Source organism: Mycobacterium sp. NGS61 (assembly GCF_059812325.1).
In genome coordinates, this window is sequence record NZ_JCALCL010000011.1 from 1 (window position 1) to 194,368 (window position 194,368).

Genomic DNA, 194,368 nt, shown 5'->3' on the forward strand with positions numbered 1-194,368 from the left:
CCGCTCCGACCTCGACCACACCATCCCCTGGTCCCAAGGCGGACCCACCCACGCCGCCAACATCAAATGCCTATGCCGCACCCACCACCTGGTCAAAACATTCTGGGGCTGGACCGAAAAACAACTCCCCGACGGCACCCTGATCCTGACCTCCCCCAGCGGCGACACCCACATCACCACCCCCGGCAGCGCCCTGCTATTCCCCACCCTGTGCACCACCGTCGGCGGCATGCCCACCCCCGAAACCGACACCAGCACCGACTACTGCAGCGAACGAACCGCGATGATGCCCACCCGCCGCCGCACCCGCACCCAAAACCGCGCCCACCGCATCGCCACCGAACGACGCGCCAACCACAACGCCCGCACCACCACCCACACCACCAACTGGACCGACTGGACCCACTGGGCCGACAACCACCCACCACCCCACCCCGACGACGACCCCCCGCCCTTCTAGGGGCGCGGGTCAGTCGCTAGGCCAGGTCCAGCCACTGATCTGCGGGTCGTCCTCGCCGTGTTCACGGGTATACATGCGGGCCGACAGTCGCGCGTCGACCATCCGCTGGCGTAGTTCAGCCGCGCGGATCGCCAATCCGTCCACCCGGTCGATCACGTCGAGTACCAGGTGGAAACGATCCAGGTCGTTCAGCATCACCATGTCGAACGGGGTGGTGGTGGTGCCGCGCTCCTTGAATCCGCGCACGTGCAACCCGGCGTGGTTGGTGCGCCGATATGTCAGCCGGTGGATCAGCCACGGATATCCGTGATAGGCGAAGATGACCGGCTTGTCCGTCGTGAACAATGCGTCGAACTCCTTGTCCGACATGCCATGTGGGTGCTCAGAGGCCGGCTGTAGCCGCATCAGATCCACCACGTTCACCACTCGCACCGCCAACTCGGGCAACTCGCGGCGCAGGATGTCGGCGGCGGCCAACGTCTCCAGCGTCGGGATGTCCCCGGCACACGCCAGCACCACGTCGGGTTCACCGGTCGTGCTGCTGGCCCACTGCCAGATCCCCACGCCGCGGGTGCAGTGCAGGATCGCCTCCTCCATCGACAGATAGGACAAGGCGGGCTGCTTCCCGGCGACGATGACGTTGATGTAGTCACGACTGCGCAGGCAGTGATCGGCCACCGACAACAACGTGTTGCCGTCCGGCGGCAGGTAGACCCGCACCACCTCGGCGCGTTTGTTGGCGACCAGGTCGATGAAACCCGGATCCTGGTGGGAGGCGCCGTTGTGATCCTGGCGCCACACGTGCGAACTCAGCAGGTAGTTCAGCGAGGCGATCGGCCGCCGCCAGGGCAGTTCACGGCTGGTGGACAACCATTTCGCGTGCTGGTTGAACATCGAGTCGACGATGTGCACAAACGCTTCGTAGCAGTTGAACAGCCCGTGCCGACCGGTCAGCAGGTAGCCCTCCAGCCACCCCTGGCACAGGTGCTCGGAAAGCACTTCCATGACGCGGCCGTCGGGAGCCAGATGATCGGCTGGACCGTCGTAGGGACCGGTCGCCGAGAGCCACACCTTGTCGGTCGCCTCGAACACCGGACTCAGCCGGTTGGACGCGGTCTCGTCGGGACCCATCATCCGAAAGCGGTCGAGGTTACGGGTGATCACGTCACGCAGGAAGTTGCCGAGCACTCGGGTTGCCTCGTGGGTCTCGGTGGCCGGACGCTCGACGTCCACCGCGTAGTCCCGGAAGTCGGGCAGGTCCAGATCGTGCAGCAGCAGCCCGCCGTTGGCGTGCGGATTCGCACTCATCCGTCGATCGCCTTGTGGTGCAATCGCTTTGAGATCAGCCCGTAGCGCACCGTCGGTGTCGAACAGTTCGTCGGGCCGGTAACTGCGCAGCCACTGCTCGAGCTGTTTGCGGTGCTCGGGGTTGTCGCGCGTGCCGGACAGCGGGACCTGATGGGACCGCCAGGTGCCCTCCACGTGCTGCCCGTCGACCTCTTTGGGGCCGGTCCAACCTTTGGGGGTGCGCAGAACGATCATCGGCCACACCGGACGGTCGGTCTGCTCACCGTTGCGGGCGGCGGTCTGGATCGCGCGAATCGAGTCGAAGGCATCGTCCAACGCGGCGGCCAGTTGCTGATGCACGTCGGCCGGATCGTCACCCGCGACGGTGATCGGCCGGTACCCGTAGCCGCGCATCAGCGCCTCGAGCTCGGATTCCGGGATGCGCGCCAGCACCGTCGGGTTGGCGATCTTGTAGCCGTTGAGGTGCAGGATCGGCAACACCGCACCGTCGACGACGGGGTTGAGGAACTTGTTGGAGTGCCAACCGGCGGCCAATGGACCGGTCTCGGCCTCGCCGTCGCCGATCACGCAGGCCACCACCAGGTCGGGGTTGTCGAACGCCGCCCCGAAGGCGTGCACCAGCGCGTAGCCGAGTTCGCCACCTTCGTGGATCGACCCCGGCGTCTGTGCCGCGACGTGGCTGGGAATGCCGCCGGGAAAAGAGAACTGCCGGAACAGTTTGCGCAGACCTTCGGTGTCCTCCTCAATCCCGGTGTACACCTCGCTGTAGGTGCCTTCGAGATAGGTGTTGGCGACCAACCCGGGACCGCCGTGGCCCGGGCCGGTGATGTAGATGACGTTGGCGTCGCGGTCCCGGATGATGCGGTTGAGGTGGACGTAGAGCAGGTTGAGCCCCGGTGTGGTGCCCCAGTGGCCGAGCAGTCGTGGTTTGACGTGTTCCGCGGACAGCGGTTCGGCCAGCAGGGGGTTGTCCAGCAGATAGATCTGGCCGACGGACAGATAATTGGCGGCTCGCCAGTACGCGTCGATGAGGGCCAGGTCGTCGTCGGTCAGGGGCGCGGGCTCGGTCTTCGTTGCGGTTTCTGGACTCATCCGGCCGATTCTTCCCGGCGCGGATGAACGGCGTCTAAGGGCGTCTCAGTCTTCGCCGCGCGCGCGGGCCTCGTACGCCTTGCGCTTTCCACGTCCACGTCGTCGGTGAAGACGTGATCACCGCCGATCAGGCGGTTAAGGCCCTCGGCCACGCGGCGTGGCCAGAACTTCTGCGACACCACCATCGCGCCGGCCATTTTGGTGATCCGCACCCGCGGTCTGGGCTTGGCCACCAACGCCACCACCGCGTCGGCGATCTCGGCCGGTTCGGCGTTGCGGAAGCCCTTGGCGCCGGAAGTGCCGGCGGTGAGTTCGGTGTTGACGAATGTCGGCAGCACTGCGGAGAAGTGCACCCCGGCGGCGCGGTACTCGAGCCGCGCCGAGTCGGTGAACGCCAGCACCGCGTGCTTGCTGGCGACGTAGGTGGCCAGCCCGACGATGTGCATCTCACCGGCCAGCGAAGCGATGTTGATGACGTGGCCGTGCCCACGCGGCACCATCCGCTGAGCGGCCAGCTTGCTGCCGAGTATCACCCCGTAGACGTTGATGTCGAGGATGCGACGGGTGACGGCGTCGGGCTCGTCGATGATCCGGCCCACCGGCATGATGCCTGCGTTGTTGATCAGCACGTCGATCGGCCCGAGTTGGCGCTCGACCTGGTCGAGGAAATCCGAGAACGAGTTCTGGTCGGTGACGTCGAGCTTGCCGTACACCTCCAGACCAAGGTCGGCCCCGGACTCCTTGACCGTGGTCTCATCGATGTCGCCGATGGCGACCTTGGCGCCCAGCTTGTGCAGCGCGGTGGCGGTGGCCAAGCCGATTCCCCGAGCACCGCCGGTGATAACTATGACTTTGCCCTGTACCTTCACACCGATCGATGCCGTGTCTGCCATGCGTACACGGTAAACCGCTGGATAATGGCACCGATGACGGAGGTACGCACCGCCGTTGCAGCGGACGCCGAGGCCGTGGCACGGGTGCACGTGCGGGCCTGGCAATCCGCTTACCGGGGTCTGATTGCGCAGGACTATCTCGACAGCCTCACACCGGAGGCACGGGCCCGCCGATACGACTTCGGCCGACCCGGAATCGGCGTGCCGGTCACGTTGGTCGCCGTGCAGCACGACGCCATCTGCGGTCTGGTCACCATCGGCCTGTGCCGGGAGGAGGACCTGCCGAACTTCGGTGAGCTGATGGCGATCTACGTCGACCCGGACTGCTTCGGCACCGGTATCGGCCGGTTGCTGATCGGCGCGGGGCGAGACCGGCTGCGGGGGCTGGGAGTCGAGGGCGCGGCGCTGTGGGTCCTGCGGGACAACGTCCGCGCGCGCCGCTTCTATGCGCGCGACGGCTGGCAGCCGGACGGGGCATCTCGCACCGAGAGTTACGGGGACCGGCCGGTGGCCGAAGTGCGGTACCGTCGCGTCCCCGTGTAGCGATCGCTCGGCTGCCTGCCCGACATCGGAAGCGGCGGGCGCAGGCCTCACGATAGGTTCGATTCATGCCCGTGGATCCCAGGACACCGGTGCTGATCGGCTACGGCCAGGTCAACCACCGCGACGACGTCGACCCCGACAAGCCGTCCATCGAGCCGCTGGACCTGATGGTCAAGGCGGTCCACAACGCCGCTGACCAGCACGTCATCGACGCTGTCGACGCCATTCGGGTAGTGCACATGTTGTCGGCGCACTACCGCAACCCGGGCCGGCTGCTCGGCGAGCGGCTCGGCCTGGCCGACTTCGCGGCCGGTTACAGCAGCGTCGGCGGCAACACCCCGCAGTCGCTGGTCAACCGGGCGTGCCTGGACATTCAGCAGGGCCGGGCCGGGGTGGTGCTGATCTCCGCGGCGGAGACCTGGCGCACCCGCAACGCGCTGAAGAAGCAGGGCCGCCGGCTGGTGTGGACCGAGCAGGACAACTCCGTGCCGATGCCCGAGATCGCCGGCGACGACGTCCCGATGGCCGGCGACGCCGAAATCCGGATCAAGCTGGACCGGCCCGCCTACGTGTATCCACTGTTCGAGCAGTCGCTGCGCATCGCCAACGGCGAATCGGTCGAGGAGCACAGCAGACGGGTCAGTGAACTGTGGGCGCGCTTCAATGCAGTCGCGGTCGACAATCCCCACGCCTGGATCCGGCGGGCGGTGACCGCTGAGGAAATCCGCGAACCCAGCCCCGCGAACCGGATGATCAGCTGGCCGTACACCAAGTTGATGAACTCCAACAACATGGTCGACCAGGGCGCCGCGCTGATCCTGACCTCCGTCGAACAGGCGCAACGCCTACGGGTCCCGCCCGAGCGGTGGGTGTACCCGCAGTCCGGTACCGACGCGCACGACACATCGGCCATCGCTGAGCGCGGTGAACTGCACCGTTCGCCGGCGATCCGGATCGGCGGTGCCAGCGCGCTGGAGCTGGCCGGGCTGGGCATCGACGACCTCGATTACGTCGATCTGTACTCGTGCTTCCCGTCCGCGGTACAGGTCGCGGCGAACGAGTTGGGGCTGGCCACCGACGATCCCGCCCGGCCGCTCACGGTCACCGGCGGTCTGACGTTCGCCGGCGGACCATGGAGCAATTACGTCACTCATTCGATTGCGACCATGGCCGAGCTGCTGACAGCGAACCCCGGTCGACGCGGACTGATCACCGCCAACGGCGGCTACCTGACCAAGCACAGCTTCGGCGTCTACGGCACCGAACCACCGACGGAGTTTCGCTACGAGGACGTGCAACCGGCGGTGGACCGGGAGCCCACCACGGTGGGGCCGGTCGAATGGGAGGGTGTCGGCACCCTGGAAGCGTGGACCACGCCGTTCGATCGGGACGGACGACCCGAGCGGGCCTTTCTGGCGGTACGCACGCCCGACCAGGCGCGGGTGCTGGCGGTCATCACCGATCCGGACACCGCCGCGGCGACCGTGCGCGACGACATTGCGGGAGCCAAGGTCATCGTCGCTGCCGACGGCACGGCGACGCTGCGTTGACCCACCGCGGTCACGTTAGTGACTCAATTCTGCGCAACCATGGTTGACGTGCTTATTGTCGTTAGATACACGCTGGGGGAGGTGACGCCACGTGCACGTACTGCTTACCGACGCAGTCGGCACAGTAGGGCGGTTGGTCGCACGCCAGCTCCTGGCCGCCGGACATACCGTCAGCGGCATCGCCACCCGCGCACACCCCGCCCTGGAGCCTGACGTCGAATTCGTTCGCGCGCCGCTGCGTCACCCGGTGCTGGCGGAGTTGGCAGCTGAAGCCGACGTCGTGATCCATCTCGCCCCGGTCGACCCCAGCGCGCCGGGCGCCGCCGGCCTCACCGGCGTCGCACATGTGGCGCATGCCGCGGCCCAGGCGGGGGCGCGATTGCTGTTGGTGTCACAGGCCGCCGGGCGGTCTGAGCTGTACCGCCCGGCTGAGCAGCTGGTATCCACCGGCTGGGCACCGAGCCTCGTCGTCCGCATCGCCCCACCGGTTGGCCGCCAATTGGACTGGATGGTGTGCCGGACAGTGGCCACCCTGATGCGCAGCAAGGTTTCGGCCCGTCCGATGCGGGTGCTGCACCTCGACGACCTGGTCCGATTCCTGGTGCTGGCGGTCGGCACCGACCGCACCGGGGTGGTCGATCTGGCCACTCCGGACACCACCAACGTGATCACCGCGTGGCGGGCGATCAGATCCGTCAACCCGCGGCTGCGGCTGCACGGGGTGCCGGGTTGGGACGACCTGCTTCCCGAGCTGAATATCGCCACGGTGCAGGAGGATTGGGATTTCGAATACGGCTGGCGGGCTAACGACGCGGTGCTGGACACCGGCCGGGGCCTGACCGGTCGCAGACTCGACCCCGACGGCGCCGTGTGCGCCTCGCCCTCACTGGCGCTGCCGGTCGAGACGCCGCCGCGGCCGCGTCCGGCCCAGGACAGCCGCGCGGTAATGCCCGACGGGCTGGAAGGGGAGTTCGACGACCGCATCGATCCTCGGTTTCCGATCTTCAGCGCGACCGACCTGGCCGAGGCACTTCCCGGACCGCTCACCCCGCTCACGCTGGACGTGCAGCTAGCCGGCCTACGCGGCGCCGCGCAGGCCATGGGCCGGGCGCTGGCACTGGGCGAGGAGTTCGCCGAGGAGTGGTCCAACCGGGCGATAGCGGTGTTCGGCCACCGCCCCTACATCGGGGTATCGGCCAACATCGTCGCCGCCACTCAGCTGCCCGGCTGGGACGAGCGCGCCATCGCCCAGCGTGCCCTCGGTGACCGGGCCGCCGATCTGCTGCCGGGCGCAGACCCGCCCTCAGCCGGGCCCGTCGGCAAGGCGGTGGCGACCGCGCGCTCGGTCGCCCTGCTGCGCCACCTGCGGGCCGACACCCAGGCCTACGTCGCCGCCGCAGCGACCGAGCACGCCGGACCGGCGGAACTGGCTGCGCTGAGTGACGCCGCCCTGGAAGTCCGGTTGCGGCTGCTGCGCGACCGCATTCACCAGGGCTGGATCCTGACCGGACTGTGGGTCATCGACTCCGGCGTCACCGCGGCCACGCTCGAGCACACCCGGGCAGCTTCGCGCGTGTCCGGCATCGGGATGATCGTCGAGAGTGGCCGCGTGGCGGCCGAGACCGCCGCACTGGCGGCGCTGTTGCGGGCCGACCCGCCGTTGTGCGCGCTGGCCCGTCAGGGCAACGTCGGCAGCATCCGGGCGTTGTCGCCGACAGCGGCCGCCGCCCTCGATAGCCTGGTCGCCCACCTGGAGCACCGGGGCCCCGGCGAAGCCGAACTGGCCTGCCCGACGTTCGGCGACGACCCGGGACTGTTGCTGACTGCGGCGGCTGCGGCCGCCGACGCCACCGCTGCGGCCGTCGACCCGCCCGCATCGGTGTCCCAGCGGGTGGCCGACAGCGCCCGCACTTCGCGGGAACTTGCCCACGACACCACCATGCGGTTCACCCATGAGTTCCGCATGGCCGTGCACGAGTTGGCATCTCGGCGAGTGGCGGCAGATGTGATCGACACCGTCGACGACGCGCACTACTTGCTCTGCGACGAACTGGTCACGCTGCCCGCCGACGCGCGACTGCGGGTCAAGCGCCGCCGCGCCGAGCGTGAACGTCTGCAGTCGCAACACCCGCCCGATGTCATCGACGGATCAGCTCAGTAACTCGCGCAAGGACAACGCGTTTCGGACGGCGTGACCACCGAGGTCGTTGTTGAAATACACCCACACATCGCGGCCTTCGCCGTCCCAGGCGCGAATGCGGCCGGCCCAGTCGCGCAGATCGGCCGCGGTGTAGGAACCGGTGTACATCGAGGCCGGTTCGGGCCCGTGCAAGCGGATATAGACGAAGTCGGTGGTGGCGCGCCGGACACTTGCCAGCCCGGCGCCGCTCATGACCACGTAGGCGGCGTGGTGCCGTTCCAGCAGCGCATACACCTCGGGGGCGGCCCAGGAGGGGTGACGCAATTCGACGGCCACCCGAACCGGTGTGGGCACCAGGCGCAGGAATGAGTCCAGTCGAGCATCGTCACGCTGCTGCTCGGGATGGAGTTGGACCAGCAGCACCCCACGCCGATCACCCAGTAGCTGCCAGCAGCGTTCGAAGCGTTCGATCCACGGTTCCGGCGAGGCGAGCCGCCGGTAGTGGGTCAGTCCACGATGGGCTTTGACCGTCATGGTGAAGCCGTCGGGCAACCTCTCACGCCACCCGGCGAACGTCGAATCCTTGGGCCAGCGGTAGAAACTGGCGTTCAACTCGACGGTGTCGAAGACCTCGGTATACCGAGCCAATCGACGCGCGGCCGGTAACCGGGATGGGTAGAGCACGTCGGTCCAGTGGTCATAGGACCACCCGGAGGTGCCGATCCGTACCGTCAACCGGCCGCCTGGTGGCGCACGTCGTCGTCCAGCGACACCCGCACCAGCGCCGCCGCCAGTTTGGCGTTGCTGCGCGGCGCCAGCGCGGAAAGTTTCACCGGATCGGTGGGCAGGTTCAACGCCTCTGCCGCAGCCAGGGCCCGGGCATCGAAATGCGGTCGCACCCAGGTCCACACGTCCTGCACCTCGCGCAAGAAGATGTCGGCACCGGTGTCGCCGATTCCTTTGAACTGCTTCAGCATTCGTGCAGCTTCGACCGGGTTCTCGGCGCTGCGGACAGCCAGGTCACGCAGATCGCCGCCGAATTCGTCGCGCACCCGCTCGGCGATGACGGTGAGCCTGGTGGCCGAACTCTCGTCATACCGGACGTAGCGGGCGCGACCGAAGGCCCTGATCATCGTCCTGCGGTCGGCTGCCAGCACGGCCTTCGGGGTGCGCAAACCGGCGTCGAACAATTCGCGACCGGCCCGCATCGCGATCGCGGCGTCGATGGGTTTGCTGGCCAGCATGCACAGCACCAGCAGCTGGAACAACGGCATGGGCTGGTCCCGGAGCCGGACGCCCGCCTCCGCCGCAAAGGTGATCCCGGCGACCCTGAGCAGCCGTCGTACCTGTGGCGCGGGGTCGTCCATGGGCGGGGCGTACCCGCACCGACACCGGGCAAACCGACCCGGTTACCTGCGCGGCAGGCTGCGAGCGTATTTCACCCCGCGGACAACCCAATTCTGTAGTTGGCGTTTGGTTTTCACGCCATCGGGTGACACCAGCACCCAACCGCGCGTTTCCCGGCCCGCCATCACCATCGGGCTGACGTGGTCTCGCGCCAGCAACGTGTCGGTGTCCTCCCGAGGCACCCGCACCATCAGACCACCCTGCCCGCTGACGCAGACGGACATGTTCCCGCCGACCAGGAACGCCAGTCCGCCGAACATCTGTTTTTCGTCGACTGCGGGCTCGGTGGCCACCAGTTCGCGGACCCGGTCCGCGAGGTGCGTGTCGTAGGCCACGGGGTCACACCGGTCGCGGAGCGGGGACGCCGATCACCCGCAACACCCATTCCCGGGGGACGCTGAACGACAGCGACCGGCGCGGAATGGTGGTCAGCACCGCTTCGGGAATCGCGGTCTTGTAGTTGAGCGACAACCTGCCGGAGAACGCGGGATCGACCTGGCTGACGTCGACGTCGAGCAGCAGTCCGGCTGCGCAGATCTCGGCCTGCACCGGACCTTCGGTGGGGGCGTCCCAGCGGAGGTCGATGGCGCGCCCTGCCAGCTTTGGCACCGTGGACAGCGTGCCCAGCACCCGCTGGGAAGTGATCGCCACCGCACCGGCGTAGCTACGGACGTTGCCCTTGGACACCTTGCCGGGCACCGATCCGGTGAACCGCAGGGTGACCGGGACGAACTCGGCCAGGTGGATGATGTTCTCGGTTTCGACCTCTGCCCGCAGGTCAGCGGGCAGTTTGCCGATCCTGAACATCTTGCGAAGCAACGCAGCCATCCGTGCACACTAGCGGCACTAGGCCGCTGCCGCCTCCGTCCGCGCCGGTTCCAGCGCCGCGGCGACGATGTCGGCCACGTCGGTCATCGGCAGCACAGTCAGCGTCTCGAGCACTTCGGCCGGCACGTCATCCAGGTCCGGCTCGTTGCGCACCGGGATGAAAACGGTTGACAAACCGGCACGTTGGGCGGCCAGCAGCTTCTGCTTGACACCGCCGATGGGCAACACCCGGCCGTTCAGCGTGACCTCGCCGGTCATGCCGACGTCGGAGCGGACCTGCCGCCCGGTGGCCATCGACACCAGCGCCGTCACCATGGTGACCCCGGCGGACGGGCCGTCCTTGGGCACCGCACCGGCCGGCACGTGTACGTGGATGCGGCCGTCGAGCACCGCGGGGTCGACACCGAGTTCTGCTGCGTGCGAACGCACGTAGGACAACGCGATCTGCGCCGATTCCTTCATCACTTCACCCAGCTGACCCGTCAACTGCAATCCGGGTTCACCGTCGGTGGCCCCGGCTTCGATGTAGAGCACATCGCCGCCCAGCCCGGTGACCGCCAGGCCGGTCGCCACGCCGGGCACCGCGGTGCGTTCGGCCGACTCCGGCGTGAACCGCGGACGGCCCAGGTAGCCAACCAGATCGGGCTCGTCGACGGTGATCGCCGACGAATCCTCGGCCAGCTTGGTGGTGACCTTGCGCAGCGCCTTGGCCAGCAGCCGTTCGAACTGCCGCACGCCCGGTTCGCGGGTGTAGTCGGCGGCGATCTTGCGCAGTGCGGCGTCGGTGACCACGACCTCGTCCTCGGTCAGCGCCGCCCGGTCCCGCTGCCGGGGCAGCAGGTAGTCGCGGGCGATCGCGACCTTGTCGTCCTCGGTGTAGCCGTCGATCTGCACCAGCTCCATCCGGTCCAGCAGCGCCGACGGGATGTTCTCGATCACGTTGGCGGTCGCCAGGAAGACCACGTCGGACAGGTCCAGATCCAAATCCAGGTAGTGGTCGCGGAAGGTGTGGTTCTGCGCGGGGTCCAGCACCTCCAGCAGCGCCGCACTCGGGTCGCCGCGGTAGTCGGAGCCCACCTTGTCGATTTCGTCAAGCAGCACAACGGGATTCATCGATCCCGCCTCACCGATGGCCCGCACGATGCGGCCCGGCAGCGCACCCACATAGGTGCGCCGGTGCCCGCGGATCTCGGCCTCGTCGCGCACTCCGCCCAGGGCGACGCGCACGAACCTGCGGCCCAGCGCCCGCGCGACGCTCTCGCCCAGCGACGTCTTGCCGACCCCGGGGGGACCGGCCAGCACCATCACCGCACCGGAGCCGCGGCCGCCCACTACCTGCAGTCCGCGCTGGGCACGGCGGGTGCGCACCGCCAGATATTCGACGATGCGGTCCTTGACGTCGTCCAGCCCGTGGTGGTCGGCATCCAGGATCTCCCGGGCAGCCGCCAGGTCGGTGCAGTCCTCGGTGCGCTCGTTCCACGGCAGCTCCAGCACGGTGTCCAGCCAGGTGCGGATCCAGCCGCTTTCCGGGCTCTGGTCGCTGGACCGCTCCAGCTTGCCGACCTCGCGCAGAGCGGCTTCCCGCACCTTCTCGGGCAGGTCGGCGGCCTCGACGCGGGCCCGGTAGTCCTCTGATCCGTCCGGTTCACCCTCGCCCAGTTCCTTGCGGATGGCGGCCAGTTGCTGACGCAGCAGGAACTCCTTCTGCGTCTTCTCCATGCCGTCGCGCACGTCCTCGGCGATCTTGTCGTTGACCTCGACTTCGGCCAGGTGTTCGCTGGTCCAGTCGATCAGCACGCGCAGTCGTTCGGCCACGTCCACGGTTTCCAGCAACTGGCGTTTCTGCACGTCGGACAGGTAGGACGCGTAGCCGGAAGTGTCGGCCAGCGCCGACGGGTCGGTCAGGCTGTTCACGTAGTCGACGATCTGCCAGGCGTCGCGTCGCTGCAGCATGGCCAGCAGCAGCTTCTTGTATTCCGCGGCCAGTTCCCTGACCTCGTCGGTCACCTCCGCATCGGGCACCTCGCTCACCTCGACCCACAGCGCGGCACCCGAACCGGTGGTCCCGGCGCCGATGTGCGCGCGGCGTTCACCGCGCACCACGGCCGCAGTGCCGCCCCCGGGAACGCGGCCGACCTGCAGGATCTTCGCGACCACGCCGTGGGACGGGTAGCGGTCGGCCAGCCGCGGCGCGATCAGCAGCTCACGCGCGTCGCCGGCCTGGGCGGCGTCGACAGCGGTGCGTGCGGCGTCGTCCAACGCAATCGGCACCACCATCCCGGGCAGCACGATCGTGTCGGTCACGAACAGCACCGGGATTGACTTGGATTCAGACATCCATTCCTCCAAAGGTTAAGTCTGTTCGGCTCAACCTTGACCGGCCGGTGTTTGTTCCCCCGGCCGCGCGCGCTAGCGGTAGAGCTGCGTCACATGCGTGGGGGAAAGCTCCTCGAGGCAGGTGACGCCCAGCAGCGCCATGGTCCGCAGCACACCGCTTTCCAGGATCTCGATGGCGCGCCGCACACCGGCCTCACCGCCGGCCATCAACCCGTACAGGTACGCCCGACCGATCAGGGTGCAGCGCGCCCCGAGTGCGACCGCGGCGACGATGTCGGCGCCGGACATGATCCCGGTGTCCAGCAGGATCTCGGTGTCCCGGCCCAACTCGCGCGCCACCGTCGGCAACAGCTGGAACGGCACCGGGGCCCGATCGAGTTGGCGGCCACCATGATTGGACAACACGATGCCGTCCACCCCGCGGTCGACCACCGCGCGCGCGTCTTCGAGGGTCTGGATCCCCTTGACGACGAGTTTTCCCGGCCAGGTCGACGTGATCCAGTCCAGATCGTCGAACGTCACGCTGGGATCGAACATGGAGTTCAGATAGTCGCCCACGGTGCCCGGCCAACGATCCAGGGAGGCGAATGACAACGGCTCGGTGGTGAGCAGGTCGAACCACCAATGCGGATGCGGCACCGCGTCGAGCACGGTGCGCAACGTCAGCGCGGGCGGGATCGACATGCCGTTGCGGACATCGCGCAGCCGCGCCCCGGCGACCGGAACGTCCACGGTGACCAGCATGGTGTCGAAACCCGCGTCGGCGGCCCGCCGGACCAGGGCAACCGAACGTTCCCGGTCCTTCCACATGTACAGCTGAAACCATCTGCGGCCCTGTGGAACAGCGGCAACGACGTCTTCGATCGAACAGGTGGCCAGGGTCGACATGGCGAACGGGATGCCGGCCGCGGCCGCCGCGCGCGCTCCGGCGACTTCCCCCTCGGTGTGCATCAGCCGGGTGAATCCGGTCGGCGCGATCCCGAACGGGAGTGCCGTGGGTCCGCCCAGCACGTTCCAGCCGGCGGTCACGTTGCTGACGTCGCGCAGGATCGTGGGGTGAAACTCGATGTCGCGGAACGCCTGCCGAGCCCGGCGCAGCGACACTTCCTCCTCGGCCGCACCGTCGGTGTAGTCGAACGCCGCCTTCGGGGTTCGTCGTTGGGCGATGCGCCGCAGATCCTCGATGGTCAGGGCGGCGTCCAGACGCCGCTTGGTGCGGTCGAACTGGGGCCGCTTGAATTGCACCAGGGGCGCCAGGTCGCGGATCTTGGGGACTTGCCGCTTGACCGCCATCAGGTCATTCAATCAGGGTGAAGTCATGGCGTTCGATCTACAGCGGTTCGTGGACGCGCAGGCCGGCGTGTACGACAAGGTCGTCGACGAGTTGCGTGCGGGTCGCAAACGCAGTCACTGGATGTGGTTCGTGTTCCCGCAGTTGCGCGGGCTGGGCAGCAGTCCGATGGCCCAGCACTACGGCATCGTCTCGCTGGCAGAGGCCCGCGCCTATCTGGCACACGAATTGCTGGGTCCCCGGCTGCGCGAATGTGTGCGACTGGTCAACCAGGTGCCGGACCGGTCGGCCGTGCAGATCTTCGGCCGGCCCGACGATCTCAAGCTCAAATCGTCGATGACGTTGTTCGCCCGTGCCACTGACGACAACGAAGACTTCCGCTCGCTGCTCGAGAAGTATTACGGCGGCGACGAGGACGAGCAGACGGTGGTCCGGCTGGGTTAGAACGGCCGCAGGATCCGCCAGCCGTGGGCCTCGACCACCAACTGCTGGGTGACGTGGTCCTCGGGTGCCGTGGAGCCCGCGATCACCTGCGCCTGTGCGGCACCCAGGTCCGGCAGCGCGAGCTCGAGTGGTTCGTCGTCGATGTTGAGTGCGACCAGCAGGGCGTCATCGCCGCGGCGGGTCTGGAACACGTAATGCCGGTTGGCCAGCTGCACCGCGGTGGTCGTCGCGGAATGCAGCCAAGGGTGGCGCCTGCGCAGCCCGATCAGATATCGGTGCAACTCCCAGATCTGAACGTCCGGTTCAGCCAATGTCATTGGGGGAGCGGGGAATTCTGGGCGCACGGCGTCATCGCCGCCACGGCGCTCCTCTTTGACGCCGCGCAAGCCCAACTCGTCGCCGGCGTAGATGCTGGGCACCCCGCCGATCATCAACAGGATCGCCAGCGCCTGCGCCAGGTGTTCGGGACGCTCGAGCCGGCTGGCTATCCGGGTCACGTCGTGGTTGCCGACGAACGTCAACGGCGCGAAAGTCTCTTGAAACACGTTGTGCCGCTGCAGCGCATGGTCCAGTTCGAAGAAGTTACCGTCGTTGAGGCTGCTCCAGATCGCTTTCCACAGCTCGTACTGGGTGGCCGAATCGAACCGGGCCGCCTCGACCACCGCCGCATAGTCACCGTGAATGAGCTCGCCGACGAACCACGCGTCCGGGTGGCGGTCCCGCACCCTGGGCAACACACGTGCCCAGAAGTCTTGCGGTACGGCGTAAGCCGCGTCCAACCGCCAGCCGTCGGCACCGCGTTGCAGCCAGTGCGCCAGCACCTTGACCACGTAGTCGGCAACCTCGGGATTGCTGTGGTCGAACGCGACGAGCTCGGAGTGGCCTTCGAACGTGCCGCCGCTCAACCAGCCGGCGGGGCCGACGAAGTCGGCGCCGACGTGGTTGAACACGCCGTCGAGCAGCACCCGCAGACCGCGGCGGTGAGCCTCTGCGACGAGGTGGTCGAAGTCGGCGTCGTCACCGAGCCGGGGGTCGATGCGGTAATGGTCGGTGGTGTCGTAACCGTGTGTGCGCGAAGCGAATACCGGACCCAGCGCGACCCCGGAGGCGCCGAGTTCAATGGCGTGATCGAACCAGTCGACCAGCCGCCGCAGCCGGTGCTCGGCCGGGTCCGGCGGCTGGTCAGCGGGAAACGCTCCGACGAAGCCCAGCGGGTAGACCTGCCACCAGATCACGTGCTCGGTCCAGGAGGGCATGCCTACGACACTACGGTCACCCGACGGCGGCCAGGGTGGCTGCCGTGTCGAGTGCCTGCGCCACGCCGGCCACGATCGCGGCCACCTTCAACGCCTCCAGGATTTCCTCGCGGCCCACCCCGGTCTCGCGCAAGGTGTGCTCATGAGCGACCACGCAGTGCGGACACCCGTTGATCGAGGACACCGCGAACGACCACAGTTCGAAGTTCGCCTTGGCCACCCCGGGATTGCCGATGATGTTCATCCGCAGGCCGGGCCGCAGGTCGTCGTACTGGCCGTCGAGGAATCCGCGCCCCCGGTAGAACACATTGTTCATGCCCATGATCGACGCGGCGCCCAGCGCGGCCTGGTAGGCCTCGGCGGAGAGCTGTTCGCGCGCTTCGGCGCCGATCTCGGCCAGCACCTGGGCGTTTCGCGTTGCCGCCGCGCTGGCCAGCAAAGTACCCCACAGTCGCTCGCCGTCCAGGACGGTGCTGCGCGCGATGGAGCCCAGGTTGAGCTTGAGATCCTTCGCGTACTCCGGCAGGGCGGTTTTGAGGTTTTCGATGCTCATGCCGAGGCCTTGAGCAGTTCGCCGGCGTCCAGCGTCGGGTCGCCCTTGCGCCAGTTGCAGGCACACAGTTCGTCGGACTGCAGCGCGTCAAGCACCCGCAGCACCTCGTCGACGTTGCGGCCGACCGATCCGGCGGTGACCGAAACGAATTGGATCTCGTTGTTGGGGTCCACGATGAACGTCACCCGGTCCGCGACGCCGTCGGCATTGAGCGCGCCGGTGGCTTCGACGAGCTCGCGCTTGATGTCCGAGAGCATCGGGAACGGCAGTTTCTTCAGGTCCTCGTGCTGAGCTCGCCACTGGAAGTGCACGAACTCGCTGTCCACCGAGACGCCGAGTACCTGCGTGTCGCGGTCGGCGAACTCGTCGTTCAACTTGCCGAATGCCGCGATCTCCGTCGGGCACACGAAGGTGAAGTCCTTGGGCCAGAAGAAGACGACCCGCCACTTGCCCGGGTAGTCGTCGCTGGACACGGTGGTGAAGTAGTCGCCGGGCTGCTTGGCGTCGACCTCGGACAGATCGCCGCCGACCAACGCGGTCAGCTGGTAGCTGGGGAATTGGTCGCCGATGGTCAACAGGGACATGCGTGCACTCCTTTTTGGACTCAATCAAGATTATCCGTCTCCCTCATGGTGCCTGGAGTTCTGTGTGAAGTAAAGGTGATATGTCGCACTACATTGATAGGCATGACCGATAAGAGTTTCCAGCCCACCCTGGCCGGGTTACGGGCCTTCACCGCGGTGGCCGGAAAGCAGCATTTCAGCAGTGCGGCAACGCTTCTCGGGGTGAGCCAGTCCACCTTGTCGCAGGCCTTGGCGGCGCTGGAGGCCGGGTTGAACGTCCGCCTGGTGGAGCGTTCCACCCGACGCGTTTTCCTGACCGCAGAGGGCACCACACTGTTGCCGTACGCGCAGGCCGTGGTCGATGCGGCAGACGCGTTCGGCAATGCAGCCGCAGGCGCGTCGGATCTGCTGCGGGGCCGCCTGCGCCTGGGCCTGATCCCCACCGTCGCGCCCTACGTGCTGCCGACCATCTTCGCGGGCCTGCCCCGCGAACTGCCGGACTTGACCCTGCAGGTGGTTGAGGACCAGACCGACCGGTTGCTGACGTTGCTCCGCGATGCCACGCTGGACGCCGCGCTGATCGCACTGCCCGCCGAAGCCGCCGGCCTCATCGAGATCCCGATCTACGACGAGGATTTCGTCCTGGCGCTGCCGCCCGGGCACCGCCTGGCCGGTAAGCGGCGGGTGCCCGCGGCCACCCTCGCCGAGCTGCCGCTGCTGCTGCTGGACGAGGGCCACTGCCTGCGGGACCAGACCCTCGAGGCCTGCCGGCAGGCGGGAGCACAGACCGAGCTCGCCGACACCCGTGCGGCGTCGCTGGCGACGGCGGTGCAGTGTGTGACCGGGGGACTGGGGGTGACGCTGATCCCGCAGACCGCCGCACCGGTCGAAGCCGCCCGCAACCGGCTCGGCCTGGCCTACTTCGCGCCGCCGCGCCCTGGTCGGCGCATCGGCCTGGTGTTTCGTGCCGCCCGCGGCGGCGAACAGTCCTACCGGCGGCTGGCCGCAGTCATCGGCGCATTGGTCGACAGCGAACACCAGGTACGGCTGGTGGACCCGCGCTTGTAGGTTCGTCCGTTATGGAGAAGGTCATCGTTGTCCTGATGCGCGCCGAAGCCGACGACCAGTGGTGCGCGCGGCAGCGCGGGCCGGTCGCCGACCAACTGTTGCGGCTCGGTGTGCCGGGGTTGTCGATCAATGTGCGCGACAGCGCAGTGCGCGACTCGCTGATGACGCTCACCACGCTGGATCCGCCGGTCGCCGTGGTGGTGAGCCTCTGGACCCAGCAGTGCTACGGCGAGCAGGTGACCGCGGCCCTGCGGGTGCTGGGCGGCGAATGCGACCGGCTGGCGGCCTACCTGGTCACCGAGTCGGTTCCGCTGCCCGGCCCCGTTCACCAACCCGGCGCTCGGACAACAGGTTTGGCCAACATCGCACTGCTGCGCCGGCCCGCCGAACTGGAGGTGGCCACGTGGCTGGACCGCTGGCAACTCGACCACACCCCGGTCGCCATCGAGACCCAGTCGACCTTCGGCTACACCCAGAACTGGGTGGTGCGCGCAATCACCCCGGACGCGCCGGACATCGCCGCCATCGTCGAGGAGTTGTTCCCGGCCGAGGCCGTCTCCGACCTCAAGGCGTTCTTCGGTGCTGCCGACGACGCGGATCTGCAGCATCGGTTAGGCCGAATGGTCGCCAGCACAGCCGCATTCGGCGCCAACCAGAACATCGACACCGTGCCCACCAGCCGCTACGTGATGAAGTCGCCATTCCGGAAGGACGAGCACGCATGACGACACTCGAGGAGGCGGTGGCGCTGGCCACGGTCGAACGCGGGCTGGCAGTGATCTCAACCGGCCGCGCCGACGGCACCGTGCAGGCCTCGCTGGTCAACGTGGGCCTGTTGCCACATCCCACCGGCGGCGAGCCGGTGCTGGGCTTCACCACCTACGGCAAGGTCAAACTGGCCAACCTGCGGGTCCGTCCGCAGCTGGCCGTCACCTTCCGCGACGGCTGGCGGTGGGCCACGGTCGAAGGCCGCGCTGAACTGGCCGGCCCCGACGACCCGCAGCCGTGGCTGACCGAGCAGCTGCTGGCGTCGTTGTTGCGCGACGTGTTCGCCGCGGCGGGCGGTACCCACGACAACTGGGCAGAATACGACGCGACCATGGCACGGGAGCGGCGCGCGGTGGTGCTGATCGGACCGACCCGCGTCTACGGCAACGGTTAGGGTGGCGCCGTGCTGCTCATCGATGATCAGAACCGCGTCCGCACTCTCACGCTGAACCGGCCCGAAGCACTCAACGCGTTCAACGAAGCGCTTTACGACGCCACCGCCCAGGCGCTGATCGACGCCGCCGAGGATCCCGAGGTGGCAGTGGTCCTGCTGACCGGCGCGGGTCGCGGCTTCAGCGCCGGCACCGACCTGGCCGAGATGCAGGCGCGCATCACCGATCCGGAGTTCCAGGAGGGCACCTACGGTTTCCGCGGCCTGATCGAGGCGCTCACCGCGTTTCCCAAACCGCTGATCTGCGCGGTGAACGGCGTCGGGTTGGGCATCGGCACCACCATCCTGGGCTATGCCGACCTGGCCTTCATGGCGTCCACAGCCCGGCTCAAGTGCCCGTTCACCAGCCTGGGCGTGGCGCCCGAGGCGGCCTCGTCCTACCTGCTGCCGCAACTCGTCGGCCGGCAGAACGCGGCCTGGTTGTTGATGTCGTCGGAGTGGGTCGATGCCGCGGAGGCGTTGCGGATGGGGCTGGTCTGGCGGGTCTGCGCGCCCGACGACCTGCTGGCCGAGGCCCGGCGGCACGCTGAGGTGCTTGCCGCCCGGCCGATCTCCAGCCTGATGGCGGTCAAGCACACCATGGTCGAACCGCTACGCGCCGAGATCGCTGCGGCGACGGCGCGGGAGAACGCGCATTTCGCGGAGTTGATGGGGCAGCAGGCGAACGCCGCGGCGCTGGCCGATTTCAGCGACCGGAAGCGGAGCTAACCGACGGCCGCGGCCGGATCGAGCGTGGTGGCCGCGGCCAGGATCGCCCGGAGGGTCCGCCGGCAGCGGCCACAATCCCCGCCCGCCCCACATGCTGCGGCGATTTCCTTCGACGTCGACGCACCCCGCGCGACGACGTCACAAATGGTCTGATTGGTGGCTCCGACGCACAGGCAGACGTACATCAGCAAACCCGCAAGGTTGCCGCAGACAGCGCCGGAGAATTGAGCCGCATAATTAGCACAGTCTAACCTAAGGTGGTTAGTGAAGTCTAACCTAACTTAGGTTAAGCTCGCCGATTTTCGGCTTGGCCGCCACGCCGCGGGAGCGACGAAGGGTGTCCTGACTTGCGGATATTGCACTAGATTCGAGGTCGGCACGCAAAGCTGCTGCTGACCCCGTATGGCGCGCTCCAGCCCAGCCGCCTGCGGCCGACATGACCGACTTCACCCCTGAGGAGTGAGCATGCAAGGCGATCCCGACGTTCTGCGGCTGCTCAACGAACAGTTGACCAGCGAACTCACCGCCATCAACCAGTACTTCCTGCATTCCAAGATGCAGGACAACTGGGGCTTCACCGAGCTGGCTAAGCACACCCGCGCGGAATCGTTCGACGAAATGCGGCACGCCGAGGCGATCACCGACCGCATTCTGCTGCTGGACGGCCTGCCGAACTATCAGCGCATTTTCTCGTTGCGGATCGGCCAGACGCTGCGCGAGCAGTTCGAAGCCGACCTCGCCATCGAGTACGAGGTGTTGAACCGGCTCAAACCGGGCATCATCATGTGCCGCGAGAAGCAGGACAGCACCAGTGCGGCCCTGCTGGAAGGAATCGTGGCTGACGAGGAATCGCACGTCGATTACCTGGAGACTCAGCTGGAGCTGATGGACAAGCTCGGCGAGGAGCTGTACTCCGCCCAGTGCGTCTCCCGTCCGCCCAGCTGACGCCGGCTCGACACGCCGCGGGGTGATCGGCGGTCACAGACCGGGACCGGAAGGTGGTCATGACAACCCCGCGCGCAGCGGTCACGGACCCGTCGACCGATTTCGCCCCCAGCGGCCCGCTGCTCACCGCGCGGCGGCGCAACTTCATCTTCCTGGCGGTTCTGCTCGGCATGCTGCTTGCCGCCCTGGATCAGACCATCGTCGCGACGGCGCTGCCGACCATCGTCGCCGACCTCGGGGACGCCGGCCGGCAGTCGTGGGTGGTCACCAGTTACCTGCTCGCCTCGACCATCGTCACCGCGCTGGTCGGCAAGCTCGGTGACCTGTTCGGCCGCAAGCGGGTCTTCGTCGTCGCGGTGCTGTTCTTCGTGGCCGGGTCGGTGCTGTGCGGACTGGCGCACTCGATGACCATGCTGGTCGGCGCACGGGCGCTGCAGGGCATCGGGGGCGGCGCTATCACCGTCACCGCCAGCGCCCTGATCGGGGAAGTGGTCCCACTGCGCGACCGGGGCCGGTACCAGGGCATCCTGGGGGCCGTTTTCGGGGTGACCACAGTCGTCGGCCCGCTGCTGGGCGGCTACTTCACCGACTATCTGAGCTGGCGCTGGGCGTTCTGGATCAACCTGCCGGTGTCGGTGGTGGTGATCTGCGTGGCGGCTGCGGCCATCCCGGCGCTGGCCGCCGCGACGCGGCCCGTCGTCGACTACGCCGGGATCGTGTTCATCGGTGTGGGCGCGGCCGCGCTGACCCTGGCCACCAGCTGGGGCGGCACCGTCTACCCGTGGAGATCGGCGCCGGTGATCGGGCTGTTCGTCGGCGCGGTGCTGGCTCTGGGTGTTTTCGCGTGGGTGGAAAGCCGCGCACCCCAACCGATTCTGCCGTTGCGGCTGTTCGCCAGCCCCGTCTTCAGCGTCTGCTGCGCGCTGTCCTTCGTCGTCGGGTTCGCGATGCTGGGTGCGATGACGTTCCTGCCGACGTTCATGCAGTACGTCAACGGCGTCTCGGCGACCACGTCGGGGCTGCGCACCCTGCCGATGGTGGTCGGCATGCTGATCACCTCCACCGGCAGCGGAACGCTGGTGGGCCGCACCGGTCGGTACAAGATCTTCCCGGTCGTCGGCACCGCGCTGATGACGATCGCGTTCCTGCTGATGTCGACGATGGACGGTGCCACCCCGGCGGTGCTGCAGTCGGTGTACCTGCTGATCCTGGGCGCCGGCATCGGCCTGTCCATGCAGGTGCTGGTGCTGGTGGTGCAGAACACCTCGAACTTCGAGGACCTCGGCGTGGCCACCTCGGGGGTGAGCTTCTTCCGCACCATCGGAAGCTCGTTCGGGGCAGCCATCTTCGGCTCGCTGTTCGTCAACTTCCTCAACGCCCGACTGGGGCCGGCCACCGCGGCCGGCGGGATCTCGCCGGACGAGGTCAGTTCACCGGCGGCCCTGCATCGCCAGTCTGCTGCGGTGATGGCGCCGATCGTGCATGCCTACGCGGAGTCGCTGTCTCAGGTGTTCCTCTGCGCGGCGCCGGTGGCCGCGGCGGGTTTCGTGCTGGCGCTGTTCCTGCGCGAAGTCCCGTTGCGTGACATCCACACCAGCGCGGCCGATCTCGGCGACGGCTTCGCCATGCCCACCTCCGAGACACCCGAACAGCTGTTGGAGAACGCAGTGGCCCGCGTGCTGCGCGGCGAATCGGGCATGCGGCTGCGCAGTATCGCGATGCGGCCCGACTGCCGCCTCGACGTCGCCGGGTTGTGGGCGGTGTTGCGCATCAACCGTTATCAACAGTTCTTCGGCGCGGCCCGGCTCACCGACATGGGCGAGACGCTGAACATTCCGTTCGAAGTCCTCGAACCCACCTTCGCGCGGCTGGCCGCCGGCGGTTACGTGGTGCGCGACGGCGACCGGCTCAGCCTGACTCCGGCCGGCGTACAGCAGGTCGATTACGTCTACTCACTGCTGCTGGCCTGGATCGTCGACAAACTGTCCCGATCGGCCGGATTCGCCGGCCGCCCCGACCGCCGCGAGGTGGAAGCCGCGTTGAGTCGCATCGCCTATCGCGTTATCGCACAGCGTGATTGGCATGCCGACGCACCCACGGTGGCGATGCCGCGGGCCGCAACGTGAGCAGCCGGTCCGCCCGGCGTACCATCTCGCCATGAGCCGAATCGGAACTTTCGCTGACGACGACGTGGCCGGCTGGATTCAGAAATCCCCGGAACTCGGCGGCGCAATGGCCAACTTCAGCCACGCGGTCTACACCGCCAACAGGCTGCCGCTGCGCACCCGCGAAATCGCGCGCGCGGTGATCGCCGCCAACAACGAGTGCACGGTGTGCGCCAACACCCGCGACGCCGACGGCCCCGCAGCGGGTGTGGACGAAGCGCTCTACGACCATGCCGCCGAGTGGCGCACCTGGCCCGGCTACAGCGCGCAGGAGCGGTTGGCGGCCGAGTTCGCGCACCGCTTCTCCACCGATCACACCGCGCTGCGCGACGACGAAGATTTCTGGAACCGGGCCGAGGACCACTTCAGTGCGGAGTTGCTGGCCGATCTGGCCATCTCGTGCGCGCTGTGGGTAGGCATGGGACGGGTGCTGCGGACCCTGGACATCGGTCAGGCGTGCCGGCTGACCCTGCCCAGCAGGGCCTGATCACGTCTCCGCCACCTTCCGAGGCCACCCCGCTGGCCGCCGCGGCGATCGCCCAACTCGAGGCAGAGGGCGTGGACACGGTCATCGGCACGGTGGTCAACCCCGCCGGGCTCACCCATGCCAAGACCGTTCCGATCAGGCGTACCAACACATTCGCCGATCCGGGCCTGGGCGCCGGGCCGTCCTGGCACGCCTTCGCCATCGACCAGACCGGCATTGCGTTCACCGACGCCGTCGGCGTGGTCGGGGACCAGCGACTGCGCATCGACCTGTCCGCTCTGCGCATCCTCGGCGACGGTTTGGCGTGGGCCCCGGCCGGCTTCTTCGAACAGGACGGCACCCCCGTAGCGCAGTGCGCGCGCGGCACGCTGCAACGCATCGAGGCCGCACTCAGCGCAGCCGGCGTCGAGGCGACGGTGGGTCATGAACTCGAGTTCCTGCTGGTCGACAGCGACGGCGGTCGGCTGCCGGCCACGCTGTGGGCCCAGTACGGCCTGGCCGGGGTCCTCGAGCACGAGGCTTTCGTGCGCGACGTCACCGCTGCGGCCAACCTGGCCGGCGTCGTCATCGAGCAATTCCACCCGGAATACGGCGCCAACCAGTTCGAGATCTCATTGGCGCCGCAGTCGCCGGTGACCGCCGCCGACCAACTGGTGTTGTTGCGCATCGTCGTCAGCCGTGCCGCGCGCCGGCACGGGCTGCGGGTCAGCCTTTCGCCGGTACCGTTCGCGGGCAGTGTGGGATCGGGCGCCCACCAACACTTCTCGTTGCGCACCTCGGAAGGTCCGCTGTTCTCCGACGGCACCGGCGGCATGACGGCGCCCGGGCAGGCCGCGGTGGCCGGGGTGTTGCGTGGGCTGCCGCAGGCGCAGGGCATTCTGTGCGGATCGATCGTGTCCGGGCAGCGCCTGCGCCCCGGCAACTGGGCCGGTGCCTATGTCTGTTGGGGCATCGAGAACCGGGAAGCTGCAGTGCGATTCATCCAATCCAGCCCCGCCGACCCCGATGGCGGCAACGTGGAAGTGAAGATCGTCGACCCGTCGGCCAACCCGTATCTGGCCTGCGCCGCGATCCTCGGGCTCGCGCTCGACGGCCTGGACACCGGTGCGCCGTTGTCGCCGGAAACCACGGTGGACCCGGCGGCGTTGTCCGAAGCCGACCGGACGGCGGCCGGCATCCTGCTGCTGCCGGACACGCAGCCCGAAGCGATTACCGCCCTTAATGATTCGGCCCTGCTGCGGCGAATTCTGGGCGATCCGGTGATCGATGCGGTGGTCGCGGTCCGCCGAATGGAGCACCACCGATACGGCGGCCTGGACCCGGCGACGCTGGCCGACAGGTTCCGGATGGCGTGGAGCCTGTGACCACACCGTCGGATTCCGCACTGGCGCACCACATCAGCGAGGTCGCACTGATCGATCAGCATGTGCACGGCTGCTGGCTGACCACCGGGGACCGGCGGCGGTTCGAGAACGCCCTCAACGAAGCCAACACCGAACCGTTGGCCGACTTCGACTCCGGCTTCGACACCCAGCTGGGCTTCGCCGTGCGTAACCATTGCGCCCCCATCCTCGGCCTGCCCAGACACGTTGACGCCGAGCAATACTGGCGCAGCCGCAGCCAACTCCGCGAAGACGAACTGGCCCGGCTGTTCCTGCCCGCGGCGGGCGTGCGCAGCTGGCTGGTGGACACCGGTTTCGGCGGCAGCGACGTGACGGACGTCTCCCAACTGAGCCAATGGTCGGGGCGGCGCGCCTACGAGGTGGTGCGCCTGGAGCAGGTCGCCGAACAGGCAGCGCAGGCCGCCGGCGACTATGCGGCGGCGTTCGAGGAGATCCTGCACCAGCGTGTTGCCGGCGCGGTGGGCACCAAGTCCATCCTGGCCTACCGGGGCGGATTCGACCGCGACCTGAGCGATCCACCGGCCGCGCTGGTAGCCGAGGCGGCTCGGCGCTGGCGCGACGTCGGCGGCACCCGGGTGAGCGATCCGGTGCTGCTGCGTTTCGGCCTGCACCAGGCGCTGCGGCTGGGCAAGCCGCTGCAGTTGCACGTCGGGCTCGGTGACCGAGACTGCGACCTGCACAAGTCCAATCCGCTGTACCTGTTGGACTTCCTGCGGGATTCGGGGACGACGACGCCGATCGTGTTGCTGCACTGCTATCCCTACGAACGCGAAGCCGGCTACCTGGCCCAGGCGTTCAACAACGTCTACGTCGACGGCGGCTTGAGCATCAACCAGCTGGGCGCCCGGGCGCCCGCGTTCATCGCCCGACTGCTGGAGCTGGCGCCGTTCCGCAAGATCCTGTACTCATCGGACGGGTTCGGTCCCGCCGAACTGCATTTCCTCGGTGCTGCGTTGTGGCGCAACGGCATTCACCGAGTGCTGGATGAATTCGTGCAGGCCGGGGACTGGGGCGAGGCGGAGGCCATCCGGGTGGTCGACCTGATCAGTCACCTCAACGCCGCGCGCATCTACCGGCTCGCCAGCGGCTTTTCGGCGGGCTAGACCAGGGCGCTGGCGTCGAAAATCCAGGATGTGTCGCCACCGGCGAGCTTCTCGAAGTGATTGGGCGGCGCGAACGCGACCAGACTGTTCATGTCCCAATAGTCTTTCCACACAGTGATTTTGCCGTCCTGCACCTTGTGCACGGTGGCGAATCTCAGGGTGCCCTGCTCACCGCTCTGGAACGTCCAGGTCTCGGAGTGCTCGTAGATCACATCGGAACCGTTGGACACCAGCACGCCGTCGTGGTTCTCGTACGCCGCCAGGTCCGCCAGCCCGATCTTGAGCCGAGTCACGATGTCGGCCGGACCGCGGGCCGACACCGCGGGTACCGGCATGTCGACATAGAGACAGTCCTCGGCCAGGAAGGTCTTGACCGCATCCCAGTCCCGCCGCGAAAGCGCCTGCCACATCCCGGTCACGACATCGGCCGGGGAGTTCGGTGCAACATCTGTCATGCAGGTCAATTAACTCGGGCTGCCGCGGAGTGTCAACCTCGCTGCACGGCCCGCGCCGTAGGATCGATCCGCCGCATCGCTACCACCCACCCCGGGGGCCCATCTGCCGTGCAGACCGAATCCGTATCCCAGGCACCTACCCACGGCGCCCGCCTACGCCCAGCCGCCGTCGTCGGCGCGCTCGGTGTGGTTTTCGGTGACATCGGCACCAGCCCGATCTACACCATTCAAACCGTCTTCAACCCCGGCGATCCGCACCCGGTGCCGATCAGCACCGACAATGTGTACGGCGTGGTCTCGCTGATCTTCTGGTCGGTGATGACCGTCGTGACGTTCACCTACGTCAGCCTGGTGATGCGGGCCGACAACCACGGCGAGGGCGGCATCATGGCGCTCATCACCCTGGTCGGGAAGCGGCACCAGGGCAGCAGCGGGGCGAGAAGGCGCACGGTCGTCGCGCTGGGCGCGCTGGGGATCTTCGGGGCCGCGTTGTTCTTCGGCGACAGCATGATCACCCCGGCGATCTCGGTGCTGTCGGCCGTCGAGGGTGTCAAGGTGATCCAGCCGCACTTCGGCACCTGGGTCGTGCCGATCACCGCGGTGATCATCGTGGTGCTGTTCGCGGTGCAACGGCACGGCACGGCAGCCGTCGGGCGGCTGTTCGGTCCGGTGATGATCGCGTGGTTCACCACGATCGGCGGCTTCGGCGTGGTCGCCATCGCCGATCACCCGGAGATCCTCAAGGCGCTCTCGCCGTTCTACGCAGCGAAGTTCATGGTCGGGCACTTCCACTTCGCGTTCTTTTCGCTCGCCGCAGTGGTGCTGTCCATCACCGGCGCGGAGGCGCTGTACGCCGACATGGGTCACTTCGGACGGCGGGCGATCGCCTCGGGGTGGCTGCTGCTGGTGCTGCCCGGCTGCGTGCTCAGCTATTTCGGTCAGGGGGCGCTGATCCTGGCGGACACCGGTGCCGTCAGTGCGCCGTTCTTCCTGCTCACCCCCGGCTGGGCGCGGCTGCCGCTGGTGCTGCTGGCCACCGCCGCGACGGTGATCGCGTCGCAGGCCGTGATCACGGGCGCGTTCTCGGTAGCGTCCCAGGCCGCGCAGCTCGGCTATTTGCCGCGACTGCGGATCGCGCACACCTCGGAGTCGACCATCGGTCAGATCTACGTGCCGTGGATCAACGGTCTGTTGCTGGTATCGGTGCTCACCCTGGTGTTCGCTTTCCGCAGTTCGGCGGCGCTCGCGTTCGCCTTCGGCATGGCCGTCACCGGCACGATCACCATCACCACCACCCTGTTCCTCTATTACGCGCGCACCACGTGGCGCACCCCGCTGTGGCTGGTGCTGACCGGCGGCGGCGTGCTGCTCCTGGTCGACCTGATGTTCCTGGCGGCCAACCTGACCAAACTGGTGCACGGCGCCTGGCTGCCGCTGCTGATCGCGCTGGTCGCCTTCACGGTGATGACCACCTGGCAGCGCGGACGCGACATCGTCACGCGCGCAAGGCAGGAAGCGGAGGGACCGCTGCAGGAATTCATCGATGAGCTGGCCGAGCGCCAACCGCCGTGCGCGCGCGTTCCCGGCACGGCCATCTTCCTCGATCGCGGCAAAGAGACCGCGCCGCTGGCGATGCGGGCCAATGTCGAACACAACCGGGTGCTGCACGAGCACGTGGTGATCATGGCGATTCAGACGCTGCCGGTACCGCGGATTCCCGACGCCGAGCGGACCGAAGTCGACCACCTGGTGCATACCGGTGACGGCATCGTCCACCTGACCGCCAACTTCGGCTACATGGAGACGCCGAATGTCCCTGCCGTGCTGCGTCTGCTGGACCCCGAGCAGACCGAGGGTGCGATCGACATCGAGGCCGCCTCGTACTTCTTGTCCAAACTCGAACTGGTCAAAGGTTCGGCACCGACGATGGCGTCGTGGCGCAAACGACTGTTCATCGCGACCTCCTACACCACCGCCGATGCCGCGCAATACTTCGGTCTGCCCCTGAACCGCACCGTGGTCATGGGTGCGCGCATCGAGGTCTGACCGGCAGCGTCGACCAGCCGTGCAGCACCCGGGTATCACGCCGGACCCCCGCGCCCGCGGCCGTCGCATCGGGGAAGCGTTCGAAGAATGTGCGCAACCCGACCTCGCCTTCGGCCCGTGCCAGCGCGGCGCCCAGACAGAAGTGCCGTCCGGTGGAAAACGCGAGATGCTTTCCCGCATTGGGGCGTTGGACGTCGAAGGCGTGCGGATCGGCGAACACTGACGGGTCGCGGTTTGCGGCGGCGAGGTAGACCACCACCACCTCGCCCCGCTCGATGCGCCGGCCGGCCAGTTCGACGTCGGTGCGGGCCACTCGCGCGGTGAGCTGCACCGGAGAGTCCAGCCGCAAAATCTCCTCGACGGCGTTCGGCCACAACTGGGGCTGCTGCTGCAGCGTGCGCAATTGGTCCGGATGGTCCAGCAGCAAGCGGATCCCGTTGCCCAGCAGGTTCACCGTGGTCTCGAAACCGGCGACCAGGACCAGTCCGGCGACCGCCTGCAGTTCGGTCTCGTCAAGGTGGCGCTCGGCGTCGCCACTTTCGGTGATGCGGATCAGTTGGCTCATCAGGTCGTCGCCCGGGGCACTGCGCAGCTGCCGTAGATGCTGGACCAGCCACGCTTGGAATCCGGCCAACCCTCGCTGAATCCGCCGGTACTGCTGCCAGGTCACGCCGACATCCAGACTGGGGGCGACCAACTCGCCGAATTCGAGGATCCGGCGCCGGTCGTACTCCGGCACCCCCAGGATGTCGCTGATCACGGTGATCGGAAGCTGCGAGCAATACCGTGCGACGACGTCGACCTCGGGCTGGTCGCCGAGCTGGTCCAGCAGGCTCGTCGCAGCCTGCTCGACCCGGTCCAGCAGACCGGTAACGGCGCGCGCGGTGAACACCGCCGAGACGGTCTTGCGGTACCGGGTGTGATCCGGCGGCTCGACGGCCAGCAGCGACGGGGGACGGATCGGGTGCAGCAGATTGTCGCGGGTTCGCCGTTCCAGCCGACCCAACGGCCCCGGCAGGCTGTCCCCGAAGGAGACGACGTGGAAGTCGTCCGACCGCAGAATGTCGTGCGCCAGCCGGTGGTCCACGGTCAGGTGGTTCGCGCGGTTGCGCACCAGTGGGCCGTGTTGGCGGATCTCGTCGTAGTAGGGCACCGGGTCGGCGGCCACCGCTGGGTCGGCGATCAATCGCGCTCCGAGATCACCCCGCCGGACGGCGAAGCTCGCGAGTCCGCGGACGACGCCGTGCATGGCCAACCAGTGCAGTCTGTCTTTCACCATCGCCCGCGAGCGTAGGCGCCGGTCAGCATTCAGCGGTCAGCTTGAAATCGGTGGTCACGACTTTGTTGGGGTTGGTGGTGTTGATGCCGGAGGCACTGCCGGTGATCGTGTAGGTGTTCTTGGCCAGGTCGACGTGGGCGTCGCCGACGCCCCCTTCGTAATAGCTGCCGGTGAAGCCGCCGATGTCGCGGATCTTGACGAACTGCGGCAACACCCGATCCCCGCTCATCAACACCACCGCCTGCACCGATCCGTCGTGTTCGCGGATGTCGATGGTGCGGTAGCCCTCGATCTGGCTGCAGGACGGCGGCCGGGTGGTGATCGAGTGGCCGTCGAGCGTCAGGTGCGCGGCTTTGCGGGGCACGGTCATGGCCTCACCGCAGCCGGCGACGGCGCCGGCGACGGCCACTGCGATTCCGGCAACCGCAACCATCCGGTTCTGCACCAGCCACCTCCGTATCAGACCTGCGCGTTGCGCCGGAGTCATTATTGCCGTTTCAGGTCCAGCCGGGGCAGTGCTTTTCTGACCAGAGTTCGGACCAGCTCGGGACTGACCCCCTTGAGCCGGTCGATCCAGCCGATGCTGGCCGGCACATACCAGTGCAGCCGCCTGGGGTTGTGGTAGGCCTGCCACGCCGCCTCGGCCACGCTGGCGGCGGGCATCAGCCGGAACATGCCCCGCTTCGGCGCGGCCGCGCGCAACTCCTCCTGCGTCACCCTGGCCGGGGCGTCGCCGGAGCCTTCGTCGGCGCCGGCGTGCTGCGGTGTCGTGGTAAGGATCGCGGTGTCGATCAGCCCCGGCAGCACGTCGGCCACCCGCACCCCGTGGCGGTGCCACTCCACGCTCAGCGCCTCGGTGAGCCCCTTGACCGCGTGCTTGGTCGCCGAGTACACGGCGATGCGCGGCATGCCGTAGGTGCCCGACGACGACGAGGTGGAGAACATCAAGCTGTTCGGCGCCTTCTTCAGGTAGGGCAGCGATCCGTACGCGCCGGTCAGCACCGCTTTGAAATTCACGTCGACGACGCGCATGGCGGCTTCGTAGGGCACGTCTTCGAACCAACCGCCCTCGCCGATGCCGGCGTTGTTCCACATCATGTCGAGACCGCCGCCGGGGTTTCCGGCGCAGAAGTCGGCCAGTGCCGCATCCAGTGCCGCCTTGTCCGTCACGTCGACGGTCCGGGTCCACAGCCGCGAACCCAACTCCAGGTTCAGCGCGGCCAGTCCGTCGTCGTTGCGGTCCACCGCACCTACGCGCCAACCTTTGCCATGGAAGAGTCGTACGCCTTCGCGGCCCATGCCGCTGCCTGCACCGGTGATGAAAATGGTCTTCATGCCGCCTCGGCCACCTCTTTGATCCGGTGCAGCGTCTTCGTCATGTCCCGGATGTTGCGACGTCTGCGCAGAAACCCGCCGAACACCAGGTAGAGCTTCGTCAACGGCGACTGCGCCATCCGGAACGACTCAGTCACGTCGGTGCCGTCCCCGGCCGGCTCCAACCGGTAGTGCCAGTTGTTGATCGCCCGGTCACCGGCCAGCACAGCAAACCCGAACTCACGGCCGGGCCGGCACGCCGTCACCTGGCACGTGGTCCAGTAGACCGGCCCGATCTCGTTGCGGCGCACGTGGCCGCGAAACCGCGCACCAAGCTCGGGACCGGTCGCATCGCCGAGCCATTCCGCTTCAAAAGTCTCCGGAGAGAACCGCCCGGTATTGCGAATATCGGCGATTAATTCCCAAATTTTATCCGCCGGGGCGGCCATATGAACCGTTGCTGAACCCTCCATAACATGATCCAAGCACGTCCCGTGTAACGAAACGAGATGAACCGCCGATAATCATTGTTTGGGGGTGAACATCCCGATGATCGCGCTGATGGTCTGCTGCCACTGTGGGCCCGGTTGAGTCGCACCGCCAGACGTCGGCGTCAGCCCCCCGGCACGGGAGCACTTTGGCCACGCACCTGGCCCCTGACCGGCCAGAACCTTGTTCGCAACGGCGATTTGTTGCTGTTTGGAGGCCTTTGCCGGGTTCCCGACACCGCCGTACTCCTCCCAAGTGGCTTGCTTGAACTGCAAGCCGCCGTAGGCGCCGTTGCCGGTGTTGGCGGCCCAGTTGCCGCCGGATTCGCATTCTGCGACGGCTTCCCAGTTCATGGTCTCGGCGTTGGCGACACCGGAGGAGAGCGACATCGAAGCTGCCAGGAAACCGCCGGCCACGGCCGACTTGATGAGGGGCTTTGTGATGGTCGTCATGTGCGGGATTTCGCGGACCGTAGCCGTAGCGTTACCCACTAGAGAAAATTATGAGACCGTTTATCCATCCCTTCGAGATTGGCGCAAACGGCGATTCTGCGGATGCTTCAAGCCCCGCGGGAAGCCGGACAGTACGACCTGGTTGCGGTCGTAAGCGCACGTTGGTACAGGTCGTCGAAACTTCGTCGGCGGCTCGTCTCGGCCCGCGCACGCTGCACCAGGCGCCCGCAATCCGCAGTGTTCAGCAAACTCCAGTTAAGCGATATGTGAGACAAAATCTTAGTGTTCAGCGCGTCGATCGCGGCCCTGGACGCCGCCAGGTCCGGCGGGGCCGGCGGCACACCGGTGGGGTCGAGTTTCCATTCGGCGAACCGGGTGTACTCGACGGCCTCGGTGGCGCTGATCTGGTCGCCGAAGACGCGCGCGACAAAATCGGGGTCGACGTCCTGTGCGGCGGCTTCCTCGCGCAGCGTGGCGATTTCGCGCTCGACCCGGTCGGGATCCTCGATTGCGCCGTGCGTGGCCCACTTGTAGGCAGCCACCGGATCGGCAACCTGCAGCCGTTCGGCGGCGGCGTCCAGCAGCGCGCCCAGCGAGTCGGCGTGATCGGCCTGCGCCGGCGGCGCGGCCAGCACCGCGATCAAAGCCAGGACTGCCGGGCCGCACCTACCGCGCATGCCATCCAGCCAAACACGAGCGACCCGGCGTCGTCGACAATGGCGAGATGAGTGACAACTGGTTGCGCACGCGACTGGCCAGGCTCGTGCTCGCCGCGACGCTGTCCGCCTCGCTGGTGCTGGGCGGCGCCTTCGTGGCGCTGGACCAACTGCACTCCGTACCCGCCGACGCCTTGCACCACCCCGGACCTGCGGCTACCGACCAGCAGAGCCGGGCTCAGGCCGTCCGGGCCGCGCAGAACGTGGTCACGGTCGCCGGTCTGCGCACGACGACGGCCGGCTACCTGTTGATGTCCTGCAAGGACCGCGAGAACCCGCCCTATCGGGGAGCGGTGTACCTGACCTTCGCGATCCCGGCTGACGCCGCCGCCGACACCTACCTGCCGGAAGTCGTGGCCAAACTGCTGGCCGGCGGCTGGTCCCCGGGGCTACCGCCCGGCAACCACGCGCTGGCCAGCACGCTCACCAAGGACGAGCTCACCGCGAGCATCTACCGCCATGACGACAATCCGGATCTGGGCATCCTGCGCGTGTACGGCGAATGCCGCAACGTGACCGATCATCATGCCGATCCCACCGGCTGGGTCGACGTCACCGGCGAGTTCGGCCCGGCCGGTTGAAAGACCCACAACGCACTACTGCGCTCGACGACCGGGGCCGTCAAGCGCAGTAGCGGTAGTGCGGTGGGTCTAGCCTTGCCGAGCGCCGAGCGCGCCCTGCAGGTCACCCTTCATTGCGTTCAGTTGGGCGCCCCAGTACTCCCAGCTGTGTGTGCCGTCAGCCTGGAAGTTGAACACCGCGTTGTGCCCGCCGGCGGCGGTGTAGGCGTCCTGGAACTTGAGGTTGCTGCTGCGGACGAAGTTCTCCAGGAACTCGGCCGGCATGTTGGCACCACCCAGTTCCGACGGCTTGCCGTTACCGCAGTACACCCACAGCCGGGTGTTGTTGGCGACCAGCTCCGGGATGTGCAACGACGGGTCGTTGCGCGCCCACGCGGGGTCACTGGACGGGCCCCACATGTCCGAAGCCTTGTAACCGCCGGCGTCACCCATGGCCAGTCCGATCAGCGAGGGGCCCATGCCCTGGGACGGGTCCAACAGGGCCGACAGCGAACCGGCATAGATGAACTGCCCGGGGTGGTTGACCGCGAGAATCATCGCCGAGGAGCCGGCCATCGAGATACCGACGGCGGCACTGCCGGTCGGCTTGACCGACTTGGTGCTCGCCAGGTACGCGGGCAGTTCGCTGGTGAGGAAGGTTTCCCACTTGTAGGTGCTGCAACCGGCCTTGCCACACGCGGGGTTGTACCAGTCGCTGTAGAAGCTCGACTGGCCGCCGACCGGCATGACCACCGACAGGCCCGACTGGTAGTACCACTCGAACGCCGGGGTGTTGATGTCCCAGCCGTTGTAGTCGTCCTGGGCGCGCAGGCCGTCGAGCAGGTACACCGCAGGCGAGTTGTCGCCCCCGCTCTGGAACTGCACCTTGATGTTGCGACCCATCGCCGCCGACGGCACCTGTAGGTACTCGACGGGCAGTCCGGGCCGGGAGAACGCTCCCGCGCTCGGCGCGCCACCGGCGAGTCCGATCAGGCCCGGCAGGGTCGCGGCCGCAGCCGCACCGACCAAGAGTCGACGACCCCAGGCCCGTATCTTCCCGGTCACGTCTGTCATACCTGTGCCCCTTTTTGTCCTTATATCTCTTGCTCCCGGCAGAACTTACCGCGTGAATAGGCCGAATGTCGATTCGGACGCAAACACATTTCAGTTCCATATCGGTTACCGGCGCGGGTTACAGCAACTGTGTTTACAGTGCACCGCGCCGATCGACCGCATTCGTTATAGCCCGCGCCCGACACGCGCGACGCTGACCCACGCCGCGCCGTTACGCAGGCGTTATGCACTTGGAATAGGGCTGAGTCGGGCAGGGACGGACGCCATGCCCAGCGCCACACCGACCCAAATGGCCGGAGCCAGAACGCGGATTTCTCTATCGGGGAGCAACGTTTTATCTATTTACTGCACCGTCAGTCGCCGGATTTGCCGAGCTAGCCGGGTCTTTCACCGGCCGGCGGGCGGTTTCCATACCGGGTCAGCCGGCACACCGCAGACCGCGTAGGCTCGCTCGGAGCAAGCCGACTTACGACGCTATTCCGGGCGTTGACGGCATTCACGCGCCACGCACCTGCCCCTGAAGCGGGTGGCCACTGCTGAGGTGCGACGAGCCCGGACACGATTGAGGTGCGAAAACTTGGATACGGTACTTGGGCTGTCAGTTACACCGACCACCGTCGGGTGGGTGCTGGCCGAAGGGCACGGCGCCGACGGCGCAATCTTGGGTCACCACGAGTTGCGTTTGCAGGACAGCGTTCAGGACGGCCGCACGGTGCGTGCGGTGAACACCGCCGAACAAGTGGCCGACGAGGTCATGCGGGCGCGCGACACGGCCACCGCCGGCGATCACCGACTGCGGGTGGTCGGCGTGACGTGGAGCGACGACGCCGCAGCGCAGGCCGCGCTGCTGCAGGAGGCGCTCGCCGACGCCGGCTTCGACAACGTGGTGCCGGTCCGGCTGCTCGATGCCGTCGAGACCCTGGCGCAGGCCATCGCGCCCGTCATCGGATACGAGAAGACCGCGGTGTGCCTCCTCGAGCGGGAATGGGCGACCGTGGTCATGGTCGACACGCACGACGGCCAGACCCAGACAGCCGTCAAGCACGTCCGCGGCGGCTTCGACGGCTTGACGTCCTGGCTGACCGGGATGTTCGATCGCAGCACGTGGCGGCCGGCGGGAGTGGTGGTCGTCGGCTCCGAGGGCGACGTGAGCGATTTCTCCTGGCAGTTGGAGCAGGTCCTGCCGGTGCCGGTGTTCGCGCAGACTATGGCCCAGGTGACGGTCGCGCGCGGCGCAGCGCTGGCGGCGGCTCAGAGCACCGAGTTCACCGACGCGGAGTTGGTCGCCCTGGTGGATGACGCCGTCGAACCGGACAGGGTCGCTGCCGGACAGTCACGGCGATATGCCGGGGCGGCCGGCGCGTTGGCCGCGGCCGCCGTCACGTTCGTCGCGTCGGCGTCCTTGGCTATCGGTCTGCAGCTGGCGCCCGGCAAGGACGCCGGACAGCACGTCGTGACCAAACCCCCTGTCGCCGAAGCCGTGGCGCCGCCGTCCCCGCCCGCGGTGCAGCCTCCGCCGCCGCAGCAGGAGCCGGTGCGTCTCGCGGCCGACGAGCAGCCCGACGAATCCGCGCCAGGCGCCCCGCCGAGCGCCGCCCCGGCGGCACCGGGCCCCGACGGCGGGCCATTCCGGTTGAGCAGGGCCATCGAGAGCCTTCCCGGCACGTTCGCCGAGCCCGGAAGCCCGCCGGAGTAAATCACTCGGGTTTTTGCCGAACCGCATGGAATGAGACCGTCACCTCGTCGGCGACCTGCAGCGACCCCAGGAACATCGCGTAGGGCTTGATGCCGTAGTCGGTCTGACGCACCCTGGATTCGGCACCGAGTCGGTACGTATCGCCGAGATCTTCCACGCGTAGCTCGACCACGTGCTCGCGGGACTTGCCGCGGACGAACAGTGTTCCGGCGAGACGGTACCCACCGTCGGTCTGCTCGATCGTGTCGGCGGCGAAGCGTATTTCTGGAAACCGGTTGGCGGACAACGATTTCAGCGCATTGGTGCGCGCTATGACCTGCTCCGGCCCGGACAGGCCCTTGAGACCCCCGACGCCCCCGGTCACCTCGAGTGAATCCACCTCGACCACCAGTTCAGCGGTATCCGGTTGGCCACCAACCCAATTCACCCCAGCCCGCCACCGGGTGACCGCGATGGTGAGCCGATGGCCCATCCGCGCCGCGCGCCCGGCCACCCCGGTGTGCACGGTCAGTTCGCCGTTGTCCGGACCCAGCGTCCACGCCGTATGTTCCTGCGAAGCCACGGCCGAACTCTACTTGGACTCACACGGTCAACACGGTGCGATAGTGCGCCCGGCCTTCCTCCAATGCCGCGTAGCCGTCGGCCGCCTGCGCCAGCGGCAGCTGCTCAATCCACGCCCGCACACCGGACACCACCGCGAAATGCATGGTTTCCTCGACATCTTTCGCGGTTCCGGCCGGATGGCCGATCACGCTCAGACCGGGAATGATCAACTGCACCGGGCTGATCGGCAGTGGTTCGGGGGTCACCCCGATGGTGACCAGTTCGCCCCGGGGGAGCAGCCCGCCGACGGTGTCGGCCATGGCCTGCGAATTGCCCGCTGTGGCAAGGACAACCGCGGCACCACCCAGGGCCCGCAGCGCTTCGGAGACGTTGCTGCTGGTGGAGTCGATGTAGTGGTGGGCGCCCAGACTCCGGGCGTCCTCTTTCTTCGCAGTACCCCGGGCAATGGCGATGGTCTCGAAACCCATTGCCCGCGCCCACTGCACTCCGAGATGACCGAGTCCGCCGACACCGAGAATCGCCACCCGGTCACCGGGCATGGCCTTGGTGTGACGCAGGGCGTTGTAGGTGGTGACGCCCGCGCACCCCATCGGTGCGGCTTCCACGTCGGTGAGCCCGTCCGGGATCCGGGCCAACGCGGTGGCGGGTACGGTCACGGATTCGGCGTAGCCACCGGGGTACTGCCAGCTGGGCACCTTCGCGTTCGCGCAGTGCATCAGAGCGCCTTTGCGGCACTGATCGCAGTGGTTGCAGTTGCCGCCGAACCAGCCCACCGCGACGCGGTCCCCGGCCGCGAATCCTTCGACACCCGCGCCGAGTTCGGCGATGGTGCCGGCTATCTCGTGTCCGGGGGTGAACGGCCAGGACATGTCGGGGAATTGGCCGTTGACGAAGTGGGCGTCGGTGCCGCAGATGCCGCATGCAGTCACGGCGATCCGCACCTCGCCGCGCTCGGGTGCGACGGTTTCGACGTCGGCGAACTCCAACGGCGCGCCCTCGGACCGTACCTGGACCGCTCTGTGTGTCGCCACCCGCTCAGCTACCGGATCTCAGTGCGAGACTGGGCATTTGGCGGCCGCCTCACCGTGATAGTTCACTTGCCAGTGTTTGATGCCGTTGAGCCAGCCTGAACGGAGCCGCTCCGGGGCGCCGATCGGCTCCAGGTCGGGCATCGCGTCGGCGATCGCGTTGAACATCAGGTCGATGGTCATCCGCGCCAGATTCGCCCCGATGCAGTAATGCGCACCGGTGCCGCCGAATCCGACGTGCGGGTTGGGATCGCGCAGGATGTTGAAGGTGAACGGATCGTCGAACACGTCTTCGTCGAAGTTGGCGGACCGGTAGACCATCACCACCCGCTGTCCCTGTTTGATCTGCACGCCGGACAATTCGTAATCCTGGAGCGCTGTCCGCTGGAACGAGGTGACCGGTGTGGCCCACCGGACGATCTCGTCGGCCGTGGTGGCCGGGCGGTCCCGCTTGTAGAGCTCCCACTGATCCGGGAAGTCGGTGAAGGCCATCATGCCCTGCGTGATCGAGTTGCGGGTGGTCTCGTTGCCGGCGACCGCGAGCAGGATGACGAAGAAACCGAATTCGTCGTCGGAGAGCTTGTGGCCGTCGACGTCGGCTTCGATCAGTTTGGTGACGATGTCTTCACCGGGGTTCTCGGCCCGGTCCGCCGCCATCTGCATGGCGTACATGATCAGTTCCACCGACGCCGAGAGGGCGTCGTTGCTCTCGAATTCGGGATCCTGGTCTCCGACCATCTGGTTGGACCAGTGGAACAGTTTCATCCGGTCTTCCTGGGGCACGCCGAGCAGGCCGGCGATCGCCTGCAGCGGCAGCTCGCAGGACACCTGCTCGACGAAGTCGCCGGAGCCCTCGGCAGCGGCGACCTCGACGATCCGGCGGGCGCGCTGGTTGAGATCGTCGCGCAACCGCTCGACGGCCCGGGGGGTGAACCCGCGGGAGATGATCTTGCGTAGCCGGGTGTGGTGCGGGGCGTCCTGATTGAGCAGGACGAACTTGCCGCGCTCGATCTGCTCGCCGACGGTGCCGTCCTTGTAACGCGGCAGGGCGGTCTTGGCGAGGCTGGAGAAGATATCGCTGCGTCGCGAAATCTCCTTGACGTCTTTGTGTTTGGTGACCACCCAGAAGCCGCCGTCATCGAATCCGCCCGCCCCGTAAGGCTGCTCGTTCCACCAGATCGGCGCGGTTCGACGCAGCTCAGCCAGCTCCGCGACGGGCAGCCGCTCGGCGTGGATGTCGGGGTCGGTGAAATCGAATCCCGGCGGCAGGTTCGGCTGGGCCTGCGGTTCGGCGGCTGGGTGCGTAGTTGACAAGGCCCACTCCTTGAGAGTCCTGGTGGTCGTCTCGTGCCAATACTTCATTGCTACACCCCCATTGGGAAGCATCGGCGGAAACCGAAAAGAAAATGCCGGCGCCGCCGTGGCGCGGCGGTGGGAAATCCGCTGGTCATGCACACGCACACCGGTATCGGATTCGGCCTTGTGGCTGCTGTGGCAATCGTTATGCTCTTGATGAATGCCGCTGCAGCGCCGCGCCGGCGCCAAGAAGGGAACACCATGATTCGCGAAATGCTCACCGCCACTGCGGTCACGGGTGCGGCGATAGCGCTGGCCCCGGTCGCCGGTGCCGACAACGGCCGCTGGGAGGGCGACGTCCCGGGGATGAACTACGACGCCTCGCTGGGCGCCCCGTGCGACAACTACGAGCGCTTCATCTTCGGACGTGGCCCCAGCGGCCAGGCCGAGGCGTGCCACTTCCCGCCGCCCAACCAATTCCCCGCCGCCACTACCGGGTACTGGGTCATCTCCTACCCGTTGCGCGGCGTCCAGCAGATCGGTTCCCCGTGCCCGAACCCCAAGGTCGCGGCGCAATCGCCGGCCGGTCTGCCGATGTTGTGTCTGGGCGCCCAGGGCTGGCAAGAGGGGTGGTTCACCGGAGCGGGCTTCTTCCCGCCGGACCTCAGCGAGTGAGGCACGTCCATGCCGGGCAGCACCGCCCTCGAGTCCCCGATCCCACGGTGGCTGCGGTTCGTCCTGGCCTCTGACCGCGCCGGTTCGGCGTGGTACATCGGGGCCGGGTTCTTCTTCGCACCGGCACTCGCCGTATTGTCGCCGTGGCCGTTGCTGACCACGGTGCTGTGGTGGCTGATCGGGCTGGCCGGCTTATGGCTCGGTCTGCTCGGCATCGCGATGGCCGCCGGGCTCGCGCGAGTGTTGCGGTCCGGCAGGGAAATACCGGAAGAATACTGGCGCACCCTCGTCGACTACTGAACTTTCCTCGGTCGTCGGCCGCCTGCGCCAGGCTCTACAGTCAGATAACGCCGCCAACGAACAGGAGACGCACATGGCCTTCGATCCCAGAGACGCCGTCGACGCAGTCAGGGACATCGCGATCAATGCCGTCGAGAAGTCTTCGGACATCGTCGAGAACGTCACTGCCATCATCCGCGGCGACATCGCCGGCGGCGCCAGCGGCATCGTTCAGAGCAGCGTCGACATCGCCACCGACGCCGTTGACCGGGTCAAAGAGGTCTTCACCGGCAAGGACGACGAAATCCTCGACTAGCGGCGATCAGACCGCGGCGGCCTCGTTGAGCTCGTCGAGCCGCGAGGTCGCCTCGAGGTACTCCTGCACCCAGCGCTCGATCACCGTCGAGGTCTTCTCCACCTTCTGGAACTGCCCGACGACCTGCCCGACCGGGTTGAACGCCACGTCGACGGACTCGTTCGGGTAGCGATTGGTGGCCCTTACCGCCATGCCGGACACCATGTACTGCAGCGGCATGCCCAGCGGCTTCGGGTTGTCCGGCTGTTCCCAGGCCTCAGTCCAGTCGTTGCGCAGCATCCGGGCCGGCTTGCCGGTGAAGGACCGGCTGCGGACGGTGTCCCGGCTGCCCGCCTTGATGTATGCGGCCTGCTGCACCGGGGTGTTGGACGACTCCTCGACCATCAGCCACTGCGATCCGGTCCACGCGCCCTGGCAGCCCAACGCCAGCGCGGCGGCGATCTGCTGGCCGCTGCCGATGCCGCCGGCACCGAGCACGGGCACCGGAGCCACTTCTTTGACGACCTGCGGCCACAACACAATTGAGCCGACTTCGCCGCAGTGACCGCCGGCCTCACCGCCCTGGGCGATGATGATGTCGACGCCGGCGTCGGCGTGCTTGCGGGCCTGCGACGGCGAGCCGCAGAGCGCGGCCACCTGGCGACCCGCGTCGTGGATGTGCTTGATCATGTCGGCGGGGGGGGTGCCCAGCGCATTGGCGATCATCGTCACCTTGGGGTGCTTGAGCGCCACCTCTACCTGCGGGGTGGCGGTCGCCTCGGTCCAGCCCAGCAGCTGCAGGCTGTCACCGTCGCTGTCCTCGACCGGGACTCCATGGTCGGCCAGGATCTTCTTGCCGAAGTCCAGGTGCTCCTGCGGCACCATCGACCGCAGCGAGTTGGTGAGTTCCTCGGCCGACAGGTGCGAGTCCATGCCCTCGTACTTGTTGGGGATGACGATGTCGACGCCGTAGGGATGGTCGCCGATGTTCTCGTCGATCCAGTTCAGCTCGATCTCCAGCTGCTCGGGGGTGAAGCCGACGGCACCCAGCACACCAAAACCGCCGGCTTTGCTGACGGCGACGACGACATCGCGGCAGTGGGTGAAAGCGAAGATCGGGAACTCGATACCGAGTTGATCGCACAAGGGGGTGTGCATGCCTGCTCCTAGGAAGCTTGACCGAGCGGAAAACTGCAACGTGTTCTAGTTTAGTACGCGGGTCTGCCGCTTGGCCAGCCAGGTCTGGCGCGTACCGACTAATGCCCGTCAGCGTGAAACGGTAGCGTGAGCCGGCATGGGACGCGTCGACAGCAAGGTTGCACTGATCAGCGGCGCCGCCCGCGGCATGGGCGCCTCGCATGCGCGGTTGCTGGTGGCCGAAGGCGCCCACGTGGTGCTCGGCGACATCCTCGACGACGAGGGACGCGCACTGGCCGACGACCTGGGCGCCGCCGCGCGCTACGTGCACCTCGATGTCACCCGGCCTGCGGACTGGTCGGCCGCGGTCGCGGCGGCGGTGGACGGGTTCGGCAAGCTCGATGTCCTGGTCAACAACGCCGGGATCATCAACTACGGCGCGCTGAAAGACTTCGACCTGGCCAAATGGCAGCGGGTGCTCGACGTCAATGTCACCGGCACGCTGCTGGGCATCCAGGCCGTCGTCGACCCGATGGTGGCCGCCGGCGGCGGCTCCATCATCAACATCTCCTCAATCGAGGGCCTGCGCGGCGCGGCCTGGGTGCACGGGTACGTGACGTCGAAATGGGCGGTGCGCGGACTGACCAAATCTGCGGCATTGGAATTGGCGCCCAACAACATTCGTGTCAACTCGATACATCCCGGCTTCATCCGCACCGAGATGACCGCAAAGCTTCCCCAGGACGCGCTCAACATCCCGTTGGGCCGGGCGGGGGAAGCCCAGGACGTGTCGTCGTTCGTGCTGTTCCTGGCCAGCGACGAATCGTCGTATGCGACCGCTGCGGAGTTTGTGGTCGACGGCGGATTGATCGAGGACGTGTCGCACAAGTCGTAGTCCCGCGAGCACCTTGATCCGGTGCGACGCCACGGGGTAGCGTAATGCCGCAATTACGACACGTCGAGTAGCGTAATTGCCACCGCCACCGGAAGGAATCCGCTTCGATGCGCAGCAGGTACGCCGGGTTACCTTTCACCACGCCCACCGCCGAGATCGCGGCTGCGCTCGAGGACGTCAGTATCCCCACGTTGCTTCTCTCCCTGGTGCACATCACCGGCGATCCCCGGTTCATCCGTGATTTCAAACAGCTGGGACTGTTCCTCAACGAGGTCCAGGGGTTCATGTCCGAGGAGGACAAGGCCCGGGCCCGCGCCGAGGCGCTACCGGTGCTCACCGAGTACCGCGATCGCGGATGTCCCCGAGCCCGCGCCACTGAGCTATGAGCTCATCCGGGAAATGATGGACTGGGCGGCCTGCGAGCCGGTCCCCGACGACTACCTACCGCTGGCGCTCGAAGAGATGGACCTCGAGGGCGTGGACCCGCGCCGGCCGGTCGCGCTGCCTGCGGCCGGCATGGCCGACTTCCCGGTCCTGGTGATCGGGTGCGGCGAATCAGGCATCCTGGCCGGAATTCGACTGAAGCAGGCCAACATTCCGTTCACGATCGTCGAAAAGAACGCCGGGCCGGGCGGAACGTGGTGGGAGAACAGCTATCCCGGCGCACGAGTGGACGTGGCAAACCACTTCTATTGCTACAGCTTCGAACCCAACAACGACTGGACCCACTATTTCGCCGAACAGCCGGAGTTGCGCGACTATTTCGTCGACGTGATGCACAAGCACGACCTGATGCAGCAGGTGCAGTGGAACACCGAAGTGCTCGCCGCCGAATGGGACGACGCCGAGGCCCTGTGGACCGTTTCGCTGCGCTCGGCCGACGGCGAGACCGGCACCACGCGGGCCCGGGCCATCATCACGGCTGTCGGCCAATTGAATCGGCCGCTCATTCCCGAGTTCGCCGGCGCAGACACGTTCGAGGGACCGTCCTTTCATTCCGCAGCCTGGGACCACTCCGTCGACCTCACCGGAAAGCGGGTCGCGCTGGTGGGCGCCGGCGCCAGCGGATTTCAGATCGCGCCCGCCATCGCCGGCGACGTCGAGCACCTGACTGTGTTTCAGCGCACCGCGCAATGGATGTTCCCGAATCCGATGTATCACGACGAGGTCGGGGACGGCGTTCGCTGGGCGATGCAACACCTGCCGTGTTACGGGCGGTGGTACCGCTTCCTGCTGATGTGGCCCGGTGCCGACAAGGGTCTCGATGCGGCCAAGGGCGACCCGACCTACCCCGATCAGGAGCACGCTGTCAGCGAGATGAACGCCGCGGCCCGGATGATGTTCAGCCAGTGGATCACCAGTCAGATTCCCGAGGGGGACGATCTGCTGGCCAAGGTGCTGCCCGATTACCCGGCCACCGGGAAGCGGACACTGCAGGACAACGGCAGCTGGTTGCAGACCTTGCAGCGCGACAACGTCGACCTCGTGCGCACCCCGATCCGGCGCATCACGCCGCACGGCATCGAGACCGAGGACGGTGTCAGTCACGACGTCGACGTCATCGTCTACGCCACCGGCTTCCGGCACACCGATGTGTTGTGGCCGGTGAAGTTCAACGGCCGCAACGGAATCGACCTGCACGAGATGTGGGGGAGCCGGCCCTACGCCTATCTGGGCGTCACCGTGCCGGGGTTTCCGAACCTCTTCCTGATCTACGGGCCGGGCACGCATCTGGCGCACGGCGGCAGCTTGATCTTCCAGTCCGAACTGCAGATGCGCTACGTCAACCTGTGCCTGCAACGCATGGCCGAGGAGCGCATCGTCGCCATGGAGCCCACCGCCGAGGCGGCCGCCGACTGGCACCGACGCACGCAGGTCGAGATCAAGAAGATGGTCTGGTCGCACCCGGCCGTCAAACATTCCTACTTCAAGAACGCCGACGGGGAGATCCACACCGTCAGCCCGTGGCGTCTCAATGCATACTGGGCCGCGGTCCGGCAACCTGATTGGTCCAAATTTGTTCTCCGGCAAGGAAAGTGAGCGCGATGCGTACGGTGGTCGTCGACGGACCCGCGAGCATCCGGGTCGATACCCGGCCCGATCCCGCCCTGACCGGGCCGGATGGGGTGATCGTCGAGGTGAGTGCCGCCGGGATCTGCGGCTCCGACCTGCACTTCTACGAAGGCGACTACCCGCTGGTGGAGCCCATCGCGCTGGGGCACGAAGCCGTCGGCACCGTGGTCGACGCGGGCCGCGAGGTGCGCAGCGTCAAGGTGGGCGATCAGGTGCTGGTGTCATCGGTGGCCGGTTGCGGAGCCTGTCCGGGGTGCGCCACGAACGATCCGGTCATGTGCCACTCGGGTCTGAACATCTTCGGCGGGGGTGTGCTGCCGGGGGCGCAGACCGATCTGCTCGCAGTGCACGCCGCCGACTTTCAGGTCCGCAAGATTCCCGACGGGATTTCCACCGAACAGGCACTGCTGCTCACCGACAACCTGGCCACCGGCTGGGCCGCAGCGCAACGCGCCGACATCCCGTACGGCGGCACGGTCGCGGTGATCGGGCTGGGCGCGGTCGGCCTGTGTGCACTGCGCAGCGCGTTCGCCCACGGCGCGGCAACGGTTTTCGCGATCGACCGGGTACCGGGCCGGCTGCAACGCGCGGCAGACTGGGGCGCGACAGCCATCACGGCACCGGCGGTGGAAGCCATCCTCGCCGCCACGGGTGGCCGCGGCGCTGACGCGGTGATCGACGCGGTGGCCACCGATGCGTCACTGACCGATGCGCTTGCCGCTGTGCGGCCGGGCGGCACCGTGTCGGTGGTGGGTGTGCACGATCTGCAGCCGTTCCCGTTCCCGGCGCTGATGAGCCTGATCCGCAGCATCACGGTGCGATGGACCACCGCGCCGGTGCAGCGCACCTGGCCCGAGCTGATTCCGCTGCTGCAGTCAGGTCGGCTGGATGTCGACGGGATTTTCACCACCTCGTTGCCGCTGGACGAGGCCGCCACAGCGTATGCGACGGCCGGCTCGCGGTCCGGCGAGGTCGTGAAGATCCTGCTGCGGCCTTAGTCCTTGACCGCGATGATGTACTGCGAATGCATGAAGCTGTCGATCTTGACGTCCACTTCCGGTGGCGTCAGCCCGTAGCCCACCTGCAACTCCGGATTGCTGCGGACCGGCTCGACACGCCACCCGTGGGATCCCAGCCACGTCACCGGGTCCATCGGGTTCTCGTAGGTCAGCGACGAGAAGTCGATATCGCCCGCCATGTTGACCCCCGGGTGCTCCTCCTCGAGCGCGGCCAGTTGGTCGTGGTCGAGGCGGGACCCCAGGGCGCCGATGGCCAGCCGACTGCCCGGGGCACTGAACTCAGTGATACCGGCAAACAGCGTCCCGTGGGCTGAGCTGGTCAGGTACGGCAGGATCCCCTCCACCGACCAGGCGCTGGGGCTGTGCGGGTCGAACCCGGCCGCTGCCAGCGCAGCGGGCCAGTCGGCACGCAGGTCGGCTGCCACCTCACGCCGTTGCGCCGCGGGCTGCTTGTGGTGCGCGTCGAGCACCTGCGCCTTGAACTCCAGCACCTTGGGCAGGTCTATTTCGAAAACTGTAGTGCCAGATGGCCATTCGAGACGGTACGCGCGCGAGTCGAGCCCGGCGGCCACAATCACCGCCTGCCGCAGACCGGAATCACCGGCGGAGGTGAAGAAGTCGTCGAAGAACCGCGTCTGCACGCCGTAGAGGCGCGGGAACGCGCTCTCATGTTCGGAGCTTCCCGGTTCGGTCAGCAGTCCGGTCAGGTAGGGATCCTCTGAGGCCTCGATGAAGAACCTGGCGTAATCGTCACGCGCTAACGGTTGCTCACTCATCGCATGCAGCGCACGCCAGGTGGTCACAATCAACGCCGTGTAGCCGACACCGCTGACGATGTCCCATTCGTCGTCGTCGGAACGCAGCGATCCGAATTCAGGCGTCATAGCTGTCGAACGTACTCGTCACAGCTCCAACAGGACGGTCACCGGTCCGTCATTGACCGACTCGACCTGCATGTGGGCGCCGAATATGCCGGTTTCGACCTCAGCACCCAGTCGGCGTAATGCCGTCACGAAACTCGTGACCAGCGGCTCAGCGACCGCACCGGGCGCGGCGGCGTGCCACGATGGGCGTCGGCCCTTGGCGGTGTCGGCGTAGAGGGTGAACTGGCTGACCACCAGGATCGGTGCGTTGACATCGGACGCGGACTTCTCTCCGGACAGGATGCGCAACGTCCACAGCTTTTCGGCGAGCCGCTGAACGTGACCGGGCCCGTCGGTGTGGGTGACGCCGACCAGCGCCAGCAGGCCCTGCCCGGGAGGTTCGATGGCGCCGACCACGCGACCATCCACTGTCACCGAAGCTGACGAGACCCGTTGCACCAGAACCCGCATGGGCGTCGATGCTGCCATGTGCGGTCCCCGCGCGTGGGTACCCTCGTGGCATGTCTGTGCTGGTGGCGTTTTCCGTCACTCCACTGGGTGTGGGGGAGGGTGTCGGCGAGATCGTCGCCGAAGCTGTTCGTGTGGTGCGTGATTCGGGTCTGCCCAATAAGACCGATGCGATGTTCACCGTGATCGAAGGGGACAGCTGGACGGAGGTGATGGCCGTGGTACAGCGCGCGGTGGAGGCCGTCGCCGCCCGCGCACCCCGGGTGAGCACGGTGATCAAAGCGGACTGGCGGACCGGCGTCGCCGACGCGATGACACACAAAGTCGAATCGGTCGAACGGTACCTCGCCGAGGGTCGGGCCGGTCCGGCGTAGCGTGGGGCGGACCGATTTCCCGTGTCCCCGAGGAGGCGCAGCCCATGACCGAAGACGCACCTGACGGCGGCCCAGGCGGCACCGGGGGCCAAGGCGGCAGAGGGGGCCGGGGTGGCGACGGGGGTCGCGGGGGCGCAGGCGGCCGCGGCGGTGACGGCGGTCGCGGCGGTGACGGCGGTCGCGGCGGTGCGGGCGGCGCAGGCGGGCGCGGCGGCGACGGCGGGGCGCCGGGCCGCGACGGAGAACCGGGCCAGCCCGGCCAGCCCGGCCAGCCCGGCCAGCCCGGTCAACCCGGCAGTTCCGGCGAGCGCGGCTTGTCCGACCCGGGCATCCCCGGCCAACCGGGCAGCCCCAGCACCTAGTAACGCGCCGCCGGTGGATGCGTAGGGTCATCACGGTGAGTTCACGCGCGGGCATCGTCGTCACCGGAACCGAGGTTCTGACCGGACGCGTCCAGGACCGCAACGGTCCCTGGATCGCCGACCGGCTGCTGGAACTGGGCGTCGAGCTCGCGCACATCACCATCTGCGGCGACCGTCCGTCCGACATCGAGGCGCAGCTGCGTTTCATGGCAGAGCAGGGCGTGGACCTCATCATCACCAGCGGTGGCCTGGGCCCGACCGCTGACGATATGACCGTCGAGGTGGTGGCTCGATTCTGCGGCCGTGATCTGGTCCTCGACGAGGCGCTGGAGAACAGGATCGCCGAGATCCTCAAATCGTTGATGGCGCGCAATCCCGCCTTCGCGGCGCTGCTTGAGCCGGGCAAGTTCGAGTCGGTGCGAACGGCCAACCGCAAGCAAGCGATGATCCCGGTCGGAGCACAGGTGCTCGACCCGGTCGGCACGGCTCCGGGGGTCGTGGTGCCCGGCAAGCCCGCGGTGCTGGTCCTTCCCGGACCGCCGCGCGAGCTACAACCCATGTGGCACAAGGCTGTCCAGACACCGGGGGTGCAGGCGGCGATCGCCGGCCGCACCGTCTACCGGCAGGAAATGGTACGGATGTTCGGACTCCCTGAGTCGGGGCTGGCCGAGACGCTACGCGAGGCCGAGACCGCCGTGCCCGGCTTCGAAGCCCTCGAGATCACCACCTGCCTGCGGCGCGGCGAGCTGGAGATCGTGACGCGCTACGAACCGGACGCAGCGGAGGTGTACACACAGCTGACCCGGTTGCTGCGCGACCGCCACGGCGAGCAGGTGTTCTCCGAGGACGGCTCGCAGGTCGACGATCTGGTCGCGGAGCTGCTCGCCGGCCGGCGGATCGCCACCGCGGAATCCTGCACCGCGGGCCTGCTGGCGGCCCGGCTGACCGAACGCCCCGGATCCTCGGACTACGTGGCCGGCGGCGTGGTGTCCTACTCCAACGAAGCCAAGGCGCAGCTGCTCGGCGTGGACCCCGAGCTGATCGAGACGCACGGCGCGGTCTCTGAACCGGTCGCGCAGGCGATGGCGGCCGGCACCCTGAAACGTTTCGAAGCCGACACCGCCGTCGCCATCACCGGGATTGCCGGTCCCGGTGGCGGAACCGAGGAAAAACCGGTGGGCACAGTCTGTTTCACCCTGGCGCTGGCAGACGGCCGGCAGGTCACCCGTACCTTGCGGCTGCCCGGCAACCGCTCCGACGTCCGGGAGCGCTCGACCACGGTCGCGATGCACATGCTGCTACGCACCCTGGGCGGTTAGCCCTCCCCGGGCAGGAAGGCGCTTTCGGCGGTGCCGAAGCGAACTCCGGTGGCGTCCTTGCCGATCAACGTCAGCAACACCACCATCGTCAGCACCGGCACGATGGTCACCGCCAGCGCGAACGGGTAGCCATGCGTTTCGGCCAGGTGTTCCTGGATGGGCAGGTTGAACGCGGCCAGCAGGTTGCCGAGCTGATAGGTCACCCCCGGGTACAGCCCGCGAATGGCGTCCGGCGACATCTCGGTCAGGTGCGCCGGGATCACGCCCCAGGCGCCCTGCACGCACAGCTGCATCAGGAACGAACCCAGGCACAACATGGCTGCGGTGCGCGAGTAGGCGAACAGCGGCACGATCGGCAGGGCCAGCACGGCGCAGAACACGATGGTGTAGCGCCGGCCGAATCGCTGCGACAAGGTGCCGAAGACCAGGCCGCCGATGATGGCACCGACGTTGTAGGCCACCACAATCCAGCGGGTCGTTGCGCTGGACAGTCCCGCACCGTCATCTGCGGTCGCCTTCAGGAACGTGGGGTAGACGTCCTGGGTGCCGTGACTCATCCAGTTGAAGGCCGTCATCAACAACACCAGATAGCAGAACCGGCGGATGACCTTCGCCTCGCGCAGCACGTCGCGGACTCTGGTCTTGGTCAACCGCATCCGATCCTGTGCGGCCTCCCATACCTCGGATTCCTCGACGCGGTACCGGATGATCAGGCTGACCAGGGCCGGGATGATGCTCAGCGCGAACAGCCAGCGCCACGACAAGTCCAGCCAGTTCATCACCACCAGCGAGGCCACCGTGGCCAGCAGGTAGCCGAACGAGTAACCCTCCTGCAGCAAGCCGGAAAAGAAGCCGCGCCGCTCGGCCGGAACCTTCTCCATGGCCAGCGCCGCACCCAGACCCCACTCGCCGCCCATGCCGATGCCGTACAGCAGACGCAGGATCACCAGCACGGTGAAATTGGGCGCGAACGCGCACAGGAATCCCACCAGGGAATAGAAGATCACGTCGACCATCAGCGGCAGTCGCCGTCCGACTCGGTCGGCCCACAGCCCGAACAGTAAGGCGCCCAACGGACGCATCGCCAAGGTCGCGGTGGTGACGAAGGCGACCTCGGTCTTGCTGCGGTGGAACGTCTCGGCGATGTCGGCGTACACCAGCACGACGATGAAGTAGTCGAACGCGTCCATCGTCCAGCCCAGGAATGCCGCGATGAACGAGTTGCGCTGGTCGCTGGTCAGCCGCTGTCGGGTCACGTGTGCATCGTGCAGTACCGGCCGCGATCCCGCGAGTCTGCTGTGCACCCCTAGCTCGTCGCCGCTGTTGCACATATGCTTATTAAGCCCGTAATCCCGAAGACCACTCCCCGAAACCGGCCAGCACTTACGCTGTCTTTCGACCGTGCCGCCTTCCGAGACGAGGGCATTCCCAACGACCAATACGACGGGACATTGCGAACGATGAAGACTGTCGCGATCAAATCATCGCCGGCTCCTTCCCGCACGCGGCTGAGTTCGCCAGTCAGCGATCCGCAGCACGGTCTGCGCGCTGTCACCGAATGTTCGGGATCAGCCGTGGTCGTTCACGTCGGCGGCGATATCGACGCCAGCAACGAGACCATCTGGCAGCGTCTGGTGAACCGAAGCGCCGCCATCGCGATCGCGCCGGGCCCGTTCGTGATCGACGTCCGCGAGCTCGATTTCCTGGGTTCGTGCGCCTATGCCGTACTGGCTCAGGAGTCGGTGCGGTGCCGCCGGCGCGGGGTGAGTCTGCGAGTGGTCAGCAATCAGCCGATCGTGGCCCGCACCATCGCCGCCTGTGGCCTGCGCCGCCTGCTGCCGATGTACGCCACGGTCGAAGCCGCGTTGGCCCCGGCTGTCTGAGCGCGCTCGGTTTACGGTGCCGGCGGTGGTGGCGGCGCGTGGGGAGCGAGCAGCCCGTTGAGGATGCCCAGGGTGCCTTGCAGTTGAGGCCCTGACAGTGTCGGGGGCGGCGCCTCGCTCGTCGGCTGCCACGGCTGGCAGCCGCTGGTCTTGAACGCCTTGTCAGTCGCTTCGATCTGGACCACCTGCGGGCGCTTGGTGATCGCGTTGTCGATCAACGCACCGTCGGGATTGCCCATCCGCTTCCAGTAGCAGGTGCCGTTGCCGACAGGTCCCGCAGAGCTGTACACCCCGGGTGCGATGTCCTTGCCGACGGTGTAGACACCGTCGTGGTCGATGGTCGTCCGTGGTGCGCCCGCTGCCGCAGGCGCTCCCGACGGGGACGGGGATGGGACCGGAGATGGCGCCGGATCCGGATCAGCTGCGGCGACCCCCAGCGAGCCGGCCCAGCCCGCGACGACCAGCGCCGCTGCGGCGACCCGCGCCGTTTGCTTAGAACCCATAACAAAGCACCCTACCTGGCTCAACTGCGCATTTCGAGTCTCGGCGCCGAGCCGATCCCGTTAGCTCAGCCACACGCTGCCGCGCTCAGTCCAGGCGGCGCACCTTTCCGGCGTAACCCAGCGCGTGCACGTAGGTCGCGAGGTTGTCGCGCGAAATCCGCGCGTGCACCGGGCGCTCCAGCAGAAAGCGCAGCACCGGGTTGTATGCGTGATAGGTCTCGTGGAACGTGAGCACCGTGCTGCCGTCGGGCTGTTCGTCGAGTTGGTGGTAGCCCTCGGCCCGCGACCACAACGGCTTGCCGACCGCCACATACCGCGACACCTGGTTGATCCTGGCTTCGGTCACGGTCTCCCAGGACCGCCCCACGCCGCCGGAGAGCAGATATCTGGGCACCGGGAAGATACAGGTGCGGACCAGCCCCTCACCCGCCGCGTCGCCCTCGTTCAGGATTTCCATGCTGCCGGTCGGCCACGTCAGCACCCGTGGCCGCGGCGCGTCGGGCGGCACCGGTGGGTGCAGCACCCGCCATACCTTCGCCGGGGGCGCCTCGACGTGGAAACGCACGGTGTAGGACTGCATCAGCTTTCGTCCCAGGTGTCCCAGCAGGTGATCGATTCTGCCGATGGTCTTGCCGCGGGGCGGAAGTCGCTGCCGATGGTGTAGGCCACCGGGAACAGGGCGGCCTGGGTGACCGAGGGCGGTATCCCGAGCAGCTCGGCGACTTCGCGTTCCTTCGCCAGGTGCATCGTCGTCCACACCGACCCCAGTCCGCGGGACCGCAAAGCCAACAGGAAACTCCAGCCGGCCGGGATGATCGACGCCCAGGCCGAGGCGGCCACCAGCCGGTTGCTCTCCTCGATGGGCTGCAGCAGGCAGGGGATGACGTGCACCGGGACCCTGGCCAACGTCTCGGTCAGGCCCGCCGCGCTGCGGTAGACACGCTGCGTCTGTGGATCGGACGCGGTGGCCGCGGCGTTGGCCAGGTACTCCGCACCGATGCTGCGGTAGATGTCGGCGATCGCCGCGCGTTTCTCGGGGTCGGTGATGACGATCCAGCGCCAGTCCTGGGCGTTACTGGCGGTGGGCGCCTGCATCGCCAGGCGTATGCAGTCCAGGATCACCTCACGACCCACCGGCCGGTCCAGGTCGAGACGCTTCCGGACCGCACGGGTGGTGCTGAGCAATTCGTCGACCGAAGCGATGTCCATTCAGCTCCCTTCCGCGTGCTCAGAAAATTACCGCGACGGGCCCGAAAAGAATCGACCGCCCATATTGACGCGCGCGTCGACCCGGTTTGGACAGCGGGAATCGTGCCGGATAACGTCCGTGCCAACGAGTAGTGGGCAGGCGTTCAATAACCTGCGCCGGGATGGAGGTCTTTGGCGTTGCTGTTCATGCATGAGGTTCATACGGTGCGTGGCCGCGCCGAGGACGAGTTCGAGGCCGCTTTCCGGGACGGCTGGTTGCCTACGCTCGCCGCCGGGGACGAGGCCCGACTGCTGTGGTACACCAACCAGGCGCAGGGCAGCGGGCCGGCTTACACCGTCATCACCGTGACCGCGGTTCGCGACGGCGCCGCCTGGGAGCGCCTGACGAAGCGGGTGCAGCAGGGGGACCTGCGGGATTGGATGCACCACACCGACGAATTGCGCCACGGGGTCGACGCCAAGCTGTTGGTGGCGTTGCCGTGGTCGCCGATGCAGCATGTGTCATTCGACGATGTGCCGGCCGACGGTCGCGAACACGAGATGAGCCTCTACATGGAAGACACCATGTGGCCCTACGAGGACAAGTTCGAGGAGTACATTCTGCGCTGCGGCGAGGTGTACGCCCGAAGTCTCGAACAACCGTCGTCGATGTTGCAGATGCACGCGTCGTTTCAGCCCGCTCTGGGCAGCCATTTGCGTCGGGAAGTGATTCTGATGCAACGGATCAGCCGTCCCGAAGCGTTGCTCGATCTGCTTCGCACACACATCCCGGCCGAGTACCGGACTCCCGGCACCTGGTTGCACGACGCGTTGGACCTGCGCGACCAGTGGACCAGCAGGTTGTTGCGGACCTCCACCTGGTCGCCGCTGTACTGAGCTGATGAATCTCGGGACCATCATCGATGCCGCCGCGGCGCACGATCCGCAGCGGACCGCACTGATCATCGACGGTCGCTCCTTCAGTTACGCCGAGCTCGACAGGGCCGTGCACGCGTGCGCCGACGGGCTGGCAGCCCGCGGTGTGACGGCCGGTGACCGGGTCGCCGTCGTCGACACCGCCAGTCTGCTGTCGATCGCGGCGCTGCTCGGCGCGGCGCGCATCGGAGCTGCGGCAGCGCTGATGAACCCGGCGCTGACGCCGCCGGAGCTGCGGGCGCTGCTCGACAACGCGGGCTGCGCCGAGGTGGCGGTGGCGGGGGAGTCCTACGCTGGACGGCTGCGTGACGCCGCGGTGCCGACGGTGTTGACCGATGTGGACTTCACCGGCGGAAGACGTTGCCCGCCAGTCGAATCAGTTGTCGACGAGCAGACCGCGATGGTCTTGTTCACCAGCGGCACCACCGGCCTGCCCAAGACTGTCCCGATCGGCAGCCGGCAGTTGACCGCGCGGCTGGACAGGACGTCCGCGCCGTTCGCGCCGGACGTCCCGCCCGTCGCGGTGATGATGTGCGTACCTTACTTTCATGTCGGCGGGTCACTGGGTTTGATCGCCAGTCTCTACTCGGGCAACACGCTGGTGGTGCAGCGCCGTTTCAACGCCGGCGAATGGCTGCGGCTGGTGTCAGAGCACCGCGTGACCGGGATGTTCCTGGTGCCCACGATGATGCACCGGATTCTGGAGCACCCGGACTTCGCCGACACCGATCTGTCCTCGCTCACTGCGATCACCTACGGCGCGGCGGCTGCCCCGATCTCGTTGATGCGCAGAGTGATTGCGGCCCTCCCGCACGTCGCTTTCACCAACGTGTTCGGCCAGACCGAGACCTTGGGCACGTACGCCAACCTGCTGCCCGGGGACCACCACGATCCGGCCCGGGCGGGCTCGGTGGGACGTCCCCTGCCCGGGGTCGAGGTGCGGGTGGTCGACCCCGACACCGGTGCCGACGTCGAACCCGGCGCGGTCGGCGAGCTGTGGGTGCGCAGTCCGCTCAACACCGCGGGCGGGTGGCTGCGCACCGGCGACCTGGGCCGCCAGGATGCCGACGGCTACCTCTATCCGAGCGGGCGACTGCGCGACACCATCAACCGGGGCGGAGAGAAGTTCGGTCCGATCGAGGTGGAGGAGGCCCTGCGTTCGCACCCGGCGGTGCACGACGTCGCGGTGGCCGGTGTCGACGACGAAGAGTTGGGCCAGCGCGTGGGCGTGGCGGTGGTGCCCCGCGGGCCGGTGACCCTCGCCGAATTACGTGCGCACTGCGCGCCGTTGCTCGCCTACTTCAAGCTGCCCGAGCGGCTGACCATCGTCGACGATATCCCCTACAACGCCACCGGCAAGGTGAACCGCGCCCAGCTCGCGGCGCTGATCGGCGCCGCTGACTGAAATCTGCACGGCCACAACAAAAATGGCGTATCAGCCTTTTTTGACTTGCAGTACCCGCTTACGCAGGCCGTCCGTCGCCGTTTCCATCAGCCCCTTGGCGCCCTTCTTGACCAGGAAGCCCGGCACCGGCACGCCGAGATCCACGGTGAGCTCGAAATGCACCCTCGTCGAATTCCCTTCGGGCGTCAGCGTGTATCGCGCGTGCTGTCCCTTCTGCGCTTTGGCGCTCACCAGCTTCCAACTGACGCCGTCGTCGTGCACGGTGTAGTCCAGCACCTGTTCGTCGCTCACGCCAACGACTTTGACGACTTGCCGGGATTTGGTCGGATGGCCGTCCTCGTCGCGCTCCAGAACCTCGACTTCGCGATGAGCCGACGACCATTCGGGCAGCGATTCCAGATCGAACAACACCTCCATGATCTCGTCGGGTGTCGCGTCGATGACAACTTCGCGGGACTCGGTGACAGCCATGCGCAGATACATTGCCACCGCCGCGGCGGCTAAACCAGCTCAGGGCACCAGCACGACCTTGCCGATGTTCTCTCGGGCAGCCAGGATCCGATGCGCTTCGGGTGCTTGGGAGAACGGCACCGCGGCGTGCACGATCGGTGCGACGACGCCGTCGTCGAGTGCCCGGCGCAGCGGCGTGATCCAGGGTTCGAGGGTGCCGCGATCGTCCCACAACCGCAGCATGTTCAGGCCGATGACGGTCTTGGACTCCGACAGCTGATCCATCAGATTGAACCCGCGCAGCATCGCCAGCGCGTGCGGGGCCGCCTTGCGCAGTGCGCGCTTCTCGCCCTCCTGCAGGTTCGAAATCCCATAGCCGACCAACCGTCCACCCGGACGCAGCAGCCCGTAGGACCGCCGCAGCGACGTGCCGCCCAGCGCATCGAGCACGAGGTCGTAGGGCGGCAGATCCTTCCACCAGCCGTCGCGGCGGTAGTCGATCGCGCGATCGACGCCCAATTCGGTCAGCTTCTGGTGCTTGCCGGGCGATGCGGTGCCGTGTATCTCGGCGCCTGCCGCCTTGGCGAACTGAACGGCCGCGATGCCCACGCCGCCGGCCGCGGCATGGATGAGCACCCGCTCGCCGGCCTGCAACGACCCGTAGCCGTGCAACCCCGCCCACGCAGTGGCGTAATTGACCGGGACCGCGGCGCCCTGCTCGAAGCTCACCGACTCAGGCAGCGGCACCGAGTCGGACTCGGCGACATTGACGATTTCGGCGTACCCACCGAATCGCGTTCCGGCCAAGACCCTTTCACCGACACGGCCGCCGTCGACGCCGTCGCCGACAGCCACCACCGTGCCGGCGACCTCGTAGCCGACGACGGCGGGGAGCTTGGGCGCGTCGGGATACAAGCCGACGCGGGCGAGATGATCGGCGAAGTTGACGCCGGCCGCCCGGACCTCGATGCGCAGCTGACCCGGGCCCGGGCGCGGCGGGTCAGGGCGTTGCTGGACCTGCAGCACCGAGGGACCACCGTGTCTGGTGATGACGACTGCGCGCATCGTGTTTCTCCTTGCTCGGGACGAATGGCGGTTCAGCTCGCATCGGGATCACGCCGAGATGGCCTGCTCGAACACCTCTCCGTAATACACTCCCGGGACTGATGAACCACGACTGGGAGCAGTTGAGCGCCAGGGTGCATCGCTGTCGGCTGCCGTTCTGCGATGTCACGGTCGGCCTGGTGTACGGCGCGCGCGGGGCCTTGTTGGTCGACACCGGGACGACGTTGCCAGAGGCCGCCGCCATCGCGGCGGACATCCGGGAGATCGCCGACTGCGACGTGACCGATATTGTGTTGACGCACAAGCACTTCGACCATGTGTTGGGATCCTCGCTGTTCGCCGGGGCCGAAATCCACTGCGCGCCGGGAGTTGTCGAATACCTGCTGGCAGGTACCGACCAGTTGCGCAGTGATGCGCTGCGCCACGGAGCCGATGCCGCCGAGATCGACCGTGCCATCACCGCGCTGCGACCGCCGCCGCGCGGGATCCACGACACCGTGGTGGACCTCGGGGATCGCACGGTCACCATCGCCTATCTCGGTCCAGGCCATAGTCATTCGGACTTGGTCGTGCTGGTTGCGGCTGACCGCGATGGTGGTCCGCCAGTGGTTTTCACCGGCGACCTCGTCGAGGAGTCCGGAACGCCCGCGATCGACGGCGACTCCGACGTGGCCGCCTGGCCCGCGACCCTCGCTCGGCTACTGGCGCTGGGCGGCCTCGATGCCCGTTACGTCCCGGGGCACGGCCGTGTCGTCGACGCGGCGTTCATCCGGCGCCAACAGGGTTGGCTGCGGGCTCGTGCGGCTGAGTCGACCGGTGACCCAGCTCACTATCCAGGGGCATAGACTTTCAGCGACAAGGGGAATTGGCGCTGAGAAGGAGCGGAAGGCCATGGCCATCGCCGAAACGGACAATGCAGTCCAATCGAAGTTCGAGCAGGAGGTCGCCGACACGCAGCGCTACCTCGACAGTCCGCGGTTCGCGGGCATCACGCGCCTGTACACGGCCCGCCAGGTCGTAGAGCAACGCGGCACGATTCCCGTCGACTACACCGTGGCGCGCGAGGCCGCCGCCGCCTTCTACCCGCGCCTGCGTGAGCTCTTCGAGCAGAAGAAGAGCATCACCACATTTGGCCCGTACTCGCCCGGCCAGGCCGTGAGCATGAAGCGGATGGGCATCGAAGGGATCTACCTGGGCGGCTGGGCCACCTCGGCCAAAGGGTCCACGACCGAGGATCCGGGCCCAGACCTGGCCAGCTACCCGCTCAGCCAGGTGCCTGACGACGCCGCGGTCCTGGTGCGCGCCCTGCTCACCGCAGACCGCAATCAGGAGTACCTGCGCCTGAACATGACCGAACGGCAGCGGGCGACCGCCACGTTCTACGATTACCGGCCATTCATCATCGCCGATGCCGACACCGGCCACGGCGGAGATCCGCACGTGCGCAACCTTATTCGGCGTTTTGTGGAGGTCGGCGTCCCGGGCTATCACATCGAGGACCAGCGTCCGGGCACCAAGAAGTGCGGCCATCAGGGCGGTAAGGTTCTGGTGCCGTCCGACGAGCAGATCAAGCGACTCAACGCCGCTCGCTTTCAACTCGACATCATGCGGGTGCCGGGCATCATCGTCGCCCGTACGGACGCCGAGGCAGCCAACCTCCTCGACAGCCGCGGCGACGAACGCGACCAGCCTTTCCTGCTCGGGGCCACCAACCTGAAGGTTCCGTCCTATAAGGCCTGCTTCCTGGCGATGATGAAACGCTTCTACGATTCGGGCGTCGAGGAGCTCAACGGCCATCTGTTGTACGCCTTGAGCGACGGCGAGTACGCGGGAGCCAACGCATGGCTGGAGCGCCAGGGGATCGCCGACCTGATCTCCGAGGCGGTCAAGACGTGGCGGGAGAACGGCGAGACTTCGATCGACGACGTCTACGACGAAGTCGAATCCCGCTTCGTGGCTGCCTGGGAGGACGACGCCGGGGTGCTGACCTACGGCGAAGCCGTGGCCGAGGTCCTGGAATTCGGTGAGAGCGACGACGAGCCGCGCGGCATGAGCTCCCAGGAATGGCGGGAGTTCGCTGCGACCGCGTCGCTCTACGAGGCCCGGCAGAAAGCCGCCGAGTTGGGTGTCGACCCGGGGTGGGACTGCGAGCTCGCGAAAACCCCTGAGGGCTACTACCAGATCCGCGGCGGGATTCCGTATGCGATCGCCAAGTCCCTGGCCGCCGCGCCATTCGCCGACATTCTGTGGATGGAGACCAAGACAGCCGATCTGGCCGATGCCCGGCAGTTCGCCGAAGCGATTCACGCCAAGTTCCCTGACCAGATGCTGGCCTACAACCTCTCGCCCTCGTTCAACTGGGACACCACCGGCATGACCGACGAGGAAATGCGGGAGTTCCCAGCGGAACTGGGCAAGATGGGCTTTGTCTTCAACTTCATCACCTACGGCGGACACCAGATCGACGGTGTCGCTGCCGAAGAGTTCGCTACCAACCTCACCCAGGACGGGATGCTGGCGCTGGCCCGCCTGCAGCGCAAGATGCGGCTGGTCGAATCGCCTTATCGCACACCGCAAACCCTGGTTGGCGGGCCGCGCAGCGACGCAGGCCTGGCGGCGGTCTCCGGCCGTACGGCGACCACGAAGGCGATGGGCAAGGGGTCCACTCAACACCAGCATCTGGTGCAGACCGAGGTGCCCAAGAAGCTGCTGGAGGAATGGCTGGCGATCTGGAGCGAGCACTATCAGCTGGGCGAGAAGCTTCGGGTCACGTTGCGGCCCCGTCGCGCCGGCTCGGATGTGCTGGAACTGGGCATTTACGGCGACGGTGACGAGCAGCTGGCCAACGTTGTGGTCGACCCCATCAAAGACCGCCACGGCCGCAGCATCCTGCAGGTGCGTGACCAGAACACCTTCGCTGAAAAGCTGCGTCAGAAGCGGCTGATGACTCTGATCCATCTGTGGCTGGTGCATCGGTTCAAGGCCGACGCGGTGTACTACGTGACGCCGACCGAGGACAACCAGTACCAGACCGAGAAGATGAAGTCGCACGGCATCTTCAGCGAGGTCTATCAGGAAGTCGGTGAGATCATCGTCGCCGAGGTCAACAAGCCCCGCATCGAGGAGCTGTTGACCACCGACCGCGCGGCGTTGAAAAAGTTGATTCTCAAAGAGAACTGACTAATTCGGGGGTCGGGCCTGGTTATGTGGTGCCCCTGAAGAACAGGCCCGACAGGTTGTTGCCGAGGTTGCCGATGCCGGAGACGAGACTGGTCAGAGCCAGGTCCAGAACGCCGGCGTTGGCAAGACCGGAAACGCCGCTGCCGACGTTGTTGAAGCCCGAAATCAGGCCGCCGAAGTTCTGGTAGCCGGAGCCGCCCAGCAGCCCGGGACCGTTTGAGTTGTACCAACCCGACAGTCCCGCACCGTTGTTGCCGAATCCTGAGTTGCCACCGATCCCGGTGTTGAAGAAGCCGGATGACGGGTTGATCGTTGTGTTGAGGTAACCGGGGCCGCCGGGGACGGGGAAAGTGGCCAGGACCTGTGCGGGTAGGTGGATGCTCGGGATGACCAGCGGCGGCAGGGTGAATTCCGCCAGACCGAACGGTGGGATGTCGAGCGCCGGGGTGGTGAAACCCACTGTGGTGAGGTTCGGCAACACCAGATCACTGAGGCCGATCGGATCGATCGTGAACCCAGGAATCGACACCGGCGCCGTCGTGATATTCGGCAACACCAGATCACTGAGCCCGATCGGATCGATCGTGAACCCAGGAATCGACACCGGCGCCGTCGTGATATTCGGCAACACCAAATTACTCAACCCGATCGGATCGATCGTGAACCCAGGAATGGATATTGGCTGCGTACCAATCGCGGGCAGCTGGAAGGGCTTGACCTCGATCGGATCCACATTGATGCCTGGGATGGTCAAGCTGGGAAGGGAGAAGCCAGAGATCCCGATGGGGGAAATGCTGAAGGCGGAGAGTCCGATGGGGCCGACTGAGAAGCTTCCGGTTTCAAGGAAGGCGCCCGGCATCCCGTAGAACGTGCCAATGGCCGGATATTGACCAGCAACACCCGTTTGCAGGGCAATGATGTTATTCGGCAGGAATAACCGGATCGGGATGCTGATCCCCGGGAAATCTAACCGGGGCCCGTTGATGTAAGGGGTAGAAATCGTCGGGGTGTAGAACGGGTCCGTCTCGATGCCCGGCACAAAAATCTGTGGTGTCTCGATTCCGGGCAGGAAGAATCCACCGATTTGGCTACCGGCGGGGATAGAGATCCCCGGGATCGTCAGGTTCGGAATCGTCAAACTCGGCAGGTTGAAGGCGGCCAACGTCGTACCCGCCGCAATCGAAATCGGCGGAATCGTCAAGTCCGGAATCGTCAAACTCGGCAGATCAAACGCACCCAACGCCGTACCCGGCGCAATCGAAATCGGCGGAATAGTCAAATCCGGAATCGTCAAACTAGGCAGATTGAAGGCGGCCAACGTCGTACCCGCCGCAATCGAAATCGGCGGAATAGTCAAATCCGGGATGGTCAACCGCGGGAGATTGAATGCGGCCAACGTCGTGCCGGCGGGGATGACAAAGGGCGGAACGTAAATTCCCGGAATGTGCAGTGCCGGCAGCTCAAAGGCGGGGACGGTGATCGCCTGTATCTCCAACGGCGGCAACGTGATGTCGGGAGTTGCGATCGAGAAGAACAGGTTGCCCTGGCCGGTGCCCTGGTAGAAGACGCCGTTGTTCAATTGGCCGGTGTTGAACAGGCCGTTGTTCATGTCCCCGAGGTTCAGGAACCCGGTGTTCAGGTTTCCTTGGTTGAAGAAGCCGGTGTTAGACGCACCGTTGTTGAAGGAACCTGTGTTCGAGGAGGCGGTGTTGAAGTCCCCCATGTTGAAGTTGCCGACGTTGTAGGTGCCGGTATTCGCGTTGCCGACGTCCAGGAACCCGGTGTTGAACGATCCCGCATTCAAAAAGCCGGTGTTGGCCCGGCCGGAGTTCCACAAACCGGTGTTGAAGTCGCCGGAGTTGCCGATGCCGAAGTTGCCGCTTCCGGAGTTGAAGAAGCCGATATTGCCGTTCCCCGAGTTGAACAACCCGAAGTTGCCAGAGCCGGAGTTGAGACCGCCGATGCCGATCTGACCGTTGCCGGCCAGCCCGATACCGATGTTGCCGTTACCCGTGTTTCCGAAGCCGAAGTTACCGACGCCGATGTTGCCGAAGCCGATATTGCCGCTACCGAGGTTGCCGAGCCCGAAGTTATTGCCGCCCAGGTTTCCCCAGCCGAAGTTCGAGCTACCGAGGTTCCCGGAACCGAGGTTGAAGTCGCCGAAGTTTGCGTTGCCGAAATTAGTCAGTCCGACATTCCCGAAACCGAGATTTCCAATGCCTGCGATGGGCGGGATCAGGCTCAGATTGAGGGATCGCTCCGGTACCGCGGCGGCTGCCAGTGGACCTACCATTGCCGCTCCAGCGCTCATGCCTCCGACCAGACTCTGTAGCGGTTGCACGAACGGCGTCAGCGCGGATACCGCAGCGGAGGCGCCGACGTGGTAGGCGGACATCACCGAGACGTCCAGCGCCCACATCTCCTCGTAGAGCGCTTCCGCGGACGCGATCGCGGGAGCGTTCTGTCCGAAGATGTTGGACAACACCAGTGACACAAAGGCGTTGCGATTAGCTGCAATCAGCTCCGGATGCACGATCGCCGACGCGACGGCCTCGAACTCGGCCGCCATGGCACCTGCCTGCGCCGCGGCTTGTCCGGCATGCGATGCCGTGGCACTGAGCCAGCCGGCATAGGGGGCTGCGGCAGCCATCATCGCCGCGGCCGCCGATCCCTGCCAAGCTCCATCGACCAATCCGGCCGTTACTGATTCGAAGGTCGCTGCGGCAGAGGACAATTCATCTGCAAGACCCTCCCAGGCTGCCGCAGCCGCCAGCATCGGCTCGGTTCCCGCGCCGGCGAATATCAGTGCCGAGTTGACCTCGGGCGGCAGCACTGAATAGTTCATCGTCTCAACCTCTCTCAGGGGACAAGCGCCAATCGCAGTTTGTGACAACCGGATACGGGCCCCCCGACCCACAGTCGCCAGCAAGCTGTGTCGTAGCCGACAAGCTACGGGCGACCCCCAGGCCGAGGAGTCTTATTTATCAAATCGCTATTCAACCGTTATCTAAATGTGATTATCTTACGGTCTCAGTGACAATCTGCTTTACAAATCGACATTGGAGCAGAAGTTCCACCCCCTGATGTCAACGGCGAGAGCTGCCGCGTGCGGTGGGCCTTCAAGCACCCCAACGGAACTCAGCCACCAGCAGTCACCCTGCGTGTGCCGCGAAGTGGGCAGGGCTACGCAACATAGCGCCACATATGTGACTCAAATACACTGCAAATTGACACAATGGAAAAATGCGATTAATTGCGCTTAATGGACACCGCGCCGGTGTGAACCGAATTGACTTGCGTCAAGCCACGTGAGCGCCGAATTTCCCGCAGAAACCCGTGGCAACGGACCTGCGCACGCGCAGCTCACGACCCGCGCCGAAACCCAAGTCCAGACAATGTGACTCATACGACCACGGCAGGCAGGCCGGAAACCGAGGGCGCCGCCCCCGAGTTTCCGGCGTCAGATTAGGGGGTATGCGACCCCGGCACATGCGCGACAAGAGTGAAGATTGGTGAGTCTGATGAGATCTCAAGTCAAGACGGCGTTTGCCGCCTTCGGCGGTGGCGCCATGCTTCTTATGGCAGTGGCCTGCGGTGGCGGCGACAACAAGTCCCCGAGTAGCAGCACTACGCCGACGACAACCCCGGCCACCAGCACCACGGCCCCGTCCGGCGCACCGACCGAAACTTCGCCCGGTGGTACCGGTGGTCCCGGCGGTGGCGGCGGCAGCGTCCCGGGCGGCCCCACCGGTGGCGGCGGGCCCGGCGGTGGCGGCGGCACGGTACCCGGCGGCCCCGGCGGCGGTGGTGGACCCGACGGCGGCGGCGGCAGCGTGCCTGGCGGGCCGACCGGTGGCGGCGGGCCGGGCGGCGGTAGCGGCACCATTCCCGGGGTCGGCGGTGGCGGCGGCGGACCGGGTGGCGGCGGCGGTTGCGTCGGCAACCTCTGCGGGGGCTTCCCGTGATCATCCGACGTCGTTGACGGAGACGAACGAGGACCGGTAACTACCGGTCCTCGTTTGCGTTGTCGGCCCGACCCGACTGCCCGACCCTCAACCCGCCATCCCGGCGGGCATCGTCGTCGGCCCGACCCGACTGCCCGACCCTCAACCCGCCATCCCGGCGGGCATCGTCGTCGGCCCGACCCGACTGCCCGACCCTCAACCCGCCATCCCGGCGGGCATTGTCGTCGGCCCGACCCGACCGCCCGACTCCTCAACCCGCCATCCCGGCGGGCATTGTCGTCGGGCTAAAGTTCGTCCAGGCCGATCGCAAGGGAGCCCCGATGGAGAAGCTCAGGTTCGGATACTTCATCGCGCCATTCCACCGCGCCGGCACCAATCCCACGCTTGCGCTGCAACGTGACTTGGAGTTCGTCGAGCACCTCGACTCCCTCGGTTTCGACGAGGCGTGGATCGGCGAACACCACTCGGCAGGCAGCGAGATCATCAGCTCGCCAGAGGTTTTCATCGGAGCAGCGGCTCAGCGCGCCAAGCGGATACGATTCGGCACCGGAGTGATTTCGCTGTCCTATCACAACCCGCTGTGGGTCGCGGACCGGCTGATGCTGCTCGACCATCTCACCCACGGACGCATCATCGGCGGAGTTGGCCCCGGATCACTGCCGACCGACTCCGCCATGATCGGGCTGACCCCGACAGACACACGCGAGCTACTCGAGTCCAATCTCGACATCGTGGTGCGTCTGCTGGCGGGGGAGACGGTGACCGCCAAGACCGCCACCCACCAATTGTTCGACGCCAAATTGCAGCTCGCTCCCTACTCGGCCAGCGGGATTCCCTTGGCGGTGGCCGCGGTCGCGTCGCCGACGGGAGCGCGGTTGGCCGGCAAGCACGGCATCGGGCTGTTGTCGATCGGAGCGACCCTGACCATCGAAGGGTTCGACGCGCTGGCCTACCACTGGGGCATCGTCGAGGAGCGCGCCGCCAAATTCGGTGCCCACGTCGACCGCAGCAACTGGAGCCTGGTCGGACCGATGCACATCGCCGAGACCGACGAACAGGCCCGTGCCGACGTAAAATTCGGCATCGAGCCCTGGTTCCGCTACTTCCAGAAGGTCGCCGCATTCCCGCAGATGACGATGCCGGGCGACCGGCTCGACGAGATGATCGACATGATCAACGGCAACGGCGCCGGCGTGATCGGCACGCCCGAACGCGCCCGCGAACAGATCCAGCGGTTATGGGACCAATCGGGCGGATTCGGCTGCATGCTGCAGATGGGTCATGAGTGGGCCAACCCGGCAGCGACCAGGCGGTCAGCCGAGTTGTTCGCCGCCGAAGTGATGCCGCACTTCCAGGGACAGGCCCAACCCACCTTAGACGCCGCCGCGCGAGCCGGACAGATGCGCGACAGCCTGGCTCAGACGCAGTTGCAGGCCATCGAGCACATGACCAAGAAGTACCAGGACGAGGTCGGATAGCCGCCAGGACGGCAGCCGCCGGACGGATTTCGCCGCCACCCGCTACCTTGGCCAAACCGTCCAGGAACGGCGAAAAGTGTTGCGCGGCAGGACTACTGAGCGCCAGATTGCCGCTCGGCAGCCTTTACCAGCTGGCCTGCGAAGAATTTGACTGCGCCGCCCATCGCCGCGCGGGCGGCTGGTCCGGTACCCCGGGCCTTCTCGATGAACGAGCCACTCCAACGGATGTCGGTGCCACCCGACGAGTTCGGTGTGAGGACCACTTCGGCGACATAGTCGGTGACCGGCTGCCGCGGACCCACCAGCTTGTAGGCGTGCCGCCGATCCTGCTCATAGGCAGTGGTTTCCTCCTGCACGAACACCGGCCACATCCCCAGCTTGCGGACCGCCCCTACGCCCCCGGGAGCCGGGTCGCCCTGGCGGACCCAGCTCGACGACACGACGATCGGTTTCGCCCAGCTGGACCAGTTGCCACCGTCGGCCACCAGCTGGAATACCGTCGCGGGGGGCGCGCTGGTGGTCTTGTTGACCTCGAACGTGAACTTCCGACCCGACATGGCTGACTCCTGAGGTATCCGACCTGGAATGATGCTGCCGCGTACCCTATCGCGCACCCGCGCACCACCGATCCGGGCGGGTCACGTACCGCAGGTCGCGGAATCGTCCACGCGGCGCCGCTGCCGGGGCATACTCACGGTGTGCCGAACGCCGATGCCGTTGAGATGGCACCCACACCAGGCCGACATCGCTGCGATGCTCACGTTGCTGAAGCCGCTGCGCAGGCTGAACGTTCAAGGGCCGGGAAGCCGACGGCCACGCAGCGCGCAAGGTCCGTGAACGCACCGCGGCGGCGATTGAAACCGGCATCGAATTGATGATCGCCGAGCGCGAAGCCGACCCGACCCGATCGGTTGTCGGACGGCTTCTCCAAACCGACACCTGACCGGGAATATGGCCAATGAGATTGCGGGACAACATATGAGATCCTCACTACCTTATCGCCGCAGCGGCGCGTTGCTGGTGGCAGCGCTGCTTCTCGGCGGGTGCAGCAGCCCAGCCCGCACGCCCGCCACTCAATCCAGCACCGGCAGCACCGCGGCAGCCTCCGGCGCCCAGGCGGGTGCTAGCCAGAATGTGCTGGACTCTGCGGTCAAGGCCGACGGGCCAGGCTGCTCGGCGGCCGTCGGGATCGAGGGCCGGGTGGCGTGGACCGGGGTTGCCGGACTTGCCAACCTGAGCAACAAAGCCAAGATCACCGCGGACACGGTTTTCGATATCGCTTCGGTCTCAAAGCAATTCACCGCCACCGCAATCCTGCTCCTGGTTCAGGCAGGCAAGCTGACCTTGGACGATCCGCTGTCCAAGTACATCACTGAAATGCCGCCGTGGGCCGCAAACGTCAGCCTCGCGCAACTGATGCATCACACCAGTGGGATCCCCGAATACACCAGCCTGCTTCAAGAGCAGGGGTTGAACTTCAGCGACCGCACCACCGAGGCCCAGGCCCTGCAGACCCTGGTCGCGGTACCGGAGTTGACCTCTAAGCCCGGCGCGCGCTACGAGTACGTCAATTCCAACTACCTGTTGCTCGGCGAGATTGTGCACCGCGTCTCCGGCCGGTCCCTCGCGGACTTCCTCAGCACGGAGATCTTCCGTCCGCTCGGCCTGACCATGGTGCTCGAACCGGTGGCGGGCGTTCCCAATAAAGCAGTGGCATACAGCAAGGGCGACAACGACTTTCAGGCCACAGATTTCAAGTGGGAACAAGTAGGCGACCGCGGAATCCAGACCACCATGAGCCAGTTGGTCCGGTGGGCCGACAACTACCGCACCGGTAAGGTCGGCGGCCCGACTCTACTCGACGCACAGCTGGCCGGAGCCGTGGAAACCGACCCCGGCGGCGGCGACCGCTACGGCGCCGGAATCCAGTCGCTCGCCAACGGCATGCTCGACCACCCGGGCACCTGGGCCGGTTTCCTCACGGCATTCCGGGTCAGCAGCGACCGTCGCACTGCGATCGCCGTCAGCTGCAACGTCGACAGTCAGGATCCGGGCGCCATGGTCGAGTCGCTGGGAAGCATCTGGATGCCGGGGTCATAAGTCCGTTCGCGACAGCGCGCAATTCCTATACGGCGCGCGGCGCGGCTGCCATGATTCACGGTATGGCGCAACCGTCGATTCTCACCACCGACAACGGCTTACCGTCGAGCGTGCAGGGTGCCTGCGACTCCCGCTTTCTCAATGTCATCCGGGCATTCGCCGGGTTGTATCCCGGGCGCATATTCGGCGGCGGTGCGCTCTCGGTCTTCATCGACGGCCGGCAGGTGGTCGATGTCTGGACAGGCTACTCGGACCGCAAGGGCAACGAACCGTGGACCGCCGACACCGGGGCCATGGTGTTCTCCGCGACAAAAGGGTTAGCCGCCACCATTATTCATCTCCTCGTCGACCGCGGCCTGTTGTGCTATGACGCACCGGTCGCCGACTACTGGCCCGAGTTCGGCGCGAACGGCAAATCCGAGATCACCGTGAGCGACATGCTGCGACACCGCGCCGGACTGTCACACCTGAAGGGTGTGGACAAGGACACGATCATGGATCACCTGTTGATGGAGGAGCGGCTGGCCGCCGCGCCGGTGGACCGTGCGCACGGCAAGATGGCCTACCACGCGATCACCTACGGCTGGCTGTTGTCGGGCCTGGCCCGTGCGGTGACCGGCAAGGGCATGCGGGAACTGTTCCGCGAGGAACTCGCCCGACCGCTGGACACCGACGGCCTGCACCTCGGCCGGCCACCCGCGGACTGCCCGACCAAAGCGGCGCAGACGTTGTTGCCCCAGGCCAAGATCCCGACGCCGCTGCTGGACTTCATCGCACCCAAGGTTGCCGGACTGTCCTTTTCCGGGTTGCTGGGCTCGATCTACTTCCCGGGCATCATGTCGATGCTGCAGGACGACATGCCGTTCCTGGACGGCGAGCTGCCCGCGGTCAACGGTGTGGTGACCGCGCGTGCCCTGGCAAAAACGTACGCGGTGCTGGCCAACGACGGTGTCATCGACGGCACGCGACTGTTGTCGTCCGAGGCGGTATCAGGCATGAAAGGCAAAGCCGAGTTGTGGCCGGACCTGAATCTGGGACTGCCCTTCACCTATCACCAGGGTTATCAATCATCGCCTGTCCCAGGCTTTTTGGAAGGTTACGGCCACATCGGTCTGGGCGGCACCGTGGGATGGGCCGATCCGGAGACGGGCAGCTCGTTCGGATACGTGCACAACCGTCTGCTGACGCTGCTGCTGTTCGACGTGGGTTCGTTCGCGGGGTTGGCCCCGCTGCTCACCAACGCCGTCGATGCGGCGCGCAAAGACGGACCGTTGGAGGTGCCGCGTCTCGGTGCGACGTATCACGATCCCGGCGAGCACGAGCCGGCCGCGGGGCAGTAGCGCCCGCACCGCCCGAGGGCGCCAAGGACGATTTATAGACTTCGGTTATGGATGGCGGTGTCCGACCGGAGCCTGCAGTGCGTGATGGGCTACTGCAGATCGAGGATTGCCTGGCCACGGACGGCAACATCGCCCTTCCGCCGGACACCACGCTGATCTCGTTGATCGACCGCAACATCAGGTACGTCGGCGACGAGATCGCATACCGCTACCTCGACCACAGCGGCCTGGGCGCCGGGCGCGCGCTGGAAGTGACCTGGACTCAGTTCGGGGTGCGCCTGCGCGCCATCAGCGCGCACATCCAGCAGCACGCGGGACCCGGCGACCGGGTCGCGATCCTGGCACCCCAGAGCATCGACTGGGTCGCCGGCTACTACGCCGCAATCAAAGCGGGAACCATCGCGGTGCCACTGTTCGCACCGGAACTGCCGGGCCACGCCGAGCGGCTGGAAACAGCCCTACTGGATTCGACCCCGAAAGTCGTGCTCACCACGACCGCGGCGCGCGACGGGGTGCAGCAGTTTCTGGCAAACGTCAGCCGGTTGCAGGCACCGCGCGTGCTGGTCATCGACGAAATTCCCGACTCGGACCAGGACCGGTTTGCTCCGGTCGCGCTGGACATGGACGCGGTCTCATACCTGCAATACACCTCAGGTGCCACCCGGGCCCCTGTCGGCGTGGAGATCACCCACCGCGCGGTGGCCACCAACCTGGTGCAGATGATCCTGTCGATCGACCTGCTCAACCGCAACACCCACGGCGTGAGCTGGCTGCCGCTGTATCACGACATGGGCCTGTCGATGATCGGCTTCCCCACCGTCTACGGAGGCCACACCACCCTGATGTCCCCGACGGCGTTCGTGCGCCGGCCGCAGCGCTGGATCCAGGCTCTCTCGGCGGGATCACGCACCGGTCGCGTCGTCACCGCGGCGCCGAACTTCGCCTACGAATGGGCCGCGCAGCGCGGACTTCCCGCACCCGGTGAAGATATCGACCTCGCCAACGTCGTGCTGATCATCGGTTCCGAACCGGTCAGCATCGAGGCGGTGACCGCATTCAATAAGGCGTTCTCCTCATATGGGTTGCCGCGCAAGGCATTCAAACCGTCCTACGGTATCGCCGAGGCGACCCTGATGATCGCGACCATCGACCACGCCGCCGAGACGTCGGTGATCTATCTGGACCGCGAGCAGCTCGGTGCGGGCCGGGCGGTCCAGGTAGCTGCCGACGCTCCCACCGCCGTCGCACAGGTGTCCTGCGGGCAGGTGGCCCGCAGCCTGTGGGCGGTGATCGTGGATCCGGAGACCGGAGCAGAACTGCCGGATGGCCAGGTCGGCGAACCGTGGCTGCAAGGTGACAACGTCGGCCGCGGTTACTGGCGTCGGCCGGAACAGACGCGGCTGACCTTCGGAGCCAAACTGGGGGCCACCCTCCGAACGGGTAGCCACGCCGCCGGATCAGATATCGGTGGTGACTGGCTGCGGACCGGGGATCTGGCCGTGTACGTCGACGGCGAACTCTACGTCACCGGCCGGATCGCCGATCTGATCACCATCGACGACACACACCACTACCCGCAGGACATCGAGGCGACCGTCGCGGAAGCATCGCCGATGGTGCGCCGGGGCTACGCGACGGCGTTCACGGTGCCCCGCGAGGGCCGCCACGCTCTGGTCATCATCGCCGAGCGCGCCACCGGCACCGGGCGGGCTGACCCGGCACCTGCGCTCGACGCGATCCGCGCGGCCGTGGCGGCCCGCCACCGGTTGTCGGTCGCCGATGTGCGGTTCCTGCCGGCCGGGGCCATCCCGCGTACCACCAGCGGCAAGCTCGCGCGGGTGGCCTGCCGCGTCCAGTATCTGAGCGGCGCGTTCGGCGGGCACGACGCCGTGTCACCATGATCCGATGACCACCGACCCGTCGGCCGAGGGATCCGATCGGGTCCCGGAGCTGGCGGGGTTCCCGGTGAGACCGCCGCCCCTGATCCGTCCGGTCACCTTCGACCAGCACTGGGCCGATCTGACGTTCCTGCACTGGCCGGTGACGCCTGCCAGCATCGCGCATCTGTACCCGCCCGGCACCCGGCCCGACGTCTTCGCCGACGGCCTGACCTACGTCGGGCTGGTGCCGTTCACCATGACCAGCACCAAACTTGTTGCAGCGCTGCCACTTCCATACTTCGGTACGTTCCACGAGACCAATGTGCGGCTGTACTCGGTCGACGATGCCGGACGCCACGGAGTGCTGTTCCGGTCGCTGGAGACAGCGCGTCTAGCAGTCGTGCCGGTCACCCGGATCGGTCTGGGCGTCCCCTACACCTGGGCCAAGATGCGCATCGCCCGGTCCGGCAACCAGATCAGTTATCACAGCGTTCGGCGCTGGCCGCGGCGCGGGCTGCGCAGCCTGGTGACAGTCACCGTCGGCGAGCCGATCACCCCGACACCGCTCGAGGTGTGGCTCACCGCCCGCTGGGGCGCGCACACCCGCAAGGCCGGACGCACCTGGTGGGTTCCGAACCAACACGCGGAATGGACGGTGCAGGCCGCCGAGATCGTGGAACTGCACGACGAGCTGGTGGCGGCTGCCGGAATCACGCCCAGCGGCGACCGGCTGCGCGCGCTGTTCTCCCCAGGGGTACGGACCCAGTTCGGCCGGCCCTGCCTGGTTGCGTAGCAATCCGGCTCACGGACAGGTGTATCCGCCGTCGATGATCAGGTCGGATCCGGTCATATAGCTGGAAGCCGCGCTGGCCAGGTAGAGGTACAGGCCGGTGAGTTCTTCGGGCCGGCCGATCCGTCCCATCGGGATCTTCGGCTCCCACACGCGGTGATAGTCGGCGAGCGGCTCGACCAGCTCGGTACGGATGTACCCGGGACTGATGCTGTTGACCCGGATCTCGTATGGCGCGAATTCGACCGCCATCGCTTTGGTGAGGTGGATGACCGCCGCCTTGGTGGTGCAGTAGTGACCCACCTGCTGCGGGACGTTGATGATATGACCTGACATCGACGCGGTGGTGATGATGGACCCGCCGCGGCCCTGCCGCACCATTGCCTTGGCGGCGGCCTGGGCGGTGAGGAAGACCCCGGTCACGTTGGTGTCCTGGATCCGTTGAAACTCCTGCAGCGACATCTCCAGCATCGGGGTGTCCGAGACGATGCCGGCATTGCACACCGCGATGTCGATGCCGCCCAGGTGCTCAGTGAGCTGATCCACCATGGCGGTCACCTGATCTTGCCGGGTCACGTCGCACACGATGGGCACCGCCCGGCCTCCCATCGCGGCGATCTGCTCGGCCAACTCCGTCAGAGCATCCAAATGCCTTGCGGCAATCGCCACTTCGGCTCCGGCTTCGACGTAGGCCAGAGCCACCTGCTTACCGATACCGCTGGAGGCTCCGGTCACCAAAGCCGTCTTGCCGTGCAAGTCGAACAGATCCAACACCGTCATGGGATCTAGTCTGTCCGGTATGGGCAAGTTCGCCAAAGCAGAGATCGAGGAAGCCGTCCGCCACTACACGACCGTCGTCGAAGGATGCTCCGCGTCGGGCGATTGGCGTCCCTTCGCGGATCTGTTCACCGAGGACGTGGTCTACACCGAGCATCACTACGGGACCTTCCACGGTCGCGAGGAGGTGCGCGAATGGATCGTCTCCGTGATGGCGCCGTTCCCGCACATGCGGTTTCCCTCGGACTGGACCGCCTACGACGAAGACAACGATGCCGTGGTGATCATGATCAGGAACCTGCTCGATCACCCCACCGACCCCGACGGAGAGCCGTTCTGGTTCCCGAACTGGACCCGGCTGGTCTACGCCGGCGACGGTCTGTTCAGCAGCGAAGAGGACATCTACAACCCCAACCGTGACGCGCCCGGCGTCGTCGGCGCCTGGCTGGAGGCCGGCGGCCGGTTCGCGTCCACGAAGTTCCCCGAACCCAAGGCCTAGCTCGAGGCCGACGACCGCTTGCGCCGGCGCGAGCGGGCAGCGTTCAGCGCCTGCTGCCAGGCCAACATTGTCGCGGCTTTGAGCATGGCCGGCCGGGCGCTGTCCCTGGACAGCAGCGCGGTGGCGGCGGCTTTGGTGGTGGCCGATGCCTTGGACAGATGGCCGCTGTCGAACGGTGGCTGCGGGTCGTACTCGAGGGCCAGCTGGATCGCCTTGGCGCGGCCTTCCCCGCCCATCTGACCGGCCAGCCACAGGCCGAGGTCGAGACCCGCGGAAACTCCCGCGCTGGTGATGATGTTGTCCTCGTGCACAATTCGTTCATCGGTGACGGGAATCGCGCCAAACGCTTTCAGTGCCGGGATGGTCAGCCAGTGCGACGTCGCGCGCCGGCCCTTGAGCAGGCCGGCGGCCGCCAGAATCACCGATCCAGAGCACACCGACGTGGTCCAGCTCGCCGTCCGATGTGCTTGGCGCAGCCACTCGAGCAGCTTCTCATCGCGGGCGTGCACCGGTGTCCCGGGCCCGCCCGGCACCAGAATCACGTCGGGGGAGGGCGTTTCGGCCAGCGAGTGCGTGGCGCCGATCACCAGCACTCCGGAGTCGGCGGTGACCGGCCCGACGTCGTGCCAGACGAAGCGCACCTCGGTGTGCGGCAGCTGGCGCAGGATCTCGTAGGGCCCGATCATGTCGAGTGCGGTGAAATCCGGGTAGGCCACGAAGGCGATCTGGGTCATCGGGATTCTCCTAGCGTGTGGTTACGGGTCAGACAAACGCTTTGCGGTACTGGTCGGGCGGGATGCCGACCCGGCGAATGAAGTTGCGCCGCATGGTTTCCGCCGTCCCGAATCCGCAGCGCGAAGCGATTGCCACGACGGTGTCGTCGGTCTCCTCCAACTGACGACGCGCGGCCTCGGTGCGGATCCGCTCGACGTACTGCCCGGGCGCCTCACCGATTTCCTCGGTGAACACCCGGGTGAAATGCCGAGGGCTCATCGCCGCCCGCCGGGCCAGATCCTCGACGCTGTGCGATGCGCCGGGCTCGGACTCGATGGCCTCCTGCACGTCGCGGATCGACGTCCGTTTCGCGCGCGGCATCCACACCGGTGCGGCGAACTGGGTCTGGCCCCCGGGCCGGCGCAGATAGAGCACCAGCCAGCGGGCCACCGTCTGCGCAATCTCGGTGCCGTGGTCGTCCTCGACCAGCGACAGCGCCAGGTCGATGCCCGCGGCGACACCGGCGGCTGTCCATATCCGTTCGCTGCTGCGCACGAAGATCGGGTCGGGATCGACCTCGATGTTCGGGAACTCTGTGGCCAACCGGTCGGCGAACGCCCAGTGTGTGGTGGCCCGATGCCCGTCCAACAATCCGGCTTCGGCGGCCAGGAATGCTCCCGTGCAGACGGTGACGACGCGTCGTGCGGTCCGGGCCACTGCTTTGATCCAGTCCACGAATCCGGCGTCGGCCCGTGCGGCGTCGACGCCGCCACCACCGGGCAGCACCACGGTGTCGATGCGTTCGCGCGGGGCGGGAAGGGGCGCGGCGGTGAAGCCCAGCCCGGTGGCCGTGGTGACCGGTTGTCCATTGGCCGCGGCCACCACGACGTCGTATCCGCCTTCGGTCAGCAACGAAGCGCCGGTGAACACTTCGTAGGGCCCGATCACATCGAGCGCCTGCACCCCCGGGAAGCCGACGATCACGATTTTTCGTGCCATGGCCTCAGTCTTGGCCAACAAAACCATGTCGTCTACGCCATGGTGCCAACAAAATAAGACATGCGGACCCGGGCACAGCCCCGGGCCGGCACCTTGGCAGACTGTGGGCATGGCACAGATAACCTTGCGCGGAAATGCGATCAACACCGTCGGCGAGCTTCCCGCCGTCGGGTCCCCGGCACCTGACTTCACCCTGACCGGTGGCGATCTGGGCCCGGTCAGCAGCGATCAGTTCAACGGTAAATCCGTGCTGCTCAACATCTTTCCCTCGGTCGACACACCGGTCTGCGCCAAGAGCGTGAAGACGTTCAATGAGCGCGCCGGCGCCACCGGGGCATCGGTGGTGTGCGTATCCAAGGACCTGCCGTTCGCGCAGAAGCGGTTCTGCGGTGCCGAGGGCACCGAGAACGTGACGACAGGATCGGCGTTCCGGGACAGTTTCGGCGAGGACTACGGCGTCACCATCGCCGATGGTCCGATGGCCGGACTGCTGGCCCGCGCCGTCGTGGTGATCGGTGCCGACGGCAAGGTCGCCTACACCGAGTTGGTGCCTGAGATCGCGCAGGAGCCCGACTACGACGCGGCGCTGGCCGCGTTGGGCGGGTAATCCGGCCTAACCCCGCGAGGACCTGTCCAGCCGGTCTGCGGTCGCGGTCAGCACCTCCCGGCAGCCGGCCCACATCGCGGTGATGATGTCGGCGGCCGACGGCAGATCCTCGATACGGCCGGCGACCTGACCGGTGTTGGCGACACTGGCGTCCATGTCGCCGTCGAAGTAAAGCCGTTGCACCCGCTGCAGGGCGGCACTGCCCTCGGCCAAAGACGCTGAAGCGTCCAGCTTTTCGGCAGCAGCGGTGCGGATGACCCGCATCATTCTTCTGCCGTCCAGGGGGAGCAGCACGGTGCCCGTCTCGTCGGCGCGCACCACCGCCTCCTTGAGGTTGCCGTGCACCGGCGAGTCCGCCGAGGCCAGTAACCGGGTGCCCATCTGCACGCCTTCCGCCCCGAGGACGAGCGCGGCGGCCATCGACCGCGCATCGCAGATGCCTCCCGCCGCCACGATCGGGATGTCGACGTGGGCCGCGACCAACGGCAACAGCACCATGGTCGAGGCGCCGAACCGGTTCTTGAAGCCACCGCCCTCGACACCTTCGACGATGAGGCCGTCCACGCCGGCGTCGACGGCTTTCCGGGCGGCAGCCAGGGTACCCACCACGTGAAAGACGGTGATACCCGCGTCGTGCAGGCGAGCAGTGAACAGCGCGGGGCCCCCGGCTGAAGTGGTCACGAAGCGATTCCGTTGTCTACCAACAGATCTACCATGGCCGGGTCGCGGTTGAACAGCAGCGCGATGTTGGCCCCGACCGGCCGGTCGGTGAGGTCGCGCACCCGGCGCAGATCGGCCCGGCCCTGCTCGGAGGTGGTCTCGATGATGCCGAGACCACCGGCGTTGGACACCGCCGCGGCCAGTTGCGCACCGGCGATGTAGGTCATCGGCGCCTGCATGATCGGGATAGCGATCCGCGCGAGCGCCGCGACCCGGTTCGTAGTCCGGGCCCTGTCAATCACGATGTGAGCCTCCGGATTCGGCGCCGCGTGGATCGATGAGGTCGCGAAAACTCTCCGCTCGGTGCACGGACGCACCGAGACTGCGGACGCGGTCGGCCAGCCCCTTGTCCGATGTCACGACACGAATCTCGCCGGGTCGGGCGGCTGCCTGCACCAGCCGGACTATCTCGTCGTCGGCTGAGTTCGCCGCCCTGGGTGCATGCGCCACATCGATCACCGAGGACCCGATCGCGGTGGCCGGCGGGCGTTCGAAGACCACCGTCACCCGGTCTGCCGGCGGCGCCCACTTCTCGAGTCGCTGCACCAGCACGGTCATGGCGCGCTGGCGGTCTTTCCACCATCCGTCGGGGCGACAGCCGATCACATTCATCCCGTCGATGATCCAGCGCACACCTCACGGTACGAGACGCTTATAACCACCTGCGTTTGCGGGACCGCTGGGCGACTTGAGCCTGGACGTTCTCCTCCATGACGCCCAAGGCATTGATGACTTCCAGTTGAGACAGAATCATCAGTCCGTTGAGCTGTTTGAGTCGTTCCGGGTTGTTTTCGATCGACTCTTCGTCGTCGACGTAGACAAGCAGAAAGTTGCGCAACGCCTGGCTGCCGGTCATCCGCTCGGGGACCTTCATGTTCCGCAGGATGGAAACCATGTCAGGTTCGTCGGTCACAACATCGCTCCTTCGCGATCGAGTGTCAGCCCCCCAGCGTAGGAGACCGCCGTCACGCTCAGAGCAGGCGCTCAGCGGCGTCGTCGGTAACCTCCCGACGGTCGTCGTCCTGATTCTCATTCGGCCCGTTGGCGGACGCCAATCCCGCTTTCGAGGCGCCACCGGCGGGTGCGCCGGCACCCATTCCGCTTCCCAGGGGGGCACCCCCACCCATCGCCGACGAGCCCGCGCCGGCCACCGCCGATGTCATCGGCGACGACGCTGCTTCAGCGACGCCGGCAACCACCGGGCTCCCGGCGGCCGCGCTCAGCGGGCTCTGCAACGCCGCTGCGCTGGCCACTCCGCTGCCGCTCACACCGCTCATCGAGGCCAACCTGGACATCGGCGTCGAACTGAACGCCAGCGCGCCCGCAGCGACGTCGTCGGACTCGCCGTACATGCGCGCGATATCGGTCAGCGCAGTCCCGGTGCGCATCAACTCTTCCTGAGCGGCGGTGTTGGAGGCCAGCATGGTGGCAGCTTCCTGCGCGAAGGCGAGCACCGCTTGCGCTGACACCTCTTCACCGCCGGCGGGGATGAGCCCGCTCAGCACCGACATGGCTGCGGTCGAGGCGGCGCTGATGCCCTGGCTACCGATGTCGACCAGCTGCGAACCGATATCACCGGCGGCAGGATTGTGGGACAGGGAATCCATTGCCATTGCGTGCTGCTCCTGTGTTCTGTAGGCGACTCCGACATGGTGATCGCAAGCGCGGCGGGGCCGCGCGTGACGGGTCACCCTCATCAGGTCACCGCGCTATAACACATCAATTCTAAGGTGCTCCTGGCCACCCGGATGCACCTTTTCGAGACCATGAGCACAATGCGCAAAACCGCAGAATCGTCGCTTATTCCGACTATCGCCCACAAGCGGGACATGTCGGTATCGGCCCCCTAGTTTCGATCTCAGCACGCATCGCAATTGTCGCGGTGCCGAATGGCAGAGTCGCCGATTTCAAAACGCGGAGGAAATTCTGCACTGCAGGAAATCAGGAGTACACACATGCAGACCATGACATTTCATCCGGTCGTCGGCGACATTGGCGGCCAGGTGGTCCAGATCGGCATCAGTTCCCTGCAGGCCGGGGACCGGGCGGGCATGTCGGTGACCGGGCTCGCCCCGGCCGGCGCCGACGAGGTGTCGGTGCAGGCAGTCATGGCATTTCACGCCGAGGCCGCTGCGATGTTGGACTTGCACCGGGCGGCCCAGCAAGAACTCATCCGGGCCGGTGCGGCATTGACCCAGATCGCGCAGACCTACACCGCCGTCGACCAAATGGCCGCCAATTCTGTGGCCATTCCGATGTCGAATCCCTGGATCGGCGAATAATTGCCGAGCCGGTGGTGACTGCCCGCAATTCTCAGTGCGGAATCCGAGCCGCGCGGTTGGCATTCGCAGAGAATTCCTGCTCGGGACGACCGGTGGTTCCGTAGCGCAGCCCGACGGAGACCTCCCCGGTGGTGGCCAGCGAGGCCAGGTACCGCTGGGCGGTAGCCCTCGAGATGCCGATCGCCGCGGACACCTCGGCCGCCGACATCGGCGTGGACGCAGCTTGCAGCGCTTGCACCACCAGTTTCTTGGTGGGGGAGGCCACAGCGGTGGACGACTGGACCGCGGCAACCCTGGGCCGCAACGCCTCCAGCGCGGCATCGACGTCACTGGCACCCAGATTGGGGCTGGACAGGATCTTCCGGTAGCGGGCATAGCCGGCGAGCCGGGCGGCCAATTCAGTGGTAGGGAACGGCTTGACCAGATACGTCAGCGCGCCGGCGGCCAACGCGGCGCGGATCGTCTTGGCCTCGGTAGCCGCCGTCAACATCATTGCGTCGCTGCTCAATTCGCGCACGAAGTCGACGCCGGAGCCGTCAGGCAGGTACACATCGACCAGTGCCAGGTCGACGGCTGCCGCCTCGCGAGCCGCCGCGAGCGTGTTGGCACTGGCGACCACCGTGAAACCTGGCATGGCATCGACGATTCCGGCATGCATGTTGGCGACCCGGAAGTCGTCGTCGACCACCAACACGGTCAGGTCTGCGCTGCCCACTGCTCCTCCTCAGTCATCACACCCGGAAGCCGGGCGATGAACTCGGCCCCGTTGAGCCGTTGTCCGGCAACCGGATTCCCCGGACTCGCCAGCCACAGGTCGCCACCCAGCGCGCGGCTGATCTGCCGCGACAACGCCAGTCCGATGCCGCGCCCACCCGGTATCCCGGAGTCCGGCTTCGTTGAGGTGCCCTCGGTGAAAAGCTGTTCGACGAAGTCGCCGGCCACCCCGTCACCGCTATCGGCGACCGTAATGTGCAGCGTCGAATCTTCCTGCAGCAGCTCGACTTCCACTTCCTTGCGGGCGTTGTTGCCGGCACGGGCAGCGTCGATGGCGTTGTCCACCAGGTTGCCCACCACGGTGGTCACGTCCACCGGCAGTTCCAGCCGGCCCGATACCCAGGTGTTCTCGCCGATCACCAGCGTGACACCGGCCTCGCGCGCGGTCGCCGCCTTCGCCGCCAGAAATGCCTGCAGATGCGTGTCGTGAATCGCTTCGAGGCCGGGAACCGCCGAACCGAGCGGACCAGAACCGAGCAATTCCTCCAAATATTGCAGACCCTCCTGGACATGGCCGGTGTGCAGCAGTCCGTTCAGCAGATGGAGCCGGTTGGCGAATTCGTGGCGCTGTGCCCGCAACGCGGTGCTCATCACCTGCACCGCGTCGAGTTGCCGGGTGAGCGACTCGACATCGGTGCGGTCGCGTACCACCAGCACGGTTCCCAACTCGCGGCCATCGCGCTGCACCTTCCGCGCCGAGACAACGACGATGCGCTGACCGACGGTGGCCAGAGTCGGCGCGGTCGCGGCCTGCTCCGAGGCAGCTTTGAACACGTCGAGAACACGTGGTGTCAAACCGATTTCGACGATATTCCTCCCGAGTTCGTTCCCGATCTGCAGCAGTCGGCAGGCCTCGTCATTGACGAACGTGATGCTGCCGCCCTGGTCGGTGGCCAGCACCCCCTCACCGATGCCGTGCAACACGGCCGCCTGGGTACGGACCAGCTCCGCCATTTCCGCCGGCCGCAGACCCAGGGTGAGCCCACGCCATCGCCGCGCCAGGGCCACCGAGCCGACGACGCCGATCAGCAGGGCCGCGCCGCCCAGCGGCGCGAGTACGCGCAGGTTCTTGGAAAACTGCTCGTCGAAAGCCTTGGTGGAGATACCGACGCTGACCATGCCCAGCACTCGAGTGCTGCCCGGTTCCACCACCGGCACTTTGGCGACGATGGAACGTCCGAGCGTGCCTGACTCATGAACAACCTGTTCGTGTCCCGCGAGCGCCTGGCCGGGATCTGTGCTGACCCGGCGGGCCAGTTCGTCGCGGTGGGGGTGCGCCAGCCGGATGCCGTCGGCGTTGCTGATGACGACGAACAAGACGTGGGTGCGCTGCTGGACCCGGGAAGCGACGGTCTGCAGCGGACCGGCTGCGAGTTCGTCGACGGTCGCAGGGTCGGCGGACACCGGGGTGGCGTCGTAGCGCGAGATCGTATTCAGCACGGTCGGGGATGACGCCACGACGCGGGCGATATCCATTGCGTGAACCCCGTATTGAAGGTCCAGGCGGTGCCGGTTGAACTGAGCGAACAACACGAACGCGACGATCAGGGTCAGGGTGACCAGGACCAGTTGCAGCAGCAGGATGCGGCTGGCGAGCCGCAGGTCGATGCGCCCCCGGGTGGGCATGAGGGGACGCTACCACGTTAGCTGAGCAGAATGCGCAAAAGTCGCTGGCTGCTAGAGATGTCAGGACCCTTCGGGATAGGTCTGGTCCCGGCGGGCGTCCATGAATTCGATACCGGCGGCTGCCCTACGATCGGCCCATGCGTGACTCGAAGATCCTGATCACCGGGGCCACCGGCCAGGTTGCCGCCCCGATCGCCCAGGCCCTGGCGGCCGACAACGAGGTGTGGGGCATCGCCCGGTTCACCGACCCGGTCGCGCGCACCCGCCTCGAGCAGGCCGGCGTGCGCTGCGAGACAGTCAATCTGGCCGCCGGAGATTTCACCGCGCTGCCCTCAGACTTCGACTATGTGCTCAATCTGGCGGTGGCCAAGAGCGGACGGTGGGATAAGGATCTGGGCGCCAACGCTGAATCCGTCGGCCTGTTGATGGCCCACTGCCGCACCGCAAAAGCGTTCCTGCACTGCTCTTCTGCGGCTGTCTACGACCCGCCCGACGACGAAGTACGCACCGAGCGCGCGGCCCTGGGCGACAACCACAAACCTCTGTTCCCCACCTATTCGATCTCCAAGATCGCCGGTGAGGCCGTCGCGCGCACCACCGCGCGCATCCTCGGAGTGCCGACCACGATCGCCCGCCTCAACGTTCCGTACGGCGACAACGGTGGCTGGCCGTTCTACCACATGGAGATGATGCTGGGCGGCATCCCGATCCCGGTCCCGCCCGGCGGCCCGGCACTCTACAACCCGATCCACCAGGATGACATCATCGCCACCATCCCGAAACTGCTTGCTGCGGCATCGGTTCCGGCCATCACGGTGAACTGGGCCGGCGACCAGATGGTCAGCATCCAGGACTGGTGCGGCTACCTCGGCACGCTCGTCGGTCGCGAGCCGACGTTCCACGAGAGCGACCAGGCACTCCGCGGCAACCCCGTGGACGTGACCTTCCTGCACGAGCTGACCGGCACCGGCAGCACGGTGGACTGGCACGACGGCTTGCGTCGCATGGCGGCCAAGTTCCATCCGGATCTCGTTGAGGCATAGGGGACTCGTACCTGTACCGAGTGTGGGACTCCGACTCCGCTGCAGCCGAACGTATTCGGCTGTTCGCGCGTCGCTCATCGGCAATGCAGGCCCGCTTTCGTCAGTAGATCGAAGCAGCCCAGGGTTGGGTGCAGAATGAGCCGATCCCACGGAGAGTCAGATCCGCTGCAATTCGATGACCGGGATGACGCGGTCGGTCTGGTGCTGGTACCCGCCGAAGCCCGGCGCCTGCTCGACGATGCGCGGGTAGATGTCGTCACGCTCGTCACGCGGCAATTCGCGGGCCTGCACGTCGTAGGCGTCGGTGCCGATTTCGATGTGCGCCTGCGGGTGTGCCCGCAGGTTGTGTAGCCAGGCGGGATCCACGTCGGCGCCGGCGTACGAGCCGACGATGAAGCGTTTGCCGTCGATGTCGAACGTCATCACCGGGTTGACGCGCTCCGCGCCGGATTTGGCCCCGGTGGTGTGCAGAAGTAGCAACGTGGCTCCTTCGAACGGCCCGCCGACCTTGCCCCCGTTTGCGCGGAACTCCTTGATGATGTCAGCGTTTCCTGACACCTCGGGCTTATCTGCCATCTCGATCTGCTTGATCAACCGTTTTCAACGATGAAGCTCGACAGAACGTCGGCGAGTTGCTCCCCGCGGTCCTCCTGCAGGAAGTGCGCCGCACCCTCGATGCGTACCTGTTCGTCAACACTAGGAATCAGATCGCAGAACAGTTGTCCCGATCTGGGGTAGGGGAAGACCGGGTCGGTATCCGAAAACGCTACCAGTGCAGGCTTATTCCAGCGCGACAGCTCGTCGGTGACCATCCGCATCTGCTCGACGCCGGGCGCATCGTCAGTAATTGGGACCAGCAGCGGGAACTGGGCGGCACCCGCTTTCGACTCGACGGTCGGAAACGGCGCGTCATATGCGGCAACCACATCGTCGGGCAACTCGGTTGTGGTGCCGGTCTGAATGACGAAGCCGACCGGCAGATCCGAGTTCTTCTCGGCAAAGTCGCGCCAGGCCATGAATCCTTTCGAGACCCGGCCGGTGAACAGGCCGGTGTTCATGATCATGAGCGCGCGGACCCTGGCCGCGTTCTGCACCGCCCACCGCAACCCGATCGGACCGCCCCAGTCCTGAACGACCACGGTGGCATCGTCGATATCAAGTGCGCCGAGCACTGTGGCGATGCACTCGCTGTGCCGGTCGTAGGTATACCAACGGCGGTCGGTGGGCTTGTCGGAGCGTCCGAATCCGACGAGATCGGGCACGATCACCCGGTGCCCGGCAGCGACCAGCGGCGGAAGCATCGTGCGATACAGGAACGCCCAACTCGGCTCGCCGTGGAAGCACACGATCGGCGACCCGTCGCGCGGACCTTCGTCGAGATAGTGCAACCGCAGACCGTCGACATCGCAGTAGTTCGGCGCGAAGTCGTATCCGGGCAGGCCCTCAAACCTCGCGTCGGGGGTGCGGTACACCTCGGAAATGGGCATCCAGGACGCCTCTAGGTGATTTTCACCATAAGCTTGCCGACGTTCTTGCCGTCGAAGAGCATGTTGATCGCTGTCGGCAACTGCTCGAAGCCTTCCACCACCGTCTCCAGCGGGGTGAGTTTGCCATCGGCGATCAATCCGGCGATCTCACTGATCGCCTCGGGTGCGCGGCCGAAGTGGTCCAGGACGATGAAACCCTGCACGGTCGCGCGCTGGATGAGCAAGTTGCCGAACGCACGCGGCCCGGGCGGTGGTGAGGCATCGTTATACCCCGATATCAGGCCGCACAACGCAACCCGCGCACCGATATTCAGGCGCGCGAAGATGGCGTCCATGATGTCGCCGCCGACATTCTCGAAGTCGATGTCGATGCCGTCGGGCGTCGCCGCGGCCAACTGGGCGTTCCAGTCGTCGGCTTTGTAGTCGACAGCGGCGTCGAAGCCCAGTTGGTCGGTCAACAGCGCGCACTTCTCCGGGCCGCCGGCAATCCCGACGACGCGAGCACCGTCCGCCTTGGCGAGTTGGCCGGCCACCGAACCCACCGCACCGGCGGCCGCCGATACCACCACCGTCTCACCGGGCTTCGGCTTGCCGATGTCCCGGATGCCGATCCAGGCGGTCAGCCCGGTCATCCCGAGCGCGCCCATGTAGGCGCTGGGGGAGACGCCGTCGGCAACCTCGACCGGCATCAACGGCGTGGTGTCGGACGCGACCACGTACTCCTGCCAGCCGACCAGCCCCTGCACGATCTGGCCGACCGAATAGTTGGGGTTGTTCGACGCGACGACCTCGCCGATGCCGCCGGCCCGCATGACTTCGCCGATGCCGACCGGAGGAAGGTAGGTCGGAGTGTCAGTGATCCACATGCGGTTGGTCGGGTCGAGTGAAATCCAGTCGACCCGGACCAGCGCCTCCCCGTCGGTGATGTCGGGGACCGGTTGCTCACTGAGCTCGAAGGTGTCCGGTCCGATGCGTCCGGTGGGGCGTTCGCGCAGCAGAAAACGTCGGTTGGCCATGAGCGAAACGGTACCCATCGCAGCTCGGGGACTTGTCACCGGTGAGTGCTACAACGTGAGCTATGTCAGAAACCGGCTCAAATCAGCGCACGGCAACGTGCCATGAGTGATGCAGATAACTGCCCGATTGCAAATTCACGGCAAATTCTCATCTTCTGACACGGTTAGGTCACAGCTTTGCTGGGCATGCTTGCGTAGCAGAGCAACAAGAGGCAAGTCAAATCATCGCTCGGGGAATCTAGAAGGAGTTGACAATCGTGGCGAATGCATCAGGTGCGACGGTGATCGACCTCCAATCGCACCCGCTCTGGACTGCAGCTCAGCGTCGGGAGCGCCAGCTCCAAGACGCGATGCGTCGCCACCCGGCTTATATCGGCAGGCAGCGCGCGCTCGCCGCGGGGCAGATTCCACAGGCCGACGGCCACGGCGCTCGGCGCTACCGCACCGCCAACGAGCCCGCTTAGTACCCGCGCTCGACATCGCGCGCACTTCTGCGCACCATCTGACGAACTGTATCTCCTTCGGCGGGACGGCTCACCGCCGCACATACGGATTTGCTGCGGAATTCGCAGCGCGTCACCCCTCTATCCTGTTGCGGACAACCAGGGGAGACCAGCATGCCCGATACGCCGGCCACCATGCGCGCCGCATTTACCGGGATCAGTTCCCGGGCCTGGGAGCATCCCGCCGACCGAGCTGCCTTGTCGGCGCTGCGACGGCTCAAGGGTTTCGACCAGATACTCAAGCTGCTGTCCAGCGCGCTGAGGGAACGACAACACCGGCTGTTGTACCTGGCCAGCGCCGCCCGAGTGGAATCCCGCCAGTTCGCCGACCTCGACGTATTGCTCGAACAGTGCACTGACGTCCTCGACGCGCCCGGCAAGCCGGAGCTATTCGTGATCCAGTCACCCGAGGCCAACGCCTACACGATCGGGATGGACGAGCCGTTCATCGTGCTCACCTCTGGGCTGTACGAGTTGATGACCCACGACGAGCTGCGCTTCGTCATCGGCCACGAACTCGGCCACGCATTGTCCGGTCACGCGGTGTACCGCACGATGATGATGCATCTGATGCGGCTGACGCGGTCCTTCGGCTTCATGCCGATCGGCGGTTGGGCGCTAAGGGCGATCGTCGCGGCGCTACTGGAATGGCAGCGCAAGTCCGAGCTGTCCGGCGACCGTGCCGGGCTGTTGTGCAGCCAGGACCTGGACACCGCGATCCGCGTCCAAATGAAGCTCGCCGGCGGAAATCGACTGGACAAACTGGACTCGCAGGCTTTCCTGGCCCAGGCACGCGAGTACGAAAAGGCCGGCGAGATGCGCGACGGGGTGCTCAAACTGCTCAACTTGGAGTTGCAGACCCACCCGTTCTCGGTACTGCGCGCCGCCGCCTTGACTCAGTGGGTCGACACCGGCGGCTACGCCAAGATACTGGCCGGCGACTATCCCCGCAGGGTCGACGACGACAACGCCTCGTTCGCTGAGGACCTCGGCGAGGCGGCCCGCCAATACAAGGACGGTTTCGACCAGTCCGACGACCCGCTGATCAAAGGCATCCGCGACGGTCTCGGCGGCATCGTCGACGGCGTGGGCCGGGCTGCGACCAGCGCGGCTGATTCCTTGGGCCGCAAGATCAACGAGTGGCGGCAGAAACCAGGCACCTGAACCGCCGACAGCTACCAGACGCGCACGTAGTCGACGAGCATCTGCGCGGGGTAGGTGCCCGGCCCCGGATCGCCACCACCCGAACCGGCGACAGCCAGGTTCAGGATCGGGAACACCTGGTAGCCGGGGTTGTTGAACGGCCAGTCAGCCAGGGAGTTCGCCGGCACCGTGAAGTACGGCGCCGCACCATCGCTGTAGTCCTGCCAGAACCGCATTCCGGTGTCGTCCCACTGGACTCGCCAGGTGTGCCATGCGCTGTCCAGCGCGAGATTGTGCGTTTTCCACTCCGAGCCGTTCGCTTTCGCGTGCACGGTGGTAGCCGCCGGCCACTTGCCGTTGCCGTACCACTCGACGATGTCGATCTCACCCTCGGCGTCACTGGACAGCCAGAACGCGGGCCACGCACCAGGAGTCAGGCAGTCGAATTTGATCCGGGCTTCCCAGGTGTGCCCGATGCCGCCCTGCCAGGGGCTGAAGATCTTGCCGCCGTAGTAGGTATTGCCGTCCTTGGCCGCACGAATGACGAGATTGGAGTTGCCGTCGATGAATACGTTCTGTCGGTCATCGCGGTATTGCCCGACATGCTCGGGCAACTCCCAGTACGTCGGGTCCTTCATCGTCTCGCGAGCTTTGGACACCGTCCACTTGGCCGGATCGGGAGCTGAGCCGGCCGGACCGTCGAACTCGTCGTGGAAGAGGTAGGTCCCGGCACCGCTGGGCGCTGCCGCGACCTTCGGAGCGGGTACCGCGCTCAGCGCGGCACCGGTCAGCAGGCCCGCCATCTTGAGCATGTGGCGACGATCCATTCCAGGCATTAGCAAGGCACCCTAGCAGCCACGACGAGCGTGGTGAAAGTTCACGGGCAGCCCACCGGATCGTCAGCCGGCCGCCGGCGGCCGGGTCATGAACGTCAATCGGTGCCCGTATGTCGGCGTCTTGCGGCCGTTGCCGGCATTGAAGAACTGGCCGAACGGCGGCGCCATCGGACCGCTGCCGACGGCGGCACCCACGGGCGTCGTCTCCAAGGCGGCCGGGACTGCGTTCCCGGCAGCCGTCGCACCCGAAGCGCCGGTGGCGGTGGTCCAGCTCGCCGGCACCGACAACCCGCTGAGCGGAACCGACCTGCCCAGACTTGCCGTCACGCTGCTGACCTTCGTACCGATATTCGCAGCGGCTGCACCCGCGGCCTTGGCGGCACCTTCGGCTGCCTTGGCCGCGGGGCCCAGGAAATTGGTGATCGCGATAGAACCGCTGCTGGCCTGGCCGAGGGCCTGACCGGACTGGAAAACCGCGGTGATCGACGAGACGTACGGGGTGACGTACTTGGAATACAGCGGGACGATGTCGTCCAACGGCGTGTTGGCTATCAGCCACTGGTCGATGGTGGTGCCGTTGCCGTTCAGGGGCGCCGAAAGCGTCTTGAGCACGTCGGCGACCCGCGGGCTCAACTGCGATCCCAGGTTGTCGAGTTGAGTCTGAATCAGTTGTCCCTCGGACTTGACGACCGCGATGGCCTGGTCGACCAACCCCGTGGGGTCCACCACTTCAGCAGGTGCCGGTAGCTCCGCCAACTCGGTCGCCGCCGCCGAGCTGCCGGCGTAGGTGTACATCGCCGCCGCATCCTGCGCCCAGAATTCCAGGTAGAGCGCCTCGGTCGCCGCGATCGCCGGGGTGTTCTGCCCGAAGAAATTCGTCGCCACCAACAGAGCGAGTAACGCGCGGTTGGCCGCGATGACCGGCGGCGGCACCGACGCGGTGAACGCCGCTTCGTATGCCGCTGCGGCGGCATAGGACTGGCTGGCGGCCAGCGCGGACTCGTCGGCGCTCAGATCCAGCCAGGCGATGAACGGCGTCACCGCCGCAACCAGCGCCTCGGAGGCCGGCCCCAACCACGGGCTGCTGGTCAGCCCGGTGATGACAGCCCGATGACCCGCCGCGGCGCTTTGCAGGTCAGCGGACAGACCACTCCACGCCGCCGCGGCGGCCAGCAACGGGCCGGAGCCCGGCCCGGTATAGATGCGCCCGGAATTGATTTCGGGCGGCAAAAGGCCAAAGTCGAACATGGCTTCGTCCGGTGAATCCGGGCGTCAGCCGGCGGCGGGGGGCTTGGCCATGACCGACGGCTTGAACCCGTAGGTCGGCTGGTTCCGGCCGTAGCCGCCGTTGACGAACTGCCCGAATGGCGGAGCCATCGGAAAGCTGTTGCCTTCGGCGGCAGCCGGGATCGCCGAGGCGACCCCCGGGTTGGTGGTGGCATGCCACGGCACCCAGTTGGCCGGCGCGGAGAGCCCCCCGATCGGAATCGCCTTGCCCAGACCCGCGGCCACCCCGGCGGCGTTGCCCGCGGCGCTGGCGGCGGCCTGACCGGCTCCGGATGCGGCGGCGCCGGCTGCGGAGGCTGCGCCTTCGGCTGCCTTGGCCGCCGATGCCGCGGGTTTGGCAAAGTTCGCCATCGCGGTCAGGCCGTTGCTGACCTGACCGAAGGACTGCGTCGACTGAATCATCGCAGCCAGCGAACTGACGTACGGCTGCAGATACTTGTTGAAAATCGTGAGTATGTCATCGAGAGGCGTATTGGCCACCAACCACTGATCGATCGCGGCGCCGTTGCCGTTCAGCGGTGCCGACAGTGTCTTCAGGATGTCGCCGACACGTGGACTCACATACGAGCCCACCTCGTTGAGCTGGGTTTGGACCGCTTGACCCTCGGCTTTCAATACCGCGATGGCCTGGTCGACGAGGCCGGTCGGGTCAGCGACTTCGGCCGGCGCAGCCAACTCGGTCAACTGCGTGGCCGCGGCCGCCCTGGTGGCATAGGAGTACATCGCCTGGGAATCCTGCGCCCAGAACTCGGCGTACTGGGCTTCGAGTTGCGAAATCGCGGCGCTGTTCTGACCCAGCAGGTTCGAGGTGATCAACTCCTGGACCAGGGTGCGATTTGCCGTGATCAATGGTGGCGGGACGCTGGCTGCGAATGCCGCCTCGTAGGAGGCCACGGCGGCGCTCGCCTGGCTTGCCGCCTCAGCCGCCTGATCAGCACTGTTGCTCAACCACGCGATGAACGGCGAGACGGCGGACGCGAGGTGCGCTGCGGCGGGCCCGAGCCACGGGCCGCTGGTCAGACTTTCGATCACCGAGCGATGCCCGGTAGCCGCAGCCTGCAGGTCGGCGGCCAAGTCGCTCCAGGCCACCGCGGCCGCGGCCAACGAACCCGCGCCCGGGCCTGCGTAGATGCGCCCGGAGTTGATCTCGGGCGGCAACAATCCGTAGTCGAACATCGTCAGTAACCCCCTGGTGCTTCGGCGCGCTCAGCCAGCCGCAGCGGCATTGGCCGCTTCGGTCTCGGCGTAGGAATTTCCGCTGGTGCCCAGCGTCGCAGCCAGTGCCGCCTGGATCCGGGCTGCTTGTGCACTGAGCTCCTGGAATCGCTGACCGTGGGTGGCGAATTGAGCTGCGGTCAAGATCGACACCTCGTCGGCGGCCGCGGGCACCACCCCCGTGGTGGGAGCCGCAGCCGCTGCGGTGCCCACGTTCAATGCCGCGCCGAGCGACTGCAGGTTGCTGGCCGCAGCGGTCAGGTGCTCTGGATAAGTGCGAACGAAAGACATAGAATTCCTCCAACTGGCATTGGGAAAAATCGAACGCAAACACGCCTGTGTGTCGTCGCGTCGTTAAACGACACGCTATTGACTTGGTGCCGACCGGAGCTACGTATCCATTTCGAAATCGGACGCTGATCTTGTCGTTTAGCTAGCATTCATGTTGATTTTTAGTCACAGACACTTCATAGGATTCGTCCGGCCGATACTCGGTTTCGCATGGCAGAATCGCGGGGCGCAGCCCCAGTGGGCGCCCCAGCGGGTGCCGGGCTGCTCGGGCCGCTGCCGGGGCACTCGCAAACCCGCAGCCGACGCCCGCGCAACGGCTCGATCAGTCACCTTGTCCTACATCGGTTTTGGTGTCGTAACTAGGCCCGCGCAGGACAACTCGTCAGGCATGAAAGATTGTCGCGGTGCGCATGCTCGCGGCAGATTGGCGACATCGGCGCGGCGGAAAAGTGAACTGGGCTGCTCCCTGTCGCAGCCGCGCCAGGTTTTACCACAGCAATCGCGAAATGTTAATAGAAGTGCGCAGCACGCGCATATGAAATAGCATCCGCAAGGGATAAATTCAGTAGGAGTTTATGTATAGCGTGGTCGCCAGCGTAGTCGGCCGACCGGGATCTTTATCTCAGGCTGATTTTATTAAAAGCTCCCACGGGCGTGTGGCTTTGCGTTAGCTGGACGCCACGAAATTGGTGGCCGAGGCGTGCCTGGTTTGAGATCAGGCCGCGATCGCAACCGTGGACGCTCTATCAACATGGCGGCGCTCCTGATTGGCTTCGCGCTGATGACGGCGCTGGGTACCGGGTACCGGTTCGGCCGGCGCGCCGGCACGCGAGGGAAACGGCCCTGGCACAAGCGCACCAGCCGATTGGCCCTGGGCAGGGCGGCGGCGGGTCTTGCGGTGCTAGTCCTGGCCCGCCGAGTCCAACAGAGCACTAGTCTCCGGCGGGCAGTCATCGGTGGGTGGGACGCCTTGCCCCGACGACGCACCGCACGCCGGTAGCGCCGCAGACATCCCCGCCGGGCTACAGCTTGCCGGCGACGAAATCGGCGGCCTGGTTGGCCATGCCGTCCGCCACGTACGCGCTTGCAAGGTGCGCGGGCCAGTTCTGTTGCCAGGTGTTGGGGTCGGCCGGGTTGCAGATCGGATCCGCTCCGTGGCACAACTCGATGGTGCGGTCGTTGTAGATCGGGTTGAAGTTCGTGATCGGCCCGGCCCACTGGCTGCCATTACCGAACAGGGCCACCGCCGCAATGTGCTCGTCGGCGCCGGGCGGCAGGGGACTGTCGAAGCCGAAGGCGCTCATCGGCACCGCGAGCACGATGTCGGTGACCGCAGCGCCCAGCGAGTAGCCGCCCAGCACCACCCGCGTGTTCGGACAAGTGCTGATCGTGTTCTGAATATGGCGACTCATGTCGTTGGCGCCGATGTCGATTTCGGTATCCGCCGGGTACCTGACGGCATAGGTGCCCATGCTGCGGCCTCCGATCTTGGAACGGAGCGAGTTGATGAAGGCGTTGCCAAGGACGCCGGGACCCGGCGATTCGAGTCGGCCGCGGGCGAAGACCACCTCCACCTGCGAACAATTCGCGGCAAACGCGGATCGCGGCGCTCCCGGGGTACCGACCGGCAGAACGGCACCCGCCACCAGCAGCCCGACCGCGACCGCGACAACGGCCAAGGCCCTAGCAAAGGGTTCGCGAGCAAATAGACGGCGCACAGCAAGATGGTAGCGACTCACCCGCGGGTGGCGCGCGACTAGTCGACAAACCGGACGCACTGGTGTTTCCGGGACGGGGGACGATACTTGGCTGATGGTCGACAACGGCACACCCGATGCGGATGGCCTGGGTGCTGACGGGCGAAATCCAACCGCCACAACCGATTTCACATGTGTAGCGGGTCCGTCGGCCAACTCTGGCGACGGAAGAAAGGCATCGCGATGACCGAACCGCAGCTGATCTACGAACGCGACGGCGATGTCGTGATCCTGACCATGAACAATCCGCGGCGCAAGAACGCCCTCACGCCGTCGATGCTCACCTTGATGGCCCAGGCCTGGGACGAGATCGACGCTGACGACGGCGTGCGGGCGGCGATCCTCACCGGGGCCGGTGACTCCTACTGTGTCGGCGGCGATTTGGCCGACGGGTGGATGGTCAACGCGGCCAAGCCGTCCGATCCGGACTCGGCGCCTCGCAAAGAGGCCGGAACAATCATCAGCGAAGGTCTGCTGCTGAGCCGATCGCTGGCCAAGCCGCTGATCGCCGCAGTCAACGGCCCCTGTCTGGGTGGCGGATGCGAGATGTTGCAGCAGACCGATATCCGAATCGCCGAACGGCACGCCGTGTTCGGGTTGCCCGAAGCCAAATTCGGGATGATCGCGGGCGCTGGTTCCACCGTCCGACTCAAGCGCCAGATCCCCTACACCAAGGCGATGGAAATGATCCTGACCGGCGACCCGCTCAGCGCCGACGAGGCCTACCATTTCGGCCTGGTGGGGCACGTCGTGCCGACTGGGCAGTCGCTGGCCAAAGCCCGCGCGATCGCCGCCCGGATTGCCGCCAACGGCCCGCTGGCGGTGCGCAACGCCAAAGCCTCCATCCTGGCCAGCGGATGGATCGACGACGCGGATGCCCGACGGATCGAACGACGCTTCGTCCGGGAGGTGATGCGTTCGCACGACGCGCAGGAGGGCTTGTCGGCCTTCGCCGCCAAGAGGCGGCCAAATTTCACCGGACAATGAAGGCCGCGCGCGCGGCGCGTTTTGTTACCATCGCGCGGTGCACGAGTCGGCTGAATCACCTGGTAGACACCTCACCCGCCGCGACGCCTTCAAGTACGCAGCCGCACCGGTCCTCGTCGGCCTGAGCACGTGGGCCGCCGCGCAAGGGATACCCGAAGCGTCGGCCGCGGGCGGTCAATTGATCGACTTCGCCGAGCGCCGGGTCCCGCCGGAGGAGATCAAAGCGGCCGGCTACGAGGGAGTGGTCAACTACGTCTCCATGGAGCGGCCGGGCGCGCACTTCGAGGCCAAACCGATCACCCGCCAATACGCCGACTCGCTGCGGGCGGCCGGCCTGCACATCGTCAGCAACTACCAATACGGCAAGCCGGGCTGGCCCGACTCGCCTTCGGACTACACCCGCGGGTACGACGGCGGCGTGGCGGACGCCAAGACGGCGCAGAGCCTGCATGCCGCCGCGGGCGGCCCGCCGTCGGCCCCGATCTTCTTCAGCGTGGACGAGGACATCGACCAGAACACCTGGAATACCGTTGCACTGCAGTGGTTCCGGGGGATCAACTCCGTTCTCGGCGTCGGCCGCAGCGGCATCTACGGCAGTTACCAGACCTGCGGATGGGCCATCGCCGACGGCGTCATCGGGAACTCGTCCACCCCGGGCCACAAATGGGCATGGCAGACGATCGGCTGGTCGCACGGACAACGCGAGCCCGCGGCGGTGCTGTATCAGCGGATCCTCGATGGACCGGTGATGGGCGGAATCAAGGTCGACGTGGACGACATCCTGGCGGCCGACTACGGGCAATGGGACATGAACCGCTGAGCGCAATACGGCACCCCGCGGACTTTCCGCGGGGTGCCGCACTGCGTTGCCGAACGGGGACGCTACTTCACGTCGAACCGATCGTTGTTCATCACCTTGACCCAGGCCGCGACGAAGTCCTCGACGAACTTGCCCTCGTTGTCGTCCTGCGCGTAGACCTCGACGAGCGCACGCAATATCGAGTTCGAGCCGAACACCAGGTCGTTCGCGGTCGCCGTCCACTTCAGCTCCCCGGTCGACCGGTCGCGCCCCTCGTAGACGTTCTCGGTGGCTTCCGACGGCTTCCACACGGTGCCCATGTCGAGCAGGTTCACGAAGAAGTCGTTGGTCAACACGCCCGTTTTATCGGTGAACACGCCGTGCTTGTTGCCGCCGTGGTTGGCGCCGAGCGCACGCAGACCGCCGATGAGCACCGTCAGTTCCGGTGCGGTCACCCCCAACAGATAGGCGCGGTCCAAGAGGAGTTGCTCGAGCGGCACCTTCTCACCGGGACGTGCGTAGTTGCGGAACCCGTCGGCTCGCGGCTCCAGCACCGCGAAGGACTCCACGTCGGTGTCCTCCTGGGTGGCGTCGGTGCGGCCCGGGGTGAAGTGCACCGAGATCTCGTAACCGCCGTCCTTGGCCGCCTTCTCCACCGCGGCGGAGCCGGCCAGCACGATCAGGTCGGCCAACGAAATCTTCTTGCCGCCGGTGGCGGAGGAGTTGAAGTCCTGCTGAATCTGTTCGAGGACGGACAATGTCCCGTTCAGCTCGGACGGCTCGTTGACCTGCCAACTCTTCTGCGGTTCCAGTCGGATCCGTGCGCCGTTGGCGCCCCCGCGCTTGTCGGTGTTGCGGTAACTGCCCGCCGCCGACCAGGCCGCCTTCACCAGTTGCGGGACCGACAGTCCAGATCCGAGCACCTTGCTCTTCAACGCAGCGATGTCATCCTCGTCGACCAGTTCATGGTCGACGGCTGGGACGGGGTCCTGCCAGAGCTGCGGTTCGGCGACCCATGGACCGAGATAGCGCGAGATCGGTCCCAGGTCACGGTGTAGCAGCTTGTACCACGCCTTGGCGAATGCCTCAGACAGCTGGTCTGGGTTCTTCAGCCACCGTTGGGTGATCTCCCGGTAGATCGGGTCCTCGCGCAGCGAAACGTCGGTGACCAGCATCGTCGGGTTGCGCCCGGGACCGCCGAACGGGTCGGGGATGGTGCCCGCGCCGGCGCCGTCCTTGGCGGTGAACTGCCATGCGCCGGCCGGGCTCTTGGTCAGCTCCCACTCGAAGCCGTACAGCGTCTCGAGGAAACTGTTGTCCCATTTGGTCGGGGTGGGCGTCCAGACCACCTCCAGGCCGCTGGTGATCGCGTCCTTACCGACGCCGCTACCGTAGGAGCTGGCCCAGCCCAAGCCCTGTTGCTCGATCGGGGCGGCTTCGGGCTCGGGGCCGACCAGCGCTGCGTCGCCGGCACCGTGCGTCTTGCCGAAACTGTGCCCACCGACGATGAGTGCCGCGGTCTCTTCGTCGTTCATCGCCATGCGGCCGAACGTTTCGCGGATGTCGTGCGCCGCGGCGATCGGATCCGGCTTGCCCTCCGGGCCTTCCGGGTTGACGTAGATCAGACCCATGGTCGTCGCGCCGTAGGGCTCTGCGAGCTTGCGCTCACCCGAGTAGCGCTTGTTGGTTCCCAACCATTCGTCCTCTTCGCCGAAGAGCACTTCTTCGGGCTCCCACACGTCCGGACGACCGAACCCGAAGCCGAAGGTCTGGAATCCCATCGACTCCAGCGCCACATTGCCGGCGAAGACCAGCAGGTCGGCCCAGGAGATCTTGTTGCCGTGCTTCTTCTTGACCGGCCACAGCAGCCTGCGCGCCTTGTCCAGGCTGGCATTGTCGGGCCAGCTGTTCAGCGGAGCGAACCGCTGCAGTCCCTGACCGCCGCCGCCGCGGCCGTCATAGATGCGGTAGGTGCCCGCCGCGTGCCAACTCATCCGGATGAAGAAGCCGCCGTAGTGGCCGTAGTCGGCGGGCCACCAGTCCTGCGAGGTGGTCATCACCGAGATCAGGTCCGCCTTGAGCTGCTCGACGTCGAGCTTGGCGAACTCCGCGGCGTAGTCGAAATCCTCACCCAGCGGGTTGGCCTGCGGCGAGTGCGGGTGCAGCCGCGACACGTCTATCTGGTTGGGCCACCAGTCCTGATTGGTGCGGGGCGCGTCCGACTTGGGCGTGGGCGAGGGGATCGCCGGGTTTTCGCTCTCGCTGTTGCTGGCGCTGTCGCTGGCGTGGGGTGGACGGCTATCGGACGTATCGGATGACACAACATTCCTTCCGTGTTAGATAAATCGGGCTGCGATCAGGAATTACTCGAACAGTCGGGGCACAGGCCCCAATAGATGACTTCGGCCTCGTCGAGAACGAAACCATCCAAGACTTTGTCCTCAGCCGGTGTCAGACACGGGGCTTGACCCACCGCGCAGTCGATGTCGGCAATCACCCCGCAGGACCGGCAGACCACGTGGTGGTGGTTGTCGCCGACGCGGGACTCGTATCGGGCCACCAAACCCGACGGCTGAATCTTGCGCACCAAACCCGCGTCGGTCAGCGCACCAAGGACGTCGTACACCGCTTGCCGGGAAACATCGGGCAGACCCCGCCGCACCGCCGCGAAAATGGTTTCGGTGTCGGCATGCGGACGGTCACGCACCGCCTCGAGTACCGCGATACGGGGTCGTGTCACGCGCAGATCCGCCCGCCGCAACTGCTCGGCGTAATCCTGGGCTGAGGACACAGCGCCCATATTTCGCGCTCATCTGGATTGAGTCAAGAGTTTGTCGGCTGCTGTCGCGACGGGTCGGGCCAGCGCGTCAAGTCCGGTGGCCGACGATGCGCGGTAGGGTGACTGATTGAAACGAGGCAGGGAGTCCGGTTTGACCAGATGGCGAGTGGGAACACTTTGCCAGCCGGCGGTGGGCTCTGCCGGCCTCACGAGCGATGCACAGGCCTGAAAGGCATCCCGATTCCATGACCGATCGATTGACGCCCCACTTCGACGACGTGCAGGCACACTACGACCTGTCCGACGAGTTCTTCCAGCTGTTCCTCGATTCGACGCGGACCTACAGCTGCGCGTATTTCGAACGCGACGACATGACGCTGGAAGAAGCGCAGATCGCCAAGATCGACCTTTCGCTGGGCAAGCTCGGTCTGCAACCCGGCATGACGCTGCTGGACGTCGGGTGCGGCTGGGGTGCCACCATGCGCCGCGCCATCGAGAAGTACGACGTCGACGTCGTCGGACTCACGCTGTCCAAGAATCAGGCCGCGTACGTGCAGCAGAAATTCGACGAGATGGATTCGCCGCGCACCCGGCGGGTGTTGCTGCAGGGCTGGGAAGAATTCACCGAGCCCATCGACCGCATCGTATCCATCGGCGCGTTCGAGCATTTCGGCTACGACCGCTACGACGACTTCTTCAGCACCGCGTACAAACTGCTGCCCAGCGACGGGGTGATGCTGCTGCACACGATCACCGCGCTGAACAAAGAGCAGTTCGACAGCACCGGCCTGCCCGTCACGATGGACATCGTCCGGTTCGCCAAGTTCATCGTGACCGAGATATTTCCCGGCGGGCGGTTGCCGTCCACCGACAAGGTGGCCGATCATTCGGCCAAGGCGGGATTCCAGCTGACCCGCCAGCAGTCCCTGCAACAGCACTACGCCAAGACTCTCGACGTCTGGGCACAGGCACTGCAGGCACGCCGGGACGAGGCAATCGCCATCCAGTCCCAAGAGGTCTACGACCGGTACATGAAGTACCTGACCGGCTGCGCCGACAACTTCCGCACCGGCTACATCGACGTCAACCAGTTCACGCTGGAGAAGTAGCGCCCGGCGCGGCCGCTGCCGCGCGGACGCGACCACCGGGCGGCGTTTGGAAATGGATGCGCCGGTGTAATAGGTAGCTACGACCCCGACTCCGGAGAGGCCAGAGATGAAGCGCTTCGCACCTGCTGTGTTCGTCATCGCCGCGCTTATGTTCAGCGGTTGTTCGCCCTCGCAAGTGATCAACACCGGTGGCGACACCAAGTGCAAGGACTTCGTCTCCCAGGACGAGAAGAAGCAGAGCGAAGAGGTCAGCAAGATGCTGAAGGACAAGAACGGCACCGAGCCGGCCTCCATCGAGATCACCGCCACCCGCACCGCGGCGCAGGCCTGGTGCCAGACGCTGGGCAAGCCGGACAGCAAGATCTCCGAGGCCCCGCACGGCTGATCGCCGGACTGCTGTCCAGGCGATGCGCCGATAGCGGCACGCCAGCAAGCGACCACGACGTCAGCACTCGGCCGGCGACCGATAGGTTCAGCTGATGAGTGATGACGACGCACGCCAGCGGTTGTTCGCCCTTGCCGACCAGGTGCCGGGCTTCATGCCCGCCGACGAGGGCCGCGCCCTGTACGACGCCGCTCTGCGTTACCTCGACGGCGGTGTGGGCGTGGAGATCGGCACCTACTGCGGCAAGTCCGCGCTGCTGCTGGGCGCAGCGGCCCTACAGACGGACAGCGTGCTCTACACGATCGACCATCACCACGGATCGGAAGAGCACCAAGCCGGCTGGGAGTACCACGACGCCTCGCTGGTCGACGAGGTCACCGGACTGTTCGACACCCTGCCCACCTTCCGCCGCACCCTGGACGCGGCCGGGCTCGACGACCACGTGGTTGCCGTAGTCGGCAAATCCCCGGTGGTCGCGCGCGGGTGGCGCGCCCCGGTGCAGTTACTGTTCATCGACGGCGGGCACACCGAAGCCGCCGCGGCCCGCGACTTCGACGGTTGGGCCAGGTGGGTGGCTCCCGGTGGGGCCCTGGTCATCCACGACGTATTTCCCGACCCCAACGACGGAGGTCGCGCTCCTTACCAGATCTATTGCCGTGCTTTGGATTCCGGCCAGTTCAAGGAGATCAGTGCGCTGGGCTCGCTGCGGGTGCTCGAGCGGATCGGCGGTCGAGCCGGCGAGCAGGTCTGACTACCGTCCGGTCGCGACGCACTCGCAGTCGAAATCGGTCTGCAAACCCATCGGCAGGGCATCGCCGCGGAAGATCCCGCTGCCCGGTGTGGTGTCGGAAAGCGCATCGGCGGCAAGGATCATCGCCGCACCCGTCCAGGTGGTCCGCTCCTCGGGCCACCGCTTGCCGTCGGCGAAAACCAGGCCGGTCCAGTAGGAGCCGTCTGCTTCGCGCAGGTGTTGCATCGCGCCGAATTGGCGGTGCGCCGCCGACCGGTGGCCGATGGCATCCAGGGCCATGACCAGTTCGCACGTCTCGGCGCCGGTGACCCACGGGCGGTCCAGCACGCAGCGGATTCCCAGGCCCCCCACCACGAAGTCGTCCCAGCGTTGTCTGATTCGAAGGGCGGCTGCCGGACCCCGCAACGCACCGCCGAGGATGGGGTAGTACCAGTCCATCGAGTAGCGGTCTTTCTCAGTGAACGCCTCGGGATGCGCGGTGATCGCGTGTCCCAGCCGGCCGACCGCGAGTTCCCATTCCGGTTGCGGGTCGCCGATGAAACCCGCAAGTGCCAGCGCGCAGCGGATGCTGTGGTAGATACTTGCGCAACCGGTCAGCAGAGCTTCCGGGATGGGACCGTTTTCACTTCGGGCCCAACAGATTTCGCCGTACCCGATTTGAAGGTCGATGACGAAGTCAATCGCTTTCCGCACGACCGGCCACATCGTCGCGGCGAACTTCTCGTCGCCGGTGACCAGCACGTGGTGCCAGACACCCGTGGCGACATAGGCACAGAAATTGCTGTCGCTGTTGGCATCTTCGATGTGACCCGATCGAATCTGAATAGGCCACGACCCGTCCGGGCGCTGCATGCGACCACACCAGTCGAACGCCGCGCGGGCCGGTTCCAGCAGTCCGGCCACGGTGAGCGCCATAGCGTTCTCCACGTGGTCCCACGGATCGGTGTGGCCGCCGGCGAACCACGGGATGGCGCCTGAGGGTTCCTGCGCGGCCGCGATCGAGGCAGCCGTCTGCAGGCACTGCTCGGCGGTGAGGATTCCGGCGACGGCCGGCGGATTATCCCGACGCAATTGAATACCTCGGCGCTGCTTCGCTTTCCGCTTCCGGCGGCTTGCTGAAATACATGGCGACACTCTTGCCGACCAGCGGGTTGAGCACCGTTTCGGCCAGCTGGGTGACCTTGGGCCGTTGCATCAAGTCCCACACCAGCAGTTTGTGGTACGCCGACACCGCGGGGTGATCGGTATTCGAGACGCCGACTGCACATTTGAGCCACCAGAACGGCGCGTGTAAGGCGTGCGCGTGGTGTGCATGTGTCAACTTCAGTCCGCGGCCAATGATCTTGTCGCGCAGCGCACTTGCCCGGTAGATCCGAATATGGCCGCCTTCGTTGCTGTGGTATTCCGTCGACAACCACCAGCAGACCTGCTCGGGGAGCCACCGCGGCACGCTGACCGCCAACGTGCCGCCGACTTTGAGCACCCGGACCAGTTCGGAGATCGCACCGTCGTCCTCGGGAATGTGTTCCAGGATCTCTGAGGCGATGACGCAGTCGAACGTGCCGTCGGCGTACGGCAGGTGCAGCGCGTCGCCGCGCACCACCTTGGCTGAGGCGCCTTCGGGCACTTCGCCGTTCGCCTCCATCGCACGCAGGATGGTGTCCACATCGCGGAGGTCGTTTTCGTTCTGGTCGAAGGCCACCACGTCAGCGCCCCGCCGGTACGCCTCGAACGCGTGCCGTCCGGCACCGCAACCCACGTCGATGACCTTCGTCGCGGGCCCGATGCCCAGGCGGTCGAAATCCACCGTCAGCATTGCGGGCTGCCTCCGGCGACCGCTGAGCGCGCGATCGCCCGCTCGTAGATCCGCACGGTCTGGGCGGCGACCGCCTCCCAGCTGAACACGCTGACCGCGCGCGCCCGTCCCGCTCGTCCGAGTTCGCGGCGCCGCTCCGGTGAATCGAGCAGCCTACCCAGTGCGTGAGTCAGCGCATCGACGTCGGCCGGAGCCACCAACTCCGCGCACGCGCCGTCGGTCCCGAGCACCTCAGGCAACGCCCCGACCCGGCTGGCCACGATCGGAGTGCCGCTTGCCATCGCTTCCACGGCTGGCAGCGAAAACCCTTCGTAGAGCGAGGGAATACACGCCACCTCAGCCGAGGCGAACAACGCCGCGAGGTCGGCGTCGGACAGCCCACTGGCGATGTGGACGATATCGGAGATCCCCAACTCGGCGATCAGTTTGTGGGTCGGGCCGTTGGTTTCCACCTTGGCGACCAGCCGCAACTCGAGGTCGCGACTCGTCCGCAACTTCGCGACCGCGTGCAGCAGCGTGCTGACACCTTTCAGCGGGGTGTCAGCACTTGCGATCGCCATCACCCGGCCAGGTTGGCGTGGTAGCGAAACCGGTTTGAACAGGTCGGTATTCACACCCAGCGGCACCACGTGCAGTTGATCCGGGGAGACACCGAAATCGGTGACGATGTCCTGCGCCGACGACGACGACACGGTCAGCAGGTCCGGGATCTGGGCCGCTACCTGCTTCTGCATGCTTGAGAAGCCATACCACCTGTGCACCAACGGTTTTCGCCACCATTTGGCGGCGTTGAGATCCAGTACCCGATCGCGGGTGATGGGATGGTGCACGGTCGCCACCACCGGCATCCCCGTCTCGGCGATGGTGAGCAGACCGGTGCCCAGGCTCTGATTGTCGTGGACGACGTCGAATTCGCCGGCCCGCTCGGCCAGTAACCGGGCCACCCGCAGCGTGAACGTCCGGGGTTCGGGGAAGCCCGCGGTCCACATGGTGGCCAGTTCTAGCAGGTCGATCGAGTCGCGAATCTCGCTGGGCCGCGGCACCCGGAACGGATCGGGTTCGCGATACAGATCCAGGCTCGGCACCTTGGTCAACCGCACCCGGGGATCCAGCAGTTCCGGATAGGGCTGGCCGGAGAACACCTCGACCTGATGGCCGAGGTCTACCAGGCCGCGGCTGAGGTGCCGCACATAGACGCCTTGTCCGCCGCAGTGATCCTTACTGCGGTAGGACAATAGAGCAATTCGCATACTCAACCCTTCACCGTCAACGACCAGCCACGGAAGGGCACCAGTCCCATTGCAGTCAACGAACCCGCGGCCGGCACGACAGCAAACTGGACATGTGTCCAGATGATAGTTCGGTCAGCTAAACGACGCAAACGCACCTGCCCACCTTCCGGAATCCGCCGTCCCGTACGCATGTCATCACATGGCGGGGTGGCCACAGGGCGGCCATGCCACGCGTCGCTTCCAGCATTCCACGTCGACGTGCGAACATCGCACCGGGAACTGGTGACCACCGGGCGTGGAATCCGTCGCCGCGGTTAATCTCATCGAGATGAGCCGGCCACGCCTTCCCGAGGAACTCCGCCACCGCGACCCGGAGTTCATCCGTGCCGTGCTACCGCCGCTGTGGCTGGCCGCGACGGTGTGGTTCCGCGCCGAGGTGCATGGCTTCGACAAGGTCCCCGACGAGCCGGTGTTGTTCGTCGGCAATCACAGCGGCGGCGGCGCGACGCCGGACACCTTCGTCTTCCTGCTCGCCTACAACACCTACTTCACCATCGAGGGCCGCCCGCTCTATGCGCTGGCGCACGACACGGTCGCCGGCGCCCCCGGCATCGGGGGACTGACCCGCAAGCTCGGCGTGGTTCCGGCGGCCAACTCTTTCGCCGAGCAGGTCTTCACCAGCGGCGGCTCCGCGCTGGTCTATCCCGGCGGCGACGTCGAGGCGCTGCGCCCCTGGCGTGATCGCAACAAGATCGTCTTTTCCGGACGCAAGGGCTTCCTGCGGTTGGCGCACAAGTGCAACGTCAAAATCGTGCCGGTGATCGCGACGGGCGGCCACGACACGTTGTTCGTACTCAATGACGGACGCCGCACCGCTCAGCTGCTGCGGCTGGACAAGTTGGCCCGCGTGAAGAGCTTGCCACTGACGCTGAGCATCCCATGGGGTTTGTCGCCGCTGCCGCTGCCGCACTTCCCGCTGCCGGCAAAAATCCGGATGCAGGCGCTGGACCCGATCGACCTTCGCAAGCGGTTCGGGGAGGAGCCGGATTGGGACCGCGCCTACGACTACGTCACCAGCGTCATGCAGGTGGGTCTGTCCAAATTGGCCAGCAAGACCATCGTGCCGTTAGTCCGCTGACATGACGCAGACGATCACGGTTGCCCGCCATGTCCGGTGCCCGCTGGAGGAAAGCGGAGCTTTCGTCACCGACCCGCGCCGCCTGTTCCCGGAAGTGTCTACGTTCAGCCGTTGCAGCTTCATCAAGTCGCGCGACGACGGCGAACTGTGGGACGTCTTCATGGACGGCGGCACCATCCAGCTCGGCGGGCGGGTGCTCATCACCCCGCCCCAGGGCAGTCTGCTCAAGTGGCGATCGGTGCAGGGGACGCGGCATACCTTCGCAGCGCTGGTCGAGCCGGAAGACGACGGGAGCCGCTTGACTCTGACCCTGACCTTCTCCGCCACCGGATTGGGCGTGGCCCGGATCAGCGAGTGGCTGGGCCGGGGACTGGTCAACCGGAATCTGGAGGCCGCGGCCGAGGAGATTCGGCACCATCTCGAGTTCGACAGATAGCTGAGGGGCCCTGAGCAGCGGCCCAGGTGAGAATAAACACTTTCCGCTGGCAATAGTAGCTGGCGGACAATTGTGTGGTTTATTGGTGAAGCCTGTGCGACCAACAGGCGACCTGCTGGGTGTTCGGACAACACGCTGAGTGGTTGCATTCTTGCGCCGGCTCAAGCACTCAGCGGGCACCCGACGGCACCGACCGGGAGGACGCCATGTATTTCGCCTTGCTGCCGCCGGAGATCAACTCCGCGCTGATGTACGCCGGTCCAGGTTCGGGATCGCTGCTGGGAGCCGCCGCGGCCTGGGACGATTTGGCGGCCGGTCTGCAGTCGACGGCGAGCGCCTACCAGTCGGTGCTCACCAGCCTGACTGCCGGACCCTGGGTGGGGCAGGCGTCGGCGTCGATGACGGCCGCGGCCGCCCCCTACCTGGCCTGGCTACAGGTCACCGCGCGGCAGGCGGAGCAAACGGCCAACCAGGCCACGGCAGCAGCCGTCGCCTACGAAACGGCATTTGCCGAGACGGTGCCACCACCGGTGGTCACCGCCAACCGCACCCAGCTGACGTCGCTGATCGCGACCAACTTCTTCGGACAGAACCTGCCCGCCATCGCCGCCACCGAAATCGCGTACGCCGAGATGTGGGCGCAGGACACCGGCGCCATGCTCGGGTATGCGGCAGCCGCCGCGGCAGCGACCATGCTGGAGCCCTTCAGCGGGCCGGAGTCCAGCACCAGTCCCGGCGGGTTACCGGCCCAGGCCGCCGCGGTCACCCAGGCCGGCGGAATCTCGGCCGGCAACGTGCAGAACACGGTGTCCAACGCGGCCCAGGCATTCTCCGCCGTGCCCAATGCGTTGACCGGCCTGGCCAGTCCCGCCGCGGCCGCCGACCCGACGTCGCTGCTCGATGTGCTCGACCTCCTCGGTGATCTCAGTGGCATCTTCGTGGACCCCGAAATCGGTCTGTCGGGTCTGACCCTGGACGGAATCCTGGGGGGCGCTGCGTTGCCGTACGACATCGACGGCTACTACGTCGGTTTGCACACCGACGACGTGGTCAGCAGCGCGGCGCGGATACCGAGCTACTCGGGCCCGGTGCCGCTGCCGCCCGTCGCAGGTTCGACCATCGCGGCGGGGATCGGCGAGGCATCGACGGTCGGAGCGTTGACGGTGCCGGCGGGCTGGACCACGGCCGCGCCGGCAATCCGCCTGGCCACGCTGTCGATACCGGCGACCGCCGCGGCGGCCGAGGGGGCGGCCGGCGGCGCCGGAAGTTTGTTCAGCCAGATGGCCCTGGCCGGGATGGCCGGGCGAGCGATGGCCGCCACCACCGGATCCGGGGGCGGGACGGGAACGCGCGTCCGGGAGCGGGTCGGCGGCGTGACCAAGCGGGTCGGGGCGGTGTCAGCCCAGGACGCGACGGAGGGGACCGCGGCGCCGGTGCCGGCGGGCGGCCCGATCACCAGCATCGCCGCCGAGCTGCGCGAGCTGGCGTCGCTGCGTGACGCGGGAATTCTGACCGACGACGAATTCACCGACCAGAAGCGGCGCCTGCTGGCGCACTGAGGACCGGTTACTTCACCCGGTTGGCGGCGAACGTGGCGGCCTGGTTGGTCATGCCGTTCTCGATGTAGGAGACATGGGCGATGATGTTGCCGCCCCCGGTGCAGATCGGATCGTCGGCGGCGCACAGGCTGATCAACTTGCCGCTGTAGGCGGGGTTGAGGGTGGGCAACGGGCCGCCCCACAACGCCGACGAGAATCCGCTGGACGGCTCGCCGAAGTAGGCGATCGCCGCCACCCGATTCGCCGCCGCGGGCGGCAGTTGGTTGCTGGCCAGATTGATCACGGTGGCGCCCTGGGAGTAACCACCCAGCACGATTTTGGTATTCGGGCAGCTGTCGACGGTGCCCTGGATGTGGGCGCTCGCGTCGTCGGCGCCGGCCGGTGCGCTGGTGTGGTAGTCGTCATTGGCCGGGTAGTTCACCGGGTAGACCTCGACCGAACGTCCCGCGATCTGCGTGGTCAGCGAGTCGGTGAAGGCCTGTCCGATGTTGCCCAGGCCGGGCTCCTGGTGCGTTCCGCGGGCGAAGACGATCGAGACGTCGGCGCAAGGGTCGGCGGTGGCGGTCGGGTCGGCGATCGGCACGCTCAGCAACGCCCACGTCGCCATGACGAAGACACCGAGGATGCGGGCGAGGCTGCGTGCAGTCATGCCACGATCCTGGCATACCGCCGACGCAGGAGTTGTCGGCGGCTGCAGAGTTTGGAATTCGGCAGCGACGGGAAAAATCCCGTCATTCACCCTGAACAGCGCGATGTGAGGTGCGCAATGTGGACAAATCTCGGTCGTCTGGTCGCCGTCGCCGCCATGGTGGCAGCGCCGTGGGCGGTGGTAACTGTCGTGTCACCGGCGGTCAGCTCGGCGCAGTGCGCCGACGGTGAATGGTTCGATCCCACCGGCAAGGTGTGCCGACCCCTGGGCGTGGGACCACAGCCCCTGGCCTGCGCGGACGGCGAGTGGTGGGACCCCACGGCCAATGTGTGTCGGCCTTTGGGCGTGGGACCGCAGCCGCTCGCGTGCGCCAGCGGGGAGTGGTGGGATCCGGGCATGAATATGTGCCGGCCGGTGCTGCCGGAGGGCTAGGGGAGCCGGACGGCCTATCCTCTGCGGAGTGGCCGACCCGACGTCCGCGGAGTTACGCCGCCGAATCGACGAGTTGACCATCCGCGACGCGGCGCGCCTGGGCAGACGGTTACGGAACTCGCGCGGCGCGAACCCCGCAGCGCTGCGAGCGCTGGCCAGTCAGGTGGTCGCGGCGGAAGCGCTGGTGGCGGCCCGTCGGGATGCGGTCCCCGCGATCACCTATCCCGACCTGCCGGTCAGTGACCGGCGCCAGGAAATCTCCGAGGCGATTCGGCAGCACCAGGTGGTGGTCGTCGCCGGCGAGACCGGCTCCGGCAAGACCACTCAGCTACCCAAGATCTGCCTGGAACTCGGCCGCGGCGTCCGCGGCACGGTCGGACACACCCAGCCCCGACGGTTGGCCGCGCGCACTGTCGCACAGCGCATCGCCGATGAACTGCACAGCCCGCTCGGCGATGTGGTCGGCTATACCGTCCGGTTCACCGATCAGGTCAGCGACCGCACTCTGGTGAAGGTGATGACCGACGGCATCCTGCTGGCGGAGATCCAGCGCGACCGGCGCCTACTGCGCTACGACACCCTGATCCTCGACGAAGCCCACGAGCGCAGCCTCAACATCGACTTCCTGCTGGGATACCTGCGTGAGCTGCTGCCGCGCCGGCCTGATCTGAAAGTGATCGTCACCTCGGCGACCATCGAACCGCAGCGCTTCGCCGCGCATTTCAGCGTGGCCGGCGATGCCCGTGGCGCTGCGCCGATTGTCGAGGTGTCCGGGCGGACCTATCCGGTGCAGATCCGCTACCGCCCGTTGGAGATCGCCGCAGCGCCCGCCGAAGATGCCGCTGATCCGGATGATCCTGACCAGGAGATCGTGCGGACCGAGACCCGCGACGAGGTCGAGGCGATCCTCGATGCGATCGACGAACTTGCGACCGAGCCACCGGGGGATGTGCTGGTGTTCCTCTCCGGTGAGCGCGAAATCCGCGACACCGCAGAGGCTTTGGGTGGACTGCGTCATACCGAGGTGCTGCCGCTGTACGCACGGCTGCCCACCGCCGAACAGCACAAGGTGTTCGCACCCCACACCGGTCGGCGGGTGGTGTTGGCCACCAATGTCGCCGAGACCTCGTTGACCGTCCCGGGGATCCGCTACGTCGTGGACCCTGGCAACGCCCGCATCTCGCGCTACAGCCGCCGGCTGAAGGTACAGCGGCTACCGATCGAGCCGATCTCGCAGGCTTCGGCGGCGCAACGCGCCGGCCGGTGCGGCCGGGTGGCGCCCGGGGTGTGTATCCGCCTCTACTCCGAGCAGGATTTCCAGGCCCGCCCCCGCTACACCGAACCGGAGATCCTGCGGACCAACCTTGCCGCGGTGATCCTGCAGATGGCGGCGCTGCAACTCGGGGACGTGGAGAACTTCCCCTTTCTGGACCCGCCGGACCGGCGCAGTGTCCGCGACGGCGTGCAGTTGCTGCAGGAACTCGGCGCGTTCGATCAGCAGGGTGCGATCACCGAACTGGGCCGGCGCCTGGCACGGTTGCCCGTCGATCCGCGGCTGGGCCGGATGATTCTGCAGGCTCAGACCGAGGGGTGCGTGCGGGAGGTGCTGGTGCTGGCTGCGGCACTGACCATTCCCGACCCACGGGAGCGACCCGCGGACCGCGCGGAGGCCGCCCGTCAGAAGCACGCCCGGTTCGCCGACGAACACTCGGACTTCATGGCCTACCTGAACCTCTGGAACCATCTGCGTGCCCAACGAAAAACACTGTCCGGCAATGCTTTCCGACGCATGTGCCGCGAGGATTTCCTGCACTACCTGCGGATCCGGGAGTGGCAGGATCTGACCGGGCAGCTGCGCAGCATCGCCCGCGACCTGGGCATCACCGAATCCGACGAGCCGGCGGAGTCGGCACAGATCCACGCGGCCCTGCTCGCCGGTCTGCTGTCCCATGTGGGGATGCGCCGGGAGGACGCACGCGAATATCTGGGCGCGCGCAACGCCCGGTTCGTCCTCGCCCCCGGTTCGATGCTTGCCAAACGGCCGCCGCGTTGGGTGGTGGTGGCCGAGCTGGTCGAGACCAGCCGCCTGTACGGGCGGACCGCCGCGCGGATCCAGCCCGAGATGGTCGAGCGGGTCGCGGGCGATCTGGTGCAGCGCACCTACAGCGAACCGCATTGGGACGCCCAGCGCGGAGAGGTGCTGGCCTTCGAGCGGGTGACGCTGTATGGGCTGCCGCTCGTCGCTCGCCGTCGAGTCGGCTATGCGCGGGTCGAACCGGCGGTGGCACGCGAAATGTTCATCCGTCACGCGCTGGTAGAGGGGGACTGGCAGACCCGCCATCACTTCTTCGCCAACAACGCCCGGCTGCGGGCTGAGCTGGCGGAGCTCGAGGAGCGCGCACGCCGTCGCGACCTGCTGGTCGGCGACGACGACATCTACGCGCTGTATGACGCTCGCATTCCCGCCGACGTCGTCTCGGCGCGGCATTTCGACGGGTGGTGGAAAAAGCAGCGCCACCGCACCCCGGAGCTGCTGACCTTCACCCGCGACGAATTGCTGCACGCCGACAAGACCGATGCCGACGCCGATCGGCCCGGCACCTGGCGGACCGGCGATGCGACGCTGCCGCTGACCTACCGGTTCGAGCCCGGCGCCGCCGATGACGGTGTCACCGTGCACGTGCCGATCGACGTGCTGGCCCGCCTGGGTGGCGACGAGTTCGCCTGGCAGGTGCCGGCCCTGCGCGAAGAGCTCGTCACCGCACTGATCCGTTCGCTGCCGAAAGACCTGCGGCGCAACTTCGTCCCGGTACCCGACACCGCGCGGGCGGTGCTGGCCGGTATCGAGGCCGGCACCGAGCCGCTGCTGCCGGCGTTGCAGCGCGAACTTCGTCGTCGCACCGGGGTGGTGGTACCTGTGGATGCCTTCGATGTGGGCTCGCTGCCGTCGCACCTGCGGGTGACGTTCGCCGTCGAGTCCGCAGACGGTTCCGAGGTGGCCCGCGGCAAGGACCTCCAGGCGCTGCAGGACAAGTTGGCGGCCCCGGCGCGACAGGCTGTCGCCCGGGCCGTCGCAGGCGAGTTGGAACGGACCGCGTTGCGTACCTGGCCCGACGACCTCGACGAATTGCCGTCCGTCGTCGAACGGGCGGTGAGCGGCCGGACCGTGCGAGGCTTTCCTGCGTTCGTCGACGCCGGCACGACGGTCGAGCTACGCGTCTTCCCGACCGCCGTCGAACAACGCGCCGCACTGGGCCCCGGAGTACGTCGACTGTTGCGGCTGAGCATCCCATCGCCAGCGAAAACTGTTGAACGACAACTGAATCCACGTACTCGGCTGACCCTGGGCAGCAATCCCGACGGTTCGCTGAGCGCACTGCTCGACGACTGCGCCGACGCCGCCACCGACGCACTGGCCACCCAGCCGGTGTGGACGCGCACCGCGTTCGCGGCACTGCGTGACCGGCTTTCCCAGACTCTCGCCACGGCCACCCTCGATGTCGTCCGGGAGGTGGAGACGGTCCTGTCCGCGGCGCGACAGGTCGAACTCGCGCTGCCCGCTGAACCACCGGCAACCCAGGCCGCGGCCATCACCGACGTGCGAGCCCAGCTCGACCGATTGCTGCCGCCCGGATTCGTCACCGCAACCGGGCGCTCGCGTCTTGGTGCCCTGACTCGCTACCTGACCGCGGTGAGCCGTCGTCTCGACCGGTTGCCACACGCCGTGCAGGCCGACCAGGAGCGGATGCGACGGGTGCATACCGTGCAAGACGCCTATGACGACCTGCTGCACACGCTGCCGCCGGAGCGCGCCGCGGCGGCCGACGTCCGCGACATCGCCTACCAGATCGAGGAACTCCGGGTGAGCCTGTGGGCCCAGCAACTCGGCACGCCCCGCCCGGTGAGCGAACAGCGCATCCTGCGGGCGATCGACGCCGCGCGGGACCATTTTTGACCTGCTTGCTGCGCAGCCAGCGCGGCGATGGAAGTATCGCCATGGTGTCCACCAAGAAACCGCAGACGATCTCCTATCCGGCGGCCGACGCACGCCCACACCGCCACGAATCCGACCCGCTGGACCCGCATGTCATCGTGTTGTTCGGCGCTACAGGGGATCTGGCCAAGCGCAAGCTGTTGCCCGGCCTGGCCTACCTGGACCAGTCCGACCTCGCACCGGACATCCAGATCGTCGCCACGTCCATGGAGGACCTCACCGACGACGAGTTTCGCAAGATCGCCAAGGACGCGATCGACTCGTTCGGTACCCACAAACTCAACACCGAACAGTGGGAGGACTTCGCCCGCATCGTCACGTATGTGCCGCAGGGTGCGGGCGCCGAGGCGCTCGCCGACGCAGTAGCGCGTGCCGAACAGAACCTGGGTGCAGGCGTGCGCCGGTTGCACTATCTGTCGGTCCCGCCGAAGGCGGCGCGCGACGTTATCTCGACGCTGCGGGAAGCCGATCTCGTCGACCGGTCCCGGGTGGTGATGGAAAAACCGTTCGGCACCGACCTGGCCAGCGCCGTAGCCCTCAACGACTTCGTGCACGAGACGTTCGAGGAATCGCAGATCTTCCGGATCGACCACTTCCTGGGCAAGGAGGCCGCACAGAACATTCTGGCGTTCCGCTTCGCCAACGGCCTGTTCGAGCCGATCTGGAACCGCAACTTCATCGACCACATCCAGATCGACATCCCCGAAACCCTCGGGTTGGATGAGCGCGCGAATTTCTACGAGAACACCGGCGCCTACAAGGACATGGTCGTCACCCACCTGTTCCAGGTGATGGCGTTCGTGGTGATGGAACCGCCGACGGCGCTGGAACCGTACGCGATCAGCGAAGAGAAGAACAAGGTGTTCCGGTCGATGCTGCCGGTCAAGACGTCCAACGTGGTCCGCGGGCAGTACGCGGGTTACCGCAAAGAGAAGGGGGTGGCCAAGGACTCCGACACCGAGACGTTCATCGCCCTCAAGGTCGGCATCGACAACTGGCGCTGGGCCGGGGTGCCGATCTATTTGCGGACCGGCAAGAAGCTGGCCGAAGGCATCCGCATCATCTCGATCGCCTTCAAAGAAGCTCCCCGCACCATGTTCCCGCCCGGCTCGGGCGTGGGAACCCAGGGTCCCGATCACCTGACCTTCGATCTGGCCGACAACTCCAAGGTCTCGCTGTCCTTCTACGGCAAGCGGCCCGGGCCGGGGATGAAGCTGGACAAGCTGTCCATGCAATTCTCCTCCCAGGAGGTGGACACCGTGGTGGACGTGCTGGAGGCCTACGAGCGGCTGATCCTCGACGCGATGCGCGGCGATCACACCTTGTTCACCACCGCCGAAGGCATCGAATCGTTGTGGGAGCGTTCGCAGGATCTGCTCGACGACCCACCGCCGGCAAAGATGTACCAGGCCGGCACGTGGGGACCAAACGCCATTCACCAGTTGATCGCACCCAACGCGTGGCGGTTGCCGTTCGAACGGGAATGGCGCGAACGCAAGGGGACGTAGGTGCCCGACTCGACCGCCGAACTGCTGCAGGAACTCCTGTGGGCGTACGGGCCGTGCGGTCAGGAAGAAGCAGTACGGACGATCTGTGCCCGTGAGCTGCAACCCCACGTCGACGACATGTGGACCGACGACGCCGGCAACCTGGTCGGCTACCTCGCCGGAGGCGGGGCACCCGCCACGAAGGTGATGGCCCACATGGACGAACTCTCCATGCTGGTCAAGCGCGTCGAACCCGACGGCTCCCTGCACCTGACGCAGTTAGGGACGATGTATCCGGGCAACTTCGGGCTCGGTCCGGTCGCGGTGCTCGGCGACAACGAGACGTTCACCGCGGTGCTCACCCTCGGTTCCGAGCACACCACCAAGGAAAGCCGGCGAATCTGGGAGACCAAACCCGATCAGGGCGACCGGGCGCTGGACTGGCAGCACGTTTATGTCTTCACCGGCCGAAGTCCGGCCGAACTCGCCGACGCCGGCGTACACCCCGGCACCCGGATCTGCGTCGACCGCAGCAAGCGAACCCTGGTCGACGTCGGCGATTACCTCGGCTCCTATTTCCTCGACGACCGCGCGGCGGTGACCGCGCTCCTGCTCGCCGCGCGCCGACTCGACTCCGACGGGCAACGGCCCGCTGCGGACGTCTATCTGGTATTCACCACCAACGAGGAGATCGGCGGCGTGGGCGGGTCCTACGCCAGCGCCACACTGCCTGGCACGCTCACCCTCGCGCTGGAGGTCGGACCCACCGAAGCGGAATACGGGACCAGCGTCACCGGCGGCCCGATTGTCGGCTACAGCGACGCGCTGTGCGTCTACGACAAGGACGTCGCCGACCGGCTGATGGCGATCGCCGCCGACCACGGATTGACGCCCCAGGCGGCCGCGCTCGGGGCGTTCGAGTCCGACGCCTCCCACGCCAAGGCCTACGGCCTGACTCCGCGCGCCGGGCTGCTGTGCCTGCCCACGCTGAGCACTCACGGCTTCGAAGTCATGGCGCGCAACGCAATTGAAGACATGGCCGCCATCGTCGTGGACTTTCTGGTGGAGCCGCGGCCACCAACCCGCGCACAGACGTAGCGCGGCACGCCGCGCCGAGTCGCGGTGCCCGCCCTCGGCAATCGGCCGATGCGAAACACCGCTAGGTTGAACACGAGTCCAAACAATCTGGAAGGAGGCGGCGTGGTCCACAAGGCGGCCATGGCCGAAGCCGATCGCGCGTGGATGATCGACACGCTGCTCGCGCTGCTGCAGACACCGAGCCCGTCGGGACGTACCGACGCGGTGATGCAACTGATCGGCGGCATCCTCGACGAATTCGGGGTGCCCTTCTCCCTGACGCGGCGCGGAGCGCTCACCGCGGAACTGGCCGGGAAGTCCAAGACCACCGACCGGGCGTTGGTGGTGCACGCCGACACCATCGGCTGCATGGTCCGCAGGCTCAAGGACAACGGTCGCCTGGAGCTGGTCCCGGTCGGCACGTTCTCCGCGCGGTTCGCCGCCGGTGCCCGGGTCCGCATCTTCATCGACGATCCCGACGAGTTCATCACCGGCACGGTGCTGCCGTTGAAAGCCAGCGGGCACGCGTTCGGCGACGAGATCGACACCCAGCCGACCGACTGGGAGCACGTCGAGGTCCGCGTGGATCGCAAGGTGTCCTCGCGCGAAGACCTGGTCCGGCTCGGCCTGCACGTCGGCGATTTCGTCGCCATGATCACCAGTCCCGAACTCACCGCCGACGGCTTCATCGTGTCCCGTCACCTCGACGGGAAGGCGGGCGTCGCAGTCGCGCTCGCGCTGGCCAAGAACTTCGCTGAGAACGAGGTGGTGCTGCCGCACCGCACCACCATCATGGTCACCATCACCGAGGAGGTCGGCCACGGCGCCAGTCACGGCCTGCCCGCCGACGCCGCCGAACTGGTGTCCGTCGACAACGCGGTGTGCGCGCCCGGCCAGCATTCCCTCGAGGACGGCGTGACGATCCCGATGGCCGACATGCACGGACCGTTCGACTATCACCTGACCCGCAAACTGTGCCGGCTCGCCGAGAGCTGCGAGATACCGTACGCGCGAGACGTGTTCCGCTACTACCGATCAGACGCCGCCGCGGCGATCGAGGCGGGAGCCGGCACCCGGGCCGCGCTCGTCGGCTTCGGCCTGGACGGCAGCCACGGCTGGGAGCGAACCCACATGGACTCCCTGGAGGCGGTGTACAACCTGCTGCACGCCTGGCTGCAGACGCCGTTGACCTTCGCCCAGTGGGACGCCAAGCCGTCGGGCAAACTGCGCGACTTCCCGTCGTCGAAGCAACCTGCGCCGAGCGAGCAGTGGGTGCCCTTGTCGCGGGGTGAGCACGCCGAACCCGGCGACGCCTCGCCGGGCACGCACTGGCCGCCCTCGGTGGGCCCGCAGAGCTGAGGCGTCCGGGAACCGCTCAGTCCGGGATGTAGTCGAACTCGTCGGGGTGCGCCCCGGTGCGGCCGTCCTCGCCGCGATCCAGCCCGCTGATCACGGTCATGTCGTCACCGCTCAGTTCGAAGTCGAAGATGTCGAAGTTCGACTTCATCCGGTCGATGTTGACCGACTTCGGGAATACGATGTCGCCGCGCTGGATGTGCCAGCGCAACACCACCTGCGCGGGCGATTTGCCAACTGCGCGAGCGACTCCGACGATCGCCTGATCGTCGAGGACCTTGCCCTGAGCAATCGGTGACCAGGCCTCAGTGGCGATCTCGTGCTCCAGGTCGTAGGCGCGGACCTGGTCGTTGGTGAAGTAGGGGTGCACCTCGATCTGGTTCACCGCGGGTACGGTCTGCGATCCGGCGGCCAACTGGTCCAGATGATTCGGCTGGAAGTTCGACACACCGATGCTACGGGCGCGCCCGTCCCGGGCGAACTCTTCGAGCGTGGTCCAGGTGGCCAGGAAATCACCGTCGTACAGCATCGGCAGCGGCCAGTGGATGAGGAACAGATCGACGTAGTCCGAGCCCAGTGCCAACAGCGTTTCGTCGAAGGCGCGGCGTGCGTCGTCGGGTCGGTGATAGCCGTTGTTGAGTTTGCTCGTGACGAACACCTCGCTGCGGTCCAGGCCCGCATCGCGAATGCCTTGGCCCACTTCTTTTTCGTTGCCGTACATCTGCGCGGTGTCGATGTGGCGGTATCCCACCTCCAGGGCGGAGCGGACCGCGGCCGCCGTCTCCTGCGGCTCGATCTGGAAGACGCCGAAACCCAGTTGCGGGATCGTGTGCCCGTCGTTGAGGTTGATGGACGGGACATGGCTCATGTGCTGGATCCTCCTAGTGCGGTTGAGGACGGGATGCCCACTTCAGCGCGAATCACAACACCGGCGTGCGACGAGCACCCGTCAGCCCAACTCCGCGCTGACATAACCAACGGCCTGACGGAACTCCGCAAGAATCTCGTTGTCCGGCACCACGAAACCGTATTCGGCATACACCTGCTCGGTGGAGTGGTGGGTGACCGTCCAACCGGTGGCCGCCAGATGCTCACCGGCCTGCCGTCGCGGGCCGAGCCACACCAATTCGGCGACGTCGATGTCGAGTCCGTGTTTGCGCCAGCTGCTGCGCATGGCGCGGGCCCGCTCGTCGGTGAAAACGCTCATGTCTTTGATGTTTTCGGTCGCCAGCCGGCTGCCGGGGGCGCTGAGCGCGGTGATGTTGTCCAGTAGCCGGTCCTGAGCGTCGGGCGGCAAGTAGGGGAGCAGCCCCTCGGCGATCCAGGCTGTCGGCTGAGAGGCGTCGAACATGTTGTCCGCCAATGCGGTAGGCCAGTCTTCGCGCAGATCGATCCCCACCGGACGGCGTTCCACCGTTGGTTCAGCGCCGATCTGAGCCAGGGTGACGCTCTTGAAGGTGATGACATCGGGCTGGTCGACTTCGAAAACCACTGTTCCCATCGGCCAGGACAACCGGTAGGCCCGGGCGTCAAGCCCAGCCGCCAGAATCACCGCCTGACGGATGCCGGCAGCGGTTGCGGCGCTGAAGAAGTCGTCGAAGAACCTGGTCCGCACCGTCATCTGCTCGCGCCGCTGCTGAAAGTCCATCGGCATGTCGACGTCGTCGAGCGGGATCTCACCGTCCAACATCCGGGTGAAGAAAGGGTGCCCGACCGCACGCACCAGCGGCTCGGCGAAGCGATCGTCGAGCAGCGGATCCGGGTCGGCGGAAGCCAGCGCGCGGGCGGCGGCCACCATCGTCGCAGTCGCGCCGACACTGGAAGCCAGGTCCCAACTGTCCCCATCAGAGCGTGCCGAACCAATAGACGACATACGTTTTCTCCCGTCGCGGGCTATGGAATACTTCGCCAGCCTAATCGCCGTCGGGCGCCCGCCGCTCACTCCGTGGGCAGGCCGCGGGAGCGTTTGGCAGCGTACATGTGCTCGTCGGCCAGTCGCAGCAGATCCTGCTCCCCAGCAGCGATCCCGGCGCTGAACCCGACCTGGCCGCCCACCTCGGACCAATGGCTGCGAAGCCGGTCAACGACCTGCTCAGCCTGGGCACGATCGGCCCCGAGGAGCATGATCAGGAATTCGTCGCCGCCGATGCGGAAGACGACGTCGTCCTTGCGCACCGACCAGCGCAGCGCGTCGGCGAAGGACACCAGAAGTTCGTCGCCGGCTTCGTGGCCGTGACGGTCGTTGTAGCGCTTGAAGTTGTCGAGGTCGAGCAGGACCACCGCCGATTCGCTGGCGTGCATCGACAACCGGGGTCCCAGCGTGCTGCGATCGAGTAGTTGGGTGAGGGCATCGGTCTGCGCGATCTTGCGCAGCAGTTTGCTCTGTTGTTCCAGCCGGTCGATGAGCCAGGCCGGGACCTCGGCGACCAGCATCCACATGATCGCCGGGGGGATCGCTGCGGGCAGCGCGCCGGGGAAGGCTTTGCCGCCCCCAGCGAGGAACGCCACAATGCCGAGCGGGACAATTTTCAACGAGGTCCAACGCGGCCGGGTCAGGCCGATATAGGCGAATGCAATCGTGATGGTGCCCGGAAAATCACGGGTGGCGTGCGGCTCCAACCAGCCGGCCAGAATGGTGACAATCATCCCCGCCACCGGCCATGCCACCAGCATCGTTCGTCGCTCCTGCCACCCCCGCAGCCAGCCGAGCAGCGCACCGGCGATGCCCATCAACGCTGCGGCGCCCAGCAGCCAGTGCAAACGATCGTCGTTGTGGTCCGCGGTGACCCGCGACGCCGCGGCAGCATAGATACCGAGCATGCCGAGGTAGCCGGCCAGGCCGATCAGATGCCATCGTCGCGCTGACGGCTGCGGGTCCGCTTGCCAGGACACCGGTCAAGAATAAATGCCGACGCGCGGGGCATTCACCATCAGCGCGCCGAGCTACGCTGACGCTCATCCGGTGAGATGACAGGCTGTGCCGATGGCAATCACCGAATCCCGCGAAGTCGTAATTCCAGCGTCGCCGAATCAGGTCATGGACGTGTTGATGGATCTCGAGGCGTTGCCGTCCTGGTCGGCACTGCACGACAAGGTCGAGATCCTGGAGCGGGACGAGAAAGGCCTGCCCAGCAAGGTCCGTCAGACCGTCAAGGTGTTGGGTGCCAGTGACGAGCACGTGATGGCCTACCGCTTTCACGACGACGGTTTGAGCTGGACATTGTTGAGCGGCAACTACTTACGCGCCCAAGAAGGCCGCTACGTCCTGACGCCCGAAGGTGACTCCACTCGACTGCGCTTGGAGCTCATGGTCGATCTTTCGGCGCCGGTGCCGGGTTTTCTGGTCCGCAAAGGAACCAATTGGTTGATGCAATCGGCGACCGGAGGTGTGCGCAAGCGGGTGCTCGCGGTCGCCCGCGGCTCAGCCGGCGGCGCTGAGGATCTTGATGACGAAGATGAGTGAGTCGCCCGGACGGATTCCAGCGCTGGGCTGACCCTCGGGGTAGCCGTCCGCCGGGGTCGCTGCGACGGCGACGGTGGAACCGACCTTCTGTCCGGTAATGGCCTTCTGAAAGCCGGGGATGACTCCTAGCAGCGAGAAGCTGACCGGGGCGCCCCGGTCGTAGCTGCTGTCGAAGACCGATCCGTCACGTCCGTTGACGCCCAGGTAGCAGACTGAGACCCGCGCGGTGGCCGAGGCCACCGGTCCGTCCCCGGCCCGCAGGGTGTGCACCTGGGTTTGGGCGACGCTGAACGGCCCGGTCACGGTCACCCGCGGAGCAGTCGCATCCGTCGGTCCGGTGACGGCGATGCTGCCGGTGGTTCCGGCCAGCGTCCAGTCGGGCGCCGCTCCGGCCGGTGGGGCTGCGGTGGGGCAGGAGTCGGCGGCGGTCGCCGTGCCTGAGGGCAGGACAACAGCTGCGAGGAAGCATGCGATTGCGAGCGCGACGGCGTAATACGCCGGGGAGGATTTCACGGCGGTCACGTTACCGCCTCGGTCACCGTGGTCCTGCGCGACGAGTCGCTGCGGCCCGCTCAGCAGTCCGCGACCTGACCCCGCTGTGTCAAAAGCGGCTGACGCAGAGCCCAATTCGGCGTTATTCGATGTCCGCCATGACACGTAGGTCAAATGTCAACAAAACGTCCCGTTCGGTGCAGAGCAGCGATACGCTCCGGAAGTCGGACGACTCAGCAACGCAGCGTTTTGTACCGAGAGGGAGACACGCCGGTGTCCTATGTCTTCGCATCACCAGACCTGTTTGCCACCGCAGTCACTAATTTGGCCGGGGTCGGATCGGCCGTTCAGACCGCGAACCAGGCGGCGGCGGCCTCCACCACACAGCTGCTGAGCGCCGCCGGCGATGAAGTGTCCGAGTCGATCGCGGCGTTGTTCTCGACGCACGGGCAGGCGTACCAGGCCATCAACGCCCAGGCGGCGGCATTCGGCGAGCAGTTCCTGCGGACGCTGACCACCAGCGCCAACGCCTACGCCACCGCCGAGGCCGCCAACGTCGGGCAGATGGCACTCGACGTGATCAACGGGCCGACGAACTTCTTCCTGGGCCGCCCGTTGATCGGTGACGGCTACAACGGTGTCAACGGCACCGGGCAAGCCGGTGGAGACGGCGGGATCCTCTGGGGAAACGGGGGACGGGGCGGGTCAGGTACGCCGGGGCAGGCCGGCGGTCGCGGCGGCAATGCCGGGTTCTTTGGTAACGGGGGAGCGGGCGGCACCGGTGGATTGCGCGGCGGTGTGGGCGGCGCCGGCGGGACCGGCGGGTTGTTCTGGGGCAATGGTGGAGCGGGCGGTACGGGCGGGTTCGGCGGCGCCGTTTTCGGCTCGGCAACTCCGACAACCATTTCCCCCGGCGCCGGTGGACCCGGCGGCAGCGGATCTTTCTTGTTCGGCTCGCCGGGCGCGACCGGCAACCCGGGGTCCGTGATCACCGTTTTCGATCTCCAAACCGCCAAGGAATTCGCTATGGCGACACCCGATGCGAACTTCCTGTTGATCGGCACGGACGGCACCAACCTGGCCAGAATCCTGGCCGACCCGGCGAACGTGAACTTCCGCCAGTTCATGCTGAACAGCACTACTTCCGCCTCCACTGTCGTCGGGCATACCAGCGTCTCCAACCCGTCGTGGACGACCATTAACACCGGCGTGTGGAGCGAGACCGCGGGTGTGACCAACAATGTCTTCACCCCCTGGACCTACGACAACTGGCCGACCATTTACAACCAGCTCGAGGGTGCCTATGGGGAAGGTATCGAAACCACGGTCATCGGGAACTGGCCGGTGATCACCGATATCGCGGGCGCCGGCTCGATCCGCGCGGACAACATCACATTTGTTCCGCAGGGTGCCAATGACCCGTACTGGACGGCGTCGCAGGCAGAAGTCCAAAGCAAGACGATTGCCGCAATTCAGGCCGCCGATAGCGATCAGGGCAATCTTATCTTCTCGTACTACGTCGGTGTCGATGAAATGGGGCACGCATACGGTGGTGCCTCCCCGGAGTACGCCGCGGCCGTTCGACAGATGGACAGCCTTCTGGGTCATTACGACACCACTGGACCCGGCACTGGCACTGGCCTGCTCGGGGCAGTCAGCGCGTGGGAGGCTAACCCAGCCAACGGTGGCGAGGAATGGAACGTCCTCATCGTCACCGATCACGGTCACACCGATACGAACATCGCCGGCATCGGTCACGGCTTCCAATCTCCCGTGGAGACAGCGTCTTTCCTCATGTGGGACCAGGCGTACAACGATGTCCACGACGGGTGGATCAATAATTCCTGGCAGATCGTCAGCACCACGCCGACAGTCATGGATACCTTCAACATTGCGCCGCCGGCATACATGCAGGGCGCGCCTCTGACGTCGAGCGTCTTCGATGGCACCTATGTGAATCCCACTATCAGCACCACTCCGTTTGAGACCAACCTGTACAGCGTGATCAGCGCCGACTTCGCCGCCCAGGGTTACCCGGACGTCTTGACGAACTTGAGTCTCGGCTCGCGAACCGTCGCAGCCACGATTCCGTACTACGTGTACGACCCGATTCAAGGGATCGTCGATTCGGTACCCGACTTCCTACGGCTACCGGTGTCATGGGTCGGTGCCGGCGTCTATCAGACGCTGAACATCCCCGCCCAGATCTACGTCCGGTTCACCGGGGTGACCGGTAACCAGATCATCCCGCCGATATTGAACCCGTTCATCTAAGGCTTCTCGACCCTGTTCATCCGGGCCGACGCCAACGGCTCAGGCGTTCAGACCAATTCGCGGGCGACCGCGTCGAACGCGCGCAGCGTATCCACCATGTGCGGCTCGTGGGAGTTCGACTGCGCGGACAGCTTGGCCGCGACCACTTCTGCGCTGCGGTTGATGTAGATCATCTGGCCGCACATGCCCTGACACAACACGACGTTGTTGCCCGGGTAGGGAAACCACATCTGGTTGCGATACATCCCGCCGGGCATTTCGTTGTCGTCGGGGCTGGTGGCGAACGCATGGCGGGAGTCGGGTCCGCCGTTGAGGGTGTCGGCGATCCAGGCTGAAGGCACCACCTGTTGCCCCGTCAACGAGACACCGTCGCGCAGGAACAGCGAGCCGAACCGGATCATGTCAGTGAGAGTGGCGTTGATGCCACCGTCGAAAAAGCCGGTGCCTGAACTGTCTACGCCGATGGTGGCATCACTCTGCGCACCGATACGGCTCCATAACAACTCTGACATGAGTTCGGGCATGCGTTGGGTCCCGGCCACTTCGCAGATCCAGCCGAGTACGTCGGTTTCACACGAGCGATATTGAAAGGCGCCGCCGTGCACGGTTTTCCGCCGCAGGGTCAGCAGGAATTCTTTGAGTGTGGGGACGGCGGCCGGACTGCTTCTGGGCGCCCACCCGATCGCCTGGTCGAGCAGGTGTATCTCGGCGTCCGGGTCGTCGTAGTTCTCGGAAAACGCGATACCTGATCTCATGTCCAGCAGATTGCGCACCGTCGCACCCTGGTAACCGCAATTCGACAGGGCGGGAACATATGTCGTCACTGGCGCGTCGATTTCGATGGCGCCCGATTCCTGCAGCACCCCGACGACGGTTGCCACCAGAGACTTGCTCACCGAGAACAACAGGTGTCTGGTCTCGGGTTTCAGGTCGGTGCAATATTCCTCGGCCAGCATCATCCCGCGGTGGCACACAGCCCATCCGTCGGTAGCGGTGGCTGCCATCACCGCGCCGACAGTTGTTGCGGTCCCACCGGTTCTGGTCACCTCAATGTCCGCCACCGCTGTGCGGGATACCGGCAACGACGCGACCGGCCCGTTGCCGCGCGATATCGCCACGGTCGGCACCATGTCCTCGACGTGCTGAAAAGACCACTGCGCGTAGGGCGCTGACAGCCAGTTTGCCAACGACACCCCGGCCGGGACGCGACTCATGGAGGCGTTGCTCAGGCCCGCGCGACCAGGCGCGAGACGATGGGCGAGGCCGGGGCCAGGGGAGTGGAGACGAACTTGGCCTTCATGCCCTTGACCCAGCGCTTGCAGCGTTCGGTGAGCTGATAATCGTCGGTCTGCAGATGCCCGCGGGTGACCAGCACGCCGAGTTGTGCACCCTCCGAACGCAAGTCGCCCGGCGACGCGACCCGCATGTAGAAGGCCTCGGACCCGTCGAGCAGCGTGGCCCAGTCGTTGGCCGACCGCGCAAACGAGACGCGACCGTCGTCGTCGATCCGCCACACGCCGGTGCGCGGCGTCGCGGTGAAAATCTCGACGTCCGGTGAGGTCTCGGTGAGGATCACCTGACCCCAGACCTCGTTCTCGCCGTAGCCCCGCTCCCAGCGCGTGTTGATCTCCTCGATGTCGAGGTCATACTCCACGTCCATGTATTCGAGCAAGTGGAACAGGAACAGGGGCATGTCGGCGTAGGCCTCTGTCGTCAGGTTCGTCATCGGGCTTGCGCCACTGAGCCGCGGGTTCACCTCGCCGAGGTAGAGCTCGCCGGAGTCCAGGTCATGCAGGAGGTCCACCTCGAAGTAGCCGCGGTAGCCTTCGTGGCTCAGGACGTCACCCAGCTTTCGCACCATCTCGCGGGCGGCGTGGGTCTGGTCGGGCGGCAGCACTTCGCGCCAGATGTCGTTGCCGCACCAGCTGCCGCGGGTGGGAGTCAGCTCCGAATAACCGACGAGACTCGTCATCGCGGGACCGATCACCGTGCCGTGACGGGTCACGGCTCCTTCGATGCACACCTCCACGTTGCGGATGCGCTTCATGACCTTGACTTCTTGTTGACCGATCAGGTTGGCCGCGTGCTGATCCCAGTCACGCTGACCGTGCACGAAAAATGTCCCGCTGCCGGCGGCGCCGTACGCGATGGAGATGACCAGGTCATCTCCCAGGCCAGCGTTCTGGGCGAGCGCCTGCAGTTCGTCGAAGGAGCCAACCCGCCCGATGGCGTGCGGCACACTCGGCACGCCAGCCTCGTTCGCCAGACGCGTCATGACGATCTTCGATCCCAGGCGCTCGCGCAGCTCCACCGGCGGATGCATGATCTCCAGGCCCGCTTGGCGTGCCAGGGACTGGGTTTCGCTGTCCATCATCACGAAGCAGGACTTGCCGCCGGGGCCGCGGCCGGCGATGAACTCCAGCGTCTCGGGATCGGACAGCAGATGGTTGCAGACGTCGCCCATGGAATCGAAGTCGCGGCGGTCGCGGCGGCGGGGGACGAACACGCGCGAATGCGTGCCTTCGAACGAATCAAAGTAGGTCAGGTAGAAGAAATTTCGGATCCAGCGGTCGATCCCCAGCAGATTGAATGGGGTCGGCGAGATGAAGTACAGCGGCACGACATTGTTGTGGAAAAACGCGCGTACGTCGGACAGGCCATCCAATCGGCGCGGTGCGGGCCCGCTCATGCCGGCCGCAGTGACGTCGGCACCTGGATTCGCGGTGCGGGCGAGGGCGCTGCGCTCGGCGCAGCCGGGCTCGGGAGACTCACGTTCATCTCCTCAGTGTGCGGCATGGCGCCGGGCCATTCGTATCGGATCGACATGTGGCGCGAATATCATCGTTTGGTGGACGGACCGGAGACGACCGACGACGGACGCTACATCATGGTCGACGGTCGGCGCTGGCGGGCCACCGATCCGTCAATTCCCGAGGAGCGCCGGGTCGAGCTGGTCCGGATATTGATGGCTTGGCGTCGAGAAGTGCGCCGCACCAAGGGAACACCGCAGGAATCGGCTTCCCGGGCGGGTGTGCAGGCCGCGAAAGTCGCTCTGGGTGAACGTGGTTCGCCGCCGTGGTGGGAGCAGACCGACGAGCAACGGCGCGGTCGGTGGCAGGCTGAGGTGTCAGAACCAACCTAGCTCAGGTGGCCGGGCCGGAGTGGACAGCCGCTCGCACTGCCGCTTGAACTCCGTACCCTGCGAACATGATTGGTTCGATCGAGCGCATGGTACGGCAGAGGACGAAGGCGCCTTCGAGGGCAGTCAGGGTGATCGTCGCCAAGCGCCGGCTGTCCTCGTCGGTGATGTCGAGCTGGTTGAACCACTCGGCAAGGCGGGTCAGCCAATTATCGAAGACTTCAGCGGCCTCGAGTCGTAACCGCTCGTTGGTGCTGGCGACTTCCAGGGCGATGGTTTCGATGGAGCACGCTTCGCTGTAGTCCTGGGACTCCAGCAGTTTGCCGGCGTGTTCGAACAACGTCGGGATGCCGTCTAGTGGGTCGGTCTCCGCCAACTGCGCGCCGACGAACTCGCCGTAGCGGATCCCTTCGAGCCGTATGACTTCGACGCTGATCTCCTCTTTGCCGCCTGGGAAGTGGTGGTAGATCGAGCCGAAGGGAGCGCCCGCGGCTGCCGAAATCTGTTTGAGGCCGGTGGCGGGCATGCCCTGGCGTCGGTAGAGCTCGGCCGTCGCGGCCAGAATCCGGCTGCGAGTGTTGGCATCCGCCATGACGCTTCCCTTCTTGCGCGCTGCTCGTCGGCATCATATCCTGAGTCTGATTAGAACGATCTATCTAGGAGCAGATGTGCCGTCTGTCGAGCTGCCGTCCGGCCGGATCTACTACGACGACACCGGCGGCGACGGCCCGATCCTGGTATTCGGCCACGGTCTGCTGATGGACGGCCGGCAGTGGCGCAAAGTCCTGCCACTGCTGCCGGAGTACCGCTGTATCACGCCGACACTTCCGCTGGGCGCCCACACCACACCGATGAACCACGACGCGGATCTCTCCGAAATGGGTGTGGCCGCAATCCTTGCCGATTTCCTCGACGCTCTCGCACTCGATGACGTGACTCTCGTCCTCAACGACTGGGGCGGTGGACAATTCGTCATTACCGAAGGTCGGGACACACGCATCGGACGGATGGTGCTGGCATCGTGCACCGCGTTCGACAACTACCCGCCCAAACCCGCCAGGCCCGCAGCGATGTTGTGCCGATTGCCGGGCGGTGGCTGGATCCTCAGCAAGATGCTGGGAACCCAGTTCTTCCGCCACAGCACTCGGGCCTACGGCGCTCTGAGCAAATCACCGATACCCGACGCGCTGTTCGACGAGTGGTTTCGCCCCGCCGTCGAAAACCGGGCTGTGCGAAGGGATCTGGTGAAGTTCGCCACCGGGGCGCCGTCGCGCCGGCGGCTGATCGAACTGTCCGACCGAATGAACAGTTTCCACCGGCCGGTGCTGGTGGTTTGGGCCAGGGAAGACAGGATGATGCCGCTGTCACATGCCGACCGCCTCGTCGAGCTCTATCCCGACGCGAGGAAGGTGATTATCGACGACTCCTGGACGCTGATCCCCGAGGATCAGCCGCAGGCGATGGCAGAGGTGCTGCGCGATTTCGCCAAATGATCGAGAGACTGGGGAGCGGGCCACGGTGTGACACGGACGCGGCAACGTTTCACCCCGAGAAAGTTTGGGCAGTGTCAGGGTATGAGCAATAACGAGATGGTCACCGTCGAAAGAACAATCGCCGCGCCCGTCGATGCGGTCTTCGACGTCCTCACCAACCCCAATCGACACCCGGCTCTCGATGGGTCTGGGTTCGTCCGCAGCGTGGACCAGGCCGACCGGATCCAGCGCGTCGGCGACGTGTTCACCATGAACATGCAGGGCGACCACATGGGCGGCGAATACAAAACGGACAACCACGTATCCGGTTATGTGAAGGACAAATTGGTGGCGTGGAAGACCGCGCCGGCGGGCACTGAGCCGCCCGGCTGGGAGTGGCTGTGGGAGTTGGAGGCGCAGGGGCCCAACGAGACCCTGGTCCGGCACACCTATGACTGGTCGAAGGTCACTGACAAGAAATTGCTGGAAAAAGTGAAGTTCCCGCTGGTGACGAAAGATCAGCTGAGCGACACCCTCGCTCGCTTGGATGCCGAAGCTTCCACCTGAAACGCAGGCACCGAACGAACGAGTGAGAACCGGGACGGCACGCCGGTGGCAGAGCTTCGACCGCTGCCTCGTTCCGGCATCGGCCCAGCGGAGCTGATTCGTCGCCGTAAGAATCTCTCGCAGGTAAACCCGGCGCAACCTCGACAACCTGATCGACCCGTCGCTGTGACGGAAGCCCCGGGGCGGGGGCTGCTGGATAGCAATGGCCGAGACGATCTAGACGTGCATGTTCTGTCTGCTACCGGCCACACCGGTTGTCGGCGAATAAGCGCTGCTGGAGTTGCCGCTGCTGGGTGAAAAAGCGCTCATTTGGATCCAGCGGTCGTCTTACAAAACGTCGTACACTGTTGTAATGGCTGACACAATCACCTTCAGGCCCGACGAAGACACATTGATGGCGCTGGAGGTCTTGACCAAAGACGGAACCGCCGTGTCCGTAGCCGTTCGATCTGCTCTTATCGATGCCGCACGACGGAAGGCCGGCGCGGCGATTCGTGCCGAGGCGGAAAGGCTTGCCGAAGACGAGTCCGACCGCGCTGAGGCCATCCAGGTGCTGCGCGACATGGAGACGTTGCGTGCGTGGTGAGGTCTTTCAGCTGCGTGCCCCGCGGGGGAGTCGCGGTCACGAGCAGTCCGGTTCCCGCTACGCCGTAGTAGTCCAGTCAGATCAACTGCCCCTGTCGACGTGGCTGGTTGCACCAACATCCACGTCGGCTCGTGCCGCCAGCTTTCGTCCCGAAGTTGAAATCGGCGGCGGGAACACCCGCGTGCTTGCCGAACAGGCGGCCGCAGTCGACCCGGGCCGACTCGGCAAGAGCGTCGGGTTCCTAACCTTCGATGAGATGCGCCGTGTTGATGCGGCACTACGCATCGTCCTCGATCTATGAGCGTCGGACAGCCTCGGACCAACTTCGTCGACGCCGTCCGGTTCTAAGACACCACCGAGCAGAGGACATTTCACATGAACACCCCCGCCGTCTCCACCTCCGACTACCCTTCGCGGTCCGGTCACCGAGGTGCTACGGTCGGCCCTGATCACCGGTCAGATGCAGCCCGGACACGTCTATCCGGCACCGTATCTCGCCGACTTGCTTGGAGTTTCGGCCACTCTCGTGCGTGAGGCGATGCTGGATCTGGTGCAAGGGCATGGTGGAAGTGGTTCCCAACACCGGCTTCCGGGTGACGCAGCTGTCTGGTACCGAACTCGACGAATTGGTGGAGTTGCGGCTGCTTATCGAACCCCCTGTGATGGCTGAAGTGGCGAAGGCGTGTGAGGGAGAACAGGCCGCTGCTGTTGAGGTGCCGCGCCCGCTCGCGCAGGATGAACACAGCGACATTTACTGGTAACCCTGCGTATTCGATTGCTGCATATTCTCCGTCCGCGGCATGGTGTAGCCGCCCGACGCCGCAGGTGTATATACTTGATCAAGGTTTCGTATATATCCAGGTGGGGCAGCCAGATGACAAAGCGCTTGATTGACCTCGATGATGACCTGTTGGCGGCCGCGCAGAAGGAACTAAAGACGTCCGGCGTATCAGATACGGTCCGGATCGCCTTGCAGCAGGCTGCGGCGGCGTCTGCTCGCGCACGCCAAGTCGCATGGCTGAAGGCTGGCGGTATGAGGGAGATGGCTGACCCTGGTCAACGAGGTGATGTGTGGCGGTAGTAGCTCGGTATCTCATCGACACCAGTGCTGCGGCGCGCATGACACACCCCACCGTCGCCGACCGACTTGCCCCGCTCATCGAGGCAGGATTGGTCGCAACCACCGCCCAGCTCGATGCCGAAGCGCTTTACAGCGCCCGGACCGCCGCGGAGTACACACAGCTGTGGTCAGATCGCCGCCTCGCATACGAGTACCTGCCGACAAACGATGAGCACTGGCAGGTGGCGCTGGATGCGCAGCGGTCGCTGGCCAGCAAGGGTCGCCATCGCGCCGTCGGCATGGCCGACCTCCTGGTCGCCACCCTTGCCAATGCCCATGATGTGACACTGCTCCACTACGACGCCGATTTCGAGATCGCTGCCGAAGTATTGACCTTCCAGCATCGGTGGGCGTTGGAACGGGGCGCCATCAGTTAGGCCCGGGCAGGGCGTGGAGGGCGATTGAAACCGTTGTCCCGAAGCGGGATATCGCAATATGCAGCATTACTCAGGCGCCGCGTCGCCGCCGAGGGCAAGGTCGGCTTCTGCGTGGGCTTGGTGCCGCCATCTACGCGCACCTTCACGGGTGTTACGGAGCCTTGCCGCACGGCAGCCGATTTCTCGGCGATCCACGCGGGGAAGGGCGCGCGGATGCATTCGTCTCTACGAGCGCGCGAGTCTGCACCGTAGGCATGACGGGCGGAAAGTCCTGCACCGCAGCCGAAGACGATGGGAGGAGCGCGATGATTCATCTGATGCAATATGCACTGGTTTACTGGATACCTGCGGTATCAAGTCTGGTCGAATTGTGTCGTGGAGTGTGAACAGTTCGTAGATGCGCACGCTTACAGTTGATCTGATCAGTGCGCCCCTTCAGTGCAATCAACCGAAAACCCCTGGCGTCCAGGAGTTACGACGATCGGCACCGCCTCGACGGGTGAGGATCACACAAACGTTGCATGATTCATCCGATGAAAATGCAGTGGTTTACTTGACATAATGTCGCTTATCGGCAATACCGTGGGACCGCTTTTGGGAAGAGGGCGGTTCTTTCGGTCTAACTGTCCCATCCGGAACTACCTGGGAGTAATCCGGGCATTCCTGGTAGCTGTCCGATTTCTCTCCCTCCGTTCCAGAAATGTCTGGCAGTGACACCCGCCCAGGTCCCTGCCCATGCCTGCGGATCTTCGGCCGGCGGCGCTGAGTCTGAATCCAGGACTATCTGACAGCGCCGGACATGGCCATCGACAGTCCAGAAATACTTAACAGCGGCGGACGCTCCGCGCCTTCGAAGTCCGGCGTGACTGCTTAATTCGTCACTGTGACGTTATGTAGGTGATGCCGCGTCTCCTGTTCGCACAGGTCCTGAGCTGCGCAGAGCCCAATAATATGGGTAACGTTGATTATCCATCGTTTGTCTGTCGGGCTGCTGCTGCGCCGAACGAGACCGATCTTGGCTACTCCGTCGCCGAAGGCGTTGTTGAAGCTGCTGCCGTCGTGCCGGCCGTCGGTGAGATCCCCGAGTAGTTCCAGCAGTTCTTGGATCATCGGCAGGCGAGTAAACCTTCGGCGCACACGATGAAGGCCTATCGCCGCCATTGCCAATCTGCTGACCGGTGGTGAGCCGGTCCGCCTCAGTCCAGCTGCACTCATCGACGATGTCGACGGTGTCGCTCGGCGCTGCGATCGAGCGCCACACGCAACCTTCATAAAGGCCGCGTCTCCTGCCCCCGACAAGATCGGGTGATTTGATCACGAGCACTTCCTCCGGCTCCGGCCGTGACGCCGCGTTCATCAACCGCGGCTTCCGCCGCGGGAATTTGACCCGTTCCTGCAGTCGCGCAGCCAATGAGAAGTAACCGTGATGATATCAAATAGCTGATATCATCGAGCTATGGAGCAGATAGTTATTCGCAACCTTCCCGAGGGGACCAAGGCGGCGCTGCGAGTCCGCGCTGCTCGTCATCACCACTCCGTCGAGGCAGAAGCCCGCGCGATCCTCGCCGCGGGACTGTCGGGTGAAGAGGTCCCCATGTCAGTGCTGCTGGCCGCCGATTCCGGCGCTGAGATCGAGTTCGAACCCGAACGTCTGGGACTGCGCGCCCGCACCCCAGAACTGTGACCTACCTGCTCGACACCAACGTGGTGTCGGCGTTGCGCGTGCCGGGACGCAACCCGGCCGTGGCAGCATGGGCAGACTCGGTAGAAGTCTCCGAACAGTTCATCGCGGCTACGACACTGGCCGAGATTGAACGCGGCGTAATCGTCAAGGAACGCACCGACCCGATCCAGGCACAACACCTGCGGCGCTGGTTCGACGGCAAGGTGCTGCCCGTATTTGCCTCCCGGACACTGGCTTTCGACTTCGCCGCGGCCCGCATCCTGGCCACCTACCGTGTGCCAGAGCACGCACCCTACGACGATGCGTTGATCGCGGCCGTCGCTGCGGCCACCAACAAGATTGTCATCACCCGCAACACCCGACACTTCGAACCACTCGGAGTGCGATGTCTGGACCCGTGGGAGTAACGCCAAGCACGGCGGGGGGCCGGTGACTGCGAGACATGTTGCCTCGCAATCTATTTACGCCCCGAATGGCAGATAGGGGCCGCCCCACGGTGGCAAATCAACGTCAAAGCATCCCGACGCAATCCAGATGCATACCGTTCATGCATAACTGATGTTATGCATGAACAATCCGCCTGCTGCCTCGGCCGGGTCGCCGCGGCAAACGGAATCTCGTGCGGGCGCAGTGGTCTTGTGCCTTTTGGGCCAACAGGCCGTAGGTATTCACCCGACGGGCCTCGTATGCGGCATCTATCGAGGATTTCGCGCACATCGCAGATAGCACCTCGGATACGGCTGGCGGCGTGCGACGGGGGCGGCGTTAAACCTCCTCAAGATATACCGTGGCGACTCCGGTGCTTCTTAGTACGGCTCGAAGAGCATCCAAGTGTTGCGGGCTAACCGCCAGGACAAGGAGCCTGCGCGCCCGGCTCGCTCCGACATAAAGTACACGTCGCGCCTCGTGAGTATTGTCCGACGCCCACAAATCTAGGATATGCGGACGGGTGCCGACCGGCTCGTCCTCGATGTGCAGCAGGATGGCATCCCGTTCACCGCCCTTGACCGAATGGATATGTGCACCAGCCACTTCGGTCTGCGGTCCGGTAGTCGATGCTGCCTTCGTGTAAGCCTTGAAGTCCGCGGACTTCGCCGATTTGAACTGTTGCTTGACCGGCTTATGGCCGAGGGCGATGTTGGCAAGTAGCACGGTGATTGTCGCACGGATCGATTCTGTTGCGGCGTCGGCGTCGGTCCACTGTGCGGAAGCGTCGACGAGTCGCGAGACCATGACCCGTAACTGCGACTGGCTCAGTGCTGCGGCGTCGAGTTGCTCTTGGCGGACGGACCCCTGCAGGTTGTCCGGCAGTTTGATGAGTTTCAGGAGCTCGTCTTCGATCGTGGACATAGCGCTGAGGCGCTCGCGGGCGCTCCGTGAATACCGTAAAGTGGCTACACTTCTGATGACTCGGCCGGTCTTGGTAGTCGCGGTGCCAACGTTATCGATCCGTCCCGACAAGGTGGCGGCTGCTCTGCGGGTAGCCGCCAGGATGAGCCTCTGCCCGGCCTCGACGTCCAATTCATCAGCGAGCCTGTTGAATTCAGCGCGAGCAAACTTCGGCCTTCCTACCGTCACGTAGATCATGTCGGCGTGCGGTGATTGGGATGCGTCGCGGCGCGAGACAATCGGTCGATTACTGATGGACCGCAGGCTTGAGGCTAGAGCGCAGATCGCGGGCGATGATCGCCAATTTTCGTCCAAGTAGACCACCTGATCGACGTCGAGAGCGCTCCTATAGTCGACGTAGCTGCTTGGCTCGGCTTGGCGGAACTCATAAATGGCCTGGTCGGGGTCCGCGACAGTGACGACACCGATGCCTAACGAGCGCAGTGATCGCAAGATCTCGTGTTCGATCACCGAGCAGTCTTGAAATTCGTCAACGATTATTTCGCTGAACCGGGAAGCCAGCCGGTCATGTAGCCATGCCATGCCTGGTTCGCGCAGCACGCTAAGAGCCTTGAGGCGTGTCTGCTCGCAGTCGTAGATACCTGATGAGGTGAGCTGTCTGACTTTGGCTTCAGCAAGTTTGCGCAGATCCGAGGGTTTGTAGCCGGCCTTGGCAAGCTCGATCGCGTATGGGCGATCGTCCGCGGGTGCCGCGGCGGCGTCCCCGGATGGATAGTGCAAGCTGCCGCTAATGTCGGTGTGGAAGTGTGCCAGAGCAAGTCCTGTTCCGTTCACGCCTGCGAATCGCAGGCGGGTGCCAAACACGTTGGCAGGCAGGTCATTCCATGTGTCGACGTAACGGGGCGGCTTCTCATTTTGGCGGGTGAAAACCGGTGTGACGAGGTATCGGCGAAGAAAACTGTCGAAAGTGCCCATGAAGTTTGGTGCTTGAGTCGCTTGGGGAACGTTTGCGCAACGGCGCGCTGCTTCATCGACTGCGGCGTTGGTGAACGAAAGCAGTGCGGCAGCTGTGCCTTTCGACGTTGCTCTCGCGATGTACCGCGCCACGATCGCTCGTGTTTTGCCCGCGCCGGGGCATGCTTCCACGAGATGAATCTCGGGGTTTAGCACGGCTTGTTGCGCACCGCTAAGTTCCGTCGGCATCCGAGTCTCCGGGACCGGGCGTGTCGGCGACGCCATTCATTAATGCGCTGATGACGCTCGCGAGGTAGGAAGGCGGGGTGAAGGTTGCCTCAGCGTCCTCCCCGCGGCTTTGTGCGATGGCCTCGCATACTAGCTGGGCGAAATCGCCTTTGCCTAAGTCGATCTCACCGGTTTTGGTCTTGATCGCGTCGGCGAAGGCCTTCGCCCGGATTGCGGGATCTTCGCCGAGCTTACTGAACAACTGCTCCCACTTGTCCTCCGATCGCGGGTGCATCGCGAGGTAGGCCTGTTTGAGCAGGGCCTCATTAGCGACCATCGAGAACAGTTCGGCCTCCAGAGTTGTTCCGCCAACGAATATTTCGAGGCGGGGCTCGTCGGGGAACGCTGTCAGGTACCGTTGCCGGCGCTGTTCTCCAAGCTTGCACGGCGCCGGCTTGTCAACCGGGTCACCGTCGGTGACAACGATGACCTGGTCGACGCGGTGTGCTGAACCCTTGAGCAGAAGGTTCAGGTACGGCTCGAAGTCCACCCCGTCTATGGCGATGAACGACGTGGCTGCTAGGTGGCGCAGCTTCACCTCATCGCCGGCGCACGCGAGACGGGCGAGTTCGGGAATGATAATCGCTTCGGCGATGCCCTCGACCAGCACAGCGTGTCGGGCAAACAACAGTGCTGACCGAGTCACCGACAGATAGCGATCGAGCTTGCGTACCTCTGGAGGTGACAAGCCGAGCTTCTTCAACGCCGTGGCCTCCGTTCGCCACCCGCCGCTAGGCGTCGCTTCGACGGCTCTGGCGCGTGAGGTGACAACGAGTTTGGCCACCGACACCGCGCTGGCTATGTTGGGTGAGTGCGTAGACACCACCACCTGCACACGTCCAGCGGGTTCAAGCGTGTGGTCAGCTTCAGCCCTGCGCCGCGACTGTGCGGCTTGATCCTCAAGGTACTTCAGCAATACGGCCTGCAGCTGTGGATGCAGATGCGCCTCAGGCTCTTCCACCAGAAGTAAGGTCAAGTCGTAATCCTTGGCGTTGACCAATTGCACGATGATGGTGGCGATATAAGCCAGGTTCGCGTAACCAAGGCCGGACGAAGCCAACCGGATCGGATCAATGTGCTCGTCGGCGAGCTGTACACGGAGCAGCCCAGCAAGCCGGCGGAGGTCCTGGTCTTTGCCTACAAGCTGCACATCGTGGTGTCGCGACGGCGGGGTGATCCGGTCCATATGGTCGGCGATCCGGTCACGCGCTGCCTTCGGTAGATCCATCGACGCGATTGAACTCAGCGCTGCGTTGGCATCGGCCGTAAATCTCTCGCGCTTTGGCTTTTCTTCTGTGCTTGACGTCAAAACCTTCAAGACCTCGGCTATGCGTTCCCCTCGGGAGTCCAATTCGCGGATCGCGTCACGTAGCGGTGGCAGATAGACGTGGGCGATCCGTTTTCGATTGATGGGCTCCGGATCATCGACGCCAAGTCGCCCCACCGAGTGCCGGGCAGATCGCCAGTAGGGGAGATCGGGGTCACGCGAATATGAGGTGCCGTAAGTCAACGTATCGTCGCCATCGACCAGTTCGGCCAAAGATCGCTTTTTCGCTGCTGGTGAGTCCACTGTAAGAAGCCGCAATCCTGACCTCAGTGGTCTCGTCAGTGCCGCGAGTCGGGTCTGACTCGGCGATGAAACTTAGCCCACTTCCCTCGATTGCCGGAGTGGTCGCCAACCTGAGTGCGTCGATCACGGCGCTCTTGCCCGCTGCATTTTCTCCGGCAAACACGGTGAGGTCATCGGCAAATTCCACTTCGACATCCTCGCAACTGCGGAAATTTGCTAACGACATGTGCTCCAGTCTCATAATCCGTCCACGGGCTCCGCAGGGACTGCACGCCGAAAGGGAGTTCTCCGCAGCGTGCGCGTTCGCCGATGGGCCGCGACGGCCACCCCCTCGCGATCGTGGATGCTTCCTACGCTGCTGACATACCTAGCCGCACTCGGCCTCGCATACCTGTCTCGGGAATCGCTATAGGACATAAACCCGCACCTTTCGAGCTCTCGGTATCTCACACCGGAAACAGGTTATTGATTGGGACCGACACCCTACCGCCCGCCCGTCTTCTCGCCGCGGGGCGCTACTAGCTATGGGCTCATCGGTCGAGCGAAGGCACCGGCTTCGGCATTGTGCATGTCACCGCCAGCTCCGTCGCCGAGTAGGAAGCTGGGGTGAGGTGAGCCCGTCGTAGTGGTCCAGTCGTTGTGGGACTCTGTGGCCCGGCTTGTGGGCTAGGAAGAATTACCAACGACCTGGCATCGAACAAGCGCCGGCGGCATACGCCGGATCAGATCATCCGCAAGCTGGCCGAGGGCAACAAGCTGTTGGCGTCGGGGCAGGAGCTAGCTGCGGCTCCGACGAGGCCGATCCCCTTGACTCCCCCGCCCTCGAAACAAGGTCAGCGCCCGGTCCGGCCTGCGCTCGCTCTTCGAGCGTCATAAGTTGACCCGCCGGACCGCCCGACGTCGTCATGCTCGCCTCCGCAAATTCTCGGCTAACCGCGCGTGACCCTCAGTACAGACCTAGGGTCCGCCTGTTGTCCCCGATACCCGACTTTCCCGTGCCGGAGAGTTCAGCCCGGGAAGTTCAGCGTGGCTGATCACCACTGGTCAGCGACTGCCCGATGAGCTGGGCGCCTGGGGTGGCTTAACCCAGCACGATTCGTCACGGTGACGAATTATGTTGCTGTGCACGGCATTTCGTAGGAGCAAGCAGATGGCTGTCCGCGTCAGTGCGGCGAACCTTCGCGCAGCACATCCGGTGCCCGTCCATCGGCACAGGTCCGGTGTCAATTTCCGAGTCGCCGCAACGAGTCGGAGGTACCGGCCGCCACGGCCAGAACAACGCACGCGACAATTCGGCGATGGACGTAGTGCCCAAGCATCCCATCGCCCAGTCATTGGATGACATCAGCCGCTGCGGCGAGATCTCGGCGGCGTTCGTCGCCGGACTCACCACCAATGATCATCGATGGGAGCTGCGAACGTCCGGCGGTGACGTGCTTGCCGTCACCAGGCGTGTGCACAGCGGCGGTCGAATGGCACAACGGATGTGGAAGTTGGTGTCTGCCACCGGAATGGACGCGGGCAACGACATCCACGTCGAACTACTCGGCGCCGACGGCCGGCTGCTCGCGAAGATCAGTTCGAGCAACGACGCGCCCGCGGAAGTCACGGTCACCGGTGTCACCGGCGGTCAGCTCGCGCGAAGCGCACGTCCCAAGACGGCTCTGCTGAGGGTCAAGCATCCGGACAAACTCACCGTCCATGATGCCGATGATCGCGTGTGCGCCGAGATCGACTGCGAGGCCGACAGCCCCTGGCAGCTCCGAAACAAAGCCGGCGAAGCCGTCGGAGAACTGCTCGCTGGCGCGCCCGGGCCATCCCTGTCGCCCCGCTGGTACACCTGGGTGGATCCGCAGTGGGCGATGTCTGAAGCCACCTACAACCGGGGGTTGCATCTCGGTATTCGACGGGTCACCCAATACAGCGCGGTATTTGGTGACGATTCGCCCCGCTCGCTCGCGTTGACGCTGGTGCCGCTGCTCGCTGGTCTCGCCTACTGAAGCGATCCGCGCCGGAGGCGTAACCGGTTGACGCTGTTCGGATCCCACTGGTTGGGCGCATTCAGCGGGCGGGCGGGAAATACATCTCTTGACGCACGCTGCACACCAGATCGCCGTTGCGGTTGAACATCGTCCCACTGGCCAGCGCCAGTGAATCCGCGCTGCTCGGCGAAGACCGTCGGTAAAGAAGCCATTCCGACAACACCGCAGGAGCGTGGAACCACACCGAATGGTCACGCTGCGCCGATTCACCTACTCCCCCGCGCGCGGCGAACGCCGGCTCGGTCAACGTCACCGCCGACAGATAGGCCACCAGACCGGCGGTGAGTACCGGATCGTCAGGGACCTCCCCGTCCGGTCGCCACCACATCGCCGACCGAGCCGGGGGCTCGGTGGATACGTCGACGATGCGGCGCTCGAACCAGCACAGGCTTGCATACCGCCCGGTGCCCGACTCGGCCTCGGCCAGGTGCGGTGGCACCCACGGCAGCGTCTCGGGTGCGGGCACCTGGGGAATCGGCGGCTGGTACTCGAACCGCGCGGCTGTGCGGCCGGTGATTTTGAACGACGACATCGCTTCCATCAGGATTCTGTCGTCCTGACGGGCGGTGACCCGGCGTGCTGAAAAGGTCCGTCCCTCTTGCAGGTTGACGACCTCGAAGTCCACCGGCCGCCGGGAATCACCCGGGCGCAGAAAATAGGTGTGCACACTGTGCGGCGCCCGTCCCGGCGCCGTGTGACTCGCCGCCAACAGAGCTTGGGCCGAGATGTGCCCACCGAGAATGTGATGGGCCGGCGCGGGCAACTGCTGTCCGACGAAAGACCATTCGCCGACCCGGCGCAGATCCATGGTGAGCAGCACGTCGGTGAGCGAGGATGACATCGGGACGTATCTTCACACACTGAGTCGCAGATAGCGTTGCAGCCGCCGCCGCCCCGTCGCCGACGCCGTCCCGGCAACGGGTTGCACCGCCTCGTCGAGTCGGGCGCGGACAGTGCCGACGTCGAAATCCATCCCGATGGCGACCAGACAATTCCCGACGGCCCGCGGCGGTGCCTTTCTCACGTGAACTGCGCTACCCACGACGTTGACGACGTAGGTTCTGACAGCGGCGGAATGCCGCACGGCGACAATTCCTTTGAGCCGGAAGACCCCGGAGGGCGGCAGTTCGAGCAGATCGAAGAGTGCGTCGGGATTGACACAACCGGTGCTGCGGACAGTGACAGCGTCGGCATGAACATGGTCGTGCGCATGCGCGGAGTCGGCCCACAACTCCCGAAACGACAGCTGCCCCGACTGCTCGCCGGGTCCTTCGGCGGGGTCGAACAGCAATGCGGGATCGATCCGTCCGCCCGTGGTGCCCACCACCTGGACTCTGGGATTACGTTGTGCCACCCGCTCTTCGATGCGCCGCAGCAGCACCGGGCGCTCGCTGTCCCGAATCTGGTCGAGCTTGTTGACCACGATCAGTGAAGCGACGCCGTAACGCACCGGCGGCAACACGCTGCAGTCGACGGTGTCGAAATGGTTCACCGCGTCGACGACGTCGACAAGACCACCGGGGCGCACTCGCGACAACTTGGAAAAGCCGATAATCCGGGCGATCGCCACCGGATCCGCCAGGCCACTGGCCTCGACGACGATGGCATCCAGGCGGCGCGCCGGGTCGGCGAGTTTGACCAGCGCCTCGTCGAGACCGCCGTCGTCGGGCAGGCAGCAGATGCAGCCTCCAGCGATTGACGCCGGCTCGTCGACCTGGCCGGCCACCAGCGCGGCGTCGACGTTCAGGTCGCCAAAGTCGTTGACCACCACGCCGATTCGTGTATCGGGACTACGGAGCAGATGGTTGAGTAGTGTCGTCTTGCCCGCACCCAGGTGGCCGGTGAGCGCGATGACCGGTATCGCGGTCAACGCGGTGGCTCCGGATGTGCCAAGTCAGCAGTCGCCTACCTGGTCGATGACCTTCTTCAACGGCGGGGCGGGGTAGACATTGGGGGTGTAATTGGGATTGTCGATCGCCCACGCGATCTTGGAACAGTAACCAGGTCCTGCCGGCTGGCCCGCACGCCACGTTTCGAGCGTGATTTTGCAGCTGTACATGTCGGACTCCGGGGCGAATTCGGCGGTGTCCTCGGCTCTCGGCGCGTGATGCCAGATGATGAAGCTTCGCGCCGAAGGCAGGTTGCAGGGAAGCTGCGGGATGGGAAGGCGACCGATGTCCCCGCTCGCCGTCGGCGCGAGGGGCAATGCACAGGACGCCATCACCATGGTCGAGGCGGCGATCATGCGGATGGCCAACGCGCTCACCCTCTTTCTCCGACGACAGCGGCATGCCTGCCGCACTAGACGTTAGCTCAACTGTGGTTGCCGAGACAGTGCCGCGCGGGCGGCCCACGCGCACCCGCTTCGAGGCGCGTCCAGTTAATTGCCCGCCCGACTATCTCTCGATATCGGCGGCGTGGCCCGGTCCCGGGTGCGGGTAGCGCGGTACGCCGTGGTGCACATTGACCCGTGGACCGCGCTGCAACGCGTCGGCGGTCGTCTCGTGCAGCCGCAGAATCCGCCCGCCGATCTGGACATAGGCATTGGGCCGCCACACCGCCGGCTCCCAGGCAGTGAGCCTGGACCAGCGCAGCTGGTGCGGTTCGCGCACGAACACGCCGTTGGTCGAGTTGCGGTCGATGATGACCACCGACGCATCGACGATGCGGACTTCGGCGTGGGCCCGGGACATTTCACCGGAATGGTCATCGATGCGCACGGGACGAAGACCCTGTTGGGCCGCATCGGATCCGTTCGGATCCCGGCCGATGACGCAGTCGCGTTCGAGCTCGATCCGCGACCCGTCGTCCAGGGAAACCCAGCGCTTGGGCTGCGGCGCACCAGCCGGCGGCGCAGCGGCAATCCTCCCGCTGCCTGCGGGTTCCGACCGGTACAGCGGCTGGTCTCCCGACATCGCCGGCGCCTGCCCGCGCGACGACGGTGTGCGGGTCGACCAGATGACGGCGCCCTGGCCCGGCACGGTTCCGTCGGAGAGCCGGTACACGCCTTGGCCCTGGGCCACCGGCCGCGGCCGCGGGTCGAACTCGTCGACGGTGATGACCGCCGCGACGGCCGGCGCCGGCAGCGACCGGTGGACCAAACGTCCGCGGCCGCGCAACATGGTCTGCCCGGTGCCCTCGTCGAGAGCAACGGTGACGCTGCCGCACAGCAGAATCTCCAGGCCCGTCGGTGTCGGCATGACGATGCCGATGTCGACCAGCGTGCGATCCCACGGCTCGCGCGCGAGCTGCTGGAAGGCGGCGACGAGCTTCTGCGGGCTGGAGCGCCGGACCATGTCGGACAGGGCAGTCATCTGCTGCGCCGCCAGCGAGTGCGCCGACAACTCCGAGCGCTCGCGGTGGGCCACCACGATCACGGTGCCGTTGACGTTGGCCACCAGGTGGTGTCCGGGGATGACCTCGACATCGCTCGGCGGCCGGACCGGGGCGTGGTCGACGGCCACGGGGACCGGGGGGACGGCGACCGGCACCGGCGTCTCCTCGGGCATCGGGGCAGCCGGTGCTGCCGCGACCGGAACCTCCGGCACCTCGTCGGCCGGCGCTTCACTGATACCGACTCGAGAGTGCAGCCACCGCAACGGCTTTGGCGCCCACCAGTTCCAGTCGCCGGCAAGCTGCAAGAAGGCGGGGACCACGATGCCGCGGATGATAGAGGCGTCGATCACGACGGCCAGCGCGGTGCCGATGCCGAACATCTTCATGAATGACAGACCGTTGGCGAACGAGATCAACGTGATCGTCAGCAACAGCGCCGCGCTGGTGACGATCCGGCCCACGCGCCCCAGCCCGATGACCGTCGACGCGGTGTTCGACAGACCGGAGTCGCGGGCCTCCTTGATGCGGCTGAGCAGGAAGATCTCGTAATCGACGGACAAGCTGAAGGCGATGGCACACAACAGCACCACCATCGAGAGATTCAGCGGCGCAGGCGTGATGCCCAGCAGGCCGGCGAGATGGCCCTCCTGGAATACCCACACCATGATGCCCAGCACCCCGCTCAGAACCAGGAGGTTGAGCACGAGTGCCTTGACCGGCACCACGACACTGCCGGTGAACAGGAACAACAGGATGAAGGTGGCGCCGGCGATGAGCCCGATCGCCAACGGGAGCTTGCCCCCGATCGCGGCTTGACTGTCGATGAGCGTGGCGGTCGGTCCGCCCACTTCCACCTGGCGGTTGGTGATCTTGGCCCGGATGTCGCGGACGATGTGTTGGGCGGTATCGGAGTCGGCCTGAACCGAGAGGTAGACGATCGCGTAGCTGGAACCCGACACCGCGGGCGTCGGCCCGGCCGCCTGACCGTTCTCGAACCGGCCGATGGGGCCCGTGACCAGCACGACGCCGTTCATGCGCGAGATGTCCGGGGCCAGGTTCTGCAGCACGGTGGCATCGTTGCGGGTCACCAGGGTGATCGCCTGCGACGGATCCAGCGTGAAGTCCCGCTGCAGCGATTCGGCTACCAGCCGCGCACTGGAGTCCGTCGGCAGGGCTCGCTCATCGGGCGTGGCGAATTGGACGTTGAGAAATGGAATGCCCAAACCCAACAGCAGGACCACCACGGGCAGTGCGTAGAGCAGCGGCCGGTGCGTGACCACCTCGGCGAACCGCCGCCAGAACAGGGAGTCGGCCGAGGGTGGCACCTTACGGCGGATGACGGAGAGCGAGTCCACGCGCTTGCCGAGCAACGCCAGCAGTGCGGGCAGGACGATGATCGCGGCGAACGCCGAGAGCAGCACGGTGGCCGTCGCAGCGAGACCGACCGACCGCAGGAAATAGGTGGGAAACACCAACAGGCTGGTCATCGCCAAGGTGACAGTCGCCGCGCTGAACAAGATGGTGCGCCCGGCGGTGTTGACCGTGGCGATGACGGCCGGGTGGTGGTCTTTGCCGTTGGCCAGTTCCTCCCGGAACCGCGACACCATCAATAGGCCGAAGTCGATGGACAACCCGAGGCCGAATGCCGTCGTGACGGTCAGGGCGTGCACTGACACATCGGTGACCGCTGTCATCAGCAGCAACACCGACAGGGTGGACACGATGGACACGACTCCGACCACCACCGGCAGTACGGCCGCTATCAGTCCGCCGAACACGATGACCAGCACCGCCAACGAGATAGGCACCGCAATGCTCTCACTGGTCTTGAGGTCGCCTTTGACCTTGTCGCGAATCTCCTGCTGCACGCCGAGCGCGCCACCCGCACGCACCGTGACGCTGGTGTCGTGGGGCAGATTCGCGATGATCCGCTTGGCCGTCTCGGCGGCTTCGTCGGCGGTTCCCCCGACGTGGACGAGCATCAGGCCGGAACGACTGTCCTTGCTGCGTAGGTCGGCGGCTCCCTCGTCGCCGAAGGATCTGGTGATCTTGGCCTTGGGCTCGGCCGCGACGACTTTGAGCACTCGATCCCGGATGGCCGCGACCTCGGGACTGTCGATGGTGCCGTCCCGCGGCAGCAGTTGAACGACGAGATTCGCGGTGGTGCCGAAGTGCTGGTCCAGAAACTCGTCGGCCTTCGAGGATTCCGATGCCGGGTCGGTGTTTCCGCCGGTGCCCAGCTTGTCCGACACCGATCCGCCGAGCACGACACTGATCCCCAGCAGGACCAGAACGGCCGCCAGCACCGATTTCGGGCGCTTGACGGTGAACGCGGCCAGTCGCCTCAACATGTCTGCCTCTCCCCAGTGAACTTCGTGCTGCTCGCGGTGGCTTTGTCGTGCGGGCCTGGGCGCTCTCCGAATTGGGATGTCAGCGTGAAATCTAGGCCCGCACCGACAGTCGTGTCGACGGTCAGTTACGCGGCTCGCCGGCGAGCCACAGGCGCACCAGGCAGCGTCGGGCGTGCACGTCGGGCGAATCGATGAAAGCGCGGCGATTGTGCAGGGTCGTGTAGTTGTCGGCGAACAGCACGTCACCCGGGTGCAGCGTGAACTCGACGGCACTGGCGGCGTCGCCCAGTGCACGGTCGAAGGCGTCGAGTGCCTGGCGCTGCCGGTCGGTGAGCGGCCGACCGCTGCGGTAGTGGCCGAGTTCGATGTGCAACCGGTTGTAGCGGATCCGGACACCGTCGGTGGTGTCGGTGAAGATAGCGCCATCGGTGAACGGGTTTTCGCCCGGCTCGGTCTCGTGCGAACGGTCGAAGCAGAACTGCCCGTAGAGCTCGTCGACCAACTCGGGGTGGGCGGCCAGCATCGCGTTGTAGGCGGTGTGCGCACTGACCATCAGCGACTCACCGCCGGACACTGCCTTGCGCAGACACAGCAGCCCCAGGATGTCGGGCCGGCTGCCGGCGTAGGCGCAGGCCGAATCCGTGTGGTAGATCAGCGCGGAGTTGGTCTTGGAGCCGCGGGCCTCGGCCACCGATTGCCCGGTGTCCTGAACCAGGTACACACGGTCGCCCTGCTTGTTCTGCGGCTGCGGCTCACCCAGGTAGGTACCCAGGCCCCAGTACAACATCGAGGCTTCCTCGTCCGTCCAGCCGTCCAGCGGCAGGCCGCGCAGCACACAGAATCCGGGCCCCAGCCGCAGGCAGTGCCGCATGGCGCGGGCGATCTCGACGAGCTCGGGCTCCCGGAAGTCCGCTGCCACGATCGTCTCCAGCCTGCGGCCGCGGCGGCGCAGGTTGTCGCGGATGCGCAGGCATGCCGCCACCTGGCGTGGTCCCACCCCGATCAGGTAGTCCCATGCGTGCAAGCTGTCGCGGTTCCACACCGACGGTCCGGAAATCGGCCGGCGCCGAGTGCCCCGGGATGGGTGTGCCGCGTTCTTGCCCAAGAGTTCGTCCCTGGTGCGAGTGTCGGTGACAGCCCCCATGATCTCATCCCCTTTCTGAAACTTTGGCGCTTTCTATGAGTTTGGCTTGCTGCACTTGGCGGATTCTTGACGATTTCTGGACGGCCGCTAAAACCAGTCGTGGCCGATCAGCGGGGCACTGATCAGCCACAACGAGGTCCGGCGGGTGAGTTACGCGGCGACGGGGATCAGTTCCCGGCGCGACGAGTGCGGCGCCGCGGCGGGGGCACTGAACCGGATGAACATTTTCGCGATGAACGGCGCGGCGAACAGCATCAGGACCACCCGGATCACTTGGGCCGCCATCACGAACGTGACGTTGGAACCCGATCCCGCGGCGGTGCCGAGTACGGCGTAGATACCGCCGGGGCTCGTCGCCAGGTAACCATCCAGCGAGCTCAGGCCGGCCTCGTCGGCCAGCACCACACCCAAGCCGGCCGCGGCGAGGTTCAGGATCACGATCAGCGCGAACGCGCCGGGCAGGATCCGTCGGATGGCGCGCAGCGATTGCCGGTCGAACGACAGCAGCGTCTGCCAGACGATCATCATGATCCCGGCCTGGACCAGCAGCATCGGAACGGCGAAACCCTGTACCAGCCCGGAGAACTCCAGCGCAATCGTGATGGCCATCGGTCCCAGCAATCCCGCGCCGGGCAGCCGCATCGACCGACCGGCGAAGCTGCCCACCAGCACGATAGCCGCGATCAGCGGCAGCGTGACGATCATCGATCGGGAAGACGTGTCGTCGGCATGTGCGCCCTCGGCGGCGGTGCCGTGGAAGAAGACTGCGACGACGACGGGCATGGACGCGGTGATGAGCGCCACGCGCAGGTATTGAACGGCCGCGACCACCCGGTCATCGCCGCCGAGGTCGCGTGCGATGGCGACGAGGCCGCACGAGCCGCCGGCCACCAGGGCCAGACCCCCGGTCAGCGGACTGACGTCCTTGTGCAGACCGAGCAGCGCGCCGCCCGCGACGCTGACGATCAGGGTGCTGACGGTGATGGCGATGACGATCGGCCAGTGCGAACCCAGGGCGGCGAACGATACGTTGCGGACCATGAGCCCGGTGTAGACGCCGAGCACGCCCTGAGCGGCCAGGCCTGCGCCCGACACTGTTCTCGGGGCGTACCGCGCCAAGGCCCAAGCGAAGATTCCACAGCCGATGCCTACAACGGCAAGGTCGATGGTGTTCATGCCGTAGAAGGTCCAACATCGCCCTTGACGAATTCTTAATGCGCAGGTGGAGCGCACTTGTCAACCCAGTGTCCGGATCTCGGACGGGTCTCTCACCTGCCGACTGCGACCCGTGTCCCGTCGTTGGACTGACTCGGCCGCAGGCGGGTGGCAGGGACGACGGACCCCGTCGGCCTTTCGACAGGCCCCGACAGGTTATTTGTGTGAGTATCGGATGAGCCGCGGCCGGTGTTGCGCAAAGCCGCGATGTCTCGGCGGGATCTGGATAGGCTTAGCGCTCACACCGGAGATGGACGTTAAGGGGGCGACGTGTCGTTGCTAACCGTGTCGCCAGACTGGCTGACCGCTGCGGCAGCCGATCTGGAAAACATCGGCACGTCGCTGCACTCGGCGAGCGCGGCCGCCGCCCTCCCCACCACCGGAGTGGCCGCTGCCGCCGCGGACGAGGTGTCGGCCGCAGTAGCGGCGCTGTTCGCCGATTTCGGCGACGAGTTTCAGGCGATAAATTCGCAGGTCAGCGCCTATCACGCGCAGTTCTTGCAGACGCTGGGGGCAGCGGCCGGGTCCTACGCCTCGGCCGAGGCGACCGCGGCCACTGTGCTGGACCCGTTCGTCAACGCGATCAACGCACCGACCCAGCTCCTGCTGGGGCGGCCCCTGATCGGCGACGGGGCCAACGGCACTGCCGCCAGCCCGAACGGCGGGGCCGGCGGCATCCTGTGGGGCAACGGCGGCGCCGGATATTCGCAGACCACAGGCGGTCTGGCCGGCGGTAACGGCGGCTCGGCAGGCCTGATCGGCAACGGCGGCGCCGGCGGTAACGGCGGCCTCAACGCCGCGGGCGGGGCGGGCGGCAACGGCGGCTGGCTGTACGGCAATGGCGGCGCGGGGGGAACCGGTGGCGCTTCGCCTACGGTGGCCTTCGGCGGAGCCGGTGGAGCCGGCGGGCGAGCTTACCTGCTGGGGTCGGGCGCAAACGGTGGTGCGGGTGGATTCAACAGCCCCAGCGATCCGTCGCACGCCATCCGTGGGATGGGCGGCACCGGCGGCGTTGGTGGCATGGTCTGGGGTGGGGCCGGCGTCAGCGGTGCGGGTCTGGACGGCAGAACGATCCCCATGCCCACCGTCGCCAATACCGAGCCGGTGGTGAACATTTCAGTGAACGGCGGCGGCAACGCGCCGATCCTCGTGGACACCGGGTCCGAAGGTCTGGTCATGCAGATCAAGGACATCGGCGGACTGCCCGGCCTGCTCAAGATGGGCCTGCCCACGGGCCTCAACATCAGCGCGTACAGCGGTGGCCTGACGTATCTCTACGCCACCTTCCCCACCACGGTGGACTTCGGCAACGGCATCGTCACCGCGCCCACCAGTGTCAATGTCGTCCTGTTGTCGCTACCGACCTCGCCGTTCGCGATCCAGGCATACCTGTCCAATGTCATCAGGAACCCGTTCGTCACCCCGTTCGACGCGTATTTCGCCTCGGCAGGCGTTGACGGCGTGCTGGGCCTGGGACCTAACGCGGTGGGGCCGGGACCGAGTATCCCGACGCAGGCGCTGCCGGGTGATCTCAACCAGGGCGTCACCATCAACATGCCGGCGCAGGAGTTGCGTTTCGGCCCCAACGATCTGGGCGGCCCGACTGTCTCGCTGAACGGGTCCCCCATCACCAACCTTTACGTCAGGGTAGGTAGCGGACCCCTCCAGATGGTGCCGTCCATCGTGGACTCCGGGGGCGTCTATGGGACCATGCCCTCCTCGGTGATCGGCTCCTCGACATTGCCGGCGGGCACCATGATCACGGTGTACGCCGATTCAGGTGGCATGACGAAGCTGTACTCGTTCAACACGAACGACTACGCGCCCACCGTTATCTCCTCTGGCCTGATGAACACGGGTTACCTGCCGTTCAGTCTGGGCCCGGTGCACGTCGACTACAACCCGGCCGGAGTCGGGACGACAATCCTTTATCCTGTGCCCTAGTCGAATCACTGTGTTGGGCTGAGTGTTCCGACGCTGTCGGCGCCCGACGCTAGAGTCGCCTTCATGCTTCAAACGATCGCTGTCCGCGGCTACCGCTCGCTGCGCGAGGTGGTCCTGCCGCTGAGCCGGCTGTCAATTGTCACCGGCGCCAACGGAACTGGTAAGTCGTCGGTGTACCGGGCGCTTCGCCTGCTGGCCGACTGCGGCCGTGGTGAGGTGATCGGCTCGCTCGCCCGCGAAGGTGGATTGGAATCGGTGCTGTGGGCCGGACCCGAGCAGCTCCGTGGCGCCCGTCGGGAAGGCAACGCCCAGGGCACCACCCGCACCCGACCGTTGTCACTCGAACTCGGCTTTGCCGCAGATGATTTCGGTTATTTCGTCGATCTCGGCATTCCGCAGATGGCCGGCCACCGTAGTGCGTTCGCACGCGACCCGGAGATCAAACGCGAGGCGTTGTTCGCCGGGCCGGTACTGCGCCGCGCGACCACTTTGGTGCGCCGTACCCGTCAACTAGCTGAAATCAGCGGCGATGCAGACGGATTCGACGAATTGTCCCGAAACCTGCCGCCCTACCGCAGCGTGTTGACCGAATACGCCTATCCGCAAGCACTTCCCGAGCTCGCGGCGGTGCGCGAACGGCTGCGCAGTTGGCGCTTCTACGACGGCTTCCGGGTCGATGCCGCCGCTCCCGCCCGACAGCCGCAGGTGGGCACGCGCACTCCGGTGCTCTCCGACGACGGCAGAGACCTTGCGGCAGCGGTCCAGACGATCATCGAGGCCGGCTTGGACGACTTGGCCCGCGCGGTCGCCGACGCATTCGACGGCGCCACCCTCGACGTCGACGTCAGCAACGGCCTTTTCGATCTTCGCCTGCAGCAGCGCGGGATGCTGCGACCGCTGCGCACAGCCGAATTGTCGGACGGCACTTTACGATTCGTGCTGTGGGCCGCGGCACTGCTGAGCCCGCAACCACCCTCGCTGATGGTGCTCAACGAACCAGAGACCTCGCTGCACCCCAGTCTCATCGGCCCATTGGCGGCACTGATTCACACGGCAGCCACCCACACGCAGGTGGTGGTGGTCACCCATTCCCGTTCGCTGCTCGACGCCCTCGACAGCGGAGTCGAAATCGAACTGCACAAGGATTTCGGCGAGACCCGCATCGCCGGTCAGAGCCTGCTGACGACGCCGCCGTGGGATTGGGGCAAGCGGTGAGCCCGCGGCGTCGAGTGTGCAAAGTGTGCAGAACGTGCAACTATTGGAAGTTATGGCCAATCAGTTGAGCCTCCGCGAGCGACGACGCCGACAGACCAGCGCGGACATCCGCGGTGCTGCGGTGCGCTTGGCGCAGGTCCGCGGCTGGGACCGGGTCACCATCGAGGAAATCTGCACTCAGGCCGGAATTTCCACCCGCACCTTCTTCAACTACTTCCCCAATAAGGAAGCCGCGATCGCCTACGGCCCGTCCGACCTGCCGCCGGAATTGGCCGACGAGTTCGTCGCAGCCGGACCCGCGCCCCTCCACGTGGTGCTGGCCGAACTGATCACTCTGGCGGCCCACCATCTTCGCGACATGCCACCGGAGCGTGAGCAGGCCGTCTGCATGCTCGACCTGGCAAAAACCACCCCCGCGGTGCTGGCGGCGTTCCTTGCCGACCTGGAGCGTTTCCAGACGCAATTGACCGAGATCGTCGCCAAACGCCAAGGCATGCCCTCCGACGACGAAGTCTCCGCCCTGATCTCCGCGCTAGCGTTGACGGCGGTGCGCTCGGGCATCGAGAGGTGGTCGAGCAGCGAACCCGAGGACGCCGGTGACACGCCGATGCCCTATGTCGAACGTGCTGCCGCGCTGGTCAACAGCATCTTCACGCAGTGAGAGCGTGACCGGGATTACAGAAAGTTGCATACTCTGCAAAATATGCAGATGATGTACAGGTGGTCCGGTTAGCTCGTCTTACTATCGCATCGGGCCACCTCGGGCTGCGTAACTCGCGCGACCCATAATCGCTTGTGATGCAAGGCAATTCGTCGTGCGACCAGGAAAGGCTCACGTAGGTGCAGATGGCAAAGATCGTGCGCAACGCCTGGTTGCCGCTGCTGATCGTGGCAGTCGTGGCCATCGGGGGCTTCGCGGTGACCCGGGTCAAGTCGTTCTACACCGCCGACCAGCAAAATGACCTGACCAGCGCAAAGGTTGACGACTCCAAGCCCTTCAAGCCCAAGGTCGTCAAGTACGAGATCTTCGGCTCGGCGACCCGCGCCAACGTCAACTACCTCGATCTCAGCGCCGAGCCGCAGCGGCTGGACGGCGCTCCCCTGCCCTGGACACTGGTGCTCAGCACCACCGCACCCTCGGTCTTTCCGAACATCTCGGCGCAAAGTGACGGTGATTTCCTGGGCTGTCGTATCACCGTCGACGACGAAGTCAAAGACGAACAAACATCCAACGGCGTGCACGCCCTGACTTCCTGCTTGGTGAAATCAGCATGAGCACTACTCTGCAAGACGCGCCCACCGATTCGTTCCCCGTCGCCAAACACGCGGCCCGCGAGGCGATTCCGCACTTCATCCGCAAATTCGCCGTGCTGATCATCCTGGGGTGGATCGCGCTGATCGCGCTGCTCAACGTCGTCGTCCCCCAGCTCGACGAGGTCGGCAAGCTGCGTTCGGTCTCGATGAGCCCGGACGACGCGCAATCGGTGATCGCGACCAAGCGCGTCGGCGAGGTGTTCAAGGAGTACAAGTCCAACAGTTCGGTGATGATCGTCCTGGAGGGCCAGAACGCGCTGGGCGCCGAAGCGCACGCCTACTACGACCAGATAGTCAAAAAGCTCGAGGCCGACACCGCGCACGTCGAGCACGTTCAAGACTTCTGGAGCGATCCGCTCACCGGTGCCGGCGCACAGAGCAACGACGGGAAGGCCGCCTACGTCCAGGTCTACCTCGTCGGGAACATGGGTGAGACCAAGGCCAACGACTCCGTCGAGGCCGTCCAGACCATCGTCAAGCACACCACCCCACCCCAGGGGGTCAAGGCCTACGTGACCGGGCCATCGGCGTTGGAAGCCGACCAACACCTCGCCGGCGACCGCAGCCTGCAGGTGATCACCATGGCGACCTTCGTCGTCATCATCGCCATGCTGTTGATGGTCTACCGCTCCATCGTCACGGTTCTGCTCACGTTGATGATGGTGGTCTTCGAGTTGGCCGCCGCTCGCGGCGCGGTCGCATTTTTGGGCTACTACAAGATCATCGGGCTGTCCACATTCGCGTGCAACCTGCTGGTGACGTTGGCGATCGCGGCGGCCACTGACTATGCGATCTTCCTGATCGGGCGATATCAAGAAGCCAGAGCAGTCGGTGAATCACGAGAAGACGCCTACTACACCATGTTTCACGGCACCGCACACGTGGTGCTCGGCTCCGGCCTGACCATTGCCGGCGCGACGTTCTGCCTGCACTTCACCAATCTGCCCTACTTCCAGACCCTGGGCGTCCCGCTGGCCATCGGCATGGTCGTGGTGGTGTTGGCGGCGTTGACCCTGGGTCCCGCCGTCATATCGGTGGCGTCGCGCTTCCGGCAGACCCTGGAACCCAAACGCGCCCAGCGTATTCGCGGTTGGCGCAAGATCGGCGCGCTCGTCGTCCGCTGGCCCGGCCCGGTCCTGGTCGTGACGATCGGCGTCGCGCTGGTCGGTCTGCTCACCCTGCCCGGCTACCGGACCAACTACAACGACCGCAATTACCTGCCCGCCGACCTGCCGGCGAATGCGGGCTATGCGGCCGCCGATCGGCACTTCTCCAAGGCCCGGATGAATCCCGAGTTGCTGATGATCGAAAGTGACCACGATCTGCGCAATTCCGCGGACTTCCTGGTCATCGACAAGATCGCCAAGTCGATCTTCCGGGTACCCGGCATCAGCCGGGTCCAGGCCATTACCCGCCCCGAGGGAACCCCGATCGAGCACACCTCGATCCCGTTCCAGATCAGCATGCAGGGCGTCAGCCAGCAGATGACCCAGAAGTACCAAGAAGATCAGATCGCGGACATGCTCAAGCAGTCCGAGGAGATGCAGACGACCATCAACAGCATGGTGCAGATGCAGGACATCACCCAGCAGATGACCAACGACATGCACGTGATGGTCGCCAAGATGAAGAGCATGACCATGGACGTCGCCGAATTACGCGACCACATGGCCAATTTCGAGGACTTCTTCCGACCCATCCGCTCGTACTTCTACTGGGAGAAACACTGCTACGACATTCCGGTGTGCTTCTCGTTGCGGTCGGTGTTCGACGCCCTGGACGGCATCGACACGATGACCGATGACATCCAGAGCCTGATCCCGGTCATGGAACATCTGGACACACTGATGCCGCGGATGAACGCGCTGATGCCCGAGATGATCCAGAACATGAAGAACATGAAAACCATGATGCTGACCATGTATTCGACCCAGAAAGGTCTGCTGGAGCAGCAGCAGCGGGCACAGCGCGACTCGTCCGCCATGGGCCGGGCCTTCGATGCGTCGAAGAACGACGACTCCTTCTACCTGCCGCCGGAGACGTTCGACAACCCCGAGTTCAAGAAGGGCATGAAGAACTTCATCTCCCCCGACGGCCACGCCGTGCGCTTCATCATCAGTCACGACGGCGATCCGATGTCCGCGGAAGGCATTTCGCACATCGACACGATCAAGAAGGCCGCCTACGAGGCGCTCAAGGGCACCCCGATGGAGGGCTCCAAGATCATGCTCGGTGGCACCGCGGCCACCTTCAAGGACATGCGGGACGGCAGCAACTACGACCTGCTGATCGCCGGAATCGCGTCCATGTGCCTGATTTTCATCATCATGCTGATCCTGACCCGCAGCGTGGTGGCCTCAGCGGTCATCGTGGGCACCGTATTGCTTTCTCTCGGCGCGTCGTTCGGGCTGTCAGTGCTCATCTGGCAGCACCTGCTCGGCATCGAACTGCACTGGATGGTGCTGGCGATGTCGGTGATCATCCTGCTGGCCGTGGGAGCCGACTACAACCTGCTGCTGGTGTCGCGTTTCAAAGAAGAGATCCATGCCGGTCTGAACACCGGGATCATCCGGGCGATGGGCGGCACCGGTTCGGTGGTCACCTCGGCGGGGTTGGTGTTCGCGTTCACGATGATGACGATGGCGGTCAGCGAGCTCACGGTGATCGGCCAGGTCGGCACGACCATCGGGCTCGGTTTGTTGTTCGACACGTTGATCGTTCGGTCGCTGATGACCCCGTCGATCGCTGCGCTGCTGGGCAAATGGTTCTGGTGGCCGCAACGAGTCCGCCAGCGCCCGGTGCCCGCGCCCTGGCCAAAGAAGTCTGGAGAGCGGACCGAACAGGACGCCTTGGCGGGCGTCTGATCGGACGGGAGCTACCGGCGGAACAAACCGGCCACGAAGGTACCCACGTTGTAGACACCGGAGTTGCCGAAGCCCGAATTGCCCAAGCCGGACATGAACAGGAAGCCGGTGTTCAACACACCCGAGGACGAACCGCTGTCGTTCTGGTAGCCCGACGCCGGGGCCGTGTTGCGCACTCCCGATGCATTGGAGTCGGTGTTCTGGAACCCTGAGGCACCGTTGCCGGAGTTGTAGAAGCCGGAGCTGCCGACCCCGCTGTTGAACCAGCCGGAGCTGGAGCCGGTGCCGGCCACCGTCGATCCGACGCCGGTCTGCACACTGCCCGAGTTCCACAGCCCGGTGTTGCTGGCACCGGAGTTGCCGAAGCCGGTGTTGAAGCCGGCGGCGTTGGAGCTACCCGTGTTATAGCTGCCCGCGTTGAAGCTTCCGGTGTTGCCGATGCCGGAATTGAAGTTCCCGGTGTTGAAATTGTCGGAGTTTGCGAAGCCGGTGTTCGAGGTGGCGGAATTGAAAAAGCCGGTCGATGACGCGCCGGAGTTGCCGAAGCCGGTGTTCACCTCGCCGCTGTTGGCCAGGCCCCAGTTCTTGGAACCGGCGTTGAACAAACCGGCGTTCTCGGTGCCCGAATTGAAGAACCCCGCGTTCGACGTGCCCGAACTGAACAATCCGACATTGCCGCTGCCGGAGTTCAATCCGCCGATGCCGATCTGGTTGTCACCGGTGAGCCCGATGCCGATGTTGCCGTTACCGGTGTTCCACAGCCCCACGTTGCCATTCCCGGTGTTCGCCAGGCCCTGGTTGCCGCTGCCGGTGTTCGCCAACCCCACATTGTGGTTGCCGATGTTGGCCAGCCCGTGATTTCCGATGCCGCGGTTGCCGTTTCCGAGGTTTTCGTTACCGTAGTTCCCCGCGCCGAGGTTGGCGTTGCCGCGGTTTCCGACGCCGAAATTCTGGTTGCCGAGGTTGCCGCCGCCGATGTTCTGATCGCCGCTGTTGCCGCCGCCGAGGTTGGAATCTCCGTAGTTGCCGCTGCCGACGTTTTGGTTGCCGAGGTTGCCGTTGCCGAGGTTGGCCAAACCGTTGTTGCCGTTGCCGAGGTTGAGTTTGCCGAGGTTGCCGATGCCGAGATTGATGGCCGGGGCCTCTTGGAGCAGCTGCCAGGGGGTCAACTGCGCCGCTGCCGACGCCGCTCCGCCGTAGTAGCTCACCATGGCGCTGACGTCGCGAGCCCACATCTGCTCATAGACCGCCTCGGCCGCCGCAATCGCAGGAGCGTTGAGGCCGAACAGGTTTGAGCGCACCAGCGCCACCAGCTGCGAGCGGTTGAGCGCGATCTCCGCCGGATGCACAATGGCCGACCGAGCGGCCTCGAACGCGGTGGCGATCGCCCTGGCCTGTCCGCCCGCACCCTGCGCATGGGCCGCCGCCGCGCTCAGCCATCCTGCATACGGCGACGCCGCAGCCGTCATCGCCGCGGCGGCCGGACCTTGCCACGCCGAATCGACGAGTCCGGCAGTCACCGAACCGAACGACGTGGCCGCAGCGCTGAGCTCCTCGGCCAGACCGTCCCAAGCCGCCGCCGCGGCCAGCAGCGGCTCGGACCCGGCTCCGAGAAACATGCGCAGCGAGTTGACTTCCGGTGGCAACATCGGAAAGTCCATCAGGTCGTCTCCCCCAATGACAGTTCGTGGTCGGCGCTCGGTAGGTCACCTTCGCGCGGCATCACCGGACCCTAGAACATCACGGAGCTATGCGGCTCGTTTCCGCGGAATCGGCACAGCCGAGTACGTCGAAGACCGCTGCGGCCGAGGTGACGGCCCTATCCCCGTTCCCCTCGTCGTGCAGCAACATCCGCACACCGACTCGTCCGGGTCCGCCCGGGTGCGCGCTGCCGTCGACCCGGAATGGCCCTACTTTGCCCCGCGACATGAACATCACGTGCCAGCTGACGACCTGAAGTCTCCGCGTACCGGCAACCTCGGCAGCGAGGTCGGTCGCTGCGGTCTCGAGGACGACATGTTGAGGCCCGATGTGCAGCGCCGCATCGGGCGAGGCGAATTCGGCGCTGAGGGCGGGAAGCACCCAGTGACCGTCGGGACGCTTGCCGGCGCCGAACGCATCCCACAGCGGCGGCAGGTCGGGTGAGTCCTCGATAACCAACTCGGTGCCCGAAACATCCATCCGGTCAAGGCCTTTCGGCGGAATACCGATGATCGCGCCCTGCCCCTCGTTGAACGCGATCACCCGGTCGGGGTTGTCGGCATCGACGATTTTGCACCGGCCGTAACCCATGGTGCGCCCCTGGTGCACGATGCCCGAATCGACGATCTCGATGCGGGACACATCGAAGCCGGGATCGACGATCTGCACCGAGGCGATCACTGGGTTGGGCACCGCCACCATGTCGGTCTGACACCCCTCCGGCGACGAGATAGCAAGCGGCGCAACGAGAATGCCGCCCGCCTCATTGCGCATGTCGCGGCGGATGGTGACCGTGTTGTCGACCTCGCCGAGGTCCATGGAGGAGTGCTTGCGCCCGATGTAGCGGTAACTGAGCAGGCCGGTCCAGCGCCGGTACAGCTCGTCGCGGTAAGCGTCGGAGTCGTCGGCCAGCTCCCGGATGTCCCGTAGTCGCTCAGTCATGGTCTTCCGCCTCTCCTGGCTGCGGACTGTAACAGCAATGCTGAGCGACTGTACAGCGCCGAACTATACAAAATCGGGCTGAAGTGTCACGCTCAAACGATGGATCCGCCCGACCGAACTGCCGGTACGCGGACCGTCTTCACCTTCTGCCGGTATTGCCTGGCCTCGTGCGGGATCGAGGTCAGCGTCGAGGACAACCGGGTGGTCAAGATCGCGGCCGACAAGCAGAATCCGCATAGTTGGCAGGACTTCTGCGCCAAGGGTCGCAACGCCGCCCAACTCGTCGAACACCCGCGCCGGATCCTCGCTCCGATGCGACGCGTGGGCGACCGATATGTGGCGGCCTCCTGGGACGAGGCCATCGCCGACATCGCGACCCGGATGACCGCGCTGATCGACGCCGACGGACCCGACGCCATCGGCGCGTACTACGGCAACCCCGCCGGATACTCGTCGTCGAATCTGATCTTCATGAACGGCTGGCTGGACGCCGTCGGCACCCAGAATCGCTACGCGGTGGGCTCGGTCGACCAGAATGCGCTGCACGTGGTGGCCGAGGCGATGTACGGCTCGTCGATCATGGTGCCGGTCTCCGATATCGACCACTGCGACTACTTCCTGCTCGTCGGCGCCAATCCCGCAGTGAGCGCGTGGAATTGGGTGGAAAGCGCCCCCGGCGGCTGGAAGCGCGCGCTGGCACGCCAACGGTCGGGCGCCAAGATCGTCGTCGTCGATCCGTTGCGCACCGAGTCCGCCGATAAGGCCGACGTCCATCTCGCCGTGCGTCCCGGCCAGGACTGGGCACTGCTGCTGGGCATGGTGAAGGTGATCCTGGAGGAGGATCTGCACCACTGCCTCGACTGCGCACGAATCACCAGCGGGTTGCCCGCGCTGCGGGCACTGGTGACTGAGGCAGACCTCGACGACCTGGCTCAACGCTGCGGCATACCGCGCATGCAGATCGAGTGCACGGCAAGGGAATTCGCGGGAGCCGCCGCGGCGATGGCGGTGACGCGCACCGGGATCTCGCTGCACGTGTCCGGCACCGTCGGTGAATGGCTGGGCCAGGTGCTCAACGTGATCACCGGGCGGATGGACCGGCCGGGTGGCCGGCGTTTCGAACCGGGTTACATCGACGCGTTGCAGCTGGCCGCCACCGCCAAACCCTCGGGGCACCGCAGTCGACTGGCCGGTCGCGCCATGGTGGCCGGGGCGCACGCGCTGAGCGAACTGCCGGCCGAGATCACCACCCCGGGGCCCGGGCAGATCCGCGCCCTGGTGATCAATTCGGGCAATCCGGTGGTCTCCGGTCCCGACGGTGCGGCGCTCGACCAGGCGCTGGCTCAACTCGACCTCTTGGTGGCGATCGACTTTGTGCAGCGCGAAAGTCACCGGCACGCGCACTGGTTACTGCCCGCGGTGCACTGGCTGGAGCGCGACGACCTGCTGGCGTTGACCAGCAATCTGCACGACGAGCCCTACGTGCAGTACGGCGTGCGTGCGGTCGATCCGCCCCCGGCCGCACGGGAGGAGTGGCGCGTCTTCGTCGACCTGGCGCTGGCCATGGACGTCCCCCTGTTCGGCGTCAAGGGCGTCAACGCGTTCGTCAAGACCAGCCGACGGCTGGCCCGCACCGTCCGACGGCCCACGCTGGCCTTCTCCCCGCACTGGATCAACCGGCTGATCGTCGCGATGTCGCGAAAGGTGAACGGCCGCAAGCTGAAATGGCGCGACTTGCTGGCTCACCCGCATGGCATGGTGCTCGGTCCGCGGGAGTACGGCCACTTCTCGGCTGCCTTGCGCACCGCCGACAACCGTGTCCAGGTGGCGCCACCGGAGTTCGTAACCCGCACCCGCGAGTTGCTGGCCAGTCCGCCACCCGAGGCGCCGTCCGACTACCCGTTCCAGCTGGGTAACCGCCGGCACCGGCACTCCATGAACTCGTTTCTCAACGACCTGCCCGGCCTGCATCCCGGCGGCAAGGGCAGCGCAGTGCTCATCCACCCGGCCGACGCGGCCGTCCTCGGTGTCCGCGACGGCGACCTGGTGCGGGTGTATTCGCCGGTCGGCGAGGTGCGGGCCACCGCGTCGCTGAGCGATCGGCCGCGGCGCGGCCTGATTGTGCTAGACCACGGCTGGGGTTCGCGGGTCTTCGACCCGCACGGCCGCGACGCGCCGCAATCATTCGGGGTGAACCGCAACCTGCTGATCGACGGCGAACCGGTCGATCCGCTTTCGCAGACCCCGGCGATGAGTTCTACCTACGTGGGCGTGGAACGCTGCGTCGGCGACATCCAGAACCACACGACGTTGGGCCGGCAACCGTCGGCACGGGTGCGCGATCCATGATCAACGACGGTGTCGCCCTGTCACGCTGCTAGTGTCGAGTCGGCACGCGCACGACGCGCGAATCGGTACGTCGGCGCGCGCCGCGGCGAGCCTGAGTTGCTGACCGACGATGACGGCTTCGTCGTTGCGCCCCAACCGTTTCAGGCATTCGTGGTAACCGTGCAGGCTCCACACGTTGCCGGGATGCTGACAACACCGGGCCAACGTCGGGTCGAAGCCCAGATCAGCGGCGTACACCGCGGCCGCCTCGGCCACGTGGTCCTGCTCCAACAGCAGTGCCCCATAGGCGTGCCGGGTGGGCTGCATCCAGCCCCACGGCTCGTCGTAGGGTAGTGCGTCATCGAGTTCGACGGCGCGTCTCAGGTGTGCGAAAGCCTCGTCGAAAGAGCCTGCCCGATAGGCGATTTCACCGTCAAGCATGGCGGCGGCCACCGCGAGGATGTCGCGGCTGGTGTTGTTGAACAAGTACCGCGTTTCCGGTATGCGCTGATACGCATCGGCGAAGGCCACGCGCGCCTTCTCGGCCTGTGCGATCTGGCCGGTGGCGGCCAGCGCGACACCGCGACCGTAGTGCACGGTTGCGGCGGTGGTGCAGTACAGCTGCGGGTCCGGCGGTAGCGGCTGCGCGGCCAACTCCGCCCAGCGACCGAATCGGACCAGGACATGAGTGCGCAGCGGCACGAATGCCTCCAGCCAGTCGGCCATCGGCGGGGACTGGATCGACAGCAGCTCGGGTGTCAGCTGCCCGGCGAGCTCGTCGGCGGCTTGCAGCGCGATGCGCGACTGTCCCTGGAACATCGCGGAATACACGATGAAGTGCAGATCGTGCGCACGGTACAACGAGTAGAAATTCAGCGGGCCCGCGCGGTCGAGGAAACGTCGATCCGCCTGCACCGCAGCACGGTTGGCGTCGATCGAACTGCCGTAGTCACCGCACAGCACGTCGATGTGGCTGGGCATGTGCTGCAGATGTCCGGCATCGGGCACCAGGCCGCGCAACGCGTCGGCGGCCGGCAGCGCCACCTCCGGCGTCGCCGACATCTCCATCGCGTGCAGATACAGGTGCAGGATGCCGGGGTGGGTACGGCCTGCCGGCTCGGCCATTGCCCGTTCGAGGATCGCTCGGGCCTCGACCACCCGCGAACCGGCGGCCGGCTCACCGGAAGCGGTGTCCCATAACGCCCATGCAGTGACGTTGAGCAGTGCGTCGGCGGCGAGGGCCTGCACGTCGAGGTCGTCGGGGTAGCTCGCGGCCAGCGCTGTCATCGCATCGGCGTACGCATCGAGAGCAGCGTCCAGCAGTGCGGTGTCCGCGTGGTCCTCGACGGGAAATCGGGTCCGCAGTGCGGCGATCAGGTCCTGCTCGACGGGGCTGCCGCGACCGGCGGCGGCCAGCGCAAGTTCAGCGCGGGCGCGGGCCAGCGAGGAGGTCAGATCGACGGGATCGAAAGCCGCCCAAGCTTTGTTGTAGTTGGGGCCCACCGCGTAGGCGATGCCCCACCGGGCGATGGCCAGATCCGGGTCTGCGTGCAGGGCGCGTTCGAAGCAGGCAATGGCCTCCTCATGGTTGAACGCGTAGGCCCACACCAGGCCACGATCGAACCAGAGCTGCGCGGACGGAGATGCGGTCTCGACCGGGCGGCGGTAGGAACCGAGGTCGTAGTACTGCTCGTCGGCGCTCACGTTCGCCCCAGCCGCTCCACGATGACGGCCCGCGCGGTGCGACCTTCGGGCGTCGGTGTCAGCGGGTAGACGTGCAGTAACCCGTCTTGTTCGTGGTAGTCGACGGATATGCCTGCGGCGGTGGCCTTGTCGACCAAAGCTCGGGCGTCGGGGTGCAGGATGTCGCGGGTGCCGCTGAAAATCGTCAGCGGTCCCAGTCCGCTGAGGTCGGCCGCCAGCGGACTGACCCGCGGATCATCCACCGGCAGCTCGCCACGCCACCGCTCAGCGAACACGTGCAGGGCATCGCGACGCAACCACGGGTCGTCGACCGAATCGATGAGCGGATTGGACAGTGACAGGTCGACCACCGGTGAGATCAGCACCGTCTGCGGGACGACGACATCGTGATCGTCACGCAGTGACAGCGCCGTCGACAACGCGATCTGCCCGCCCGCGGAGTCGCCGGCCAGCCCTACGCTCCGTCCCCGCGCAACACTCGTGCGCACCATGTCCACAATCACTGGTACCACGTCGCCGGCGGTGGCGAACGGCACCAGCGGGTAGATGGGAACGATCACTTCCGCCTCGGATTCGGCGGCGATCTGTGCGGCCAATCGCCAATGCTGGCTTGCGATTTCGTTCACCCAGGCGCCACCGTGCAGATAGACGACGGTCCGTTCGGGCGGGCCGGTCTTGCGCTTCTTGGGCGTCAGCGTGTAGATCGGCCAACCCGTCCCACGCTCGAACGCCAACGCCACATCGCGCCGCAACCGCGGCGGCGGACCGAAGAGCTGCCGGTGCTGGGCGCAGTGTTCGATATGCGCGTGCGCCGCCGCCACGCTCGCATAGGCGCGCGTCCGACCCGTCCAGCGAAGCAGCGCCGGCAGCGCCCGACTCCGCAGACTTGTCAACGGTTCATCCCTTCGCCCTCCGCCGGCAACGGCTGCCACTGCCCCGCTACCGAAGTCGTCCAGTGCGGGGCGCGGCGTCCCAGAAACGCCGCTACGCCCTCGCGGGAGTCCGCGCTGCCCATCACCCGGTGATGCAGGCGCGTTTCCAGGTCCGCCACCCGGCGGGGTGGATAGCCGTTGATCATGGTGTCCCACAGCAGTCGCTTGCTCAGCGCGGCCGACATCGGCGCCACATTGACGGCGATGTCATAGGCCACCGCCATGGCATTGTCGAGCACCTGTTCGCTCGGCAGCGCGCGTACGGCGAGTCCCATCGCCACCGCCTCGGCCCCGCCGAAGCTCCGTCCGGTCAGCAACAGATCCGCCGCCACTGCCCCACCCACCAGGTGCGGCAGTGTCCAGTGCGCCATGCAATCCGGTATGACGCCGCGACGTACCTGTGCCACAGCATATTTGGCGTCTTCGGCCACGATCCGGATGTCGGTCTGCAGCGCAATGGTGAGGCCGATTCCGATCGCGTGCCCGTTGACCGCAGCGATCACCGGGGTGCGCAGTTCGAAGGCGGCGGGGTCGGTCGGTGACGCGGTGAACGCCTGGCCGGACGGCGCGTTGAACGGATCTGCTTCGGCGGCGAAGTCGGCACCGGCGCAAAAGGCCTCCCCGGCCCCGGTCAGCACGATCGCGCGTACCGCGTCGTCGTCGTCGCACTGCCGGTACGCCTGGTTGAGCAATGCACCCATCTCCGCGGTATAGGCGTTGCGGCGTTCCGGTCGGTTCAGGGTCAGCAGCGCGACGCCGTCTGCGATTGCGACGGTGAGATCGGCGCCCATCTGCGCAAACCTACCCGGTGGCCACGCTATCGTGGCGCAACGGCCATCTTGACCGTGCGGCAACAGGAGAACCGATGAGAGAAGAAGGCACCCAGTGACTGTCCAGACTCTGGACACCGACTACCTGGTGATCGGTGCCGGAGCTATGGGAATGGCGTTCACCGACACGCTGATCAACGAGTCGCAGGCCCGCGTGGTCATCGTCGACAAAGCACACCAGCCGGGCGGGCACTGGACTACCGCGTATCCCTTCGTGCGCCTGCACCAGCCGTCGGCCTACTACGGGGTGAATTCAAGGACGTTGGGCAACAACACCATCGACGGTGTCGGGTGGAATCAGGGACTTAATGAGCTTGCCCCCGTTGGCGAAGTCTGCGCGTATTTCGATGCCGTGATGCAACAGCAGTTCCTGCCTACCGGGCGGGTCGAGTACTTCCCGATGAGCGAATATCTGGGCGACAACCGTTTCCGCACCCTGGCGGGTGTTGAGTACAGCGTCAACGTGACGCGGCGTGTCGTGGATGCCACCTACCTGCGCGCGGTGGTGCCATCCATGCGCCCGGCGCCCTACGCCGTGGCTCCGGGCATCGACTGTGTGCCGCCCAACGAGTTGCCCCGGTTCGGCGCCCGGGACCGGTACGTGATCGTCGGCGCCGGCAAGACCGGCATGGACGTCTGTTTGTGGCTGCTGCGGCACGGTATCGGCGCCGAGCGGCTGACCTGGATCAAGCCCCGCGACTCCTGGCTGATGGACCGGGCCACGCTGCAACCGGGACCGTCGTTCATCAAGCAGTTCCGGGACAACTACGGCGCACAACTGGAAGCGATCGAGGCCGCGACATCGATCGAGGATCTGTTCGACAGGCTGGAGGCGGCCGGTACCCTGCTGCGACTCGACGCTGCGGTACGCCCGCGGATGTACCGCTGCGCGACGGTGTCGCAGCCGGAGTTCGAGCAACTCCGCCGGATCGAGGACGTGGTCAGGCTGGGGCACGTCCAACGCATCGAGCCGACCGAAATCGTGCTGGACCAGGGTTCCGTCACCTCGACACCGTCGACGCTCTACATCGACTGCACGGCCGACGGTGCGCCCGAGCGGCCCGCCACCGCGGTTTTCGACGGCAGTCAGGTGACGCTGCAGGCGGTGCGCGGGTGCCAGCAGGTGTTCAGTGCCGCGTTCACCGCCCATGTCGAGGTCGCCTACGCCGAGGATGCGGTGAAAAACGAGCTGTGCGAACCGATTCCGCATCCGGACCGCGATGTGGACTGGCTGCGTCTGACCCGTTCCGATCTGCGTAATTTCGCCCGCTGGCTCGACGATCCGGACCTGACCGATTGGCTGAGTGCCGCGCGACTGAATCTGCTCGCCGAGCTGCTGCCGCCGTTGTCGCACAAGCCACGGGTACGCGATCGGGTGGTGTCGATGTTCCAGTCGAAACTCAACACGGCCGCTGAGCAGTTGGAGAAGCTGCTCAGCGATGCCTAGCGGAGCAGCCGTGCCCGACAACGCCGAGCTGGACGCACCGCTGGTCGACGTGCCCGAACAGGGATACGTGTATCGCACCGGCTGGCGGCTGGGCACATCCGACATCGACGAGCACCGCAGGCTGCGTCTGGACGGCGTCGCGCGCTACATCCAGGAGGTCGGTGCCGAGCATCTCGCCGATGCGCAGCTGGCCGAAGTCCACCCGCACTGGATCGTGCTGCGCACGGTGATCGACGTGTTCGAGCCCTTCGAGATACCCAGCGACATCACCTTCCGCCGGTGGTGTGCGGGACTCTCCAGCAGATGGTGCGACATGCGGGTGCAGCTGCTGGGCGCCGAGCGCGGTCGCATCGAGACCACGGGCTTCTGGATCTGCATGAACAAGGACACTCTGACCCCCTCGCGGCTCAGCGACGGCGCCGTTCAGCGGTTCGGCAGCACCACAGATGAGCACCGACTCAAGTGGCGGCCGTGGCTCACCGCACCGATCGAGGATGCGCGGGAAGTCCCGTTTCCGTTGCGCCGCACCGACATCGACCTCTTCGAGCACGTCAACAACACAGTCTACTGGCACGGCGTACACGAAATACTCGGCCGCGTACCCGAACTGGAGCAGCGACCTTACCGCGCGGTGCTCGAATACCGCCGCCCCATCAAGTACGGCGAGAACTTGATCATCCGCTGGCAGCCCAGCGGCGACACCGTGCGCATGCATTTCACCGTGGGTGACGACGTGCGCGCAGCGGCTCTGGTGCGCAGAATCTAGTCGCCGCCGAAGCACTTCAGCTGTGCCGCGCGATCGTTGGCTGCGTGCCGTTGCGGCAACCCCAGACGCGTACTCTCGCGCTAATGCACGACGACAAAGCGCGCGACCTGGCAGTGGACTACTACCGCGTGTCCGGTGTGGTCCTCATCGTGCTGGGGCACTGGCTCGCCGCGGCGATCACCTACCACGACGGCCAGTTCGGTCGGCAGAATCCACTTCTCGACCTGCCCTGGACGCAATGGCTGACCTGGATCTTCCAGGCGGTCCCGGTGTTCTTCCTGGTGGCCGGTTACGCCGGCGCGGTGTCCTGGAAACACCGTTACGACGGGGACAGCATGTCGCGTCAGGTGTGGCTGCGGCGTCGGCTGGCGCGCGTCCTCGGACCGACCGCCGTGTACGTCGCGCTGGTGTCCACCGCGGTGGCGATCCTGGATTACACCGGTGTCGCCGGGGCGGTGCTGGAGTACGCCGGCTGGGCGGTGGCCATGCACCTGTGGTTCCTCGCGGTCTACGTGGTGGTGGTGTCGCTGACGCCGATTGCGATTGCCGCCCAGCGACGTTGCGGCCTGTGGGCCCCGGCCATCCTGGGCGTAGCGGTGGTGCTCGTCGACGTGATCTCGCTCGCCGGGCAGGTGTCCTGGCTGGGCTGGCTGAATTACCTGCTGTGCTGGGCCGCGCTGTACCAGCTCGGAATAGCTTGGCGTGCCAGGTCATTGAGCGGCCGCCGCGCGATACTGCTGGCCGTCGGGTCGGCGGTGGCGCTGATGTTGCTGATCTGGCCCGGCCCGTACCCGGTGAGCATGATCGGCGTTCCGGGTCAGGCCATCCAGAACACCACACCCCCATCGATGGCGATGCTGGCGTTCGGGTGCATGCAGGCCGGGATCGCGGTGGCGGTGGCGCCGGCGCTGAACCGCGTGCTGGGGGGACGGTTCGTACACCGCGCCCTGGCGGTGGCCAACACCAACGTGATGGCCCTGTACCTGTGGCACATGCTGCCCGTGGTGATCGTGGCGGTCATCGCCTACCCGGCGGGGTTGTTGCCCCAGCCGCCTGAAGGAACCGCCGGGTGGTGGTTGGCGCGGCTGGAATGGTGGGCCGTGCTCGGCCTGGTCACCGCCCTAGAGCTGCTCGTGTTGTGGTGGGGCCGGCAGGTTTTCGCCGCGCCGTTGCCCAGCTTCGGGCTGCCGGTCGCGCCACGGTGGACCGAAGCGACGATGTTCACCGGCACCGCGGCCGCGGCGTACGCCCTGGCGTTCCTGGCCGCCTTGGGCTTTGCACCCGACGGCCATCTCCCCGGGCTGACCGTGCTCGTATTCGCCTGCGGGTTGACCCTGGTCGCGTTGTGTCCGGCGACGGCGAGTCGCGCGGCCGTGCCTCAGGATTCAGGTCTGCAGAACGAGTCTGCCGGCGACCGCTGACAGCTCGATCGCCGACCGGCGCGGGGTGGCGTCCCTATGCGGTGGCCGCGGTGGTGCGATCTGCTGAGCCGAGTCGCGCCAACTCCGGATAGGCCGGTCGGTGCGGCAGTACCGCCAATACCGGGAACGTGTCGGTTGCCGGCACTCCTGTGGGGTAGCCGGCCCGCAAGAAATTCACGAACTTCGCGACGGCGTCGATTACAACCATGTTCTTCACTTTCGTGGCCCGGAGAGGCCAGTGATTTCCCGCCAATCCGTGGGTCGAAACAACCCGGGCGCGTCTACAACGTCGCCAAGTGGGTAACCGCGACCACAATGCGAACGAGGGAGGGCCGTCGATGGCTGCCACGGAAGTAGGCGATTATCTGCTGCAGCGTCTGCGGGAATGGGGTGTCACCAAGGTCTTCGGCTACCCCGGTGACGGCATCAACGGTCTGCTCGCGGCCTGGGGGCGCGCCAAGAACGATCCGGCTTTCATCCAGGCCCGACATGAGGAGATGGCCGCGTTCGAGGCGGTCGGGTACGCGAAATTCGGTGGTGGGCTGGGGGTGTGCGCGGCCACCTCCGGGCCCGGCGCGATCCACCTGCTCAACGGCCTCTACGACGCGAAGCTCGACCGGGTGCCGGTGCTGGCCATCGTCGGTCAGACCAACCGCTCGGCGATCGGGGGTTCTTATCAGCAAGAGGTTGACTTGATGAGCCTCTTCAAGGACGTTGCCAGTGATTACGTGCAGATGGTCACGGTGCCCGAGCAATTGCCCAACGTGCTGGACCGCGCTATCCGTACCGCCCTGACCCGCCGGACGCCGACCGCGCTGATCATTCCCGCCGACGTGCAGGAGCTCGAGTATTCGGCGCCGACCCACGAGTTCAAGATGGTGCCGTCCAGTCTGGGATTCGAGCAACCCGTGGTCGAACCGTCGCACGAGGGCCTGCGGCAAGCTGCCGACGTGTTGAACGCGGGCGAGCGGGTGGCGATGTTGATCGGTTGCGGTGCACGCGATGCGGTGGCAGAGGTCACCGAGCTCGCCGACGTGCTGGGCGCCGGGGTTGCTAAGGCACTGCTGGGCAAGGACGTACTTTCCGACGAATTGCCTTGGGTGACTGGGGCGATCGGCCTGCTGGGCACCCGCCCGAGCTATGAGATGATGCGGGACTGCGACACCCTGATCACCATCGGGTCGAGCTTCCCCTACTCGCAGTTCCTGCCGGAGTACGGCAAAGCGCGTGGCGTGCAGATCGACATCGATCCGACGTTGATCGGAATGCGCTATCCCAACGAGGTGAACCTGGTCGGTGACGCCGCCGCCACGGTCCGCGCGCTGTTGCCGCTGCTGCGACGCAAATCCGACCGGACCTGGCGGGACACGATCGAGCGCAATGTGGCGCGGTGGTGGGAAACCATGGCGATGGAAGCCGATGTCGCCGCCGATCCGATCAACCCGATGCGGCTGTTCGCCGAGCTGTCCCCGCTGCTGCCCGACGATGCGATCGTCACCGCGGACTCCGGCTCCGCAGCGAATTGGTATGCGCGCCAACTGAAGTTGCGCGGCACGATGCGTGGATCGTTGTCCGGCACACTAGCCACCATGGGCCCGGCGGTCCCCTACGCCATCGGTGCAAAATTCTGTCAGCCGGACCGGCCGGTGATTGCGTTCGCCGGCGACGGCGCCATGCAGATGAACGGGATGGGCGAACTGATCACGATCGCGCACTACTGGCGCCAGTGGCAGGACCCGCGACTGGTGATCGCGGTGCTGCACAACAACGACCTGAACCAGGTGACCTGGGAGATGCGCGCCATGGGCGGCGCGCCGAAGTTCCCGGAATCCCAGACACTTCCCGACGTCGACTATGCCGGCTTCGCCGCGAGTCTGGGGTTGGGCCATGCCACCCTGACCGATCCGGAGCAGATTTCCGCCGCTTGGGATAGGGCGCTGCACTCCGACCGCCCTACCGTACTGGACGTGCACTGCGACCCGGACATCCCGCCGGTGCCGCCGCACGCGACCTTCGAGCAGATGAAGAGCGCCGCCGGCGCGGTGTTGCGCGGCGACGAGGACGCCATCGGCATCATCAAAGAAGGCATCAAGATCAAAGCACAGGAGTTCCTGCCACACCGGAGCACTCGGAAACAGTGACGCGTATATTCCGCTCAGGCAGAGAGTAATTCGCGCAGACGCGCGCCTGGCCGACACCGCCTGGTCAGGCCCGCACGGAGCGCGTGGACCTGCGGTCCTGCGACGCGTTGCACGCGTGGGTGACACAGGCCACAGGTTTGATACCTCCGGCACGCGGAAACACCCCTTGATGCAGGGGAAGAAATCGGACAGACAAGTGCGGGAGAGCACGCGGTCCGGAACCTGTTGACCGAGCGCAATCGACGATCAGCGCGAAGTCGCCATGCACGCAAGTGAGCAACAGGAGGAATACATGGCCGAGAAGAGTGGACCCCAAGAGGCCGTCGAGGGTGTCGTCGAGGGCGTAAAGGGCAAGGCGAAGGAAGTCATCGGCGCCGTCACCGGCCGCGACGACGTCAAGCGTGAAGGCCAGGCTCAGCAGGACAAAGCCGACGCCCAGCGCGACGCCGCGAAGAAAGAGGCCGAGGCCGAAGCCGCCCGCGGTGGTGCCGAGGCTGCAGAGCAGCGCCAGAAGGCCAACCAGTAGTTTTCTCTTACGGGAATGGGCCCAGTCCACGACTGGGCCCATTCTCGTATGATCATTCCCGGGACCGCTAGGACCGGCGTGTGCCGAGCCGTCCTATCGGAGTGTCGTCGAGATGTTCCAGCAGCTCGGCAGCATTCTCGAAAACTGCTATCGCACCGGCATTTTCAAGCTCGCCTCGGGACACACCCCCGCTGAGTACGCCGATGATCGGCACTTCGGCGCGTACGCACGCCTCGGCATCCCAGACGGCGTCTCCGACGAAGACAGCGCGTTCGGCGGTAACGCCGGCCTTGTCGAGTGCCACGTTGACAATGTCGGGTTTGGGTTTGGCGGTGTCGACATCATCTGCGGAGGTGACTGCGGCGACCACGTCGTCGCAGTCGAGCACCTCGCGGAGTAGCGACAGCTCGTCCGGCGGCGCTGACGTCGCCAGAACCACTTGCAAGCCCAGGTCAGCCACCCGTTGTAGCAGTTCGCGGGCCCCCGGTAGTGGCTGCAGCAGTGATGCAGACTCTTTGTAGTACTGAGAGTGGAGATCCTTCAATTTCGACTGCACATCATCTGACTCGCCCTCGGAGAACGACTTCACCAGAGTCGTGCCGTCCATCCCGATGGACCGGTGCACGCGCCACATCTCGGCATCGACGCCGAGTTCGGCGAAAGCCCGCTGCCAGGCTTGTACATGCAGGTAGTTGGAGTCCACCAGGGTGCCGTCGATATCGAACAGGACGGCGGGATTTGCCTGATTCTCGTTGCTGGACAAGGTGATCAGAAGATGATCGCGATGGCGGCGAAGTCGATGAGTAGCAACGCGAGTCCGGCCAGCGGAACCAGGTGGCCACGCCGGCGGAATGCGGTGAAGAAGGAGACGACGACCGTCAGCGCGGCCACCACCGGCGCGCCGTAGAACAGCACGCCGTACAGCAGTCCGCTGGGTCCCAGATTCGGGCAGTGCGCCGCGCTGCAGGCGGCCACGCTCATTGCCGCACCGACCGCGAAGATCATGATCAGAGCCGCCGCGGGCACGGTCAGCAACGCCAGCACCCAGTTCACCAACCCGCGACGCGAACGGTTGCCGTCCGACGGAGAAACGGGCGGGTCAGCGACGTGGTGGGTCGCCTCGCGTTGTTGCAGACTCATGGGCGCTCCTTGGTGGGTCACATTTTTCGACTACCCAGGCTGGTTGGACCGAAACCTGCGCGCTCAGACCCGGCACGCCAGCTCGGCCGCCCGACGCAGCCGGCGCCGCCATCGTCCGGCGGCCTCACCGGCGCGAAGTGGCGCGGCGATTCGCCTTCTTGATCGCTTCCACCAGTTCGGCTTTCGTCATCCGGGACCGGCCGGGCACGTCGAGACGACGGGCGATATCGAGCAGGTGCTTCTTGCTGGCGTTGGCGTCCACACCCTCGTCTGAGGGCAGCGGGTTGTCGAGCCCCCCGCGCTCGGCGCGGTCGTCGGACGGACCCCGTTGATCTTTGGCTTCCCAATGGTCGCCGACCTTTTCGTAGCTGTGCTTGACCGCGGCGTAGGCGACCCGGTGGGCTCGCTCAGCGCTGTCGTACTGTTCGGCGGCCGCGTCGTGGGCCTTGGCGAAGGTGCGCTGCGCCTTCGCGCTCGACCGGCGCAACGTCGCGGGCAGTTCGTCTTTCTTCGCCGCGCCGCCCTTGGTGGTCTTCGGCATCTCAGCGCTCCAAATCTGTTCCGGCTCAAGAACTCTCAGCACGCTGCTGGGCGGCAGCGTAGCCAAGCTGCAGAAAATCGGCTCCCGCCAGCGCGGTGAACGTGCCGGCCATCAGGCGGGTGAACCTGGGCGCAAACACCAGACCGAACGCGAAGCCGGTGGCGACCCACATGTCGAGGCAGAACGGGCAGGTCAGCAATTCGCCCATGGTGTGCCGAAAAGTGCTGTCGTGCCGCGCTTCTTCTTTCACCTCAGCCGGGCCTGCGGCGCCCTGGTAGCGGGTGAACGGCGCCCGGAGCGGGCTCGTCACCGCGTCTTTGGCGATTGTCCTGGACAGCTTGTGGGTACCGATCGTCACCAGCACCAGGTCTTGCGGATGCCAACGCTTCGGCAACCCCCGGCCAGTCACCCTGGCCGCCACCGTCGCCACGCTCACCACCAGGCAGTACAGCGCCATCGATGCGACGTACCCGGCCATCGGCCGGGATTCGGCGCCACGATAGGCATCGGCTTCCTGGCGCACCTTGTCGACGACGGCAACGCCTGCCTCGGTTATCTCAGCCATTTCGCTCCCTTTGACGCTTCCGCCGCGTCACCCATTCCAGTCATGAACCGTACGACGGATAGTTGTGCTGCTTCAGGATCCGCGCCAGATGAACTGCATTGCGCGCCGCTGCTGCGGTGGCCGACGCCACCGCTTCGGGCACCTCGTCGAGATCGTTGTAATCGACGGTTTCCATCGCGCGACCGTTCCAATAGGTGCTGGCCTGCGCCGGCAAGCTGAAGCCAATGTCGTTGAGCCCCTGGAACACATCGGCGATGACCTTGTGGGCCCCGTCCTCGTTGCCGACCACGCTGACCAGCGCCACTTTGCCGACCATCGCCGGCGTCCCGTCGTCGTCAGTATTGGACAGTTCGGCGTCGAGCCGCTCCAGCACGCGTTGCGTGATGCTTGACGGATGCCCCAGCCAGACCGGTGTGCTGATGAGCAGGATGTCGGCGGCCAGAATTTTTTTGCGGATGTCCGGCCACTCGTCACCGTCGCCCATGTCGCTTTCGACACCGGGTGCGATGTTGTGGTCGACACAACGAATGAGCTCACATTCGACCCCGGCACCGCCCAATTCCGTGCTGACATGTTCGGCGATGAGTTCGCTGCTCGAGGCCGCCGGACTGGGTTTGAGGCTGCATACCAGACCCAGGGCGCGCAGCGGCGGCAAGGAGTCAGTCACCCTGGGCAGATACCCGCTAGTCGGGTGGCAAAACGCGATGAGTTGCCATCGTCGCCACCGGGTAACCGGCCGGGATGGATCAGTCGCAGGCGCCGTTGCTCGAAGCGCTGAATGATTACCACCGCTACCACCGCTACGGCTTCACCCCGCCGGGCCACCGGCAGGGCGCCGGCGCCGACGACCGGGTGTTGGCGATCATGGGCAAAGACCCGTTCCGCAACGACGTCCTGGCCAGCGGCGGCCTCGACGATCGGCTGAGCCGCGGGAAATACCTCAGCCGCGCAGAAGAATTGATGGCCGATGCGGTGGGTGCCGACTCGGCGTTCTTCTCGACGTGCGGCAGTTCACTGTCGGTGAAGGCGGCGATGCTGGCGGTGGCCGGGGGTGCCGACGGTGGCTTGCTGGTGGCCCGGGACAGTCACAAGTCGATCGTTGCGGGCCTGATCTTCTCCGGTGTCCGGCCGCAGTGGATCGCGCCGCGGTGGGACAGCGACCACCACTTGTCCCATCCGCCGTCGCCGGAACAGGTGCGGGAAGCCTGGGACCAGCATCCTGATGCCGCCGGCGCGCTGATCGTCAGCCCCAGTCCGTACGGCACCTGTGCCGACATCGCCGGTATCGCCGAGGTCTGCCACAGCCGCGGCAAGCCGCTGATCGTTGACGAGGCGTGGGGGGCTCATCTGCCGTTTCACGAGGACCTGCCGACCTGGGCGATGGACGCCGGTGCCGACGTCTGTGTGGTCAGCGTGCACAAGATGGGAGCGGGATTCGAACAGGGGTCGGTCTTTCATGTGCAGGGCGACCTGGTGGACGCCAAACATCTGTCGGCCTGCGCCGACCTGCTGATGACCACCAGCCCGAATGTGATGGTCTACGCCGCCCTGGACGGCTGGCGCCGCCAGATGGTGGAGCACGGCCATGAGTTGTTGAGCGCGGAGCTCGAACTGGCCCGGGTGTTGCGGACCAGGCTGTCGGAAATTGCCGACCTCGCTGTGCTCCAGGACGAGTTGCTGGGCAAGGAGGCGTCCCACGACCTGGACACCACCCAGGTGCTGATGGACGTGTCCGCAACTCGGACATCGGGATATCAGGCCGCCGACTGGCTGCGGGAAAACTGCCACCTCGACGTCGGGATGAGCGATCACCGTCGGATTCTGGCCACCATGTCTTTTGCCGACGACCACCGGACCGTTGCGCGACTTGTGCAGGCGATGACCCAATGGCGCAGCGCCGCAGCTGATTTCGACGAACCGCCGCAGATTCGGCTGCCCGCACCGGACGAGCTGCAGCTGGAGTCGGTCCACCTGCCGCGCGACGCATTCTTCGGCCCGGCCGAGATGGTACCGGCGGCCAGAGCGGCCGGGCGGATCGCCGCCGAGCAGATCACCCCTTACCCGCCGGGCATTCCGGCGGTCGTGCCCGGCGAACGTCTCAACGAAGCCGTTGTCGACTACCTGCGTTCGGGCGCCGCGGCCGGCATGAACCTGCCTGATGCCACCGATTCAAGCGCCAAGGAGTTCCGTGTGGTCGCCTGAGCGCTCTACTCGGTGCCGCCCAACGTGCGGTTGGCCGACCGCAAGTCCGTGTTGGCGGCAGTCAATTCGGCGTTGTGGTCCTCCAGACTCAGGATCCGCGCAATACCGGCCAGATTGACACCGGCCTCGACCAGCGCACTGATCCGCTTGAGTCGGGCCAGGTCCGCGCCGCTGTACCGACGGGTTCCGCCCTCGCTGCGGGCGGGCGTGACCAGCCCATACCGCTCGTAGAGGCGCAGCGACTGCACGGCGATACCGGACAGTTCCGCGGCGACCGATATCCCGTATACACCGTGATCGGGTGCCGGTACGTCGACACGATCGGCCATTCACAATCCCCCTCACATGCGCCACAGAAAACCTGTTTACCATACTTGCGAACAACTATCGAGAGTGTTATAAAAAATCTATGCCAGTTGGCATAGATAGTGAAGTCGCTCAGAGCAGACAGGAGTAAGGAGTGACCGCCATGCTGATGCGTACTGACCCGTTCCGTGAACTGGACCGATTCGCCCAGCAGGTGCTAGGAACAGCGGCGCGACCAGCAGTGATGCCGATGGACGCCTGGCGCGAGGGTGAGGAGTTCGTCGTCGAGTTCGACCTTCCCGGCGTCAGCGCCGACTCGCTCGACATCGACATCGAACGCAACGTGGTGACCGTGCGTGCGGAACGTCCCAGCCTCGACCCCGACCGCGAAATGCTCGCCACCGAGCGGCCGCGCGGAGTTTTCAGCCGCCAACTGGTCCTTGGTGACAACCTCGACACCGAAAAGATCGAGGCCTCCTACGACGGAGGTGTGCTGCGGCTGCGCATTCCGGTCGCCGAGCGGGCAAAACCGCGCAAGATTTCCGTCGGTCTCCGCAATGGCCACAAGTCGATCGCCGAGGAGAACAGCCGGGAGGTGATAAACGCCTGATTACGCACTGGTTCGGGCCGTGGCCGGCGCTACGGCCGCGCCCGCACCGCGTCAAGCGGCACCGGCCGGTGCAGCTGTGCAACTGAATCTAGGGAAGGCGGCGTCCGCGATGTCCAGAGATCTCGAGGGTCCGACGACACCACCGGGACAGGCCGCGTCCGAGGGGGCGTCCCAGCGACAGGGTTCGTTTCGGTTCTTCATCGCCGACCAGCGCTGGGAATGGTCAGACCAACTGCAGCTGATGCACGGCTACCAACCGGGCAGCATCAAACCCACCACCGAACTGGTGCTGTCGCACAAACATCCCGACGATCGCGACAAGGTCGCCGCAGCCATCGCGGACACGGTGAAAACCGGCAGAGCGTGGCGCACGCGTCACCGCATCATCGACGCCACCGGACAGGTGCACCACGTCGTCGTGGTGAGCGACCAGCTCCTCGACGATCACGGAGAGGTGATCGGCACCCATGGCTTCTATGTCGACGTCTCCCCCATCGCCGGCCGGGCGCAAGAAGCACTGGTCACCGCGAAGTTGGCGGAGATCGCCGAGAACCGCGCCGCCATCGAACAAGCCAAAGGCATGTTGATGCTGATCTACGGCATCGACGACGATGCGGCGTTCGATCTACTGAAGTGGCTGTCCCAGGAATCCAACATCAAGCTGCGGGCGCTGGCCGAACAGATCGTCAGGGACTTCCGCACCGTAACGCCCGCAGTTGCCCCGAAGAATGACTTCGACCAGCTGCTGCTGACCGCACACCGGCGGGTCGGCCGCACCACTACCTGAGGTTTCAGCCCTTCAGTTCGATGCGCCCTCGGTGTCGTCGAAGAACGACCATTCTCCGTCTGCGTTGACCTCCAGACGCCAGCCCAGCTCGGAGTTGTCGGCGACCTGGTCGACGAACCAGGCGTGGGCATCTTCGGCGCTTTCGATCTCCTTGGTCGCGACGACTTCACCGTGCGGGTCCATAACTCTGAATTCAGCCATGCCACAGGGGTTCCCACGGGGCCGGGTTTCAACCCGGGTGATCACCGGGCGACGATCACCGGCATCCGCGCTGAGTGCACCACCGCGTTGCTCACCGAACCCAGCAACGCCCCGGCGATGGCACCTCGCCCGTGACTGCCCACGACGACGAGTTGAGCCGATTCCGATCGCGCGACGAGTTGGTGGGCCGGACGATCGGACACCACGACCGGGGAAACGGTGACGTCTGGATACCGCTCCCGCCAACCGGCCAGCCGTTCGGCCAGACTGAGCTCGGCTTCAACCTTGACCTGCGACCAGTCCAGTCCCGGCAGCTCGATCACTTCCCGGTCGCTCCAGGCGTGCAGCGCGATGAGTTCGACGCCCCGGCGCGAGGCCTGGTCGAAAGCCAGCGCGGTCGCCGCTTCCGATGCCGGCGACCCGTCGATACCCAGCAGCACCGGCGCACCGAGCGGATTGGGCATCAGCGGATCTTCGTCGTGGATGACAGCGACCGGGCACTTGGCGTGCCGCACCACGCTGGAACTGACCGAACCGAGCAACAACCGGGCCACGGCTCCCCGACCAGACGATCCCACCACCAAAAGATTTGCGTGTGTTGAGATTTCGATCATCGTGGCCACCGGGGTGGCAAAGATCAGTTCGCTGTTGACGGTCAGCTTGCGGTCCGGTGGGACGGATTTCTCGGCGAGCTGGACCGCCTCGGCGACGATCTTGCGTCCGCCGTCTTCCTGCCAGACCGTCCAGGTATCCGGGTAGGGCATCGGCGGCCAGGTCGACACGTCGGTGTTGACCACGTGCACGACGGTCAACGGGATGTTCTTGAGGGCCGCATCGCGGGCCGCCCATACGACAGCCGCGTTCGATGCAGGCGAACCGTCGGCGCCGACCACGACCCCGTCGGCCTTGATGTTCCCGGCTGCCGTCATCTCGCGGCCCTCCGATCAGGTGTTGTTGGCCGGCATGGCTGCGATCAGTGGCGTGTCGACACCCACCCGACCCACCACCGCGCTACCGCCTGGTGATCCGAGCGCGGCGCTGCGACCGGGCAGGATCTGGCGGAAGAACGCCGCGTTGTCGTCGAGGTGGATCAACTCGTCCTCCGGAAGATCGCCTTCCCAATAGATGGCATCCACCCGGCAGGCCGGCTTACAGGCTCCGCAGTCGACACACTCGTCGGGATTGATGTACATCGTTCGGGCGCCTTCATAGATGCAGTCAACGGGGCATTCCTGCACGCAGGACTTCTCGGCCACGTCCAGGCATTCCTTGCCGATTACATAGGTCATGGTGTCACGGTATGCGGCAACCGTCAGCCCCCGCGCCTATCCAAGGCCCTCAACGAGAAGGACCAAAGACCCCTTTTCAGGAGGGGACCACAACCACTGGCACCCGCGCGGCGTGCGCGACCCTCGAACTGACCGAGCCCAGCAGCATCCCGGTGAATCCGCCGCGGCCGCGGCTTCCGACGACGACCAACTGGGCCCGCTCGGCCGCATCCAGCAGCCACTTCGCGGGCGTGTCGCAGACCAGCGATCGCTGCACGTGGACGTCGGGATACCGCTCCTGCCAGCCGGCCAATCGTTCGGCGAGCACCTGTTGTCCCTCGCCCTCGCGCTCGTGCCAATCCATGCCCAGCGCCGGGAAGACCCCGACATCGCTCCACGCGTGCAGCGCGACCAGGTCGACGCCGCGGCGGGAGGCTTCGTCGAACGCGAACGCCGTCGCGGCCTCCGACGCCGGCGAACCGTCGATACCCACCAGCACGGGTGCGTGCGGGTCCGGGGCAACGATGCCGTCGCCGCACCGAATGACCGCGACCGGGCAATGCGCGTGCTGGAGCAGCGCCGCCGTGACCGAACCCAGCAGCATCCGGCCCAACGCACCCATCCCCTGGCTGCCCACCACCACCAGCTGGGCCTGTTCGGATGCTTCGATCAGCGACGGAACCGCGTTGGCGTAGACCACCTCCACGTGGACTTCGGGCGGTTCGGTCCCGGTTTCGGACACTGTCTTGCGAGCGTGCGCGACGACCTCGTCGGCGTTGTCCTTCTGCCACGCCGGCATCTCGGTATAGAGCTGACCCACCGGCCAGCCGACGACGACGGGTGCGACCGCGTGCAGCAGGGTGAGCTGCACATCGCGCAGGGCGGCTTCGCGGGTCGCCCATGCCAGGGCCGCGTCGGACTCGGCCGAACCGTCGACCGCGACCAGGATCCCGTATTTCGCCACAAGGCCCGATACTACGAGACCCCTGCCGCCGGGCGTTGGGCCTGGGCTGACGTTGAGACTCGGGTTCTAGCGGCCGTCGCGAAGCAGTGTGTCGATGATGCCCAGCACGTCGGTGTCGCTCAGGTGCTGACCGTCCGAGACGATTCTGAGCAGCGCCTTGAGGTCCAGCATCTGCTGCAGATAGACCAGGCACGGTGGGCAGTCGGCCAGATGCCTGGCCACGATCGCGTCCCACTGGCGCGGGTCGGAGTCGACCAGGTCGTCGACGAGCCGGACGAGTTCGACGCAGTCGATGGCGGGCACGGAGTCGTCGTAGACGGTCATCGTTGATACCGCCTTTCCAGTTCGTTGCGAAGGTTCCCTCGGGCGCGATACAGCAGCGCGCGCTGCGCGTCGGCCGACAGTTCCAGGATCTCGGCGGCTTCCTCCGACGACGTGCCGACCAGGTCGCGCAGGATGATCAGCTGGCGCTGCCGCACCGGCAGCGTGTCCAGTGCCGCCCGCACGAATCCGACGAGTTCGCGTTGCACGGTCCGGTCTTCCGGCAGGAACCGTCTCGACGGCGGCAGGCTCCAGTGCCCGGCGTCGGGGTGACCCGCCGGGTGCATCCGGCCCGACAGCGGATCGTCGTCCTCGGAGAGCACCTCGTGTTCGCGGATCCGGGTTTCCCGACGACGGTGCCGCAACGCGGTGTGCTTGACGATTCCGAACAACCAGGTGGCGATCGAGGAGCGGCCCTCGAACGACTCCGCTGACCTGAGCACCTGGATCCAGGCCTCCTGCACCACCTCTTCGGCCATCGCGGGTGAACTGACCATCGTGCAGGCGAACTTCACCATCGGCCGGTGATAGTCGCGTACCAGGCCGGCCAGCGAGAATCCGCCGACCGAGTGCTCGCTCAGCGCCATCTCAAGGGCAGCGGCCCAGTTCCCAGCGCAACTGAGCCTCCGACGGCGACTGCACCGGGATGAACGCGGCCTCCCGGTAGCGGCGGCTGGCGGGCGTCCTGCTCGCGTAGCCTTTGCCGCCGGCAGTGCGGACCTCCAAAGCTGCTCCGGCACTGGCCATTTGGGCAGAATCGAGGCGCAATTTCAGCAGTTCCCTCTTGCCGGGCGCCCGTTCTCCCCCGACCGCATCGGCCATTTCGGTCAGCCGCGTCTCTGCTGCAACGAGCTGGTGACCCAGCGTGTCGACCTCGTCGGTGTATACCGCATTCACCCCGGACAACCCCGACCTGGCTTGGGCCACAGCGGTTTTCGCCAAACCGATGCACATGGCGGACTGCAGCACCAGGAAGGTCGGCCGCACCGCGGCAAGGAACTCCTCGAAATCGGTGGACAACACCTGTTCGGCGGGGACGTGCACGTCGGACAAGTTGAGATACGACGACGCCGTGCTGTCCATCGCCAGCAACGTGAACCGGTCTCCTACCGTGACACCTGCGGTCCGCAGCGGCAGCGCAACGATCAGTTGCTCGCCTCGGTCGGTACGTGCCGCGGTCACCAGCAGCGAGTCCTCGTACAAGTTCGACGCCCACCGGATCGGACCGCTCACCCGGTAGCCGCCGTCGACCGCTGTGGCGGTGAGTTCGAGGTTGCCGCACCCGGCCGACTCCTTGAAGGCGGCGGCCATGCCGGTCACCCCCAGTGCGGTGCCGGCCAGCAGCGGCTGCACCGCTGCGAGGCTGAATGGCGTTGCCGCCGTAAGCAGGTACTCCACCGTCATGCGGTTGGCCCACACCGAGAACCCGGTGCTCATGCACTCCCCGGAGATCGCCTTGATCACCTCGGCCATCCGGCCCAGCTTGCCGTCCGCATTGCCCGGTGCTCCCGCCCCGAGCAGACCCGCGGCACCCAGGCCGGCGAAGCTGCGGCGCGCAGTGTCCGCACCGCGGTCCAATGCGTCGGCCCGGGCACGGATGTCTGCCAACAGATCGGGGTCGAGCAGGCCGGTCGTGGCGTCGATCGTGGTTGTCACTCTGTCTGCCTAGCCGATCGAAAGTTCCGAGTCGACAGTTACGGGACGCCTGAATGTATTCACCACGGGCGACCAGGCGATGGCGTTGTCGTGGATCTCTTGCAGCGTTGCATCGTCGGCGTCGCCGGCCAATGTCACCGTGCAGCGCACGTCGGTGATGCCCAGCACTTTGCCGTCCGGAGTGTCACCGACGCCCCACACGGCGGAGATGTCGATGTCGCCCTCCATCTCGACCTCGATCTTGGTCAGGGTCACCCCGCGGTGGGTGGCATTGGCCAGCAATCCGACCGAGATGCACGAGCCGAGCGCCGCCAGGCAGGCCTCGGACGGGTTGGGCGCCGAATCGTCGCCCAGCAGCGCCGGCGGTTCGCCGACCAGCATCGGCGCCAGATCGCGCACGTAGGTCATGTTGCGGAACCCGGACTCGCAGACCGTCTTGGCTTTCAGGGTCTTTCGGCCCGTGCTGGGGTCGGCCTTGGCGTTGCACGACAGGCGGTCCAGACCTTGAGCATCGATGACGAGCGCGTTGGTCATGACGTCCTCCACTTCTGCAGGCGATGTGCTGTTCGAAGCGTTAGTGCCGGCCCGACCGGAGAACGTGACGGTGAGCTACGTCACAAAGTCGATGAGCTCTTCGACGCGGCCGATCAGCGCCGGCTCCAAGTCGTTCCAGTCGCGCACCCTGGACCTGATCCGCTGCCAGGCCCGGGCAATGTCGGCCTGGTTGGCGTGCGGCCAGCCGAGCGCCTGACAGACCCCGCACTTCCACTCGATGGTCCGCGGCACCGTCGGCCAGGACTCCAGGCCCAGCCGCTGCGGTTTGACGGCCTGCCAGATGTCAACGAAGGGATGCCCGACCACCAGGGTGTCGGCGCCGCCGGGGCCTTGTCGCACAGCCTCGGCGATGCGCGACTCTTTCGACCCGGCGACCAGGTGATCGACCAGCACCCCCAACCGGCGCCCGGGACCTGGCCGGAACTTGGCTACGACCCCTACCAAATCGTCGACCCCGCCCAGATATTCGACGACCACACCTTCGAGTTTCAGGTCCGCACCCCACACCTGGGCGACCAGCTCCGCGTCGTGGCGGCCTTCCACGTAGATGCGGCTGGCACGCGCCACCCGGGCCCGCGCGCCCGGCACGGCGACCGACCCGGACGCCGTCCGCGCAGGCGGGGCCGGTGCTGCCCGGCGCGGTGCGGTGAGGATCACCGGTTGGCCGTCCAGCAGGAAACCCGGACCCAGTGGGAAACCGCGGGTCTTGCCGTGCCGGTCCTCGAGGTCGACGCGGCCGTACTCGACGCGGACCACCGCGCCGACGTAGCCGGTCTGGGCGTCCTCGACGACCATGCCCGTCTCGACGGGGTGTTCTACAGAGCGGGGTTTGCGCCGCGCACCTCCGGCCAGGACATCGGTTCCATAGCGATCCATCACCCGGCAATAGTTCTTGCCGATCGTGAATTTCACGACGGGACACGCCGTGGGCGCGTCGCCGCTTTCACCCTCGCGGCAGAGGTGTCGACAGTCGGCGCCGCGCGAATGAGTGGCCGGACACGGTGAATCAAGCTGCAAAGTAACGGATCTGATTGATCCGGTCGCCGCGCCATGCCACGTCGGCGAACAAGATGCCGCGTCCGCGGCGGGTGTCGATCGACACCGCCACGGTTGGCCCGGCCCCGATCACCTTGGTCCACTTGGCATCCCGCAGTTGGTCGACGAGTTGGGCGAGGTCGATGCCCTCCTCGTCACCCAGCGTGATGGTGGCCGTGGCCGCCAACGCCCGGGACGCGACGCCCTGCTCACCCCGTGCCAGCGCACCGAGGAAGTTCTCCAGCAACTTCTTGTGCCGCGCGCCGACCCGACGGAAACCCGCCATGAAGCCGACGGTGCCGAGCGGACCCTGATTGCCGAGCAATCCCCGGGCCAGGTTCACACCCGGTGGCAGGGCGCGCGTCCCTGACTTGAGGAACTGCAGCATCATTGCCGGCAACTCCCAGTACGCCCGCAGCCGGGCCACCTGCCACTGATCGCCGACCTTGCGCAGGTCGTAACGCAGGAAGGCCGGAATGCGCATGGTGACCGCCGGTCCCATCCCGACTTCGAGTTCGAGATCGCGCAGAACGGTGTGGCCCACCACGATGTCCAGGTCGCGATGAAACGTGATGTCCCGCGGACCGATGAAGGTGTCGTAGAAACGATAGATCTGGTCGTGCCCGACGTGCGGAGTCGATCCCACCGGGTCCTCGATGCGACCGTCGGCGGCGAAAACCTGCACCCAGGAGGCGCGGTCGTGCGCAGCCACCGCCTGCGGCGACCGCTCGACAGTGGCCAGCAGTTCAGCTCGGTCCGGCGTGGCCATCAGCGGCTCCCGACCAACTCGATGCTGGCAGTGCGCATCTCGGCCAGCGCGCGGGCGGTGGCGTCCGCCGATACGCCGGCAGTCAGACCCAGCAGCACCGTGGTGGTCAAGCCGGACCTGGCCGCGTCGCAGGCGGTGTGCCGCACACAGTGATCGGTGGCGACACCGACCACGTCGACCGCGTCGACGTCGCGCAGGCGCAGCCAATCCAGCAGTGCGGTCCCGATTTCGTCGACGCCTTCGAATCCGCTGTACGCCGCCGCGTAGGCGCCTTTGCGGAAGACCGCCTCGATGGGGCCGGTGTCGAGGGCGGCGTCGAATTCCGCGCCCAGGCTGCCCGCGCGGCAGTGCGGCGGCCAGGACGAGGCGTAATCAGGATGGTCGGAGAAATGGTCGCCGGGGTCGATGTGAAAGTCCTTGGTGGCGACGACGTGGTCGTAATCGCAATGGGCGGTGAGGTACTCGTTGATCGCCAGGCTCAGCGCATGTGCACCGGTGACCGCAACAGCTCCGCCCTCGCAGAAATCGTTCTGCATGTCGACGATGATGAGCGCCCGCACGAGTAAACCTTAGCGTCGTCGGACTGGTGCTGGTAGGTGCTCGGGAGTCGGGGTGGATTGGCATGAATCCGGCGGTTTGTGGGCTGTCCGGCCGGGGAACACAGCGGCCATGTTGATCCGACGAATCGCGCGACCCATGTTGTCAGCTGTCTTCATCGGCCAAGGGGTGGAGGCGTTGCTTAACCCGAAACCCGCAGCTCAAGCCGCACAACCGACCGTCGACGGTTTGCAGGCGCTGCCCGAGTCAGTGAGTGCCAACATCCCGTCTGACCCCGAGACGTTCGCTCAGATCAACGCGGCGGTACAGATCGGCGGCGGGGTGCTGCTCGCCGCAGGTCGGCTGCCGCGGTTGGCGTCGGCGGCGCTGGCTCTGACAGTCATTCCGGGCAACCTTGGGACACACCAGTTCTGGACCGAAACCGACCCCGAGCGCAAGGCCGAGAAGCGGCGTGCCTTCCTGGGCGACGTGAGCCTGCTGGGCGGGCTGATCATCGCCTCCGCCGACACCGCGGGTAAGCCGTCGTTGGGTTGGCGGGGCCGACGGGCGGCCGAGCGACTCTCCGAGCGGGTGTCCGGGTCGAGTGACTCGCTGCTCGACTCCGACGTGGCCGAGCGCATCGTGCACGGCCTGCAGGTCGGGGCGGAGCGCAGCCGCGAACTGGCCAGCACCGCCGCCGAGAAGAGCGCACCGTACGCCGAAGCCGCATTGGAGCGGGGCCGCGAACTGGCCAGCACCGCCGCGGAGAAGAGCGCACCGCTCGCCGAAGCCGCGCTGGAGCGCAGCCGCGAACTGGCCAGCACCGCCGCCGAGAAGAGCGCACCGTATGCGAAGAAAGCGCGCAAACGAAGTGAAGAGCTGGCCAGCACTGCGGTCGAGAAGAGCGCGCCGTATGCCAAGAAGGCCCGCAAGCGCAGCAAGAAACTGGCCGACACCGCGCAGGCGCGCAGTCTCGAGCTCGCCGAGACCGCCCGGCACCGCGGTGCCGAGATCGCCGACCGGGCGGCGGCACGCAGCAGCGAACTCGCCGACCGCGCCGCGCACCGGGGCAGCGAACTCGCCGACCGTGCCGCGCACCGGGGCAGCGAACTCGCCGATCGGGCGGTCGCGCGCGGCAACGAACTCGCAGAGACGGCGCGGGACCGGATCGACGACGAGCTCAGCAGTCGTCGCAAGCGCTGGCGTCGTTAGCAAGGAACGCAGTCACGATCGTCTCGACGTCCTGGTGCTCGCTGAGTTCCACCACGACACCGCTTTCGTCCGGGGCCAGCGGCTCCAGGGCGTCGAATTGCGACTGCAGTAATGCGGCCGGCATGAAGTGGGCGGACCGGGCCTGCAGGCGTGCGGCGATCAGCTCGGGTGTGCCGTGCAGGTGCAGAAACCGTGCCGTGTCGTTGTGTTTGCGTAGTTGGTCGCGGTAGCTGCGTTTGAGCGACGAGCAGCCGGCCACGCCGTCGCCGTGTTCGGCGAGCCAGGCGCCGACGCGTTCCAGCCAGGGGTGCCGGTCGGCGTCGGTCAGCGGTTCACCCGCACGCATCTTCGCGATGTTGGCCGGCGGGTGCAGGGTGTCGGCGTCCAGGAACGGCACCGCCATTCGCTGCGCCAGCGCGGCGCCCACGGTCGTCTTGCCCGATCCGGATACGCCCATCACGACTATCGGACCGCGTACGCGGCTCACGGAGCCGGTTCGACGCGGCTGCGGTTCCATTCCATCCAGCCGACGCCGCTGCGGCCGTCGGCGGTGGTGACCTCGACCCAGGCCCGCGGGAACTGGCTCACTCGTCCGTTGACGGCGGTCAGCCGTACCGGTGCGTGCGCGCGCACCGAAACGGCCGCGGTGATCCCAACCGGTTCCAGCGTCAACGTGGTGTCCTCCGGTAAACCGTTGACGCCGAACGCTTCTCGAATTGTCACGGTGCTCAGCTCGACAATGCCGCCCGCTGCGTCCTGGGCGTAGCCGATACTGATGTGCGGCGTGTTCGGTATCTGCAGACTCAAGCCGTGCAGGTGGGTGCCGTCCTGCAGGTGTATCGCGCTCCACATCCAGTCCATGCTCCACCAATCGCGCACCCCCCAGGAGTGGTCGCGTTGTCCTGGCACCGAATCCAGCTGGTAGCGAGCATGTTTGACGGTGACGGCACCTGTGACGGTGCACGGGATCTCATATCGGGCGGTCAGCCGGTATTGGTAGGGGATTCCGACGGTCGTCCAGACCAGGTCCATCGCGACCTCGACCGGCTCGCCCGGCTCGCCGCGCAGCAACGCCGACGGGTCGGCATAGGACTGCCCTTGTGCACGCAGGTCGACCCGGTAGGTCTGCAGGTGCTCGTCGGCTGCGTGGGTGAGTTCGAGGGTCTCGGTTCGCGCCCGCCACGGGTCTTGCGGTAGCGGTACTGTGCAGTCGACGGCGACGGTAGGCAGCTCAGGCCCACACAGCAGTGCCTGTATCCAGGCCTGCTGTTCGTTGGCTATCCGGCCGAGACGAAACCAGCCCCCCAATCCTTCTGCCGCGCAGACGAAATCGGCGTACCAGCTCTCGCTCCACAACGGTTCGTCGGTGGGGGCGTGGGCGAGTTCGTCCTGCGGCGAAGGTCGTAGCGGTTCCGGCACCGCCGCGGCGGGCAGGGTGGCCAGCGCGTCGGTATCCAACACGTGCTGGCAGTGCCGCTGCAGCAGCGTCATGAACATGCGGTCGCCGCGTTCGGTCTGCACGACCAGCATGGACGAGACGATCGCCATCATCACGCCGAAGAAACTCTGCCGGCGCACACCTTCCCGGACTTCTGCCAAGGTGATGGGTGACTGCGGCCCCAGCGCCTGATGGTAGGCCTGCAGCAGGTCCTCATACTGGGCGCGACGGTCCGCCACCGGCAGGGCGCAGCCCAGGAAGTAGGCCAGATCGGTCTGCGCCGGACCCCAGGAGACGGTCTGCCAGTCGACGACAGTGAGCGCCCGGTTGGCGCCCGGGGCGCCGAACAGCATGTTGTCCAGCCGGTAGTCACCGTGCACCAGGCCCTGAATTCCGCCGCGGGCGGCTTCTTCGGCCACATATCCGTCGAACGATCCCACCAGGCGCTCGCAGACCTCACGATGTTCCGGTGCGATCTGGTCGCCGTACCGGGTGACGAAGTCGGCGTACAACGCGCTGACCATGGCCTGGTTGAGCGGCGAATCCCGGTCGAGCCACTGCGCGTCAGCCAGGGTCGCATCCCCCAGCAGGGGGCCCTGCAACCGGCCCAGCTCAGTGACCCCCAGCAACGCCTGATCGGTTGTGGCACCGGCGGTTTCATCACCCGCAGTGGCGGGACCAGCATCGTCGAGCAACAGATCGAAGATCCCGGTCGAGACGTCGACAGCGGCGTGGTAGCACGGCGCGATCGCCCCACCCAGGCGCGGTGCGATGCTGCGATAGAACCGGACTTCGCGCTCGTAGAGTCCCATCGCCAGGCCGGTCTGCCGGCTCACCGGGTCGGTGGCGGCGACTTTGAGCACCACCGATTGCGGGCGGTCGACATCGGGGGTGGCGTCGGTGGCGTACGTCAGCGCGATGCGGTAGCACTCGCTCATCTGGCCGGTGCCGATGCGTTCGACGGTGAAGTCGGTGACGGTACCGGCGCGCAGCGTCGCGGTCAGCCACTCGGCAGTGAGGTCGCCGGGTCGCTCGAGAGCCTGGTCTGTGTAGGGAGACGCCATACCGGTCAGCGTGCCAGGGAGAAGCCGTCCCAGGCCAGTCTGCGGTGCTGATGCGGATCGAACTCGACGCGGGTTTTCCGGTCGATCACCAGCACGGCACGGTCGGCGTGGGTGTAGACCGGCCAGTCGTCCCCCGGTACCCCGGTACGGCTGAACGCCCGCCAGCGCCGTTGTACCTGGTTGCTGACTTTGAGTGCGGGACGCCGATCGCCGGTGGCGGTCAGCAGCGCGCCGAACCGGGTCCGGTAGATGTCGAAGACGGCGAACAGTTCGGTGGCGTGCGTGGCGCCGAACCCCGACCACTGCAGCGTCCGGGGCGCGTAGTCGTACCGGTACAGATACGTGGGCGCGTGCGCGCCGTGCGCCTCGGCGATCTGCCAGGCCGCGGAACTGAACGCGAAATCACCACCCAGCTGGATGCAGGCCGAGGAATGTGGATACCTGGGGTAGGCGGCGGTAATGCGTTCGCGCGCAGCGGGTTCCAAGTCGGCGAGCAGCGCTTCGACCATCGCCTTATTGGTCGGCAACATGCCGAGGAAGCGGGTGAACAGGCGTCCCTCGTCGGCGTTGGTGCCCACGATCAGCGGGACCTGGTGCGCCTGGCCGGACCGCATCGCCTCGATCGGATCGACCGGCACAACGTCGTCGCCGAAGACCGGACCGATCGGGAAGGCACCCAGCCGCTGTTGCATGCCCTGATCGATGAGCCGGTGCTGCGTGTCGATCAACTCGGCTGCCGACGCCCGCATCACCGCCTCGGCCGCATTCTGGCGGTTCGCGCCGAGCAGCTGGGCGAAACGGTCGGCGAACTCGGCGGCGACCTCCTGCGAACGCGTCATACCGGCTGCCGGGCTCTCCGAGATCGCCCGCTGGAACAGTCCCGCGGCGGCGGGAACGGCTAGCAGTGTCGCAGTGATGTGCGCGCCGGCGCTCTCCCCGAAGATCGTCACGTTGTCCGGGTCACCCCCGAACCCGGCGATGTTGTCCTTGACCCAGCGCAACGCCAGCACCAGGTCGCGCAGGTAGAGGTTGCTGTCGATGGTGACATCCGCGGTGGACAACGCCGACAGGTCCAGACAACCGAGGGCGCCCAACCGGTAGTTGACCGACACGTAGACGCAGCCGCGCCGGGCCAGCGCGGCCCCGTCGTAGATCGGGGTAGCCGAACTGCCCAGGATGTAGCCGCCGCCGTGCACGAAGACCATGACCGGCAACGGTTCGTCGTGCCCCTGTTCGGGAGTGACGACATTGAGGGTGAGGCAGTCTTCGCTCATCGGCTGGTACCTGCCGACACCAAGCAGGGTATAGCGACGCTGCTGCGGTGCGCAGTTGGTGAACCCGTGACAGTGCCGGACCCCGGACCAGGGCTGCGCGGGCTGGGGCGCGCGGTAGCGCAGCGGGCCTACCGGTGGCCGGGCGTAGGGAATGGATCGCCACCGGTTGACGCCGTTGCGGGTGAAGCCTTCGACGGTGCCGGCGGTGGTGCGGGCGCGGACAGTGCGCTCATGCATAGACCGACGGTATCCGACACTACGTACATAGTGCGCACCGAAGCCCGAATCTCTGGGCGCGGCGGATAACCTGTCGGAATGCGCAACGCCGTGCTGGTGGCAGTGACACTGCTGGTTGCCGGCTGCTCGCAGACCGGTGGGGACCATGCCGGTCCTTCGCAGACCAGCAGCGCGGCCAGTTCGACCGTGACCAAGATTCCGTCACAAGCCAACCCGCCGTCGGCGGCGGTACCTGCTGCCGGCGCTCCGGTCGCTGCCGTGATCGCCTGGATCGAAGCTGGTCGCCCCGCCGAAGCCACGGGCTACAAGATCGGTGCGGACACCGCGTTCAGTGCCTCGGGGGGCAAAGCGAAATGCACGACCGACGCCAAGCACACCGCCGGTCTGCTGTCCTGTCTGGTCGAGCTCACCAACCCCCCGCCCCGACCCGAGACCGCCTACGGTGAGTGGAAAGGCGGCTGGGTCGATTTCGACGGCAGCCACCTGCAGGTCGGCTCCGCCCGCGCCGATCCGGGACCTTTCCTCAACGGTACCGGAGCCGAACTGGCCAACGGAGCCTCGGTGGCGTTTGACGACTTTCGTTGCCGCGCAGACCAAGTCGGCTTGTTCTGCGTGAACTACGCCCATCAGTCCGCGGCTCGGTTCAGCGCCGCGGGGATCGAACCGTTCGGGTGCCTGAGTTCGGTGCCGGCGCCCGAGGGTGTCGGGGTTGCCTTCAACTGCCCCTGACCGTCACCAGCTGACCGGTAGCTCTTTCATGCCGTAGATGTCGGATTCCTTGAACCGCAGTTCTGCTGCCGGCACCGCAAGTTTCAGGTCGGGCAGTCGGCGCGCCAACGTCGCGAACGCGACCTGCATCTCGACCCGGGCCAGGTTCGCTCCGATGCACTGGTGCGCACCGTAACCAAAGCCCAAGTGGCCGCGGGTATTTCGATCGACATCGAGATCGTCTGGATGGTCGACGAACGTCTCGTCCCAGTTCCCGGCGGGCAGGTTCATCAGCAACGCATCTCCGGCGCGGATCAGCTGACCACCGAGCTCGAAGTCTTCGGTCGCGATCCGATCCACCTGGCTGTGCACGATGGACAGGTAGCGCATGAGTTCCTCGACGATGTTGGCGATCACCGCCTTATCGTCGGTCTCCCCCAGGCGACGATAGACATCGGGATGCTCGAGTAGCGCAACCGTTCCCAGCGAAATCATGTTGGCCGTGGTTTCGTGACCGGCCTGCATCATGATGACGCTGCTCATCCCCGCCGTCTCGCGGGTGAGCTGTCCGGTCATGACGTAGTCGGTGACCAGGCGGCTGATCAGGTCGTCACCGGGTTCGTGTTCCTTGCGGTCCACGAGTTCCTGAATGTAGGCGTACATGGCCATGAAGGCCTGTGCCTTTTCCTCGTCGGAGGACTTGACGTCCAGGCCGACCGTGGTGTGGTGATGGAACAGTTCGAGGTCTTCCGGCGGCACGCCGAGCAGCAGCGCGATCACCAGCGAGGGGACCGGCAGCCCGAAGTCGCGGACCAGGTCCGCCGGGGGTCCGTTGCTGATCATCCGGTCGAGGTAATGGTCCACCAGTTGCTGAATCTGTGACCGCATCGCCTCGGTGCGCCGGAAGGTGAAATTGCTGGTCAGCATCCGGCGCAGCCGATGGTGCTCGGGATCATCGATCCGGGCGAACATGATCGGCGCGTTCTCGGTGTGCTGCGGTTTGAGGAAATCGGGGATGGTGTCGGCTGACAACCGCGGATCGACCAGCGCCGCCCGGATGTCCTGGTACCGGTTGACCATCCAGGCCTCTTGACCGTGCCACATGACTTTGCGTAGCCCGGCCTCGTCTCGCCAGGTGCCGAATTCGGCGGGCGGCGTGAGCGGGCACTGCGGCGAGCGCGGGACCGGGATGACCGGAAGGTCCGGTTCGGATCGGACATCGGAAGTTGTTGCCATGAACGATGATTCCCAACAAGTGTCAGTTGACTGTCAGTTATCCGAGCGTAGAGCTGCCCGCACCGGCAGTCAACAGCCCGTTACCCTGTAGCGGTGACAGCCGTTCAGGACCGGCCGACGCTGCGGGCCGATGCCGCGCGCAACGTCGAGCGGATCCTGCGCGCCGCGCGGGAGGTCTACGGCGAGATCGGGCCGGACGCGCCGGTGGAGGCGGTCGCGCGTCGAGCTGGCGTCGGCGAGCGCACCCTGTACCGCCGATTTCCCACCAAGGGCGAATTGGTCCGGGCCGCCCTGGACCACAGCATCGTCGAGAACCTGGGCCCGGCCATCGAGGCCGCCGTTCGCAGTGCCGATCCAGTGCGCGGTCTGACACAGCTGATCGAGGCGGCGGTCACCCTCGGCGCCCGCGAACAATCTCTGTTGATCGCAGCGCGGCGGGCCGGCTCACTGACACCGGACGTCTCTGACACCCTGAACGAGGCACTCGGCGAGCTGGTCCGGCGCGGCCAACGAGTCGGCCGCATCCGGTCCGACGTCGTCGCCGACGATTTGCCGCGGTTGATCGCGATGCTCTACGGCGTGCTGTCGACGATGGAACCAGCCAGCGACGGGTGGCGACGCTATCTCGCGCTCGTCATCGACGCGATCTCCAATGACCCGAGGCGACCGTTGCCGCCTGCCCCCGCCTTCTGTTTTGCGCCCGACCCGAACACCTGGTCGATCTAACCCGTCACCCGGATGCGCCGGGGGTTCCGTCGCTGCCGAACAGCAACCCGCCCACGCCACCGTTCCCGCCGGTCCCGTTGGCGCCGACGGTCGTACCCGGGCCGCCGCCGGCACCGGCTCCCCCGTCGCCACCGTCACCGATCAACGTGGTGGATCCGCCGTCGCCGCCGCTGCCGCCCGGCCCACCGGTACCGGCACCGGCCGACCCCCCGGCACCGCCGCGGCCACCGCCCCCACCATTGCCGAACAACCAGCCGCCGGAACCACCGCGACCACCGCGCGCACCGGCACCGCCCGTGCTGTCAGCGGGCGCGCCGGCACCGCCCACCCCGCCGATCCCGCCCTCGCCGAGCAGCCTGGCGGCACCACCCGCACCGCCGGCACCGCCGTTGCCGCCGACCCCGATCGCCTGGGTCAACGCGTCGCCACCGGACCCCCCGGCACCACCGTTGCCGAACAACCAGCCACCGGCACCGCCGCTGCCCCCGATGCCGCCGTTTTCGCTGAAGTGCCCGCCGCCCAGTCCGCCGCCGCCACCGGCACCACCCGCGCCGATCAACCCGGCACTGCCACCCAGCCCGCCGGCGCCGCCGACGCCGCCCGCTGCACTGGTCCCGCCGCCGCCTCCACTGCCGCCGTTGCCCAGCAACAATCCGCCGTTACCGCCGGCGCCGCCGAAACCACCGAGCCCGCCGGTGTCCGCGGCTGCCGTGACCGCGGCGCCGTGCCCACCGGCGCCGCCGTCACCGATCAACCAGGCGCTGCCGCCGGCGCCGCCCACCCCGCCGTTACCTGCCGCCGTCGCCAGTCCGCCCGGGCCGCCGGCGCCTCCGTTGCCGACGAGCAGACCACCCCAACCGCCGGCTCCACCGTTGCCGCCGCCGTTGGCACCCAAGCCGCCGGCACCGCCGGTGCCGCCCGCCCCGAACAGCATCGCCTGGCCGCCGGCGCCGCCGAGCCCACCGATCCCGGCGGGAGCGTCCCCGCCGGCGCCCCCGGTCGCGCCGTTACCGAACAACCAGCCACCGTTTCCGCCGGAACCACCGACAGCGCCGACCGCCCCCGCACCCCCGGTGCCGCCGTTGCCGAGCAAACCCGCCGCACCACCCCGGCCACCGGCGGGATGAACCCCGCCGCCCGACCCGCCGGCGCCGCCGTTGCCGAACAACAATCCGCCGGCCCCACCGTCGGCGCCGGTCCCGGCCGCGCCGTCGGCGCCGTTGCCGATCAACGGGCGGCCCAAAATCAACTGGAACGGCGCGTTGATCAGGTTCAGCAGGTCGGTCAGCGGCGCCGCGGCGGCCGCCTCGGCCCCCGCATACGCCGCGGCACCCCCGGCGAGCGCCGCCGCGAACTCGGTGTGGAAAGCTGCGGCCTGCGCACTCACCAACTGGTATCCCAGCGCGTGGCGGCCGAACACCGCCGCAATGGCGGCAGACACCTCATCGGCGCCCGCCGCGAGCACCTCCAGTGTCGGGGACGCGGCAATTGCGTTGGCCGCGTTGACCATTGACCCCAGCCGCGTCAACTGCGCCGCGGCGGCAGCCATCGTCTCAGGCATGGTAACCACGGACGACATCGGCGCACCTCCCCGGATCCCGGCGGACGTGCAGCACAGAGTAGCGCTATCAGAGTTCGAGCAGGTGGATTTCGCCCGTCGTGCCGTCGACCTCGACGAGCGCCCCGGCCGGCAACACCCGGGTGGCGTCCCGCACGTCGACCACACACGGGAACCCGAACTCGCGGGCCACGACGGCTGCGTGCGACATGGGGCCGCCGAGCTCGGTGACCACCGCGGCGGCGTAGCAGAACGCGGCGGTGTAACCGACGTCGGTGACCTCGGCGACCAGGATCTCACCCGGTTGCAGGTCGTCGATGGTCTCCGGACGGACGATGCGCACCCGGCCGCGCACCCGGCCACCACAGACGCCGACGCCGCGCAGCGTGTCCCCGCCGGCCAGCATCGCCGCCGACGAGGTGGTGGGCTGCCAGGTTCCGCTGAACACGGTCGGCGGGACGACGGCCACCAGCCGGCGTTGCTCGGCGCGGCGCCTGGCCACCAAATCACCCACATTCGCGGGCAACGCGTCGAGTTCGTCCACCAACAGGTAGAACACATCGTCCACGGATCCGAACACACCCTCCTCGACCATCCGGCGTCCGTACTCGCGCAGCAGCCCACGAAGGACCCAGATGGCGCGCACCATCCTGTCCCGCCGTACCTCGCGGTCACGCAGCTGGCGGGCTGCCAACACCGCAACGGGCTTGGCGTGCAACGGGATCGACGCATGCTCGGGCGTGGGAGCGGGCGGGGCGTCGAGGGCCTTGGTCACCATCCTGACCAGCAACTCGGGATCGTCGGCGTAGCTCGTGGAGAGCATCTCGACCTCGGCCGGGCCACGGTGGCCCATCAGTGCCAGCTCGGCGAACACCGCGGCATGAAACTCCGGCGCCTCGACGGCCAGCTTGCCCAGCCGCGCACCGGGTTCGGCGAGCACCCGAAGCACCGTCGGGTCACGCCGCGCGGCCGCCACCAGCCGCTGCACCGCTTCGACGGATCGGGCGCTGACCAGCTCCGGTCCGGCGGTCGGCGCGGCCTCCCGACCGCACAGCCCCCGCAACAGGACGTTGAACGCGGCGCACAGCATGAACGACCCGGAGGCCAGCAGCCAGCCGTGCACCACGTGGTCGCGGGCCAGCAGGATCAGGCTGCGCAGCCGGCGATCACCGAGCCGGGTCACGTCGTCGCCGACCAGTTGCTCCAGTCGCTGCACGTCGGCGAGGTAGTCATCGGTGTCCAGCTGCGAACCGGCGCTCAGTCCCACCAGGTTGACGCCGAACACGCCGATATTGCGCACGGTGCGCAGCTGCCGGCGCACCGGATTCGTCTCCGACGGCGGACGTTCGTCACCGAAGATCGGCAGCGACGCCATGCTGGGACCGAAGAATCCGCTGTTACTGACGATTGTGGCGGGCTTGGCGAACGGCACTGTTTCGGCCATGAAGTGCGCCGACGTGATGGCCCCGTACAGCCGGTGCGCGAACACCGCGACGGTGCGCATCGCGATTTCCTTCTGCACCACCCCACCGGGCCGCAGCCGTTCGGCGATGCCCACCCCGCCGGCACGCAATCCCCGCACCGTCACCGATGCCGACGACGGCGAGAACGGACCGGGTAGCGCCTCGGACAAATTGGTGGCCAGGAAGGTCGGGAACCGCGGGTCGATCGGGGTGTCGAATTCGCCGTTGTCACCGGCGGGGCCGGCCAGCCGGGGCACCACGCCGTCGTCGGCGGGGGTGTCGACGGCGGGCAGGTCCTGGACGGGGGCCAGCCGCCACGGTAGCGCGAACACCCGCCGGCCCACCGCGACTCGGCCTCGCACCGCCAGCGCGAAATCCTGCAGGCATTCTTCGGCGGTCCAAGCCGGGGTGAATCCCCAGGCGTCATGTAACCGCGAGGTGTCCAGCAGCGCCGCGTCCGGCAGCATGGCCCGACGCCCGAGGGCGGCGAGCCTGGCGCCGACGGGCAGGACCGGACGTCCCAGCGCCGCCGCGAACTGACGCCACGTCAGCGAACCGACTGCGGCCAGATGGATTGCGCCGGAGCACTTTTCGTCGCCCAGTACGGCGAGCGTCAGCAGCCGCAGCACATCATCGGTGTGCACCACCTGCACTCGCCGGTCGGTCGAGGCGACGGGCAGCACCGGGCGCGCGGCGAGCCGGCGCAGTTCATCGTCGACGCCGCGGCCCACCACCAGCGGCAGTCGGATCGCCACCCACGGCGTGCCGGACGCGGCAAGCACCGCCTCGGTCTGCGCCGATCGCCAACCGGCCAGAGTTACCGGATTGACCGCGGCGTCCTCGGTCACCGGTCCGGTCGCATCGCCGTAGACCTGCGCCGAGGAGACGAACACGATGCGCTGGGCTCCGGCCGCGACCACATCGACGATGCCTTCGGGCGCCAGCTCGAGCAGCACGACGACATCCGCTCCCGCGGCGGCACGCCGCAGCACCGTGGCGTCGCGGCTCTCAGCGGTAACGAATTCAGCTGCGGCGGGCCAGCTCTCGGGCCGCCGGCGGTCGATACCGATGACCTGGTGACCCTGGTTCAGCAACCCGGTCACCAGGCCGCGGCCCAGCACTCCGCCGGCCCCGGTGACGGCAATCCTCACTTAATCGCCACTATTCGTCGTCGTCCATGAATGCCGCGTTGACCAGGTCGTCGAGGTCCATCTCGGCGATGTCCTTCTGGCCGGATTGAACCGCGCCGTTGCCGGCGCTCGCGGTTTCGTCGGCCAGCGCCAGCAACAGATCCAACACGCCGGCCTGGCGCAGCCGTTTGACGGGGATGGACGCGACGACCCGCTGCAGCTCCTCTTCGCCGGGCGCTGCTGTCGCCCGGTCCTCCTGCCCGTCGGTGCCGAGCAGCTCGCGGTGGAAGTAGCCGGCCAGGGCCGCCGAGTTCGGGTAGTCGAAAATCAGCGTCGGCGAAAGCGGCAGACCGGTGGCAGCTTTGAGTCGGTTGCGCATCTCGACCGCGGTCAGCGAATCGAAGCCCAGTTCCTGGAAGGCCCGGTCCGGGTGGATGGACTCAGGTGTGCCGCTACCGAGCACGGTGGCGATATGTGAACGCACCAGATCCAGCAGTAAGGCATGCTGCTCATCCTCGGCCAGTCCCTCCAGCCGTTGCAGCAGCGCGGATTTCGACTTCGCGGCGGCCAGCGAGTCGTCGACCTGGCGGCGCGCCGGCGCATTGATCAGGTCGACGAACATCGGCGGCAGCGTTCCCGCATCGAACTTGGCCCGTAGCGCCACCAGGTCGATGTGGGCGGGCAGCAGGAACGGCTCGTCGACAATGACTGCGGTGTCGAACAATTCCAGCGCTTCCTGCGACGACATCGCCACGATTCCGTCCCGGGCGAAGCGGGCCAGATCGGCCTGCCCCAACCCCGCAGCCAAACCGCCGGACTGTTCCCACAACCCCCAGCCGAGGGAGACGGCGGGCAGGCCCTGCGCGTGCCGGTGGGCAGCGAGCGCGTCCAGGAACGAATTGCCGGCCGCGTAATTGGCCTGCCCGGATGCGCCCGCCAGGCCGGCGATCGAGGAAAACATCACGAACGCCGACAATTTCAGGTCGCGGGTCAATTCGTGCAGGTTCCAGGCCGCGTCCACCTTGGCCCGCAGCGCCGCGTCCACCCGCTCCGGTGTCAGCGACGTCATCACCGCATCGTCCAATGTTCCCGCCGCATGGATCACCGTCGACAGCGGATGCTGTGCCGGGATGTCGCCGATGACCCGGGCCAGCGCGTCCCGATCGGCGGCGTCGCAGGCCACTACCTGCACGTCGGCGCCGGCGGCGGTCAACTCGGCGGTCAATTCCAGCGCGCCCGGAGCGTCCGGCCCGCGCCGACTCACCAACAGCAGGTGACCTGCGCGGTGGCGGTGCACCAGATGGCGGGCCAGCGCAGCACCCGCCATACCGGTCCCGCCGGTGATCAGGATGGTGCCTTCTGCCAGGGTCGACTGCATGGTCATCACGACCTTGCCGACGTGGCGGGCCTGGCTGAGGTAGCGCAACGCCGCGGGTGCGCGTCGCACGTCGAACGTGGTGGCCGGCAACGGCTTCAGCACGCCCGCTCGGAACAGCGCGGCCAGCTGGGCCAGCAGCTGCTGGATGTGGTCGGGTCCGGCTTCGAACAGGTCGAAGGCGCGGTAGCGCACTCCCGGGTGCTGTTCGGCGACGGTGGCGGCATCGCGGATGTCGGTCTTGCCCATCTCCAGGAAGATCCCGCCCGCCGCGACCAGTCGCAGGGAGGCGTCGACGAATTCACCGGACAGCGAATCCAGCACGACGTCGAATCCCGCGGCCCTGCCATTCGCGGCAGCGACAGCACTGAACTTGCCCTCGAACTCCAGGCTGCGCGAATCGGCGATGTGATCGTCGTCGAAGCCCAACGCGCGCAGGGTGTCCCACTTGCCCCGGCTGGCGGTGGCGAAGACCTCCACGCCCCAGTGCCGGGCCAGCTGCACCGCGGCCATGCCCACGCCGCCCGCGGCGGCGTGCACCAGCAGCCGCTGGCCGGGTTGCACGTCGGCCAGCACTCTGAGTGCGTAGTACGCGGTCGCGAAGACGACCGGGGCGGTGGCCGCCTCGACATCCGACCAACCTGCCGGTATGCCGATCAACAGCCGCTCGTCGGTGGTGGCCACGGTTCCGGTCCCCTCCGGGAACAGTCCGGCGACCCGGTCACCGACAGCGAAACAGCTTGCATCCGAACCTGTTTCGATCACCGTGCCGGAGGCTTCGACGCCCATCGCCGCATCCGGGTCAGGGTAGAGCCCCAGCGCGATCATCACGTCGCGGAAGTTGGCGGCCATTGCGCTGGTGGCGATCCGCACCTGACGCGGCGGCAACGGGTCGCCGACGTCGGGAAGCGGTTCGGCGCGCAGGTTATCGAAGGTGCCCGCGGTGCTCATGGCCAACCGCCACGGCCCGTCGGCAGGTGGTGTCAGCAGCGCGCGCACCGCGCGACTGCCGTGCACCCGCGCGATGTGGGTGACGCCGTCACGCAGCAACACCTGCGGCTCTCCGACCGCCAGGACGGCAGCTGCCTCGTCGTCACCGATGGGTACATCGGTGTCCACCAACACGATCCGGCCCGGGTTCTCGGTCTGGGCCGAACGCACCAGGCCCCAGACGGCGGCACCGGCCAGATCCTCGACATCCGCGCCGGGCGCCGCCACCGCACCGCGGGTGACCACGAGCAGCACCCCCGATTCGTGCTCGGCCAGCCACGATTGGACGGCGCGCAGCGCCGCGTGGGTGGCGCGGTAGACACCGGCGAGGCCGGCACCAACGGCGGGGGTGGATTCGTAGACCTGGTACGGCGGAATGCTCGTCGCCGCGACCGTCGGCGACGGTGACCAGACCACCTCGAAGAGCCGGTCGCCGCCGGCACCCGTCAGCGCCGCCTTGAGCTGTTGCTCGGTCACCGGGCGGGCCACCATCGAGGCCACCGACAACACCGGCAACCCCAGCGCGTCAGTCAGTTCCAGCGACACCGACGACGGCCCGGTGGGTATGATGCGGGCCCGCACCGCTGACGCACCGGCGGCGTGCAGGGATACGCCCTGCCAGGCGAACGGCACCAGGACTCCGTCGCTGCGCTCGAGTGCGGCGTCGTCGCCGGCGATCAGCGCGTGCAGCGCCGCGTCCAGCAGCACCGGGTGCACCCCGAAGCCTGCCGGCGACACCCCGGCCGCGTCCGGCAACGTCACCTCCGCGAACAGGTCCTCACCGCGACGCCACATCGCGGTCAGGCCCTGAAAGCCCGGACCATAGCCGTACCCGCATTCGGCGAGCCGCTCGTAGGTTCCTGCGATGTCCACCGGCTGGGCCCCGGCCGGCGGCCACGCCGTCACATCGGTACCGCCCTGCGCGGGTGTTGAACTGACCGTTCCCTCAGCGTGCAGCAGCCATCCCGATCCCTCCGCGCGGGAGAACACCGATACCGCACGCGAGCCGGTGTCGGTGGCGGCATCGACGACGACCTGCACCGCCACCGAACCTGCCTCCGGCACGAGCAGCGGTGCGGCCAAAGTGAGTTCGTCGACCATCGAGCAGCCGACCTGATCGCCGGCGCGGATGACCAGCTCCACGAAACCGGCGCCGGGGAAGATCACCACGCCACCCACGGCGTGGTCTTTCAACCAGCCGTGCGTGGCCGACGACAGCCGACCGGTGAGCACCACTCCGCCCGACGACGGCAGGTCGACCACGGCGCCGAGCAACGCGTGTTCACCGGCGGTCAACCCAAGACCGGCCGCGTCGACGTTGGCGGTCCCGTTGGACAACCAGAATCGGCGCCGCTCGAAAGCGTACGTCGGCAGTTCGACGAAGTGGGCACGGCCCAGCACGGCCTGCCAGTCCACCTGGGAGCCCGCGACGAAAGCCTGTGCCACCGCAGTGGTCAGCGTCACCGGCTCGGGCCGGTCCTTGCGCAGCGCACAGACGGTGGTGACGGGGACGTCGGGCAGTGACTCCTGGATGGCGGCCGTCAAACCGCCGGTGGGACCGACTTCGAGGAACCTTGTCGCGCCGGACGATTGGGCGAAGCGGACGCTGTCGGCGAAGCGAACCGATTCGCGGACATGCCGTTTCCAGTAGGCAGCGGAGCCGAAGTCGTCTCCGACGAGTTCTCCGGTCAGGTTCGAGATGACCGCGATCTTGGCCGGCCCGACCGGAAGTCCGGCCGCGACCGCACCGAACTCGTCGATCATCGGGTCCATCAGCGGGGAATGGAAGGCGTGCGACACCGCGAGTTGGTGCACGCGGCGGCCCTCGGCGCGGAAGTGTTCGGTGACCGCGGCCACCCCTGCCGCGGCGCCGGAGACGACCACCGAGGCGGGGCCGTTGACGGCGGCGATGCTGACCTCCGGGCTGAGGCGCGGACGGACTTCGTCCTCCGTGGCCTGGATCGCCACCATGGCACCGCCGGCGTCGAGGCGCTGCATGAACCGGCCGCGTGCGGCGACCAGGACCGCGGCGTTCTCCAGTGCCAGCACCTCGGCGACATGGGCGGCCGAGAGCTCACCGACGGAGTGGCCCATCACGAAATCGGCTCGCACACCCCAGGATTCCAGCAGCCGGAACAGTGCGACCTCGACGGCGAACAACGCCGGTTGCGCGAATTCCGTGGTATTCAGCAGGTTTTCGTCAGTGCCCCACATCACCTCGCGCAGCGGGCGCAGCAGGTGGCGATCCAGCTCGGTGACGACGGTGTCGAACGCCGCGGCGAACACCGGGTAGGTGGCGTGCAATTCCCGGCCCATGCCCAGGATCTGGGCGCCTTGGCCGGGGAAGACGAAGACGGTCTTGCCGCCGGGTTGGGCCACACCCTGGATGGCAGTGCCGGCCGGGTCGCCGTGCGCTACCTCGGCGAGCCCGTTCAGCAGCGTTGCGCGGTCGGCGCCGACCACCACCGCCCGGTGCTTGAAGGACGACCGTCCCGCCAGGCTCCAGCCGATGTCGGCGACATCCAGCTCGGCGTGGGCGGTGACGTAATCGGCCACGCGAGCGGCCTGCGCCTGCAGCGCTAGGGCCGACTTCGCCGACACCACCCATGGCACCACCGCCGGTTTGGGCCCGTCCGCGTCGACCACTTCCACAGCCGGCGCGGACTCGATGATCACGTGCGCGTTGGTGCCACTGATCCCGAACGAGGACACACCTGCACGCCGCACCCGGCCCGATGCCGGTTCGGCCGGCCACGGCCGCGCCTGGGTCACCAGTTCGACCGAA

The 194,368-nt window shown here is 66.4% G+C and carries 184 protein-coding genes and 6 pseudogenes; 86 read left to right on the plus strand and 104 right to left on the minus strand.

Annotated elements, in window-relative coordinates:
- Nucleotides 1-460, plus strand: a 460-nt coding sequence (locus tag AC5Y3Z_RS20180; protein WP_500001846.1) for an HNH endonuclease signature motif containing protein, incomplete at its 5' end; no start/stop codon positions are given.
- Between the two features lie 9 nt (nt 461-469).
- Here AC5Y3Z_RS20180 and AC5Y3Z_RS20185 read toward each other — a convergent pair.
- Together AC5Y3Z_RS20185 and AC5Y3Z_RS20190 are read right to left on the minus strand one after the other, a co-directional pair.
- Complete coding sequence (locus tag AC5Y3Z_RS20185) at nt 470-2,860, minus strand: phosphoketolase family protein (RefSeq protein ID WP_463824198.1); 2,391 nt, start codon at nt 2,858-2,860, stop codon at nt 470-472.
- A 45-nt stretch (nt 2,861-2,905) separates the two neighbouring features.
- Nucleotides 2,906-3,753 (minus strand): annotated as a pseudogene (locus AC5Y3Z_RS20190) (SDR family oxidoreductase).
- Between the two features lie 33 nt (nt 3,754-3,786).
- Here AC5Y3Z_RS20190 and AC5Y3Z_RS20195 point away from each other — a divergent pair.
- The 3 genes from AC5Y3Z_RS20195 to AC5Y3Z_RS20205 all read left to right on the plus strand — a co-directional run bounded on the left by AC5Y3Z_RS20195 (nt 3,787) and on the right by AC5Y3Z_RS20205 (nt 8,007).
- Entirely contained in the window at nt 3,787-4,296 is a 510-nt protein-coding gene (locus tag AC5Y3Z_RS20195) for a GNAT family N-acetyltransferase (RefSeq protein WP_463824199.1), read from the plus strand.
- Between the two features lie 65 nt (nt 4,297-4,361).
- The gene (locus AC5Y3Z_RS20200) at nt 4,362-5,846 is read left to right on the plus strand and encodes an acetyl-CoA acetyltransferase (protein ID WP_463824200.1); all 1,485 of its coding nucleotides are present in this window, start codon (nt 4,362-4,364) and stop codon (nt 5,844-5,846) included.
- Nucleotides 5,847-5,937: 91 nt separating this feature from the next.
- On the plus strand, nt 5,938-8,007 hold the full coding sequence (locus AC5Y3Z_RS20205) for an NAD-dependent epimerase/dehydratase family protein (protein ID WP_463824201.1): 2,070 nt from the start codon (nt 5,938-5,940) through the stop codon (nt 8,005-8,007).
- On the opposite strand, the gene AC5Y3Z_RS20210 is transcribed toward AC5Y3Z_RS20205, so the two are convergent.
- The 6 genes from AC5Y3Z_RS20210 to AC5Y3Z_RS20235 all read right to left on the minus strand — a co-directional run bounded on the left by AC5Y3Z_RS20210 (nt 7,996) and on the right by AC5Y3Z_RS20235 (nt 13,851).
- Nucleotides 7,996-8,721 carry a DUF72 domain-containing protein gene (locus AC5Y3Z_RS20210; protein ID WP_463824202.1) on the minus strand — a complete coding sequence of 242 codons (726 nt, stop codon included), beginning with the start codon at nt 8,719-8,721 and terminating at the stop codon, nt 7,996-7,998. The genes AC5Y3Z_RS20205 and AC5Y3Z_RS20210 overlap by 12 nt on opposite strands.
- Nucleotides 8,718-9,353 (minus strand): HhH-GDP family DNA glycosylase, encoded by a 636-nt coding sequence (locus tag AC5Y3Z_RS20215; protein ID WP_463824203.1) that lies wholly within the window; start codon nt 9,351-9,353, stop codon nt 8,718-8,720. Before AC5Y3Z_RS20215 ends, AC5Y3Z_RS20210 begins: the two co-directional genes overlap by 4 nt.
- A 42-nt stretch (nt 9,354-9,395) precedes the next feature.
- Nucleotides 9,396-9,728, minus strand: a complete 333-nt coding sequence (locus tag AC5Y3Z_RS20220) for a TfoX/Sxy family protein (protein WP_463824204.1) — start codon at nt 9,726-9,728, stop codon at nt 9,396-9,398.
- Nucleotides 9,729-9,732: 4 nt separating this feature from the next.
- Nucleotides 9,733-10,221 (minus strand): hypothetical protein, encoded by a 489-nt coding sequence (locus AC5Y3Z_RS20225; protein ID WP_463824205.1) that lies wholly within the window; start codon nt 10,219-10,221, stop codon nt 9,733-9,735.
- A gap of 18 nt (nt 10,222-10,239) precedes the next feature.
- Nucleotides 10,240-12,558 (minus strand): endopeptidase La, encoded by a 2,319-nt coding sequence (gene lon / locus AC5Y3Z_RS20230; protein WP_463824206.1) that lies wholly within the window; start codon nt 12,556-12,558, stop codon nt 10,240-10,242.
- Between the two features lie 72 nt (nt 12,559-12,630).
- A complete protein-coding gene (locus AC5Y3Z_RS20235) occupies nt 12,631-13,851 on the minus strand; it encodes an alpha-hydroxy acid oxidase (RefSeq protein ID WP_463824207.1) in 1,221 nt (406 codons plus the stop codon).
- 25 nt (nt 13,852-13,876) lie between these two features.
- Between AC5Y3Z_RS20235 and AC5Y3Z_RS20240 the strand changes: the two genes are divergently transcribed.
- Complete coding sequence (locus tag AC5Y3Z_RS20240; RefSeq protein WP_463824208.1) at nt 13,877-14,293, plus strand: DUF1810 domain-containing protein; 417 nt, start codon at nt 13,877-13,879, stop codon at nt 14,291-14,293.
- Here AC5Y3Z_RS20240 and AC5Y3Z_RS20245 read toward each other — a convergent pair.
- Genes AC5Y3Z_RS20245 through AC5Y3Z_RS20255 form a run of 3 tightly spaced genes read right to left on the minus strand, consistent with a single transcriptional unit; the run spans nt 14,290 to nt 16,686 of the window.
- Nucleotides 14,290-15,549 (minus strand): alpha-amylase family glycosyl hydrolase, encoded by a 1,260-nt coding sequence (locus AC5Y3Z_RS20245; RefSeq protein WP_463824209.1) that lies wholly within the window; start codon nt 15,547-15,549, stop codon nt 14,290-14,292. The two genes, AC5Y3Z_RS20240 and AC5Y3Z_RS20245, sit on opposite strands and share 4 nt — an antisense overlap.
- A 16-nt stretch (nt 15,550-15,565) precedes the next feature.
- Nucleotides 15,566-16,102, minus strand: a complete 537-nt coding sequence (locus AC5Y3Z_RS20250; RefSeq protein ID WP_463824210.1) for an alkyl hydroperoxide reductase — start codon at nt 16,100-16,102, stop codon at nt 15,566-15,568.
- Nucleotides 16,099-16,686, minus strand: a complete 588-nt coding sequence (locus AC5Y3Z_RS20255) for a peroxiredoxin (protein ID WP_463824211.1) — start codon at nt 16,684-16,686, stop codon at nt 16,099-16,101. Before AC5Y3Z_RS20255 ends, AC5Y3Z_RS20250 begins: the two co-directional genes overlap by 4 nt.
- 102 nt (nt 16,687-16,788) lie before the next feature.
- On the opposite strand from AC5Y3Z_RS20255, the gene AC5Y3Z_RS20260 reads away from it, so the two are divergent.
- Genes AC5Y3Z_RS20260 through AC5Y3Z_RS20275 form a run of 4 tightly spaced genes read left to right on the plus strand, consistent with a single transcriptional unit; the run spans nt 16,789 to nt 19,660 of the window.
- Nucleotides 16,789-17,733: a hydrogen peroxide-inducible genes activator gene (locus AC5Y3Z_RS20260; RefSeq protein WP_463824212.1), complete on the plus strand. Its 945-nt coding sequence runs from the start codon at nt 16,789-16,791 to the stop codon at nt 17,731-17,733.
- Between the two features lie 11 nt (nt 17,734-17,744).
- A complete protein-coding gene (locus AC5Y3Z_RS20265; protein ID WP_463824213.1) occupies nt 17,745-18,458 on the plus strand; it encodes an EthD domain-containing protein in 714 nt (237 codons plus the stop codon).
- Nucleotides 18,455-18,895 carry a TIGR03618 family F420-dependent PPOX class oxidoreductase gene (locus tag AC5Y3Z_RS20270; protein ID WP_463824214.1) on the plus strand — a complete coding sequence of 147 codons (441 nt, stop codon included), beginning with the start codon at nt 18,455-18,457 and terminating at the stop codon, nt 18,893-18,895. The genes AC5Y3Z_RS20265 and AC5Y3Z_RS20270 overlap by 4 nt, the downstream gene beginning before the upstream one ends.
- Before the next feature lie 9 nt (nt 18,896-18,904).
- Nucleotides 18,905-19,660, plus strand: coding sequence for an enoyl-CoA hydratase/isomerase family protein (locus tag AC5Y3Z_RS20275; protein ID WP_463824215.1), 756 nt, complete (start codon nt 18,905-18,907; stop codon nt 19,658-19,660).
- Here AC5Y3Z_RS20275 and AC5Y3Z_RS20280 read toward each other — a convergent pair.
- Nucleotides 19,657-19,845 carry a (2Fe-2S)-binding protein gene (locus tag AC5Y3Z_RS20280; protein ID WP_463824897.1) on the minus strand — a complete coding sequence of 63 codons (189 nt, stop codon included), beginning with the start codon at nt 19,843-19,845 and terminating at the stop codon, nt 19,657-19,659. The two genes, AC5Y3Z_RS20275 and AC5Y3Z_RS20280, sit on opposite strands and share 4 nt — an antisense overlap.
- A 280-nt stretch (nt 19,846-20,125) precedes the next feature.
- Between AC5Y3Z_RS20280 and bfr the strand changes: the two genes are divergently transcribed.
- The 5 genes from bfr to AC5Y3Z_RS20305 are packed head-to-tail and all read left to right on the plus strand — an operon-like array spanning nt 20,126 to nt 25,763.
- Complete coding sequence (gene bfr / locus AC5Y3Z_RS20285) at nt 20,126-20,605, plus strand: bacterioferritin (protein WP_463824216.1); 480 nt, start codon at nt 20,126-20,128, stop codon at nt 20,603-20,605.
- Nucleotides 20,606-20,664: 59 nt separating this feature from the next.
- Nucleotides 20,665-22,731: an MDR family MFS transporter gene (locus AC5Y3Z_RS20290; protein ID WP_463824217.1), complete on the plus strand. Its 2,067-nt coding sequence runs from the start codon at nt 20,665-20,667 to the stop codon at nt 22,729-22,731.
- Between the two features lie 31 nt (nt 22,732-22,762).
- Nucleotides 22,763-23,257, plus strand: coding sequence for a carboxymuconolactone decarboxylase family protein (locus AC5Y3Z_RS20295; protein WP_463824218.1), 495 nt, complete (start codon nt 22,763-22,765; stop codon nt 23,255-23,257).
- Nucleotides 23,257-24,621, plus strand: coding sequence for a type I glutamate--ammonia ligase (locus AC5Y3Z_RS20300; RefSeq protein ID WP_463824898.1), 1,365 nt, complete (start codon nt 23,257-23,259; stop codon nt 24,619-24,621). Before AC5Y3Z_RS20295 ends, AC5Y3Z_RS20300 begins: the two co-directional genes overlap by 1 nt.
- The gene (locus AC5Y3Z_RS20305; RefSeq protein ID WP_463824219.1) at nt 24,618-25,763 is read left to right on the plus strand and encodes an amidohydrolase family protein; all 1,146 of its coding nucleotides are present in this window, start codon (nt 24,618-24,620) and stop codon (nt 25,761-25,763) included. Before AC5Y3Z_RS20300 ends, AC5Y3Z_RS20305 begins: the two co-directional genes overlap by 4 nt.
- On the opposite strand, the gene AC5Y3Z_RS20310 is transcribed toward AC5Y3Z_RS20305, so the two are convergent.
- Nucleotides 25,760-26,218, minus strand: a complete 459-nt coding sequence (locus AC5Y3Z_RS20310) for a limonene-1,2-epoxide hydrolase family protein (protein WP_463824220.1) — start codon at nt 26,216-26,218, stop codon at nt 25,760-25,762. The two genes, AC5Y3Z_RS20305 and AC5Y3Z_RS20310, sit on opposite strands and share 4 nt — an antisense overlap.
- Before the next feature lie 108 nt (nt 26,219-26,326).
- Between AC5Y3Z_RS20310 and AC5Y3Z_RS20315 the strand changes: the two genes are divergently transcribed.
- Nucleotides 26,327-28,264: a potassium transporter Kup gene (locus AC5Y3Z_RS20315; protein WP_463824221.1), complete on the plus strand. Its 1,938-nt coding sequence runs from the start codon at nt 26,327-26,329 to the stop codon at nt 28,262-28,264.
- Here AC5Y3Z_RS20315 and AC5Y3Z_RS20320 read toward each other — a convergent pair.
- The 6 genes from AC5Y3Z_RS20320 to AC5Y3Z_RS20345 form a co-directional block, all read right to left on the minus strand.
- Nucleotides 28,239-29,540, minus strand: a complete 1,302-nt coding sequence (locus tag AC5Y3Z_RS20320) for a cytochrome P450 (protein ID WP_463824899.1) — start codon at nt 29,538-29,540, stop codon at nt 28,239-28,241. The genes AC5Y3Z_RS20315 and AC5Y3Z_RS20320 overlap by 26 nt on opposite strands.
- Nucleotides 29,541-29,565: 25 nt before the next feature.
- The gene (locus AC5Y3Z_RS20325; RefSeq protein WP_463824900.1) at nt 29,566-29,976 is read right to left on the minus strand and encodes a lipoprotein LpqH; all 411 of its coding nucleotides are present in this window, start codon (nt 29,974-29,976) and stop codon (nt 29,566-29,568) included.
- Nucleotides 29,977-30,029: 53 nt separating this feature from the next.
- Complete coding sequence (locus AC5Y3Z_RS20330; protein ID WP_463824222.1) at nt 30,030-30,878, minus strand: SDR family oxidoreductase; 849 nt, start codon at nt 30,876-30,878, stop codon at nt 30,030-30,032.
- On the minus strand, nt 30,875-31,330 hold the full coding sequence (locus AC5Y3Z_RS20335) for an SRPBCC family protein (RefSeq protein ID WP_463824223.1): 456 nt from the start codon (nt 31,328-31,330) through the stop codon (nt 30,875-30,877). The genes AC5Y3Z_RS20330 and AC5Y3Z_RS20335 overlap by 4 nt, the downstream gene beginning before the upstream one ends.
- A gap of 51 nt (nt 31,331-31,381) precedes the next feature.
- The gene (locus AC5Y3Z_RS20340) at nt 31,382-31,798 is read right to left on the minus strand and encodes a transglycosylase family protein (protein ID WP_463824224.1); all 417 of its coding nucleotides are present in this window, start codon (nt 31,796-31,798) and stop codon (nt 31,382-31,384) included.
- Nucleotides 31,799-31,905: 107 nt separating this feature from the next.
- Complete coding sequence (locus AC5Y3Z_RS20345) at nt 31,906-32,475, minus strand: chorismate mutase (protein WP_463824225.1); 570 nt, start codon at nt 32,473-32,475, stop codon at nt 31,906-31,908.
- Nucleotides 32,476-32,522: 47 nt separating this feature from the next.
- On the opposite strand from AC5Y3Z_RS20345, the gene AC5Y3Z_RS20350 reads away from it, so the two are divergent.
- Complete coding sequence (locus AC5Y3Z_RS20350; protein WP_463824226.1) at nt 32,523-33,095, plus strand: lipoprotein LppJ family protein; 573 nt, start codon at nt 32,523-32,525, stop codon at nt 33,093-33,095.
- A gap of 69 nt (nt 33,096-33,164) precedes the next feature.
- Here AC5Y3Z_RS20350 and ag85B read toward each other — a convergent pair whose 3' ends face one another.
- Nucleotides 33,165-34,148, minus strand: coding sequence for a diacylglycerol acyltransferase/mycolyltransferase Ag85B (ag85B, locus tag AC5Y3Z_RS20355; protein WP_463824227.1), 984 nt, complete (start codon nt 34,146-34,148; stop codon nt 33,165-33,167).
- Nucleotides 34,149-34,725: 577 nt separating this feature from the next.
- On the opposite strand from ag85B, the gene AC5Y3Z_RS20360 reads away from it, so the two are divergent.
- Nucleotides 34,726-35,844, plus strand: a complete 1,119-nt coding sequence (locus tag AC5Y3Z_RS20360) for a DUF7159 family protein (RefSeq protein WP_463824228.1) — start codon at nt 34,726-34,728, stop codon at nt 35,842-35,844.
- Nucleotide 35,845: 1 nt separating this feature from the next.
- On the opposite strand, the gene AC5Y3Z_RS20365 is transcribed toward AC5Y3Z_RS20360, so the two are convergent.
- The 3 genes from AC5Y3Z_RS20365 to AC5Y3Z_RS20375 are packed head-to-tail and all read right to left on the minus strand — an operon-like array spanning nt 35,846 to nt 38,750.
- Nucleotides 35,846-36,406: a YceI family protein gene (locus tag AC5Y3Z_RS20365; protein ID WP_463824229.1), complete on the minus strand. Its 561-nt coding sequence runs from the start codon at nt 36,404-36,406 to the stop codon at nt 35,846-35,848.
- A gap of 19 nt (nt 36,407-36,425) precedes the next feature.
- Nucleotides 36,426-37,439 (minus strand): alcohol dehydrogenase catalytic domain-containing protein, encoded by a 1,014-nt coding sequence (locus tag AC5Y3Z_RS20370; protein ID WP_463824230.1) that lies wholly within the window; start codon nt 37,437-37,439, stop codon nt 36,426-36,428.
- An 18-nt stretch (nt 37,440-37,457) separates the two neighbouring features.
- Entirely contained in the window at nt 37,458-38,750 is a 1,293-nt protein-coding gene (locus AC5Y3Z_RS20375) for a cytochrome P450 (RefSeq protein WP_463824231.1), read from the minus strand.
- Nucleotides 38,751-38,993: 243 nt separating this feature from the next.
- Between AC5Y3Z_RS20375 and AC5Y3Z_RS20380 the strand changes: the two genes are divergently transcribed.
- The 3 genes from AC5Y3Z_RS20380 to AC5Y3Z_RS20390 all read left to right on the plus strand — a co-directional run bounded on the left by AC5Y3Z_RS20380 (nt 38,994) and on the right by AC5Y3Z_RS20390 (nt 40,002).
- A complete protein-coding gene (locus AC5Y3Z_RS20380; protein ID WP_463824902.1) occupies nt 38,994-39,407 on the plus strand; it encodes a hypothetical protein in 414 nt (137 codons plus the stop codon).
- A 9-nt stretch (nt 39,408-39,416) separates the two neighbouring features.
- Nucleotides 39,417-39,707: a hypothetical protein gene (locus AC5Y3Z_RS20385; RefSeq protein ID WP_463824232.1), complete on the plus strand. Its 291-nt coding sequence runs from the start codon at nt 39,417-39,419 to the stop codon at nt 39,705-39,707.
- A gap of 73 nt (nt 39,708-39,780) precedes the next feature.
- Nucleotides 39,781-40,002, plus strand: coding sequence for an Rv1893 family protein (locus tag AC5Y3Z_RS20390; protein ID WP_463824233.1), 222 nt, complete (start codon nt 39,781-39,783; stop codon nt 40,000-40,002).
- A gap of 6 nt (nt 40,003-40,008) precedes the next feature.
- Here the strand turns inward: AC5Y3Z_RS20390 and AC5Y3Z_RS20395 are convergent, their stop codons facing one another.
- Nucleotides 40,009-41,139: a nitronate monooxygenase gene (locus AC5Y3Z_RS20395; protein ID WP_463824234.1), complete on the minus strand. Its 1,131-nt coding sequence runs from the start codon at nt 41,137-41,139 to the stop codon at nt 40,009-40,011.
- A 136-nt stretch (nt 41,140-41,275) separates the two neighbouring features.
- On the opposite strand from AC5Y3Z_RS20395, the gene AC5Y3Z_RS20400 reads away from it, so the two are divergent.
- The 3 genes and pseudogenes from AC5Y3Z_RS20400 to AC5Y3Z_RS20410 form a co-directional block, all read left to right on the plus strand.
- Nucleotides 41,276-42,013, plus strand: a complete 738-nt coding sequence (locus AC5Y3Z_RS20400; protein WP_463824235.1) for a glucose 1-dehydrogenase — start codon at nt 41,276-41,278, stop codon at nt 42,011-42,013.
- Nucleotides 42,014-42,120: 107 nt separating this feature from the next.
- A pseudogene (locus AC5Y3Z_RS20405) lies at nt 42,121-44,053 on the plus strand (flavin-containing monooxygenase).
- Nucleotides 44,054-44,058: 5 nt separating this feature from the next.
- Nucleotides 44,059-45,206, plus strand: a pseudogene (locus tag AC5Y3Z_RS20410) (zinc-binding dehydrogenase); the annotation flags it as partial.
- A 9-nt stretch (nt 45,207-45,215) separates the two neighbouring features.
- On the opposite strand, the pseudogene AC5Y3Z_RS20415 reads toward AC5Y3Z_RS20410, so the two are convergent.
- A pseudogene (locus AC5Y3Z_RS20415) lies at nt 45,216-45,989 on the minus strand (SAM-dependent methyltransferase); the annotation flags it as partial.
- Nucleotides 45,990-46,007: 18 nt separating this feature from the next.
- Entirely contained in the window at nt 46,008-46,439 is a 432-nt protein-coding gene (dtd, locus tag AC5Y3Z_RS20420; RefSeq protein WP_463824236.1) for a D-aminoacyl-tRNA deacylase, read from the minus strand.
- Nucleotides 46,440-46,489: 50 nt separating this feature from the next.
- Between dtd and AC5Y3Z_RS20425 the strand changes: the two genes are divergently transcribed.
- The 3 genes from AC5Y3Z_RS20425 to AC5Y3Z_RS20435 are packed head-to-tail and all read left to right on the plus strand — an operon-like array spanning nt 46,490 to nt 48,491.
- On the plus strand, nt 46,490-46,810 hold the full coding sequence (locus AC5Y3Z_RS20425; protein ID WP_463824237.1) for an MTH1187 family thiamine-binding protein: 321 nt from the start codon (nt 46,490-46,492) through the stop codon (nt 46,808-46,810).
- A 44-nt stretch (nt 46,811-46,854) separates the two neighbouring features.
- Entirely contained in the window at nt 46,855-47,172 is a 318-nt protein-coding gene (locus AC5Y3Z_RS20430; protein ID WP_463824238.1) for a hypothetical protein, read from the plus strand.
- 35 nt (nt 47,173-47,207) lie between these two features.
- Complete coding sequence (locus AC5Y3Z_RS20435) at nt 47,208-48,491, plus strand: competence/damage-inducible protein A (protein ID WP_463824239.1); 1,284 nt, start codon at nt 47,208-47,210, stop codon at nt 48,489-48,491.
- Here the strand turns inward: AC5Y3Z_RS20435 and AC5Y3Z_RS20440 are convergent.
- Entirely contained in the window at nt 48,488-49,747 is a 1,260-nt protein-coding gene (locus AC5Y3Z_RS20440; RefSeq protein WP_463824240.1) for a sialate:H+ symport family MFS transporter, read from the minus strand. The two genes, AC5Y3Z_RS20435 and AC5Y3Z_RS20440, sit on opposite strands and share 4 nt — an antisense overlap.
- 204 nt (nt 49,748-49,951) lie before the next feature.
- Between AC5Y3Z_RS20440 and AC5Y3Z_RS20445 the strand changes: the two genes are divergently transcribed.
- The gene (locus AC5Y3Z_RS20445) at nt 49,952-50,374 is read left to right on the plus strand and encodes an anti-sigma factor antagonist (RefSeq protein WP_463824241.1); all 423 of its coding nucleotides are present in this window, start codon (nt 49,952-49,954) and stop codon (nt 50,372-50,374) included.
- Between the two features lie 11 nt (nt 50,375-50,385).
- Here the strand turns inward: AC5Y3Z_RS20445 and AC5Y3Z_RS20450 are convergent, their stop codons facing one another.
- The 3 genes from AC5Y3Z_RS20450 to AC5Y3Z_RS20460 all read right to left on the minus strand — a co-directional run bounded on the left by AC5Y3Z_RS20450 (nt 50,386) and on the right by AC5Y3Z_RS20460 (nt 52,086).
- Nucleotides 50,386-50,877, minus strand: coding sequence for an Rv1352/Rv1906c domain-containing protein (locus AC5Y3Z_RS20450; RefSeq protein WP_463824242.1), 492 nt, complete (start codon nt 50,875-50,877; stop codon nt 50,386-50,388).
- An 85-nt stretch (nt 50,878-50,962) separates the two neighbouring features.
- Entirely contained in the window at nt 50,963-51,457 is a 495-nt protein-coding gene (locus AC5Y3Z_RS20455) for an SRPBCC family protein (RefSeq protein WP_463824243.1), read from the minus strand.
- Nucleotides 51,457-52,086 (minus strand): nitroreductase family protein, encoded by a 630-nt coding sequence (locus AC5Y3Z_RS20460; protein WP_463824244.1) that lies wholly within the window; start codon nt 52,084-52,086, stop codon nt 51,457-51,459. Before AC5Y3Z_RS20460 ends, AC5Y3Z_RS20455 begins: the two co-directional genes overlap by 1 nt.
- 186 nt (nt 52,087-52,272) lie before the next feature.
- Here AC5Y3Z_RS20460 and AC5Y3Z_RS20465 point away from each other — a divergent pair, with 186 nt between their 5' ends.
- The gene (locus AC5Y3Z_RS20465) at nt 52,273-52,962 is read left to right on the plus strand and encodes a hypothetical protein (protein WP_463824245.1); all 690 of its coding nucleotides are present in this window, start codon (nt 52,273-52,275) and stop codon (nt 52,960-52,962) included.
- Between the two features lie 4 nt (nt 52,963-52,966).
- The gene (locus AC5Y3Z_RS20470; protein WP_463824246.1) at nt 52,967-54,406 is read left to right on the plus strand and encodes a class I adenylate-forming enzyme family protein; all 1,440 of its coding nucleotides are present in this window, start codon (nt 52,967-52,969) and stop codon (nt 54,404-54,406) included.
- Nucleotides 54,407-54,436: 30 nt separating this feature from the next.
- On the opposite strand, the gene AC5Y3Z_RS20475 is transcribed toward AC5Y3Z_RS20470, so the two are convergent.
- Together AC5Y3Z_RS20475 and AC5Y3Z_RS20480 are read right to left on the minus strand one after the other, a co-directional pair.
- Nucleotides 54,437-54,877: an SRPBCC family protein gene (locus tag AC5Y3Z_RS20475; RefSeq protein WP_463824247.1), complete on the minus strand. Its 441-nt coding sequence runs from the start codon at nt 54,875-54,877 to the stop codon at nt 54,437-54,439.
- Nucleotides 54,878-54,916: 39 nt separating this feature from the next.
- Complete coding sequence (locus tag AC5Y3Z_RS20480) at nt 54,917-55,921, minus strand: zinc-binding dehydrogenase (protein ID WP_463824248.1); 1,005 nt, start codon at nt 55,919-55,921, stop codon at nt 54,917-54,919.
- A gap of 101 nt (nt 55,922-56,022) precedes the next feature.
- Between AC5Y3Z_RS20480 and AC5Y3Z_RS20485 the strand changes: the two genes are divergently transcribed.
- Complete coding sequence (locus tag AC5Y3Z_RS20485; RefSeq protein WP_463824249.1) at nt 56,023-56,766, plus strand: MBL fold metallo-hydrolase; 744 nt, start codon at nt 56,023-56,025, stop codon at nt 56,764-56,766.
- A gap of 46 nt (nt 56,767-56,812) precedes the next feature.
- Entirely contained in the window at nt 56,813-59,101 is a 2,289-nt protein-coding gene (aceA, locus tag AC5Y3Z_RS20490) for an isocitrate lyase ICL2 (protein ID WP_463824250.1), read from the plus strand.
- Between the two features lie 22 nt (nt 59,102-59,123).
- On the opposite strand, the gene AC5Y3Z_RS20495 is transcribed toward aceA, so the two are convergent.
- Entirely contained in the window at nt 59,124-61,946 is a 2,823-nt protein-coding gene (locus AC5Y3Z_RS20495) for a PPE domain-containing protein (protein ID WP_499926346.1), read from the minus strand.
- Nucleotides 61,947-62,622: 676 nt separating this feature from the next.
- On the opposite strand from AC5Y3Z_RS20495, the gene AC5Y3Z_RS20500 reads away from it, so the two are divergent.
- Together AC5Y3Z_RS20500 and AC5Y3Z_RS20505 are read left to right on the plus strand one after the other, a co-directional pair.
- The gene (locus AC5Y3Z_RS20500; protein WP_463824252.1) at nt 62,623-63,066 is read left to right on the plus strand and encodes a hypothetical protein; all 444 of its coding nucleotides are present in this window, start codon (nt 62,623-62,625) and stop codon (nt 63,064-63,066) included.
- Between the two features lie 320 nt (nt 63,067-63,386).
- The gene (locus tag AC5Y3Z_RS20505; RefSeq protein WP_463824253.1) at nt 63,387-64,544 is read left to right on the plus strand and encodes an LLM class flavin-dependent oxidoreductase; all 1,158 of its coding nucleotides are present in this window, start codon (nt 63,387-63,389) and stop codon (nt 64,542-64,544) included.
- 92 nt (nt 64,545-64,636) lie between these two features.
- On the opposite strand, the gene AC5Y3Z_RS20510 is transcribed toward AC5Y3Z_RS20505, so the two are convergent.
- Nucleotides 64,637-65,101 (minus strand): SRPBCC family protein, encoded by a 465-nt coding sequence (locus AC5Y3Z_RS20510; RefSeq protein ID WP_463824254.1) that lies wholly within the window; start codon nt 65,099-65,101, stop codon nt 64,637-64,639.
- 233 nt (nt 65,102-65,334) lie between these two features.
- Here AC5Y3Z_RS20510 and AC5Y3Z_RS20515 point away from each other — a divergent pair.
- The 5 genes and pseudogenes from AC5Y3Z_RS20515 to AC5Y3Z_RS20535 all read left to right on the plus strand — a co-directional run.
- Nucleotides 65,335-65,487, plus strand: a pseudogene (locus tag AC5Y3Z_RS20515) (lysophospholipid acyltransferase family protein); the annotation flags it as partial.
- A 35-nt stretch (nt 65,488-65,522) separates the two neighbouring features.
- A complete protein-coding gene (locus AC5Y3Z_RS20520; protein WP_463824255.1) occupies nt 65,523-66,644 on the plus strand; it encodes a serine hydrolase domain-containing protein in 1,122 nt (373 codons plus the stop codon).
- Nucleotides 66,645-66,706: 62 nt separating this feature from the next.
- Nucleotides 66,707-67,984 carry a lipase LipD gene (lipD, locus tag AC5Y3Z_RS20525; protein ID WP_463824256.1) on the plus strand — a complete coding sequence of 426 codons (1,278 nt, stop codon included), beginning with the start codon at nt 66,707-66,709 and terminating at the stop codon, nt 67,982-67,984.
- 47 nt (nt 67,985-68,031) lie between these two features.
- Nucleotides 68,032-69,885, plus strand: coding sequence for a fatty acyl-AMP ligase (locus tag AC5Y3Z_RS20530; RefSeq protein WP_463824257.1), 1,854 nt, complete (start codon nt 68,032-68,034; stop codon nt 69,883-69,885).
- A 4-nt stretch (nt 69,886-69,889) separates the two neighbouring features.
- A complete protein-coding gene (locus tag AC5Y3Z_RS20535) occupies nt 69,890-70,657 on the plus strand; it encodes a YqjF family protein (protein WP_463824258.1) in 768 nt (255 codons plus the stop codon).
- 9 nt (nt 70,658-70,666) lie between these two features.
- Here the strand turns inward: AC5Y3Z_RS20535 and AC5Y3Z_RS20540 are convergent, their stop codons facing one another.
- Nucleotides 70,667-71,434: an SDR family oxidoreductase gene (locus AC5Y3Z_RS20540; protein ID WP_463824259.1), complete on the minus strand. Its 768-nt coding sequence runs from the start codon at nt 71,432-71,434 to the stop codon at nt 70,667-70,669.
- Between the two features lie 19 nt (nt 71,435-71,453).
- On the opposite strand from AC5Y3Z_RS20540, the gene AC5Y3Z_RS20545 reads away from it, so the two are divergent.
- Nucleotides 71,454-71,930, plus strand: coding sequence for a nuclear transport factor 2 family protein (locus AC5Y3Z_RS20545; protein ID WP_463824260.1), 477 nt, complete (start codon nt 71,454-71,456; stop codon nt 71,928-71,930).
- Here AC5Y3Z_RS20545 and AC5Y3Z_RS20550 read toward each other — a convergent pair.
- Nucleotides 71,927-72,664 (minus strand): DJ-1/PfpI family protein, encoded by a 738-nt coding sequence (locus tag AC5Y3Z_RS20550; RefSeq protein ID WP_463824261.1) that lies wholly within the window; start codon nt 72,662-72,664, stop codon nt 71,927-71,929. The genes AC5Y3Z_RS20545 and AC5Y3Z_RS20550 overlap by 4 nt on opposite strands.
- Before the next feature lie 28 nt (nt 72,665-72,692).
- Nucleotides 72,693-73,643 (minus strand): GlxA family transcriptional regulator, encoded by a 951-nt coding sequence (locus tag AC5Y3Z_RS20555; RefSeq protein WP_463824262.1) that lies wholly within the window; start codon nt 73,641-73,643, stop codon nt 72,693-72,695.
- Between the two features lie 109 nt (nt 73,644-73,752).
- Here AC5Y3Z_RS20555 and tpx point away from each other — a divergent pair, with 109 nt between their 5' ends.
- Nucleotides 73,753-74,250 (plus strand): thiol peroxidase, encoded by a 498-nt coding sequence (tpx, locus tag AC5Y3Z_RS20560; RefSeq protein ID WP_463824263.1) that lies wholly within the window; start codon nt 73,753-73,755, stop codon nt 74,248-74,250.
- Between the two features lie 6 nt (nt 74,251-74,256).
- Here the strand turns inward: tpx and AC5Y3Z_RS20565 are convergent.
- The 4 genes and pseudogenes from AC5Y3Z_RS20565 to AC5Y3Z_RS20580 form a co-directional block, all read right to left on the minus strand.
- Nucleotides 74,257-75,137, minus strand: a pseudogene (locus AC5Y3Z_RS20565) (NAD(P)H-dependent flavin oxidoreductase).
- Between the two features lie 67 nt (nt 75,138-75,204).
- Nucleotides 75,205-75,603, minus strand: coding sequence for an NYN domain-containing protein (locus tag AC5Y3Z_RS20570; protein WP_463824264.1), 399 nt, complete (start codon nt 75,601-75,603; stop codon nt 75,205-75,207).
- Between the two features lie 19 nt (nt 75,604-75,622).
- Nucleotides 75,623-75,883, minus strand: coding sequence for a hypothetical protein (locus AC5Y3Z_RS20575; protein WP_463824265.1), 261 nt, complete (start codon nt 75,881-75,883; stop codon nt 75,623-75,625).
- Nucleotides 75,884-75,941: 58 nt separating this feature from the next.
- Complete coding sequence (locus AC5Y3Z_RS20580) at nt 75,942-76,583, minus strand: PE family protein (RefSeq protein WP_463824266.1); 642 nt, start codon at nt 76,581-76,583, stop codon at nt 75,942-75,944.
- A 342-nt stretch (nt 76,584-76,925) separates the two neighbouring features.
- On the opposite strand from AC5Y3Z_RS20580, the gene AC5Y3Z_RS20585 reads away from it, so the two are divergent.
- Nucleotides 76,926-77,252, plus strand: coding sequence for a PE family protein (locus AC5Y3Z_RS20585; protein ID WP_463824267.1), 327 nt, complete (start codon nt 76,926-76,928; stop codon nt 77,250-77,252).
- Between the two features lie 31 nt (nt 77,253-77,283).
- On the opposite strand, the gene AC5Y3Z_RS20590 is transcribed toward AC5Y3Z_RS20585, so the two are convergent.
- Both AC5Y3Z_RS20590 and AC5Y3Z_RS20595 read right to left on the minus strand, forming a co-directional pair.
- Entirely contained in the window at nt 77,284-77,967 is a 684-nt protein-coding gene (locus AC5Y3Z_RS20590) for a response regulator (protein ID WP_463824268.1), read from the minus strand.
- Complete coding sequence (locus AC5Y3Z_RS20595; protein ID WP_463824269.1) at nt 77,949-79,652, minus strand: sensor histidine kinase; 1,704 nt, start codon at nt 79,650-79,652, stop codon at nt 77,949-77,951. The genes AC5Y3Z_RS20590 and AC5Y3Z_RS20595 overlap by 19 nt, the downstream gene beginning before the upstream one ends.
- Before the next feature lie 137 nt (nt 79,653-79,789).
- Between AC5Y3Z_RS20595 and AC5Y3Z_RS20600 the strand changes: the two genes are divergently transcribed.
- A complete protein-coding gene (locus AC5Y3Z_RS20600; RefSeq protein ID WP_463824270.1) occupies nt 79,790-80,695 on the plus strand; it encodes an NAD-dependent epimerase/dehydratase family protein in 906 nt (301 codons plus the stop codon).
- 156 nt (nt 80,696-80,851) lie between these two features.
- On the opposite strand, the gene AC5Y3Z_RS20605 is transcribed toward AC5Y3Z_RS20600, so the two are convergent.
- From AC5Y3Z_RS20605 to AC5Y3Z_RS20615, 3 genes are read right to left on the minus strand one after another with little or no spacing between them, the layout of a single operon-like run.
- Nucleotides 80,852-81,271 carry a nitroreductase family deazaflavin-dependent oxidoreductase gene (locus AC5Y3Z_RS20605; RefSeq protein ID WP_463824271.1) on the minus strand — a complete coding sequence of 140 codons (420 nt, stop codon included), beginning with the start codon at nt 81,269-81,271 and terminating at the stop codon, nt 80,852-80,854.
- 14 nt (nt 81,272-81,285) lie between these two features.
- Nucleotides 81,286-82,182, minus strand: a complete 897-nt coding sequence (locus tag AC5Y3Z_RS20610) for a haloalkane dehalogenase (protein WP_463824272.1) — start codon at nt 82,180-82,182, stop codon at nt 81,286-81,288.
- Between the two features lie 11 nt (nt 82,183-82,193).
- Nucleotides 82,194-83,198, minus strand: a complete 1,005-nt coding sequence (locus AC5Y3Z_RS20615; RefSeq protein WP_463824273.1) for an NADP-dependent oxidoreductase — start codon at nt 83,196-83,198, stop codon at nt 82,194-82,196.
- 257 nt (nt 83,199-83,455) lie between these two features.
- On the opposite strand from AC5Y3Z_RS20615, the gene AC5Y3Z_RS20620 reads away from it, so the two are divergent.
- Together AC5Y3Z_RS20620 and AC5Y3Z_RS20625 are read left to right on the plus strand one after the other, a co-directional pair.
- Nucleotides 83,456-83,662, plus strand: a complete 207-nt coding sequence (locus AC5Y3Z_RS20620) for a hypothetical protein (RefSeq protein WP_463824274.1) — start codon at nt 83,456-83,458, stop codon at nt 83,660-83,662.
- 153 nt (nt 83,663-83,815) lie between these two features.
- Nucleotides 83,816-84,865, plus strand: coding sequence for a M48 family metallopeptidase (locus tag AC5Y3Z_RS20625; RefSeq protein ID WP_463824275.1), 1,050 nt, complete (start codon nt 83,816-83,818; stop codon nt 84,863-84,865).
- Nucleotides 84,866-84,876: 11 nt separating this feature from the next.
- Here the strand turns inward: AC5Y3Z_RS20625 and AC5Y3Z_RS20630 are convergent, their stop codons facing one another.
- From AC5Y3Z_RS20630 to AC5Y3Z_RS20650, 5 genes are all read right to left on the minus strand, one after another.
- Nucleotides 84,877-85,680: a glycoside hydrolase family 16 protein gene (locus AC5Y3Z_RS20630; RefSeq protein WP_463824276.1), complete on the minus strand. Its 804-nt coding sequence runs from the start codon at nt 85,678-85,680 to the stop codon at nt 84,877-84,879.
- 63 nt (nt 85,681-85,743) lie between these two features.
- Nucleotides 85,744-86,928, minus strand: a complete 1,185-nt coding sequence (locus AC5Y3Z_RS20635) for a PPE family protein (RefSeq protein ID WP_463824277.1) — start codon at nt 86,926-86,928, stop codon at nt 85,744-85,746.
- 24 nt (nt 86,929-86,952) lie between these two features.
- Nucleotides 86,953-88,143 carry a PPE family protein gene (locus AC5Y3Z_RS20640; protein ID WP_463824278.1) on the minus strand — a complete coding sequence of 397 codons (1,191 nt, stop codon included), beginning with the start codon at nt 88,141-88,143 and terminating at the stop codon, nt 86,953-86,955.
- Nucleotides 88,144-88,173: 30 nt separating this feature from the next.
- Nucleotides 88,174-88,473 (minus strand): PE family protein, encoded by a 300-nt coding sequence (locus AC5Y3Z_RS20645; RefSeq protein WP_463824279.1) that lies wholly within the window; start codon nt 88,471-88,473, stop codon nt 88,174-88,176.
- 1,022 nt (nt 88,474-89,495) lie between these two features.
- Complete coding sequence (locus AC5Y3Z_RS20650) at nt 89,496-90,191, minus strand: cutinase family protein (RefSeq protein WP_463824280.1); 696 nt, start codon at nt 90,189-90,191, stop codon at nt 89,496-89,498.
- A 222-nt stretch (nt 90,192-90,413) separates the two neighbouring features.
- Between AC5Y3Z_RS20650 and AC5Y3Z_RS20655 the strand changes: the two genes are divergently transcribed.
- Both AC5Y3Z_RS20655 and AC5Y3Z_RS20660 read left to right on the plus strand, forming a co-directional pair.
- Complete coding sequence (locus tag AC5Y3Z_RS20655) at nt 90,414-91,217, plus strand: enoyl-CoA hydratase-related protein (protein WP_463824281.1); 804 nt, start codon at nt 90,414-90,416, stop codon at nt 91,215-91,217.
- A 37-nt stretch (nt 91,218-91,254) separates the two neighbouring features.
- Nucleotides 91,255-92,037 carry a DUF1906 domain-containing protein gene (locus AC5Y3Z_RS20660; protein WP_463824282.1) on the plus strand — a complete coding sequence of 261 codons (783 nt, stop codon included), beginning with the start codon at nt 91,255-91,257 and terminating at the stop codon, nt 92,035-92,037.
- A 62-nt stretch (nt 92,038-92,099) separates the two neighbouring features.
- Here the strand turns inward: AC5Y3Z_RS20660 and katG are convergent, their stop codons facing one another.
- Together katG and AC5Y3Z_RS20670 are read right to left on the minus strand one after the other, a co-directional pair.
- Complete coding sequence (gene katG, locus AC5Y3Z_RS20665) at nt 92,100-94,337, minus strand: catalase/peroxidase HPI (protein ID WP_463824283.1); 2,238 nt, start codon at nt 94,335-94,337, stop codon at nt 92,100-92,102.
- Between the two features lie 35 nt (nt 94,338-94,372).
- On the minus strand, nt 94,373-94,807 hold the full coding sequence (locus AC5Y3Z_RS20670) for a Fur family transcriptional regulator (RefSeq protein ID WP_463824903.1): 435 nt from the start codon (nt 94,805-94,807) through the stop codon (nt 94,373-94,375).
- A gap of 233 nt (nt 94,808-95,040) precedes the next feature.
- Between AC5Y3Z_RS20670 and AC5Y3Z_RS20675 the strand changes: the two genes are divergently transcribed.
- The 3 genes from AC5Y3Z_RS20675 to AC5Y3Z_RS20685 all read left to right on the plus strand — a co-directional run bounded on the left by AC5Y3Z_RS20675 (nt 95,041) and on the right by AC5Y3Z_RS20685 (nt 97,040).
- Nucleotides 95,041-95,904, plus strand: coding sequence for a cyclopropane mycolic acid synthase family methyltransferase (locus AC5Y3Z_RS20675; RefSeq protein ID WP_463824284.1), 864 nt, complete (start codon nt 95,041-95,043; stop codon nt 95,902-95,904).
- Between the two features lie 106 nt (nt 95,905-96,010).
- Nucleotides 96,011-96,289, plus strand: a complete 279-nt coding sequence (locus AC5Y3Z_RS20680) for a hypothetical protein (RefSeq protein ID WP_463824285.1) — start codon at nt 96,011-96,013, stop codon at nt 96,287-96,289.
- 94 nt (nt 96,290-96,383) lie between these two features.
- Nucleotides 96,384-97,040, plus strand: coding sequence for a class I SAM-dependent methyltransferase (locus tag AC5Y3Z_RS20685; protein WP_463824286.1), 657 nt, complete (start codon nt 96,384-96,386; stop codon nt 97,038-97,040).
- Here AC5Y3Z_RS20685 and mmpH read toward each other — a convergent pair whose 3' ends face one another.
- The 3 genes from mmpH to manT are packed head-to-tail and all read right to left on the minus strand — an operon-like array spanning nt 97,041 to nt 100,106.
- The gene (gene mmpH, locus AC5Y3Z_RS20690) at nt 97,041-98,111 is read right to left on the minus strand and encodes an MMP endo-(1,4)-3-O-methyl-alpha-D-mannosidase (RefSeq protein WP_463824287.1); all 1,071 of its coding nucleotides are present in this window, start codon (nt 98,109-98,111) and stop codon (nt 97,041-97,043) included.
- Nucleotides 98,098-98,856, minus strand: a complete 759-nt coding sequence (locus tag AC5Y3Z_RS20695; RefSeq protein WP_463824288.1) for a class I SAM-dependent methyltransferase — start codon at nt 98,854-98,856, stop codon at nt 98,098-98,100. The genes mmpH and AC5Y3Z_RS20695 overlap by 14 nt, the downstream gene beginning before the upstream one ends.
- Complete coding sequence (gene manT / locus AC5Y3Z_RS20700; protein WP_463824289.1) at nt 98,850-100,106, minus strand: MMP alpha-(1->4)-mannosyltransferase; 1,257 nt, start codon at nt 100,104-100,106, stop codon at nt 98,850-98,852. Before manT ends, AC5Y3Z_RS20695 begins: the two co-directional genes overlap by 7 nt.
- A gap of 310 nt (nt 100,107-100,416) precedes the next feature.
- Between manT and AC5Y3Z_RS20705 the strand changes: the two genes are divergently transcribed.
- From AC5Y3Z_RS20705 to AC5Y3Z_RS20715, 3 genes are all read left to right on the plus strand, one after another.
- On the plus strand, nt 100,417-101,226 hold the full coding sequence (locus tag AC5Y3Z_RS20705; protein ID WP_463824290.1) for a 1-acyl-sn-glycerol-3-phosphate acyltransferase: 810 nt from the start codon (nt 100,417-100,419) through the stop codon (nt 101,224-101,226).
- Between the two features lies 1 nt (nt 101,227).
- Nucleotides 101,228-101,662 (plus strand): hypothetical protein, encoded by a 435-nt coding sequence (locus AC5Y3Z_RS20710; protein WP_463824291.1) that lies wholly within the window; start codon nt 101,228-101,230, stop codon nt 101,660-101,662.
- Nucleotides 101,663-101,868: 206 nt separating this feature from the next.
- Nucleotides 101,869-103,221, plus strand: coding sequence for a PPE family protein, SVP subgroup (locus AC5Y3Z_RS20715; protein ID WP_463824292.1), 1,353 nt, complete (start codon nt 101,869-101,871; stop codon nt 103,219-103,221).
- Nucleotides 103,222-103,228: 7 nt separating this feature from the next.
- Here the strand turns inward: AC5Y3Z_RS20715 and AC5Y3Z_RS20720 are convergent, their stop codons facing one another.
- Nucleotides 103,229-103,870 (minus strand): cutinase family protein, encoded by a 642-nt coding sequence (locus tag AC5Y3Z_RS20720; protein ID WP_463824293.1) that lies wholly within the window; start codon nt 103,868-103,870, stop codon nt 103,229-103,231.
- 117 nt (nt 103,871-103,987) lie between these two features.
- Between AC5Y3Z_RS20720 and AC5Y3Z_RS20725 the strand changes: the two genes are divergently transcribed.
- From AC5Y3Z_RS20725 to AC5Y3Z_RS20745, 5 genes are all read left to right on the plus strand, one after another.
- A complete protein-coding gene (locus tag AC5Y3Z_RS20725; RefSeq protein ID WP_463824294.1) occupies nt 103,988-104,302 on the plus strand; it encodes a hypothetical protein in 315 nt (104 codons plus the stop codon).
- 28 nt (nt 104,303-104,330) lie between these two features.
- Nucleotides 104,331-108,257 (plus strand): ATP-dependent RNA helicase HrpA, encoded by a 3,927-nt coding sequence (hrpA, locus tag AC5Y3Z_RS20730; protein ID WP_463824295.1) that lies wholly within the window; start codon nt 104,331-104,333, stop codon nt 108,255-108,257.
- A 44-nt stretch (nt 108,258-108,301) separates the two neighbouring features.
- A complete protein-coding gene (gene zwf / locus AC5Y3Z_RS20735; RefSeq protein ID WP_463824296.1) occupies nt 108,302-109,804 on the plus strand; it encodes a glucose-6-phosphate dehydrogenase in 1,503 nt (500 codons plus the stop codon).
- Entirely contained in the window at nt 109,805-110,881 is a 1,077-nt protein-coding gene (locus AC5Y3Z_RS20740; RefSeq protein WP_463824297.1) for a M42 family metallopeptidase, read from the plus strand.
- Nucleotides 110,882-110,983: 102 nt separating this feature from the next.
- On the plus strand, nt 110,984-112,219 hold the full coding sequence (locus tag AC5Y3Z_RS20745; RefSeq protein ID WP_463824298.1) for an osmoprotectant NAGGN system M42 family peptidase: 1,236 nt from the start codon (nt 110,984-110,986) through the stop codon (nt 112,217-112,219).
- A 16-nt stretch (nt 112,220-112,235) separates the two neighbouring features.
- On the opposite strand, the gene AC5Y3Z_RS20750 is transcribed toward AC5Y3Z_RS20745, so the two are convergent.
- The 3 genes from AC5Y3Z_RS20750 to AC5Y3Z_RS20760 all read right to left on the minus strand — a co-directional run bounded on the left by AC5Y3Z_RS20750 (nt 112,236) and on the right by AC5Y3Z_RS20760 (nt 115,108).
- Nucleotides 112,236-113,084 carry an aldo/keto reductase gene (locus AC5Y3Z_RS20750; protein ID WP_463824299.1) on the minus strand — a complete coding sequence of 283 codons (849 nt, stop codon included), beginning with the start codon at nt 113,082-113,084 and terminating at the stop codon, nt 112,236-112,238.
- Nucleotides 113,085-113,165: 81 nt separating this feature from the next.
- Nucleotides 113,166-114,089, minus strand: coding sequence for a class I SAM-dependent methyltransferase (locus AC5Y3Z_RS20755; protein WP_463824300.1), 924 nt, complete (start codon nt 114,087-114,089; stop codon nt 113,166-113,168).
- A 65-nt stretch (nt 114,090-114,154) separates the two neighbouring features.
- Complete coding sequence (locus AC5Y3Z_RS20760; protein ID WP_463824301.1) at nt 114,155-115,108, minus strand: GGDEF domain-containing protein; 954 nt, start codon at nt 115,106-115,108, stop codon at nt 114,155-114,157.
- Nucleotides 115,109-115,199: 91 nt separating this feature from the next.
- Here AC5Y3Z_RS20760 and AC5Y3Z_RS20765 point away from each other — a divergent pair, with 91 nt between their 5' ends.
- Nucleotides 115,200-115,679 carry an SRPBCC family protein gene (locus AC5Y3Z_RS20765; protein ID WP_463824302.1) on the plus strand — a complete coding sequence of 160 codons (480 nt, stop codon included), beginning with the start codon at nt 115,200-115,202 and terminating at the stop codon, nt 115,677-115,679.
- On the opposite strand, the gene AC5Y3Z_RS20770 is transcribed toward AC5Y3Z_RS20765, so the two are convergent.
- Nucleotides 115,638-116,201, minus strand: coding sequence for an FKBP-type peptidyl-prolyl cis-trans isomerase (locus tag AC5Y3Z_RS20770; protein WP_463824303.1), 564 nt, complete (start codon nt 116,199-116,201; stop codon nt 115,638-115,640). The two genes, AC5Y3Z_RS20765 and AC5Y3Z_RS20770, sit on opposite strands and share 42 nt — an antisense overlap.
- Before the next feature lie 243 nt (nt 116,202-116,444).
- Between AC5Y3Z_RS20770 and AC5Y3Z_RS20775 the strand changes: the two genes are divergently transcribed.
- On the plus strand, nt 116,445-118,445 hold the full coding sequence (locus tag AC5Y3Z_RS20775) for a PE domain-containing protein (protein ID WP_463824304.1): 2,001 nt from the start codon (nt 116,445-116,447) through the stop codon (nt 118,443-118,445).
- 47 nt (nt 118,446-118,492) lie between these two features.
- Here AC5Y3Z_RS20775 and AC5Y3Z_RS20780 read toward each other — a convergent pair whose 3' ends face one another.
- Together AC5Y3Z_RS20780 and AC5Y3Z_RS20785 are read right to left on the minus strand one after the other, a co-directional pair.
- A complete protein-coding gene (locus tag AC5Y3Z_RS20780; RefSeq protein ID WP_463824305.1) occupies nt 118,493-119,659 on the minus strand; it encodes a serine hydrolase domain-containing protein in 1,167 nt (388 codons plus the stop codon).
- Nucleotides 119,660-119,670: 11 nt separating this feature from the next.
- The gene (locus AC5Y3Z_RS20785; RefSeq protein WP_463824306.1) at nt 119,671-121,134 is read right to left on the minus strand and encodes a biotin carboxylase; all 1,464 of its coding nucleotides are present in this window, start codon (nt 121,132-121,134) and stop codon (nt 119,671-119,673) included.
- A gap of 159 nt (nt 121,135-121,293) precedes the next feature.
- Here AC5Y3Z_RS20785 and AC5Y3Z_RS20790 point away from each other — a divergent pair, with 159 nt between their 5' ends.
- Complete coding sequence (locus AC5Y3Z_RS20790; protein ID WP_463824307.1) at nt 121,294-121,587, plus strand: hypothetical protein; 294 nt, start codon at nt 121,294-121,296, stop codon at nt 121,585-121,587.
- Nucleotide 121,588: 1 nt separating this feature from the next.
- Here the strand turns inward: AC5Y3Z_RS20790 and AC5Y3Z_RS20795 are convergent, their stop codons facing one another.
- Nucleotides 121,589-122,176 carry a TetR/AcrR family transcriptional regulator gene (locus tag AC5Y3Z_RS20795; RefSeq protein ID WP_463824308.1) on the minus strand — a complete coding sequence of 196 codons (588 nt, stop codon included), beginning with the start codon at nt 122,174-122,176 and terminating at the stop codon, nt 121,589-121,591.
- A 76-nt stretch (nt 122,177-122,252) separates the two neighbouring features.
- On the opposite strand from AC5Y3Z_RS20795, the gene AC5Y3Z_RS20800 reads away from it, so the two are divergent.
- From AC5Y3Z_RS20800 to AC5Y3Z_RS20825, 6 genes are all read left to right on the plus strand, one after another.
- Complete coding sequence (locus tag AC5Y3Z_RS20800; protein ID WP_463824309.1) at nt 122,253-123,077, plus strand: alpha/beta fold hydrolase; 825 nt, start codon at nt 122,253-122,255, stop codon at nt 123,075-123,077.
- An 81-nt stretch (nt 123,078-123,158) separates the two neighbouring features.
- On the plus strand, nt 123,159-123,623 hold the full coding sequence (locus AC5Y3Z_RS20805; protein WP_463824310.1) for an SRPBCC family protein: 465 nt from the start codon (nt 123,159-123,161) through the stop codon (nt 123,621-123,623).
- 352 nt (nt 123,624-123,975) lie between these two features.
- Nucleotides 123,976-124,209 carry a hypothetical protein gene (locus AC5Y3Z_RS20810; RefSeq protein ID WP_463824311.1) on the plus strand — a complete coding sequence of 78 codons (234 nt, stop codon included), beginning with the start codon at nt 123,976-123,978 and terminating at the stop codon, nt 124,207-124,209.
- Complete coding sequence (locus AC5Y3Z_RS20815; RefSeq protein ID WP_463824312.1) at nt 124,199-124,510, plus strand: type II toxin-antitoxin system PemK/MazF family toxin; 312 nt, start codon at nt 124,199-124,201, stop codon at nt 124,508-124,510. The genes AC5Y3Z_RS20810 and AC5Y3Z_RS20815 overlap by 11 nt, the downstream gene beginning before the upstream one ends.
- Nucleotides 124,511-124,769: 259 nt before the next feature.
- Nucleotides 124,770-124,970: a GntR family transcriptional regulator gene (locus AC5Y3Z_RS20820; RefSeq protein ID WP_463824313.1), complete on the plus strand. Its 201-nt coding sequence runs from the start codon at nt 124,770-124,772 to the stop codon at nt 124,968-124,970.
- Between the two features lie 310 nt (nt 124,971-125,280).
- Nucleotides 125,281-125,706 carry a PIN domain-containing protein gene (locus tag AC5Y3Z_RS20825; RefSeq protein WP_463824314.1) on the plus strand — a complete coding sequence of 142 codons (426 nt, stop codon included), beginning with the start codon at nt 125,281-125,283 and terminating at the stop codon, nt 125,704-125,706.
- A gap of 870 nt (nt 125,707-126,576) precedes the next feature.
- Here AC5Y3Z_RS20825 and AC5Y3Z_RS20830 read toward each other — a convergent pair.
- Complete coding sequence (locus AC5Y3Z_RS20830) at nt 126,577-126,816, minus strand: hypothetical protein (protein WP_463824315.1); 240 nt, start codon at nt 126,814-126,816, stop codon at nt 126,577-126,579.
- 346 nt (nt 126,817-127,162) lie between these two features.
- Between AC5Y3Z_RS20830 and AC5Y3Z_RS20835 the strand changes: the two genes are divergently transcribed.
- Both AC5Y3Z_RS20835 and AC5Y3Z_RS20840 read left to right on the plus strand, forming a co-directional pair.
- The gene (locus tag AC5Y3Z_RS20835; protein WP_463824316.1) at nt 127,163-127,390 is read left to right on the plus strand and encodes a FitA-like ribbon-helix-helix domain-containing protein; all 228 of its coding nucleotides are present in this window, start codon (nt 127,163-127,165) and stop codon (nt 127,388-127,390) included.
- On the plus strand, nt 127,387-127,797 hold the full coding sequence (locus AC5Y3Z_RS20840) for a PIN domain-containing protein (RefSeq protein WP_463824317.1): 411 nt from the start codon (nt 127,387-127,389) through the stop codon (nt 127,795-127,797). Before AC5Y3Z_RS20835 ends, AC5Y3Z_RS20840 begins: the two co-directional genes overlap by 4 nt.
- A gap of 358 nt (nt 127,798-128,155) precedes the next feature.
- Here the strand turns inward: AC5Y3Z_RS20840 and AC5Y3Z_RS20845 are convergent, their stop codons facing one another.
- The 3 genes from AC5Y3Z_RS20845 to AC5Y3Z_RS20855 are packed head-to-tail and all read right to left on the minus strand — an operon-like array spanning nt 128,156 to nt 131,793.
- Nucleotides 128,156-129,943, minus strand: coding sequence for a UvrD-helicase domain-containing protein (locus AC5Y3Z_RS20845; RefSeq protein ID WP_463824318.1), 1,788 nt, complete (start codon nt 129,941-129,943; stop codon nt 128,156-128,158).
- Entirely contained in the window at nt 129,927-131,522 is a 1,596-nt protein-coding gene (locus tag AC5Y3Z_RS20850) for an ATP-dependent nuclease (protein WP_463824319.1), read from the minus strand. Before AC5Y3Z_RS20850 ends, AC5Y3Z_RS20845 begins: the two co-directional genes overlap by 17 nt.
- Entirely contained in the window at nt 131,464-131,793 is a 330-nt protein-coding gene (locus tag AC5Y3Z_RS20855; RefSeq protein WP_463824320.1) for an AAA family ATPase, read from the minus strand. Before AC5Y3Z_RS20855 ends, AC5Y3Z_RS20850 begins: the two co-directional genes overlap by 59 nt.
- 979 nt (nt 131,794-132,772) lie before the next feature.
- On the opposite strand from AC5Y3Z_RS20855, the gene AC5Y3Z_RS20860 reads away from it, so the two are divergent.
- A complete protein-coding gene (locus AC5Y3Z_RS20860; RefSeq protein ID WP_463824321.1) occupies nt 132,773-133,552 on the plus strand; it encodes a hypothetical protein in 780 nt (259 codons plus the stop codon).
- A 61-nt stretch (nt 133,553-133,613) separates the two neighbouring features.
- Here AC5Y3Z_RS20860 and AC5Y3Z_RS20865 read toward each other — a convergent pair whose 3' ends face one another.
- The 6 genes from AC5Y3Z_RS20865 to AC5Y3Z_RS20890 form a co-directional block, all read right to left on the minus strand.
- Nucleotides 133,614-134,435: an acyl-CoA thioesterase gene (locus AC5Y3Z_RS20865; RefSeq protein WP_463824322.1), complete on the minus strand. Its 822-nt coding sequence runs from the start codon at nt 134,433-134,435 to the stop codon at nt 133,614-133,616.
- A gap of 12 nt (nt 134,436-134,447) precedes the next feature.
- Nucleotides 134,448-135,464 carry a CobW family GTP-binding protein gene (locus AC5Y3Z_RS20870; RefSeq protein WP_463824323.1) on the minus strand — a complete coding sequence of 339 codons (1,017 nt, stop codon included), beginning with the start codon at nt 135,462-135,464 and terminating at the stop codon, nt 134,448-134,450.
- A 24-nt stretch (nt 135,465-135,488) separates the two neighbouring features.
- Nucleotides 135,489-135,860: a hypothetical protein gene (locus tag AC5Y3Z_RS20875; protein WP_473139703.1), complete on the minus strand. Its 372-nt coding sequence runs from the start codon at nt 135,858-135,860 to the stop codon at nt 135,489-135,491.
- A gap of 130 nt (nt 135,861-135,990) precedes the next feature.
- Nucleotides 135,991-139,281 carry an MMPL family transporter gene (locus AC5Y3Z_RS20880; protein WP_463824325.1) on the minus strand — a complete coding sequence of 1,097 codons (3,291 nt, stop codon included), beginning with the start codon at nt 139,279-139,281 and terminating at the stop codon, nt 135,991-135,993.
- A gap of 121 nt (nt 139,282-139,402) precedes the next feature.
- Entirely contained in the window at nt 139,403-140,425 is a 1,023-nt protein-coding gene (locus tag AC5Y3Z_RS20885) for a TauD/TfdA family dioxygenase (protein ID WP_463824326.1), read from the minus strand.
- A 150-nt stretch (nt 140,426-140,575) separates the two neighbouring features.
- Nucleotides 140,576-141,601, minus strand: coding sequence for an AbrB family transcriptional regulator (locus AC5Y3Z_RS20890; RefSeq protein WP_463824327.1), 1,026 nt, complete (start codon nt 141,599-141,601; stop codon nt 140,576-140,578).
- Between the two features lie 309 nt (nt 141,602-141,910).
- Here AC5Y3Z_RS20890 and AC5Y3Z_RS20895 point away from each other — a divergent pair, with 309 nt between their 5' ends.
- The 5 genes from AC5Y3Z_RS20895 to AC5Y3Z_RS20915 all read left to right on the plus strand — a co-directional run bounded on the left by AC5Y3Z_RS20895 (nt 141,911) and on the right by AC5Y3Z_RS20915 (nt 148,977).
- Entirely contained in the window at nt 141,911-143,584 is a 1,674-nt protein-coding gene (locus AC5Y3Z_RS20895) for a PecA family PE domain-processing aspartic protease (RefSeq protein WP_463824328.1), read from the plus strand.
- Between the two features lie 63 nt (nt 143,585-143,647).
- Nucleotides 143,648-144,799: an AAA family ATPase gene (locus AC5Y3Z_RS20900; RefSeq protein WP_463824329.1), complete on the plus strand. Its 1,152-nt coding sequence runs from the start codon at nt 143,648-143,650 to the stop codon at nt 144,797-144,799.
- A gap of 52 nt (nt 144,800-144,851) precedes the next feature.
- Complete coding sequence (locus AC5Y3Z_RS20905) at nt 144,852-145,460, plus strand: TetR family transcriptional regulator (RefSeq protein ID WP_463824330.1); 609 nt, start codon at nt 144,852-144,854, stop codon at nt 145,458-145,460.
- Between the two features lie 185 nt (nt 145,461-145,645).
- Entirely contained in the window at nt 145,646-146,074 is a 429-nt protein-coding gene (locus tag AC5Y3Z_RS20910; RefSeq protein ID WP_463824331.1) for an MmpS family transport accessory protein, read from the plus strand.
- Nucleotides 146,071-148,977 carry an MMPL/RND family transporter gene (locus tag AC5Y3Z_RS20915; RefSeq protein ID WP_463824332.1) on the plus strand — a complete coding sequence of 969 codons (2,907 nt, stop codon included), beginning with the start codon at nt 146,071-146,073 and terminating at the stop codon, nt 148,975-148,977. Before AC5Y3Z_RS20910 ends, AC5Y3Z_RS20915 begins: the two co-directional genes overlap by 4 nt.
- Before the next feature lie 11 nt (nt 148,978-148,988).
- On the opposite strand, the gene AC5Y3Z_RS20920 is transcribed toward AC5Y3Z_RS20915, so the two are convergent.
- Nucleotides 148,989-150,638 carry a PPE family protein gene (locus tag AC5Y3Z_RS20920; protein WP_463824333.1) on the minus strand — a complete coding sequence of 550 codons (1,650 nt, stop codon included), beginning with the start codon at nt 150,636-150,638 and terminating at the stop codon, nt 148,989-148,991.
- Nucleotides 150,639-150,717: 79 nt separating this feature from the next.
- Nucleotides 150,718-151,620, minus strand: coding sequence for a hypothetical protein (locus AC5Y3Z_RS20925; RefSeq protein ID WP_463824334.1), 903 nt, complete (start codon nt 151,618-151,620; stop codon nt 150,718-150,720).
- A 99-nt stretch (nt 151,621-151,719) separates the two neighbouring features.
- Between AC5Y3Z_RS20925 and AC5Y3Z_RS20930 the strand changes: the two genes are divergently transcribed.
- Nucleotides 151,720-153,969 carry a molybdopterin-containing oxidoreductase family protein gene (locus tag AC5Y3Z_RS20930; protein ID WP_463824335.1) on the plus strand — a complete coding sequence of 750 codons (2,250 nt, stop codon included), beginning with the start codon at nt 151,720-151,722 and terminating at the stop codon, nt 153,967-153,969.
- Here AC5Y3Z_RS20930 and AC5Y3Z_RS20935 read toward each other — a convergent pair whose 3' ends face one another.
- From AC5Y3Z_RS20935 to AC5Y3Z_RS20945, 3 genes are read right to left on the minus strand one after another with little or no spacing between them, the layout of a single operon-like run.
- Complete coding sequence (locus tag AC5Y3Z_RS20935; RefSeq protein WP_463824336.1) at nt 153,970-155,652, minus strand: tetratricopeptide repeat protein; 1,683 nt, start codon at nt 155,650-155,652, stop codon at nt 153,970-153,972.
- Nucleotides 155,649-156,545, minus strand: coding sequence for an alpha/beta hydrolase (locus AC5Y3Z_RS20940; protein WP_463824337.1), 897 nt, complete (start codon nt 156,543-156,545; stop codon nt 155,649-155,651). Before AC5Y3Z_RS20940 ends, AC5Y3Z_RS20935 begins: the two co-directional genes overlap by 4 nt.
- On the minus strand, nt 156,542-157,375 hold the full coding sequence (locus AC5Y3Z_RS20945) for an enoyl-CoA hydratase-related protein (protein WP_463824338.1): 834 nt from the start codon (nt 157,373-157,375) through the stop codon (nt 156,542-156,544). The genes AC5Y3Z_RS20940 and AC5Y3Z_RS20945 overlap by 4 nt, the downstream gene beginning before the upstream one ends.
- 94 nt (nt 157,376-157,469) lie before the next feature.
- Here AC5Y3Z_RS20945 and AC5Y3Z_RS20950 point away from each other — a divergent pair, with 94 nt between their 5' ends.
- From AC5Y3Z_RS20950 to AC5Y3Z_RS20960, 3 genes are all read left to right on the plus strand, one after another.
- Nucleotides 157,470-158,861 (plus strand): NAD(P)-binding protein, encoded by a 1,392-nt coding sequence (locus tag AC5Y3Z_RS20950; protein ID WP_463824339.1) that lies wholly within the window; start codon nt 157,470-157,472, stop codon nt 158,859-158,861.
- Nucleotides 158,854-159,627: an acyl-[acyl-carrier-protein] thioesterase gene (locus AC5Y3Z_RS20955; protein WP_463824340.1), complete on the plus strand. Its 774-nt coding sequence runs from the start codon at nt 158,854-158,856 to the stop codon at nt 159,625-159,627. The genes AC5Y3Z_RS20950 and AC5Y3Z_RS20955 overlap by 8 nt, the downstream gene beginning before the upstream one ends.
- Before the next feature lie 83 nt (nt 159,628-159,710).
- Nucleotides 159,711-161,048, plus strand: coding sequence for an acyltransferase family protein (locus tag AC5Y3Z_RS20960; protein WP_463824341.1), 1,338 nt, complete (start codon nt 159,711-159,713; stop codon nt 161,046-161,048).
- 34 nt (nt 161,049-161,082) lie between these two features.
- Here AC5Y3Z_RS20960 and AC5Y3Z_RS20965 read toward each other — a convergent pair whose 3' ends face one another.
- Nucleotides 161,083-161,256, minus strand: a complete 174-nt coding sequence (locus tag AC5Y3Z_RS20965) for a DUF3349 domain-containing protein (protein ID WP_463824342.1) — start codon at nt 161,254-161,256, stop codon at nt 161,083-161,085.
- 130 nt (nt 161,257-161,386) lie between these two features.
- Here AC5Y3Z_RS20965 and AC5Y3Z_RS20970 point away from each other — a divergent pair, with 130 nt between their 5' ends.
- A complete protein-coding gene (locus tag AC5Y3Z_RS20970; RefSeq protein WP_463824343.1) occupies nt 161,387-163,189 on the plus strand; it encodes a thiamine pyrophosphate-requiring protein in 1,803 nt (600 codons plus the stop codon).
- A gap of 292 nt (nt 163,190-163,481) precedes the next feature.
- Nucleotides 163,482-163,715 carry a microaggregate-binding protein 1 gene (mbp1, locus tag AC5Y3Z_RS20975; RefSeq protein WP_463824344.1) on the plus strand — a complete coding sequence of 78 codons (234 nt, stop codon included), beginning with the start codon at nt 163,482-163,484 and terminating at the stop codon, nt 163,713-163,715.
- Between the two features lie 67 nt (nt 163,716-163,782).
- Here mbp1 and AC5Y3Z_RS20980 read toward each other — a convergent pair whose 3' ends face one another.
- The 5 genes from AC5Y3Z_RS20980 to AC5Y3Z_RS21000 form a co-directional block, all read right to left on the minus strand.
- On the minus strand, nt 163,783-164,478 hold the full coding sequence (locus AC5Y3Z_RS20980; protein WP_463824345.1) for an HAD family hydrolase: 696 nt from the start codon (nt 164,476-164,478) through the stop codon (nt 163,783-163,785).
- A 5-nt stretch (nt 164,479-164,483) separates the two neighbouring features.
- Nucleotides 164,484-164,855, minus strand: a complete 372-nt coding sequence (locus AC5Y3Z_RS20985; protein WP_463824346.1) for a hypothetical protein — start codon at nt 164,853-164,855, stop codon at nt 164,484-164,486.
- A 124-nt stretch (nt 164,856-164,979) separates the two neighbouring features.
- The gene (locus AC5Y3Z_RS20990; RefSeq protein WP_463824347.1) at nt 164,980-165,396 is read right to left on the minus strand and encodes a ChaB family protein; all 417 of its coding nucleotides are present in this window, start codon (nt 165,394-165,396) and stop codon (nt 164,980-164,982) included.
- 25 nt (nt 165,397-165,421) lie between these two features.
- Nucleotides 165,422-165,961 (minus strand): DUF1360 domain-containing protein, encoded by a 540-nt coding sequence (locus AC5Y3Z_RS20995; RefSeq protein WP_463824348.1) that lies wholly within the window; start codon nt 165,959-165,961, stop codon nt 165,422-165,424.
- Between the two features lie 40 nt (nt 165,962-166,001).
- The gene (locus tag AC5Y3Z_RS21000; protein WP_463824349.1) at nt 166,002-166,628 is read right to left on the minus strand and encodes a flavodoxin family protein; all 627 of its coding nucleotides are present in this window, start codon (nt 166,626-166,628) and stop codon (nt 166,002-166,004) included.
- Nucleotides 166,629-166,702: 74 nt separating this feature from the next.
- Between AC5Y3Z_RS21000 and AC5Y3Z_RS21005 the strand changes: the two genes are divergently transcribed.
- Nucleotides 166,703-168,163, plus strand: coding sequence for an aminotransferase class I/II-fold pyridoxal phosphate-dependent enzyme (locus AC5Y3Z_RS21005; RefSeq protein WP_463824350.1), 1,461 nt, complete (start codon nt 166,703-166,705; stop codon nt 168,161-168,163).
- 5 nt (nt 168,164-168,168) lie between these two features.
- Here AC5Y3Z_RS21005 and AC5Y3Z_RS21010 read toward each other — a convergent pair whose 3' ends face one another.
- Nucleotides 168,169-168,492: a MerR family transcriptional regulator gene (locus AC5Y3Z_RS21010; RefSeq protein ID WP_463824351.1), complete on the minus strand. Its 324-nt coding sequence runs from the start codon at nt 168,490-168,492 to the stop codon at nt 168,169-168,171.
- Nucleotides 168,493-168,632: 140 nt separating this feature from the next.
- Here AC5Y3Z_RS21010 and AC5Y3Z_RS21015 point away from each other — a divergent pair, with 140 nt between their 5' ends.
- Together AC5Y3Z_RS21015 and AC5Y3Z_RS21020 are read left to right on the plus strand one after the other, a co-directional pair.
- Nucleotides 168,633-169,079 carry an Hsp20/alpha crystallin family protein gene (locus AC5Y3Z_RS21015; protein WP_463824905.1) on the plus strand — a complete coding sequence of 149 codons (447 nt, stop codon included), beginning with the start codon at nt 168,633-168,635 and terminating at the stop codon, nt 169,077-169,079.
- A gap of 109 nt (nt 169,080-169,188) precedes the next feature.
- Complete coding sequence (locus AC5Y3Z_RS21020; RefSeq protein ID WP_463824352.1) at nt 169,189-169,866, plus strand: PAS and ANTAR domain-containing protein; 678 nt, start codon at nt 169,189-169,191, stop codon at nt 169,864-169,866.
- Between the two features lie 12 nt (nt 169,867-169,878).
- On the opposite strand, the gene AC5Y3Z_RS21025 is transcribed toward AC5Y3Z_RS21020, so the two are convergent.
- From AC5Y3Z_RS21025 to pncA, 11 genes are all read right to left on the minus strand, one after another.
- Nucleotides 169,879-170,067, minus strand: coding sequence for a hypothetical protein (locus tag AC5Y3Z_RS21025; RefSeq protein ID WP_463824353.1), 189 nt, complete (start codon nt 170,065-170,067; stop codon nt 169,879-169,881).
- Nucleotides 170,068-170,108: 41 nt separating this feature from the next.
- Nucleotides 170,109-170,996, minus strand: coding sequence for a universal stress protein (locus tag AC5Y3Z_RS21030; protein ID WP_463824354.1), 888 nt, complete (start codon nt 170,994-170,996; stop codon nt 170,109-170,111).
- A 15-nt stretch (nt 170,997-171,011) separates the two neighbouring features.
- A complete protein-coding gene (gene fdxA / locus AC5Y3Z_RS21035) occupies nt 171,012-171,356 on the minus strand; it encodes a ferredoxin (protein ID WP_463824355.1) in 345 nt (114 codons plus the stop codon).
- A 76-nt stretch (nt 171,357-171,432) separates the two neighbouring features.
- Nucleotides 171,433-172,299 (minus strand): universal stress protein, encoded by an 867-nt coding sequence (locus AC5Y3Z_RS21040; RefSeq protein ID WP_463824356.1) that lies wholly within the window; start codon nt 172,297-172,299, stop codon nt 171,433-171,435.
- Nucleotides 172,300-172,365: 66 nt separating this feature from the next.
- Nucleotides 172,366-172,623 carry a hypothetical protein gene (locus AC5Y3Z_RS21045; protein ID WP_463824357.1) on the minus strand — a complete coding sequence of 86 codons (258 nt, stop codon included), beginning with the start codon at nt 172,621-172,623 and terminating at the stop codon, nt 172,366-172,368.
- Complete coding sequence (locus AC5Y3Z_RS21050; protein WP_463824358.1) at nt 172,620-173,207, minus strand: RNA polymerase sigma factor; 588 nt, start codon at nt 173,205-173,207, stop codon at nt 172,620-172,622. The genes AC5Y3Z_RS21045 and AC5Y3Z_RS21050 overlap by 4 nt, the downstream gene beginning before the upstream one ends.
- Before the next feature lies 1 nt (nt 173,208).
- On the minus strand, nt 173,209-174,276 hold the full coding sequence (locus AC5Y3Z_RS21055; RefSeq protein ID WP_463824359.1) for an acyl-CoA dehydrogenase family protein: 1,068 nt from the start codon (nt 174,274-174,276) through the stop codon (nt 173,209-173,211).
- A 9-nt stretch (nt 174,277-174,285) separates the two neighbouring features.
- Entirely contained in the window at nt 174,286-174,810 is a 525-nt protein-coding gene (locus AC5Y3Z_RS21060) for an OsmC family protein (protein ID WP_463824360.1), read from the minus strand.
- A 75-nt stretch (nt 174,811-174,885) separates the two neighbouring features.
- Nucleotides 174,886-175,710 (minus strand): DUF3097 domain-containing protein, encoded by an 825-nt coding sequence (locus AC5Y3Z_RS21065; RefSeq protein WP_463824906.1) that lies wholly within the window; start codon nt 175,708-175,710, stop codon nt 174,886-174,888.
- A 127-nt stretch (nt 175,711-175,837) separates the two neighbouring features.
- On the minus strand, nt 175,838-176,635 hold the full coding sequence (locus tag AC5Y3Z_RS21070) for a nuclear transport factor 2 family protein (protein WP_463824361.1): 798 nt from the start codon (nt 176,633-176,635) through the stop codon (nt 175,838-175,840).
- Nucleotides 176,635-177,195 carry a pyrazinamidase PncA gene (pncA, locus tag AC5Y3Z_RS21075; RefSeq protein ID WP_463824362.1) on the minus strand — a complete coding sequence of 187 codons (561 nt, stop codon included), beginning with the start codon at nt 177,193-177,195 and terminating at the stop codon, nt 176,635-176,637. The genes AC5Y3Z_RS21070 and pncA overlap by 1 nt, the downstream gene beginning before the upstream one ends.
- Before the next feature lie 109 nt (nt 177,196-177,304).
- On the opposite strand from pncA, the gene AC5Y3Z_RS21080 reads away from it, so the two are divergent.
- On the plus strand, nt 177,305-178,384 hold the full coding sequence (locus AC5Y3Z_RS21080; protein WP_463824363.1) for a DoxX family protein: 1,080 nt from the start codon (nt 177,305-177,307) through the stop codon (nt 178,382-178,384).
- Here AC5Y3Z_RS21080 and AC5Y3Z_RS21085 read toward each other — a convergent pair.
- Genes AC5Y3Z_RS21085 through AC5Y3Z_RS21095 form a run of 3 tightly spaced genes read right to left on the minus strand, consistent with a single transcriptional unit; the run spans nt 178,353 to nt 182,397 of the window.
- Nucleotides 178,353-178,841, minus strand: a complete 489-nt coding sequence (locus AC5Y3Z_RS21085; RefSeq protein WP_463824364.1) for a gluconokinase — start codon at nt 178,839-178,841, stop codon at nt 178,353-178,355. The two genes, AC5Y3Z_RS21080 and AC5Y3Z_RS21085, sit on opposite strands and share 32 nt — an antisense overlap.
- A gap of 26 nt (nt 178,842-178,867) precedes the next feature.
- Nucleotides 178,868-180,886, minus strand: a complete 2,019-nt coding sequence (locus AC5Y3Z_RS21090; protein ID WP_463824365.1) for a DUF7064 domain-containing protein — start codon at nt 180,884-180,886, stop codon at nt 178,868-178,870.
- Nucleotides 180,887-180,891: 5 nt separating this feature from the next.
- A complete protein-coding gene (locus AC5Y3Z_RS21095; RefSeq protein ID WP_463824366.1) occupies nt 180,892-182,397 on the minus strand; it encodes a carboxylesterase/lipase family protein in 1,506 nt (501 codons plus the stop codon).
- Nucleotides 182,398-182,475: 78 nt separating this feature from the next.
- On the opposite strand from AC5Y3Z_RS21095, the gene AC5Y3Z_RS21100 reads away from it, so the two are divergent.
- A complete protein-coding gene (locus AC5Y3Z_RS21100; protein ID WP_463824367.1) occupies nt 182,476-183,126 on the plus strand; it encodes a hypothetical protein in 651 nt (216 codons plus the stop codon).
- A gap of 3 nt (nt 183,127-183,129) precedes the next feature.
- Here AC5Y3Z_RS21100 and AC5Y3Z_RS21105 read toward each other — a convergent pair whose 3' ends face one another.
- The gene (locus AC5Y3Z_RS21105; protein WP_463824368.1) at nt 183,130-184,341 is read right to left on the minus strand and encodes a cytochrome P450; all 1,212 of its coding nucleotides are present in this window, start codon (nt 184,339-184,341) and stop codon (nt 183,130-183,132) included.
- 93 nt (nt 184,342-184,434) lie between these two features.
- Here AC5Y3Z_RS21105 and AC5Y3Z_RS21110 point away from each other — a divergent pair, with 93 nt between their 5' ends.
- Entirely contained in the window at nt 184,435-185,067 is a 633-nt protein-coding gene (locus AC5Y3Z_RS21110; protein ID WP_463824369.1) for a TetR/AcrR family transcriptional regulator, read from the plus strand.
- A 4-nt stretch (nt 185,068-185,071) separates the two neighbouring features.
- Here AC5Y3Z_RS21110 and AC5Y3Z_RS21115 read toward each other — a convergent pair whose 3' ends face one another.
- The 3 genes from AC5Y3Z_RS21115 to AC5Y3Z_RS21125 form a co-directional block, all read right to left on the minus strand.
- The gene (locus AC5Y3Z_RS21115; RefSeq protein ID WP_463824370.1) at nt 185,072-186,646 is read right to left on the minus strand and encodes a PE family protein; all 1,575 of its coding nucleotides are present in this window, start codon (nt 186,644-186,646) and stop codon (nt 185,072-185,074) included.
- Nucleotides 186,647-186,695: 49 nt separating this feature from the next.
- Entirely contained in the window at nt 186,696-189,239 is a 2,544-nt protein-coding gene (locus tag AC5Y3Z_RS21120; RefSeq protein WP_463824371.1) for a PEP-utilizing enzyme, read from the minus strand.
- 10 nt (nt 189,240-189,249) lie between these two features.
- On the minus strand, nt 189,250-194,368 hold a 5,119-nt coding region (locus tag AC5Y3Z_RS21125; RefSeq protein ID WP_499918858.1), incomplete at its 5' end, for an SDR family NAD(P)-dependent oxidoreductase.

What these genes read in the sequence shown, in the direction of transcription:
- AC5Y3Z_RS20915 (WP_463824332.1), top strand. Translation starts at nt 146,071, where the DNA reads ATGAGCACTACTCTGCAAGACGCGCCCACCGATTCGTTCCCCGTCGCC.
- AC5Y3Z_RS20520 (WP_463824255.1), top strand. Translation starts at nt 65,523, where the DNA reads ATGAGATCCTCACTACCTTATCGCCGCAGCGGCGCGTTGCTGGTGGCA.
- AC5Y3Z_RS20865 (WP_463824322.1), bottom strand. Translation starts at nt 134,435, where the DNA reads ATGTCATCCTCGCTCACCGACGTGCTGCTCACCATGGATCTGCGCCGG.
- AC5Y3Z_RS20215 (WP_463824203.1), bottom strand. Translation starts at nt 9,353, where the DNA reads ATGGACGACCCCGCGCCACAGGTACGACGGCTGCTCAGGGTCGCCGGG.
- AC5Y3Z_RS20615 (WP_463824273.1), bottom strand. Translation starts at nt 83,198, where the DNA reads ATGGCCAACCGACGTTTTCTGCTGCGCGAACGCCCCACCGGACGCATC.
- AC5Y3Z_RS20280 (WP_463824897.1), bottom strand. Translation starts at nt 19,845, where the DNA reads ATGTACGTCTGCCTGTGCGTCGGAGCCACCAATCAGACCATTTGTGAC.
- AC5Y3Z_RS20235 (WP_463824207.1), bottom strand. Translation starts at nt 13,851, where the DNA reads ATGGCGGTCAAGCGGCAAGTCCCCAAGATCCGCGACCTGGCGCCCCTG.
- AC5Y3Z_RS20580 (WP_463824266.1), bottom strand. Translation starts at nt 76,583, where the DNA reads ATGGCAATGGATTCCCTGTCCCACAATCCTGCCGCCGGTGATATCGGT.
- AC5Y3Z_RS20255 (WP_463824211.1), bottom strand. Translation starts at nt 16,686, where the DNA reads ATGTCCCTGTTGACCATCGGCGACCAATTCCCCAGCTACCAGCTGACC.
- AC5Y3Z_RS21010 (WP_463824351.1), bottom strand. Translation starts at nt 168,492, where the DNA reads ATGGCCGATCGTGTCGACGTACCGGCACCCGATCACGGTGTATACGGG.
- AC5Y3Z_RS20695 (WP_463824288.1), bottom strand. Translation starts at nt 98,856, where the DNA reads ATGCTGACGGTGGATTTCGACCGCCTGGGCATCGGGCCCGCGACGAAG.
- AC5Y3Z_RS20880 (WP_463824325.1), bottom strand. Translation starts at nt 139,281, where the DNA reads ATGTTGAGGCGACTGGCCGCGTTCACCGTCAAGCGCCCGAAATCGGTG.
- AC5Y3Z_RS20945 (WP_463824338.1), bottom strand. Translation starts at nt 157,375, where the DNA reads ATGGGCGCCGATCTCACCGTCGCAATCGCAGACGGCGTCGCGCTGCTG.
- AC5Y3Z_RS20910 (WP_463824331.1), top strand. Translation starts at nt 145,646, where the DNA reads ATGGCAAAGATCGTGCGCAACGCCTGGTTGCCGCTGCTGATCGTGGCA.
- aceA (WP_463824250.1), top strand. Translation starts at nt 56,813, where the DNA reads ATGGCCATCGCCGAAACGGACAATGCAGTCCAATCGAAGTTCGAGCAG.
- AC5Y3Z_RS20970 (WP_463824343.1), top strand. Translation starts at nt 161,387, where the DNA reads ATGGCTGCCACGGAAGTAGGCGATTATCTGCTGCAGCGTCTGCGGGAA.
- AC5Y3Z_RS21105 (WP_463824368.1), bottom strand. Translation starts at nt 184,341, where the DNA reads ATGGCAACAACTTCCGATGTCCGATCCGAACCGGACCTTCCGGTCATC.
- AC5Y3Z_RS20835 (WP_463824316.1), top strand. Translation starts at nt 127,163, where the DNA reads ATGGAGCAGATAGTTATTCGCAACCTTCCCGAGGGGACCAAGGCGGCG.
- AC5Y3Z_RS20830 (WP_463824315.1), bottom strand. Translation starts at nt 126,816, where the DNA reads ATGATCCAAGAACTGCTGGAACTACTCGGGGATCTCACCGACGGCCGG.
- AC5Y3Z_RS20715 (WP_463824292.1), top strand. Translation starts at nt 101,869, where the DNA reads ATGTATTTCGCCTTGCTGCCGCCGGAGATCAACTCCGCGCTGATGTAC.
- AC5Y3Z_RS20550 (WP_463824261.1), bottom strand. Translation starts at nt 72,664, where the DNA reads ATGACCCAGATCGCCTTCGTGGCCTACCCGGATTTCACCGCACTCGAC.
- AC5Y3Z_RS20195 (WP_463824199.1), top strand. Translation starts at nt 3,787, where the DNA reads ATGACGGAGGTACGCACCGCCGTTGCAGCGGACGCCGAGGCCGTGGCA.
- AC5Y3Z_RS20400 (WP_463824235.1), top strand. Translation starts at nt 41,276, where the DNA reads ATGGGACGCGTCGACAGCAAGGTTGCACTGATCAGCGGCGCCGCCCGC.
- AC5Y3Z_RS20225 (WP_463824205.1), bottom strand. Translation starts at nt 10,221, where the DNA reads ATGGCTGCGTTGCTTCGCAAGATGTTCAGGATCGGCAAACTGCCCGCT.
- AC5Y3Z_RS20310 (WP_463824220.1), bottom strand. Translation starts at nt 26,218, where the DNA reads ATGACAGATGTTGCACCGAACTCCCCGGCCGATGTCGTGACCGGGATG.
- AC5Y3Z_RS20260 (WP_463824212.1), top strand. Translation starts at nt 16,789, where the DNA reads ATGACCGATAAGAGTTTCCAGCCCACCCTGGCCGGGTTACGGGCCTTC.
- AC5Y3Z_RS20750 (WP_463824299.1), bottom strand. Translation starts at nt 113,084, where the DNA reads ATGAGCCATGTCCCGTCCATCAACCTCAACGACGGGCACACGATCCCG.
- AC5Y3Z_RS20820 (WP_463824313.1), top strand. Translation starts at nt 124,770, where the DNA reads ATGGTGGAAGTGGTTCCCAACACCGGCTTCCGGGTGACGCAGCTGTCT.
- AC5Y3Z_RS20795 (WP_463824308.1), bottom strand. Translation starts at nt 122,176, where the DNA reads ATGGCGGATGCCAACACTCGCAGCCGGATTCTGGCCGCGACGGCCGAG.
- AC5Y3Z_RS20245 (WP_463824209.1), bottom strand. Translation starts at nt 15,549, where the DNA reads ATGCCCTCCTGGACCGAGCACGTGATCTGGTGGCAGGTCTACCCGCTG.
- AC5Y3Z_RS20530 (WP_463824257.1), top strand. Translation starts at nt 68,032, where the DNA reads ATGGATGGCGGTGTCCGACCGGAGCCTGCAGTGCGTGATGGGCTACTG.
- tpx (WP_463824263.1), top strand. Translation starts at nt 73,753, where the DNA reads ATGGCACAGATAACCTTGCGCGGAAATGCGATCAACACCGTCGGCGAG.
- AC5Y3Z_RS20605 (WP_463824271.1), bottom strand. Translation starts at nt 81,271, where the DNA reads ATGGCAGATAAGCCCGAGGTGTCAGGAAACGCTGACATCATCAAGGAG.
- AC5Y3Z_RS21080 (WP_463824363.1), top strand. Translation starts at nt 177,305, where the DNA reads ATGTTGATCCGACGAATCGCGCGACCCATGTTGTCAGCTGTCTTCATC.
- AC5Y3Z_RS20955 (WP_463824340.1), top strand. Translation starts at nt 158,854, where the DNA reads ATGCCTAGCGGAGCAGCCGTGCCCGACAACGCCGAGCTGGACGCACCG.
- AC5Y3Z_RS20475 (WP_463824247.1), bottom strand. Translation starts at nt 54,877, where the DNA reads ATGGCTGTCACCGAGTCCCGCGAAGTTGTCATCGACGCGACACCCGAC.
- AC5Y3Z_RS20855 (WP_463824320.1), bottom strand. Translation starts at nt 131,793, where the DNA reads ATGAGACTGGAGCACATGTCGTTAGCAAATTTCCGCAGTTGCGAGGAT.
- AC5Y3Z_RS20995 (WP_463824348.1), bottom strand. Translation starts at nt 165,961, where the DNA reads ATGGCTGAGATAACCGAGGCAGGCGTTGCCGTCGTCGACAAGGTGCGC.
- AC5Y3Z_RS20885 (WP_463824326.1), bottom strand. Translation starts at nt 140,425, where the DNA reads ATGGGGGCTGTCACCGACACTCGCACCAGGGACGAACTCTTGGGCAAG.
- AC5Y3Z_RS20505 (WP_463824253.1), top strand. Translation starts at nt 63,387, where the DNA reads ATGGAGAAGCTCAGGTTCGGATACTTCATCGCGCCATTCCACCGCGCC.
- AC5Y3Z_RS20350 (WP_463824226.1), top strand. Translation starts at nt 32,523, where the DNA reads ATGAGTGACAACTGGTTGCGCACGCGACTGGCCAGGCTCGTGCTCGCC.
- AC5Y3Z_RS20595 (WP_463824269.1), bottom strand. Translation starts at nt 79,652, where the DNA reads ATGCCCACCCGGGGGCGCATCGACCTGCGGCTCGCCAGCCGCATCCTG.
- AC5Y3Z_RS20810 (WP_463824311.1), top strand. Translation starts at nt 123,976, where the DNA reads ATGGCTGACACAATCACCTTCAGGCCCGACGAAGACACATTGATGGCG.
- AC5Y3Z_RS20295 (WP_463824218.1), top strand. Translation starts at nt 22,763, where the DNA reads ATGAGCCGAATCGGAACTTTCGCTGACGACGACGTGGCCGGCTGGATT.
- AC5Y3Z_RS21030 (WP_463824354.1), bottom strand. Translation starts at nt 170,996, where the DNA reads ATGACGGCAGCCGGGAACATCAAGGCCGACGGGGTCGTGGTCGGCGCC.
- AC5Y3Z_RS20380 (WP_463824902.1), top strand. Translation starts at nt 38,994, where the DNA reads ATGATTCGCGAAATGCTCACCGCCACTGCGGTCACGGGTGCGGCGATA.
- AC5Y3Z_RS20185 (WP_463824198.1), bottom strand. Translation starts at nt 2,860, where the DNA reads ATGAGTCCAGAAACCGCAACGAAGACCGAGCCCGCGCCCCTGACCGAC.
- AC5Y3Z_RS20785 (WP_463824306.1), bottom strand. Translation starts at nt 121,134, where the DNA reads ATGAGCGGGCCCGCACCGCGCCGATTGGATGGCCTGTCCGACGTACGC.
- fdxA (WP_463824355.1), bottom strand. Translation starts at nt 171,356, where the DNA reads ATGACCTATGTAATCGGCAAGGAATGCCTGGACGTGGCCGAGAAGTCC.
- AC5Y3Z_RS20480 (WP_463824248.1), bottom strand. Translation starts at nt 55,921, where the DNA reads ATGCGCGCAGTCGTCATCACCAGACACGGTGGTCCCTCGGTGCTGCAG.
- AC5Y3Z_RS21090 (WP_463824365.1), bottom strand. Translation starts at nt 180,886, where the DNA reads ATGGCGTCTCCCTACACAGACCAGGCTCTCGAGCGACCCGGCGACCTC.
- AC5Y3Z_RS20470 (WP_463824246.1), top strand. Translation starts at nt 52,967, where the DNA reads ATGAATCTCGGGACCATCATCGATGCCGCCGCGGCGCACGATCCGCAG.
- AC5Y3Z_RS20845 (WP_463824318.1), bottom strand. Translation starts at nt 129,943, where the DNA reads ATGCCGACGGAACTTAGCGGTGCGCAACAAGCCGTGCTAAACCCCGAG.
- AC5Y3Z_RS20635 (WP_463824277.1), bottom strand. Translation starts at nt 86,928, where the DNA reads ATGTTCGACTTTGGCCTTTTGCCGCCCGAAATCAATTCCGGGCGCATC.
- AC5Y3Z_RS20705 (WP_463824290.1), top strand. Translation starts at nt 100,417, where the DNA reads ATGAGCCGGCCACGCCTTCCCGAGGAACTCCGCCACCGCGACCCGGAG.
- AC5Y3Z_RS20610 (WP_463824272.1), bottom strand. Translation starts at nt 82,182, where the DNA reads ATGCCCATTTCCGAGGTGTACCGCACCCCCGACGCGAGGTTTGAGGGC.
- AC5Y3Z_RS21020 (WP_463824352.1), top strand. Translation starts at nt 169,189, where the DNA reads ATGTCCAGAGATCTCGAGGGTCCGACGACACCACCGGGACAGGCCGCG.
- AC5Y3Z_RS20625 (WP_463824275.1), top strand. Translation starts at nt 83,816, where the DNA reads ATGCCCGATACGCCGGCCACCATGCGCGCCGCATTTACCGGGATCAGT.
- AC5Y3Z_RS20685 (WP_463824286.1), top strand. Translation starts at nt 96,384, where the DNA reads ATGAGTGATGACGACGCACGCCAGCGGTTGTTCGCCCTTGCCGACCAG.
- AC5Y3Z_RS21045 (WP_463824357.1), bottom strand. Translation starts at nt 172,623, where the DNA reads ATGACCGTCTACGACGACTCCGTGCCCGCCATCGACTGCGTCGAACTC.
- AC5Y3Z_RS20500 (WP_463824252.1), top strand. Translation starts at nt 62,623, where the DNA reads ATGAGATCTCAAGTCAAGACGGCGTTTGCCGCCTTCGGCGGTGGCGCC.
- AC5Y3Z_RS20725 (WP_463824294.1), top strand. Translation starts at nt 103,988, where the DNA reads ATGTGGACAAATCTCGGTCGTCTGGTCGCCGTCGCCGCCATGGTGGCA.
- AC5Y3Z_RS20675 (WP_463824284.1), top strand. Translation starts at nt 95,041, where the DNA reads ATGACCGATCGATTGACGCCCCACTTCGACGACGTGCAGGCACACTAC.
- AC5Y3Z_RS20325 (WP_463824900.1), bottom strand. Translation starts at nt 29,976, where the DNA reads ATGGTTGCGGTTGCCGGAATCGCAGTGGCCGTCGCCGGCGCCGTCGCC.
- AC5Y3Z_RS20450 (WP_463824242.1), bottom strand. Translation starts at nt 50,877, where the DNA reads ATGGGTTCTAAGCAAACGGCGCGGGTCGCCGCAGCGGCGCTGGTCGTC.
- AC5Y3Z_RS20765 (WP_463824302.1), top strand. Translation starts at nt 115,200, where the DNA reads ATGGCAATCACCGAATCCCGCGAAGTCGTAATTCCAGCGTCGCCGAAT.
- AC5Y3Z_RS20425 (WP_463824237.1), top strand. Translation starts at nt 46,490, where the DNA reads ATGTCTGTGCTGGTGGCGTTTTCCGTCACTCCACTGGGTGTGGGGGAG.
- AC5Y3Z_RS21060 (WP_463824360.1), bottom strand. Translation starts at nt 174,810, where the DNA reads ATGACCAACGCGCTCGTCATCGATGCTCAAGGTCTGGACCGCCTGTCG.
- AC5Y3Z_RS20680 (WP_463824285.1), top strand. Translation starts at nt 96,011, where the DNA reads ATGAAGCGCTTCGCACCTGCTGTGTTCGTCATCGCCGCGCTTATGTTC.
- AC5Y3Z_RS20385 (WP_463824232.1), top strand. Translation starts at nt 39,417, where the DNA reads ATGCCGGGCAGCACCGCCCTCGAGTCCCCGATCCCACGGTGGCTGCGG.
- AC5Y3Z_RS20900 (WP_463824329.1), top strand. Translation starts at nt 143,648, where the DNA reads ATGCTTCAAACGATCGCTGTCCGCGGCTACCGCTCGCTGCGCGAGGTG.
- AC5Y3Z_RS20345 (WP_463824225.1), bottom strand. Translation starts at nt 32,475, where the DNA reads ATGCGCGGTAGGTGCGGCCCGGCAGTCCTGGCTTTGATCGCGGTGCTG.
- AC5Y3Z_RS21085 (WP_463824364.1), bottom strand. Translation starts at nt 178,841, where the DNA reads ATGGGCGTATCCGGATCGGGCAAGACGACCGTGGGCGCCGCGCTGGCG.
- AC5Y3Z_RS20720 (WP_463824293.1), bottom strand. Translation starts at nt 103,870, where the DNA reads ATGACTGCACGCAGCCTCGCCCGCATCCTCGGTGTCTTCGTCATGGCG.
- AC5Y3Z_RS20960 (WP_463824341.1), top strand. Translation starts at nt 159,711, where the DNA reads ATGCACGACGACAAAGCGCGCGACCTGGCAGTGGACTACTACCGCGTG.
- AC5Y3Z_RS20495 (WP_499926346.1), bottom strand. Translation starts at nt 61,946, where the DNA reads ATGAACTATTCAGTGCTGCCGCCCGAGGTCAACTCGGCACTGATATTC.
- AC5Y3Z_RS20585 (WP_463824267.1), top strand. Translation starts at nt 76,926, where the DNA reads ATGCAGACCATGACATTTCATCCGGTCGTCGGCGACATTGGCGGCCAG.
- AC5Y3Z_RS20545 (WP_463824260.1), top strand. Translation starts at nt 71,454, where the DNA reads ATGGGCAAGTTCGCCAAAGCAGAGATCGAGGAAGCCGTCCGCCACTAC.
- AC5Y3Z_RS20655 (WP_463824281.1), top strand. Translation starts at nt 90,414, where the DNA reads ATGACCGAACCGCAGCTGATCTACGAACGCGACGGCGATGTCGTGATC.
- AC5Y3Z_RS21070 (WP_463824361.1), bottom strand. Translation starts at nt 176,635, where the DNA reads ATGGCCACGCCGGACCGAGCTGAACTGCTGGCCACTGTCGAGCGGTCG.
- AC5Y3Z_RS20445 (WP_463824241.1), top strand. Translation starts at nt 49,952, where the DNA reads ATGAAGACTGTCGCGATCAAATCATCGCCGGCTCCTTCCCGCACGCGG.
- AC5Y3Z_RS20755 (WP_463824300.1), bottom strand. Translation starts at nt 114,089, where the DNA reads ATGTCGTCTATTGGTTCGGCACGCTCTGATGGGGACAGTTGGGACCTG.
- AC5Y3Z_RS20905 (WP_463824330.1), top strand. Translation starts at nt 144,852, where the DNA reads ATGGCCAATCAGTTGAGCCTCCGCGAGCGACGACGCCGACAGACCAGC.
- AC5Y3Z_RS20965 (WP_463824342.1), bottom strand. Translation starts at nt 161,256, where the DNA reads ATGGTTGTAATCGACGCCGTCGCGAAGTTCGTGAATTTCTTGCGGGCC.
- AC5Y3Z_RS20265 (WP_463824213.1), top strand. Translation starts at nt 17,745, where the DNA reads ATGGAGAAGGTCATCGTTGTCCTGATGCGCGCCGAAGCCGACGACCAG.
- AC5Y3Z_RS20240 (WP_463824208.1), top strand. Translation starts at nt 13,877, where the DNA reads ATGGCGTTCGATCTACAGCGGTTCGTGGACGCGCAGGCCGGCGTGTAC.
- AC5Y3Z_RS20925 (WP_463824334.1), bottom strand. Translation starts at nt 151,620, where the DNA reads ATGACTGAGCGACTACGGGACATCCGGGAGCTGGCCGACGACTCCGAC.
- AC5Y3Z_RS20335 (WP_463824223.1), bottom strand. Translation starts at nt 31,330, where the DNA reads ATGGAGGGTTCAGCAACGGTTCATATGGCCGCCCCGGCGGATAAAATT.
- bfr (WP_463824216.1), top strand. Translation starts at nt 20,126, where the DNA reads ATGCAAGGCGATCCCGACGTTCTGCGGCTGCTCAACGAACAGTTGACC.
- AC5Y3Z_RS20430 (WP_463824238.1), top strand. Translation starts at nt 46,855, where the DNA reads ATGACCGAAGACGCACCTGACGGCGGCCCAGGCGGCACCGGGGGCCAA.
- AC5Y3Z_RS20465 (WP_463824245.1), top strand. Translation starts at nt 52,273, where the DNA reads ATGCATGAGGTTCATACGGTGCGTGGCCGCGCCGAGGACGAGTTCGAG.
- AC5Y3Z_RS20990 (WP_463824347.1), bottom strand. Translation starts at nt 165,396, where the DNA reads ATGCCGAAGACCACCAAGGGCGGCGCGGCGAAGAAAGACGAACTGCCC.
- AC5Y3Z_RS20920 (WP_463824333.1), bottom strand. Translation starts at nt 150,638, where the DNA reads ATGGACTTTCCGATGTTGCCACCGGAAGTCAACTCGCTGCGCATGTTT.
- AC5Y3Z_RS20930 (WP_463824335.1), top strand. Translation starts at nt 151,720, where the DNA reads ATGGATCCGCCCGACCGAACTGCCGGTACGCGGACCGTCTTCACCTTC.
- AC5Y3Z_RS20555 (WP_463824262.1), bottom strand. Translation starts at nt 73,643, where the DNA reads ATGGCACGAAAAATCGTGATCGTCGGCTTCCCGGGGGTGCAGGCGCTC.
- AC5Y3Z_RS21005 (WP_463824350.1), top strand. Translation starts at nt 166,703, where the DNA reads ATGGATCAGTCGCAGGCGCCGTTGCTCGAAGCGCTGAATGATTACCAC.
- lipD (WP_463824256.1), top strand. Translation starts at nt 66,707, where the DNA reads ATGGCGCAACCGTCGATTCTCACCACCGACAACGGCTTACCGTCGAGC.
- AC5Y3Z_RS21095 (WP_463824366.1), bottom strand. Translation starts at nt 182,397, where the DNA reads ATGCATGAGCGCACTGTCCGCGCCCGCACCACCGCCGGCACCGTCGAA.
- AC5Y3Z_RS20600 (WP_463824270.1), top strand. Translation starts at nt 79,790, where the DNA reads ATGCGTGACTCGAAGATCCTGATCACCGGGGCCACCGGCCAGGTTGCC.
- AC5Y3Z_RS20710 (WP_463824291.1), top strand. Translation starts at nt 101,228, where the DNA reads ATGACGCAGACGATCACGGTTGCCCGCCATGTCCGGTGCCCGCTGGAG.
- AC5Y3Z_RS20340 (WP_463824224.1), bottom strand. Translation starts at nt 31,798, where the DNA reads ATGACGACCATCACAAAGCCCCTCATCAAGTCGGCCGTGGCCGGCGGT.
- AC5Y3Z_RS20390 (WP_463824233.1), top strand. Translation starts at nt 39,781, where the DNA reads ATGGCCTTCGATCCCAGAGACGCCGTCGACGCAGTCAGGGACATCGCG.
- AC5Y3Z_RS20200 (WP_463824200.1), top strand. Translation starts at nt 4,362, where the DNA reads ATGCCCGTGGATCCCAGGACACCGGTGCTGATCGGCTACGGCCAGGTC.
- AC5Y3Z_RS21015 (WP_463824905.1), top strand. Translation starts at nt 168,633, where the DNA reads ATGCTGATGCGTACTGACCCGTTCCGTGAACTGGACCGATTCGCCCAG.
- mbp1 (WP_463824344.1), top strand. Translation starts at nt 163,482, where the DNA reads ATGGCCGAGAAGAGTGGACCCCAAGAGGCCGTCGAGGGTGTCGTCGAG.
- AC5Y3Z_RS20985 (WP_463824346.1), bottom strand. Translation starts at nt 164,855, where the DNA reads ATGAGTCTGCAACAACGCGAGGCGACCCACCACGTCGCTGACCCGCCC.
- AC5Y3Z_RS21100 (WP_463824367.1), top strand. Translation starts at nt 182,476, where the DNA reads ATGCGCAACGCCGTGCTGGTGGCAGTGACACTGCTGGTTGCCGGCTGC.
- lon (WP_463824206.1), bottom strand. Translation starts at nt 12,558, where the DNA reads ATGTCTGAATCCAAGTCAATCCCGGTGCTGTTCGTGACCGACACGATC.
- AC5Y3Z_RS20395 (WP_463824234.1), bottom strand. Translation starts at nt 41,139, where the DNA reads ATGCACACCCCCTTGTGCGATCAACTCGGTATCGAGTTCCCGATCTTC.
- AC5Y3Z_RS20805 (WP_463824310.1), top strand. Translation starts at nt 123,159, where the DNA reads ATGAGCAATAACGAGATGGTCACCGTCGAAAGAACAATCGCCGCGCCC.
- AC5Y3Z_RS21050 (WP_463824358.1), bottom strand. Translation starts at nt 173,207, where the DNA reads ATGGCGCTGAGCGAGCACTCGGTCGGCGGATTCTCGCTGGCCGGCCTG.
- ag85B (WP_463824227.1), bottom strand. Translation starts at nt 34,148, where the DNA reads ATGACAGACGTGACCGGGAAGATACGGGCCTGGGGTCGTCGACTCTTG.
- AC5Y3Z_RS21025 (WP_463824353.1), bottom strand. Translation starts at nt 170,067, where the DNA reads ATGGCTGAATTCAGAGTTATGGACCCGCACGGTGAAGTCGTCGCGACC.
- AC5Y3Z_RS20455 (WP_463824243.1), bottom strand. Translation starts at nt 51,457, where the DNA reads ATGCAGTCCTACACCGTGCGTTTCCACGTCGAGGCGCCCCCGGCGAAG.
- AC5Y3Z_RS20250 (WP_463824210.1), bottom strand. Translation starts at nt 16,102, where the DNA reads ATGAGCATCGAAAACCTCAAAACCGCCCTGCCGGAGTACGCGAAGGAT.
- AC5Y3Z_RS20645 (WP_463824279.1), bottom strand. Translation starts at nt 88,473, where the DNA reads ATGTCTTTCGTTCGCACTTATCCAGAGCACCTGACCGCTGCGGCCAGC.
- AC5Y3Z_RS20510 (WP_463824254.1), bottom strand. Translation starts at nt 65,101, where the DNA reads ATGTCGGGTCGGAAGTTCACGTTCGAGGTCAACAAGACCACCAGCGCG.
- AC5Y3Z_RS21115 (WP_463824370.1), bottom strand. Translation starts at nt 186,646, where the DNA reads ATGTCGTCCGTGGTTACCATGCCTGAGACGATGGCTGCCGCCGCGGCG.
- AC5Y3Z_RS20780 (WP_463824305.1), bottom strand. Translation starts at nt 119,659, where the DNA reads ATGAGTCGCGTCCCGGCCGGGGTGTCGTTGGCAAACTGGCTGTCAGCG.
- AC5Y3Z_RS20890 (WP_463824327.1), bottom strand. Translation starts at nt 141,601, where the DNA reads ATGAACACCATCGACCTTGCCGTTGTAGGCATCGGCTGTGGAATCTTC.
- AC5Y3Z_RS20460 (WP_463824244.1), bottom strand. Translation starts at nt 52,086, where the DNA reads ATGGACATCGCTTCGGTCGACGAATTGCTCAGCACCACCCGTGCGGTC.
- AC5Y3Z_RS20630 (WP_463824276.1), bottom strand. Translation starts at nt 85,680, where the DNA reads ATGCCTGGAATGGATCGTCGCCACATGCTCAAGATGGCGGGCCTGCTG.
- AC5Y3Z_RS20485 (WP_463824249.1), top strand. Translation starts at nt 56,023, where the DNA reads ATGAACCACGACTGGGAGCAGTTGAGCGCCAGGGTGCATCGCTGTCGG.
- dtd (WP_463824236.1), bottom strand. Translation starts at nt 46,439, where the DNA reads ATGCGGGTTCTGGTGCAACGGGTCTCGTCAGCTTCGGTGACAGTGGAT.
- AC5Y3Z_RS20535 (WP_463824258.1), top strand. Translation starts at nt 69,890, where the DNA reads ATGACCACCGACCCGTCGGCCGAGGGATCCGATCGGGTCCCGGAGCTG.
- manT (WP_463824289.1), bottom strand. Translation starts at nt 100,106, where the DNA reads ATGCGAATTGCTCTATTGTCCTACCGCAGTAAGGATCACTGCGGCGGA.
- AC5Y3Z_RS20540 (WP_463824259.1), bottom strand. Translation starts at nt 71,434, where the DNA reads ATGACGGTGTTGGATCTGTTCGACTTGCACGGCAAGACGGCTTTGGTG.
- AC5Y3Z_RS20640 (WP_463824278.1), bottom strand. Translation starts at nt 88,143, where the DNA reads ATGTTCGACTACGGATTGTTGCCGCCCGAGATCAACTCCGGGCGCATC.
- AC5Y3Z_RS20330 (WP_463824222.1), bottom strand. Translation starts at nt 30,878, where the DNA reads ATGAAGACCATTTTCATCACCGGTGCAGGCAGCGGCATGGGCCGCGAA.
- AC5Y3Z_RS20290 (WP_463824217.1), top strand. Translation starts at nt 20,665, where the DNA reads ATGACAACCCCGCGCGCAGCGGTCACGGACCCGTCGACCGATTTCGCC.
- AC5Y3Z_RS20270 (WP_463824214.1), top strand. Translation starts at nt 18,455, where the DNA reads ATGACGACACTCGAGGAGGCGGTGGCGCTGGCCACGGTCGAACGCGGG.